This window comes from Streptomyces sp. CNT360, assembly GCF_000424785.1.
In genome coordinates this window covers 173,015-403,700 of record NZ_AUKO01000004.1, presented here as the reverse complement: position 1 = coordinate 403,700, position 230,686 = coordinate 173,015, and the positions used below count along the sequence as shown (strand labels likewise).

Below are 230,686 nucleotides of genomic sequence, written 5' to 3'. Positions count from 1 at the left end.
GAGCTGGTCGATCTTGACGGCGCGCAGGCGCTGCCGGACCAGGTAGAGGGACTGGGCGTTGATGGCGGTGCGGAACACGGCGTGCGAGCCGCCCGCGGCCAGATCGCGGCAGAATTCCTCGTAGTGCGCGGCGTCTTCGCCCGTCAGCTCCCGGATCCGGGCGACATCCGCCTCCTCGCGCAGCGACACGTAGGAGTGGTAGAGCCGCGGCGAGCGCACGATGGTGATGCCGGGGGCGAGGGCGCTGAGGACCCGTTCGAAGGTGTCCGCGAGTTCGGGTCCGGTGCCCCGGCCGACGGCGAGGCCGACGCGGGGTGCCTCCCGCTCGCCGTGGCGTTGTCCGGCGAGCGGGGGCGTGGAGGTCACCGGGAGGTCCGGGAGGTCAGGTGGTCGCCGGGGATGCCGGACTTCTCGGGCTGGTAGTAGTCCCGGATGCCGTCGGCCCAGGCGCGCACCGCCACGCGGTCGTCCCCGTCCGGGCCGAAGGCGTCGAACAGCGCCTCGATGTTGCTGGGTTGGAAGCCGATCGCGGTCATCAGGGCGAGAAAGTCGGGACGAGCGACGCGGCCGTCGCCGTCCGGGTCGCCCAGCGCGGCGAGCGCTTCCGCGAACTCGCCGATGGTGGCGTCGAACCGCTGCGGGTTGAGGACGACCGCGGTGAACTCCTCGGGGCTGATCCGCCCGTCGCCGTTGGCGTCCAGCTCGGTCACCAGCGTCGTCCAGTAATGCTGGAAGGCGGCGAGCAGCCTGTCCTTCGCCTCGGTGTCCGCCGCCGGTACGGCGGTGGCGACCCGGCTGCCCATCAACTCGAAGTCGGCGGGCTCGATATAGCCGTTCCCGTCCGCGTCGAACAGGGAGAAGACGAGCTGGACGCGGTCGTTGGCCTCTGTGGTGGGCATGGCGGTACACCTCTGCGTTCCCGTCGGAATCCGCCGGGACCTCTCGCCCCGGCAGTGCTTCACTATCCGTGGGCACCGGGCCAACAAGCAGGCCGCAAGCGGCTGTTGCACACGATCGAAGGAAATTCCCTGATCGGCGCATGAAGCGCCCCACGTGTGATCGAGGCGACCGGCCGCGCACGGGGAGGGGGCGGGGTCGCGGCTACGGCTGCTGCTGTACGCGGACGCCGCGGGGGCGCCCGGAGAGCGAGAGGTACCGCAGGCGAGGCGAAGACTGTGGGCGGTCGCCCTGGATCGCGCCGGCGCGGGGCAGCTCGCCGGGTTCCACACCGAACTGCTCGGCGGCCGGGTGTGGGTCAAGCCGCACCGCCCGGGGGATCTGACTCATTCGAATCCTGTCGCACGGGGCACCCGCGGGTCGGAGATCCATCTGATCACCGAGCGGTCAGGTCTGCCCATCTCCGTCGGAACCTCTGGCGCCGACCTCCACGACAGCCAGGGCCTGATTCCGCTGGTGAAAGGCATACCCCCGCACCGCTCCCGTCGCGGCGGACTCACAACGACACCGCCCGACACGCGGAGGCCACATGCTCCTGATAATCGAACGCGTGATCTAATACGGGTATGGTGCAGCACCCCCTCTACCCGGACGACCTGATCACCGCGCAGCGCGAGTGGGACCGCACATACCGAGCGCTCGCCGACCACCCCCGCGACCCGAGCCCTCTGCGCCGCCGCCTGATGCGGCTCACGAACACGGTGCTCTGGCATCCGCACTGGGGCGGCGGCGGAGGCCGCGGCCCCGGCTGGGTGGACCTGTCCCGCCAGGCCCGGGCGCCGGACGGGCACCGATGACCGAGCGGCCGTACGCGGTGGTGGCCAAGCCGTGGCCCCGACCGGAATTCACCCGCTACCTGCCCGGCGCCGCCTCTGCTGAGCATGCGCACCCCGGCCGACCGGGAAGGTGTCGTGGAACGTGTAGGCGTGCTTGCATAGGGGGGCGTGACCGCCCGGGAGTGCTTGAGCCGGGCTCCCGCGTGCCATCGCACCGTCGTCCACGAGCCGGTCCGGTCCCCGGCAGCCCGTTATGGCTGGCACAGTCCAGAACTCGGTACGATGAGGACATGGCCCGGCCTCGCAAATTCGACGAGAAGCGCGTGCTCCTCGCTGTCCGGGATGAGTTCTGGGACAAGGGATACGCGGCGACATCCCTGGAGGATCTGCTGCGCGTCAGCGGGCTCGGCAAGGGCAGTCTGTACGGCGCGTTCGGCGACAAGCACAACCTGTTCCTGCGAGTCCTGCGCGACTACGACAACGCGAACCTGCTCACACTGCGCGAGCGCCTGACGTCCGCGAGGCGGGGGATCGACCTGGTGCGCGAGTTCGTGTCCAGCCCGGCTGCCGACCCCACCGGGGCCGTCGCTCGCCGGGGGTGCCTGCTGGCCAACACCAACGCCGAGCTCGCCACCAGCACTCCGCAGGTCGCCGCCGAGGCCCGCCGCAGCTATGACGCCATGACCGCCATCCTCACCGAGGCGCTGGAGCGCGCTCAGCACGAAGGTGACCTCGCGCCCGACGCGGATCCTGCTGACACCGCCCGCACCGTTCTCGTCGCCCAGCTTGGCCTCATCGCCCTAGGGCGCACCGGCGTAGACGTCGACATCCTCGCCGCGGCGACCCGGTCCGCTCTGGCACAACTCCTGCCCGCTCCCGAGCAGTAGTGACCCACCGCCGGACCTGAACCCGCCACGGGACTCGTACACCTGGCGCTCTGACCGCGCGGGTGCACCGGTGACCGCCTCACGTGACGTGCTCGACCACATCGGCAGCAAGTGGGCGGTCCTCGTACTGGGCGAACTGGGCAGGCACGGGGCGTGCCGGTTCACCCGGCTGCGGCAACGGCTGGCGGGAGTGAGCGAGAAGATGCTCACCCAGACGCTGCGCGGTCTCGAACGCGACGGACTGGTCCTGCGGACGGTGCACCCGGAGGTGCCGGCCCGCGTGGAGTACGAGTTGACCCCGCTCGGCCAGACGCTCCGCGGACCCTTGAGGGCGCTCACGGAGTGGTCGGTGGAGCACATCGAGGAGGTCCTCACCGCCCGCGAGGAGTACGACGGCCGCACCGGAGAGCGCTAGGGCGTTTCCTCGGATCACCTGATCGTTGATTCGAATGGCTTCAACTGACGTGCAATGGAAGTGAGTTGATCCGTTGCTGCCTGGGCGGGGAGCCGAGGCAGGGTGGACGGTGCCGGGACCACCGGCAGGTGATCGAGGCGACCGCGTTCGAGTACCGCACCGCTCGTCTGTGGGTGGACCTGCACAAGGAGTGCGGCCTCCTGGAAGGGCGCCCACGACCGACTGTGCTAGTGGGTTGCCGACGGCACGTGGAAGAAGGTCTTCACTACCCTGCTGGCCCAGGCTGACACTGAGGGCGACCTGGACTGGGCCGTCGCCGTCGACACCACCCTCGCCCGCGCCCACCAGCACGCCCTCTGTCGGTCCCACGGTGGACTGACGGCGAAGATCCTCCTGGCCGCCGACGGCTGTTGTCGGCCCCTGGCTCTCCGCCTCACGGCTGGCCAGGCCGACGATGAGTCCGCGTCCGCACAGACCATGGCTCGCCTGGCTCGCCTGCGGGTGCCTCGGCCGTCGGTCGCATCACGTCCTCAGACGGTTTCGCAGACAAGGCGTGCCCCTCCCGCGCCATCCGCGAGCACCTGCGGCGGCGAGGCAATCGACCGGTCACGGCCCAGCCCGTGGACCAGGCCGCTCACCGCAGGCGTCGCGGTCGAGCCGACGGACGATCGCCCGCCTTCGACCGCAACGCCTACACGCAACGCAACACCGTCGAGCGCTGCATCAACCGCTTCGAACGGCGGCGTGGCCTGGCCCCCACGACAAGACAGCAACCGTCCGCCTCGCCGCGCTCCGCATCGCAGGCATCCTCATCTGATCAGCGAGGCGCACCAGGAGAAGCGCCCTGAGCCCCGCCGGGCGCGCCTTCGAGCTGCCCTCGCGCGCAGGCGCTCCACTGGCCGCTCCGATCCACGCTGCACAGACGCGACTCAGACGGGGGAGCCGATCCCGCGAACCTCGATCTTGACCAAACGGTCCATATCGAGGAGAGTTGTTGACGCAACGGTCCATAATTTGTGAGGAGGGCGGCATGGCCGTCTTGGCAGGCAAGGTCGCAGTCGTCACCGGAGGCGGCACCGGCATCGGGTTCGCCACGGCACGAGCGTTTCGTGAGGAGGGCGCCCAGGTGTTCGTCACCGGTCGCCGCGAGGATGTGCTGGACGCCGCCGTCACCGAACTCGGCAGCGGCGTGACCGGCATAATGTGCGACGTCTCGGTTCCTTCGGAGCTCGACGCCTTTTACCGAACCGTGCGTGAACAAGCCGGCCGCATCGACGTGTTGGTCGCCAACGCCGGCATCGGCACCGTGGCTCCGCTCGGCGAAGTCACGGAAGAGGTGATCGACTCCCTGCTCGCCACCAACATCAAGGGGACGATCTTCACCTTCCAACAGGCGCTGTCGCACCTGAATGCCGGTGCTTCGGTGATCCTGACAGGCTCGACCGCTGCGACGCGGCCCGACGAGGGACTTGAGGTCTATGCGGCGTCGAAAGCTGCGGTCCGCAGCCTCGCCCGCGGTTGGGCCCTCAGCTCACGCGCACGCGGCTTTCGCGTCAATGTCGTGTCGCCTGGAGGTACACGCACCCCGGGCCTGCTGGAGCTCCTCCCGTCCGAGGTGCTCAAGCAGTCCGAAGAGGGGGTCCCCCTGGGCCGCCTTGCCGAGCCCGAGGAGATCGCCGCGGTGACGACGTTCCTCGCTTCGGACGCGGCGAGCTACGTCAACGGTGCCGAGTTCTTCGCCGACGGCGGATACGCGCAGGTGTAATCACCCCCGCACGCACTCCGCGGACCAGCCGGGTGAAGCCCATGGCGACCTGAGTCAGAAGTTCATCTGTGGTAGACGGCAGATTTGTCGAGAGTCCCGTCGGCTGTCTTCGTCCGGACGAAGGGCCTGGGGCGCTGGTTCCAGCCGGTGAGCCGACTTCTTTGGGCTCATCGCGGCGCACCACCGCTCGACGAGGTTGAGGTTCAGCCAGGAGGCGCTGGTCGGTGCGAAGTGCGGGTGGGACCGTGGGTGGGCCAGCGGCCAGCTGTGGAAGTCGGGCGTCTTGTCAGTCGTGTAGCTGTCCAGGATCGAATGAATGCGCAGACCGGCCGGGACTTCTTTGTCCAGCTACGCGAGGAACTTCTTGAACACCGCAGCCCGGTGGTGGAGGAAGCCGATGACCTTGCCGGTTGCGACTTCGACGGCGGGGAAGAGGCCCGTGGCGCCGGACCTGACGGATGGTCCAGGGCTGGATCAGCGACTTCTCGTCCACGCAAAGCGCCAGAGCCTTCTCCGGCGGACCGAAAGACAGACCGACGACGTCGCGGACCTTGTCGATGAACAAGGGGCCGGTGAACAGCCTGAAGATCTGCGACCGGTGCGGCGCCAGGGCGAACACCCCTGGATCCACGAGACCGCCGACTGCGACATACCCGTCGCCGCCGCCACCGCCAGCCGGTGGGCTGATCCGTTAAAGCCTCGGTCGACGTCGGCCGTTGCGGCACCCGAGCGGCAGCGTCCCGCAGCCATGGTCGAGACCCGCCCCCCAGCCCGTCGTGCTGCCCTCGCCGGACGACATCAAGGCGGCCCGGTCTCTCGCAGGGGGGTGGCGCGGGAAACGACTGGTTGACCGGGGCGTGCCCTGGCCGCCACCCACGGGCTGGGAGCAACGCCTGATCGCGTGCCGGAAGGCTCAGTGAACCCGGTTCCAACGTTGCGAGACGCAGCATGGGGGCGCCCGCCGTGACTGGCGGGCGCCCCGCGCTCCGTTGGCGAAGTGGTTCAGCCGCGGACGATGTTCTCAGCCTGCGGGCCCTTCTGGCCCTGAGCGACATCGAAGCTGACCTTCCCGCCCTCGACGAGTTCGCAGAACCCGTTGGCGAAGATGTCGGAGTAGTGGGCGAAGACGTCGGGGCCGCCGCCGTCCTGCTCGATGAGGCCGAAGCTCTTTCCGCTGCGGTACCACTTCACGGTGGTCTTGAGCGCTCTGCCCATCGGGCACATCGCAGGTGGTTCCGCGCAGGCCACGCACGTCATCACGTAGCCCAGGTACTTGTGGTACATGCTCAGCGCATCGCCCCGCTGAGCGTGGTGGTTGTCAGCCATGCTGGCACCCCGGTCAACTTCAGCATCTACCGCTCGTTGACGAGCATTCAGCACGAGCTGCGTAAACGGTGGCCGAATTGGTATTGCTGGCTCGAACGTAGCTCTACGACGGCCGATGGCGGCGTGTGCGCGGGCGTGCCCCGTAGCTCGGCACACGGGCGTCGGCAACGCATGCGCTCGTGCGGGCAAGCTGACCAAGACTCGTTGCCCACGTGCACCGCGAAGCGCCTACTGGTCAGACAAGATCCGTGAACGAGATCGGCTTGCCGGTCGTGTGGGCATATGCGATCTCCCTGCTCGTGGACTCCCCGACATACCCACCCGGATTGACGACCAGAACCCGGTCAGCAAGGTCGATCTTGCGCAGGTGGAGGGTGTCCAGCGCGGTCTTCTGTTCGCTGGTGACCAACTCGTCTGCCTCGCCCGGCGCGACGACGATCGCACCTGCGAAAGTCAGTTCACGGTTTGCCGTACGCATCTCGTCCACGAACCGGGCAGAGCCGCAGATGCAGACAATCTCAGGCCGGTCGGGCACGACTCAGTCCTTCGGTCGAACGGGAAGCGTCAGTGGGCGCGTTGGCATCGCAGACAGGCACACGAGCCATCATTTCACGCAGCGAGATGGACGCCACCCGGCTGCTCTGGACCCAGGACTTCCGGGCCATTTGCCGCGGCGTCGAGGTCGCCGCTCCCCGGAGACATCGCCTCTCAGCGCGCTCGGCTCCTGGGGGAGCAGGCGCGGGATTCGGCAGATTCAGGCGAGGCTTATGCAAGAGGGCGACGCGGGACACGGCGGCAGTGTCAGCGTGTCCTGGCGGGGGCAGGAGCATGCGGTGGTGGGTGGGGGAGAGTGCTGAACGGGCGGCCCTGCCTCACGGTGGAGCCGGGGAGTTCGGCGTATCGGTCAGCCATTTCGAAGGCCACGTCCTGGAGCAGGGTAGCGGCTGCGTGCGTCGAGAAGTGCAGCGTCCAGCCCGAGATGTCGGAGTTGCCGTCGCCCCGGATGGTCCAGGCGGGCAGGTCGGATTGATGGACGGTTGCTGCGAAGGCGTCGAACTGGATGCCTCCCCCCCCCCGGCGTGCTGCAACGCCTCCTGGCGGCGGAGCCTGACTATTCGACGCCGAACGATGCAGAGACTGCGGCATTTCTGCCGGAGATCTGGACGCCATGCGGCAACCGGGAGTGCCGCGAGTTCCATCAGTGTCTGCGAGATGCCCCCTTGTGGAGTGTTCACGCGGCGACCGCCGAACGGCGGAGCGAAGCGTTGGGCATGACGTGAGAGCTCATCGACTGGCATGAAGGTGCGATCGAGTCGGGCTACGTGGTCGTCTCCGAAGGGGGCGGATATCGACTGAGGAAGCTGACGAAGGACGGTGAGTCCAGCGCGGTGATCTACGTTGGCCGGTCGCTCCTGGGCGTCCTTGAGTACCAGTGGGAGCGGCAGCAGGCCGAGAAGCGGCGGCTGGAGTCCTGGTGGGGTGAACACGGCGTCGGCTGTGGATCTTCCGGAGACCTTCCACCTCCACGACTGGAGGGCCAGCAAGATCAACAATGATCTTGATGCGAAGGAGAATCCCGTTGAGGTGTCGGCCAATACCCGGAACCGCGCGCCTGGCTGCACGATGATGCGGTACGGGCGGCGTCGCAAGGACGCTGCGGTGAAGCTTGCCGCCGACGGCGCCGAGCGGATCGGAATCCCCTGTCTGCGCTGCGGAAGATCATCCCTGTTGGTCACGTGGTTGCTCACGTCGCAGGGGTAGACACAACAAAACCCCTGTTCAACAGGGGTCTGAGCTGGTGTCGGGAGGGGGACTTGAACCCCCACGCCCTGTAAAGGGCACTAGCACCTCAAGCTAGCGCGTCTGCCATTCCGCCACCCCGACCGGGTGTGCCGCGCGGGCCGTGGCGGCCCTGGCGACGGGTTAAACCTTAGCACCCGTCGCGGGCTGCGATCACCCGGCTCTTGGGGAGGTGGGGCGGGGGCGGGAGGATGGGGACGTATCTGCGAGAAGAGGAGGCAGCGTGAGTGCCGAAAGCGCCGCGACCGCGAGGACAGCGACCGCCGAGAGCGAGGTCGTGGACCTGTGCCGTGACCTGATCCGGATCGACACGAGCAACTACGGCAACAACGAGGGGCCCGGCGAGCGGGCGGCGGCGGAGTACGTCGCCGAGAAGCTGGCCGAGGTGGGTCTGGAGCCGCAGATCATCGAGTCCCGGCCGGGCCGGGCCTCGACCGTGGCGCGGATCACGGGCGAGGATCCGTCCCGGCCCGCTCTGCTCATCCACGGGCACACGGACGTGGTCCCCGCGAACGCCGAGGACTGGACGCGTCACCCGTTCTCCGGCGAGATCGCGGACGGTTGCGTGTGGGGCCGCGGCGCGGTCGACATGAAGGACATGGACGCCATGACGCTGGCGGTGGTCCGGGACCGGCTGCGTACGGGCCGCAAGCCGCCCCGCGACGTCGTGCTGGCCTTTCTCGCCGACGAGGAGGCCGGCGGCGTGTACGGGGCCCGGCACCTGGTCGACAACCACGCGGACCTCTTCGACGGGGTCACCGAGGCCATCGGCGAGGTCGGCGGCTTCTCGTTCACCGTCAACGAGGACCTGCGGCTCTACCTGGTCGAGACCGCCCAGAAGGGCATGCACTGGATGAAGCTCACCGTGGACGGCACCGCCGGCCACGGGTCGATGACCAACAACGACAACGCCATCACCGAGCTGTGCGAAGCCGTCGGACGGCTGGGCCGCCACAAGTTCCCCGTGCGGGTCACCAAGACCGTCCGCTCCTTCCTGGACGAGCTGTCCGACGCCCTCGGCATCGAGCTGGATCCGGAGAACATGGAGGAGACCCTCGCCCGGCTCGGCGGCATCGCGAAGATCATCGGCGCGACGCTGCAGAACACCGCCGCGCCCACGCAGCTCGGCGCCGGGTACAAGGTCAACGTGATCCCCGGCCAGGCCACCGCCCACGTCGACGGGCGGTTCCTGCCCGGTCACGAGGAGGAGTTCCTGGCCGACCTCGACCGGCTTCTCGGGCCGTCCGTCAAGCGGGAGGACGTGCACGCGGACAAGGCGTTGGAGACCACCTTCGACGGCGCGCTCGTGGAGGCCATGCAGTCCTCGTTGCGCGCGGAGGACCCCATCGCCCGCGCGGTGCCGTACATGCTCTCCGGCGGTACCGACGCCAAGTCGTTCGACGACCTGGGCATCCGCTGCTTCGGCTTCGCGCCGTTGAAGCTGCCGCCGGAGCTGGACTTCGCGGGGATGTTCCACGGCGTGGACGAGCGGGTCCCGGTGGACGGTCTCCAGTTCGGCGCCCGGGTTCTGGACCGCTTCCTCGACCAGGTGTGAGCTGCCGGGAGCGGACTCGACCCGATGTCTGCCCTCTTGTCCTGATATGGACCACCGCTGGCCGGCTGTGAAGCCCTGCTCCGCAATTCGGCCACGTGTGCTCATATGACCGGGACGAGTGAATGATCTAGTCGGTTCGTAGCCATATTCCTCCTTCCTCGTTACAGGTGGTGCGGTCCCCGGCCGGGACCGTCTTGCCAACTAGGAGGAACAATGATCAAGAAGGTCATCGCCGCTGCGGCTGCCACCAGCGGTCTGGTACTGGCTGGTGCGGGTATGGCCGTCGCCGACTCCGGTGCGCAGGGTGCCGCCGTGCACTCCCCGGGTGTCGTTTCCGGCAACGTCGTCCAGGTCCCGGTCCACGTTCCGGTGAATGCCTGCGGCAACACGATCTCCGTGATCGGGCTGCTGAACCCCGCGTTCGGCAACACCTGCGTCAACCAGTGACGCCCAGCCTCACCCGACCCGTTCGGTGAGCGCACGTGACTGAGCGGCCCCGGAGCGCGCGCCACGCGCTCCGGGGCCCTCGGTTCCTGAGGGGGCGGGACGGCGCACGCGGGTGCGCCTCCCCCTGGCCGGTTCACAACAGCCACCACTAGGCAGGGGAAACCACACCATGCGACAGGGCACCAGAAAGGGCCTGCTCACCATGGCCGCCGCGGGCGGTCTGCTCGCGATGTCAGGGGGGACGGCGTCCGCGGACACGGGCGCCCAGGGCGACAGCGCGCACTCGCCGGGGGTCCTCTCCGGCAACACCTTCCACGCACCCGTGAACGTCACGGTGAACATCTGTGGCAACACCGTCAGCGTGCTCGGGCTGCTCAACCCGGCTGCGGGCAACGGCTGCCCCGGCGGCGCCGGACCCTCGGGCGGCGGCTCCGGCTCCCCTGCGGGGGAGCACGGCGGCAACGGCAGCGCCCACCAGCAGCCCGGCGGGTCCGGACACGGCGGCGGCGACCGCCCGCAGGGCGGCCGCGGTGACCAGGTCACCGGCGGCGGTTCCGGCGGACACGGCGCCCATGCCGGCGGTTCCGCCCACGACTCGCCCGGTGTCGGCTCGGGCAACGACGTCCAGGTGCCGGTGGACGTGCCGGTCAACGTGTGCGGCAACACCGTCGACGTCGTCGGCATCCTCGACCCGGCACACGGCAACGGCTGCGCGAGCCCGGAGGCGCCGGGCCCGGTCGAGCCGGGACACCCGGACGAGCCGGAGAAGCCGGGTGAGCCGGAGCACCCGAGCGAGCCCCAGCAGCCCGAGCACCCCGGCAAACCGGAGGAACCAAACCGGCCGCAGACACCGGAGGAGCCCACCTCACCGGACACCCCGCAGACGCCGGACCAGCCCGGCAGCACCGGCGAGGTGCACGCGGCGTCCCGGCCCGAGCCGGTGCCCAGCGCACCGGCGTCCGCCGCGCCCGAGGCCGCCGGTACCGGCGGAGAGCTGGCCCACACCGGCGCCGGCTCGCAGCTCGGCGTGGCCGCGCCGCTCAGCGCGGGGCTGCTCGTCGGGGGATGTGTGCTCTACCGCCGCTCCCGCGCCGCCGCTCGCCGCTGAGCCCATGCCGCCCCCTCGTCGCCACGCAGGTGGGACGAGGGGGCGGCGCAACGGGGTGTGCGGGGGTGCCGGTCGGGTCGCCCGGTACCGGTGCGCAGTGCCGGCCGCACGGCGACGAGGGAAGGACCCCGGCGCGGGGGTGAGACCGCAGCGCTCGGGGAGCAACCGCAGCACAGGAGAGCGGGGAGCGGGCCGTACGGGACGGGCCGCTCCCCGGCTTCACCAGGTGGCGTGGAGCTGACGGATGATCCGGCGGCGCAACCGCACCCGCCGGCTTCCGTCGGGGTACAGGCGCGTACGGGCCAGCTCCCAGTGCCCGTACTCGGCATGGTCGGTCAGTAGTTGGGTCGCGGCCTTGCGGGACACGCCGCGTGGTACGTACACATCGCGAAATTCGTATTCCGGCATCCCCACCATTGTGCGTGTGGAGCCCGTCTGCCGATAGCGTCTGCACTATGTCTGATGCTGCGCAGCCCACCGCTGCCGACGTACGCGCCGCCGTCGAGGCGGTCAAAGCCGCGCTGGACCGGCATCTGGAGGCCGTCGAGCGCCGCGCGAGCGATGCGGGGACGCCCGCCGGGGAGGGGTCCGGGGCCGGGGCACGCGGCGCGGGTGCGGCGGGTCAGGAGACCTCCGCGCTCGACTCCGCCGTCTACGCCGCGTTCGACGAGCTCGCCGCAGCAGGGGAGACCTACGACGAGCTGCTGTACGAGGTCTACGACGAGGTCACCCCCTTCGAGATTCCCGGCGGCGACACCCTTCCCGCGTACACGGGCCCCGAGACGCCCAGTGCGCTGAGTGTGCTCATCCGCCGGGACTACACCATCGCCGAGCCGCAGCGGATGCTCGCTCAGGCCGAGCGGGTCACCGAGCTGGACCCGGAGTCGGCGGAGGACGAACGGGTCGAGGGCACCTCGGCGGGCGGCAGCGTGCACGCTGCGCTGGGTGTGCTCTTCGGCGAGTACGAGCCGGACGAGATCGCGACCCGGCACAAGGAGTTCGGCCTGGAGGAGGGCGACTCGACCCTCTGGGTCACCGCGGTCGACGAGCCGAGCGAGCCCGGTGAGTGGCTCTCGGCGCCCTTCGAGCAGGCGGACGCGCAGCGCGTGGTGTGCCGCTTCGACGTCAGCTCCGTCTTCGACGAGGACGAGGAGGACCTGCTCGTCGAGACGGAGGACGAGGGCGACGCGTCCGACGAGGAGCCCGGACGCCGGTGATCCACCGGCCCCGCCCTTCCTGACGCAGCCCCCCTGAGCGCGTCACCCGCCGTGGGCGCCCCCCTGTTCCCGGCCCGGGCGCCTGCGCGGGGACGCGCCCTGGCCGAGTCGGGCCCCCGGGGCGACGGCCCGAGGCGGGCCCGGTTCGGGGCTGACGCAGGGTCCGGGCCGCCCGGCGGATCAGCTTCCTCGCAGGGGGAGCTGCGGGGCAACGGCGCGACGGCGTGGGGCCCGCCTATTCGGCGCCGTCCGCAGCCGCGTGCGCGGCTTCCGCCGCACGGGCCGACTCGGTGAGCAGGGTGCGCAGCCGGGTCGTCCGTTCGGGGCCCGGGACGGAGGCGACAGCGCGGGCGAGGGCGTCGCCGGCGCCGTGCACGACCGAGAGGTGACGCTCGCCGCGGGAGAAGGCGGTGTAGACCCACTGCCGCGTCAGCGCCTCCGTGGCGTCGCCCGGCAGCACGACGACGGCGGCGGGGCTGCGGAGGCCCGCCGCCTGGTGGGCCGTCATGGCCCACCCGTGGCGGAGTGTCTCCGGCACCCGCTCGGGCGCGACCGTGACGGTCCGGCCTCCGCAGGTGAGGTGGAGCCCGAGCTCGTCGGCGGAGGTGACCGTGGAAAGCTCGGTCCGGCCCAGGGCGGGGGAGTGGGCGACGCGGTCGCCGGGGTCGAAGCCGGCGAAGCGGCCGGGGCCCGGGTTGAGCCGTTCCTTGAGGGCGGCGTTCAGTGCCCTGGTGCCCGCCGAGCCGCCGTGGCCGACCGTGATGACCTGGGTTTCCTCCGCGGGGATGCCGATGGCGCGGGGCACCGAGTCCGCGACGAGCTGCACGGTGCGGTGCACGGCCTCACCCGCGTCCGCCACCGGAACGATCACCACTTCCTTGCCGGGCGCCTCCACCTGGAGCAGCTCTCCGACGCCGATCCCCGACACCAGCTCGCCGACCGGGCCCGGATCCGGCGTCCGCGAGGCCACCTGCGGGCAGTACCGGGCGGCCATCAGGTCCTTGAACACCTGGCCGGGACCCGCGGAGCCGAGCACGGACGGATCGCCGCTGAGCACCAGCCGGGTGCCGTCCGGCAGCGCTTCCAGGAGCGCCGCGGCCGATTCCGCGTCGAGCTGCGGGGCGTCGCAGACGGCGAGGAGGTCCACCCCCACGGTGCCCTCGGCGTCCCGCTCCGGTCCCTCGGTGCCGGCGAGGAACCCGGCGACCGTGGCGCACCCGGCACCCGGCCTCTCCGCGTCAGGGGCGGGCCCCTCCGCGGGGTGCGTGCCGTCTCCCTCCGGTTGCGCCGCGGTGGTGCCCGCTGGGCCGGAGGCCGCCTCGACCAGCCGTGCCGTGCGGTCCCGGCCCCCTTCCGTATGGGTCAGGAGCCAGGCGCGCAGCCCGAGCCGCCGTGCGGCGACGACCAGTGCGGCGATCTCCGCCCGCGCGGCCTCACCACCCGTATGGGTGACAAGTCCGCTTCCGGCGACCGTCCGCACGAGTTCCTGAGCGGAGGGGGAGGGGGCCGCCTCCGCCGCGGCGGCCCAGTCCCGGGCCGTGGGTTCGTGGGGTGTCTCCGCGGGGGAGAGGGTGCTCGCCATGCGGGCCAGCCCGTCGGCGAGGCTCTCCTCCGCCAAGGCGTACCGGTCCAGTCCGACCAGCATCCGGACGGGGCGTTCCGCTTCCTCCTCGGGCTCCTCCTGGAGGGTCGGCCCCGCGTCCAGTGCGTCCTCGAAGACGAGCACGGCTCCGGCGTCCACGGCCTCGCGGACTGCCTCGTCGGGCTCGGGCACCGCGTGCTGGGCCAGGCCCCGGGCGAGGGCGGCGGGGTCCTGCACCGTGTCACCCCGCAGGGCAGCACGCTCCAGGAGGTGGACGACGAGGGCGACCGCGCGCCGCGGGTCCGAGGGGGCCGCTTCGTCACCGAGCAGGGCACGGGCGAAGCCGTCGGCCTGCTCGGGCCGTACCTGGGGCACCGCCAGAAGCTGCCACGGGTCGGCTCGGAGCACCTCGGCCGCGCCCTCACCGAGGAGCGCGGCCACGGGCCGTCCCAGTGCCTCGGGCGCGCCGCCCTCCGCCAGCAGGGCGGCCACCTCCGGGGAGACGTCCACCGGTCCGCCGCCGGTGCCGCGCTCCGTGCCCGGTTCGCGGCCCTGTCCCGCCCCGGTGGCCCCCGCGGCCGGCGGGGCGGCGCCGGAATCCGTGGCGCCTGCCGCCGGGCCACCTGCCGGCCGGGGGGCGGGCGCGGGCTTGCGGGGTGCGGCGAAGAAGGAGTCGGCGGAGCGCTCGCCGCTCTCCACCGCGCGGACGGCAGCGAGGAGTTCGGCTGTCCGATCGTTGCTCACAGCTCGCTCCAGTCGTGGTCGGGGTAGCGGTGCACGGGTGCCGACACGTCGTCCAGCGCCGCGCGAATTTCTCCGGGAAGACTAAGACCCTCCACTGACAACGCCTCCGCGAGCTGCTGCGACGTCCGCGCGCCGACGACGGGGGCCACCACGCCCGGGCGGTCGCGCACCCACGCCAGCGCCACCTGGAGCGGCGGCAGTGCGAGCCCGTCCGCCGCTATGGCCACCGCGTCCACGACCCGTCCCGCCGTCTCGTCCAGGTACGGCTCGACGAACGGCGCGAGCCGCTCGGAGGCGCCGCGCGAGCCGGCGGGCGGCGGTCCCGGCTGCCGGTACTTGCCGGTGAGCACGCCGCGGCCCAGCGGCGAGGAGGGCAGCAGGCCGATGCCCAGGTCGAGGGCGGCGGGCAGCACCTCCCGCTCGATGCCGCGCTGGAGCAGCGAGTACTCCATCTGGGTACTGGCCAGCCTGTGCCGCGCCCCGGGTGCCGCCGACTGCCAGGTCCCGGCCTTGGCGAGCTGCCAGCCGGAGAAGTTCGACACCCCGGCGTAGCGGGCCCGGCCGCTGTCGACAGCGGTGTCCAGCGCCGCGAGCGTCTCCTCCAGCGGCGTGTACGGGTCCCACGCGTGCACCTGCCACAGGTCGACGTGGTCGGTGCCCAGGCGCTCCAAGGAGGCGTCGAGCGCGGTGAGCAGGTGGCCGCGGGAGCAGTCGAAGCGGCGGTCGGGATCGGGCACGCTCCCGGCCTTGGTGGCGATCACCAGGTCCCGGCGCGGCACCAGGTCGCGCACCATGCGTCCCAGCAGGTACTCGGCCTCCCCGTCGCCGTACACGTCGGCGGTGTCGACGAGGGTGCCGCCCGCCTCCCAGAACGTCTTGAGCTGGTCCATGGCGTTCTGTTCGTGCTCCTCGTAGGAGGTGCCGCGGCCCGTGCGCGCTCCGCCGCTGCCGGGTCCTGGTTCGCCGCCGCCCCGCGCCCAACTGAGGGTGCCCAGTCCGATTCGGGATACGCGCAGGCCAGTGCGGCCGAGGTGCCTTAGCTCCATGGGCGTTGAGCGTAGTTGTGGCGGGCGCTAGAGTCCGAGGGGTCAGGGACATTACTGATCAGTAGGGAGTGGGCGCGGATGGGGATGCGACTGGGCATCAACCTCGGCTACTGGGGTGCCGGGATGGATGCCGACAATCTGGCCGTCGCCAAGGAGGCCGATCGCCTCGGCTACGACGTGTGCTGGGCGGCGGAGGCCTACGGCTCGGACGCGGCCACCGTGCTCGCCTGGGTGGCGGCCCAGACCGAGCGGATCGACGTGGCCTCCGGCATCTTCCAGATCCCGGCCCGGACCCCGACCATGACCGCCATGACGGCCGCCACCCTCGACTCGCTCTCCGGCGGCCGCTTCCGCCTCGGCCTCGGCGTCTCCGGGCCGCAGGTGTCGGAGGGCTGGTACGGGGTGAAGTTCGACAAGCCGCTCGCCCGCACCCGCGAGTACGTCGAGATCATCCGCAAGGCCATGTCGCGCGAGCGGCTGACCCACGACGGTGAGCACTGGACGCTGCCGCTGCCCGGCGGCCCCGGCAAGCCGATCAAGCTGACCGTCCACCCGGAGCGGGAGAGGATCCCCCTCTACATCGCCGCCATCGGGCCGAAGAACCTGGAGCAGACCGGCGAGATCGCCAACGGTGCGCTGCTGGTCTTCTTCTCCCCCGAGCACGCGGAGGAGACCACCCTCCAGCACGTGCGGGCCGGGCGGGCGAAGGCGGGCAGGACGCTGGCGGGCTTCGACGTGTGCCCCACCGTGCCGATGGCGGTCGGGGACGACATCGACGCGCTGGCCGACCTGTTCCGTCCCTACACCGCGCTGTACGTGGGCGGGATGGGCAGCCGCAAGCAGAACTTCTACAACAAGCTCGCGCAGCGCATGGGCTACGAGAAGGAGGCCGCCGAGATCCAGGAGAAGTACCTGGCCGGCGACAAGGAGGGTGCGGCGGCCGCGATTCCGCGCGAGCTGATCGACTCCACCACCCTGATCGGTCCGGTCGAGCGCATCGCCGACCGGATGCAGGCCTACGCGGAGGCCGGGGTGACGACGCTGTCGTTGTCCCCGGCGGGGTTCTCGCTCGAGGAGCGGCTGACGAGTCTGCGGGCGGGCGTGACGGCCCTGGAACGCGCGGGCCTGGCCGCCTGACGCCGACCTGATCTTCCTGGGCGTCACGGGTCCGGCGGTGCGGTGCGCCGGACATGCTTGCGGCCGTGGTGGGGGCTCGGGGTCATCCCCGCCACGGCCGTCACGGGAGACAACGTCCCGGCCGCCGCCCGGTTACGTCGGGGGCCGGTGAATACGCGAGCGGCCAGCCGCGCCTCCTGCATTCGGCGCAGGCAGGGTGCGCATCTGTTGCCCGGACGCCGCCGCGGCATTTGACTCGTTCAGGACGGATGGCGCGCTTTGCGGGGGATATCGGGTACGGAGGTGGCAGCGATGCTCTCGGCCAGGAGTCTGTTCACGGAGATCCTCGACAACGACGAGTCCTTCCGGCTCTTCTGCTCCATCGCCGCCAGCGGCGAAGCGCAGGGCGGGTGGGAGAACGGCCGTATCGCCGCGCTCGTTCCACCGGCCCAGCGCCACCTCGCGCCCAAGGTCGCACGGCACGGCGCCGACGAGGACAAGCACGGCCGGATCTTCATGGCCCTGCTCCACAAGCGGGGCCTGGAAGCGGCCGAGATCCCCGAGGACACCGACTACACGATGATCCTGGAGGGTCTGGGAATCGGCCTGGGCCACGAGAAGCTCCGCCGCGACGAGCCGCTGAGCGAGCGGGACGTCCTCACCTACCTCGCGCACAGCAGGGTCACCGAGCAGCGGGCCGCCGAGGAGATGGCTCTGCTGAAGAAGGTGGCAGGCGACCGGCCGGACATCTCTCGCGCGGTGCGGCTGATCTGCCGGGACGAGGACAACCATCTCGCCTACTGCCACGAGGAGCTGCTGGCCCTCTCCCGGGCCGGGCACGGCCGCGCCATCAGGGCGCTGCTGCGCGAGAGCGCCCTGGCGGAGATCAAGGTCTACCGCGACGTCAGCCTCGCCGTCATGAGCCGCATGGCGCGCATCCTGGGCTGGTCGGGTCTCACGTACGGGCTGATCGCCCTCGGTATCCACGGCCGGTACGGGTACGAGCGGCTGGGCGGCTGGCGCCGGATGGTCCGGCTGCGGATGCCCGAGCGGCGTGACGCGCTGGGCACCGGCACGGCGGGCGCGGCCCCCGAGTTCGCCTGAGCCGCACCAGAACCGGGTCTGCGGCTCACGTGGTTCAGAACCAGTTCCTCCGCTTGAAGATCCGGAAGAGCACCACGCAGATCGCCACCATCAGCAGAATGGTCGCCGGGTAACCCCAGATCCAGTGCAGTTCGGGCATGTGGTCGAAGTTCATGCCGTAGACGCCGGCGATCGCGGTCGGCACGGCGAACATCGCCGCCCAGGCGGAGATCTTGCGCATGTCGTCGTTCTGCCGCACCCCCATCTGGGCCAGATAGGCGGACAGGATGTCCGTCAGCAGCCGGTCGATGGACTCCACCTGCTCGTTGACCCGCGAGAGGTGGTCGGCCACGTCCCGGAAGAACAGGCGCGCGTCCTTGTGCACGAAGGGCACCCCCGCTCCGGTCAGCCGGGCGACGGGGTCGCTCAGCGGCATCGTCGCCCGGCGGAACTCCAGCGCCCTGCGCTTGAAGTCGTAGATCCGCCCGGCCGTGCCCGCACCCACCTTCGCCTCCCGGGCGAAGACCCCGGCCTCCAGCTCGTCCAGGTCCTCGTGCAGCGCGGCGGCGACATCCAGATAGTGGTCGACGACGGTGTCGCTGACCGCGTACATCACCGCTGTCGGGCCGTGCCGCAGCACATCAGGGTCCTCCTCCAGGCGGCGGCGTACCGAGCCCAGCGGGTTGGCCTCGCCGTGCCGGACCGTCAGCACGAAGGAGTCGCCCACGAAGACCATCAGCTCGCCCGTGCGCAGCGTGCCCCGCGACGCGTCGTACGCGACCGGCTTGAGCACCAGGAACAGCGAGTCCGCGTAGACCTCCAGCTTCGGCCGCTGGTGGGCGTGGAGGGAGTCCTCCACCGCCAGCGGATGCAGCCCGAAGGCCCGGTTGACCCGGTCGAACTCGTCCTCCGTCGGCTCGTGCAGGCCGATCCACAAGAACGCGTCGTCCGAGGAGCGGGCGCTTCGCAGCGCGGCGGAGAAGTCCTGGGGCTGCTCCGCGCGCCGCCCGTGGCGGTAGAGCGCGCAATCGACGATCACCTCTTGCATTTTCCCGCGCTGCCGCCGCCGCACAACTCCGCAGCGGTATCCGTGCACCCTCGCTTAGGGTTGCGGCATGCCCACGCTCATCCTCGTACGTCATGGCAGGTCGACCGCCAACACCGACGGGGTGCTGGCAGGCCGCACACCCGGGGTCGCGCTGGACGAAAGCGGTCAGCGGCAGGCCGCGGCGCTGCCCGGGCGGCTCGACGCGCTGCCGCTGGCCGCCGCCGTCAGCAGCCCGCTGCGCCGTTGCCGGGACACCCTCGCCCCGCTGACCGACGCCCGCCCCGGGCTGGCCCTGCACACCGAGGAGCGCATCACCGAGTGCGACTACGGACAGTGGTCGGGCCGCAAGCTGGCCGAACTGAACGACGAGCCCCTCATGACCACCGTGCAGCGCCACCCCTCGGCCGCCACCTTCCCCGGCGGTGAGTCCATGCGCGCCATGCAGCACCGCGCAGTGGAGGCGGTCCGCGACTGGAACGCGCGCATCGAGACCGAGCACGGCCCGGAAGCCGTCTACCTGATGTGTGCGCACGGCGACATCATCAAGGCGATCGTCGCGGACGCGCTCGGCATGCACCTCGACCTCTTCCAGCGCATATCGGTCGGGCCCTGCTCGGCCACTGCCATCACCTACACCCCGCTGCGTCCCTTCCTGCTGCGGCTCGGTGACACCGGGGAGCTCGCCTCCCTCGCGCCGCCGCCGCGCACGGACGAGGAGGGCGGCGCCGAAAAGGGGGCGCAGGGCAACGCGACGGTGGGGGGCAGCGCCTGAGCGCGATGATCGGTACGCACAGTAGGGTGCGGTTGTCCGAAGCCACTCAAGCCGTCGATCCAACGGAGCAGAACGTGTCCCGTCAGGTATTTCTGTACGACCCGCCGGACCGGTTCGTCGCCGGCACCGTCGGGCTGCCTGGCCGCCGCACCTTCTTCCTCCAGGCCACCGGGCAAGGCCGCACCACCAGCGTGGCCCTGGAGAAGGCGCAGGTCGAAGCACTCGCCGAGCGGATCGACGAACTGCTGGACGAGGTGGTGCGCCGCTCGGGCGGCAGCGCCCCGGTCCCCGCCGTGGCCCCCTCGGAGATCGACGACACGGAGCCCTTGGAGTCGCCCGTGGAGGAGGAGTTCCGGGTCGGCACCATGGCGCTGGCCTGGGACGGAGACGGCGAGCGGATGGTGGTCGAGGCGCAGGCCATCGTCGAGCTGGAGCCCGGCGAGGACGAGGACCTCGCCGATGCCGAGGAGCGGCTGCTCCAGGACGACGAGAACGGCCCCCCGATGCTGCGGGTCCGCATCAGCGGCACCATGGCGCGGGCCTTCGCCAAGCGCGCGATGGAGGTCGTCAACGCGGGGCGTCCGCCGTGCCCGCTGTGCAGCCTGCCGCTCGATCCGGAGGGGCACGTGTGCCCGCGCCAGAACGGATACCGCCGCAGCGAATGAGCGGCACGGTATCGCGGGAGAACACGGCGCCGGCCAGCGAGGCCACCCGGCGGCTCCTCGCCCGGGGCACGCTCACGGTCCACGGGCAGATCACGCAGGCCTCGAACGCCGTGCTGTTCGGCACGGTCGAACACGAGGGCGCCGCCCTCGCCTGCGTCTACAAACCGGTGGCGGGCGAGCGCCCGCTGTGGGACTTCCCCGACGGGAACCTCGCTCAGCGTGAGGTCGCGGCCTACGAGGTCTCCCGCGCCACCGGCTGGAACCTGATACCCGCCACCGTGCTGCGCGACGGACCGTACGGGACGGGCATGTGCCAGGCATGGGTGGGAGAACCGCCGGACGCCGAAGAGGCCGAGAACGCCGAGGACGCCGATAATCGGGGCGGCCCCGAGGGTGTCGGGGAGACGGGCCACGGCGCGGGGCAGGCAACGGGAGACACTCCCCGCGGGGAGCGCGGGGACAGCCCCGGGGACCACGGGGACGGGGACGAGAACAAGGACGCAGAGGGCGCAGGGGACGCAGAGGAGCATGCGCCGCTGCTCGCGCTGGTGGACCGGGAGGAGCCGGGCGAGGGCTGGAAAGCGGTCGGTTTCGCCGACGTCGGCGGGGGCCGCACCGCGCTGCTGGTGCACGCGGACGACGCGCGGCTGCGACGGCTCGCGGTCCTCGACGCGGTGATCAACAACGGTGACCGCAAGGGCGGTCACCTGCTGGCCCGGCCGGACGGCGCGCTGTACGCCATCGACCACGGGGTGACCTTCCACGTCGACGACAAGCTGCGCACCCTGCTGTGGGGCTGGGCGGGGGAGGAGCTGACCGGCGAGGCCCTGGCGACGCTGCGCGCCCTCGCCGCCGACCTGGCCGAGGGCGCCCCCCTCGCTGTGCGGCTCGCCGACCTGCTGACCACGGCCGAGGTGGAGGCTGTGCGCAAGCGCGTGGAGGCCCTGCTCAGCGCGGGGATCCATCCGCTGCCCGGCGGCGATTGGCCCGCCATCCCCTGGCCGCCGGTCTGAGCGGAACGTCCCCGAACGGCGTGCATCCGGCCGGATACGGAACACCAGTCCGGGTTAGGCTCAAGGCATGCATGCCTGGCCCGCTTCCGAGGTCCCCGTCCTGCCTGGCCAGGGCCGCGACCTCGACATCCACGACACCGCGACCGGGGGCCGGGTGACCCTCACCCCCGGTCCTGTCGCCCGCCTCTACGTGTGCGGCATCACGCCCTACGACGCCACTCATCTGGGGCACGCGGCGACCTACAACGCGTTCGACCTCGTGCAGCGCGTGTGGCTCGACACCAAGCGGCAGGTTCATTACATACAGAACGTCACCGACGTCGACGACCCCCTCCTGGAGCGGGCCGTCGCCACCGGCACCGACTGGACCGCCCTCGCCGAGCGGGAAACGGCCCTCTTCCGCGAGGACATGACGGCCCTTCGGATGCTGCCCCCGAAGCACTATGTCGGCGCCGTCGAAGCCATCCCGAAGATCGTCCCGCTGGTCGAGCGGCTCCGGGACATGGGCGCTGCCTACGAACTGGAGGGCGACGTCTACTTCTCCGTCGAGGCGGACGCGCACTTCGGCGAGGTCTCGCGGTACGACGCGGAGACGATGCGGCTGCTGTCCGCGGAGCGCGGCGGCGACCCGGAGCGCCCCGGCAAGAAGAACCCGCTCGACCCGATGCTGTGGGTGGCGGCCCGCGAGGGCGAGCCGCACTGGGACGGCGCCTCCCTCGGTCCCGGCCGCCCCGGCTGGCACATCGAGTGCGTGGCCATCGCCCTGGACCACCTGGGCATGTCCTTCGACGTCCAGGGCGGCGGCTCCGACCTGGCCTTCCCGCACCACGAGATGGGCGCCTCGCACGCCCAGGCCCTCACGGGGGAGTACCCCTTCGCCCGCACCTATGTGCACGCGGGGATGGTCGGCCTGGACGGCGAGAAGATGTCCAAGTCCAAGGGCAACCTCGTCTTCGTCTCCGCGCTGCGGCGGGAGGGGGTCGACCCGGCGGCCATCCGGCTCGCCCTGCTGGCCCACCACTACCGCGCCGACTGGGAGTACACCCAGGGCGTCCTGGACGAGGCCACCGCGCGTCTCGCCCGGTGGCGGGACGCCGTCTCGCGGCCGGACGGGCCGCCTGCCGAGGACCTGCTGGAGAGCGTGCGGGTCGCGCTCGCCGACGACCTGGACAGCCCCGCCGCGCTCGCCGCGGTGGACGCCTGGGCCGAGGAGCAGGCCACCCGCGGCGGCACGGACGAGGCAGCGCCGGGGCTGGTGTCCCGCCTGGTCGATGCCCTGTTGGGCGTCGCGCTGTAGAGCCGCACCGGTCGGCGTCACGCTGCGGGACCGCCCGGCGCGCGTGACGCCGACCAGGCCGCCCCCGCCGTCGTGGCGCCGCCGACCGTCGCGGCCCGGGTGGTGCCGGCAAGAGCCGACGCGCCACCCGGGCCGCGCTGTGCCGTGGGGAGTGGCTACTCCTCGCCGTCGTCGTCCGTCTCGCCGGGCTTCGGCGGCTCGCTGCCCGGCTTCGGGTGCGGCGGCTGGCTTCCGGAGTCCCGCCGGAAGGGGGGCGCGCCGGGGGAGGAGCCGCCGTCGGGGGCGTCGTCGCGGTGGCGCAGGTAGCGCTCGAACTCCTTCGCGATGGCCTCCCCCGACGCCTCGGGCAGTTCCGCCGTGTCGCGGGCCTCCTCCAGGGACTGCACGTACTCGGCGACCTCGCTGTCCTCCGCGGCGAGCTGGTCGACCCCGATCTGCCAGGCCCGCGCGTCGTCGGGCAGCTCTCCCATCGGGATGCGCACCCCCAGCAGGTCCTCCAGGCGGTTGAGCAGGGCGAGCGTCGCCTTCGGGTTCGGCGGCTGCGAGACGTAGTGCGGGACGGCGGCCCACAGGCTGGCGGTCGGGACGCCCGCGTGGGTGCAGGCCTCCTGGAGGATGCCGACGATGCCGGTCGGCCCCTCGTACCGCGACTCCTCCAGGTTCATGGTGCGGGCCAGGTCCGGGTCGGAGGTGACCGCGGTGACCGGGACGGGACGGGTGTGCGGGGTGTCGCCGAGCAGGGCGCCCATCACGACGACGAGTTCGACGCCGAGTTCGTGGGCGAAGCCCAGGATCTCGTTGCAGAAGGAGCGCCACCGCATGCTGGGTTCGATGCCGCGTACCAGCACGAGGTCGCGCCGCTTGCCCTTGCCGTCGGCGTCCTCCACGCGGACCACGGACAGCCGCGTGGTGGGCCAGGTGACCTTGCGTACCCCGTCGTCCATGAAGACCTGCGGGCGGTTGACCTGGAAGTCGTAGTAGTCCTCGGCGTCGAGTGCGGCGAAGACCTCGCCCTTCCACTCCTTCTCCAGGTGGGCGACCCCCGCGGAGGCGGCGTCCCCGGCGTCGTTCCAGCCCTCGAACGCGGCCACCATGACTGGGTCGACCAGCTCGGGAACCCCCTCCAGCTCGATCACCCAGCGCCTCCTTAGCTTGCTTCGCCTGCTGCCTTGCTGTGCCCGCGGTGCCGCAGGCCGTGCTGTTCGTGCGGGCCCCAGCCTACGGCGTGACGGTGTCCGGGCCGCAGCCCCCGCACGGTGCCGAACGGCCGCCGCACACCTCTGGACGCACCGCTCGACGGGACGCTATACATCGGATCCGTGAACAGACGTCCGACGTATCGAGTCCCATGAGCCGGAGCGACGCACCCGTGCAACCCGCCGCGCAGTCCGTACCCCGCATCGACGCGCACCACCACCTGTGGAACCCCCGCACTCGCTCGCTCCCGTGGATGGACGGCCCCTGGGCCGACCCGATCCGGCGCACCTGGGCGGAGGAGGACCTGCGTCCGCACCTGCGGGACCACGGCATCACCGCCACCGTCGTGGTCCAGGCCTGCCACTCGACGGGGGAGACGGGCGAACTGCTCGCCCTCAAGGAGCGCTCGGAGAAAGTCGCGGCCGTCGTCGGATGGGCCGACCTGACGGCACCCGGCGGGCCGGAACTCCCCACCGGGCTCGCGGGTGTCCGGCACCAGACGGAGGGGCTCGCCGACCCCGAGTGGCTGTGCCGGCCCGACGTACGGCGGGGCCTGACCGCCCTCGCCCGTGCGGGTCTCGTCTACGAGCTGCTGGTCACCCCGCGGGAGCTGCCGGCGGCGCTGGAGACCGTGCGGGCGCTGCCCGAGCTGCGGTTCGTCCTCGACCACGCGGCCAAACCGCGCGTGGCGTCGGGCGCATGGGAGCCCTGGAGCACGCTGCTGCGCCGGCTCGCCGCTTCGCCCAACGTCGTGTGCAAGCTGTCCGGACTGGTCACCGAGGCCGACTGGCAGGACGGGCGGCGCACACGGATCCTGCCCTACGCGCGGTACGTGCTTGAGGTGTTCGGGCCCGACCGCGTGCTGTTCGGATCCGACTGGCCGGTGTGCACGCTGGCCGCCTCGTACGACCAGGTGGTCGCCCTGGCCGAGGAGGCCACCGCCCACCTCGCACCACAGGAGCGAGCGGCGGTCTTCGGCGGCAACGCGGCACGGGTCTACGGGATCTGAGCGGGCGCGCGCTCACAGTGTCGAGCGCAGCCACTGCTCCACGCTGGCGATGTGCACCGTCGACCAGGAGCGGGCGGCCTCGGTGTCCCGGGCGCGCAGGGCGGCCAGGATCTGCCGGTGCTCGTGCAGCGTGCGGCTGACCGCGTCCTGCTGGGTCAGGCCCCGCCACACCCGGGCGCGGGTCGTCGGCCCGGAGAGGCCTTCCAGCAGCGAGCACAGCACGGAGTTGCCGGAGGCGGTCACGATACGGCGGTGGAACTCCAGGTCGGCGGCGACCAGTTCCTCCACGGACGGCTCGGCTCCCAGCGCGTCGAGCTGAGCCTCCAGCGCGTCGAGCTCCTCCACGGCGATCCGGGAGCCGGCCATCGCGGTGGCGGCAGGCTCCAGGATGCGGCGGACGGCGAGGAACTCCAGCACGGTGTCGTCGCGGTGGAAGTCGACGACGAAGCTCATCGCCTCCAGCAGAAGTTTGGGGTCGAGGCTGGTGACGTAGGTGCCGTCGCCCTGGCGTACGTCCAGAACGCGGATCAGCGCGAGCGCGCGGACCGCCTCGCGCAGCGAGTTGCGGGACAGCCCCAGGTCGGTGGCCAGCTCGCTCTCCTTGGGCAGGCGGTCGCCGGGACCGAGCGCCCCGGAGACGATCATCCCCTTGATCTTCTCGATCGCCTCGTCGGTGACCGCCACACTGCCTCCCCTAGACATCGGATGTCTGTCTCGTTCATTATGACCTCTGCGGCGCACACCAGCCGCGCCGGTGGTCCGCCCTGTCCGCTCCGTCGCCGCGAAATCGACATACAGCGCGGCCCCGAACCGCCTGCGCCGCCGGACACCTGTCCGAAGACGCGTCGGCACCCGTGCCCCCCAACCGCCGCCTCCGCACCCGCAGACCGGCCTCGTCCAGGCACCCGTCCACCCAGCGTGGCCCAGCCGGGCAAGGCGTCGCGCGCGGGGTGCCCCGTCGCGGGCCTGTTCCGCGTCACCTGCCCCGTTCCCCGCGTCGGCCCCCCGGTTGCCCTGTCCATGGCAGGGACAGTGCCACGAACGCCCCCTCGACGAGGCGTCGAGGGGGCGTTCGTGACGGAACTGCCGCACTGGCGTCGGCGGCCGAACGGATCAGCGCTGCTTCAGCAGCTCCTCGATGCGGCCGCGCACCTGCTCGGTGTCCAGGCCCCGGATCATCAGCGTGGTACGGCGGCGGGCCACGTCGTCCGCCGTCTCGGCCCACTCGTGGTCGCGGGCGTAGACGACCTGCGCCCAGATCTCCGGCCCGTCCGGGTGGATGCGCTCGCCCAGCGACGGGTCCTCGTTGACCAGACGGGCGATGTCGAAGGAGAGCGAGCCGTAGTGGGTCGCCAGGTGGCGCGCCGTCAGCGGGTCCATCCGCACGCCGGGTTCGCGGTCCACCAGCAGCCGGTGGGCCACCGCGTTCGGGTTGGCGATCCCGGGCAGCGGCGTGCGCCGCACCAACTCCTTGACGGGGACGCTGTCCTCGGCCAGCGTCCCGCCCGGCAGCTTCTCCAGCTTGTCCATCACCGTGCGCCCGATGTGCCGGTAGGTCGTCCACTTGCCGCCCGCGACCGACAGCATGCCGCCGCGGCCCTCGGTGACGACCGTCTCGCGCTTGGCGGACTCCACGCCGCCGGGGCCGCCCGGCAGCACCCGCAGCCCTGCGAACGCGTACGTCATCAGGTCGCGGTCCAGGTCGGCGTCCTGCACCGAGAAGGCGGCCTCGTCCAGGATCTGCTGGATGTCGGACTCGGTGACCCGCACGTCGGCCGGGTCGCCGGTGTACTCCTCGTCCGTGGTGCCCAGCAGCAGCTGGTCCTCCCACGGCAGTGCGAAGGTGATGCGGTACTTGTCGATCGGGGTGGCCATCGCCGCGCGCCACGGCGACCTGCGCCTGAGCACCAGGTGGGCGCCCTTGGACAGCCGGATGGAGGGCGCCGCACCGCTGTCCTCCATCGTGCGCAGGTGGTCCACCCACGGGCCGGTCGCGTTCAGCACCAGGCGGGCGTCGACGCCGAACTCCGTACCGTCCGTCCGGTCCTTGAGCTCCGCACCGGTGACCCGGCCCCCGGTGAAGCGCAGCCCTGTGACCTCCGCGTGGTTGAGCACCACGGCGCCCGACTCGACCGCGGCGCGGACCGTCATCACGGCCATCCGCGAGTCGTTCATCTGGTGGTCGCCGTAGACCGCGACGGCCTTGAGGTTGTCGGTGCGCAGCGCGGGGTTGTCGGCCGCGGCCTTGGCCGGGGTGATGACCCGGCCGACGCCGTCGCCGAACGCGGACAGCGCCGAGTAGGCGAAGACGCCCGCCCCCAGCTTGGCCGCGCCGTGCGGACCGCCCTTGTAGACGGGCAGGTAGAAGGTGAGCGGGTTGACCAGGTGCGGGGCCACGTCCTTGGCCAGCACCCGCCGCTCGTGGTGGTTCTCCGCGACGAGCTTGACCGCGCCGGTCTGCAGGTACCGCAGTCCGCCGTGCACCAGCTTCGAGGACGCGGAGGAGGTGGCGCCGGCGAAGTCACCGGCGTCCACCATCGCGACCCGCAGCCCCGACTGCGCGGCATGCCAGGCGACCGAGGTCCCCAGGATGCCGCCGCCTATGACCAGCAGGTCGTACGTCGCGTTCGCGAGCAGCCCTCTGGTCTCTGCGCGGCCAGGGTTGCTGCCGGCAGTCGGGTGCGTCCCGAGGGTGGGGACGCTCTGCAGGGTGTTCATTGCTCTCAGTTCTCCTCTTCGATCCAGCCCATGGTCCGCTCGACGGCCTTGAGCCAGTTCCGGTACTCCCGCTCACGCGTGTCCGCGTCCATGCGGGGGGTCCATTCCGCGGCGCGCTTCCAGTTGGCCCGCAACTCGTCGGTGTCCGACCAGAAGCCGACGGCCAGACCGGCCGCGTACGCCGCGCCGAGACAGGTCGTCTCGGCCACCATCGGACGGACGACCGGGGCGTCCAGCGCGTCCGAAATGCTCTGCATCAGCAGGTTGTTGGCGGTCATGCCGCCGTCCACCTTCAGCGACGCCAGCTCGACGTCGGAGTCCTTCTGCATGGCGTCGACGATCTCCCGCGTCTGCCACGCCGTGGCCTCCAGCACCGCGCGTGCCAGGTGCGCCTTGGTGACGTAGCGGGTCAGGCCGGCGATGACACCGCGCGCGTCGGAGCGCCAGTACGGGGCGAACAGCCCGGAGAAGGCCGGCACGAAGTAGGCGCCGCCGTTGTCCTCCACCGAGCTGGCCAGCGTCTCGATCTCCGCGGCGCTGTTGATCAGCCCCATCTGGTCGCGCATCCACTGCACCAGCGAACCGGTGACCGCGATGGAGCCCTCCAGCGCGAAGACCGGCTCCTGGTCGCCGATGCGGTAGCCGACGGTGGTGAGCAGCCCGTTGTAGGAGTTGACCGGCTGGTGGCCGGTGTTCATCAGCAGGAAGGTGCCGGTGCCGTAGGTGGACTTGGCCTCGCCCTCGGCGAAGCAGGTCTGGCCGAACAGCGCCGCCTGCTGGTCACCCAGCGCCGAGGCGACGGGCAGCCCCGCCAGGTCCCCGGTGGCCTCGCCGTACACCTCGGCGGAGGAGCGGATCTCCGGCAGCATCGCCATGGGGATGCCTATGGACGCGCAGATCTTCTCGTCCCAGCTCATGGTGTGCAGGTTCATCAGCAGGGTGCGGGAGGCGTTGGTGACGTCGGTGACGTGCTTGCCGCCGTCGGGGCCGCCGGTCAGGTTCCAGATGACCCACGAGTCCATGGTGCCGAACAGGATCTCGCCGTTCTCGGCCCGCTCGCGCAGCCCCTCGACGTGGTCCAGCAGCCACCGGATCTTCGGCCCCGCGAAGTAGGAGGCCAGCGGCAGTCCCGTCTCGCGCCGGAAGCGGTCCTGGCCGACGTTGCGGCCCAGCTCCTTGCAGAGCGCGTCGGTACGGGTGTCCTGCCAGACGATGGCGTTGTGCACCGGCTTGCCGGTGGCCTTCTCCCACAGCAGGGTCGTCTCGCGCTGGTTGGTGATGCCGAGCGCCAGTACGTCCTGCTTGGTGATCCCGGCCCTGTCCATCGCGCCGCTCACGACCTGCTGCACGTTCGCCCAGATCTCGGCCGCGTCGTGCTCGACCCAGCCCGGCTTCGGCAGGATCTGCTCGTGCTCCTTCTGGTCGACCGCGACGATGCGGCCGTCCTTGTCGAAGACGATGCAGCGGCTGGAGGTGGTGCCCTGGTCGATCGCCGCGATGAAGGGGCCGCCGCCGTGCGCGGAGGCGTGGGTCTCGTGGGTGTCGCTCATGGTGTGTGTGCTCCGATGCGTCGTTGTGTCGGTCGGCCTCTCGGTGTCCGGGCGCACCCGCTATCCCCAGGCGACGTTGTAGAGGCCGGCGGCGATGGCGGCGCCTGCCAGCGGGCCCACGATGGGGACCCAGGCGTAGCTCCAATCGCTGCCGCCCTTGTTCGGCAGCGGCAGCACGGCGTGGACGATGCGCGGACCCAGGTCACGGACCGGGTTGATCGCGTAGCCGGTCGGGCCACCGAGGGAGAGACCGATACCGACGACGACGAGCGCGGTGATCATCGCGCCCAGGGTGCTCAGGCCCTTGCCGTTGGCGCTGAGGCCCTGGGTGAGGATCGCGAAGATCAGCACGAAGGTGGCGATCAGCTCGGTGAGGAAGTTCAGGAACGGGTGGCGCACCTCGGGGGAGGTGAAGAAGACGCCGTGCACCGGACCGGGGTTGGCGTCCTTCAGCTCGACGGCGTCCGGCTCACGGAGAGTGACCTGGAACTGGCTGTAGTACGCGAGCCAGACCAGCACCGCGCCGAGCATGGCGCCGAGCAGCTCGCTGCCCATGTAGACCGGGACGTCACCCCAGCCGATGTCACCCTTGATCGCGAGTGCCAGGGTGACCGCCGGGTTCAGGTGTGCACCGGAGGGCTGGGCGATGTAGGCGCCCGTGAGAACCGCGAAGCCCCAGCCGAAGGCGACGGCCACCCAGCCGGCCTCGAACGCCTTGGAGCGCTTCAGATTGACGGCGGCACAGACGCCGCCACCGAGGAGGACCAGCACCATCGTGCCCGTGACCTCGCTCGCGAAGATATCGGAGCTGGACACCCGCGACTCCTTTGTCCTGTTGTCCTTGGGGGCACCTCCCTGCCGGTGACCGGGGGAGGGTAGGCGGGCCGGGTCTGGTAAGCGTCCGGTGTTCGACAATGTCGACCGCCGAACGGCAACTTTTCTCCTTCGCGAAGGTCCCGTCAAGGGTCTGTGACGGATGACTCCTGCCTGTCATCCTGCGCGTACTCGGCGCAGACGGCACGTCGAGCGGTGCCGCCGTTCGTGCCTGCCGGCCGCCCGCTTCAGAAACGCCGGGCACCCAGATCGCGCGAGACCGCCCGCGCCGTGTCCCGTACGGCCGCCACCAGCAGCGGACGCAGCTCCTCCCCCTCGCACACCCGCTCCACGGCGCCGGTGACGCCCACCGCGCCCACCGGCATCCGGCGGCGGTCGTGGATGGGGGCCGCCACCGAGGCCAGCCCGTCCCAGGTCTCCTCCACATCGGACGCCCAGCCGCGTGACCTGGTCAGCTCCAGCACCGCCTCCAGGCCCTTCTCGCCGGTCACCGTCCGCTCCGTGAACGCCTGCCGCTCGCCCTCCAGCGCCTCGCTGAGCGCCACCGGGTCGTAGGCCGTGAGCACCTTGCCCAGCGCGGTGCTGTGCAGCGGCTGCATGGCGCCGACCTCCAGCACCTGGCGGCTGTCGTCCGGGCGGAAGACGTGGTGCACGATCAGCACGCCCTGCTGGTGCAGGACACCCAGATAGACGCTCTCGCCGCTGGAGCGCGCCAGATCGTCGGTCCACACCAGAGCGCGGGCCCGCAGCTCGTGGACGTCCAGGTAGCTGTTGCCCAGCCGGAGCAGCTCGGCGCCGAGCTGGTACCGCCCGGTGACGGGTTCCTGCTCGACGAAGCCCTCCTGCTGGAGCGTGCGGATCAGGCCGTGGGCGGTGCCCTTGGCGAGGTCGAGCGCGGAGGCGATCTCGGAGAGTCCGAGACGCCGCTCGCCGCCCGCCAGCAGGCGCAGCACGGCTGCCGCCCGCTCCAGCGACTGGATGGTCCGGGCCATCGGGTCCTCCCTGACCTGTCCGTTCCGTCATTCGACAATGCCGAACGGTATCGCTTCATGCCGACTCCCCGGTAGTCGGCCTCATCCCCACACCCTGCCCCCGGCCCCCGCACCGGACCACGAGGAACCCACCTGAGCTGCATGCCGTCCCGCCACCTGTGCCCCACCGAGCGTGCCCGGGGCGCAACCGCGAGGCCGCGCGAGGGCCGCCTCCGGCTGCGCCGCGAAACCGGTCGGCCCCGCGCTCCGGAAGCCGCGCGGGGCCGCACCGGAGTGCGCCGCACCCCCGGGCCGGAGCCGTCCCCCGTGGGCCGCCGGCGGGGAGGGCGGGGGTGCCGGCGAGGGGGCTCGGAGGTGTCCGAGGGCCGGAATGGCGACCTGCACTCTTGCGTCGGCCCGCTACGCTGACCGGGTGCGCTGCCTCACCGGCGCGCAAAGCCGACAGCCGTCGCAACCCAGGGAGCCTCTTCCATGGCCTCGAGTTCGAAGTCGCCGAGCAGCACGTCCGCATCCTCGACCCCCACCCGGGCCGATGCCCTTCGCCAGGCACTGGCCTCGCGCGTGGTCGTCGCCGACGGGGCGATGGGGACGATGATCCAGGCGCAGGACCCGACGCTGGAGGATTTCCAGCAGCTCGAAGGCTGCAACGAGATCCTGAACGTGACCCGCCCCGACATCATCCGATCGGTCCATCAGGAGTACTTCGCCGCCGGCGTGGACTGCGTGGAGACCAACACCTTCGGCGCCAACCACGCAGCGCTGGGGGAGTACGAGATCACCGACCGCATCTTCGAGCTCTCGGAGAAGGGCGTCGCAATCGCCCGCGAGGTCGCCGACGAGTTCGAGGCCGGGGACGGCCGTATGCGCTGGGTGCTGGGCTCCATGGGCCCGGGCACCAAGCTGCCCACCCTCGGGCACGCTCCCTACGCCACACTGCGGGACGCCTACCAGCGCAACGCCGAGGGCATGATCGCCGGCGGTGCCGACGCGCTGCTGGTGGAGACCACCCAGGACCTGCTGCAGACCAAGGCGTCCGTCATCGGCGCCCGCCGCGCCATGGAGACGGCGGGTGTGAGCCTGCCGCTGCTGTGCTCGGTCACCGTGGAGACGACCGGCACCATGCTGCTGGGCTCGGAGATCGGCGCGGCCCTCACCGCGCTGGAGCCGCTGGGCATCGACATGATCGGCCTGAACTGCGCGACGGGTCCGGCCGAGATGAGCGAGCACCTGCGCTACCTGGCCCAGCACGCCAGGGTCCCGCTCTCGTGCATGCCGAACGCCGGTCTGCCGGTGCTGGGCAAGGACGGGGCGAGCTACCCGCTCACGCCGGGTGAGCTGGCGGACGCCCACGACACCTTCGTCCGCGACTACGGCCTCTCCCTGGTGGGCGGCTGCTGCGGTACGACACCGGAGCACCTGCGCCAGCTCGTGGAGCGGGTCCGCGGCGTGGAGCAGAGCGCCCGCAGCCCGCAGCCGGAGCCGGCGGCGGCCTCCCTCTACCAGGCGGTGCCCTTCCGCCAGGACACCTCCTACCTGGCCATCGGTGAGCGCACCAACGCCAACGGGTCGAAGAAGTTCCGCGAGGCCATGCTGGAGGGCCGCTGGGACGACTGCGTGGAGCTGGCCCGCGAGCAGATCCGCGAGGGCGCCCACATGCTCGACCTGTGCGTCGACTACGTGGGCCGGGACGGCGTGGCCGACATGACGGAGCTGGCCGGCCGGCTGGCGACCGCCTCGACACTGCCGATCGTGCTGGACTCGACCGAGATCGGCGTCCTCCAGGCCGGTCTGGAGAAGCTGGGCGGCCGCGCCGTCATCAACTCCGTCAACTACGAGGACGGCGACGGCCCCGAGTCGCGCTTCGCGAAGGTCACCAAGCTGGCGGCCGAGCACGGCGCGGCCCTCATCGCACTCACCATCGACGAGGAGGGCCAGGCCCGCACCGCCGAGCACAAGGTCGCCATCGCCGAACGCCTCATCGACGACCTGACCGGCAACTACGGCATCCATGAGTCGGACATCCTCATCGACGTGCTGACCTTCACCATCTGTACCGGTCAGGAGGAGTCCCGCAAGGACGGCGTCCACACCATCGAGGCCATCCGCCGGCTCAAGCAGCGGCACCCCGAGGTGCAGACGACCCTCGGTCTGTCGAACATCTCCTTCGGCCTCAATCCGGCCGCCCGCATCGTGCTCAACTCGGTCTTCCTCGACGAGTGCGTCAAGGCGGGCCTGGACTCCGCGATCGTGCACGCCAGCAAGATCCTGCCGATCGCCCGGTTCGACGACGAGCAGGTCGAGACCGCCCGTGACCTGGTCTACGACCGGCGCCGGGAGGGCTACGACCCGCTCCAGAAGCTGATGGCGCTGTTCGAGGGCGCCACCGCCAAGTCGATGAAGGCGGGCAAGGCCGAGGAACTGGCTGCGCTGCCGCTGGAGGAGCGTCTCCAGCACCGGATCATCGACGGCGAGCGCAACGGCCTGGAGCCGGACCTGGACGCCGCCCTGGAGGAGCGTCCGGCGCTCGACATCGTCAACGACACGCTGCTGGCCGGCATGAAGGTCGTCGGTGAGCTGTTCGGCTCCGGGCAGATGCAGCTTCCGTTCGTGCTCCAGTCGGCCGAGGTGATGAAGGCCGCGGTCGCCCACCTGGAGCCGCACATGGAGAAGTCCGAGGACGCCGAGGGCAAGGGCACCATCGTGCTGGCCACGGTGCGCGGCGACGTGCACGACATCGGCAAGAACCTGGTGGACATCATCCTGTCCAACAACGGCTACCAGGTCGTCAACCTGGGCATCAAGCAGCCGGTGGGCGCCATCCTGGACGCCGCCGCCGAACACAAGGCGGACGTGATCGGCATGTCCGGGCTGCTGGTGAAGTCCACGGTGATCATGAAGGAGAACCTGGAGGAGCTGAACCAGCGGAAGATGGCCGACGACTTCCCGGTCATCCTGGGCGGCGCGGCGCTCACCCGCGCCTACGTCGAGCAGGATCTGCACGAGATCTACGAGGGCGAGGTCCGCTACGCCAAGGACGCCTTCGAGGGGCTGAGCCTCATGGACGCCCTGATGGACGTCAAGCGGGGCGTGCCCGGCGCCAAGCTGCCCGAGCTCAAGCAGCGTCGGGTGGCCAAGCGGGATCTGGACATCCCCGAGCCGGAGGCCAACGACGGCTCGGTCCGCTCGGACGTCGCCGTGGACAATCCCGTCCCCGAGCCGCCCTTCTGGGGCACTCGCGTGGTCAAGGGCATCGGCCAGCACGACTACGCCTCCTGGGTCGACGAGGGCGCGCTCTTCAAGGGCCAGTGGGGTCTGAAGGAGTCGCGCAAGGGGGACGGGCCCTCCTACGAGGAGCTGGTGGAGACCGAGGGCCGGCCGCGGCTGCGCGGCTGGCTGGAGCGGCTGCAGACGGAGAACCTGCTGGAGGCGGCCGTGGTCTACGGCTACTTCCCCTGCTACTCCAAGGGCGACGACCTGATCCTGCTGGACGAGCAGGGCAACGAGCGCACCCGCTTCACCTTCCCCCGCCAGCGGCGCGGCCGGCGGCTGTGCCTGGCCGACTTCTTCCGCCCGGAGGACTCGGGCACCACGGACGTCGTCGGCCTCCAGGTCGTCACGGTCGGCTCGAAGATCGGTGAGAAGACCGCCGAGCTGTTCGCGGCGGACGCCTACCGCGACTACCTGGAGCTGCACGGGCTCTCCGTCCAGCTGGCGGAGGCGCTCGCCGAGTACTGGCACGCGCGGGTCCGCGGCGAGCTGGGCTACGCGGGCGACGACCCGAGCGAGATGCAGGGCATGTTCGACCTGAAGTACCGCGGAGCGCGCTTCTCGCTCGGCTACGGGGCCTGCCCCAACCTGGAGGACCGGGCCAAGATCGCCGAGCTGCTGCGGCCCGAGCGGATCGGCGTCGAGCTGTCGGAGGAGTTCCAGCTCCACCCCGAGCAGTCGACCGACGCGATCGTGCTGCACCACCCCGAGGCGAAGTACTTCAACGCCCGCTGAGCGGTCACGTCGTAGACTGATCGGTCCGGTACAGGCCGGTCGTCCCCTTCCGCCGGGTGCGGGCGAGGACGGCCGGCCTTGTCGTCCCCTTGGAGGTGTTCGCGGATGGCCGGTACATCCCCCGCCGTCACCACCCTTACGGGTGAAGAGCCCGCGCTGCAGGCCGTGCTGCTGGACATGGACGGCACGCTGGTCGACACCGAGGACTTCTGGTGGGACGCGGAGGTGGAGGCCTTCGCGGAGCTGGGGCACGAGCTGCGGGACGAGTGGCGGCAGGTCGTGGTGGGCGGCCCCATGGCGCGCAGCGCGGGGTTCCTCATCGAGGCCACGGCGGCCGAGATCGAGCTGGACGAGCTCAGCGTGCTGCTGAACGCCAAGTTCACCGAGCGCCTGGAGCGCGGCGTCCCGCTGATGCCGGGCGCCCGCAGGCTGCTGGCGGAGCTGGCCGCGCACCGGATCCCCGCGGCCCTGGTCTCCGCCTCGCACCGCAGCGTGGTGGACCGCATGCTCACCTGGATCGGGCCGGAGAACTTCGCCTTCACCGTCGCCGGCGACGAACTGCCCCGCACCAAGCCCCACCCGGACCCGTATCTGACGGCGGCACGCCGGCTGGGGGCCGATCCGGCACGGTGCGCCGTGGTGGAGGACACGGCGACCGGCGTCGCCTCCGCCGAGGCCGCGGGGTGCCATGTGCTGGCCGTGCCCTCCATCGCGCCCATCAAGCCCAAGTCGGGCCGCACGATTGTGAGTTCACTCGAAGAAGTCGATCTCGAATTGCTGCGTTCCCTGATCATGGTGGCGCGCTGAACATCGGGGATTCCCCGGGTTCTTTACCGCGCGTGGCCCGGGAAAACGCTCCGTGACGCGGGATCGGCGAATTCCGAAGGGCGGGTCGGCGGTGCCGGAGAATGCCGAATTCCGGTGTCCGGTGCCTCTATTGGTCCAGTGATGTTCGTCACACCGTACCCCCTCGACAGTCGGCCCCTCCTGTGGTGCACGTGGGGCTGATGGGGAAATTGTCCTTCCCTTGTGTCCGTATTGATGGAGCGACGCGGAGTACGTTCCCGCGTCCGGATAGCGGACAGGAAGCTCGTGGTTCCGGTCCGTGAAAGCCCCGTCGTGACCTGGGCTTCAAGGGAAGGCCCTGCGGGCGATTAATGTCGGAGCACCGGCCATTCCACCTCTGCAACAAACCCCGGCCGGGCGAGGAGATCGTCGACCATGAACCGTAAAGCTGTGGTGCTGCCCGTGCTCGTCGGGCTTCTCGCGCCCGCCCTCGCCGCGTGCGGATCGAAGGAGGACGGGGGTGCCGACGGTGACCCGATCGTCGTCGGGACGACGGACCACTTCGCGGTCGACAAGAGCGCGCCGGCGCCGTTCGACCCGGCGGCCGCGTACGACGTCGCCGCCTGGAGCGTCATGCGCAACACCTTCCAGACGCTGCTGCGCCCTCCCCGCACCGGCACCACGCCCGAGACGGACGCCGCGAGCAAGTGCGGTTTCACGGACGCGCAGAACGAGCAGTACCGCTGCACGATCCGCAAGGGGCAGAAGTTCTCCAACGGGCACGAACTGGACGCGAAGGACGTCGCGTTCTCCCTCCAGCGACTCAAGCGCATCAACCAGAAGGGCGGGCCCGCGGTCCTCTTCAGCAACCTCGACCGCGTCGAGGCGCACGGCAAGCGCCAGGTCGTCTTCCACCTGAAGAACCCGGACGCCACCTTCCCGTACAAGCTGACGACCCCCGCGGCCGCCGTCGTCGACAGCCAGACCTACCCGGCCGACTCCCTGGTGCACGGCTCCGAGCTGGCCGGCTCGGGCCCCTACGCGCTCGACTCCCTCTCCGGCAAGTCCGCCGTGCTGACCAGGAACCCGCACTACAGCGGCGGCCTGAAGATGCACAACAGCAAGGTCGAGCTGCGCTTCTTCGACAGCTCGAAGGGCATGGAGAAGGCCCTCAAGGCCGACAAGATCGACGTCATGGGCCGCACGATCTCGCCCGGTCAGGTCAACCGGCTCGACAACGCCCGGAACAAGGGCATCGACATGGTCGAGCAGTCCGGCCAGGAGATCCGCTATCTCGCCTTCGACACCGACGACGGCACCGCAGGCAAGAAGGCTGTCCGCCAGGCCATGGCCCAGCTCGTGGACCGCAATCAGATCGTGCGCCAGGCCTACGACCGCAGCACCTCGCCGCTCTACAGCCTGGTGCCCACCGGGGTGACCGGGCACCGCAACTCGTTCTTCAACAAGTACGGCGAGCCCAGCAAGGAGAAGGCCGCCCGCATCCTGAAGGCGGCGGGCATCGACAAGCCCGTCAAGCTCACCCTCGCCTACACCACCGACCACTACGGTGACGCCACCGCCAAGGAGTTCGCCGCCCTGAAGGAGCAGCTCGACAGCAGCGGCCTCTTCGATGTGAAGACCAAGGGCGTCGAGTGGGGCACGTTCCGCCCCGCGGCCGCCGGCGGCAAGTACCCGGTGTGGGGCTACGGCTGGTACCCGGACTTCCCCGACGCGGACAACTTCGTCGCCCCCTTCTTCGAGAAGGACAACTTCCTCGGGTCCCCGTACACCAACCACGAGATCCGCGACAAGATCGTCCCGCAGACCCGCCGGCAGACCGACCGCACCTCCACCACCGAACCGTTCGGCCACGCGCAGGACATCGTCGCCCAGGACGTACCCGTCCTGCCGCTGTGGCAGGGCAAGCAGTACCTCGCGGCACGCGACGACATCACCGGGGTCGAGTGGACCCTCAGCTCCTCCTCCGTGCTCCAGCTCTGGGAGCTGGGCCGCGGCGAGGCGGGCTGACAGGTGCGCCGCAAGGGCCCGGGGGCTCGCCCCCGGGCCCTTGCGCGGGCCTCACGTCGTGCCGGGCCGCACCAGGCCGCTCTCGTACGCGTACACCGCCGCCTGCACCCGGTCCCGCAGGCCCAGCTTCGTCAGCACGTGGCCGACGTGCGTCTTGACCGTCGTCTCGCTCACGAACAGATCCGCGGCGATCTCCGCGTTCGACAGCCCGCGCGCCACCAGCTTCAGGACCTCCACCTCGCGCTCCGTCAACTGGTGCAGCGTGTCCGGCATCGGCTCCTCGCCCGAGGGCAGCTTCCCCGCGTACTTGTCCAGCAGCCGCCGGGTGATGCTGGGGGCCAGCATCGCCTCGCCCGCCGCCACCACCCTGATGGCCTGCACCAGCTCACCGGCGGGCGCGTCCTTGAGCAGGAACCCGCTCGCCCCGGCCCGCAGCGCCTCCACCACGTACTCGTCCAGATCGAACGTGGTCAGCACCAGCACCTTGGCCGGGCCGTCCTTGGCCGGGCCGGTGATCCGGCGGGTCGCCTCCACCCCGTCCATCCGGGGCATCCGGATGTCCATCAGCACCACGTCCGGCTGCAGCGCACGCACCTGATCCAGCGCCTGCAGACCGTCCCCCGCCTCACCGACCACCGCCAGGTCCTGCTCCGCCTCCAGGATCATCCGGAAGCCGGTGCGCAGCAGCGGCTGATCGTCCACGAGCAGAACGCGGATTGCCACGGGAACTCCTTCGGCGAGGGCAGCGGTCGCCCCATTCTCACTCAGTCACCCGGGGCAGGGGCGGCGGCCCCTTCTGCCGCTCCGTCCGCTGCTTCACCCGCCGCCGCGTCCGCCGCGCGGGGCTCCGGCGCCTCGGACGGCCGGGGCTCCGGCAGCCTCGGCTGGATCATCAGCGGGTACGGCGGGGGAGTGCCGCCGAACTCCGGGCAGTGCTCCTGATGGTCGCACCAGCCGCACAGCTTGCTCGGCCTGGGCCGCCAGTCACCCGTGTCCGTCGCCCGGCTGATCGCGTCCCACAGCGCCAGCAGCTTGCGCTCGGTGGCCCGCAGATCGCTCTCCACCGGATCGTAGGTGAGCACGTCACCGCTGCCGAGGAAGACGAGTTGCAACCGCCGCGGCACCACGCCCCGCAACTGCCACAGCACCAGGGCGTAGAACTTCATCTGGAACAGCGGCCCGTCCGCATACTCCGGGCGGGGTGCCTTGCCCGTCTTGTAGTCGACGATGCGCACCTCACCCGTCGGGGCGACATCCACTCGGTCGATGATCCCGCGCAGCCGCAGCCCCGACGCGAGCCGCGCCTCCACGAACAGCTCCCGGTCCGCCGGCTCCAGCCGGGTGGGATCCTCCAGCGTGAACCACCGCTCGACCAGCTCCTCCGCCTGGGCCAGCCACTGCGCCAACTGGGCGCCGTCCTGGGTGTCCTCCGCGAACAGCTCGGCGAGCTGCGGGCGCTTGGCCAGCAGCCGCTCCCACTCGCCGGCCACCATGCCGCGGGCCCGCCCCGCACTGCGCTGGTCGGCCGGCGCGTCGAAGAGTCTTTCCAGCACGGCGTGCACCACCGTGCCCCGGGTCGCGGCGGCGGAGGGTTTCTCCGGCAGTTTGTCGATCACCCGGAAGCGGTAGAGCAGCGGACACTGCATGAAATCCGCTGCTCGGGAGGGCGACAGCGAGGTCGGCGGTGTGGCCGCGCTGGTTTTCATGGGACACGACCCTACGACCCACCACTGACAGCGCACACTTACCATCGACGACGGACCCCACGTACCGTCCCGCCCGGCAGGCAGCACGCGGCCGGCGCAGCGGAGCGACGGGGCGCGAGGGAAGCAGCAGAGGGGAACCCGTGGCGGACGAGGACAACGACGGGAAGCCGCCCGCCGGCGGCTCCGGCGAGGGAGGCGGCCACGGCGCGCCGTCCTCCCGCAAGCCGACCCCCGGCAAGCCCGCCCGCCCCGCCCCGCCGGGCGGCGGCATCCTGATGGGCCGCCCCTTCGGGGTCCCCGTCTACGTCGCACCCTCCTGGTTCCTGGTGGCCGCCCTCATCACCTGGGTCTTCGGCGGCCAGCTCGACCGGGTGCTGCCCGAGCTGGGGGGCCTGCGGTATCTGATCGCCCTGTTCTTCGCCGTCGCCTTCTACGCCTCCGTGCTGGTGCACGAGCTGGCGCACACGGTCGTCGCCCTCCGCTTCAAGCTGCCGGTGCGCCGCATCCAGCTCCAGTTCTTCGGCGGCGTCTCCGAGATCGAGAAGGAGTCGGAGACCCCCGGCCGCGAGTTCGTCCTCGCCTTCGTGGGCCCGCTGTTCTCGTTGATCCTGTCCGGCGTCTTCTATGCGGCGATGCACGGCGTGGAGCCGGGCACCGTGCCGCGGGTGCTGCTCGCCGGGCTGATGGTCTCCAACCTGCTGGTCGCCATCTTCAATTTGCTGCCCGGCCTGCCGCTGGACGGCGGCCGGATGCTGCGCGCCGTCGTGTGGAAGCTCAGCGGCAAGCCGATGGCCGGCACGGTGGCCGCCGCCTGGGTGGGACGGGCGCTGGCCGTCGCCGTGCTGATCGGGCTGCCGCTGGCCACGCATGCGGGCGGGCTGGCCCGCGGCAAGGTCGACGGGGTGGCCTCTCTCACCGACGCGCTGCTCGCCGCCATCCTGGCCGCCATCATCTGGACCGGCGCGGGCAACAGCCTGCGGATGGCCCGGCTGCGTGAGCGGTTGCCCGAGCTGCGGGCCCGCACGCTGACCCGCCGCGCCGTGCCCGTCGAGACCGACACCCCGCTGTCCGAGGCGCTGCGCCGGGCCAACACCGCCGGGGCCCGCGCTCTCGTCGTCGTCGACGGGCTGGGCGACCCGCTCTCGCTGGTACGGGAGGCCGCCATCGCCTCCGTGCCCGAGCACCGGCGGCCCTGGGTGGCGGTCAGCACCCTCGCCCAGGACCTCAAGGAGGGCATGCGCGTCCCCGCGGAGCTGAGCGGCGAGGACCTGCTGGAGTGGCTGCGGGCCACCCCGGCGACGGAGTACCTGGTGGTCGAGGACACCGGCGAGATCTACGGGGTGCTGTCCACCGCCGATGTCGAGCGGGCCTTCGTCGCCGCGATGTCGAACCGGCCGGACACCGGCAGCTCGCGGACCCCCGGGTAGCCAGGTCACCGGGGCGGCCCAGCGCACTGCGCCTCGGGCGGACCGGATAGGCTGTCGGCATGTCCGAACCGACCGGTGCCGCCCGCCGTCGCGGGCCCTTCGAGGTCGGGGACCAGGTCCAGCTCACCGACCCCAAGGGCCGCCACTACACGATCACCCTCGAAGAGGGGAAGAGCTTCCACACCCACAAGGGAGCCTTCCCGCACGACGAGCTGATCGGTGCGCCCGAGGGGAGTGTCGTCCGTACCACCGGAAACGTCGCCTACCTCGCGCTGCGTCCACTGCTCCCCGACTATGTCCTGTCCATGCCACGGGGGGCCGCCGTCGTCTACCCCAAGGACGCCGGCCAGGTACTCGCCATGGCCGACATCTTCCCCGGCGCCCGTGTCGTCGAGGCGGGCGTCGGCTCGGGCTCGCTGAGCACCTTCCTGCTCCGCGCCATCGGCGACCAGGGCATGCTGCACTCCTACGAGCGCCGCGCCGACTTCGCCGAGATCGCCCAGCAGAACGTGGAGCGCTACTTCGGCAGCCCCCACCCCGCCTGGACACTGACCGTCGGCGACCTCCAGGACAACCTGTCCGACACCGACGTCGACCGCGTCATCCTCGACATGCTCGCCCCCTGGGAGTGCCTGGAGCCCGTCTCCAAGGCGCTGGTGCCCGGCGGCATCCTGTGCGCCTACGTCGCCACCACCACGCAGATGGCCCGCATGGTCGAGTCGATCCGCGAGTTCGGCACCTTCAACGAGCCGCAGGCCTGGGAGACGATGGTGCGCAACTGGCACATCGAGGGTCTCGCCGTCCGTCCCGACCACCGCATGATCGGCCACACCGGCTTCCTGCTGACCGCCCGCCGCCTCGCCGAGGGCGTCGAGCCCCCGCTGCGCCGTCGCCGCCCCGCCAAGGGAGCCTACGGCGAGGACTACACGGGCCCCGGCGGCCAGTCCGGCGGCCGCGCCTCCTGACTCCCGGCCGACCCCGGCGGTACCCCGCCGAGCTCTCCCGCACGACACGCCGCTGCCCCGCACCCGGGCCGAACCCGGGTGCGGGGCAGCGGCGTTGGTGTACCGGAACGATCCGAAGGGGACCCGGGCGTTCCGTCTCGGTGTGACCTGTGGCACGATGCGAAGCACCTCCTCCTCCGTACTCCCGTACCGACCCCTCATCGCGCCTCCTCCTCCCGCACCGTCGTCACCGCACACAGGAGTCACCCCGCGTGACGGAACTGCCCCACACCCGCTCTCGCACGGTCCACTGGCTCGCCACCGCCGCCGCCCTCGCCGCCGTGCTCGGCGGCACCGCGCTCCTCCAGCCCGCCACGGCCACCCCGGCCCCCTCCTCCCCGCACAAGGCCGCACCGGCCCCCGACGCGGACCGGGCCCACTACCCCCTCGACTGCGGCCGCGGCGGCGCCGGGACGGACGTACTCGATGCGGCGAGCGCCGACTTCGACGACGACGGCGCCGCCGAGACGGTCGCCGTCGTCCGCTGCCGGGCACACGGCGGCACCCCGCCCAGCGCCGTCTACGTCCTCGCCCGCGCCGCCGGTACGGAGCAGCCGCGGATCGCCGCCACCCTCGTCGAGCAGAAGGAAGGCATGTCGGTCGACGACCTCGCGGTCCGCGGCAGGAGCATCTCGGCCACCCTCCTCGGCTACTCCTCGCCCGATGTGCCCCGTTGCTGCCCGGACAAGCGGCGCAAGGTCAAGTGGGAGTGGCGCGACGGGAAGTTCGCCCTGCGCGCGGCCCCGGTCGCCGGCGGCGGCGTCAGCATCTGAGAGCGGCCCCCGACCACCGCGCCGGGTCCGCCGCGAGTCCCTTCGACTCCGCGCCTGGGCGCCACCGCGGCGCTGCGGCACCTCCCCTGGGACGGAGGGGACCGGCGCCCGGTGAGGCCGCTTCCCCCGCCCGGGGTCCGCGCTTGCGGCCTTGCGCCGGCGTCGCCCCTCGCCCCTGTTCCGCACGGGCGTTTCCCCTCCGTCCTCGCCGCTGTCCCGGCGGCATCGCGCGGAACGGGTAACCGGGACGGCGAGGTGGTGGAAGGTGAAGTGGCGCAATGGCGAAACGGCGCAATGGCGAAATGGCGAAATACAGCCGCCCCTGAAGGGTGTTGAACATCTCGCCACCACAACCGCTCGCTTTCAGATGGTTGTGGATGGGTATTCCCAGTGCTGAGGGGAGTGCGCAAGGGTGAAGATCGGACACACCCCGACCGTCTTTGTGATCTAGGGGTTTCAACCCGCACCGGCCCAGGTAGGGTCGAAGCGTCCAGCTCCCCCTGGAGGAGGTGAGGACCGTGGCAGCCCACGACGACGACACCAACCGCGGCATCCGGCCCGGTCGGGGCGATGACCCGACCGGCCAGATCGCCTACCTTGAGCAGGAGATCGCCGTCCTGCGCCGCAAGCTCGCCGACTCTCCGCGTCACACTCGTATTCTCGAGGAGCGGATCGTCGAGCTGCAGACCAATCTGGCCGGCGTGTCCGCCCAGAACGAGCGCCTGTCCAACACGCTCCGCGAGGCACGCGACCAGATCGTGGCCCTCAAGGAGGAGGTCGACCGGCTCGCCCAGCCGCCGTCCGGCTTCGGCGTCTTCCTGCAGTCCAACGAGGACGACACCGCAGACATCTTCACCGGCGGCCGCAAGCTGCGGGTGAACGTCAGCCCGAACGTCGAGCTCAAAGAGCTGGAGCGCGGCCAGGAGGTCATGCTCAACGAGGCGCTCAACGTGGTCGAGGCCATGGAGTTCGAGCGCGCGGGTGACATCGTCACCCTCAAGGAAGTTCTGGACGACGGAGAGCGGGCGCTCGTCGTCGGCCACACGGACGAGGAGCGCGTGGTGCGGCTCGCCGAGCCGCTGCTGAACACGACACTCCGCGCCGGGGACGCCCTCCTGATGGAGAGCCGCTCGGGTTACGTCTACGAGGTCGTGCCCAAGAGCGAGGTCGAGGAGCTGGTCCTCGAAGAGGTCCCCGACATCGACTACACCAAGATCGGCGGCCTCGGCGGTCAGATCGAGCAGATCCGGGACGCCGTCGAGCTCCCCTACCTCTACCCCGACCTCTTCCGCGAACACGAACTGCGCCCGCCGAAAGGCGTGCTGCTCTACGGCCCGCCCGGCTGCGGCAAGACGCTGATCGCCAAAGCGGTGGCCAACTCGCTGGCCAAGAAGGTCGCCGAGGTGACCGGCAAGCCCCAGGGGAAGAGCTACTTCCTCAACATCAAGGGCCCCGAGCTGCTCAACAAGTACGTGGGTGAGACGGAGCGGCACATCCGCCTCGTCTTCCAGCGGGCCAGGGAGAAGGCCAGCGAGGGCACGCCCGTCATCGTCTTCTTCGACGAGATGGACTCCCTCTTCCGCACCCGTGGCTCGGGCGTCAGCTCGGACGTGGAGAACACCATCGTCCCGCAGCTGCTGTCCGAGATCGACGGTGTGGAGGGCCTGGAGAACGTCATCGTCATCGGTGCCTCGAACCGCGAGGACATGATCGACCCGGCGATCCTGCGCCCCGGACGCCTCGATGTGAAGATCAAGATCGAGCGCCCGGACGCCGAGGCCGCCAAGGACATCTTCTCCAAGTACCTCACCGCGAACCTGCCGCTGCACGCGGACGACGTGGCCGAGCACGGCGGCAACGCCGAGGCGGCCTGCGACGCCATGATCCAGTCGGTCGTGGAGCAGATGTACGCGGAGTCCGAGGAGAACCGCTTCCTCGAGGTCACCTACGCCAACGGTGACAAGGAAGTGCTCTACTTCAAGGACTTCAACTCCGGCGCCATGATCGAGAACATCGTCGGCCGCGCCAAGAAGATGGCCATCAAGGCGTTCCTCGACCAGAACCAGAAGGGGTTGCGCGTCTCCCACCTGCTCTCCGCCTGCGTGGACGAGTTCAAGGAGAACGAGGACCTGCCCAACACCACCAACCCGGACGACTGGGCCCGCATCTCGGGCAAGAAGGGCGAGCGGATCGTCTACATCCGCACCCTGGTCACCGGAAAGCAGGGGGCGGACACCGGCCGGTCCATCGACACCGTCGCCAACACCGGCCAGTACCTGTAACGAGGACCAGTCCGGCTGCGGGTCCCCGGCGGGGGTACCCGCAGCCGGATCGTTTCCCAGCGCCAAGGAAGTCCGCCAAGTGATCTGCCGCCCCGGGCCCGCACGTCATAGGCTCGTCCTTACCGCCGGGACGCGCAGTGGGCGGGAGGGGGCCGCACGCGGGACGGACGCGCAGCGGGACTTGAACGGTGGCCCACCGGCGGGCCGCCGTCAGGCAAGGAGGGCAGCATGACCGTACGGCGCGTAATGGGCATCGAGACCGAGTACGGGATCTCCGTGCCGGGCCACCCCAACGCCAATGCCATGCTCACCTCGTCCCAGGTGGTCAACGCCTACGCGGCGGCGATGCAACGGGCGCGGCGTGCCCGCTGGGACTTCGAGGAGGAGAACCCGCTGCGGGACGCTCGCGGCTTCGACCTGGCCCGCGAGACGGCAGACGCCAGCCAGTTGACGGACGAGGACATCGGGCTGGCCAACGTCATCCTCACCAACGGCGCCCGCCTCTACGTCGACCACGCCCACCCCGAGTACAGCGCCCCCGAGGTCACCAACCCGCGGGACGCGGTGCTGTGGGACAAGGCGGGGGAGCGGATCATGGCCGAGGCCGCCGAACGTGCGGCCGAGGTGCCCGGCACCAGCCCGATCCACCTCTACAAGAACAACACCGACAACAAGGGCGCCTCCTACGGCACGCACGAGAACTACCTGATGAAGCGGGAGACCCCCTTCTCGGACATCGTGCGGCACCTGACGCCGTTCTTCGTCTCCCGCCAGGTCGTATGCGGTGCCGGCCGCGTAGGACTGGGTCAGGACGGCGGGGAGCACGGCTTCCAGCTCAGCCAGCGGGCCGACTACTTCGAGGTCGAGGTCGGGCTGGAGACGACCCTCAAACGCCCGCTCATCAACACCCGCGACGAGCCGCACGCCGACGCCGAGAAGTACCGGCGCCTGCACGTGATCCTCGGGGACGCGAACCTCTCGGAGGTCTCCACCTACCTCAAGCTGGGCACGACCTCGCTGGTGCTGTCCATGATCGAGGACGGTTTCATCGCCGTCGACCTGGTCGTCGATCAGCCGGTGCGCACCCTCCACCAGGTTTCGCACGACCCGACACTCGAACAGTTGATCACGCTCCGCAACGGCCGGACACTCACCGCGGTCCAGCTCCAGATGGAGTACTACGAGCTGGCCCGCAAGTACGTCGAGGAGAAGTGGGGCGGCGACGCGGACGAGCAGACCCGGGACGTGCTGGCCCGCTGGGAGGACGTGCTCGGCAAGCTGGAGCGCGACCCGATGAGCCTGTCCGGGGAGCTGGACTGGGTCGCCAAGCGCGAGCTGATGGAGGGCTACCGCCGCCGCGACCGGCTCGACTGGGACGCCCCCAGGCTCCACCTGGTCGACCTCCAGTACGCGGACGTGCGCCCCGACAAGGGCCTGTACAACCGGCTCGTCTCCCGGGGCACGATGCAGCGCCTGCTGTCGGAGGAGGAGGTCAAGGAGGCGGCCTTCAAGCCCCCGGAGGACACCCGCGCCTACTTCCGCGGCCGCTGCCTGGAGCAGTACGCCGACGACGTGGCCGCCGCCTCCTGGGACTCGGTCATCTTCGATCTGCCTGGCCGTGACTCTCTGCAACGGGTGCCCACGCTGGAGCCGCTGCGGGGTACCCGGGAGCACGTCAAGGACCTGCTGGACCGCTGCCGGACGGCGGAAGAGCTGGTCAAAGTGCTGTCGGGCAACTGACGGGAAAGCTGGATCGCGGCTATTCGGCCCGCGGAACGGGAATCATCGAGGTGGTTCCCGGACGTTGAAGCAACCAAGGGGCCGATGTCAGTCCCGGCTTGTAGGGTCTGATCTTGTACGTTCCGCGTACACCACCGAACCGAGCGGGGTGAGGGAAATGGCGACCAAGGACACGGGCGGCGGACAGCAGAAGTCCACCCGCCACACCGAGGAGACCGAGGAGCAGGCGCAGGACGCGCAGGCTTCGGAGGACCTCAAGGAGCGCCAGGAGGCACTCTCGGAGGACGTCGACTCGGTACTGGACGAAATCGACGACGTGCTCGAAGAGAACGCCGAGGACTTCGTGCGCTCCTTCGTGCAAAAGGGCGGGCAGTGATTCTCCCTTCGAGATGAAGGAGCACCGCCGGTTCATGGAGCACAGCGCGGTACGTGGCGGCCCGGGCCTTCGGTCCGGTCCGTCCCCGGCGCCCCTCCGGGTGCCGCCGGGGACGGACCGCCGGTTCGCGGACCATGCGGATCACGCTGTCATGTGGACCACGATCATGTGACGGGTAAGGTCCCGGGCATACCGTTCCCCCCGCTGCACCGTAGCGGGGGCCGTTCGAGGGCCGGCCGCACGTCGTGCGACGGGCGGCCACCTACAAGGAAGGAAACGTGTGGAAGCCGAAAGCCGGAGCACCGGGCGTCTACCTGCTGCCTTCCTGACGCCGGGGTCGTCGTCGTTCACGGATTTCCTGAACACCCACGCACCCGAGCAGCTCCCGGGCAACCGGTCGCTGCCGCCCGTGGAAGGCGCTGTCCAGGTGCCGCACGGCACCACCATCGTGGCCGTGACCTTCGCCGGCGGCGTGATCCTGGCCGGGGACCGCCGGGCGACGATGGGCAACGTCATCGCCCAGCGCGACGTCGAGAAGGTCTTCCCGGCCGACGAGTACTCGGCCGTGGGCATCGCGGGCACCGCCGGCCTGGCCGTGGAGATGGTCAAGCTCTTCCAGCTGGAGCTGGAGCACTTCGAGAAGGTGGAGGGCTCCACCCTCTCCCTGGAGGGCAAGGCCAACCGCCTCTCCACGATGATCCGCAGCAACCTCGGAATGGCCCTCCAAGGGCTCGCCGTGGTGCCGATGTTCGCCGGCTACGACGTGGACCGGGGCCAGGGGCGCATCTTCTCCTACGACGTGACGGGCGGCCGCTCGGAGGAGTACGGCTTCGCGGGCGTCGGCTCGGGTTCGGTCTTCGCCCGCGGAGCGCTCAAGAAGCTCTACCGGGACGAGATGACCGAGGAGCAGGCCGCCACCGTCGTCCTCCAGGCGCTGTACGACGCCGCGGACGACGACTCGGCCACCGGCGGTCCGGACATGACCCGCCGGATCTACCCGATCGTGGCGACGATCACCCAGGACGGTTACCGCAGGCTCGGCGAGGAAGAGGTCTCCGGACTGGCGCAGGCGGTCTACGACGGCCGCCTCCAGCAGCCCAACGGCCCGCAGGCCCCGGTCTCCTAGGCCCTGGACATCGCATCCATACGGACAGGAAGGGACGGATAGCCGGTGTCGACGCCGTTCTATGTGTCGCCTCAGCAGGCAATGGCCGACCGCGCGGAGTACGCCCGCAAGGGCATCGCGCGCGGCCGCAGCGTGGTCGTGTTGCAGTACGCGGACGGCATCGTCTTCGTCGCCGAGAACCCCTCTCGGGCACTGCACAAGGTCAGCGAGATCTACGACCGCATCGCCTTCGCGGCGGTCGGTAAGTACAACGAGTTCGAGAATCTGCGCATCGGCGGTGTCCGCTACGCCGACCTGCGGGGCTACACCTACGACCGCCAGGACGTGACCGCGCGCGGCCTCGCCAACGTCTACGCCCAGACGCTGGGCACCATCTTCTCCTCCAACGCGGAGAAGCCTTACGAGGTGGAGCTGATCGTCGCCGAGGTGGGTGCGGCCCCCGAGGACGACCAGATCTACCGCCTGCCGCACGACGGCTCCATCGTGGACGAGCACGGCTCGGTTGCCGTCGGCGGCAACTCGGACCAGATCGGCAGTTACATGGACCAGCGGCACCGGGAGGGAATGTCGCTGGGCGAGGCGCTGAAGCTGGGGGCCGAGGCGCTGGGCCGGGACAGCAGCGGGAGCGAGCGGACGCTGTCCACCGACCAGTTGGAGGTCGCCGTGCTGGACCGCCAGCGCGCACAGAAGCGGAAGTTCAGGCGGGTCCCGGCTGCCCAGGTGACCCGCCTGCTGGAGGAGACCTCCACCCCGGAACCCAGGGAGGACTCCTCGGACACCTCCTCCGACGAGGAGTAGTCACGCTGTCGGGTCGTCGGGCGGGCTCGGAGGAGTCCGTCCGGCGGCCGAGCGGGCCGCACCCTTCCGGCCCCGGGACGCAGCCGGAGGGCAGGGGCACGGGCCGCTCGAAGCGCGCTCGATCAGACGCACCGGCAACCGAACTGCCGCGGCCCCGTGCCCGTCGAGCACGGCCAGAAGGGCCCGCATCCCGGCGGCACCGACCGCCTCGGCCGGCAGCCGCACAGTGGTGAGTTCCGGTTCCACGGCCTTGGCCAGCGTCAGATCGTCGAAGCCGACCACCGACACCTCCTCGGGGACCCGCAGGCCCAGCCGCCGCGCCGCTTTCAACGCCCCTGCGGCCAGCAGATCGTCGTCGCACACCAGTGCCGTCGGCAGGGGACCGGCCTCGGCCGTCAGCGCTCGCGTGGCCGCCTCCAGGCCGCCCGCCACCGAGAGCGGCGCCCGTTGGATCCGCACGATGTCACCGCCGCCCGCCCTGGTGGCTTCGCGCAGGGCGCGGGCCCGTGCGGTGAAGGTCCAGGAGTCCACGTCGGCCGCCAGGTGGGCGAGGCGGCGGTGGCCGAGCGAGAGCAGATGGGCGGCCACCTGCCGCATGCCGTCGGCGATGTCGACGTTGACGGTCGCGTCGCAGGCTCCCTCGTCGCTGTCGAGCATCACCAGGGGCAGCCCGTCGCCGCGGAGGGCGGCGAGCGCCTCGGGCGCCATGGAGGAGGCGATGACGCCGTCCAGGGCGGTGCGGGCGGAGGCGAAGGGGTCGGGGGCCGCGTCCACGCCCTCGGGCGAGGGGTAGAGCACGACCCCGAAGTCGTGCGCGGTGGCGACCTCGACGGCCCCCCGGTGCACGGCCGCGAAGAACTCCCCGGTGAGCGCGGGCACCACGAGCAGCGCCGTGCGGGTACGGCCCAGCCGCAGGGTGCGGGCGGCCTGGTTGGGGCGGTAGCCGAGTGCGCGGGCGGCGGCACGCACCGACTCGGCCGTGCGCGGCGCGACCCGGCCCTCCCATTTGCCGCCCAGGACGAGCGAGACGGTGGCCTGGGAGACCCCGGCCGCGCGGGCCACGTCGTGTCCGGTGGGCCGGGTGCGGCCCGGACCGCCCGAGTGGCCCGCTGCGTTCGGTCCTGCCACGAGAAACTCCTTCACCCCGGCTCGCCCCGCATGGTACGTATGACGGCGCAGTTATACGTAAAACGAGAGCAGCGCCGACAAACTGAGGGGTGGAGCGGATGGCGACCGGGTACGCCGAACTGCTGCGGGCCAGACACGCGATGCGGCTGCTGGCAGGAACGCTGGTGGGCAGGCTGCCGAACGCCACGGGCCCGCTGGCGATCGCGCTGTACGTCCACGCCGAAGGCGGCAGCATGGCGCTCGCCGGGGCGCTCTCGGCGGTCTACGGGCTCGCCACCGCGTTCGGCCAGCCGATGCTGGGCCGCCTGGTGGACCTGTTCGGACAGCCCCGGGTGATGCTGCCCGCCGCGGCGGTCTCGGCGGTGGGGGCCGCGGCACTCGCCCTCACCGGCATCGGCACGCTGCCCCTCGCCTACGCCTGCGTCCTGGTCTTCGGCCTGTTCACGCCGCCGTTGGAGGGCGGGCTGCGGGCGCTGTGGCCCAGCGTGCTGCGGCGCGAGGAGCAGGTCCACACCGCCTACGCGCTGGACGCGGTCGCCCAGGAGGTGATGTTCGCGGCCGGCCCGCTGCTGGTCACCCTGCTGGTCGCCGGGTGGAACGAGGCCGCCGCGCTGCTGGTCGTCAACGTGCTGGGCGTCCTGGGCGCGCTCTCCGTCGTGGTCTCGCCGCCCTCCCGCCGCTGGCGCTCCGCCCCGCGCACCCCGCACTGGCTGGGGGCGCTGCGCTCGCCGGGCCTGAAGGTACTGCTGGCGGCGTTCTTCTTCGTCGGGCTGGCGCTGGGCACCTTCGCGCTGGCTGCCGTCTCCTACGCCGACGACCACGGCGACGCCCTGGTGTCGACCTACCTGCTGGCCGCCCAGGGTGCGGGCGCCCTGGTGGGCGGCCTCGGCTACGGGGGGAGGGGCTGGCCGGGCACCCACGAGGGGCGGCTGGCGGTGCTGGTCGCGCTCTTCGCGGCCGGCAACCTGCCGCTCGCCTTCGTGCCGGGCGTGCCGGCGATGGTGGCGCTGGGCGGTCTCTCGGGGCTCTTCCTGGCGCCTGCGCTGGCCTGCGCGTTCGTGGTGGTGGACCGGCACGCGCCCGCCGGCACCGTCACGGAGGCGTTCTCCTGGCTGGTGACGACGTTCGGGGTGGGCGCCGCGGCGGGTACGGCGACGGTGGGCACGGTCGTCGAGCGGGCCGGCACAGGGGCCGGGTTCGCACTGGCGGGTGCGGGCGGACTCGCCGCGCTGGCCGTCATGCTGTTGGCGCGGCCCGTCCTGCGGACACCGGTACGGGCCGACCGCGGCGTGGTGGCGGCCTCCCCGGCGGCGCCCTCAGCGGCGGGCACCACGGCACCGACGACACCACTGCCTCTGCCGGAAACCGACCTGCCAGGTGCGGAAACCGATCGGAACGGTGGGCCGGAACCCGGTTTCAGATCGTCTCCGCAGGCGTAATGTTCAGTCATGGACCGCCGAATCTTCGGGCTGGAGAACGAGTACGGCGTCACGTGTACGTTCCGGGGCCAGCGGCGGCTGTCCCCCGACGAGGTGGCGCGGTACCTCTTCCGCCGAGTTGTGTCATGGGGCCGCAGCAGCAACGTGTTTCTGCGGAACGGCGCGCGCCTCTATCTGGACGTGGGCTCCCACCCGGAATACGCGACACCCGAGTGCGACAGCGTCACCGAGCTGGTCACCCACGACAAGTCGGGTGAGCGCATCCTCGAAGGCCTGCTGGTCGACGCCGAACGCCGCCTGCACGAGGAAGGGATCGCGGGCGACGTCTACCTCTTCAAGAACAACACCGACTCGGCGGGAAACTCCTACGGCTGCCACGAGAACTATCTGGTGGCCCGGCACGGGGAGTTCTCGCGGCTGGCGGACGTCCTCATCCCGTTCCTGGTCACCCGGCAGCTCGTCTGCGGCGCCGGCAAGGTGCTGCAGACCCCGCGGGGTGCCGTCTACTGCGTCAGCCAGCGCGCCGAGCACATCTGGGAGGGCGTCAGCTCCGCGACGACCCGCTCGCGCCCCATCATCAACACCCGTGACGAGCCGCACGCCGACGCCGAGCGCTACCGCAGGCTCCACGTCATCGTCGGCGACTCGAACATGTCGGAGACGACGATGCTGCTCAAGGTCGGCGCCACCGACCTGGTGCTGCGCATGATCGAGGCAGGCACCGTGATGCGGGACCTGACGCTGGAGAACCCGATCCGGGCCATCCGGGAGGTCAGCCACGACATCACGGGGCAGCGCAAGGTGCGACTGGCCAGCGGGCGTGAGGCCTCCGCGCTGGAGGTGCAGCAGGAGTACTTCGACAAGGCGCTGGACTTCTGCGACCGCCGCGGCATCCGCACCGGGCGGGTCGAGCAGGTGCTGGAGCTGTGGGGGCGGGCCCTGGAGGCGGTGCGCACCCAGGAGCTGGACAAGATCAACACCGAGATCGACTGGGTGATGAAGTACCAGCTCATCGAGCGGTACCGGAACAAGCACAACATCACGATGTCGCACCCGAGGATCGCGCAGATAGACCTCGCCTACCACGACATCCACCGCCGCCGCGGCCTCTACTACCTGCTGGAGCGCAGCGGCAAGGCGGCCCGCATCTGCAACGACGTCAAGATCTTCGAGGGCAAGTCGGTGCCTCCGCAGACAACGCGCGCGCGGCTGCGTGGCGACTTCATCCGCCGGGCCCAGGAGCAGCGCCGGGACTTCACGGTCGACTGGGTGCACCTGAAGCTGAACGACCAGGCGCAGCGCACGGTGCTGTGCAAGGACCCGTTCCGGTCGGTCGACGAGCGGGTGGAGAAGCTCATCGCCGGCATGTGAGGCAGCGCCTGGCGCGCGGCAGTCAGCGGGACACGGCCGGCGGCACCCCTCCGCGGAGAGGTGCCGCCGGCCGTCGTCGGTGCGGGGTCGACCGACCGGGGGTGCTGCCGTGTCGTGAGCGGTGGCCCTCTCGTTACCCGAACGTAGGCTTCGGCACCGTAAACCCCTTAAAACCCGCGAGTGGGACACATGTTGCATTTTGCCGGGGATTCGAACCCCCGTACCCCCCGGACTTCCCGGACCCTTTCCGGCCACGGCGCACGTGGCGCCGCGGCGGTTCTCCTCGTCCCGCTGCTGGCCGCCTCGGCGGCGGCCTGCGGGGACGACGACGCCTCCGACGCCAAGCCCCCGGCGGTGAGCGGCTCGTGGGGGAAGAAGCCCTCCATCGAGAAGGGCAAGGGTGACCCGCCCTCCGAGCTGGAGACGAAGGTGCTCAAGACGGGCGACGGGCAGCAGGTCCACAAGGGTGACGCCGTCAGCGCGCACTACGTCGGCCAGCTGTGGAACGGCAAGGAGTTCGACAGCAGTTGGAAGCGGAAGGCGCCCGCCACCTTCCAGATCGGCGCCGGCAAGGTCATCAAGGGCTGGGACGAGGCGCTGGTCGGCAAGAAGATCGGCAGCCGCGTCGAGATCGTCGCGCCGCCGGACAAGGGCTACGGCAAGAAGGGGCAGCCGCCGACGATCCCCGGCAACTCCACCCTGGTCTTCGTCGTCGACCTGGAGAAGATCGCCCCCAACAAGATCGACGGCAAGCCTGTGGAGACCCCGCAGAACCCGCGGCTCCCCAAGGTCAGCACCAAGGTCGCCGAGGACAAGGCGCCGTCGATCCGCATGCCCAAGGGCAAGGACGAGGCTCCCGGCCGGCTCATCAGCGAGACGGTCGTGCGGGGCCACGGGAAGAAGACCGTGGACGAGAAGAGCACCGTACTGGCGCACTTCACGGCCAAGTCCTGGAAGAACGGCAAGCAGCTGGACGACACCTGGGCGCAGGGCGGCGCGCCGCAGGAGATCCCGGTGGCGCAGATCCCCGGCTGGGCGGAGGGCCTCAAGGGCGCCAAGGCGGGCAGCCGGGTGGTCGTCTCGGTGCCGCAGAGCACCTTCCCCAAGGAGCAGCGCAAGCAGTTCAAGGACGGGGTGGTCTTCTCCGTGGACGTCCTCGAGGTGAAGTGACCGCACGCCTCGGACCGGCCACGCCCCCGGCCGGTGCGTGCCGGTCCGGGGCGTGCGCCGGTACGGACCGGCCGCTGGGCGCACCGGGGGCACGTCCGTGGGAGACTGGCGCGGTTGTCCCGCAGATTCGTTCGTAGGAGCAATTTCGTGAGCATCGACAAGCCCGAGGTCGACTTCCCCGAGGGCGCGCCGCCCGCCGACCTGGAGATCCAGGACCTGTGGGAGGGCGACGGTCCCGAGGCCAAGGCCGGCGACAACGTCTCCGTGCACTACGTGGGCGTCTCCTTCTCCACGGGCGAGGAGTTCGACGCGAGCTGGAACCGCGGCAAGCCGCTCCAGTTCCAGCTCGGCGCCGGCCAGGTCATCGAGGGCTGGGACAAGGGCGTCCAGGGCATGAAGGTCGGCGGCCGCCGCCGGCTGACCATCCCCGCGCACCTCGCCTACGGCGAGCGCGGCGCGGGCGGCGGGCGCATCAAGCCGGGCGAGACACTGATCTTCGTCTGCGACCTCGTCTCCGTCTGAGCCCTGCCTTTGGGCCCGTCCGGCGCACCGCCGGGCGTCCGCGTCGCTCGTGCGCCTGTCCGGTGCCTGCGCCCGGCGCTCCGCGGGCGGGGCCTGCCGGAGGCCCGCCCGGACGGCTCCGTTTCCTGCTGCGGAGCTCCGGGTCGACGGGCCCTGCGGCAGCCGGACGGCGGTGGCCGTGGGCGGTGCCGCTACCACACCCACCGGGAGTCCCGCACAGCGCGGGGCTCCCGGCTTTTGCCTCCCGCCGTGCCGGCGGTACGGTCGAGGGCCCAGAACAGCATGAGAGAGGGCACGAGGGAACCCATGGCGATTGCCAAGGCCGAGCGGCTGATGAATCTGGCGCTGTGCCTGCTGGGGGCCCGCCGCCCGCTGACCAAACGGGAGCTGCGCGGCTCGATCGAGGCCTACGTCGAGACCTTCGGGCCGGGTGAGGCCGGATCGTACGGCGCCGCAGACGCCGCTGCCGCGTCCGGCACGAACGGCAGCACCGGCTCCGAGGAGTCCTTCAACCGCATGTTCGAGCGGGACAAGGACGACCTGCGGGAGCTGGGGCTGGTCATCGAGACGGTCGAGAACCTGGACGGGGAGGCCGCCTACGTCGCCCGTCGCGACAGCAACCGCCTGCCGCCCATCACTCTCGACGCCGCCGAGGCCACCGCGCTCGGCCTGGCCGCCCGGGTCTGGCAGCAGGCCCGGCTCGCCGCCGCGGCCAGCGGCGCCCTGCAGAAGCTGCACGCGGCCGGCGGGATGCCGCCCGGCGGCATCCCGGAGCAGGGCGGCGAACGGCAGCTCGGCACGCTGGAGCCGCACATTCCCGCGCGTGAGGCCGCGTTCGAACCGCTGATGCTGGCCTGCCGCGACCGTCGCCCCGTGGTGTTCGACTACCGCAAGTCCAACGCGGCCCGCTCCGAGCGGCGCCAGGTCGAGCCCTGGACGCTGGAGTGCTGGCGCGGGCACTGGTACCTGGCCGGCTGGGACCGTGAGCGGCAGGACGAGCGGGTCTTCCGGCTCTCCCGGATCACCGGGCCGGTCCGCTCCCGGGCCGGCGCCTTCACCGCGTCCGTACCCGATCAGGTGACGGTGCGCGAGACCGTGGAGCGGTGGGCGGGCGAGGGCGCGACCGGTACCGCCCGGATCAGGCTGCGGGCAGGCGCGGGCTACCCGCTGCGCGCCCGGGCCCGCACCCTGACGGAACTCGGCGACGGGTGGGACGAGTTGGAGATCCCGTACGGGCACGGACTGGACGCCTGGCTGGTGGAGTTCGGGCCGGATGTCGTCGTGCTGGAACCCGCCGAGCTGCGGGCCGACGTCATCGAACGGCTGCGTGCCGTCGCCCAGGGCTGAGGGGAGGAGGGCCACGTGGCTGCCAACGCCATCGACCAGACCCGCAGAATGCTCTCGCTGGTCACCTATCTCAAGGACCGGCCGGGAGCCCGGGTCGAAGAGGTTGCCCGCGCCTTCGGGATCAGCGAGGACGAGCTGATCTCCGACCTGAACGTGCTGCCGATGTGCGGCACCAGCTTCCGCGGCGGCGACCTGCTGGAGATCGACACCGACGGGGAGCGCATCTGGTGGCGCAACACCGAGGCGCTGGGTGCCGACACCGCCCGGCCGCTGCGGCTGGCCGCCGACGAGGCGACCGCGCTGCTGGTCGCCGCGCGCGCCGTAGCCACCCTGCCGGGACTGCGGGAGAGCGACCGCGACGCCCTCCAGCGGGCCACCGCCAAGCTGGAGACGGCCGCCGGTGAGAGCGCCGGTGCCAGTGCCCGGCTCTCGGTCACCTTCGAGTCCGAGGGGGGCGTCTTCGCCGACGTCGACCGGGCCATCGCCGAGCGCCGCCGGCTGTGGATCCGGTACTACTCGCCGGCCAGGGACGAGCTGACCGAGCGCGAGGTGGACCCGATCCGGCTCTTCGCCGTCGGCCACACCTACGTCGAGGCCTGGTGCCGGCTGTCCGAGGCGCGGCGCACCTTCCGGCTGGACCGGGTCGCCGAGATCAAGCTGCTGGACGAGCGGTCCGACCCTCCGCCGATAGAGCCCCGCGATCTGAGTGCCGGTCTGGTGCAGCCCGCCGCCACCGATCCGAAGGTCGTCATCGAGGTCGGCCCGGGCGGCCGCTGGGTCGCCGAGTACTACCCGTACGACAGCGCGGAGGAACTGCCCGACGGCGGGCTCCGGATCACGCTGCGCACCCCTGACCCGGCGTCCCTGCGCCGGCTGGCGCTCCGGCTGGGTCCGGACGGCCGCATCACGGCCCCGGAGGAACTGGCCCGCAGCGCTCGGGAAGCGGCACGCAAGGCGCTGGCGGAGTACGGCGCCTGACGGGAACCGCACCGGGAAGCGGCGCGGCGTGGGAGCCGGGTGCCCCTCGTCGAGCGGGTACGAAGCGGAACCGGTCCGTTCGGTCGGGGCGGCGGGACGCCCTAAGCTGGCGGGCATGCTGTGGCCGATGTTCTTCCTGGCGCTCGCGTTCTGCGGGATCGCCGTCCTCGGGGTGCTCGCCGTCCGTGTGGGGCTGGAGGTCCAGCGCTTCTCGCGGGCTGTCGGTGACGGCGCCGAGCAGATCACGCGGGCGGCGGAGAACCTGGAGCGGGCGGCGTCGCCGCTGGCCGCGCGCGGTGGCCGGTACGGTGCGGGCCGGGCCCGGGAGCCGGAGTGGACGTCCGAGACGTGACCGGCCTGCAGGCGGTCTCCAGACGAGCGGGAGACAGCGGTATTCTGCCGGTTGTCGTCCCGACGAGGCGTGGAGGGTGCTACCGGGTGGCTGCACGGGGATTGCCCGGTGTTCACTCCACAGGGTTACGATCGATCCGGTACGTCAGCACGATGCGGCCAGGACCGATTGTTCCCGCAGGCACAGCATCCGGCAGGCACAGCAACCCGCCGCCCCGGCGAGAAGGTAGTGGCACATGATCGCAGGTTTGAAGCCCATGGAGATCGTTCTGATCCTCCTTGTCATCCTGCTGCTGTTCGGCGCCAAGAAGCTGCCGGACATGGCCCGTTCGCTCGGCAAGTCGGCCCGCATCCTCAAGAGCGAAGCCAAGCAGATGAAGAAGGAAGGCTCCTCCGACAGCGACGCGGACAAGAGTGGCGACGCGAGCCAGGGGACGGCCAAGACCATCCAGGCCGCACCGGGCGACGTCACGACCTCGCGCCCCGTCTCCGAGCCGGCGGACTCCTCCAAGCAGAGCTGAGCCGGGGCGCGGAGCCGCGCGGCCGGGCCGTGCCGACCGTCTCCACCGCCCGTGGCCCGGTGCCGCCGGTCTCCCGGCGGTGGGCACAGCCGTATCCGACACTTCGAGACTGAGGACGAGGGTTGCTCAAGTCTGCCCGTAAGCAGGGTAAGCAGCAGAAGGACCCCGAGGGGCGGATGCCGCTCGCGGACCACTTGCGGGAGCTGCGCAACCGCCTCATGAAGTCGGTGCTGGCCATTCTCGTCGTCACCATCGTGGCGATGATCTACTACAAGCAGATCGCCGATTTCCTGATGGACCCGGTGCGGGAGTCGGTCGGCTGCTCGAAGGGTTTCGGCGAGGCCGCCAAGGACGGCGAGACCTGCGCCGAGATCACCATCAACGGCCTGATCGCCCCCTTCACGATCATGCTGAAGGTGGCGCTGACGGCGGGCGTGGTCATCGCCTCGCCGATCTGGCTCTACCAGCTCTGGGGCTTCCTCGCGCCCGGCCTGCACAAGCACGAGAAGCGGTACGCCCGCTCCTTCGTGGGTGCCGGCGTACCGCTGTTCCTGGCCGGTGCCTTCCTGGCGTACCTGATCCTGCCGAAGGCCGCCAAGACGCTGCTGGACTTCAGCCCCGAGGGTGCAGGCAACCTCATCCCGCTGGACGACTTCCTCGACATCGTCACCCGTCTGGTGATCGTCTTCGGGCTCGCCTTCGAACTGCCGCTGCTGCTCGTGCTGCTCAACTTCGGCGGGGTGCTGACCGCGAAGCGGCTGCTGGGCTGGTGGCGGGGGATGGTCATCGGCATCACCGTCTTCGCCGCCGTCGCCACACCGACCGGTGACCCGATGACGATGTGCGCGCTGGCGGCCCCCATCGTGGCGCTGTACTTCAGCGCCGTCGGCATCTGCTTCTTCAACGACCGCAGGCGCGGGCGGCACAACCCGTACGCCGGGCTGGACGACGACGAGGCCGCCCCGCTCGACGACGCCCCGGGCAGCGTCGGGGCCGCCGAGGCGCTGCCGGGCCCGCGCGCGGTCGCCGAGCCGGACGACGGCGAGGGCCCCGACGGCTCCGGTCCGACCAGGCGAAACGGTTACGACGACATCACCTGAGCGGTTATCGTCCGCCTGTGACCAGCGAGATCACCCTCTTCGTCAACCCGGCGGCCGGGCGGGGCCGCGGCGCCGCTGCTGCCCAGCCCGCGGCGCGTGCCCTGCGGGACGCCGGTTTCGCCGTGCGGACCCTGGTCGGCACCGACGCCGACGACGCACTCATACGTGCGCGGGAAGCCGTCCGGAGCGGCACCGGAGCGCTGACAGCCGTGGGCGGGGACGGCATGGTCTCCCTCGCGCTCCAGGCCGTGGCCGGAACGGACACCCCGCTGGGTGTGGTGGCCGTCGGCACCGGCAACGACTTCGCCCGCGCCACCCGGCTTCCCGTACGGGATCCGGCCGCCGCCGGGCGCGTGATCGCCGAGGCACTCAAGGCCGGCCACCACCGGGTGCTCGACCTGGCCCGGGTGGGGGAGCGGTGGTACGGGTCCGTCCTGGCGTCCGGCTTCGACTCGCGGGTCAGCGACCGGGGCAACAGGATGCGGTGGCCGTCCGGACGCCTCAAGTACGACCTCGCGGTGCTGGCCGAACTGGCCGCGCTGCACACGGTGCCCTACACGCTCACACTCGACGGCCAGGAGCCGGTCCGGCTGGATGCGACCCTGGTGGCTGTCGGTAACGGGCCCTCCTACGGCGGCGGGATGCGGATGTGCGCCCGCGCCGCGATGGACGACGGGCTGCTGGAGGTGACCGTGGTGGGGGAGTGCACCCGGCGGGAGCTGCTGCGGGTCTTCCCGCGCGTCTACAAGGGCACCCACCTGAGCCACCCGGCCGTCACCACCTTCCGTGCGCGGAGTGTGACGCTTGACGCGCCCGGGGTGACCGGTTATGCGGACGGCGAGCCGTTCGGGCCGCTTCCGCTGACCGCGCGGGCGGTGCCCCGCGCGGTGCGACTGCTGACCGCGGCCGGTCCCGCGCCGGGCGTCGAACCGCCGACGGACTGACCTTACGGCTCTGACCACGGGCTTTGCCCCATCAGCCGGTAAAGATCGTGAGCGCTGTCGGGGGTGGCCGGTAGGCTCGTACTCACGATGACCGAGGATCTGTCCCCTGCGGAGCGGTACGCGGCGGCGCGCAAGCGTGCCGTGGAGCAGTCCACCGCTCTCGCCCCCTTCCGTGACATGTACGACTTCGATCTGGACCCCTTCCAGATCGAGGCGTGCCAAGCCCTCGAAGCAGGAAAGGGAGTGCTGGTCGCCGCGCCGACCGGCTCAGGCAAGACCATCGTGGGCGAGTTCGCCGTCCACCTGGCCCTCACCCAGGGCCGCAAGTGCTTCTACACGACGCCCATCAAGGCGCTGTCGAACCAGAAGTACAACGACCTGGCGAAACGGTACGGTTCCGCCAAGGTCGGGCTGCTGACCGGCGACAACAGTGTCAACTCCGAGGCCCCGGTCGTCGTGATGACGACGGAGGTGCTGCGGAACATGCTGTACGCGGGCTCCAGGTCGCTGCTGGGGCTCGGCCACGTCGTCATGGACGAGGTCCACTACCTCTCCGACCGCTTCCGCGGGGCCGTGTGGGAAGAGGTGATCATCCATCTGCCCGCCTCGGTCACGCTGGTCTCCCTGTCGGCCACCGTCTCCAACGCGGAGGAGTTCGGCGACTGGCTGGACACCGTGCGCGGTGACACCCAGGTGATCGTCTCCGAGGAACGCCCGGTGCCGCTGTGGCAGCACGTGCTGGCCGGGCGCCGGATGTACGACCTGTTCGAGGAGTCGCGGGACAAGCGCGAGGTCAACCCCGACCTGGTGCGGATGGCCCGGATGGAGAACAGCAGGCTGCCCAGGGACCGGCGCCGGGGCAGGCCGCAGCGGGAGGCCGACAGGGAGCGGGAGCGCCGCCAGCGGGCCCGGATCTGGACCCCGAGCCGTCCGGAAGTGATCGACCGGCTGGACTCGGAGGGGCTGCTGCCGGCCATCACCTTCATCTTCAGCCGGGCGGGCTGCGAGGCCGCCGTCCAGCAGTGCCTGTACTCCGGGCTGCGGCTCAACGACAACGCGGCCCGGGCACGCGTGCGCGAGATCGTCGAGGAGCGCACCCGCGACATCCCCGACAAGGACCTGCACGTCCTGGGCTACTTCGAGTGGCTGGAGGGCCTGGAGCGGGGCATCGCCGCGCACCACGCGGGCATGCTGCCCACCTTCAAGGAGGTCGTCGAGGAGCTGTTCGTACGCGGGCTGGTCAAGGCGGTCTTCGCCACCGAGACGCTGGCGCTCGGCATCAACATGCCCGCCCGCTCGGTCGTGCTGGAGAAGCTGGTCAAGTGGAACGGCGAGCAGCACGCCGACATCACCCCGGGCGAGTACACCCAGTTGACCGGTCGCGCGGGGCGGCGCGGCATCGACATCGAGGGCCACGCCGTCGTGCTGTGGCAGCGCGGCATGGACCCGGGCGCGCTGGCGGGGCTGGCGGGGGCCCGTACGTATCCGCTGCGCTCCTCGTTCAAGCCGTCGTACAACATGGCGGTCAACCTCGTCTCGCAGTTCGGCCGGCACCGCTCGCGTGAGCTGCTGGAGACGTCGTTCGCGCAGTTCCAGGCGGACCGGTCCGTGGTCGGCATCTCCCGGCAGGTGCAGAAGAACGAGGAGGGACTGGCGGGCTACCGCGCCTCCATGACCTGCCACCTGGGGGACTTCGAGGAGTACGCGGGGCTGCGCCGGCAGCTCAAGGAGCGCGAGACCGAGCTGGCCAAGCAGGGCGCCAACCAGCGCCGGGCCCAGGCCGCCGCTGCCCTGGAGCGGTTGAAGCCCGGCGACGTCATCCACGTGCCCACCGGAAAGTTCGCCGGTCTCGCGCTGGTGCTCGACCCGGGCATGGGGGGCCGCGGCTCCGGTCACCGCCGTGGGTACGACGGCAGCGCCGGGCACGAGGGGCCGCGCCCGCTGGTGCTCACCGCGCAGCGCCAGGTCAAGCGGCTGGGTCCGATCGACTTCCCGGTGCCCGTCGAGCCGGTGGAGCGGATGCGCATCCCCAAGTCGTTCAACGCGCGCAGCCCCCAGTCCCGGCGGGACCTGGCGTCCGCGCTGCGTACCAAGGCGGGCCACCACGCGCCCGAGCGCCACCGCAAACAGCGCTCGGACGCGGCCGACGACCCGGAGATCATCCGGCTGCGCAAGGCCATCCGCCAGCACCCCTGCCACGGGTGCGACGAGCGTGAGGACCACGCCCGCTGGGCCGAGCGCTACCAGCGGCTCACGCGCGACACCCGCCAGCTCGAACGGCGCATCGAGGGCCGGACGAACACCATCGCCCGCACCTTCGACCGGGTCTACTCCCTGCTGTCGGAGCTCGGCTATCTCTCGGGTGACCATGTCACCGAGGACGGCCGGGTGCTGGCCCGGCTCTACGGCGAGCTGGACCTGCTGGCCTCCGAGTGCCTGCGCGAGGGCGTATGGGAGGGGCTGCCGCCCGCGGAGCTGGCGGCCTGTGTCTCCGCGCTGGTGTACGAGTCGCGCAGCGCGGACGACGCGCTGCCGCCGAAGATGCCGGGCGGCCGGACGCGGGCCGCGCTGGGCGAGATGGTCCGGATCTGGGGCCGCCTGGACGCGCTGGAGGAGGACCACCGCCTCAGCGCGGCCGAGGGCGTCGGCCAGCGCGAACCGGACCTCGGGTTCGCCTGGGCCGCCTACCGCTGGGCGGACGGCCACGGTCTGGACGAGGTGCTGCGCGAGGCCGACATGCCGGCCGGGGACTTCGTCCGCTGGTGCAAGCAGGTCATCGACGTCCTGGGGCAGTTGGCCGCCGCCGCTCCCGGCTCGGGGACGGTGGCCACGAACGCGCGGAAGGCGATCGAGGGCATGTTGCGGGGCGTGGTGGCCTACTCCAGCGTCGGCTGAGGGCCCCACCGGCGCCGCTGCGGCCTCGGTGGTGGCCGCCGGGAAGCGGGCGACCGGGTGCGCGTCGACTGCCGGGCTCGGATGCGTGCCCACCGCCGGGCACTTGGTGCGCGGCGAGCCTCGGAGGCGAGCCGGATGCCGGGCCCCGTGCGGACGGGCGGACCCGGCGGCATCGCGGTGGCTGCCCGCCACCGTCCGTCGGCCACCCGGCGGCCGACACCCCCTACGGTGCGGCGGCCGGAACCCGCATGGTGCGGGACGCGCTGTTGTGCGGGGTGCTGCCAGTGTGTCCCTGTGCGGGGTGCCGACAGTGAGCACCGACGTCCCGTTTCCGGGGCGCCGGTGCGATGAGGCCGGTATCGCGGCGGTGACGACGGACCCCCGTGGGTCTCACGCCGCTGCCGGCTGGCTCTCCTGCTCGGCCTCCACCTGGGCGTTCCACTCCCGCTTGGAGGCCTGCCAACCGTCCTCGTCGGCGCCGAGCCGCCAGTAGCCGGAGATGGAGAGCTGGTCACGCGCGACACCGCGCTCCAGGCGCAGGTGCCCGCGCAGCTCCTTCACGAAGCCGGCCTCGCCGTGCACGAAGGCCTGGACGCGTCCCGCGGGAAACTCCAGCTCCCGGACGGCCTCGACGAGACGCCGGCCCACCGGGGCGTCGCCGCGGTGCAGCCATACGATCTGCGCGCCCTGCGGCGTCGCCAGCGGCTGTTCCTCCTCCGGGCCCGCCACCTCGATGAAGGCCCGCACGGGAGCGCCCGCGGGCACCCGGGCCAGCGAGGCCGCGATGGCGGGCAGGGCGCTCTCGTCCCCGGCGAGCAGGTGCCAGTCCGCGTCGGCGCCGGGAGAGTAGGCCCCGCCGGGGCCGAGGAAGCGCAGCAGATCGCCGGGGGCGGCGCTCAGCGCCCAGGGGCCTGCCAGCCCCTCGTCCCCGTGGACGACGAAGTCGATCGTCAGCTCCCGTGCCTCCGGGTCCCAGGCGCGCACGGTGTAGGTGCGCATGGCGGGCCACTGGTCGCGTGGCAGCTCGGCGCGGATCTGCTCGATGTCGAACGGCTCGGGGTAGGCCACGCCGGGAACGGGGAAGAGCAGTTTGACGTAGTGGTCGGTGTGTTCACCGGCCGGGAAGCCCGCCAGGGTCTCGCCGCCCAGGACGACGCGCACCATGTGCGGCGTGAGCCGCTCGGTGCGGACCACGCGGGCGTGACGGAGCTGCGGCTTCTTGCGGGCCGGTCGGGCCGGGCGGTCGGGCACGGGGCCTCCCATGGATGTGGATCACCTTCTGCGTGCACCGTAACTTAGGCAAACCTAAGTTACCAGTCGGATGCGACACGGATCCGGTGTCCGGGGCGGGACCGGGTACGCGTGGGACGGCCGGCACCCGCAACGGTGCCGGCCCGGTGCGCCGTTTCAGCCCGCCAGGGCCGCGACCGCCCGCCGCAGCGAGCCGCCCAGCCCCCAGCGTTCCGACAGCTCCTCCAGCTGCGCCGCCGCACGCGGGACCCGCGGCAGCGTGAGGTCGGCATCCGGGAGCTCGATGTCCCGGGCGACCCGCACGACGGCGGGTGCGACATCCAGGTAGTCGGCGGCCTCGTGGAGCTTGGTGCGCTGGGCGGGAGTGAGCCGGGAGACGGGGTCGGCGGCGGCCGCCCGGACACCGGCCAGGTCGCCGTACTGGTCGAGGAGCTTGGCCGCAGTCTTCTCGCCGACGCCCCGCACCCCGGGCAGCCCGTCGCTGGGGTCGCCGCGCAGCACCGCCAGGTCCGCGTAGCCGTCGCCGCCCGTGACGCCGTACCTGGCACGCAGCGCCGCGCCGTCGTAGGTCTCCAGGCTGCCGACGCCCTTGACGGGGTAGAGCACGCGCACCCCGCGGGCGTCGTCGACGAGCTGGAAGAGGTCGCGGTCGCCGGTGACGATGTCGACGGGGCCGCCGGCGCGGGTGGCCAGAGTGCCGATCACGTCGTCGGCCTCGTACCCCTCGGCGCCCAGGCGGGCGATGCCGAGGGCGTCCAGCACCTGGTCGATCACGGGGACCTGGGGGCCGAGCGTGTCGGGGGTCTCTTCCTCGTCGGGGGCGCCCTCGACCGCCGTCGCGACGCGGTGTGCCTTGTAGGAGGGGATCAGCTCGACCCGCCACGGGGGCCGCCAGTCGGCGTCCATGCAGGCCACCAGCGCGTCGGGGCGGTGGTCGTGGACGAGTCGGGCGATGAAGTCGAGCAGTCCGCGCACGGCGTTGACGGGGGTGCCGTCGGGGGCGCGGACGGTCTCCGGGACGCCGAAGTAGGCACGGAAGTAGAGCGAGGCGGTGTCCAGGAGCATCAGCCGGGGGCCCTCGGGGGGCTGCTCCGCGCCGGTCCCGTTTGCGGTGTTCGCTGCGGTGATGTTCACGGGCCGATGATGCCGCACGGTACCGACAGCCCGTGTGTGGCGCGGTGGCGGCTGCCTGGGCACAAATGGAGGCGCTGCATCCGCTCTTGCTGCCGTATCTCCGCTATGAAGCACGTCACGGCCGGTTTGGAACTGGAAACTTTGAGCAGGAGCACCCTGGCAAGGCCTTCGTGTATGGTGCATCTTTCCGGTGTGCACCGTTTGGAGCGATTTACGCCCGCTCAAGCCGAGCGTGGGGGAATGCCGGTACCTGTTGTCAAGACAAGAAGGTGAATGTGTCCAGGCTGAGAGCCGAGCACCTGTACAAAGTGTTCGGGAGGAGAGCGGACCAGGCAGTAGCCCGGCTGGAAGCCGGCACGGACCGTGAGGAACTGCGTGCCCAGGGCACGACCGCGGCCGTGATCGATGCCTCCTTCGAGGTCGAAGAGGGGCAGATATTCGTGGTCATGGGCCTGTCCGGGTCCGGCAAGTCCACGCTGCTGCGGATGCTCAACGGCCTCCTCGAGCCCACCGCGGGTCGGGTCCTGTTCGACGGTGAGGACGTGACCGCGCTCCCTGCGCGCGAGCTGCGCGAGGTACGCGCCCACAAGATCAGCATGGTGTTCCAGCACTTCGCGCTCTTCCCCCACCGCAGCGTGCTGGAGAACGCCGCCTACGGCCTGGAGGTCCAGGGCGTCCCGCGCGAGGAGCGCGACAAGCGTGCCACCGAGGCGCTGGAGCTGGCCGGCCTCAAGGGCTGGGAGAACTCCTGGCCCGACGAGCTGTCCGGCGGCATGCAGCAGCGCGTGGGTCTCGCCCGCGCGCTGGCCACCGACGCCGACCTGCTCCTGATGGACGAGTCGTTCAGCGCGCTGGACCCGCTGATCCGCCGGGACATGCAGGACCAGCTCCTGGATCTTCAGAAGAAGCTGAAGAAGACCATCGTCTTCATCACCCACGACCTCAACGAGGCCATGCGCCTGGGTGACCGCATCGCCGTGATGCGCGACGGGCAGATCGTCCAGATCGGCACCGCCGAGGACATCCTGGTGCGCCCGGCCACCGACTACGTCGCCTCCTTCATCCAGGACGTCGACCGCTCGCGGGTGCTGACCGCCGGGTCGATCATGGAGGACGCCCGGACCGACGCGGCCGCCGCCGGCAGCGGGTCCGCCAAGGCGGCGACCGTCACGGCCGAGACCCCGCTCGCCGAGCTGTTCACCCCGTTCTCCACCAGCGAGGACGCGATGATCGTCACGGACGCCTCGGGCACCCCCGTGGGTGTCGTCGACCGGGAGCGGCTGCTGGCCGCGCTGGCCGAGGAGCCCCAGGTGGAAGAAGCCGTCGCCGCGCCGTCCGCCAAGGGCGACGGGGATGCGAAGGCCGGTAAGGACGCCGGGGTGAGCGCACGTGCCTGAGTTCCACCCCGGCAACTGGGTCGAGGACGCCGTTGCCTGGCTCCAGACGCACCTCGGCTGGCTCTTCGACTTCATCAACACGGTCCTGACCGGGCTCTACGACGGGATCCACGCGGTCCTGGGCGGCGGCGAGCCGCTGCTGATGGCCGGCATCTTCGCCGTCATCGCCTTCTGGCTGCGCGGGCTGGCCGCGGGGGTCATCGCCTTCGTCGGCCTGGCGTTGATCGACTCGTTCGGCCTGTGGGGCGACGCGATGGACACGCTGTCGCTCGTCCTGGCCGCCGCGGTCATCACCCTGGTGATCGCGGTGCCCTCCGGTATCTGGGCGGCGCGCAGCAACAGCGTCAGCGCCGCCGTGCGCCCGGTGCTCGACGTGATGCAGACGATGCCCGCCTTCGTCTACCTCATCCCCGGCGTGATGTTCTTCTCCGTCGGTACGACCCCGGGTCTGCTGGCGACGATCATCTTCTCGATGCCGCCCGGCGTCCGCATGACCGAACTGGGCATCCGGCAGGTCGACGGCGAGCTGGTGGAGGCCGCCGAGGCGTTCGGCACCACCCCCAAGCACACCCTCACCCGGGTGCAGTTCCCGTTGGCGCTGCCGACGATCATGGCCGGTGTCAACCAGGTCATCATGCTCGCCCTCTCCATGGTCGTCATCGCGGGTATGGCGGGCGCGCCCGGCCTCGGTGAGCGGGTCTACGCCGCGGTCACCCAGGTCCAGATCGGCCTCGGTGTCGAGTCCGGTGTGGCCGTCGTCATCCTGGCCATGTACCTGGACCGGATGACCGGCGCCCTCAACGTGCGGGTCTCGCCGCTGGGCCGCCGTGCCGCGGCCAAGGCCGCCGCCATGATGGGCCGGATGCGCTTCGCCCGGTACCGTCCGGGCACCGTCGTCGCGCTCAGCGGCGTCGTCGTCCTCGCGCTGGTCGCGGGCGGCATGAACATCGCGGGCTCCGGTTCCGACGCGGAGGCCTCCGGCGGTACGGACGTCGGCAAGGGGCAGAAGCTCAACATGGGCTACATCCCCTGGGACGAGGGCATCGCCACCTCCTACCTGTGGAAGGAGGTGCTGGAGCAGCGCGGCTACAAGCCCAACCTGAAGCAGTTGGACGCCGGCCCGCTCTACACCTCCCTCGCGCAGGGCCAGACCGACTTCCAGACGGACGCCTGGCTGCCCACCACGCACAAGCAGTACTGGGACAAGTACGGCTCCAAGATGGAGAAGCTCGGCGCCTGGTACGGCCCCACCTCGCTGGAGCTGACCGTCCCCAGCTACGTCAAGGGCGTCAAGTCCCTGGCGGATCTGAAGGGGAAGGGCAAGAAGTTCGACGGCAAGATCATCGGCATCGAGTCGAGCGCCGGCGAGATGAAGATCCTCAAGGACAAGGTCCTCAAGGACTACGGGCTGGAGGGCGAGTACAAGGTCGTCTCCTCCAGCACGTCCTCGATGCTCTCCGAGCTCAAGAGCTCCATCCGCAAGAAGGAGCCGGTCGCCGTCACCCTGTGGTCCCCGCACTGGGCCTACAACGCGTACGACCTGACCAAGCTCAAGGACCCCAAGGGCTCCTTCGGCAAGGGTGAGAAGCTCTACAACGTCGCCCGCAAGGGCTTCGCCAAGGACAACCCGACCGTGGCGAGCTGGCTGAAGAACTTCCACCTCTCGGAGAAGCAGCTCACCTCCCTGGAGGACAAGATCCAGGGCGGTGCCAAGGGCCAGGAGCAGCAGGCCGTCAAGGACTGGCTGAAGAAGAACCCCGGACTCGTCGACAAGATGGCTCCGGTGCCCGGCGGCAAGAAGAAGCAGGGCAAGGACGCGGGCAAGCCCGTGCAGATGGGCTACTTCCCCTGGGACGAGGCCATCGCCACGACGTACCTGTGGCAGAACATCCTGGAGGACCGCGGCTACAAGCCGAACGTCAAGCAGCTGGACCCGGGCCCGCTCTACACGGCCCTGGCTCAGGGGCAGATGGACTTCCAGACGGACGGCTGGCTGCCGACCACCCATGAGCAGTACTGGCGCAAGTACAAGGACCGCCTCACCGATGTCGGCGCCTGGTACGGCCCCACGTCGCTGGAGCTGTCCGTGCCCAAGTACGTCAAGGGCATCGACTCCCTGGAAGACCTCAAGGGCAAGAGCGACGAGTTCGGCGGGAAGATCACCGGTATCGAGTCGAGCGCCGGCGAGATGAAGATCCTCAAGAAGGTGCTCAAGGACTACGGCCTGGACAAGGAGTACAAGGTCGTCTCCTCCAGCACCTCCTCGATGATCTCGGAGATCGACCGTTCGGTGAAGCAGAAGAAGCCGGTCGTGGCGACCACCTGGTCCCCGCACTGGGTCTACAGCAAGTACCCGATGAAGAAGCTCAAGGACCCCAAGGGTTCCTGGGGCAAGGGCGACCGCATCCACGTCACCGGCAAGAAGGACCTCAAGAAGGAACTTCCGGAGCTGTACGGCTGGCTGAAGGACTTCAAGATGTCCGAGGACGACCTCGGCTCCCTGGAGGCCGCCATCCAGAGCGGTGGCAAGGGCAAGGAGAAGGAGTCCGCCCGCAAGTGGCTGGACAAGCACCCCGGCCTGGAGGACAAGCTGGCCCCGGTCAAGTGACCGGCGCCCGCTGCTGAGGCAACGCCTTCATCGAGCGGCCCCGCCCCCACGTGTCGTACCGCGTGGGGGCGGGGCCGCTTCGTCGCTGCGGCACGGGCGCGGTCCGTGCGGGGCGGGGATATTCGCATGACGCGCCGGGCGGCACGCCCTACCGTCGTAGACGTGAACGAACGCACCTCCCGGTGCGCAGACGACGGTTACTCCTTCGGCGGATGCAACAGGTTCGACTCCTGACACCGTCGTCGCATCCGATCTCGGGAGGCGCGCTCGGCACACCGGGGGAGCGCCCGGTGCGCAGGCGACGGTTGCTTCACTCTCCTTGAACAGGACCGCCGCCGACTCCTGTCCTCGGGCGCCTTCCCCCCTGTGCGCCGTACGCGTGCCGGATCCCGTCGGATGCCGTTCACCGGCTCACGCCGATGCGGCGCATTCGATTCGGGGGAATCATGAGCAAGTTCAACCGCCCGCCCACGCCCGCGCGCACCGCGCCGACCGTCACCCACGAGGGCGGCAGGGCGTACGTGCGGGACGCCAGGACCGAACTGGTGCTGCTGGCCGTCGTCAACATGGTCGGGGAGCACACCTTCTACGAGTCGGCCGGGGACCGCGACGACCGGTACGCCGATCTGGTGCGCACCGTCGCCGTCGAGGACGGCGCCTGGACCACCCGCTTCGTGGGCTGGCTGCGCGACGGGGCGCAGATGCGCTCCGCCTCGCTGGTCGCCGCCGCGCACGCCGTACGGGCCCGGCTGTCCGGTCGCGAGCACGGTCACAACCGCGCCATCGTCGCCGCCGCCTGCCGGCGCGCCGACGAGCCGGGCGAGTTCCTCGCCTACTGGACCGCGGCCTTCGGCCGTACCGTGCCCAAGCCCGTCAAGCGGGGTCTGGCCGACGCGGTCCGGCGGCTCTACACCGAGAAGGCGCTGCTGAAGTACGACACCGACAGCCACGCCTTCCGTTTCGGCGACGTCCTCGAACTGACCCACGCGGCGCCGGACCCCGACAAGCCGTGGCAGGGCGAGCTGTTCCGCCACGCGCTCGACCGGCGGCACGGCCGCGGCGAGCAGGTGCCCGAGGCGCTGCCGACCGTCCGGGCCCGCGCCGAGCTGACGGCCCTGCCCGCCGCCGACCGGCGGTCCGTGCTCACCCGGCCCGAGGGCTCGCAGGTCCTCGCCCGGGCCGGCATGACCTGGGAGGCGCTGGCCGGCTGGCTCCAGAGCCCGATGGACGCCGCGGCCTGGGAGGCCGTGCTGCCGTCGATGGGCCTGATGGCACAGCTGCGCAACCTGCGCAACCTCGACCGTGCGGGGGTCTCGGACGAGGCCGTCCAGCAGGTGCTCGACCGGCTCGCCGACCCCGAGCAGATCGCCCGCGCGCGGCAGTTCCCGTACCGCTTCCTGTCCGCCTACCGGGCCGCGCCGTCGCTGCGCTGGGCACACGCGCTGGAGAAGGCGCTCGCCGCCGCCACCGCCAACGTCCCCGCGCTGCCCGGCCGCACCCTGCTGCTCGTCGATGCCTCCGGCTCCATGCAGGGCGCCGTCTCGGCGCGCTCCACGGTCACGCATGCCGACATCGGCGCGCTCGTCGGAGCGACACTCGCCCGCCGCGGCGAGCAGGTGGAGATGCACGGGTTCGCCAGCGGTCACTTCCGGCACGAGCTGCCGGCCGGCGGTTCGGTGCTCCGGGCCGTGGAGGCGTTCTCCGCGCGGCTGGGAGAGGTCGGCTACGGCACCGAGACGGTGGCCGCCCTGCGCGCCACCTACGACGGGCACGACCGGGTGGTGATCGTCTCCGACATGCAGGCGTTCCGCCACCCGGGCAACGAGGCCCGCGGCGTCTCGGTCTCCGAGGCGGTGCCGGCCACCGTCCCGGTGTTCGCGGTCAACACCAGCGGCTACGCGCCCGCCGCGCTGGACACGACGCGGCGCAACCGCTTCGAGATCGGCGGCTTCTCGGACAAGCTGTTCACCATGATGGCGCTGCTGGCTCGGGGCGAGTCGGCGGTGTGGCCGTGGGAGCACGGCTGAGCGGGCGCCCGCACCGGGCGGGCGCCCGGCTCACCTGCCGTGGAAGGCCGGCAGCACCTCGTCGGCGTAGGCGCGGAAGAACTCCTCGTGCCGGGAGCCGATCTGCTGCACGTACACCTCGTCGAACCCCGCGTCGGCGTAGCGCTGCACCCGGTTCCGGTGCTGCTCCATGTCGGGCCCGCACACCATCTGCGCGGCGACGTCCTCGCGGGGCACCAGAGCCGCGGCGGCGGCGAAGTCCTTCTGCCGGGTCAGCGTGGAGGGGAGCTGACCCGGCAGCAGTTCGTTGGCCCACAGGCGGTGCGCCTGGTCGAGCCCGTCCTGAGCGCTGGGCGCCCAGCACACCTTCATGCCGCCCTGTACGGGACGCGTCCCGCCGCCCGCGGTGCGGTACCGCTCGACCAGGTCGCCGTCGGGGGAGGCCGTGCAGAACGCGTCGCCGATGCGGGCGGCGATGTCCACCGCCCTGGGCCCGAACGCGGAGACGGAGATCGGCACCGGCTGGTCGGGCACCGTGTAGAGACGGGCGTCGTCCACCCGGTAGTAGGTCCCGTGATGGGTGGTGCGCTTGCCGGTGTGCAGCCGGCGGATGATGCCGACGGCCTCCTCCAGCCGGGCCAGCCGCTCACCCGGGGGCGGCCAGTGCTGGCCGAGGATGTGCTCGTTGAGGCCCTCGCCGGAGCCGACGCCCAGGGTGAAGCGGCCCTCCAGCTGCACGGCGGCGGTCGCTGCCGCATGCGCGACGACGGCCGGGTGCATCCGGAAGGTGGGGCAGGTGACCGCCGTGCCCACCGGCAACGAGGTGGCCTCGGAGAGGGCGCCGATCACCGACCACACGAAGGGGCTGTGGCCCTGCGCGTCCATCCAGGGGTGGAAGTGGTCGGAGATCCACAGCCGCTGGAAGCCGGCCTCCTCGGCCATCCGGGCCTGGCGGACCAGCTCGCGCGGCCCGAACTCCTCGCACGCAAGAAAGTATCCGATGCTGACCATGCAGGAAGGAGTACCGTTTCCTCCCGCTGTGAAACGAATCTGCCGTTTCGTCACCTCCCTGCGCAGTGTGCCCGTGACGGCGCCACCGTAGGGTGGCCCGCATGACGTGCCGGTCCGTGGTCTCCCTCGTGCCCTCCCTCACCGAGGCGGTCGCGGCGAGCGCCCCCGAACTCCTCGTCGGCGCCACCGACTGGTGTTCCCACCCCGCGGAGCTTGCGGTCACCCGGGTGCGGGGCACCAAGAACCCGGACGTGGCGGCCGTGATCGCGCTGGCTCCCGACCTCGTGCTGGCGAACGAGGAGGAGAACCGCCCCGAGGACCTGCGGGCCCTGCGCGCGGCGGGGCTGCGGGTCATGGTGACGACGGTGCGCTCCTTGGAGGAGGGGTTCGGCGAACTCCACCGGGTGCTGACCAGCGGCTGCGGGCTGCCGCGGCCCGCCTGGCTGGACGAGGCGCGCAGTGCCTGGGCCGGGGCCCGCGCCGAGTTCGACGTACGGGCCCTCGTCCCGGTCTGGCGCCGGCCCTGGATGGTGCTGGGCCGGGACACCTTCGCGGGCGACCTGCTGGCACATTTGGGGGTGCGCAACGTCTACGCCGGGCACGCCGAGCGCTACCCGCGCATCCCCTTGGCACAGCTGGCGGCGCCCGGCCGCGCCGAGGTGGTGGTGCTGCCCGACGAGCCGTACCGGTTCACGGCCGAGGACGGCCCCGAGGCCTTCCCGGCCACGCCCGCCGCGCTGGTCGACGGCCGTCATCTGACCTGGTACGGGCCCTCGTTGGTGGAGGCCCCGCAGGTCCTCGGCGCGGCGTTGCGCACGGCACTGCGCTGACGAGCCCGCCGGTGTCACACCCGCTCGCGCCCCGCCCGGTCGTGGCCGCACCGGGAGGGCGTGGCGGGTAGCGCCCCCCGTCAGCTTCCGAGGCCGGCCCGCCGGGTCCGGGCGGCCGCCACGAGGGCCCCCATCAGCCGCAGGTCCTCGCCCGCCTCCGGGTGCCACTGGACGCCGAGCACGAAGCCGTCGGCGTCCGGTAGTTCGAGGGCTTCGACGGTGCCGTCGCCGGTGGCGAACGCGCTGGGGAGCAGCCCGGTGCCCAGCGCGTCCACCGCCTGGTGGTGGTAGGTCGGCACCGAGACGGCCGCCTCGTGCCCGAGTACCTCGGCGAGCAGCGTGCCGGGGACGGGGGCGACGTCGTGGGTCCCGAACACGCCCCGGGCCCCCCGGTGGGCGTCCGTGGTGGGCAGGTGCTGGACGAGAGTGCCGCCCAGGGCCGCGTTCAGCACCTGCATGCCCCGGCAGACGGCGAGCAGCGGTACTCCCCGCTCCAGCGCGGCGCGGGTCAGCGCGCACTCCCACGCGTCCCGTTCGGGGTAGGCCGGGCCCGTCCGCGGGTCCCTGGACGCCCGGTACACGGCCGGATCCAGGTCGGGGCCGCCGGCGGTGACGAGGCCGTCCAGGCGGCGGAGCATGTCGGCGACGGCCGCGGGGTCCTCGTCCGGCGGGAGCAGGACCGTACGGGCGCCCGCACGCTGGGCCATGCGGTGGTAGCCCGCGGGCAGCAGGGCCGTCGGCAGGTGCCAGTCGCCCCAGCGGGCCGAGGGTTCCAGATAGGTGGTGATGCCGATGAGGGGCGGTGTCACGGTTGCTCCTGCGGGGTGCGCCTGCGGTGCGTTGCGGGTGCGGCGGGGCGCCGGGTGCACCGGTGGCCGGGCCGCCCTGCCAACCTAGGAGTTGCGCAGCTCCTCCTCCGCCTTCGCCAGCGCCGCGAACTCCTCCTCCGGGGCCGCCGCGACCAGGCGGTGACGGCTGTAGAGGGCGAAGTAGGCGAGCGCCACCGCGTACACCGCCAGGGCGATCAGCGCGGCCTGTTCGTCGACGAGGAAGGTGGCGACCAGGGCGGCCAGTGCCAGGACGAAGGCGACGGACGAGGTGAGAACACCGCCCGGGGTGCGGTACGGGCGCTCCAGGTGCGGCTCGCGCCGGCGCAGCACGATGTGGGAGAGGGACATCAGGGCGTAGGAGATGGTGGCGCCGAAGACGGCGATGTTGAGCATCGTGGCGCCGTCCCCGCTGCCGGCGGCCAGCGCGAACCCCAGGGCGCCCGGCAGCAGCAGCCCGAGATGGGGCGACTTGCGGCGGTTGGTGAGGGAGAGGAACCGGGGCAGGTAACCGGCGCGGGAGAGGGCGAACAACTGGCGGGAGCCGGCGAAGATGAGGGAGAAGAACGAGGCCACCAGCCCGGCGAGTCCCGCGTAGTTGACGATGCGGGAGAGCACGGTCGCCCTTCCGTCCGGCTGCAGGGCCTCGACCAGCGGATTGCCGACGTCCTGGATGGCGGCCGAGCCGCGTGCCCCGGTGGCGGCGACGAAGGTGAACAGGGCGAGCAGCAGCAGGATGCCCATGGAGGAGGCCATCGCCTTCGGCAGTGTACGCGCAGGGTCGCGGGTCTCCTCGGCCGCCAGCGGCACGCCCTCCACGCCGAGGAAGAACCACATGCCGAACGGGAACGCCGCCCAGATCCCCAGCAGTCCGAACGGCAGCCACGAGCCGGCGCCCACGGCGTCCCGGTCGACGGGGATGTCGTTCAGCCCGCTGGTGTGGAAGTCGGTCAGGGCGCCGACGACGAAGACCAGCAGCGCGGCGACGGCGATCGCGGTGACGACGAGGGAGAAGCGCAGCGCCTCACCGACGCCCCACAGGTGGATCCCGATGAACAGGGCGAAGCAGACCAGGTAGACGGGCCAGCCGGACTCCAGCCCGAACAGGCCCAGCGAGGCGACGTAGTCGCCGATGAAGCAGACGATGGCCGCCGGGGCGAGTACGTACTCCACGAGGATGGCGGTGCCCGTCAGGAAGCCGCCCCAGGGGCCCAGGGCGCGGCGTGCGAAGCCGTAGCCGCCGCCCGCGGTGGGCAGGACGGCGGACAGTTCGGCCAGCGCGAAGACCATGCAGGTGTACATCAGGCCCATCAGGGCGGCGGCGACGGCGAGTCCGCCGAAGCCGCCCTCGGCCAGGCCCGCGTTCCACCCGGAGTAGTCGCCGGAGACCACGTAGGCGACGCCGAGTCCGGTCAGCAGCAGCGGGCCCGCGCTGCCGCGGCGCAGCGTGCGGCGTTCCAGGTAGGCGGCGTCCGGATCCGGCCGGGACGCCCCGGCGGGGTCCGCCGGGGGTCCGCCGCGCGCGGGGTCCGCCGGGGACGCAGACTGCTCGGTCATGTGCCACACTCCCGCCGTCGGCTATTGGTGTGCTGGCATACCTTTGTGGCCCGGCGTGGTCCCGCGCAACCCTTGTGCGTGAACGAGCTGTAACGGCGCGCCGCGTTCCGGGGCGTACGGGACACCTCGCGCCCCGCGCACCGGCAAAGCCCTCACGCCAGGAAGCCCCGCAGCAGCGACGCCGTCCCCGCGCAGTGCTCACGGGCGACCGCTCGCGCCCCCTCTCCGTCCCCCTCCAGCACGGCGGCCACCAGCGCGGCGTGCTGCTGCTGGGCGTGCTCCAGGTTCCGTACCAGCAGCGGGATGCGGCCCAGCAGCTCGTTGAGGGTGGCCCGTACGGCGGCGTACTGCGCGGTCAGCGAGGGGGACCCGGCCAGCTCGACCAGGGTGAGGTGGAAGAGGGTGTCGTGCCGCCGGTAGTCGCCGAGTGCCGCCTGGCGGGTGGCGTCCAGGGCCTCGCGCAGGGTGGCCGCCTGCGTGTCGGACAGCCCGCGCGTGGCACACAGTTCGGACGCGCCGGTCTCCAGCACCTCGCGGAAGAGAAGGGTGTCCGCCAGGTCGGCGTCCCGGCCCCGTACCCGTGAGGAGCCCGTGCCGCCCTCGCCGGCCGGGGGCCGGGGCAGGACGAAGGTGCCGCCGTACCGTCCGCGCCTGCTGGCCACCACGCCCTGCTCGGCCAGCACCCTGAGCACCTCGCGGAGCGTGACGCGGCTGATGCCCAGCCGTTCGGCCAACTCCCGCTCGGCGGGCAGCCGGTCCCCCTCCGCGACCAGGCCGAGCCGCACGATCTGGAGTATCTGCTCCAGTGCCTCCTCGAACCCGTTGCCCGCGCGTACCGTGCGCAGCACTGTGGCCAGCCTGTCGTCCCGCGGTGTGGAAGGCATGGAACCCTCTTCCGTTTCAATGGTTTCCGTGACTACCTTATGGCGTCCGCGGATCCGACAGGAGGCCCCTCGTGGCAGACCGCACACCACCCCTGGCCCTCGACGCGTTGCGTCAACACGTCGAGCGGGGCGAGATCGACACCGTCGTCCTGGCCTTCACCGACATGCAGGGCCGCCTGACGGGGAAGCGGTTCGCCGCCCCCTACTTCCTGGAGCACGTCCTGGACGGCGGCAGCGAGGGCTGCAACTACCTGCTCGCCGTCGACGTCGACCTCAACACCGTCGACGGCTACGCCATGGCCTCCTGGGAGCGCGGCTACGGCGACTTCGCCATGCACGGTGACACCGCCACCCTGCGGCGCATCCCCTGGAACCCCGGCACCGCACTGCTGACCGCCGACCTGGCCTGGCTCGACGGCACGCCCGTGGCCGCCTCGCCCCGGCAGATCCTCCAGCGCCAGCTCGACCGCCTCGCCGAGCGCGGCTGGTCCGCGTACGCGGGCACCGAGCTGGAGTTCATGGTCTTCAACGACACCTACGAGCAGGCCTGGGACGGCGCCTACCGCGGGCTGACCCCCGCCAACCAGTACAACGTCGACTACTCCGTCCTCGGCACCGGACGGGTGGAGCCCCTGCTGCGGCGGATACGGAACGAGATGGCCCAGGCCGGGATGGTCGTCGAGTCGGCCAAGGGCGAGTGCAACCTGGGGCAGCACGAGATCGCCTTCCGCTACGCCGACGCGCTCACCACCTGCGACCAGCACGTCGTCTACAAGACCGGCGCCAAGGAGATCGCCGCCCAGGAGGGCCGCGCCCTCACCTTCATGGCCAAGTACGACGAACGCGAGGGCAACTCCTGCCACATCCATCTCTCGCTGCGCGACGAGAACGGTGGTGCCGTCCTCGCCGACGAGCAGGGCGCCCACGGGATGTCCCGCCTCATGCGGCACTTCCTGGCCGGACAGCTGGCCGCGCTGCGCGAGTTCACCCTGCTGTACGCGCCGAACATCAACTCCTACAAGCGGTTCCAGCCCGGGTCCTTCGCGCCGACCGCCGTCGCCTGGGGGCCCGACAACCGCACCTGCGCCCTCCGCGTCGTCGGCCACGGCAGCGGTCACCGGCTGGAGAACCGCGTCCCCGGCGGCGACGTCAACCCCTACCTGGCCGTCGCCGGGATGATCGCCGCCGGACTGCACGGCATCGACAACGCGCTGGAACTGCCCGACGCCTGCACCGGCAACGCCTACACCCAGAATGTCGCGCACGTGCCCGCCACCCTGCGCGAGGCCGCCGAGCTGTGGCAGGACAGCAGCCTGGCCCGGGAGGCCTTCGGCGCCGACGTCGTGGACCACTACCTGAACATGGCCCGCGTCGAGCAGCGGGCCTTCGACACGGCCGTGACGGACTGGGAGCGCTACCGCTCCTTCGAACGCATGTGAGGACCTCACCGCAGTGCATCACCAGACACAGGACCGCACCGGGCCGCCGGCGGAGGAGCTGGAGATCGTCAACCCGGCGACGGAGGAGCTGATCACCACCGTTCCCGCCACCCTCCCCGAGGAGGTCGATCTCGCGGTCGCCCGGGCCGGGGCCGCTCAGACGTCCTGGGCCGCACTGGCGCCCGCCGACCGCGCCAGGCTGCTGCGCCGCTTCGCCGCCGTCGTGGACAGCCACATCGAGGAGCTGGCCGTCCTGGAGACCCGCGAGGCCGGGCATCCGCTGTGCAACGCCTGCTCGGAGGCCGGCAACGTCCGCGACCTGCTCGACTACGCGGCGGGCGGCGTCGAACGGCTGACCGGGCAGCAGATCCCCGTCGCCGGGGGCGTCGACCTCACCTTCGCCGAGCCGCTCGGCGTCGTCGCCGTCATCGCCCCGTGGAACTTCCCCATGCCGATCGCCGCCTGGGGCACCGCGCCCGCACTGGCCGCGGGGAACGCCGTCCTCCTCAAACCCGCGGAGACCACCCCGCTGACCGCCCTGCGGCTGGCCGAGCTCGCGCTGGAGGCCGGCCTGCCCGACGGGCTCTTCCAGGTACTGCCGGGCGAAGGCCCCGTGACCGGCACGGCGCTGGTCGAGCACCCGCGCGTCGCCAAGGTCGTCTTCACCGGCTCGACCGCCGTCGGCAAACAGATCATGGCCCGGTGCGCCGCCTCCGTGAAGCGGGTGACCCTCGAACTCGGCGGCAAGAGCCCCAACATCGTCTTCGCCGACGCCGACCTGGAGCGCGCCGCGGCCGCCGCCCCCGGCTCCTTCCTCGACAACACCGGTCAGGACTGCTGCGCCCGCAGCCGCATCCTGGTCCAGCGCAGCGTGCACGACCGCTTCCTGGAACTGCTGGAACCCGCCGTCCTCTCCTTCCGGGCCGGCAACCCGGCCGACAGCAGCACCGACATGGGCCCCCTGATCTCCGCACGGCAGCGCGAGCGCGTCCGCGGCTACGTACCCGAGGACGCGCCCGCCCTCATCCGGGGCAGCGTCCCCGAGGGGCCCGGCTACTGGTATCCGGCGACCGTGCTGGCGGGCGAGCCCGGAGCGCCCGCGTGTGTGCAGGAGGTGTTCGGTCCCGTCGCCGTCGTCCTCCCCTTCGACGACGAGGCCGAGGCGGTCCGGCTGGCCAACGACACCGACTACGGCCTCTCGGGCTCCCTGTGGACCCGCGACAGCGCCCGCGCCCTGCGCGTCAGCCGGGCGGTCGCCGCCGGGAACCTGTCGGTCAACTCGCACAGCAGCGTCCGCTACTCCACCCCCTTCGGCGGATACAAGCAGTCCGGCCTCGGCCGTGAACTCGGCCCCGGCGCGCTCGCCGCCTTCACCGAGACCAAGAACGTCTTCATCAGCACCGAGGAGAGCCCGTGAGCGTGACCGACTCCAGCGACCGGACCGCCGTGTGCCGCCGCCTCGTAGGGCGTACCGCCGTCGTCACCGGAGCGGGCAGCGGCATCGGTCTGGCCACCGCCCGCCGCCTCGCCTCCGAGGGCGCACACGTGGTGTGCGCCGACGTGGACGCCGCACGCGGGCGCAGTGCCGCGACGGAGACCGGCGGACTGTTCGTCCAGACGGACGTCACCGACCCCGCGCAGGTGGAGGCGCTCTTCCGGCGGGCCGACGAGACCTACGGCAGCGTGGACGTCGCCTTCAATAACGCGGGCATCTCCCCGCCGGACGACGACTCCATCCTGGAGACCGGCCTGGAGGCCTGGCAGCGCGTCCAGCAGGTCAACCTGACGTCCGTCTACCTGTGCTGCAAGGCCGCGCTCCCCTACATGCGGGCGCAGGGCCGCGGCTCCATCGTCAACACGGCCTCCTTCGTCGCCGTCATGGGAGCCGCCACCTCCCAGATCAGCTACACCGCCTCCAAGGGCGGGGTGCTGGCCATGTCCCGGGAACTGGGCGTGCAGTTCGCCCGGGAGGGCATCCGGGTGAACGCCCTGTGCCCCGGCCCGGTGAACACGCCGCTGCTGAAGGAGCTGTTCGCCAAGGACCCCGAGCGGGCGCAGCGCCGCCTGGTGCACGTCCCCGTGGGGCGGTTCGCCGAACCGGAGGAGATCGCCTCCGCGGTGGCGTTCCTGGCCAGCGACGACGCCTCCTTCGTCAACGCCGCCGAGTTCCTGGTGGACGGCGGTATCGCCGGCGCCTACGTGACACCCCTGTAGAGCGCGGCGAACGGCCCCGGTGGCTGTACCGTGCACGTGGTCAACGTCGACAACCCAGGAGGGGCGCCCCATGCGCAGCAGATCCGTCCTGACCGGTCTCACCCTGGCCGCGGCCCTCGCCGCGAGCCTCGCACCCGTCACCGCCCAGGCCCACGGCCACCACGGCGGGGGCCGCCACTGCCCCCGGCTCTCCTCGAAACTGCCCTGGCACGGCGACAACCGCGCCAAGCTCCAGCGCACCATCGACGAGCGGGGCACCTGCTCGGCGCACTGGCGGGGCGGCAGCCACCGGCCGGTCGCCGCGTTCGACTGGGACAACACCATCGTCAAGAACGACTCGACGGACGCCACCATCGCCTGGGCGCTCCAGCACGACAAGATCCTCCGCCCGAAGGACTGGGCGGACACCAGCAAGTGGCTCACCCCCGCCGCCGACCGCGCCCTCACCGAGGCGTGCGGCACCGGCACACCGGTCGGGCACCCCCTGCCCACCTCGACCGACGACGACTGCGCCGACGAGATCCTCCAGGTGCGCGGCGAGGCCGAGACGATGGCAGGCCAGGAGGCGTTCGAGGGGAAGTGGAACCACCGGCGCACCGTTCCGGAGTACGCCTGGGTTCCGCAGCTGTTCGCCGGGCACACCGTCGCCGAGCTGCGCTCCTACGCCCGCGCGGCCCGCGACGAGGCGCTGGCGGCGCCGATCGGCAGCGAGCAGAAGGTCGGCACCCACACCCTGCCGGGCTACAGCCGCTACTACGCCCAGCAGAAGGACCTTGTCCGCACCCTCCAGCGGGCCGGATTCGACGTCTACATCGTCTCCGCCGGATCCGAGCCGGTGACCGAGGAGTGGTCCAGCGGCGTCGGTATCGACCGCGCCCACACCCTCGCCATCCGCAGCGTCGTCGAGCACGGCCGTATCACCCCCAGGACCGAGGGCTGCGGCGGCACCGGCGTCAGCAGGGGGGAGGAGATCCCCTACATCGACGGCAAGCGCTGCGTCATCAACCAGGAGATCTTCGGCATCAAGGGGCCGCGGGCCTGGCACAAGCAGGACTGGCGGCACCGCATCGCGATCGGCGGCGGCGACGCCGACACGGACGTGACGTTCGTCGGCGACGCCACCGGCACCCACCTGGTGCTCAACCGGAACAAGCCGGAGATCATGTGCCGGGGCTACGACGACGCCGACGGGCGCTGGGCGGTGAACCCGATGTTCATCGAGCCGCTGCCGCGCAAGAAGGACCCGTACGCGTGCTCCACCGAGGGCTTCACCCGCCCGGACGGCTCGCTGGGCCCGGTACGCCGCGGTGACGGCTCCGTCATCCCGGACCAGAAGGACACCATCTACGGGCAGGACGCCTGACCTCACGGCCGGCAAGCTCGACGCCGAGCCCGACGGACGTGCCGGGGGCGCCCCGCAAAAGGGGCGCCCCCGGCACGTTTCCCACACCTGGCAGGGCCTCGGCGCGCGCCGTCACAGGAACGTCATGCCCTCGCCCCGGTACGTCGGTACGGACCGGGTGACCCGGTCGCCCTCCACCAGGTGCAGGGTGTCGAACCGCTCGCACAGTTCGCCCGACTTGGCGTGCCGGAACCACACCTTGTCCCCGATGAGCAGGTCGTCGGCGGGCTGCCCCAGCAGCGGCGTCTGCACCTCACCGGGCCCCTCCTGGGGGTCGTAGCGGAGCCCGCCGGGAAGGTACGGCTGCGGCAACCGGTCGCGGCCCGCCACTCCGGAGGCGGGGTACCCCCCGCCCAGCACGGTCACCACGCCCACGCCCGGCCTGCGGACCACGGGCACGGCGAACAGGGCGGCCGGGCGGCCCGTGAACGAGGTGAAGTGGTCGAACAGACGCGGCACGAACAGGCCCGAACCGGCGGCGATCTCCGTGACGGCCTCCTCGGCCGCCGTGTGCTGCACGCTGCCGGTCCCGCCGCCGTTCACGAACTCCAGGTCGTCAGCCACCGCGCGGACGGCGCGGACCGCCGCGGACCTGCGGACGGCCAGTTCCCGCCGGGCGGCCGTCTGCATCAGCCGGACGGCACGCGAGCGCAGCGCTGCACCGGGCACGGCGTCGCCCACCCCCGCCACGTGCCCCTCGTAGGCCATCACCCCCACCAGCCGGAAGCCGGGCCGTCGCTGGACGAGCCGGGCGAGGTCGGCCAGGTCGGCGGGGGAGTGCAGCGGAGAGCGGCGGGCCCCGACGCGGACCCGGCCGCCCAGCAGGCGCAGCGAGGTGTCGAGTTCGAGGCAGACGCGGATCTCCTCGCGGCCCCCGTCCCGTGCCGCGTCGATCAGCGCGAGCTGGGCCGGGTCGTCGACCATCACCGTCACCGCGGCGGCCAGCTTGGGGTCGGCCGCCAGTTCGGCGTAGCCGGCGCGGTCGGCCGACGGGTAGGCCAGCAGGATGTCCGTGAGACCCGACCGGGCCAGCCACAGGGCCTCGGGGAGGGTGTAGCTCATCACCCCGCGGAAGCCGTCCTTGGCCAGTGCCCGCTCCAACAGGGCACGGCAGCGTACCGACTTGCTGGCGATCCGCACCGGCTTGCCGCCCGCACGGCGCAGCAGGTCGTCGGCGTTGGCGTCGAACGCCTCCAGGTCGACCAGGGCGAGGGGTGCGTCCAGGTGGGCGGTCGCACGGTCGTACCGTGCGCGGTCGGCGGGGAGATCGGCAGTCGAATCGAACACCCCCGCAGCTTGCCAGAGCCGCGCGTCCGGGCACAGCCCCGTGCCCTCACGTCGCGCCCCCGCCCGCACCGTCGCCACCAGGCCGGGTACCGGCGCGTTCCCCCACCCCTGGGGCCCGGCAGCGCCTCGGGCGGGTTGCCCACCTGACAGGTCCGCACCGTAGAGTGACGCCGCACGCCGTGACGGGACGGCACGCGGCAACAGGCCACTTGGGGGCCCGGCGAACCGGCCTGCTCGGCAAGCGTTCGTGTGGGTCGGCAACGCACGGAGGGGGGCGCACATGAGTACCGATGCCGAGCGCGCCCCGATCCCCGAGCGCCCGGCCGCCCCGCCCCGGCCCCCTGCACCGCCGCGCCCGTCGCGTGCTCCGGCCGACGCGTCCGGGCCGACTGGGCCGACCGGGCTGTCCGGAACACTGCCCTCCCCGTCCGTCCCCGCGCCCCCGGCCAGCCCTCCCCGCCCTGCCGTCCCCCCGCGTCCGGGCGTCCCCCCGCGCCCCGCCTCACCACCGTCCACCGCCACCCGCACCTCCGCCGCCCCGGGCGGCTCCCCCGCCGAACAGGCCGACACCACCGGGCAGATCGATGCCGCCGGGCCGCCCGCAGCCGTCGGGCAGCCCGATGCGGCCGGGCAGCCCCGTGGCGCCGAACGGACCGACGGCGTCGCGGAGACCGGTGAACGGTCCCGCGACAGCGCCGCCGGGCCCGGCCGGGCCGTCGCCCGCACCGCGGGTGCCGCCGGTGCGGAGGCGGGGGAGGAGGCGGGCGGCGAACCGGACGCGGAGCCGATCCCGGAAGACGAGTCCAGCGCACACATGCCACAGCCCCGGGAGAACACCAGGGAAACGGAGACGGAGCGCACCGGGCGGGTGCCCGTGCCCGCCCCGCGAGACCACGCGCGCTCCCTCCGTCCTCCGGCCCCCACCCCGTCGCCCCGGCCCGCTCCCCCCACCGGCGCCCCCCTCACCTCGCACGCCGAACCGCCCCGGCCGCCCGCCCCGCCCGCCACCGGCGTGCCCGCTGCTCCGTCCGCCGACCCTGCTCCGTCCACCGGACCCTTCCGTGCCGTACCCCCGGCACCGACGGTTCCGCCCCCGCCCGCCGGGGCGCCCGACGCTGCCCGTGAGACCCACTGGCCCGGCCGCCACACGCCGTTGACCGCCCGCACGCTCGTCGCCGCGGTGTGTCTGGTGCTCGGCGTGGGCCTGCTGGGCGGGGCGGGTGCCGGCATGCTGCTGAGCGGGGACACCGAACAACGGCCCACCCTCGCCCAGGGGTTCGACGGGGCCCGGGCGGCCTGGCACGAGATCCCGGTGAACGAGCTGTTCCCGCGCACCCTGAAGGGGAAGGGCGCCGGCCCCGGCGGTGCCGACCGGCGTTGGACGCGGGTCGCCGTGGCTCCCGACAGCACCTGCACCGGCGCCTTCGACCCGCTGCTCGCCAAGGCGCTGGCCCCGGTGGGCTGCGCCCGGCTGGTGCGGGCCACCTACACCGACGAGACGACCAGCCGGGTCACCACCGTGGGCCTGACGTTCACCAAGTCGGGCCCGGCGGCCATGCGCGACCTGCGCGAGCGGTTCGCTGCTCAGAACCTCACCGAACGCACCGACCTGATGCCGCGCCCGTACCCGGCACGCGGCACCGTCGCCGCGGACTTCGGCGACGCCCAGCGCGCCACCTGGTCGCTGCACGTGCTGCAGGACGTGCCGGTGGTCGTCTGGTCCGTCTCCGGCTTCGCCGACGGCCGGGTCGTCACCGACCCGCAGCCGGCCGGGGTCGCCACCCGCAAGGGCGAGACCTCGGCCGCCGCCCAGGGCGGTCTCGGCCACGACGCGCAGGGCATCGCCGACCGCGTCGAACAACGGCTCCGCAAGGCGACCCTGCACCGCGACCGGACGAAGGACGAGTCCCGATGAAGCGCCCGTCCCGTTCCCCGGCCCGCGCCCTGCTGCGCACCCTCGTCGCCCCGCTGTGCGGCCTGTTGGCCCTCGCCCCGCTCACCGTCGGCACCGCGCACGCGCGGGGGGAGGGGCTGCAGCACCAGGAGTGGGCCCTGCGGGCGCTCGACGCGAAGGCCGCGTGGAAGACCACCAAGGGACAGGGCGTCACCGTCGCCGTCCTGGACACCGGCGTGGACGCCCACCACCCCGACCTGGCGAAGAACGTCGTCCGCGGCAAGGACCTGGTCGGCATGGGCGCCAGCGAGGGCGACCGGGCCTGGGCCCGGCACGGCACCGCGATGGCCGGCATCATCGCCGGACACGGCCACGGCAAGGACCACCGGGACGGCGTGCTGGGCATCGCGCCGGAGGCCCGCGTGCTGCCCGTCCGCGTCCTGCTGGAGGACCAGGACCCGCAGCGTGCCAAGGCCCGGGACGAGCGCGGCACCGCACTGGCCGAGGGCATCCGCTGGGCCACCGACCACGGCGCGGACGTCATCAACCTTTCCCTGGGGGACGACAGCGACTCCGCACACCCCGACGCGCGCGAGGACGCCGCGGTCCGCTACGCCCTGAGCAAGGGCGTGTCCCTCGTCGCCTCGGCGGGGAACGGGGGTGAGGACGGCGACCACGTCTCCTATCCGGCGGCCTACCCGGGCGTCATCGCGGTGGCCGCCGTCGACCGCAACGGGGCGCGCGCCTCCTTCTCCACGCGCCGCTGGTACGCGACCGTGGCGGCACCCGGCAAGGACATCCTCATCGCCGACCCCGACCGCAGCTACTACCAGGGCTGGGGCACCAGCGCCGCCGCGGCCTTCACCTCGGGAGCCGTCGCGCTGGTCCGCGCCGCGCACCCGGACCTGAGCCCCGCACAGATCAGGGAGCTGATCTCCGACACCGCGCGCAACACCCCCGAGGGCGGGCGCAGCGACGCGGTCGGCACCGGCCTCGTGGACCCCGCGGCCGCCATCGAGATGGGCTCGCATGTGGAGCCGCAGAAGCAGCGGCCGCGGGTCGGCGAGTACGGCAAGGAGTACTTCGGCGCGGCACAACCCGGGGACGGAGCGGGGCCCAACTGGTTCGCCCTGGCGGCGGCCGTCGTGGGCGCGCTGCTGGTCGGCGCGGCCGTCGCCGCACACCGGGGTGTCACCCCGCGGCTGCCGGCGCGGCTGCGGGGCCTGACGGCGGGTGTTCCGCACGCCCGCCGGCCCGAGGAGGGGTCGCGTCCGCCGGGCGGCCCGTGAGCACGGAGGCGGCGTCACGGGCGGCCCGCTCCCCCGCGGCGACGCCCGCCTCCTCGGCGGCGTGCGCGTCGCAGACGGCTCTGTTCCCGCCCCCATCAGCCGCCCGCCCGCGCCGGGCCGCCCTACGGGCACCGGATAGGCTCGCTGCGTGGCGCTCAAGAACATCCCCCGGTCGGGCTTCGCCGACGACGACGGCACCGCGGATCCGGCGCTCGCCGAGGCCCTCGCGGCCTGGCAGGCCGACCCCCACGCGCCGTCGGCCGAGTCCCGCGTCCTGGCGGCGCTCGGCGCCGCCCGGCTGCTCGTGCCCGTCGTCGCCGTGCTGACCGAGGCCGAGACCGGCGAGGACGGGCTGCGCCGCGACAAGACCAGCGAGATGGCCGTCCCCACCCTCAACGCGCCCGGGGGTCGCCGCGCTCTGCCGGCCTTCACCTGTACGGAGACGCTCGCGCGCTGGCGGCCCGACGCGCGCCCTGTCGCCGTCCCGCTGCCCCAGGCGCTCCAGGCCGCCGCCCACGAGAAGGCCGACACCGTGGTGCTGGACCTGGCCGGTCCGGTGACCTACGAACTGACCGGCCCGTCGCTCCGTGCGCTCGCCGAGGGGCGCGTCCACGCCCGCGCGCTGGACGCCCCCGCGGTGACCGAGGCGGTACGCGCCGTCCTCGCGGCCGAGCCCCGGATCGCCGGCGCGCACCTGGCACCCGGCGACGGCACGGGGGACGGGCTCCTTGCCCTCGCCCTGGCGCCGGGCGCCGGAAGCGGAGCCGAGGCCACCGAGGTGGCGCGGCGGGTGGCCGGTGTGCTCGCCGCCGATGAGACGCTGCGGGCGCAGCTGGTGAAAGGGCTCGATCTGGCGCTGCTGCCGCCCGGCACCACGCTGCCCGAGGACGCGTTCTACCGGGCCTGAGCACCGCCACCGGACGCGTCCGGGGAGCCGCTGCTGCCCTCCGCGCAGTCCCCGAGGTGCGAGGGGGACCGGCCCGTCGGACACTCGACAGGAAGTGCCGGGACGCACCCTTCCGGCTGCCTCCTACGACCCCCACGGGAGGTCGACATGCAGGTCAAGTCGCTCCAGGCCAACCCCGAACAGCTCAGGGACCTGGAAGACAAGCCGCAGCCCGTCGTCGCGGAGTTCCTGGGCACCCTGTTCCTGGTCTTCTTCGGTGTCGGCGCGGCTGTGCTGTCCGCGGAGTACGTCGGCTCGCTGGGCATCGCGTTGACGTTCGGCTTCGTGATGCTGGCGCTCGCCTACGCCATCGGCCCGATCTCCGGCTCCCACGTGAACCCGGCGGTGACGCTGGGAATGTTCCTGGCCGGACGCCTCGACCTGGAGCTGGCGATCAAGTACTGGGTCGCCCAGTTGGTCGGCGGGATCGCGGGGGCCGCACTGCTGCTGCTCGTCGCCAAGCAGGTCCCCGGTCTGGTGACCAGCGAGACGTTCGGCAGCAACGGCTTCGGTGACCGCTCGGCGGTGCACATCAACACCGGTGGCGCCTTCGTCGCGGAGCTGGTGCTGACGTTCCTGTTCGTCTACACGGTGCTGGCGGTCACCCACAAGGTGGCGGTCGTCGGCTTCGACGGGCTGCCCATCGGCATCGCGCTGGCCACCGTCCACCTGGTCGGCATCCCGCTGACCGGCACCTCCGTGAACCCCGCCCGGAGCCTGGGCCCGGCGATCTTCGCGGGCGGGGCGGCGCTGACCCAGCTGTGGCTGTTCATCGTCGCGCCCCTGGTGGGCGGCGCTGTGGCGGCGTACGTACACATGATCACGCACCCGCAGCCCAACCGGCGGCCTCGCCGTGAGATGCGGGTGAGCTGACCCGGTGGTTCAGCCGTGCACCGGCCCCGTGTACTTCTCGCCGGGGCCCTGGCCGGGCTCGTCGGGCACGGTCGAGGCCTCCCGGAAGGCCAGCTGGAGCGACTTGAGTCCGTCGCGCAGCGGCGCCGCGTGGTACGAGCCGATCTCGGTGGCGCTCGCCGTGACCAGCCCGGCCAGGGCCTGGATCAGCTTCCGTGCCTCGTCCAGGTCCTTGTGCTGCTCGCCTTCCTCGGCCAGCCCCAGGTTGACGGCGGCTGAGCTCATCAGGTGCACCGCCACGGTGGTGATGACCTCGACGGCGGGGACGTCCGCGATGTCGCGGGTCAAGCTGTCGAAGTCGGGGTTCGTCTGGCCAAGGGGCACCGAGGGCTCCGAAGGCTGCCCGGCGGCTGCGGCGTCGCTCATACGGCTCAGCCTAAGCCCCGCCCGTCCCGTACGGTCGAACGGGCCGTCCCGCCGTCGAGTGGCCCGTTCGACGGCGGGACGGCCCGTGCCCGCCCGAGTGGGCGTGCCCCGGACCGGCTCCGAACCGGCGGTGCGCCCGAGCGGGCGGCCGGGTACCGCGCTGCGGGTCCCGCAGGACTGCGGGCGGCACTCCGCGCGGCCTGCTGGTATGCTGGGACAACGACCGGCTGAAGACTGCGCGCACGTACGCGGCCTCCAGCCCGCAAGTGGAGGCTCCGATCTCCCACCTGGTGGCCCTGCGGGCCGCGGGTCAAAGGTCAGGCTGCGCCCCGCGGAGATCCGCGGCGGTGCTCCCGGTCTGTGAGGAGCCCCGCCTGTGACCCGTCCGGGGCGCTTTGTGCATTCTGCGGCGGTGGTCACCACTCACTACAGACTCGTGCGCGGTCGTCCGCCAGACGGTCGCGCGGTGTACCCGAGGAGGCCCCATCAGCGCCGAGCCCCGCATCAACGACCGGATTCGCGTCCCCGAGGTGCGACTCGTCGGTCCCAGCGGCGAGCAGGTCGGCATCGTGCCGCTTGCCAAGGCCCTTGAGCTCGCACAGGAATACGACCTCGATCTGGTCGAGGTGGCGGCGAATGCCCGCCCGCCGGTGTGCAAGCTCATGGACTACGGCAAGTTCAAGTACGAGTCGGCCATGAAGGCCCGTGAAGCGCGCAAGAACCAGGCGCACACGGTCATCAAGGAGATGAAGCTCCGGCCGAAGATCGATCCGCACGACTACGACACCAAGAAGGGTCACGTCGTCCGGTTCCTCAAGCAGGGTGACAAGGTCAAGATCACGATCATGTTCCGCGGCCGTGAGCAGTCCCGCCCCGAGCTGGGCTTCCGGCTGCTCCAGCGGCTCGCGGACGATGTGTCCGACCTGGGCTTCGTGGAGTCCAACCCGAAGCAGGACGGCCGCAACATGATCATGGTTCTCGGCCCGCACAAGAAGAAGACCGAGGCCATGGCGGAAGCCCGGGAGGCCCAGGCCGCCCGCAAGGCGGAGCGCCAGCAAGGTGCTCTTCCCGCTGAGGTGCCCGCCGAGGAGACCGCCGAGGCGTGAGCCCTCCCGGGGCGCCGTCCCGGAACCGATACGAACAACTGACGCTTCCGCCTGCCCGCGTGGCAAACGGAAGCGTCACTGACGAGGAGAAACGGCGACATGCCGAAGAACAAGACCCACAGCGGCACCCGAAAGCGCGTCAAGCTCACCGGTTCCGGCAAGGTGATGCGCCAGCGCGCCGGTCGCCGCCACTACCTCGAGCACAAGCCGTCCACGCTGACGCGCCGCCTCGCCGGCACGACCGAAGCGGCCCCGGCCGACGCCAAGAAGCTCAAGAAGCTCCTCGGCAAGTAACACCCGCGCGACCGGGACCCATCGATCCGGGCCCAGGCAGTGAGGCGACCTGCCGGCCCCGCCAACAAGGAGTAATCACGTGGCACGCGTCAAGCGGGCAGTCAACGCTCAGAAGAAGCGCCGGGCGATCCTGGAGCAGGCCAGCGGCTACCGCGGCCAGCGTTCCCGCCTGTACCGCAAGGCGAAGGAGCAGGTCACCCACTCCTACGTCTACAACTACAACGACCGCAAGAAGCGCAAGGGCGACTTCCGTCAGCTGTGGATCCAGCGGATCAACGCCGCTGCCCGCGCCAACGGCATCACCTACAACCGCTTCATCCAGGGTCTGAAGGCCGCCTCCGTCGAGGTCGACCGCAAGATGCTGGCCGAGCTCGCGGTCAACGACGCCGCCGCCTTCACCGCGCTGGTCGAGGTCGCCCAGAAGGCGCTGCCCAGCGACGTGAACGCGCCCAAGGCCGCCTGAACGTCCGACTGAGGCTTTCAGCCGTGTCTCCTCCGGCCACGGGCCGGAGGTCCTGCACTCTCGCCGTCGTGGTTTCCTCCCCCGTGCGCTGCACGGGGGTGCCCCCATGGCGGCGAGATGTTTTTCTGCGAGAGTGAGCGAACCCCCTTCCATGCCGCCCGAGTTGACGTCCCTGCGCTCGCCCCGTGTCACCGCCGCGCGCAAGCTCGGCAAGCGGAGTTTCCGTACCAAGGAGCGGCGGTTCCTCGCGGAGGGGCCGCAGGCGGTGCGCGAGGCGCGGGACCACCTGGTCGAGGTGTACGTCACACCGGACGCGGCCGGACGGCACGCGGACATCCTGGACGCCGCCCGCGCGGCGGGCGTCCCCGTCCTGACCGCCTCCGACGAGGTGGTGGCCGAGATGGCCGACACGGTCACCCCGCAGGGCATCGTCGCCCAGTGCCGGTTCCTCGACCGCCCCTTCGAGGAGATCGTGGCGGCCCGCCCCCGCCTGGTGGCCGTCCTCGCGCACGTCCGAGACCCGGGCAACGCCGGCACGGTGCTGCGCTGCGCCGACGCGGCGGGTGCCGACGCCGTGGTGCTGACCGACGCGTCCGTGGACGTCTACAACCCCAAGGCCGTCCGCGCCTCGGCCGGCTCGCTCTTCCACCTGCCCGTCGCCGTCGGCGTGGGCGTCGCGGAGGCGGCGCAGGGGCTGGCCGGCGCCGGGGTGAGGCTGCTGGCCGCCGACGGCGCGGGGGAGCGCGACCTGGACGAGGAACTGGACGCGGGAACCATGGCGGCGCCCACCGCATGGGTGTTCGGCAACGAGGCCTGGGGGCTGCCGGAGGAGACCCGCGCCCTCGCGGACGCCGTGGTGCGGGTGCCCCTGCACGGCCGGGCGGAGAGCCTCAACCTCGCCACGGCCGCCGCCGTCTGTCTCTACGCCTCGGCGCGCGCCCAGCGCAGCCGATGACGGGGCGCACGCGGAGCACGGTGACCGTGTGCACAAAGAGGGTGCCCCGCGGTAACCCCGAGCTAGTAGGGTGTCGGCCCCGGGTGCGGGGACCGAGGCGCTTTTGGAGGGGCGGTACGGGATGGATGTGAACCCCGACGACCTGCCCGACGGGCTCGTGATCGCCGACAGCGGCGGCCACGTCGTCTGCTTCAACGCGGCGGCGGCCCGCCTGACCGGACGCAGGCCCGGCGAGGCGCTCGGCAGCCCGCTGCCCGCCGCGCTGCCGCTGGAGGACCTGGACGGGCGCCGCTGGTGGCAGCTCGCCGATCCCTACCGCGGCCCGGCCATCACCAACGGTCACCCCGAGCGGAACCTGCTGCTGCCCGGCGGCCACGAGGTGCTGGTCTCCGCGCGGTACGTCCGCGCACGGCCGCGGGGCCCGGTCGAGCGGGTCGTGGTCACCCTGCGCGGCACCGAGGCACGGCGGCGCACCGAGCGCAGCCACGCGGAACTGATCGCCACCGTCGCCCACGAGCTGCGCTCCCCCCTCACCTCCGTCAAGGGGTTCACCGCGACCCTGCTGACCAAGTGGGAGAGGTTCACCGACGACCAGAAGCGGCTGATGCTGCAGACCGTCGACGCGGACGCGGGCCGCGTCACCCGGCTGATCGCCGAACTGCTGGACATCTCCCGGATCGACTCCGGGCGCCTGGAGGTGCGCCGTCAGCGGCTCGACATGGCGAGGGTGGTGCGCCGGCACGTGGACGCCCACGTCGCGGCCGGCCGCCCCGCCTCCCGCTTCGTGACGGACATCGCCACCGACCTGCCCGACCTGTGGGCCGACCCCGACAAGATCGACCAGGTGCTCGGCAACCTGCTGGAAAACGCGGTGCGGCACGGCGAGGGCACTGTCACCATCGACGTGCACCCCGCACCGTCACCCCGCGAGCCGGGGTCGGACAGCGGCAAGGCCACCGCCGTCACGGTCAGCGACGAAGGTCCCGGCATCCCGGAGGAGTCCATGAGCCGCGTGTTCACCCGCTTCTGGCGCGGCAGCAGGCGCGGCGGGACGGGCCTGGGCCTCTACATCGTCAAGGGGATCGTCGAGGCGCACGGTGGAGTGATCACCGTCGACCGGGCACCCGCCGGCGGTGCCCGCTTCCGATTTATCCTGCCCGTGGGCACCCCGGCCTTCCTGGCCTGACCGGACCGGTACCGGTCCTGGTCCCACCGGCCCGGAGCCGTCCGGCGCCCACGGGCGGACCCCCGCACCTCGGCGGAGGCCCCGCGCTGCGGCCTCCGCGTCACCGCCACCAGGCACACCCCCGTAGACTCGGGCCCCGGCAACGCAGGCGCCGGGCAGCCGCAGTGCGGGAGCGCAGCCACCGAAATCGGAAAACACGGGAAGAGATGTCGGCACCCAACAAGTCGTACGACCCTGTCGAGGTCGAGGCACTGAAACCGGAAGAGATCGACCGCGTGAGGGACGAGGCGCTCGCCGCCGTCGCCGCCGCCGGTGATCTGGAGGCGCTGCGCGAGGTGAAGGTGGCCCACGCGGGCGACCGCTCCCCGCTGGCACTGGCCAACCGCGAGATCGGCGCCCTGCCGCCGCACGCCAAGGCGGAGGCGGGCAAGCGCGTCGGGCAGGCGCGCGGCGCGGTCAGCAAGGCCCTCAAGGCGCGTGGGGAGGAGCTGGAGCGCGAGCGGGACGAGCGGGTGCTGGTCGAGGAGGCCGTGGACGTCACACTGCCCTACGACCGCCGCCCGGCCGGTGCCCGGCACCCGCTGACCACCCTCTCCGAGCGCATCGAGGACGTCTTCGTGGCCATGGGCTACGAGGTCGCCGAGGGGCCCGAGGTGGAGGCCGAGTGGTTCAACTTCGACGCCCTCAACATCGGCCCCGACCACCCGGCCCGCACCATGCAGGACACCTTCTTCGTCCGCGGCCCGGGAAGCACCGCGGCCGACGGGGACTCGGGTGTCGTGCTGCGCACCCACACCTCGCCGGTGCAGATCCGCTCCCTGATGGACCGTGAACTGCCCGTCTACGTGATCTGCCCGGGCCGCGTCTACCGCACCGACGAGCTGGACGCCACGCACACCCCCGTCTTCGGCCAGGTCGAGCTGCTGGCCGTCGACGAGGGGCTGACCATGGCCGACCTCAAGGGCACCCTCGACCACCTGGTCACGGCCCTGTTCGGCGAGGGCCTGGGCACCCGGCTGCGCCCCTCCTACTTCCCCTTCACCGAGCCGTCCGCCGAGATGGACATGGTGTGCTTCGTGTGCCGGGGTGCGTCCGTGGGCGACCCCGGCAACCCGTGCCGCACCTGCTCCAGCGAGGGCTGGATCGAGCTGGGCGGCTGCGGCATGGTCAACCCGCGGGTGCTGACCGCCTGCGGCGTCGACCCGGAGCGCTACAGCGGGTTCGCCTTCGGGTTCGGCATCGAGCGGATGCTGATGTTCCGCCACAACGTCGAGGACATGCGAGACATGGTCGAGGGTGACGTGCGCTTCACCCGGCCGTTCGGGATGGAGATCTGATGCGGGCGCCGCTGTCGTGGCTCCGGGAGTACGTCGAGCTGCCGGCCTCCGAGACCGGGCGGGACGTCGCGGCCAGGCTGATCGCTGCCGGGCTCGAGGTCGAGACCGTCGAGCAGACCGCCGCCGGGCTCACCGGCCCGCTGGTCGTCGGCCAGGTACTGGCCGTCGAGGAGCTCAAGGACTTCAAGAAGCCGATCCGCTACTGCCAACTGGACGTCGGCCGGGGCCCCGGGGATCCGCAGAACATCATCTGCGGCGCCACCAACTTCGCCGTCGGCGACAAGGTCGTCGTCGTGCTGCCCGGTGCCGTGCTGCCCGGCGGGTTCGAGATCAGCGCCCGCAAGACCTACGGCCACGTCTCGGAGGGCATGATCTGCTCCGAGCGCGAGCTGGGCATAGGCGAGGACCACGCCGGGATCATGGTGCTGCCGCCCGAGACCGAGGTGGGCACCGACGCGATCGAGCTGCTGGAGCTCCAGGACGACGTACTGGACATCGCGGTCACCCCGGACCGCGGCTACTGTCTGTCGATGCGCGGCCTCGCCCGCGAGACGGCCACCGCCTACGGCGTGCCGCTGCGGGACCCGGCGCTGCTGGACGTGCCGGCCCCCACCGCGGACGGCTACCCGGTCCAGGTCGCCGACCCGCTGGGCTGCGACCGCTTCACCGCCCGCACCGTCACCGGGCTGCGTCCGGACGCCGCCTCGCCGCTCTGGCTCAGGCGCCGACTGCAGAAGGCCGGGATGCGTCCGGTCTCGCTGCCGGTGGACATCACCAACTACGTGATGCTGGAGCTGGGCCAGCCGCTGCACGCCTACGACCGCAACCGCATCGAAGGCGCCATCGGGGTGCGCCGGGCCGAGAGCGGGGAGAAGCTCACCACGCTCGACGGCGTGGCGCGTGTCCTGGACGCCGAGGACCTGGTCATCACCGACGACCGCGGGCCCATCGGGCTCGCCGGTGTCATGGGCGGCGCCCACACCGAGATCGCCGACGGCCAGGGCGAGGCGCAGCGCACCACGGACGTCGTGGTGGAGGCCGCCCACTTCGACCAGGTCTCCGTGGCCCGCACCGCGCGCCGCCACAAGCTCTCCTCGGAGGCCTCGCGCCGCTTCGAGCGGGGCGTCGACCCGGAGGCTGCGGCCGCCGCCGCGCAGCGCACCGTCGACCTGCTGGTGCTGCTGGCCGGCGGCACCGCGGAAGCGGGCGTCACCGAGGTGCGCACCCCGTCGGGGCCGCACACCATCCGGGTGGCCGTCGACCACCCGGACAAGGTCGCGGGCGTCACCTACGGACGGGAGACCGTGGTGCGCCGCCTCCAGCAGGTCGGCTGCGACGTCTACGGCGACATCGGCCCCAGCGCCCTGGAGGGCGGCGAGCGCCCCACCGAGGGGCCGGAGGAGCTCACGGTCACCGTGCCGTCGTGGCGGCCCGACCTGACCGACCCGAACGACCTTGCCGAAGAGGTCATCCGGCTGGAGGGCTACGAGAACCTGCCCGCCACCCTGCCCCGGCCGCTGCCGGGGCACGGGCTGACCGAACGGCAGCGGCTGCACCGCCGTGTCGGCCGCGCCCTGGCGGGCGCCGGATACGTCGAGGCGCTGTCGTACCCGTTCGTGGGCGAGGCCGTCTTCGACCAACTCGGCCTGGAGCCGGGGGACGCGCGCCGGCGTACCGTCCAGCTCGTCAACCCGCTCTCCGACGAGGAGCCGGGGCTGCGCACCACGCTGCTGCCCGGGCTGCTGGCCGCGCTGCGCCGCAACGACGGCCGCGGCAGCCACGATCTGGCGCTGTTCGAGACCGGCCTGGTCTTCCTGCCCACCGGCACCGAGAAGGCGCCCGGACGCCCGGCGGTCACCCGGAAGCCCTCCGCAGAGGAGCTCGCCGCGCTGGACGGCGCCCTCCCCGAGCAGCCGCGGCACGTGGCGGTCGTGCTGGCGGGTGCCCGGGAGCAGGCCGGCTGGTGGGGCAAGGGCCGCCCGGCCGACTGGGCGGACGCCGTCGAGGCGGCCCGCACCGTGGCCGCCGAGGCGGGCGCCGAGCTGATCCTGGAGAACAGTCGGTACACGCCCTGGCACCCGGGCCGCTGCGCCGCGCTGTACGTGACGGTGGACGGCGACCTGGCCCTGGCCGGGCACGCCGGTGAGCTGCACCCGCGCGCGCTGAAGGCACTGGGCCTGCCGTCGCGCACCTGTGCGATGGAGCTCGACCTGGACCTGGTGGAGCGGGCCGGTGCGGGTGCGCTGCGTGCCCCGCACGTCTCCGCGTTCCCGATGGCCACCCAGGACGTGGCGCTGGTGGTGGACTCCGAGGTTCCGGCCGCCGAGGTCGAGCGCGCGCTGCGTGCGGGCGCCGGTGAGCTGCTGGAGTCGCTGCGGCTGTTCGACGTCTTCACCGGCGAGCAGCTCGGCGAGGGCCGTAAGTCGCTGGCCTACGCGCTGCGCTTCCGCGCCGGTGACCGCACGCTGAAGGCCGAGGAGGCCTCGGCGGCGCGGGACGCGGCGGTTGCGGTGGCCGTCGAGCGCACCGGAGCCGTCCTGCGCGGCGCCTGAGCACAACTCCTCCCGCCGGGAGAGCAGCAGGGGCACCCGCCACCGGCGGGTGCCCCTCATTTTTTCTGCTCATCTTTTCGGGTGAGAAGACCCTCCGAGCTCCGCCCGGAGGGGCGGGGCTGGATACGGGTGACGACGTGGCAGCAGCGAACTCATCATCCCGTCCGGCGGATGCTCCGATCCGCAGCCTGATCCCTGCTCGTATCGACCGGATGCCCTGGTCCGGCTTCCACACGAAGATGATCGCGGCGCTGGGCTGTGCGTGGATCCTCGACGGCCTGGAGATCACGGTCGCCAGCTCGGTCACCTCGATCCTCACGCGGGAGGACACCCTCGGGCTCTCCTCCAGCGAGGCGGGCCTCATCGCGACCGTCTATTTGGTCGGACAGGTGACCGGTGCACTGTTCTTCGGTCGGATGGCCGACAAGTTCGGGCGCCGGAAGCTCTTCCTGCTCACCTTCGGCGTGTATCTGTTCGGCAGCGGCATGACCGCCCTCACCTACGGACAGGGCCCCGCCTGGGACGGATTCCTGTATCTGACCCGCTTCGTGGCGGGCACCGGGATCGGCGGCGAGTACGCCGCCATCAACTCCGCCATCCAGGAGATGATGCCCGCCCGCTTCCGGGGCCGGGTCGACCTGCTGGTCAACGGCACCTACTGGGCGGGCGCCATCGTCGGAACCCTCGCCGAGCTGGTGATCCTGGCCTACTTCGACGACACCGTGGCCTGGCGGATCGGCTTCCTCCTCGGCCCCGTGCTGGGCTTCTCCGTGCTGTTCGTCCGCCGCCATCTGCCGGAGAGTCCACGCTGGCTGATCATGAACGGCCGCGAGGCGGAGGCGGAGGCCGCCATCTCCCGGATCGAGGCTGCGGTGCGCCGGCACGGCAAGAAGCTGCCGCCGGTCGACGAGAAGGACGCCATCGAGATCAGCGAGTCGGCCCACAGCACCTACGTCACGCTGCTGCGGGTCCTCTTCCGGCAGTACCCCAAGCGGGCCGTGCTGGCCTCGACGCTGATGATCACCCAGTCGTTCCTGTACAACGCGATCTTCTTCACCTACACGCTGGTGCTCACCACGTTCTACGGCGTCTCCGCGGAGGCCGCGCCGATGTACCTGCTCGCGTTCGCCGCGGGGAACCTGGTGGGGCCCATCGTGCTGGGCCCGCTCTTCGACATCGTCGGCCGCCGTTGGCTGATCGCCGGCACCTACCTCTTCTCCGGGTGCGCGCTGGGCGTCACGGCTTCGCTGTTCGCCGCGGACGTGCTGACGGCCACCACCCAGACCGCGGCCTGGTGCGTGATCTTCTTCTTCGCCTCGGCGGGCGCGTCCTCGGGGTACCTGACGGCCGGTGAGATCTTTCCGCTGGAGGTGCGCGGCAAGGCCATCGCGCTCTTCTTCGCCATCGGGCAGGCCGCGGGCGCCTCCGGCCCCTACTTCTACGGCTGGCTGATCGGGGACGGCAGCGACCGGGGCCGGCTCTTCATCGGCTTCCTCGTCGGCGCCGTCATCATGGTCGTCGGCGGGCTGGCCGAGACGTTCCTCGGTGTGGACGCCGAACGCAAGCCCCTGGAGTCGGTCGCCAAGCCGCTCTCCGTCGTCCGCACGTCCGTGGGCGCGGCCCGCAGGCGGACGGTGAAGAAGTTCCGCAAACCGGAGGAGCGGCCCGGGGTGGAGCCGGTGCCCGAGCGGGGTCCGGCGGTCGGTCCCGGTGCGGTGATCGGGCCGGATGCGGTGGCCGGACCGGAGCCGCTGGCAGGCTCGGAGCCGCTGCCCGGTGCGGAGCCGGTCGTCGGGCCGGAGCCGTGGGTGGAGCCGGTGGCCGGCGCCGAGCACGGGGCCGGTCCCGCGCCGGGTGCCGGGGGGCCGGGCGCGGACGGGGCGCCGGACGGCAACTGGGCGGACCCGGCGCAGCCGCGCGCGGGCTCCACGAAGCGGGACGGCAACGACCGGGACCCGGGGGACGATCCGGATCCGGGCGACGAACCGACGGCGGACACCCCCGCGGTATGACGCGGGCCGCGTGTACGCGCCGGACCGGCGGGTGCGGGGTGCGGGGGCGGCGCCGTCACCCTGCCCGGCGCCGTCGGGCGATGAGCCCCGCCGCCCCGGCCGGTCCGTACCTCCGAGCGACTATCTGCACCGTGAGGGAGTGGGCAGCATGCCGGCATTCGTGACGATCGGGTACGGCGATCGCGAGGGGTACGACCGTACGGAACCGGACGTCCGGGCGGCGGCGCACGAGCAGGACGCCCGGCTGCGTGAGAAAGGGACCGTCACCGGGATCGCGGGGACGCCGACGCAGGTGCGCAACCACGGCGCGGCCGGGGTGGAGACGCGCAGCGGTCCCTTCCTGAGCTCGGCGCTTCCGGTGGCCGGCTTCTCGGTGTTCGAGGCTGCCGACCTCGCGGAAGCCGTGGCACTCGTCTCGCGCACGCCCTGTGCCGTGGCCTACGGCGTCGTCGAGGTCTGGCCGCTCGAACAGGTTCCGCGGAGCGAGGGCTGAGCCCGGCCGGCAAGCGCCCTCGCCCGCGCGGGTCTCAGGAGTAGGCGTAGAAGCCCGCGCCGGCCTTGCGGCCCAGACGACCCGCGTCGACCATCCGCTGGAGCAGCGGGGGAGCGGCGTAAAGGGCCTCCTTGAACTCGGCATACATCGAATCGGCCACCGAGGCGACGGTGTCGAGGCCGATGAGGTCGGCGAGCTTGAGCGGCCCCATGGGGTGGGCGCAGCCCAGCTCCATGCCGCTGTCGATGTCCTCCCGGCTGGCGATGCCGGATTCGAACATCCGGACCGCGGAGAGCAGATACGGGATCAGCAGCGCGTTGACGACGAAGCCGGAGCGGTCCTGCGCGCGGATCGTGTGCTTGCCCAGCGTCCTGCCGACCACCGCCTCGGCCCGCTTGATGGTCTCCTCACCGGTCGTCAGCGCCGGAATGAGCTCCACCAGGCGCTGTATCGGGGCCGGGTTGAAGAAGTGGATCCCGATGACCTGGTCGGGGCGCGAGGTGGCGACGGCGAGCTTCACCAGCGGGATCGAGGAGGTGTTGGACGCCAGGATCGCCTCGGGGCTGGTCACCACCTGGTCGAGGACCTGGAAGATCTCGGTCTTGACCTGCTCGTTCTCGATGACGGCCTCGACGACCAGGTCACGGTCGGCGAAGTCGCCCAGATCGGTGGTGAAGGTCAGCCGCTCCAGGGCCTCGTCGCACTCCTGGCGGCTGAGCTTGCCGCGGTCCGCGGCCTTGCCGAGCGAGTTGACCAGCCGGGTACGGCCGATCTCCAGGGCCTCGCCGGTCGTCTCCGCGACCAGCACGTCGAGCCCGGACCGCGCGCACACCTCTGCGATACCCGCGCCCATCTGGCCACAGCCCACCACTCCGACGCGTTCGACGCCGGCTACAGACTCCGTCACCTCGTGCCTTTCGCTGATCTTCACGGTCCGCAGCGGACCGCCCCGGCGTATGAGGGCGTCGGGCGGCGCCGCTTCGCCGCCCGACGTTACCTGTGGGGGCACACCGGAGGGAGACCGGGTGCGAAAGGTCACCTGTGTGTGGACTGTGGGTGACCGACGGTGCGGACGGGCCGTGCGGCCCGGTTCCTCAGCGCCGGCCGCGCGGCTCCGGTTCGCGGACCACCGAGTCGGGACCGGGGGAGACCACCGCCTCGTGGCCGTCGTCGTAGCGCACGCGGTACGGGGGTTCGCCCCGGAGCCCCAGCACTTCGAGGATCTGCGCCGTGCGATCGTGCTGTCCCACGACGCGTCCGTGCATCAGCAGTTGGTCGCCTGTGTGTGCTCGCATGTCACTTGCCCTCCTGTCTCGTGCTGTTCACGGGGGTCATGCGCGGGTGCGCTGCACGACCACGATGCACACCAGAACGGCGAGCGCCGCCGCGGGCGCGGCGGGCGACAGGTGCTCGCCGAGCAGGAGCACCGCCCATACCAGCGTAAGCAGCGGCTGCGCCAACTGCACCTGGCTGGTCCGGGTGACCCCGGCCAGCCCCATCGCCCGGTACCAGAACAGCAGCCCGAGGAACTGGGAGCCCAGCGCGCTCCAGGCCAGCCCCGTCACCGCGTGGACGGTCGGATGCACCGGCTCGTACGCCAGCGCGAGAGCGCTGCCCGCGACGGCGAGCGGCAGGCAGCCCACCAGCGCCCAGCCGATCACCGCCGGCGCCGGCAGCTCCCGTGCGAGCCTGCCGCCCTCCGCGTATCCGGCAGCGCACAGCAGCAGCGCCCCGCAGAGGAAGAGGTCGCCGACACCGGGTGCGCCCCCGCTCTGGTAGAGCGCGAAGGCGACCACCACCGCCGCACCCGCCAGCGCGGCGCCCCAGAAGGCGGGGGAGGGGCGGGCACCGGTGCGCAGCGAGGAGTAGACGGCGGTGGTCAGCGGAAGCAGTCCGACCACGACGGCGGCGTGCGAGGTGGTGGAGGTCTGCAGGGCCAGCGTCGTCAGCAGGGGGAAGCCGATCACCACCCCGGAGGCGGCCAGGGCGAGCCCCGTCCAGTGGCGGCGGGCCGGCGGCGGCACCCGCCGCACGGCGAGCACGGTCGCGGCGATCACCCCGGCGAGCAGCATCCGCAGTGTGGTCGCCGTCCAGGGGCCGAAGCCCCGCAGCGCCCAGTCGGTGGCGGGGAAGGTCAGCGAGAAGAAGCCGACGCCGAGGGCGGCCAGCCCCACCCCGGTCCGGGCCGCCGCCCGCCCGCCGGAGGGGCCCGGACCGCCGGCCGGGTGCGGGTCCGGCCGCTGGGCCGGGGCCGTGTCCGCGACCGGCTCCGCTATCCGCGGTTCGTCGATAGCGCTATCCTGTACTGTCATGTCAGAGCGTAGCAGTGTGGCCGGGATGGCCGACGAACTGCGAAGCGAGCTGGACCGCTACTCACCTGGGGAGAAGCTGCCGTCCAGTCGGGCGCTCGTGGAACGGTTCCGGGCCAGCCCGGTGACCGTCTCGCGGGCGCTGTCGGTCCTGGCTGCCGAGGGCCTGGTCGTCACCCGCCCCGGGGCCGGGGCCTTCCGCGCGGAGACCCGGCGGGCCGAGGCCGCCCTGCGTCGACAGGGCGACACCTCCTGGCAGGAGGTCGCCCTCAGCGCCGACCCCTCGGCCGACCACGTGCCCCGCAGCGTGGAGGCGAGCGGAGTGACCGCGACGCTCGACAGGCCGCCGCCCGGCGTGCTGGAGCTCAACGGGGGATACCTGCCCTCCGGGCTCCAGCCGGAGAAGGCGCTGGCCGCGGCGCTCGCCCGCGCGGGACGGCGACCGGGCGCCTGGGGCCGGCCGCCGGTGGAGGGCCTGGAGGAGTTGCGCGGCTGGTTCGCCCGGGAGATCGGCGGGCCGACCGGCCGGGTGGCGGCCGGCGACATCCTGATCACCGCCGGCGGCCAGTCCGCGATCACCACGGCCCTGCGCGCCCTGGCACCGCCGGGCGCCGCCGTGCTGGTGGAGTCCCCCACCTACCCCGGCATGCTCTCCGCGGCCCGCGCCTCGGGGCTGCGCCCGGTTCCCGTCCCGGTGGACCCCGAGGGTGTCCGCCCCGACCTGCTCGCGGCGGCCTTCCGGGCCAGCGGAGCCCGCGTGCTGGTCTGCCAGCCGCTGTTCCAGAACCCGACCGGTGCCCTCCTCACCGCGCGGCGGCGCGGCGAGGTGCTGCGAGCGGCGCGCGCGGCGGGCGCCTTCGTCGTCGAGGACGACTTCGCCCGGCACCTCGCGCACGACGACGCCGACCCGCTCCCGCCCACGCTGTGCGCCGAGGACGCGGACGGTGTCGTCGTCCACATCCGCTCCCTGACCAAGGCGACCTCGCCCAGCCTGCGGGTGGGCGCGCTCGCCGCGCGCGGCCCCGTACTGGAACGGCTGCGCGCCCTCCAGGTCGTCGACAGCTTCTTCGTGCCGCGGCCCCTCCAGGAGGCGGCGCTGGAGCTCGTCGGTGCCCCGGCCTGGCCTCGCCATCTGCGCACCGTGGCCACCGAGTTGCGGGCGCGCCGGGAGATCATGCTGGCGGCCCTGGCCCGGGAGGCCCCCGCGCTCCGCCTCGACCACGTCCCGCGCGGCGGCTACCACCTGTGGCTGCGGCTCCCGGCCGGTGCGGACGAGAACACGCTGGCCGCCGCTGCGCTGCGGGCCGGTGTCGCGGTCGCGCCGGGCCGCCCCTACTTCGCCGCCGAGTCCTCGTCCCCGCACCTGCGGGTGACGTTCGCGCCGGCGGCGGCCGAGAGTGATCTCATCGAGGGGGTCCGGCGGTTGGGCGCGGCCTGCGCGGAGGCGCTGCCGGGGAGCTGACGGTGTGCGGCGGTGTCCGGCCGGGTGCGGGCTCCGGGCTCCGGAGGGGCGGAGAACGGCGCGCTCCCGGCTGCTGACGGCGTGCAGCGCTCCCGGCCGACAGAGCGGGTGCCGCACTCAGGGGCGGGTGCGCTGTGCCGCGCCGTACAGCGCGTCCAGCAGCTGGAAGCGGACGGCCTCGGGGCTCTCGTGGGGCCCCGCCATGGCTCGGGAGAGGTGGAACATGGCGGGCGGACCGGCGGCGGGCGCACCCGCGTCGCGGGCCAGCAGGTCACCCAGGACCCGCCACACCGCTGCCCGCCCCTCCGCACTCCTGCCGCCCGCTCCCCGGTGTTCTTCCGCGCTCGCTTCCGCCGCCCGGCCCGCCAGGTCGGGCCCGAGCCGCGCGCGGCCCTCCGGCGGGCCGCAGCCGTCCAGTACGGCGAGCGCGAGGGTGCACAGCGCGTCGTCGGCCACGCCGTGGTGCCGGGCCGCCAGTTCCACCGCGTACCGCTCCATCGCGGGCACCGCGTGCGGACCGAGGTCGGCGAGGAAGCCGCGGAAGGGCTCCTCGGCCAGCAGCGGGGAGCCTTCCCACCCCTGGTGCAGTACGGCGGACGGCGGCTCCGTGATCCGCACGTACCTGTGCGGTCCGGCCGCCCACGCCGCGTCCAGCCGGGCTCCCGTCGCCCGTGCCAGCGCCGCCAGCCCGGCGCTCGGCCAGTCCTCCTCCGCGCCGAACGCGAGCCCGTCCAGGTACGCGTCCCACGCCTCGGGCGCGGCTCCCTGACGCACGTCGGGGAAGAGCATCTCGAAGGCCGACAGCACCAGCCCGTCCTCGGCCAGGGAGAGTTGGGAGAGTGCTTCGTCGTTCCAGTACGCGCTCGCGGCGCGGCCACCGAGCAGGGAGAGGGGGCGCAGCACCTCCTCACGGGAGCCCTGGAAGCCGCCGTACTCGACGACCACCACGGCCGGTCCCGCCTGGGCCACAGCGATGTGCGGTCCGGTCCCTCCCTCGTCGGGCCCGCCGCCCCCGTCGGCCAGGTCCACGGCCTCGGCGAGGGCCTCGCCCAGAACCGCGCTGCGGGCCTGCTCCGGATCGCCGCCGAAGAGCCGGATCACTTCCTGCACGTCGGCTCCGCGCACGGCGGTGACGCAGGCGGCCTCCTCCAGCGCCAGTTCGTCCGCCAGCGCGGCGTAGGCGGTCTTCGTGGTGCCCGCGTCCTCGGCCATGTCTCAAGTATGGCCCGCCGAGGGCGCGTCAGGGATCTGCGGAAACCAACCGCGCGGGCTCCGCGGCCCTCCCTGGCCGCGCGGTCCGGCCGCAGCCTCGCGGTGGTGCGGGCGGGCTGCCGGGTCAGCCGTCGACGAGGGACAGCGCACCCTCGTCGTAGCGGGCGCCCGCGACCTGGTCGCGGGGGGCGGCCGCCTCGATGGCGGCCAGCTCGTCCTCGGTGAGGGCGAGGGTGAGCGCCGCGACGTTCTCCTGCAGGTACTTCTGGCGGCGGGTACCGGGGATCGGCACCACGTCGTCGCCACGGTGCTGCACCCATGCGAGCGCAAGCTGTCCTGCGGTCACCCCGCGCCGCTCGGCGAGCTCCGTCAACTGCTGGACGATGGCCAGGTTCCGGTCGAAGTTGCCGCCGGAGAACCGGGGCATGTTCCGTCGGCTGTCGGACTCCTCCATGGCATCGACGGACGCGTAGCGGCCCGTGAGGAAGCCGCGCCCCAGCGGGGAGAACGGCACCAGGCCGATGCCCAGCTCGCGGCAGACGGGTGCGATCTCCTCCTCGATGTCCCGGCTCCACAGCGACCACTCGCTCTGCAACGCGCTGATGGGATGCACGGCCTGGGCGCGGCGGAGGGTGTCCGCGCCGGCCTCGGAGAGCCCGAGGTACCGCACCTTGCCCTCGGCCACCAGCTCGGCCATCGCGCCGACGGTCTCCTCGATCGGGACCTGCGGGTCGACCCGGTGCTGGTAGTACAGGTCGATGTGGTCGGTGCCCAGCCGGCGCAGCGAGGCCTCGCACGCCTGGCGCACGTAGGCGGCGTCCCCCCGGATGCGGGCGGGCTCGCCGAGCTCGTTGGCGAAGCCGAACTTGGTGGCCAGCACCGCCTCGTCACGGCGCCCTGCCAGGGCACGGCCGAGCAGCTCCTCGTTGTGGCCCGCGCCGTAGAAGTCGGAGGTGTCCAGGAGGGTCACGCCGAGGTCGAGGGCGCGGTGGACGGTGGCGACAGAGGTGTCGTCGTCGGAGGAGCCGTAGCCGTGGCTCATGCCCATGCAGCCGAGCCCCTGCCCGGAGACGGTCAGCTCACCGAGCCGGCGGGTGGGAAGGGCGGTCATGCGGATACCTCCATGGGTACGCGGCCCGCCGGTGCTTCGGGGAAGAAGCCGGGAGGCCGTACGTGCGAAGTGGATCTGCGGTGAACCTAGACGTTGGAGTGTGCTCCAACGCAAGCCTCGGCAGCGGCGGCCGTGTCAGAAAGCGGCGGGGTCCGCGCCGGTGATGGCCGGTTCCTTCTCCCAGACCAGCGCGGCCGAGACCGGATGGTTGCGGTACTTCTCCCACTTGGGCTTGCGCTCCAGCCACCGCTCGTCGACGACCCCCTCGCGCATCTCCACCAGCCGCCACCCGGCCGCCAGGCCCGCGGTGACGTGGTCGCTCAGCAGGTGGATGTGGGTGTCGATGGCGATGTGTTCGCCGGAGGAGTCGGTGAAGTGGGTGGGCATTCCCGAGGCCATGATGAAGTGCGGGTGGAAGGCGACGACGACGCAGTGCGCGCCGGGAGCCGCGAGTCGCCAGGTTTCCGTGTAGTAGGGGCCGAGGTCCGGCAGGTGTTCGTCGATGAGTGAGGAGATCACCAGGTCGTAGCCGCCGGTTTCCAGTCCCGTGGCGCGCACGTCGCCCTCGCTGAGCCGGTCGTGCACGCCCTTGTCGCGGGCCACCCGCAGCATCTGCGGCGTCAGGTCCACGCCGTGGAGCGCGCCGCGCACACCGTGCCGGCGCAGCCAGGCGCCGGTCCGCCCCGTCCCGCACCCCAGGTCGGCGGCGCGGCGTACCCGCCGCCAGTCGGGCACGGTGAGCTCCGCCAGCAGCGCGAGGTCCATGACGTCCTCGACGGTGTCCTCGTAGGTGCCCACCCATCGGCCGTATCCCGTGGCGACGTCCACGGTGCGGTAGCCGCGGGTGTCGAAGTCGGAGAAGTCGAGCATGGGGCCGAGTATCGCGGGAGGTCCGGTGGGCCGCACCAGGATTTCCCCGCCGCGGTTCCTGGCGGACGGCTCCTTCAGCGGTACCCGGCGCCGGAGGGGCGCCGTCCTGGGACCACCGCACCGCCGTGGTCGGAGGCGGACCGGTCGGCCTCACCTCCGCCCGGGGCCTGCACCGCCACGCCCCCCGCGACCGTCCTCGAACGCGATCCCGCCCCGGATGCCTGCCCCCGGGCGACACGCTCGATCCGCACGAAGGGCCGGGCCGGCGCACGCTGGACAAGACGGGACTGTCGGCGGAGTTCTCGGCACTGTTCCGCCCGGAGGGGCAGGCGATGCGCATCCGGGACGCGGACGGAACCGTCCTGCGCGACTGGCGACCCCGCCCGGACGCCCAGCTGATGCCTCCCCTGGGGTGGGGGCGCACCTCCCGATGCTGGAAGGCGCCGAAGCTGCCGAGTCCGTCGCCGCCCCGGGGCCCGGCGAACTGGACGAGGCGGTCCGCGCCTTCGAGGACCGGATGTGGACCCGGGCCCGCAGGTGGGCGGAGTCCACGTGCGCGGGTCTGGAGCCTCGGGTGAGCCCGGATCCCGCCGAAGCCCTCGCCCTCGTCGACGAAGTCCGGTCCTGCTGACCGCCGGGCGCGGCGAACCCGTCACCCGTCCGCGCCCACTCCGCCGCCCACGGCGCCGGGACGCCGGTGGCGGGGGGGATCGGCGCCGTTTCAGTAGGCGACGGTGAAGCGCCGACGGTGGTGTGCGGGCCTCTCGATCTCGTCGACGACGGAGAGGGCCAGGTCGGCGCCGGAGATCGCGGAGACGCCGTGGTCGTCGTACAGGAGCACGTCGCCGCCGACGCGGTAGTGTCCGGTGGCCTCGCCGGGGGCGTGTGCGCCGAATTCCGCGGCGGGGCTGACAAGGAACCAGTCGAGCCGCTCCTCGGCTGCGTCGAGGTCGTCCAGGGCGCCGGCCAGTTCGAGCGATTCCGGCCTGGCGATTTCCAGGAACTCCGGGGTGTCCACGTAGCGGGGTCCGCCTGGCTCGGTGAACAGCGAGCCCGCGCCGCCGACGACTCCGAACCGGACCCCTCGCTCGGCCGCGAGACCGGCGGCCTCGCGCAGGAGGGCGCGCAGGTTGCCGTCGCCTCCCAGCTCGCCGCGGGGGGACAGGGCCGAGACCACCACGTCGGCCCCGTCGAAGGCCGAGGCAAGGAACGCCTCATCGAGGACATCGCCTGTCCGGTAGGCGACGCCGGCAGTCGCCTCTTCCGGCATGTTCCGGCTGAAGGACACCACGTCATGGCCGCGCTCCGCAGCCGTGCGGGCGATATGGGCTCCGGCGTATCCGGTGCCGCCCAGGATGTGGATGCGTGTCATGGTCAGGATCTCCTCACTGGTGGCTGTCGAGGTCGAGGTCGGGGCCGGATCGGGGGAAGGGCGCCCGCCCGGGAGGGCGTCGGCCGGACGGGCCTCGTCCCGCCGTCGGTCAGGTGGCCGCGCTCTTCGCCTGTGCCCCGATGTGTTCCTCGGTCCGTTCGGTGCCCCGGCCACTGGCGCCGCCGGCCAGAACGAGGCCGAGTACGGCAACGAGGACGGCGCCGAGCATGGTGAGGGCGAGGGGCAGGCTGGTGTCCTCTCCGGCGACGCCCACCAGACCGGCGACGATGCCCGCGAGCGTGAACTGGAGCAGTCCGAGGAAGGCGGAGGCCGCTCCGGTCACCCCGCGCGGCACGGCGGACAGAGCGAGGGCGGTCGCGTTGCCGAACACCAGGCCCATCGGGGCGATCGCGAAGAACAGCGGCGCCATCAGCCACCCCGAGGGGGCGTCGAGAAGGGACAGCAGCAAGAGCACCACGACCGCCGCGAGACTGATCAGGAGTCCGACTGCGGTCAGCACGCGGACAGGCACCCGGCGAGTGAGCCTGGCCGAGGTCGCGGTGGCCGCCATCATGCCCAGTGCGTTGACGGCGAACGCGAGCCCGTACGCCCCGGAACTCAGGCCGATGATCTCCTGGTAGACGAACGGGGAGGCGGATATGTAGGCCATCATGACCGCCATGGCGAACCCGAACGCGGTGACGTGACCGAGATACCCGCGCGAGAGCAGAGCTTTCCACGCCCCGTGCGCCTCCGCCGGTGGGCGGGCCGCCCGCACCGCGCTCGGCAGGGATTCCCGGACGAACAGCAGGGTCGCCGCCAGCGCCACCAGCCCGAGGGCGACGACGATGCCCAGCAGGCCGCGCCAGCCGATCGCGTCGGCCAGCACGCCGCCCGCGAGCGGTGCGACGACGGGGGCGACACCGCCGATGAGCATCATCATGCTCAGCGCCCTCGCCGCCGCCCTGCCGCTCTCGCGGTCCAGGATGATCGCCCGGCCGAGCACCATGCCCGCCGCTCCGCCCAGCCCCTGCAGCAGCCGTGCGGCCACGAGCACCTCGATGCTGCCGGCCAGGACAGTGGCGACCCCGGCGGCGAGGAACAGCGCGAGGCCCGCCAGGAGCGGCCTCATCCGGCCTGCCCGGTCCGACCACGGCCCGAAGACCACTTGGCCGAGGCCCGCGCCGACCAGGAATGCCGTCAGCGACAGTTGCACCCCTGTCGCGGTGGTCGACAGCTCGTCCGTCATGGCCGGGAAGGCCGGCAGGTACAGGTCGATTCCGAACGGGGCCACCGCCGCCAGCACGGCCAGCGTCAACAGCGTCGCGCCCTCGACCGGTCGCCCTGCCTGCGGCTTCGCTGCAACGGGCTCGTGCGCGGGTTGCTTCTCGCTCATGCGCTGCACCTCGATACTTTTGAAAACATAATTATGTAACCATAGTCGTCAAGGAAGGGAAGGAGGCGAGATGGCGGAGAGCAAGGGCGGTGGCCCGGACGAACTGGTCGAGCTGGCCGACGCCGTACTGCGCGTCGCCCGGAAGCTGCGCGCCGACCCGCTCCACCACTCCGACGTGGTCCCACTGACGCCGCTGGAGTGCCTCGTCCTGCTGCACGTGCACCGGCACCCGGGCGCCTCGCCCTCCGACCTGGCCGCGGAGTTGGCGCTGCGCCCGAGCAATACGAGTACCGCCCTCCGCGGACTCGTGGCCAAAGGGCAGGTCACGCGCATGGCCGACCCCTCGGACGCGAGGGCGGCCCGGCTGCACGTCACGCCCGAAGCCGAGCACTCGATCGCCTCGGTACGCCGCAGGTGGCATGAACTGCTCGGACCGGCCGGCCTGCCGGAGGCGGACCTGCGCGCCGCGCTCCGCGTCCTCACCTCGATCGACGCCACGCTGGCAGAGCCTGGAACCGTGCGCGCCCGGGCGTGACGCCGGCCCCGGAGCGGTGCGAGCCCCGGGCGCGGGCTGCTGCGAGAACGCCGAGGGGCGCCCAGGTGCCCGGGTTCCGTGGGGGCGGTTGATCACACAATTCGTTGCATAAAACTGCTGCACTGCGTATAGTCATGCCTTCGAGGAGGAGGTCCCATGACAGTGCGTACGGCGGTGGCGGGAGCGAGCGGATACGCGGGGGGTGAGCTGCTGCGCCTGCTGGCCGGGCACCCGGAGGTGGAAGTCGGGGCGCTGACCGGCAACAGCAACGCCGGCCAGCGGTTCGGGGCGCTCCAGCCGCACCTGGTCCCGTTCGCGGACCGCGTGCTGGAGGAGACCGGCGCCGAGGTGCTGCGCGGTCACGACGTGGTCTTCCTCGCCCTGCCGCACGGGCAGTCCGCGGCCGTCGCCGAGCAGCTCGGAGACGGCGTGCTGGTCATCGACTGCGGCGCCGACTTCCGGCTGTCCGACGCGGCCGACTGGGAGCACTTCTACGGCACCCCCCACGCCGGCACCTGGCCGTACGGGCTCCCCGAGCTGCCCGGCGCCCGCGAGGCGCTGCGCGGCGCCGGCCGGATCGCCGTGCCCGGGTGCTTCCCCACGGCCGTCTCCCTCGCGCTCGTCCCCGCCTACGCGGCCGGGCTCGCCGAGCCGGAGGCCGTGGTCGTCGCGGCGACGGGCACCTCCGGGGCGGGCAAGGCCCTCAAGCCGCACCTGCTGGGCAGCGAGGTGCTGGGCTCGATGAGCCCGTACGGCGTCGGCGGTGTCCACCGGCACACGCCCGAGATGATCCAGAACCTCTCGGCCGCCGCCGGACAGCGCGTCAGCGTCTCCTTCACCCCGACCCTCGCCCCCATGGCGCGCGGCATCCTCGCCACGTGCAGCGCCAAGGCCGCGCCCGGCACGAGCGCCGAACAGCTGCGTGCCGTCTACGAGAAGGCCTACCAGGACGAGCCGTTCGTCACCCTGCTGCCCGAGGGGCAGTGGCCCGCCACCGCCTCGGTGACCGGCTCCAACGCGGTGCACCTCCAGGTGGCGTACGACCAGGACGCGGGCCGCCTCCTGGTTCTCGCCGCCGTCGACAACCTCACCAAGGGCACCGCCGGTGGTGCCGTGCAGAGCATGAACCTCGCCCTCGGCCTGGACGAGGCGCTGGGACTTACCACGATCGGAGTCGCACCATGAGCGTGACAGCGCCCAAGGGCTTCACGGCGGCGGGGGTCGCCGCCGGGATCAAGGAGAGCGGGGGCCTCGATCTCGCGCTCGTCGTCAACACCGGGCCCAGCCGTGCGGCGGCCGGGGTCTTCACCGCCAACCGCGTCAAGGCGGCACCGGTCCTGTGGTCCGAGCAGGTGCTCAAGGACGGCAGGCTGTCCGCCGTCGTGCTCAACTCCGGCGGTGCCAACGCCTGTACGGGCGCACCCGGCTTCCAGGACGCCCACGCCACCGCGGAGAAGGTGGCCGAGGAACTGACGGCGGCCACCGGGACCGAGCACGGCGCGGGCGAGATCGCCGTCGCCTCCACCGGGCTGATCGGGCTGCGGCTGCCCATGGACAAGCTGCTGCCGGGTGTCGGTACGGCGACCTCGGCGCTGTCCGAACACGGCGGCGAGAAGGCGGCCCTCGCCATCAAGACCACCGACACCGTGCACAAGACGGCCCGGACCTCCAGCCCCGCCGGCTGGACCGTCGGCGGCATGGCCAAGGGCGCGGGCATGCTCGCACCGGGGCTGGCCACGATGCTCGTGGTGCTGACCACCGACGCCGACCTGGCCGCCGGGGAACTGGACACCGCGCTGCGCGACGCGACCCGCACCACCTTCGACCGCATCGACTCCGACGGCGCCATGTCCACCAACGACACGGTGCTGCTGCTCTCGTCCGGGGCGAGCGGGGTCCGTCCCGAGCAGTCCGAGTTCGCCGAGGCGGTGCGCGCGGTCTGCGACGACCTGGGCCAGCAGCTCGTGCACGACGCGGAGGGCGCCACCAAGGACATCCGCATCGAGGTCGTGGGCGCCGCGAGCGAGGACGAGGCCGTCACCGTCGGCCGCACCATCGCCCGCAACAATCTCTTCAAGTGCGCCGTGCACGGCGAGGACCCCAACTGGGGCCGGGTACTGGCCGCCATCGGCACCACGGATGCCGCCTTCGACCCCGACGCGCTGGACGTGGCCATCAACGGCGTCCAGGTCTGCCGTGCCGGGGCCGTCGGCGAGGACCGCGACAAGGTCGACATGCGTTTCCGGGAGGTCCAGGTCACCGCCGACCTGCACGCCGGAAGCGCGTCCGCCGTCATCTGGACCAACGACCTGACCGCCGACTACGTCCACGAGAACAGCGCCTACTCCTCATGAGCGTCCGCGAATCCAGCACCCGCAAACACACCGCGCTGCCCAAGGCACAGACCCTGATCGAGGCGCTGCCCTGGCTGACCCGGCACCACGGCAAGACCGTCGTCATCAAGTTCGGCGGCAACGCCATGGTGGACGCCGAGTTGAAGGCGGCCTTCGCCCAGGACGTCGTCTTCCTGCGCCACGCGGGCCTGCGCCCGGTGGTGGTGCACGGCGGCGGCCCGCAGATCAGCAAGCAGCTCGACCGGCTCGGCCTGGCCTCCGAGTTCCGCGCCGGGCTGCGTGTCACCACGCCCGAGACGATGCAGGTCGTACGGATGGTGCTGGCCGGACAGGTGCAGCGCGAGCTGGTCAACCTGCTCAACCAGCACGGCCCGCTGGCCGTCGGCATGACCGGTGAGGACGCCCACACGCTGGCCGCCACCAAACACCTCGCCCGGGTCGACGGCGAGGCGGTCGACCTGGGCCGGGTCGGCAGCATCAGCGCCGTGGACACCGGCGCCGTCGAGGCCCTGCTGGACGACGGCCGGATCCCCGTCATCTCCTCCATCGCCCGCAGCGTGGACGCCGCCGACGGCGAGGGGGACGAGATCTACAACGTGAACGCCGACACGGCCGCCGCCGCGCTCGCCGCCGCGCTCGGCGCGGAGACGCTGATGGTCCTCACCGACGTGGAGGGGCTGTACGCGGACTGGCCGCACAGCGACGACGTGATCAGCGAACTGACGGCCGGCGAGCTGGAGAAGATGCTGCCCGAGCTCTCCAGCGGCATGGCACCCAAGATGGAGGGCTGCCTGCACGCGGTGCGCGGCGGCGTGCACACCGCCCGCGTGCTGGACGGACGGGTGCCGCACTCCATCCTGCTGGAGATCTTCACGGACGAGGGCATCGGCACCATGGTCGTGCCCGACGCCGTCCCCGACCCACGTACCCGGCACCACGACGCGGAGGGCCCCGCATGACCATCGCCCACGACAACTCCGCCCTCACCGGCCGGTGGCAGGGCGCACTGATGAACAACTACGGCACCCCGCGCATCCCGCTGACCCATGGTGAAGGCACCCGGCTGTGGGACGCGGCGGGCACGCAGTACACCGACTTCGTCGGCGGCATCGCCGTCAACGCGCTGGGCACCGGCCACCCCGCCGTCGTCCGGGCGGTCTCCGACCAGATCGCCACCCTCGGCCACGTCTCCAACCTCTTCATCGCCGAGCCGCCGGTCGCGCTCGCCGAGAAGCTGCTGGAGGTGGCGGGCAGGCCGGGCAGGGTCTACTTCGCCAACTCCGGAGCGGAGGCCGTCGAGGCGGCCTTCAAGGTCGGACGGCGCACCGGCCGCACCCACATGGTCGCGACCGAGGGCGGCTTCCACGGCCGCACCATGGGCGCCCTCGCGCTGACCGGGCAGCCGGGCAAGCAGGCCCCTTTCCGTCCGCTGCCCGGCGACGTCACCCACGTTCCCTACGGCGACGCGGAGGCCCTGCGGGCGGCGGTCACCGAGGAGACCGCCTTCGTCATCCTGGAACCGATCCAGGGCGAACGGGGCGTACTGGAGCCCCCGGCCGGCTACCTGACCGCGGCCCGGGAGATCACTGCCGCGACCGGCACGCTGCTGGTGGTCGACGAGATCCAGACCGGCATCGGCCGCACCGGGCACTGGTTCGCCTGCCAGGCCGAGGGCGTGGAGCCCGATCTGATCACCCTCGCCAAGGGGCTGGGCGGCGGGCTGCCGCTGGGTGCCCTGCTCGCCTTCGGCGACGCGGCCGACCTGTTGGAGCCCGGTCAGCACGGCTCCACCTTCGGCGGCAACCCGGTCGCCTGCGCGGCCGGACTCGCCGTCCTGGAGACGATCGAGTCCGACGGGCTGCTCGACCACGTCAAGCGCCTCGGTGCCCGGCTCCGGGAGGGCATCTCGGGGCTCGGGCACCCGATGGTCGCTCAGGTCCGCGGTGCGGGGCTGCTGCTGGGTATCGTGCTCACCGAGCCGGTCGCGCCGCATGCGCAGCAGGCCGCGCAGGAAGCGGGCTTCCTGGTGAACGCGGTCGCCCCGGACGTCGTCCGGCTCGCGCCGCCGCTGATCCTCGGTGAGGCGGAGGCGGACGCGCTGGTGCGGGCACTGCCCGCCGTCCTCGACGTGGCCGCGGCCCACGCCCGGCCCGGCCAGGAGCGCTGAGTCGGGACCGATGAGAAACAGATGAAGAGGGGTACGCGCACGATGACCGAGGAGTACCAGGGGGGACAGTCCGTTCCGCAGACGCGGATGGCCCGGCACCGCCGTATCGTCGACATCCTCAACCGGGAGCCGGTGCGGTCCCAGAGCCAGCTCGCCAAGCTGCTGGCCGACGACGGGCTCACGGTCACCCAGGCGACGCTCTCCCGTGACCTCGACGAGCTCGGCGCCGTCAAGATCCGCAACACCGGCGGCGAGCTGATCTACGCGGTCCCGGCCGAGGGGGGCGACCCGACGCCGCGGGCGCCGCTGGGCGAGTCCGCCAGCGAGGCGCGGATGGCGCGGCTGGCCGGCGAACTGCTGATCACCGCAGAGGCGTCGGCGAACCTCGTGGTGCTGCGTACTCCGCCCGGCGCGGCACAGTTCCTGGCCTCGGCCATCGACCAGGCCGGTGTTCACGAGATCATCGGCACCATCGCGGGGGACGACACGCTGCTGCTGATCAGCCGCGCCGCCGACGGCGGCCGGGCTCTGGCCGACCACCTGCTCGCCCTGGCGCAGAAGGAGCGCTGAGCGCCGCCGGACGCACCCGGCGGCGCGGGTGTGTGCGCCCGGTACGGCGCCGAGGTCCGTGCGACGCGTCGGCGAGGCGGCAGGCACGGCGTCGGCCTGCGGCCAGGTGACGGCCTGTGCCTCGGGGCGTACGGCGTCGGTCTGTGGCCAGGTGAGGGCCTGTGCCTGGGGGCGCGCTTCGAGGGGCGTCCCGTCCGGCGCGGCGGTCTGCTCCTCCGGGCTGCGCGGGCCGGGCCGGTCAGCCCCGGTCGCCGGTGCTTGCCGCGGTGGTCTCGGCGGCCTCGGCGGCGCCCTGGCGGGCGGCCAGCAGCGCCCAGGCGGCGAGCGGCACCTGGAGCGGGAGGCGGCCGTAGGCGAGGGCCTTCAAGGGGGCCGGACGCTTCCGCCAGTCGTACGCCATCTGCACGTTCGCCGGGAAGACGGCCGCGATCAGCCCGGCTGCGGCGAGTCCGCCGGCCCGGCGGGTACGGGGGAGGGCGAGCGCCGCGGCCACGGCGAGTTCGGCGGCCCCGCTGGCGTAGGTGTAGACGCGCGGGTTGCCCGGCAGGGCGCGCGGCACGATCGCGTCGAACGGCTTCGGCGCGAGGAAGTGCAGCGCCCCCATGCCGCCCATCACGCGGGCGAGGGAGCGGGCGGGGTCGAACGTCACGGGCGTGCCTCCGTCGGTCTGCGGCCACTGGGCTGGTCGGCGCCGGGGGAAGCGCGCCGGAAGCCACCGTAGTTACCTATGGGTAGCGATGGAAGAGGTACCCGCCGGCCTGAGTGACCCGCGGTAACGGCCGCGGAGCCCCCGGGACGGAACCTCCCGCCTCAGCGCTGCCTCCGCGACAGCCAGGCCGCCGCGAGGGAGCCCGAGACGTTGTGCCAGACGGAGAAGACCGCGGCCGGCAGCGCGGCCAGCGGGCTGAAGTGCGCCGTGGCCAGTGAGGCGGCCAGCCCGGAGTTCTGCATGCCGACCTCGAACGCCATGGCGCGGCTGGAGGGCTCCCCGAGCCGGGCCAGCCGCCCGGCGCCGTACCCGAGGGCCAGGCCGAGGCCGTTGTGCAGGACGACCGCGAGCATCACCAGCGCGGCGGCCGACTTGATGGCGTCCGCGCTGCCCGCGACGACGACCGCCACGATCACCGCGATCGTCACGGCCGACAGCCACGGCAGCGCCGGCAGCGCGCGGGCCACCAGCCGGGAGGCCACCAGACGCACCACCAGGCCCGCCAGTACCGGCAGCAGCACCGTCTTGAGGATGTCGGTCACCATCGACCCCGCGTCCACGGGCAGGTACTCGCCCGCCAGCAGCAGCGTCAGCGGCGGCGTCACCAGCGGCGCCAGCACCGTCGAGACCGTCGCGACGGAGACGGACAGCGCCACGTCGCCCCGCGCCAGATACGTGACGACGTTGGAGGCGGTGCCGCTCGGCGCGCAGCCGACGAGGATCACTCCGGCCGCCAGCTGCGGCGACAGGTCGAGCGCGTGCGCGATCAGCCAGCCCAGGCCCGGCATCACGACGTAGTGCGCCGCCAGCCCCAGCGCGACGGCCCACGGGCGCTTGGCCACACCGGTGAAGTCCTGCGGGGTCATCGTCACGCCCATGCAGAACATCACCACGCCCAGCAGGTACGGCACCGCCTCGGCGCCGCCCTCGAAGGTGCCCGGCATGAGGAGGCCGACCGCCCCGGCGAGCAGGACGAGTACGGGGAAGACGGTCACCGCACGGCGCGCGCCGCGCTGCTCGGCGGCGTCCGGGGTGCCGGAGGGCCCGCCCGGCCCGGAGGGGTCGTCCGGGCTCGGGGAGGCGTTCTGCTGTTCGGTTCGCACCGGGAGAGATAACGCCTGGACGGGCGTGGAGTGCAAGGTCGTCTCGCGATGTGACCGCCCCCGCGACCGACTGCGACCGTCTCACCCGGCGAGGGCGCGCCGCAGGGCGGCGCCGAGGTCGGCGAGCTGCCGCTGGGAGACCTCGGCGGACAGGATCGCCTGCGAGCCGTGGAAGGTGCCCGGCCACTGGTGCAGCTCGACCGGGACGCCCGCCTCCAGCAGACGCAGCGCATAGCCGATCTCCTCGTCGCGGTTCGGGTCGAACTCCGCGCTGGCGATGTACGCGGGCGGCAGGCCGGACAGGTCGGTGGCCCGCGACGGGGCGGCGTACGGCGTGGCAGGTCTGCCGCCCAGGTAGTGCCGCCAGATCGCGGTGACCTTGTCGCGGTTCATCCAGGGCGTCTCGGTGAAGTTCCGCGCCGACCACGTCTCCTGCCGGTCGTCGAGCCCCGGCTGGTTCAGCAACTGGAACCGGATCGCAGGCCCGCCCTCGTCCCGGGCCCGCAGGGCCGTCGCAGCCGCGAGCCCGCCGCCTGCGCTGTGCCCGCCGACCGCGATCCGCTCCGGATCGAGACCGAGGTCGGCCGCGTGCTCTGCCGCCCAGGTCAGCACGGTGTAGGCGTCGTCCAGCGCGGCCGGGAACGGGTTCTCGGGGGCGAGCCGGTAGCCCACCGAGATCACCGTCGCCCCTGAGCTCTGCGCGACCCGGGCGGCCCACGGGTGCTCGGTGTCCAGGTCGCCCATGGCGAATCCACCGCCGTGCAGCCAGACGACGGCGCCCTGCGCCCGGTGCGGACGGTAGACACGTACCGGCACCTCGGGGTCCGCGGGTACTGTGCGGTCCTCGATGTCCATGCCAGCGGTGTCCGGGGGCGGCGCCGCGGCGGCCAGCTCGGCGAACTTCTTGCGCTCGGCCACCGGGTCGCTCAGGTCGGCGCGGGGGAACAACGGGACGAAGGCTTCGAGTTCGGGATCCATGCCGGCCATCCTGTCGGTCACCGCCCACGGGGTCGCCCGCCAGCTGTCGGGCATCGCACGCCGACCACGCACCGATCGGCGACCGGCTCCGCACCGGGGAGTCTCTATCCTCCTGCCATGGAGGCACTGGCCGCACGGCTGTCGCACCTGGACAGCCAAGCCGAGGGCGCGATCCGCGTCGTGATGTTCTACGACACGCTGATCCGCCGGCGGGTGGATCTCCCGGCGCTCGCCCGCGCCTCTGCGGGCCTGGCCGAGTGCGTGACCGGAGTACGGCTGCACGGCACCGGCCGGGCCATCCGCGTCGCGCCCGACGGGCAGCCGGCCGCCACCCCGCCGTCGGCCGCGTCCGCCTCCACCCCGGTCGTCCTCGACGACGAGGAGATCGGCACCGTGTGGCTGGAGCGCCCCGGCCCGGCCAACCAGCTGGACGAGCTGTTGCTGGACAGGCTGGCCATCGCCGCAGCGGCGGTCGTCGAACGGTACGGTCCGGCGCGCACCACCATGGCGGACCCCGCCCTCGTCGAGCTGGTGATCAGCGCCGACAGCGACGAGGCGGCCCGGGCCCGTGCGCTGCGGCTGCTGGGCTTCGCCGTCGACCTGCCCGTCCACGTCGTCGCCGTACGGGCGCGGCTTCCCCTCGACCGGATCGGCACCCTGGTGTGCCCGGACCGCCCGGTGAAGGCGGCGCCGTTGTCCGATGTGGGCGTCATCCTGGCCACCACCGTCGGCGCGGGCCGCTTCCCGGAGGGCGTCCGCGCGGGCATCGGGACGGCCCGGACACCCGACCGGTCCTGGCAGCAGGCCCGCACCGCGCTGCGCTTCACCACCGCGCGCGCTCCCGTCGTCCGCCACGCCGACCTCGGCGCCCTGGCGCTGCTGGCCGAGATCCCGCAGGACGCCGCACGCGACAACGCCGACCTGGCGGCGATGGCCCAGGTGGCCGAGAACCCCGGCGACCTGGAGACGCTGGACGCCTACTGCGCCGCCGGTTCCCTGCGCCGTGCGGCCGAACTGCTCCACCTGCACCACAGCAGCGTCGCCCGCCGGCTCGAACAGATCGGCAGGACCCTGCGCATCGACCTTGCCGAACCCGCCGGACTGATGCGCGCCACACTCGCCCTCACCGCATGGCGCCTGCTGGCCGACTGAGCACGGTGAGCCACCTGCGGGACGGGACCGGCCTGCACGAGAGTGGCGCCCCGCCACGGGCGCCCCCTTCCGCGCACCGGGGGACTGCCACGACGTGTACGACCGTGTGACGGACGAGAAGCGACTGCACCTCGAAGACGGCGGAACCCTCCGTGGGCCCTTGGGCCACGCCGGGACGCCGGGGCGGGCAGCGAGCGGGCGGCCGGACTGCGGTGTATATGTGGAGCGTGCGGCCCCGGCAGATTCCCTCAGCTCTCCGTCGGTCGGAGCAGCGGCGCCGTGCGCTGCTGGCACTCCCGCTCGGTCTGATCGCCGCCGTCACCGTCGTCGACGTCCTCGCGCCGGAGGACGTGCATCTGGGCCCGCTGCTCGTCGCCGCCCCCGCCGTCGCCGCGGCGCTCGGCGGGAGAGGACTCGTCGCCGGTGTCGGTGGCCTCGCGGTGCTGGCGCAGCTCTTCATCGGGGTCACGCGGCGTGGCTGGCTCAGCCTCAACCACGAGGTGCAGGTGCTCTCCCTGGCGATCGTGACAGCCGTGGTCATGGTCTTCTGCTCCGTACGGGAGCGCCACGGCCGGGAGCTGACGCAGGTCAGGTCCGTTGCGGAGGCGGCCCAGCAGGTGATCCTCCGCCCGCTGCCCCGGCGGGCCGGTCCGCTCGGGCTCGCCGCGGTCTACCTGGCGGCCGAGGCGGGGGCCCAGATCGGGGGCGATCTGTACGCCGTCGCCCGCGTGCGGGGAGGTACCCGCCTGCTCATCGGTGACGTCCGCGGCAAGGGGCTGGACGCCGTCAGCGACGCCGCGATCGTGCTCGGGGCCTTCCGGGAGGCCGCCCACCGGCGGCCCGACCTCGCCGACCTGACCCGGGACCTGGAGCGCAGCCTCAGCCGGACCTTCACCGAAGGCATGGGGGAGCCGTCCGCGTCCGCGGCTCCCACGCCCGGCACCCCCGGCCACGGCGGACCCGCGGCCACCCGGGGCCCCGGCCGACCGGGGGACGCCCCCGCCGTCGAACCCGTCGAACCCGTCGAACCCGCCGGGACCGTCGGAGCCACCGAGTTCGTCGAGGACTTCGTCACCGCCGCCGTCCTGGAGATCCCCGACGGGGAGCCCGTCGTCCGGGTCGTCAACTGCGGGCACCCCCCACCGCTGCTGCTCCGGGGAAGCGAGGTCACCCGCCTGTCGGCCAGGCAGCCCGGGGCCCCGCTGGGACTGGGCGGCCTCGGCCCAGACGGATACCAGGTCGACTCCTTCCCGCTGGACACCGGCGATCTGCTTCTGCTGTACACCGACGGGGTCATCGAGGCCCGAGACGGGGCGGGCACCTTCTTCCCCCTCGCACAGCGCCTGCCTGCCTGCGCCGACGACGACCCGCACTCCGCGGTCGAACGGGTCAGGGACGCCCTGCTCACCCACGCGGGCGGCAGCCTCGACGACGACGCCGCCCTGATCGCGGTCCGGAGGGCGCCGCGAGGCGACCTCGACGCGGACGGCGTGGGGCACCCGGCAGCCCCTGGCGAGGGGCGAGGAACCGCTTGAGCGCAGACGGCGTCCACGGGCCGGGCAGACCGCAGGCCCGCTCGGAGGCGTGGGGCTGCGCGGCGTAGGGGGCGGCACCATGCGGTGGCCCTCGCGCAACAGTGCCCGTGTCAGCGGGGTGCGGGGGAGGGCACGGTGAGGATGCCCAGTGTCGAGCGGGCGGGCAGGAGTCCCGTTTCGATGACGGCTGCGAAGGCGGGGCGGCTCAGCTCCGCCAGCCGTGCGCACCCCTTCTCGCCGAGGGCCCGGTACGGCCCCGCGGCCAGCTCGTCCGTCCGCCGCTCCACCTCCTCGCGCAGGTCCCGCCCGGCGTCGGTGGCGATCCCTTCCTCGTCCATCAGCCCGCGCGCGGCGAGCCGTTGCCCGGCGGCGGCCCACTCCTGTTCGCTCCAGCCGCGTGAGGCGAAGTTCTCCACCGGCGCGGCACCGATCGCGGCGAAGGAGACCAGCGCCTCGCAGCCGTCCAGCCCGGCGGTCAGGAGGGCGGCGAGGTGGCCGTCGCCCCGGTGCTCGCGCAGGATGTTGGCCGCCTGCCACAGGACCAGGTGCGGCTCCTGCGGCCAGGGCAGCGCAGCGTTGGCGGCGGCGAGCGGGCGCCCGGCCAGGTCGGCGGCCTCGGCGGCGGTCCGGGCCAGCTCCGCTGCCTCGATGAGGCCGTGCTCGGTGATCCGGTCCCCGAGTACGGCGCGCAGCGCCGCGTCCACGCCGCGGGCGCGCGCCGCCAGCACCGCCTCGGGCGTGGCCGTCTGCCATGCCGCGGGCACGTGGGTGGCGACCGTGTGCGGGCTGAAGCTGTAGAAGGTGGCGGCCACCGTCTCGGGGGAGGCGGAGCCGAGCGGGGCTGCGCGCAGGGCGAAGTAGGCCGGCCAGCGTTCGGTGGTGTCGTAGCCGAGAGCGGCGGTCTCCGCGGCGACCTCGGGAGCGAAGTGGACGGAGGCGTAGACGGGTTCGAGCTGGTGCCACAGGTGCCGTGCGAGACGCGGGAAGTCAGCCATGGCGGTAAGCTAGCCCGCTATGTGAACAGCGTCAACATGCGGGCCTTCCGTCGCCGCGCGCATGCTGACGCCATGGCAGCGAGGAAGAAGCCGAAGATCCAGGTGCGGCGCGTCTACGAGGACCCGCAGCCCGCCACCGACGGTGTCCGGGTGCTGGTCGACCGGGTGTGGCCGCGTGGCGAGTCCAAGGAGAAGGCGGCGCTGGACGACTGGAACAAGGACGTCGCCCCCAGTACGGAGCTGCGCAAGTGGTACCGGCACGATCCCGACCGCTTCGAGGACTTCGCGGAGCGCTACCGCGCGGAGCTGGCCACCGAGGAGGGCGGGCGGGCGCTCGACGCGCTGCTGGCGGCCGCCCCCGGCGCCGGGACCCTCACGTTGGTCACGGCCGTGAAGGACCCCTCGATCGGTCATACGCGGGTGCTGGAGGAGGAGCTGAAGGCCCGCCTGTGAGCCGTCCCGGCCGACATCCGCGCAGGTCGCAGACGCGTTGACGAAACATACGAGGGAGTGCATACTTATACCAGTCAGCGCATGCACGTAAGGAGAAGCCAGTGACCGAGCGCGTCGTACTCGCCTACTCCGGCGGCCTGGACACCTCAGTCTGCATCGGCTGGATCGCCGAGGAGACGGGTGCGGAGGTCGTCGCCGTCGCCGTCGATGTCGGCCAGGGCGGCGAGGACCTGGACGTCATCCGCAAGCGTGCGCTGGCCTGCGGCGCCGTCGAGGCCGAGGTCGCCGACGCCAAGAGCGAGTTCGCCGAGGAGTACTGCCTGCCGGCGATCAAGGCCAACGGCCTCTACATGGACCGCTACCCGCTGGTCTCCGCGCTGTCCCGGCCCACCATCGTCAAGCACCTGGTGGCCGCGGCGAAGAAGCACGGCGCCGGCACCGTCGCCCACGGCTGCACCGGCAAGGGCAACGACCAGGTGCGGTTCGAGGCCGGCATCTCCTCCCTCGCGCCCGATCTGAAGTGCATCGCGCCCGTCCGCGACTACGCCATGACCCGCGACAAGGCCATCGCCTTCTGCGAGGAGAAGGGCCTGCCCATCGCGACGAGCAAGAAGTCGCCCTACTCCATCGACCAGAACGTCTTCGGCCGCGCCGTCGAGACCGGCTTCCTCGAAGACATCTGGAACGCCCCGATCGAGGACGTGTACGAGTACACCTCCAACCCCGCCACCCCGCGCGAGGCCGACGAGGTCGTCATCACCTTCTCCGCGGGTGTCCCGGTCGCCCTCGACGGCAAGCCCGTCACCGTCCTGCAGGCGATCCAGCAGCTCAACGAGCGGGCCGGGGCCCAGGGCATCGGCCGGATCGACATGGTCGAGGACCGGCTGGTGGGCATCAAGTCCCGCGAGGTGTACGAGGCGCCCGGCGCCATGGTGCTGATCACCGCCCACCAGGAGCTGGAGAACGTCACCGTCGAGCGGGAACTGGCCCGCTACAAGCGGCAGGTCGAGCAGCGCTGGACCGAGCTCGTCTACGACGGCATGTGGTTCTCCCCGCTCAAGCGGGCCCTGGACGGCTTCGTCGACGAGGCCAACCAGCACGTCACCGGCGATGTGCGGATGACCCTGCACGGCGGGCGCGCGGTGGTCACCGGACGCCGCTCCGAGCAGTCGCTGTACGACTTCAACCTGGCGACCTACGACACGGGTGACACCTTCGACCAGTCGATGTCCAAGGGCTTCATCGAGATCTTCGGCCTCAGCAGCAAGATGGCCGCCAAACGCGACCAGGCGCAGGCGTAAGCTCGTCCTTTCGCCCTGCCTGACGTGGGCACCCCGCGCCGCGAGCGCCGGGGTGCCCACGTGTACCACCCGGCCCGTGGCCGGTCACGCAACCGAACCCCCGCCAGGAGTAGCGCAGCAGTGAGCAGCGACAACAGCGGCAGCGACATCCGCCTTTGGGGCGGCCGCTTCGCGGACGGGCCGGCCGAAGCCCTGGAGAAGCTCTCCGCCTCGGTCCACTTCGACTGGCGCCTCGCGCCGTACGACATCGCCGGATCCCGGGCCCACGCCCGGGTGCTCCAGGCGGCGGGCCTGCTCACGACGGACGAGCTGGGCCGGATGATCGACGGGCTCGACGCCCTGGAGCGGGACGTCGCCTCGGGCGCCTTCCAGGGCACCCTCGCCGACGAGGACGTCCACACGGCGCTGGAGCGCGGCCTGTTGGAGCGGGTCGGCAACGACCTGGGCGGCAAGCTGCGCGCGGGCCGCTCCCGCAACGACCAGGTCGCCACGCTCTTCCGGATGTATCTGCGGGACCACGCCCGCGTGCTGGGCGGGCTGCTGGCCGACCTCCAGGGCGCGCTCGTCGGCCTGGCCGAGGCGCACCCCGAGGTCGCGATGCCCGGCCGCACCCACCTCCAGCACGCCCAGCCCGTGCTGTTCGCGCACCACGTCCTCGCCCACGCCCAGGCGCTCGCCCGGGACGCGGAGCGGCTGCGCCAGTGGGACGCACGGACCGCCGTGTCGCCGTACGGCTCGGGCGCGCTGGCCGGCTCCTCGCTGGGTCTGGACCCGGAGGCGGTCGCTGCCGACCTCGGCTTCGAGGGCGGCAGCGCGGCGAACTCCATCGACGGCACGGCCTCCCGCGACTTCGTGGCGGAGTTCGCGTTCGTCACCGCGATGATCGGGGTGGACGTCTCGAAGATCGCCGAAGAGATCATCCTCTGGAACACGAAGGAGTTCTCCTTCGTCACCCTCCACGACGCCTTCTCGACCGGCTCCTCGATCATGCCGCAGAAGAAGAACCCGGACATCGCGGAGCTGGCGCGCGGCAAGTCGGGGCGGCTGATCGGCAATCTGACCGGGCTGATGACGACGCTCAAGGCGCTGCCGCTGGCCTACAACCGGGACCTCCAGGAGGACAAGGAGCCGGTCTTCGACTCCATCGACCAACTGGAGCTGCTGCTGCCCGCGTTCACCGGCATGACGGCCACGCTCACGGTGCACGGGGACCGGATGGCCGAGCTGGCCCCGGCCGGCTTCTCGCTGGCCACCGACGTGGCGGAGTGGCTGGTCAAGCGCGGCGTCCCGTTCCGGGTCGCGCACGAGGTGGCGGGCGCCTGCGTCAAGGAGTGCGAGAGCGCGGGTATCGAGCTGGACGAGCTGACGGACGAGCAGTTCGCCGCGCTCTCCCCGCACCTGACGCCCGACGTACGGGAGGTCCTGAACGTGCCCGGGGCCCTGGCAGCCCGGGACGGGCGGGGCGGCACAGCGCCCTCGGCCGTCGCCGCCCAGCTCGCCGACTTCCGCACCGATCTGGAGAGCCAGCGCGCGTGGGCCGACGCCAAGCGCTGAGCGCTCGCCCACCGGCCCCGACCGGCTGAGCGGTGCACCCGCCGGGACGGCATCCGGGTGCGAACGGGGCCTGTCCCACGCCGGGGTGCGCGCTCCGCGGAGCGGGGCGGCTACGGTGGTGCGGCTTGTCGGAGCCGACGCCGAGAGGGCCGGAGCCACGCCCGGCCGGGGAGATGCCGATGTCCTTCAGCCGCCTTGCCGCCGCGACCACGCCGACCGCCCGCCTCGGCCTCGGGCTGGCGGCCGTGGGCCGTCCCGCGTACCTCACGCTCGGGCGGGAGGCCGAACTGCCCGCCGACCGTTCTGTGGAGGCGTTGCGCGCCCGTACCCACGAACTGCTCGACGCGGCCTACGCGCAGGGCGTGCGGTACGTCGACGTGGCGCGCTCCTACGGCCGGGCGGAGGAGTTCCTCGCCGCCTGGCTGCGCGCGCACCCGGAGGCCGACGACCTGGTCGTCGGCAGCAAGTGGGGCTACACGTACGTGGGGGAGTGGCGCACGGACGCCGAGGTGCACGAGGTCAAGGACCACTCGCTCGACGCCTTCGAGCGGCAGCGCGCCGAGACCCGAGACCTGCTGGGCGACCGGCTCGACCTCTACCAGATCCACTCCGTCACCCCCGACAGCCCCGCGCTGACGGACCCCGCGCTGCACGAGCGGCTCGCCGGGCTGGCGGCGGACGGTGTCACGATCGGCTTCAGCACCAGCGGGCCCGCGCAGGCCGAGGCGATCCGTGCGGCGCTGACCGTCGCCGTGGACGGCAAGCCGCTCTTCCGTACCGTCCAGAGCACCTACAACCTGCTGGAGACCTCGGCGGCGGCGGCGCTGGCCGAGGCGCACGCGGCGGGGCTCACGGTCATCGTGAAGGAGGCGCTGGCCAACGGGCGCCTGGCGGGCGGGCAGGAGCCGCGGGATCTGCACATGGTGGCCGAGGCCGCGGGGACCACGCCGGACGCCGTCGCGCTCGCCGCCGTGCTGCGCCAGCCGTGGGCCGGCGTCGTGCTGTCCGGGGCGGCGTCCGCCGGGGCCCTGCACTCCAACCTGGCGGCCACGGCGGTGGAGCCCGCCGAGGACCAAGTGGCCCTGCTGGCCGACCTGGTGGAGGAGCCGGAGGTGTACTGGCGGCGGCGCGGCGAGCTCCCGTGGGAGTGAAGCCGCAGGTCATCGCCGGTCACCGCGGTTAATGCGTGCATGACACACAGATTTGTGGGCAGGTGGTCCTCCGCACCTTGACAACTGGGAGACCGAGAAATGAAAAAGGCATCGACAGCCGCAGTGGCCCTCACCCTTTCCGCGGCGGTGGTCGCGGGGGGAGTCGGGTTCACCGCCGGAGCCTCGCAGGCCGAGGCGGACCGCAAGCCCGCCCCCGCGGTCCAGGACGACTTCGATCCGCTGGGCCCGCCGATGCACGAGACCCGGCACGACGGCCGCACCGTGCACTACAGCGACACGGGCGAGAAGGGCGGTACCCCGGTGCTGTTCTTCGGCGGCACCGGAACCACCGCCCGCGCCTCGGGGATGACGGAGTTCCTGCGCACCACCCGGCAGAAGCTGGACCTGCGTCTGATATCCGTGGAGCGCAACGGCTTCGGCGACACGGAGTACGACCCGAAGCTCGGCTTCGCCGACTACACCGCGGACGTGCGGGCCGTGCTCGACAAGCTCCACCTGCGCAAGGCGGCCGTCGTCGCCATCTCGGGGGGCGGCCCCTACGCGGCCCACTTCGCCGCCGACGCGCCCGCACGGATCGCCTCCCTGCACCTGGCGGCCGCCCTCCCGCCGTACGGCGCCAAGGCGGACTACTGCGGCAAGAGCGACGCGGAGCTGAAGAAGGACTTCGGGGAACAGATCCGCGACCCCCGCAAGTGGTGGGGCTTCCCCGAGGACAGCCCCATGCACGACATCCCCGGCTTCACCGACCGCGCCGAGGAGGACGGTGCCCGCTCGTACTACCTGCGCGGGCAGAAGGGTGATCCGTCGGCACAGGTCCACGAGCAGAAGCTCTACTGCGAGCGGCCCGGCCCCGACCTGGCGAAGCTGACGGCACCGGCCTACGTCTACACCGGCAAGAAGGACACCACCGTGCCGCCCGCGACGCAGGCCCGCTGGAACACGGCGCTGCCGGGCAAGCCGACCGTACGCACCTACGGCGACAGCGGCCACGACGTGCAGTACCGCCACTGGGACCAGATCCTGCTGGACGCGGCCGGCTACGCCGACCGGAGCGCTGTGTGCACGGGCAGGAAGACCCGGGTGCTGCCGCACAAGGAGGCCGAGCGCGCCGTGGAGAAGGGCGCCACGCAGGGGAGCTGCGCCTGGCGCTGAGCCGGCCGCCCGCACGAAGGTGCCCCGCCGCGCTACTGCGGCGGGGCACTTGTGCTGTCGCGCCCGATTGCCGCCTCGACGACTGCTCTTTTCGCAGGGCTGCTGTCTCGTATGCGACATGTTCGTCTCATGCGCGGTAGCCTCGTCTCATGTCTCTGGACCGGGAAGCGCTGCTGAGCACAGCGGCGGACGTGCTGACGCGGCGGCCGACCTCCTCGATGGACGACATCGCCAAGGCCGCGCGCATCAGCCGCGCCACCCTGCACCGGCACTTCGCCGGGCGCGACGCGCTCATACGCGCGCTCGAACACCTCGGCCTCCAGCGCCTGGACGCCGCGCTGGACGCCGCGCACATCGAGGAGGGCGACGCCGCCGAGGCCGTGCGGCGCGTCATCGCCGAAGCCGAACCGCACGCAGGGTTCCTCGGCTTCCTCGTCACCGAGAACCAGCTCTTCGAACCCGGCGAACAGAACGCGGGCTGGACCCGCATCGACGAGCGCATCGGCGCCCTCTTCCGGCGCGGACAGCAGGAGGGGGCCTTCCGGATCGATCTGACCCCGGCCTGGCTGACCGAAGCGCTCTACGCGCTGGTCACCGCGTCGGCCTGGGCGGTCCAGGACGGCAGGGTCGCGGCCCGCGACTCGGCACGGATGACCGTCGAGCTGCTGCTCGACGGCGCACGACGGAGCAGTGAGAGATGAGCAGCAAGTTCGCAGGACCCGGGACGCACACCGAGGCCCGGCCCGGCGGCGACCCCTCCCGGCTGCGCTGGATCGCCCTCGCGGTGCTGGTGCTGGCCGTGCTGCTGGTCGGCATCGACGTCACCGTCCTCGGGCTGGCCGCCCCCTTCCTGAGCGAGGACCTGCGCCCCTCCAGCACCCAACTGCTGTGGATCGGCGACGTCTACTCCTTCGTCATCGCCGGACTGCTGGTCTCCATGGGCAGCCTGGGAGACCGCATCGGCCGCAAGAAGCTGCTGCTGACCGGCTCCCTCGCCTTCGGCGCCCTCTCCGTGCTGACCGCCTACGCCCACAGTGCCGAGGCCATGATCGTGTGGCGGGCGCTGATGGGTGCCGCCGGTGCCACCCTGATGCCGTCCACGCTCGCGCTGATCCGCAACATCTTCCCCGACCCGCGGGAGCGCAGCCTGGCCGTCGGCATCTGGGGTGCCATGACGGCCGCCGGCACCGCCGTGGGGCCCGTCGTCGGCGGGTTCCTGCTGGAGCACTTCTGGTGGGGCTCGGTCTTCCTGATCAACCTGCCGGTGATGGCCGTGCTGGTGCTGGTGGGCAGCAAGCTGCTGCCCGAGTCGAGGAATCCGGCTCCCGGGCCGTGGGACCTGCCGAGTGTCGGCCTGTCCATGGTGGGCATCATCGCCGTCGTCTACGCCGTCAAGGAGGGCGCCGCCTACGGCTTCCGCTGGGACGTGGCGGTGACGGGCCTGGTCGGCCTGGCCGGGCTGTACGCGTTCGTCAGGCGGCAGTTGCGCCTGCCGGCACCGCTGCTGGACATGCGGCTGTTCACCCACCGCGGCTTCACCGGTGCGGTCCTCGCCGACCTGCTGACCATCCTCGGCCTGTCCGGGCTGGTCTTCTTCCTCTCCCAGTTCCTCCAGATGGTGCAGGGCCGCACCCCGGTCCAGGCGGGGCTCGCCGAGCTGCCCGCCGCGATCGGGTCCGTCGTCGCCGGGCTGTTCGCGGGCTGGTTCGCCCGCCGCACCTCGGTGCGCGGCGCCGTCTCCGGGGGCCTGGTGGCGGTGGGTCTGGCACTGGGCGCCTGCCTGTGGCTCCAGGCCGGATCCGGCTATCCGCTGCTGGGCGGTGTCCTGCTGGTGGTCGGCCTCGGCGCGGGGCTGGCGTTCACGGTGACCGCGGACGTCATCCTCTCCGCGGTTCCCAAGGAGCAGGCGGGCGCGGCGTCGGCCGTCTCGGAGACCGCGTACGAGCTGGGTGCCGCACTGGGCATCGCCCTGCTCGGATCGGTGGTGACCGGGGTCTACCGCGCGTTCCCGACGCCAGCGGGGGTGCCCGGGGGCGCCGCCGAGCACGCCAGGCAGTCGCTGGGTGAGGCGGTCCGCACGGCGCACGGACTGCCCGGTGGCGCCCGGGACGCGCTGCTGGACGTGGCGCGGGACACCTTCACCCAGGGCCTGCGGTACGGCGCCGCGGTGGGGGCCGTCGTGCTGCTGGCCGCCGCCGTGCTGGCCTGGCGGCTGCTGCGCGGGCAGACGCTGGGCGAGGTGCCGACGCAGGAGTGAGGGCGCTTGGGCCCCGGGCCGGGGAGGGAGAGGCGGTCAGGCGGCCTTGGCCTTGGTGGCGTACATGTCGACGTACTCCTGGCCCGACAGCTCCATGACCTCGCTCATCACCTCGTCGGTCACCGCGCGGAGCACGTAGCGGTCGCGGTCCATGCCGTCGTAGCGGGAGAAGTCGAGCGGCTCACCGAAGCGGACGGTGATGCGGCGGCCGCCGCCGATCCGCGGGAGGCCCTTGCCGTCCGGCTGGACCGCGTCCGTACCGATCATCGCGAACGGCACGACGGGGGCGCCCGTCATGAGGGTCAGCCGCGCGATGCCCGTACGGCCCCGGTAGAGGCGGCCGTCGGGGGAGCGGGTGCCCTCCGGGTAGATCGCGAAGAGCCTGCCCTCCTCCAGGATGCGGCGGCCGGTCATCAGCGCGGCGACACCGCCGCGGCCGCCGTCCCGGTCGACGGGGATCATGCCGACGCCGGTGAAGAACCACGCCATCAGACGGCCCTTGAGGCTCTTGCCGGTGACGTACTCGTCCTTGCCGATGAAGAACACCTGACGGGTGGTGACCAGCGGGAGGATCATCGAGTCGATGAAGGTGAGGTGGTTGCCCGCCAGGATCACCGGCCCCGAGCCGGGAATGCGGTCGGCCCCTTCGACCTGCGGCCTGAACAGCACGCGAAGGAGCGGGCCGAGCACTGCCTTGATCAGCCGGAAACGGGACAACGGACCCTCCGCCCAGTCGGTGTGGCCGTGCGCGTGGGTCTGCGCACGGAAGCGCAGATGAGGACGATACTCGCCGTACCGGGTGTCGAGCACACCGGGTTGCTTGTCCCGTTACGGGGAGTTGACGCCGCTTGCTCCGTATTGCCCACTCCTCGTCCTCCGACTCGGCCCTGTTTTCCCCTCGTTCGCACTGATGTCTCCCGCACGCCGCCCACCCGGTCCTACGATCACCCCGGCATGTGGCAGTGACCGGACCTCGGTGCCACGAGACCTCTCGGGAGAGCGCATGGGACAGGAGCAGCAGCCGGGCCGCAGAACCGTGCTGTCGGCAGCGGCGGCGCTGAGTGCGGCGGGTGCCGTCACCCTGGGCGCGGGCGGTACCGCCCAGGCCGCGGACCGGCAGCGCAGCGGCTCCGGCGAGCGGGGGCACGGGCACCAGTCCCTGCCCACCCCCTGCGTCATCGCACACCGCGGCACCAGTGGCTACCGTCCCGAGCACACGCTGGGCTCCTACCAGCTCGCCCTCGACATGGGGGCCGACGTCATCGAGCAGGACCTGTGCCCCACCAAGGACGGGCACCTGGTGTGCCGGCACGAGAACGACATCACCGCCACCACCGACGTGGCCGACCACCCCGAGTTCGCCTCCCGCAAGACCACCAAGACGGTGGACGGCACCGAGCTGACCGGCTGGTTCACCGAGGACTTCACCCTCACGGAGCTCAAGACGCTCCGCGCCAAGGAGCGCATCCCCCAGACGCGCCAGCACAACACCCTCTACGACGGCCGCTGGGAGGTCCCCACCTTCAAGGAGGTCCTGGACTGGGCCGAGGAGCAGGGGCGGCGTCGCGGCCGCCGGGTGTGGCTGCACATCGAGACCAAGCACCCCACCTACTTCCGCAAGCTGGGCCTGGCGCTGGAGAAGCCGCTCGCCGAGCTGCTGCGCCGCTACGGGCGGCACACGGCGCACGCGCCGAACTTCGTGCAGTCCTTCGAGCCGAGCAGCATCCGGACGCTGAGCAAGCTCGTGGACTGCCCCGGCGTCGTGCTGCTGTCCGGGCTCACCTCCCGCCCCTGGGACTTCGTGGAGGCGAACGACCCGCGCACGGTCGCCGATCTCGTCGAGCCCGAGGGGTTGAAGTGGATGGCCCGGTTCGCGCAGGGCGTCGGCCCCACCCTGGAGCTGGTCATCCCCCGGGAGAAGGACGGCACGCTCGGCGAGCCGACCAGCCTGGTGCGGGACGCGCATGCGCAGGACCTCCTGGTGCACCCCTACACCGTGCGCAACGAGAACACCTTCCTCCCCGTCGACTTCCGCAAGGGCGACGACCCGAACGCCTACGGCGACTCCTTCGGCGTCTTCAAGCGGTACTTCGCCACGGGCATCGACGGCCTCTTCTCCGACAACTGCGACACCGCCCTGCTGGTCGCTGAAGAGTTCCGCAACGACGCGTGACCGCCGCGGGCGCCGCGGCTGCGCCCGGCCCGGCACGGGTTCCCGCGCCGGGCCGCGAGGGGCGGCCCGGCGGACGACGACCTGACACCGTCGAGTGATGCGCCGCCCGTCCGGCAACCGCGGGCGGGCGGCGCGCGTGCACCGGCGTATGGACCAGCCCTTCCCGCAGCCCTCCCTCCTGGAACCCGGCCTGCACGCACTGCTGCGTGCCGAGTGCGCGGCCGAGGCGGCGGCCCTTCCCGGCGTCGACCCGGCGGACCTGTGCCAAGGGGTGTGGCTGCGCTGGCTGGAGCGGTTACCGCAACAGGGGCCGCCCCCCGAGCCCGCCACCTGGCTGCGGGAGGCCGTGGCCGCCGAGGCCCGCCTCGCCGCCCGTCCGCGACGGCGCGAGGTGCCGGTGGGTACGCCCGACGGGCCGCGCGTACCGGCGCAGCGCCGCGTCACCTCCGCCGACGGCGCGGGCGACACGGCCAGCGAGACCGAGGCGCCGCTGCTCGCCGCCGAGCGCCTCCGCGAGGTGTCCGCAGCGGTGGCGCTGCTGCCCGGACGGTGCCCCCTCCTGCTGCGGGCCCTGCTGTCCGGCGGAGAGCCCACATACCCGCAAATCGCCCATGCGTTGGGAATCTCACAGGGCGCCGTCGGCCCGCTGCGTTCCCGCTGTCTGGAATGCCTGCGCAGAATGCTCGCGGCGAAGGTTCCGCCGCCCTCCCCGAAGGGAAGGGTGCGAGAGGTAACCGGCGTCACCAGGGCAGACAGCGCGGGCGCGACACCCTCACTTGCACGTGCCCGGGCGCACACAACTTGGGGAGGCATGCGCACATGGGCATGAGCGTGACCATCTCTGCGGCGGACGAGCGCGACGTCGAACAGATACTGAAGCTGCAGTACCTCTGCTTCCAGCGCGAGGCGGAGCTGTACGGCGACTACCGCATCGAACCGCTCGTCCAGACGCTGGAGGAGCTGCGCGTCGAACTCGACCGGGGCTGCGTGGCCGTGGCCCGCCTCGGTGAGGAGGTCGTCGGGTCCGTGCGCGGTCACGTCGACTCCGAGGGCACCGCCAGGATCGGCCGGCTGTGTGTGCACCCGCGTCTGCAGGGGCACGGCCTGGGCGGACGGCTGCTGGCGGCCGTCGAGGCCCGGCTCGCCGCGGAGTTCGCAGCCAAGCGCTATCACCTGGTGACCGGCAGCCGCAGCGAGGGCAATCTGCGCCTGTACCGGCGCAGCGGCTACTCCCCGGTCGGCACCGAGCGGGACCGCCAGGTGACGCTGGTCGCTCTCCAGAAGGACGCCGCGGAGTACGCGACCAGCGCCTGAACGCCCGGCGCGACGGCCGCGGAACCGGTGGCCGACGGCCTCAGCCGGCGGCGGAGGCGGCGTGGTCCCGGTGGCCACGCCGCAGCCACCACAGCCCGGTCACGGGGAGGGCCACCGGAATGAACAGGTAGCCCATCCCGTAGTCCGACCAGACCGTGGCGTCGGGGAAGGCGGAGGGTTCCACCAGCGTCCAGGTGCCGACCGTCAGCACCCCGATCAACTCCAGCACGCAGCAGCCGAGGGCGGCCTTGCGCGCCGTCTCGCCCCCGCGCACCAGGGATACCGTGATGAAGGTGTAGACCAGCCCGGCCACCGCCGAGAGCAGGTAGGCCAGGGGCGCCTTGTCGAAGTCCATGGACAGCTGCACGATCGAGCGGGACGCCGCGCCCACCGCGACGATCCCGTACAGCGTCACCAGGAGCTTGCCGGGCCCCGAGTTGAGGCCGCCGGTGCGCCGGGGTGCGGGGGAGCTCTCCGTGGTCGTCGGTTCAGGCACCGGTGCCGCCTCCCCAGATGTCGTAGAGCCGCACCTGGAGCACCGCGAGCACCACGGCCCCGGCGACCACGATCAGCGAGCCCCACTTGGTGCGCTCGGTCAGCGAGACCAGCCCCACCACGGGTACGCACGCCAGGACGCCGACCAGGTACGAGAAGAAGATCACCGACCCGTCCGCCGGGTGCTGCCCCCGCGCGACCTGCACGATCCCCACCACCAACTGGACCAGGGCGAGCAGGGTCACCACGGCCATGCCGATGAAGTGCCAGTCCTTGGTCGGCTGGTCCCGGTAGGCCGCCCAGCCGCACCACGCGGCCAGCACAAGTGCGGCCACGGCCAGCGTGACGGTGAGCGGGGTGAGCATGTGAAGGAGTCTAGAAGGGCTCCCGTGCCCGCCGGCGCCCGCCCCCGTGCCTGCCGCCGCCCGCGCCCGTGCCCGCTCGCGCCCGGGAGCGACCCGTGGCCACCCCGCGGGGCCCGGGGCCCGCATCCGTTCCGCGCGCTCTCCCACGTACGCTGCCCGGCATGAAGTTCGACGCCCCCGCGACCCTGCTGTTCGACAACGACGGCACCCTGCTCTCGTCCATGGAGTCCGTGATCCGCTGCTGGACCCGCTGGGCGCACGAGTACGGGATCAGCGCGGAGGACTTCGCGGCGGTCGAGCTGCACGGCCGGCCCGCCGCCGACATCGTGGCGGACCTGCTGCCCGCCGAGCGGGTGCCCGAGGCGCTGGAGCGGATCAAGCGTCTGGAGGTGGAGGACGTGCCGCACGGCAGGGTGTTCGCGCTGCCGGGCACCGTCGCGCTGTTGGCCTCGCTGCCGCGGGGAAGCTGGGCCGTGGTCACCTCCGCCACCCGCGAGCTGGCCGAGGCGCGGTTGCGGGCCGTGGGCATCGAGGCGCCGCTGGTGATCGCCGCCGACGACATCACCCGCGGCAAGCCCGACCCGGAGCCCTACCTGGTGGCGGCGGAGAAGCTGGGTGCCGACCCCGCACGCTGCGTGGTCTTCGAGGACGCGCCGGCAGGACTGGAAGCGGGCCGCCGGGCCGGTATGCGGACCGTGGGCCTGGCCACCACGCACGCCCGCGACGAGCTGCGCGCCGACGTGGTCGTCGCCGACCTGAGCGCGGTGCGCGCGCAGACCACGGCCTCGGGTGTGACGGTCGTCGCGGAGGACTGAGCGAGCCGGGCCGTGCGGCGGCCCGTGTCCATTGTGGTGTCCGTCATGTGGACAGGGGCCTCGGTGTCGTCCGTCTCATCTGGTTTACTGAGGACCATGAACACGACGAGCTGCCGCACGCTTGCGACCGAGGCGACATGGGCGCCCGGCGCTCGCTGTCTGCGCAGCCGTGCCTGGCCGCCGCACACCGCGCGGCGAATGTGTGCCCGCTGAGGGCCCCCGCCTGAGCTGACCGAGGCGACTCGCGCCCCGAAGCGAGTCACGCGCCCGCGCCCCGCTCCACCGGCACCGCCACCCACCGCACCGCGGTCACCCGCGCCGCACGCCGCACCGCTGCGTGCCCGGAAACGGTGCTGCCGCGCCCGCGGGCCGCGCCGCGCGCCTCTGGGACGGCACCCACCCAGCGCACATCCCACCGACACCCACGGACGTTTCTGTGATCACGACAAAGGACCTCACGAAGGTCTATCGCACCCGTGACCGCGAGGTCACCGCACTGGACGGCGTCGATCTCCACGTAGGCGAGGGCGAGGTCTTCGGCGTCGTCGGCCAGAGCGGCGCCGGCAAGTCCTCCCTCATCCGCTGCGTCAACCTCCTGGAGCGGCCCACCTCGGGCACCGTCACCGTCGACGGGCAGGAGCTGACCGCGCTGGCCGGCAAGGGCAAGCGCGCCGGCAAGGAACTGCGCCGGGCGCGCGGCCGTATCGGCATGGTCTTCCAGCACTTCAACCTGCTCTCCTCACGCACCGTGCTGGGCAACGTCGAGCTGCCGCTGGAGATCCTCGGCCACTCCGGCCAGGAGCGCGTCCGCAAGGCCCACGAGCTGCTCGAACTGGTCGGACTCGACGACCGGGCCAAGGCCTACCCGGCGCAGCTGTCCGGTGGCCAGAAGCAGCGCGTCGGCATCGCCCGCGCCCTGGCCGGCGACCCCAAGGTGCTGCTGTCCGACGAGGCGACCTCCGCGCTCGACCCCGAGACCACCCGCTCCGTGCTGCAACTGCTGCGCGACCTCAAGGAGCAGCTCGGCCTCACCGTGCTGCTCATCACCCACGAGATGGACGTCGTCAAGGCCGTCTGCGACTCGGCCGCGCTGATGCAGGACGGCCGCGTCACCGAGTCCGGCACCGTCCCCGAGCTGCTGGCCACCCCCGGCTCCGAGCTGGCGCGAGAGCTCTTCCCGGTCGGTGGCGTCCCCTCGACGCCCGACCGCACGGTCGTGGACGTCACCTTCCACGGGGAGACCACCACCGAGCCGGTGATCTCCAAGCTGTCGCGCACCTACAACGTGGACATCTCCATCCTGGGCGCGGCCATGGACACGGTCGGCGGCAAGCAGGTCGGGCGGATGCGCATCGAGCTGCCCGGCAGCTTCGAGGACAACGTCGTGCCGATCGGTTTCCTGCGCGAGCAGGGGCTGACGGTGGAGGTCGCGGCGACGGCGCCGGGCGAGGCGAAGAGCGAGGCCGCCGGCCGGCCCGTCAAGGAGGGTGTCAAGTGAGCTGGTCCGAGATACAGCCGCTGCTGTCCCAGGGGTTCTGGGACACCCTCTACATGGTCGGCTGCTCCACCCTGATCGCGGTCGTCGGCGGGCTGCCTTTGGGCCTGCTCCTCGTGCTGACCGACAAGGGCGGGATGCTGCAGAACGCCTCCGTCAACAAGACTGTCGGCGCGCTCGTGAACGTCGGCCGCTCGCTGCCGTTCATCATCCTGCTGATCGCGCTGATCCCCTTCACCCGCTTCGTGGTCGGCCAGTCCGTCGGCTCCACCGCCGCGATCGTGCCGCTCGCCATCGGCGCCATCCCGTTCTTCGCCCGGCTGGTCGAGACCGCCGTGCGCGAGGTGGACCACGGCCTGGTCGAGGCCGTGCAGGCGATGGGCGGCGGCACCCCCACCGTCGTCTTCAAGGCCCTGCTGCCGCAGGCCCTGCCGTCCCTGGTGGCCGGACTGACGACGACCGTCATCGTGCTGATCGGCTACTCGGCGATGGCCGGCACCGTCGGCGGCGGCGGGCTGGGGTCGGTGGCGGTGCAGTACGGCTACCAGCGATTCGAGACCAGCGTCATGATCGCCACCGTGGTCGCGCTGATCGTCATCGTCACCGCCGTGCAGATCATCGGTGACGCGGTCGTCCGGCTGCTCGCCTCGGACCGGGGCGGCCCCGCCGCAGGCAACGGCGGAGCGGGGCGCCGACTGGCGCGCCTGGGCCGGGGCCGCACCGTGGCGGTGGCCGCCGCGGTCGTCGTCCCGCTGGCGCTGATCGGCTACGGCCTGGGGCAGAGCGGTGACGACGAGGACACCCTCACCATCGCCGCGTCGCCCACCCCGCACGCGGAGATCCTGGAGTACGTCGAGAAGAACCTCGCCGAGAAGGAGGGGCTCAAGCTCGACGTCCGCAAGTTCAACGACTACGTGGTGCCCAACACGGCCACCGAGTCCGGCGAGGTCGACGCCAACTTCTTCCAGCACAAGCCGTACCTCGACGACTTCAACAAGAAGAACAGCACGCACATCGTGCCGGTCGTCGACGTCGAACTGGAGCCGCTGGGCCTCTACTCCAAGAAGGCCGGCAGCCTGGGGAAGCTGGGCTCCGGCGACACCGTGGCCGTCCCCAACGACTCCACCAACGAGGGCCGCGCCCTCCATCTGCTGGACAAGCACGGCCTGATCGAGCTGAAGCCGGGCGCCGGCCAGGAGGCCACCCTGGGCGACATCGCCGACACGAAGGGGCTGAAGTTCAAGGAGTTGGAGGCCGCCGCCGTTCCGCGCTCCCTCGACGACGTGGACGCGGCCGTCGTCAACGGCAACTACGCCGTGGACGCCCACCTCAACCCGGCCCGGGACGCCCTGGCCGCGGAGAAGGTCAAGGGCAATCCGTACGCCAACTTCCTCGCGGTCAAGGACGGCAACCAGGACGACCCGCGGATCGAGAAGCTCGCCAAGCTGCTCAACTCGCCCCAGGTCAAGGAGTTCATCGAGGACAAGTACAAGGGGGCCATCGAGCCCGCCTTCGGGCCTGTGGGATCGTGAACCCCACGGCCTGAGCCGGGGCAAGTCCCCGTGTCGACAAGTCTTCTCATCAGCGCCGGGTCCCCTCACCGAAGGGGCCCGGCGCTGCACATCACGGTGCGGATGCTGCATGCTGTGCACCCCGACGTGTAGGAGCGGCGCATGACCTCGACCTTCCCGGACATCTCGATCAGCACGGACCGGCTCGTGCTGCGCCCGTTCGAGGAAGCGGACGTGCCCGCGCTCACCGCCATGATGGCCGACGACCAGATCACGGCCTGGATGACGGCGCCCGTCCCCTACACCGAGTCCGAGGCCCACGACCTCGTCACCCGCGGCGCCCCCGCCCGCCGCACCAGCGGTGAGGGCATCGCCTTCGCCGTCACCGAACTCCTCACCCAGCGGCTCGTGGGCAGCGTCGAACTGCGCGCCACCGACTGGCGGGTGCTCTCCGCGGAGGCCGTCTACGCCACCGCCTCCTGGGCCCGCGGCGAGGGGTACGCCTGCGAGTCGCTGCTGGCGGTCGCCCAGTGGCTCTTCCACGACCAGAAGTTCGAGCGCCTGGAACTGCGCACCGCCGCCGACAACACCGCCGCCCAGCAGGTCGCCCAGAAGCTCGGCTGCATCAGCGAGGGAGTGCTGCGCAACGCCTGGATAGCGCGCACCCGCACCGAGAACTGGGGGAGCGCTCCTGCGGCGCCCGCTACCGCAGCCGACCAGCGCAGCGGCACACCGGAGCGCGCGGCCGGCGCCCAGGTCCAGGGCGGCTGGGCGGAGATCCGCACCGACCTCATCGTCTGGAGCCTGCTGCCCGAGGATCTCGACGGCTCCTTCGAGCGGCTCGGACCGCACTCCTGGTGACCGTCCCGCACGTCCGGTGACCGCCCTCGTCGGGTGACCGTCATGCCTGGTGACCGTCGCGCGGGCACCAAGGAGCCGCCGCCGGGAGCGGCCCGTCGCGGGGAGGGAGCGGACGGCTGCGCCGCAGCGGAACGGGGTACCCTCAGTGGGCCCCGACCTGCGATGAGCCCGAACCAGCCAGGAGACCCCCAGCATGGCCGACCGCGTCACGGTGATCGGGTGGGACGGTTCGCCGCTGACCGATGCCGCCCGCTCGGCCCTCGCCGCGGCCACCCTCGTCGCCGGGGCCGCACACCACCTCGCGCTGCCCGAGGTGCCGCCGCACGCCGAACGCATCCGGCTCGGCAGCGCCACCCTCGCGGCCCGCCGCATCGCCCGCCACCGCGGCTCCGCCGTCGTCCTCGCCGACGGCGACCCCGGCTTCTTCGGGGTCGTACGGACCCTGCGCGCGCCCGAGCACGGCCTGGAGGTCGAGGTCGTGCCCGCCGTCTCCGCCATCGCCGCCGCGTTCGCCCGGGCCGGTATGCCCTGGGACGACGCCCAGCTCGTCGTCGCCAACAGCCGCACCCTGCGCCGCGCCGTCAACGTCTGCCGCGCCCACAAGAAGGTCGCGGTCCTCACCTCGCCCGGCGCCGGGCCGGCCGAACTCGCCCTGCTGCTCGACGGCGTCCACCGCACCTTCGTCATCTGCGAGGCCCTGGGCACCGACCGCGAGCAGGTCACTGTGCTGACCTCCGACAAGGTCCCCGACCACACCTGGCGCGATCCGAACGTCGCCATCGTCGTCGGCGGCACGGGCGCCGAGGCCGATACCGGAGCACCCCAGGGCAGCGCCTGGCTGGCCGGACACGACGTCGGCTACCCGCCCGCCGTCCGCGGCTGGGCGCTGCCCGTCGCCGAGTACGCGGGAGTCGAGGCGCCGCCGCGGGCCGGTGAGACCGGGCAGCTCCGCGCCGCCCAACTGGCCAAGCTGGGGCCCCGCGTCGGCGACCTCGTCTGGGACATCGGCGCCGGCAGCGGAGCCTTCGCCGTGGAGGCGGCCCGGTTCGGCGCGGCCGTCATCGCCGTCGACAGCGACGCCGACGCCTGCGCCCGTGTCTACGCCGCGGCCCGGCGCTTCGGCGTGCAGTTGGAGACCGTGCACGGCATGGCGCCGCACATCCTCCAGGACCTGCCCGAGCCCGATGTGGTGCGGGTCGGCGGCGGGGGAGCGGCCACGGTCACCTCCGTCGCCGACCGTCGCCCCGCGCGCATCGTCACCCACGCCTCCACCAGAGACGAGGCAGAGGCGTTGGGAAGGGCGCTCGCCGAGCGCGGTTACGCCGTCGAATGCGCCCTGCTCCAGTCCGTCGAGTTGGAGACGGGGCACTGGTCGGAAACCGAACGCGCCGTCGTCTTCCTGCTGTCGGGTGTCCGGATCTGAACCCCTGTGACGCGCTGCGAACGAACCCCGGCGAAGTGCGGTTTCTCTCCCACCCGTGGCGGGCGCGGCACGCGACGACGGGTAGGCTGATGGACTGTTGTGCCACCGTTCGGGGTTGACGCTTCGTCCGTCATTGTCCGAATGGTGTAGGCGGAGGCACGTGCCGCACGGAGTGCGTGCTCGTTCTTCATCTACGGGGCGCGGCGGTCCGTCCGCCGGGTTGGAAGGAGCACCAGCGATGCGCGAGGGGAACGCATGACAGACACCGGTCAGATCCCGGGAGAGGGGCTGCCGGAGAACGCAGGCGGGCAGCAGCGGGAGGGTCGGCCGGACGTCCCGGCGCCGGACACCTACGCCTACGCCGACCCGTCGGGCGCCGTCGGTCAACCGCAGGACGGCGCCCACGCTCCCCACGGCTCCCACGGCTCCCATGACGAAGAGGACCTTCTGCTGATGCCCTCCGCCCAGGGCGCCTGGAGCGACCAGTCGACGGCGACCGGGGCCCTTCCGGCGCACGCCCATGGCCACGGTCAGGCGCAGCCGATGCCGCAACCACCGTCCGGACCGATGCCGCAGCCAGAAACGCTTCAGCAGCCGGAGACCGGCACCTACGCCTACGCGTACGACCTGCACCACCAGCACGCGGCCCAGCCGCCTCACGGTGACGGGCAGTTGACACAGCCGAGTGCGGCGTACCCGCAGGGAAGCGGGTTCGCGCAGGGGGAGAGCTACGCCGCAGGCGGCTCCGCAGCCAACGGCTACGGGGCGGGCGGTTACCCGGTCCCCGGTCAGGAGGGCGAGCCCCAGGCGACCAACGGCTACGTGGCCAACGGCTACGTGGCCAACGGTTACGCGCTCGACGGTCACGGGGTCGCCGGTCACGAGGACGGGGCCTTTGCGGCCAACGGCTACGACACCGCCGCGCAGACCTCCGGGTACGTTCCGCAGGAGGGCACGTACGGCGAGCCCGCCCAGCCCGGACAGCCCTTCGGTGAACAGCCCGCCGAAGCCCACGCCCCCGAGCCGGACGGCGCCGACCCGCAGGCGGTGCAACCGGCACCGGCGCCGCAGCCCGAGCCCGGGCTGACCACCGGGCCCGGTCCCCACGAGACGGACGGTCGCGACTCCGGCGCCATCGACGTGAGTTCCGTACGTCAGCCGCACCAGCCGCAGACCGCTCAGGCCACCACGCACAGCACCCCGCCGCACGGGACGCGGCGCCCGCTGCACCTCGGGCCGCCGGTTCCCGAGCAGTCCGGCACCGTCCGCCCCCTCTCCGAACGCCCCGCGGCGCAGGCCGCCCCGCAGGCGGCCCCTGTCCAGGGCGTTCCGGCGGGCGCCACGGACGAGACGGCCACGCAGGCCACGCCCCCCGGCGACGGCAGCCTGCCCGCGGAACAGCCGCAGCAGACGGTGCCCGTCCCCGTACCCGACACCGCCGCTGCCCAGGAAACCGCGGGGCAACCGCAGGCGGACGAACCGCGGTCGACGCAGCCCGCTGACGGGGCTCCGCAGCCCGGCACCGATCAGGCACCCGAAGCCGCGGCCTCCTCGGCTGCGGCCCCCGCACCGACCGGCGCGCCGTCGCAGGCCACGGAACCCGTGACCGAGGAACCGCTGCCCGGCCCGCAGCTCGGCCAACTCCCGCCGGAAGAGGGAGCCCAGGCGACGGATCCCGCGACCGGGCCTCACGGCGCGGCCGAGCACGCCGGGACAGCGGGTCCCGTGGTGACGCCCGCGGCGGACGCGGGGGCGGACGCCGCCGCTCCGGCGGCCGAGTCCGCCCCGTCCCGGGAAGAGGCGGCGCAGGACGGCCCGCCGCAGGACGCTGCCTCCGACGCCTCCGACGCCTCCGACGCCTCCGACGCCTCCGACGGCTCCGCTGCCCCCGACGGTCCCGACGCCTTCGACGGTCCCGTGCACCCGTCGGGGCTCCCGAGCGAAGTCCCGGCCTCCCCGGAGAGTCCGGCTGAAACCTCGGCCGGGGCGGGGGCCGTGGCTGCGAGCGACGCCTCGGCCGCGGAGGAGACGAGCGCGACCGAGGAGGAGCCGGTCCCCGGCGGCACCTCGGAAACCGACGAGGGCCAGCCCACCGACGGGGGCCGAGCCGTTGATGCGGGACCGGCGGCCGGTCAGGTCGAGGCCGCGGGTGGGGGAGAGGCGACCGGTGCCGCACCCCTGCCCGCAGAGGGAGCCGCGCAGGAGGCCGGACCGGCCACCGTCGCCGACCCCGGCGTCCCCGCGCCCCGGCAGGAGGCACAGCCGGGCGGGCTGCCCACCGTTCCCGGGCAGGGCGGCGAGCCCGAGCCCCGGCAGAGCGCCTCCCCGCAGTCCTCCGCGCCTGCGGCCCCGCCGATGAACCAGGACGCGGGCCAGGACACCGGCGTGTCTGCGCAGCCGCAGCCCGCCGTCGTTCCTGAGCAGGCCGCCGCACCCGCGTCCCCCATCCCCGTACCGTCGCCGGAGAGTCGACCCGGCAGTGCGCCCACACCGGCCGCCCTCCCGGAAGCCGAAGCCGCTCCCGCGCAGGCCGCTCCCGCACGGGCCGTTGCCGCGAAGGCTGCTGCTTCGCAGGCCGCGCCGAGCAGCCCGAAAGACAGCTCGACGGCGAGCGTCTCCGCGACGGGCAGCACGGATACGTCACACGCCCCGGACGCGGAGGTTGCGGACGCGGCGGAGACGGCCGACACGACCGATCCGGCGCCGTCCGAGGCGGCACGGGCAGCGGAGTCGGCCGAGGCATCCGTGACCGAGCCCGCCGAAGAGTCACCCGAACCGGCTGCGGTACCCGAGTCCGCCGAGTCCGAGACGCCGGTACCGGAGGCGGAAGCCGCCGCCGACGAGCCCGAAGCGGTGGCGGTCCCGGAGGAGATCTCGACCCCCGAGGCCGGGCCGGTGCCGGATGCCGACGCCCTCCCGGCGGAGTCCGACGCCTCCACGGCAGGGACCGCGTCCTCCGCGAACGCGGTCGACCCCCCGGTGGCCGAGGCCACCGACCCGGCACCGTCCCCGGACCCCGCCACGGAAGCGCCCGCCCCCCAGGACCCGGCAGCGCCCGACACGTCCGCCCCGACCGAGCCGGACACCGCCTCAGACGCGGACGCCGCCACGGAGCCGGACACCGCCACCGAGCCCGAGGCGGCCACCGCGTCGGGCCCCGCCGCCGAACCGGAGACGCCCACCGAGGCGGACCCCGCCACCGAGGCGGACCCTGCCGGCGAGGCGGGGGGCCCCGTGCCGGCCGGTGCTGCCCGGAGTGCTGCTCTCCCCGAAGGGGACCCCGCTCCGGGGTTCGCGGAGGCGGAGCGGGAGGCCGTGCACCGGCTGATGCGGGAGCGGCGGGACATCCGTAACGGGTTCCGGCCCGACCCCATCCCGCACGAGGTGCTGCTCCGTGTGCTGGAGGCAGCGCACACCGCACCGAGCGTGGGGCACTCGCAGCCGTGGGACTTCGTGGTCATCCGCTCGGAGGAGACCCGGCAGGCCATGCACGAGCTGGCCGAGGCGCAGCGTGACGCGTACGCCAAGTCGCTGCCCAAGGGGCGGGCGAAGCAGTTCAAGGAAATGAAGATCGAGGCGATCCGCGACACCCCCGTCAACATCGTGGTGACGGCGGACCCGACGCGCGGCGGCCGGCACACCCTCGGCCGCCGTACCCAGCCGCAGATGGCGCCCTACTCCTCCGCGCTGGCCGTCGAGAACCTGTGGCTGGCGGCGCGGGCCGAGGGGCTGGGCGTGGGCTGGGTCAGCTTCTTCGACGAGCGGGAGCTGGTGCGCGCTCTGGAACTCCCGGAGCACCTGGAGGTCGTCGCGTACCTGTGCGTCGGGTACGTCGACGAGTTCCCGGACGAGCCGGAGCTGATGCAGGCGGGCTGGTCGAAGCGGCGCCCGCTCTCCTGGGTCGTGCACGAGGAGTCGTACGGGCGCCGCGCGCTGCCCGGCGCCGAACCGACGGGCATGCTCGCCGAGACGCTGGGCACCATCCGCCCGCTGGACGCCAAGGCGCTCGGTGAGGCGTGGGAGCGGCAGAAGCGGATGACGAAACCGTCCGGCGCGCTCGGCATGCTGGAGATCATCTCCGCACAGCTGTGCGGGCTCTCCCGCAAGTGCCCGCCACCGATCCCCGAACCGGCCGCTGTCGCCGTGTTCGCCGGGGACCACGGGGTGCACGCGCAGGGAGTCACCCCGTGGCCGCAGGAGGTCACCGGGCAGATGGTGAGCAACTTCCTGTCCGGCGGTGCCGTCTGCAACGCGTTCGCCAACCAGGTGGGCGCCGAGGTGTGCGTGGTGGACGTCGGAGTGGCCGGGGAACTGCCCGCGCAGCCGGGCCTGCTGCCCCGCAAGATCCGTGCGGGCACCGCCGACATGACGGCGGGTCCGGCGCTGACCCGCGAGGAGGTGGAGCGGGCCCTGGAGGTCGGCATCGAGACGGCCCGCGACCTGGTCGCGGCGGGCAACCGGGCGCTGCTCACCGGCGAGATGGGCATCGCCAACACGACGGCGTCCGCCGCGCTCGTCGCCGCCTGCACCGGCGCCGACCCGGCGGAGGTCACCGGGCGCGGCACCGGCATCAACGACGAGACGCACGCCCGCAAGGTCGACGTCGTGCGGCGCGCGCTGGAGCGGCACCAGCCGGACCCGGCCGACCCGATCGGCATGCTGACGGCCTTCGGCGGGCTGGAGCACGCGGCGCTGGTCGGGCTGATCCTGGGGGGCGCCTCGCTGCGGACACCCGTCATCCTCGACGGGGTCAGTGCCGGGGCCGCTGCCCTGGTGGCCCGCGCGGTGGCACCGGAGGCCCTGGCCGCCTGCATCGCCGGGCACCGCAGCGCGGAGCCGGGGCACGTCGCGGCCCTCACCAAGCTGGGTCTGCGCCCGCTGGTCGACCTGGACCTGCGGCTGGGCGAGGGGACGGGGGCGCTGCTGGCGCTGCCCGTCGTGCAGAGCGCTGCCCGCGCCATGCACGAGGTCGCCACGTTCGATGCCGCGGGAGTCACCGAGAAGGGCTGACCCGCACCCGTGCGAGAGCGGCCCGGGGCCCCGCGGCCCGGGCCGACTCCTGCCGCCGCCGGGCGCTCGCACGGCCGTGGGATCCCGTCGAGCCCGTAGGTCGTGACCTGCGGTACAGCCCGGGCCGCCGGTCGCGCCTAGGCTGTACCCACCGTCCCCTCCCGGCCGCTCCACCGCCGCAGCGGCATCGCCGCCGGTTCGGTCCGCGAGCCGGCTCCACCCGAGAAGGATGCCGTCCCAGATGTCGGAAACCGCCGCTCCCGCCTACCCCGTAGGACTTCGCCTGGCCGGGCGTCGGGTCGTACTCGTGGGGGGTGGCACCGTCGCGCAGCGCCGGCTGCCCGCACTGGTGGCGGCCGGTGCGCAGGTCACGGTGGTCGCCCCCCGGGTGACGCCCTCGGTGGAGGCCATGGTCACCGGCGGTGAGATCACCTGGGAGCGGCGCGACTACGCCGACGGCGACCTGGACGGGGCCTGGTACGCGCTGGCCGCCACCGACGAGCCCGCCGTCAACGCCGCCGTCACCGCTGAGGCGGAGGCCCGCCGGGTGTGGTGCGTACGGGCCGACGACGCGGACGAGGGCACGGCCTGGACACCCGCGACGGGCCGCAGCGACGGCATCACCGTCGCCGTCCTCACCAGCGGTGGGCACGGCGCCGCGGGCCGCGATCCGCGGCGCTCGGCGGCGGTACGGGACGCCATCGTCGCCCGCCTGGGCGACGGCTCCCTCGTCGCCGGGCAGCACCGGCCCCGCAGCGGGGGAGTGGCTCTGGTGGGTGGCGGGCCCGGCGACCCGGACCTGATCACCGTGCGGGGCCGCCGGCTGCTGGCCGAGGCCGACGTCGTCGTGGCCGACCGGCTCGGGCCCCGCGACCTGCTCGACGAACTGCCGCCGCACGTGGAGATCGTCGACGCCGCCAAGATCCCTTACGGCCGCGCCATGGCACAGGAGGCCATCAACGCCGTCCTGGTCGACAACGCCAAGGCGGGCAAGGCGGTGGTACGGCTCAAGGGCGGTGACCCGTTCGTCTTCGGCCGCGGGATGGAGGAGGCCCAGCAGCTCGCTGCCGAGGGCATCCAGGTCACCGTGGTCCCCGGCATCTCCAGCTCGGTCAGTGTGCCCGGCGCCGTGGGCATCCCCGTCACGCACCGCGGGGTGGCCCACGAGTTCACCGTCGTCAGCGGGCACGTCGCTCCCAAGGATCCCAGGTCGCTGGTGGACTGGCCGGCGCTCGCCCGGCTGCGGGGCACGCTGGTGCTGCTGATGGCGGTGGAGAACCTCGGCCCCATCGCCGCGGCGCTCCGCGCCCACGGCCGCGCCGACGACACCCCCGTCGCCATGATCCAGGAAGGCACCATGGCCACCGAACGCCGTGTCGACGCGACCTTGGCCACGGCCGCCGACCGGGCCGTCGCGGAGAATGTCCGGCCCCCGGCCGTCATCGTCGTCGGCGACGTGGTGGCCGTGAACCCGCGCCCCCGCGACGGGGACTGAGCCGCACCGAGCCCCGTCGTACGCGGCGGTAACGACGCATTGGCACTTCGAGCGCGACAAGGCAGTATCGGCCCGTGGCTACCGCATCCTCACCCTCTTCCTCCCCGAGCCCGGCCGACGGCATCGTCACCGTCGACGACCCCGACGATCCCCGGCTGAGCGACTACACGGGACTGACCGACGTCGAGTTGCGCCGCACCCGCGAGCCGGCGGAGGGGCTGTTCATCGCGGAGGGGGAGAAGGTCATCCGCCGAGCCCGGCACGCCGGGTACGCGATGCGTTCCATGCTGCTCTCCGCCAAGTGGCTCGACGTCATGCGCGACGTCGTGGACGAGGTACCCGCCCCCGTCTACGCCGTCAGCCCGGAGCTCGCCGAACGCGTCACCGGCTACCACGTGCACCGCGGCGCCCTCGCCTCCATGCAGCGCAGGCCCCTGCCGACCCCGGACGAACTGCTGGCCACCGCACGACGCGTCGTGATCATGGAGTCGGTCAACGACCACACCAACATCGGCGCCATCTTCCGCAGCGCCGCCGCCCTCGGCATGGACGCCGTCCTGCTCTCGCCCGACTGCGCCGACCCGCTCTACCGCCGCTCGGTCAAGGTGTCGATGGGCGCCGTCTTCGCCGTCCCGTACGCCCGTCTGGAGAGCTGGCCGCGCGGCCTGGAGACGGTACGCGACGCAGGGTTCGAGCTGCTGGCCCTCACCCCGGACGAGAAGGCCGTCCCGCTCGACACCGTCGGCGGGGGCGCGGACCGGCGCACGGCCCTGATGCTCGGCGCCGAGGGCAGCGGCCTGTCCACCCGCGCTCTGCGCGCCGCCGACGAATGGGTCCGCATCCCCATGGCCCACGGCGTCGACTCCCTCAACGTGGGCGCGGCCGCCGCGGTCGCGTTCTACGCCATGGCGCAGTCACGCTCCGGGAGATGACCGCGCTGTGTCCGGTCCGCGAGCCGGCTCCGGCCCGCCCGGTCAGCCGCCCTGCGACGCCGGGGCCGGCACCTGCTCGCTGACGCCGCCCAGGCCACGGGCGGGACCCTCGCAGCCCTGCGCCGCGGCGATGCCCAGGGCCACCAGGAGGGTGACCACCACGAAGACGATCAGCCGCTGCCGCAGCAGCCGCCGCTTGCGGGCCGCGGCGCCGGGACGCGGGCGGCTGCCGTCCGGGCGGGGGCCGCGCCCCGTGCCCTGACGGGGCCCTGTGGGGCGGCCGTTCCCGGAGCGGTCACCTCCGCGGGACGGCGGCGGGCCCGCGGGGCGGCGGGTCCCGCGCTCGCCCGCCGGGCGGCCCCCGTTCCCTGTCGGGTGACCGGCGTCCCGCGACGGCCTGGAGGGCCGTGCAGACCGTGCCGCGTCGCCCGGCGCCGGGCGGGCGGTGCGCGACGCGGGGCGCCGCGCGGGAGCCGCGCTCTCGTGGCTCCGGCCGACGGCGTCCCGCTGGGTGCGCTGCTGTGCGTGGTGTTCGCGGGCCCGCCGCTCGGCGGACAGCGGTTCACGCCGGCCTCCGGGCAGCGCACGGGCACCGGCCGCGGGCCGCTCGCCGGGGTGCACCGGGACCGGCGGCCGGCTGCCGCCCGGCGTGGACGTCTCGCCGCCGTCGGTGAGGCCCCGGGCCTCCCGGGCGGCGATCTCCTTGAGCCGCAGCGAGAGCTGCAACGTGCTCGGCCGGTCCTCCGGCGCCTTCACCAGACAGGCGTGGATGAGGGGAGCCAGCGCGGCATGCACCTCGTCGAGTTGCGGCTCCTCGTGCACCACGCGGTAGAGCATCACGTCCGAACTTCCCTGCCCGAAGGGTGAGTCGGCTGTCGCCGCGTACGCCAGCGTGGCGCCCAGCGCGAAGACGTCCGTCGCGGGGGTGACCGCGGCGCCGCGTACCTGCTCGGGCGCCAGGAAACCGGGCGACCCGACAGCGGTACCGACGTGGGTGAGCGTGCTGGCTCCGGTCGCCCAGGCGATCCCGAAGTCGATGATGCGCGGTCCCTTGGGGGAGAGCAGGATGTTCGAGGGCTTCAGATCCCGGTGGACGACGCCGGCCTCGTGCACGGCGACCAGGCCCTCGGCGAGGGCCGCACCCACGGAGGCGACCTGCGAAGCGGGCAGCGGCCCACCCTCGTTCACCTTGTCGTGGAGGGAGGGCCCTGGCACGTACTGGGTGGCGAACCAAGGCCGGTCGGCCTCCAGGTCGGCGGCCACCAACCGGGCCGTGCACCCGCCGCGGATCCGGCGCGCGGCCGACACCTCTCGAGCGAAGCGGGAGCGGAACTCCTGGTCCTCGGCGAGGTCCGGGCGGATCACCTTCAGCGCCACCCGCTGGCCACGCCGGTCCGAACCGAGGTAGACGACACCCATGCCGCCGGCCCCCAGACGGCGGTGGAGCCTGAACGAGCCGACGACTCGCGGGTCCTCGCGCCGGAGCCGCATCATCGCCATGTCCGTTCCCTACCTCCGGTGTCCGGCGGGGAGGCCCCCACCTCCGGCCCGGTGGGAGGCCCCACCCGCTGACCGGTCCGTCTGACGACCACAGCTTACGGACTGCCGCGGCATGGCGACGATAGGCCGCGCACGCGGCGCCGGACGGAATGTCAGGGCACAGCGCGGGAAGGCAAGTCGCCGGAACGCGCCGGATGCGCGCGCCCACGCGCCCCCCGACGGCCGCGCCAAGGCGAGTGCTGACGAGGAGGATTGACGGAGCGACAGACAGTCGGTCAGGCGTGGGGGAGCCGGGCAACGGCCGTCTCCGGACGCCGGGGCGTCGGCCCTGCAGACGCCGCTGCGGGCCCGTCGACGGAGGCGCTGCATCCGTGGTGGAGTGAGCGAACTCACCCGTGGGAACGCCTCCGCCCGATACCCCCTGGGGGAAGACCCGGGCAAAGCGTGCCCCGCCTCCACCCTGGGGAGTAGTCCGCGCAGCGTGACGTCATCCTGCGGGAGGCCCCCGAGTCGGTACGCGCGCATGACGCTCCTGTGGACGCCCGTGCCTAATGTGGTGGTCAAGCGGCGGGCGCAGCACTCGTCCCCCGAGGTCAGACGTCCGCCGCCCCTAACGACGACAGGAGCGGATCATGGCGCACACCGCCGGGCGCACGGCGCCCCGAGGGAAGGGAAAGCTGGCGGCACTGGCCGCCCTCGGCACCCGTCCCGGCGGCCGGCGCCACCCGCTGGTGGCGGCCGCCATGGTGCTGCCACTCGCCCTCCTCCTCGGCCTGGTCTCGGGCTGGGGCCGGATGGTGCTGACACAGGCGTCGTCCGTTGCCGGAATGCTGGGGTCCTGAGCGGACCCCGGGCCCGGTGGAGCGGACCGGGTCGGGGACTTCCGGTGGTCAACAGCCCCGTGGGGACGGGGGTGCGGCGGACGGCAATGAGGCCCGGGCGGCTGGGGAGCTGCCCGGGCCTCCGTATTGCGCAGGCCCGTTCACTTCGGGTTTCCGCATCCTGCTGCACGCATGCGCATCCAGGGCCGCCGCACGGTGCGGCCCTGTCCCCGACTGCCGCACGGTGCGGTGCGCCTTGCGCCCTGCGTGGGCCGCGGTCCGCTGCCCGGACCGCGGGGGGCGTGACCCGGCCCCGGCCACCTTGCCGTCCGAGGCCGTGCCTGCCACTCCGCTCGGGGCCCGATGTCCCAGCGGTTCCGACGTCCCGGACCATCCGCACGCGCCGGGGCCGCCCTCCCGCCTCGGCCGCCGTACGCTGTCACTTCGCCGCCCAGGGGAGGGACCGTGCCGCTGTCTCACCGTTCCACCGCCGATCCCGCGCTCCATGGGGAGTTGGCGCGGCTCGCGGGGGCGGCCGAGGGGGCGGGGGAGGTGCTGGCCGAGCGGGCCGACGGGACCGTCGTACGTGTCGGTGACCGGGTCGCCAAGGCGCACGCCCCCGGGACCGACCCGCGTCACCTCGCCGTACGGGTGGGGCTCGCAGCCGCCGAGCCGTACGCAGGGGTTCTGCTGGCCCCGCTCCCCGGTACGGGCCCGGCCGCGTTGCCCGGCGGTCGCCTGGCGAGCCTTTGGCCCTACGGAGCACCCGTGGCCCCGGACGATCCCGGCGCCGCCCCCTGGAAGGCGGCGGGCAGGCTGCTGGCCCGCCTGCACACCGCACCCCTCCCCGCGCCGGGTGAGCCGACGGATCACCTCGCCCCGCGGGGCTGCCCCGCGCGGAACCACCCGCCGGGCGTCCGCGCACAGGTTGCTCCCCGGCACCGTCCCGCGCGGCTTCCCCCGATGCGGGGCCCGGCGAAGGCGGCCAGGGCCCTCGCGAGGATGCGCCGGGTGCCCGGGGACGCCCACGCGGCGGCGGCCCGTGCCGTGGAGCAGGCGTGGCTGGCGCTGCCCGCCTGGTGCCGTGCCGAGGAGCCGCCGCCCCACACCGGGACGCTGTGCCACGGCGACTTCCATCTGGGGCAGCTCGTCCGCTACCCGCAGCCCGCGGGGGAGTGGCATCTGATCGACGTCGACGACCTCGGCCTCGGCGACCCGGCGTGGGACCTGGCCCGGCCCGCCTGCTGGTTCGCGACGGGTCTCCTGCCGGCTGCCGACTGGGAGTGCTTCCTGGGCGGCTATGTGGGCACTCTCCGTGCCACCGGGGCCGGGGAGGGGCTGGCCGCGGACGATCCCTGGCCGCGTCTCGACGCCCCGGCCCGTGCCCTGACGGTGCAGAGCGCGGCGCTCTCCCTCGCCAAGGCGCGGGAGGCGGGGCGCGCTCTGGACGAGGCGGAGGAGGCGTGCGTTGCTGCCTGCACCCGCATCGCGGCCCTCGCTGTCAGGACCGAACTCCCCGTCCGCCAGGGGCCGTAGGGTGGGTGGGCCCGGCGGGTACGGGAGCTGGAATCCATCGCCGGTACCGGCCACCGGGCACGGGCAGAGAGGAAGAGAAAGATGATGTGTCCGAAGTGCGGTGCGCCCATGCACACGTACAACCGCAACGGGGTGCAAATAGAACAGTGCGCCAACTGCCGCGGGATCTTCCTCGATTACGGGGAACTGGAGGCGCTCACCAGGATGGAGTCGCAGTGGGCGCAGGCCGCCCCGCCACCGCCGCCCGCTCCGCAGGCGTACCCGGCGGGTCCGGCGTGGGGCGCTCCGCACCACGGCCATCACGGACACCATGGTCATCACCGGCACGGTGGCTTCGGGCGGATGCTCTTCTCCTCCTGACGCCCGGCGCCGGTCGACCGCTCACGCGCGCGGTCAGCCGGCGTGCGAGCACGCGAGAGGGCCCCGGCCGATCGGCCGGGGCCCTCCTTGTCGCGTGGACGATACTGGGATTGAACCAGTGACCTCTTCCGTGTCAGGGAAGCGCTCTCCCGCTGAGCTAATCGTCCGTGCGCGGTACTGGGATCGAACCAGTGACCTCTTCCGTGTCAGGGAAGCGCTCTCCCGCTGAGCTAACCGCGCAAGGGACCCGTACAGGCCCCGAAGGCCCTGGCGGGCCCGGTGGACGATACTGGGATTGAACCAGTGACCTCTTCCGTGTCAGGGAAGCGCTCTCCCGCTGAGCTAATCGTCCTTGGAGGTGGAGACGGGATTTGAACCCGTGTAGACGGCTTTGCAGGCCGTTGCCTCGCCTCTCGGCCACTCCACCGAGTGCGGGGGCCCCGGGAGGATCCCCCACATCGAGCGGACGACGAGATTCGAACTCGCGACCCTCACCTTGGCAAGGTGATGCTCTACCAACTGAGCCACGTCCGCAGGCGTCCGCTCGGGTTGCGGCCCGGCCGGATGCCTCGCCCCCGGGCGCTTTCACGCGCGGCGACGTGTTGAACTTTAGCTGATTCCCGGGCCAGCTCAAATTCGGTTTGTGCAGTGTGGCTGCTCAGCGGCGCCCATAGACTCGGTGCCGTGTCCGATCTGACCCCGCTCGCCCGCTTGGGCGCTCGTCTGGCCACCGATCTCCGCGACGTCACCAGCGATCCCGAGGCCCTCGACTCCACGGGCTGGTGGGCCGTGGTCGCCGACTACGAGGGCGGCCTGCGCTGCGCCCGCTTCGGCGACGTGCGCCCCGCACCGATGCCCGCACCCGTGCCCGGCCGCTGGCGGGGCCCGGCACCCGGTGACTGGTCCGGCTCCCTGGACCGCGAGGCGTACACGGAGGGGGTACGGCGCATCCGCGCGGCGATCGCCGCCGGCGACGTCTACCAGGTCAACCTCTGCCGGGTGTTGTCCGCGCCGCTGCCCGACCCGTCCCCCTCCGCCTGCGACATCGACCAGCTCACCGCGCGGCTCGCCCAGGGCACACCGGCCGCCCACGCGGGCACCGTCCGGCTGTCGGCCCACGGCATCGAGATCGCCACGGCCTCGCCGGAGCTGTACCTGCGCCGCGACGGCCACACCGTCGAATCGGGCCCCATCAAGGGCACCGGACGCTCGGCGGCGGACCTGGGGGAGAAGGAGCGGGCGGAGAACGTGATGATCACCGACCTGGTCCGCAACGACCTCGGCCGGGTGTGCGAGCCCGGCTCCATCACCGTCCCCGCGCTGTGCGCCCCCGAGCCCTACCGCGGGCTGGTGCACCTCGTCTCCACCGTGCGCGGGCAGCTCCCGCAGGACGCCAAGCGGCCCTGGGCGCAGCTTCTGGAGAACACCTTCCCGCCCGGCTCGATCACCGGCGCACCCAAGTCGAGCGCCCTGCGGCTGATCGACGAGCTGGAGACGGTGCCCCGCGGCCCGTACACCGGCGGGATCGGCTGGGTCGACGCCGACCGGGGCGTGGGCGAGCTGGCCGTCGGCATACGGACGTTCTGGATCGAGCGCGATCACCCGCGCGCCCGGCTGCGGTTCGGAGCCGGGGCCGGGATCATCTGGGACTCCGACCCGGAGCAGGAGTGGCGGGAGACCGAGCTGAAGGCCTCCCGGCTGCTCGCGGTAGCGTCGGAGGAGTACGACGAAGGCGAGACGGCGGCAGGACAGCCGGCGGCGCGAACCGGAACCGGCCCGTGCCCGCCCGGTGACGCACCGGCCCCTCAAGGCTCCCGAGGTGAACAGCAGTGAAGATCTGGCTCGACGGCGGCCTGCGGGACGCCCACAGCGCGAACGTCTCCGTGCTCGACCACGGGCTGACGGTCGGCGACGGCGTGTTCGAGACCGTCAAGACCACGGACGGCGCGCCCTTCGCCCTCACCCGCCACCTGCGTCGCCTCGCGGCCTCCGCACGCGGCCTGGGCCTGCCCGAGCCCGACCTCGGAGAGGTGCGTCGCGCCTGCGAGGCCGTCGTCACCGCGAACCCGATGGCCTACGGACGCCTGCGGATCACCTACACCGGCGGCCTCTCGCCGCTCGGCTCGGACCGCGGCGAGGCCGGCCCGACGCTCGTCGTGGCGCTCGGTGAGGCGACCCGCAGGCCCGACGCGACCTCCGTCGTCACCGTCCCGTGGACCCGCAACGAACGCGGGGCGGTCACCGGGCTGAAGACCACCTCGTACGCCGAGAACGTCGTCGCTCTCGCCAGGGCGCGGCAACAGGCCGCCAGCGAAGCGCTGTTCCCCAACACCCACGGCCAGTTGTGCGAGGGCACCGGCTCCAACGTCTTCCTCGTCCTCGACGGTGAACTGCACACCCCGCCGCTCACCTCCGGCTGCCTGGCCGGCATCACCCGGGCCCTGGTCCTGGAGTGGACGGGCGCGCACGAGACGGAGCTGTCCATGGACGCGCTGGAGCAGGCGGAGGAGATCTTCCTGACCTCCAGCCTGCGGGACGTCCAGGCGGTCTCGCGTCTGGACGGGCGCCCCCTCGCCGGCGCACCCGGCGCCGTGACCAGCAAGGCGATGCGGGTCTTCGCAGAGCGCTCCGCGGCCGACATCGACCCGTGACCCCCGCCGTGCGGCCGCCCGTCCCTGTCCGCGAGCGGTTCTCGGGTGGTGCCGGTCGGCGGTGTACGGGTAGAACCGGAGCGTGACGACCACCCTGCGCCCCGCCGCGCCCGAGAGCCGCACCGCCGAGGGCAGACGCCGCCGCGGGTACGAGATCTGCGTCAACTCCCGTCCCGTGGGCGCCGTCGACCTGCTCGGCCCGGCCGGGGGCGGCGGCCCCGCCTTCGGCCGCATCGACCGGCTGTACATCCACGAGGGCGAGCGCCGGCGGGGGAGGGGCACCGTGGCCGCGCTGGCTGCCGAAGAGGTGCTTCGCCGCTGGGGATGCACCCACGTGGAGGCCTCGGTCCCGGTGGCCGCGGACGAGGACGCACCGGGTGTGCATCTGCTGACCGCGCTCGGTTACACCGAGCGCAGCAGGCACCGGGTCAAGGAGGTGCACAGCTCGCCGGTGCTGCCTGCGGGTACCGCTGCCCGGCCGCTGTCGGCCGCGGAGTTCCCCGCCTGGTGGGAGGGTTCCGCCGCGACCTACGTCGACGGTCTCCTCGGCCGCGGCATGGACCGCGACCAGGCGGTGGCCAGATCCGAGGCCACCCGGCTCGCCCAACTGCCCGACGGCCCCGCCACCGAGGGCGTCGCGCTCCGCGTCCTCACCCATGACGGCGCCGACATCGGTTCGCTGTGGCTCGCTTTCGCCACCCTGCCCCGCCCCGGCGTGAACGCCTGGGTCTTCGATGTCGTCGTCCATCCCGAGCGGCGCGGGGAGGGCCACGGGCGTTCCCTGATGCTGGCGGCCGAACGCGAGTGCCTGGCTGTCGGCGCCCGGCTCCTCGGCCTCAACGTCTTCACCGACAACACCCGCGCGTCGCGCCTCTACACCTCGCTCGGCTACCGCACGGTGGAGCGGTTCCACGTCAAGGAGCTGCGGTAGTGGCAGCCCGTGAGCGTCCTCAGTCCGCCAGCAGTCGGTCGGCGATCCCCTCGATGCGCTCCCGCAGCCCCTCCTGGCTCCTGCTGCCGTCCAGCTTCTCACCGCCGATGACGTACGTCGGCGTGCCCGTCACCCCGATCGCCTTGCCCTCGGCCTGGTCGGCATCCACCGCCAGCAGGTGCCGGCCGTCGATCAGTGCGGTCTCGAACTCGCCCGCATCCAGGCCCAGTTCCTCCGCGACCTCGACCAGCAGCTTCTCACCCTGGCGGTCCAGCTCGGCAGTGCGTGCCAGTACCGCCTCCGCGTACGCGTCGCCCCTGCCCTGCTCGTACGCCTCCTCGAACGCCTGCGCGGCGGCGTAGGCGTGCCGGTGCTTCTCCAGCGGGAAGTGCCGCAGCCGGACCTCCAGCGCGGAGCCGTACCGCTCGCGGAGCGTCCGCAGGTCGGCCTGGGCCCGGTGGCAGTCCGGACACTGCAACTCGCACCACACATCGAGCGTGACCGGTGACGAGGCGGTGCCGGAGGGCGAGGTGTTGTCCATGACGTCAGTCTCTCAGCCCCAGGGAGGGCGCCCGACCCCGAGATCTCCCTGATCCGGGCCCCGGACATGGCCGCGACGGCCCGTGCGGTGCCACGATGGAGACATGCTCACCACCACCGTCTGCGCCGCGCTCTCCGCGGCGGGCCTGGCCATCGCCTTCCTCACGGCATGGCGTCGCCGCTTCGCCGCCGCGACGCGCATCGCCGCCGTCGCGCTGGTGCCGGTCGGGCTCGCCATGTCCGGGCTGGTCGGCCTCGCGGGCAAGATCGGCAGGGCCTTCGGCGGCTGGGCGGCCGACCTGGTGCTGAAACCTACCGTCTGGGCGGGCTTCGCCGTGCTGGCCTGCGCCGTCGTGCTGTGGGTCGTGGCCCGTGCGGCCTCCGGACGTGCCGCGGCCCGGCCCGCCGCGGCGGGCCGGGACAGGAAGCAGGCCCGGGGAAAGAAGGCGCCCGCCGCCACCGAGCCCGCCGCGGACACCCCGGCGCTGACCTCCGCTCCGGCGGCGCAGCGGAAGGAGAAGGAGGCCCAGCCCGCTGCCGACGCCGGTGAGGACTTCTCCGACATCGAGGCGATTCTCAAGAAGCACGGCATCTAGCGCCCTAGCACGTCAGCTCGGCCCATAACGGACTTTCCACGGAGTTCGCCCGGAATGGAGGAGTACGGTCGGTAACGTCCCGGTGGGCTGCGACATGATCGCGGCGAGATGGACACACCGCCGAACTCCGCGCTCGAGCTCGACGAGCTGCCGCCCTCCGAATCCAAGGGATGCCTGTACGCACTCTCGCAACCCCCGCTGATGCTGTTCCTCGCCGTGATCGCGGTGCTGCTCGGCGTCGCCGGAGCACACGACCTGCTGCTGTGATCGGCCGCGGTCCATCGGCTCGGGGCCCGGCCGGTGCGGCCCTGACCCGCCCGGAGCCCGTCGGCGGCCTGGCCGACCCGGAAGCCGGTCCGGAGCCGGTCCGGGGCTCAGCTCCGCGACGCGGCGTCCGTCGACTCGCGCTGCCGGGCGCGGTAGGCGGCGACGTGCAGCCGGTTGCCGCAGGTGCGGCTGTCGCAGTAGCGGCGGGAACGGTTGCGGGACAGGTCCACGAAGGCACGGCGGCAGTCCGGCGCCTCGCAGCGCCGCAGCCGGTCGCGCTCTCCGGAGACCAGGACGAAGGCCAGCGCCATCCCGCCGTCCGCTGCCAGGTGCTGGGCGACCGAGGCGCCGGGCGCGAAGTAGTGCACGTGCCAGTCGTAGCCGTCGTGGTCGGTGAGCTGCGGGGTCGTGCCGGCCTCGGCGACCAGCGCGTTGACCAGGTGCGCGGCAGTCCGTGCGTCCTGCGCGGCGAACACCTGCGCGAAGCGGTCCCGCACCGCGCGCACGGCCCGCAGGTCCTCCTCGGCGAGGGCGCCGACGCCGCTGACGCTGTGCCGCTCGACGTAGTCGCCCAGGTCGGCCACGGACACCAGCGTGTCGGGGGTCTCACCGTCCGCCACGGTGTTCAGCAGCCCGACCACCTGGTCGAGCGCGCACCGGGTGTCGTGGTTGATCTGCACGGGACCGCTCCTGCCGTGTCCGGGAACATCCGGTCGCTGCCGGGAGAGCCTAGCCGCTCCCTCCGTGTCGAACGCCGCCGTTCCCGTCCGGGTTCCCCGCACCACGCCCCCCGCGCCTCTGTGCTCCACGCCCTCCTGCGCAGCGCCTTCCCGCGCAGCGACGCCGCCGCCGCGTACACGTACGCGGCGGCGGCGTCGCAGTGTGCCGTTACACGAAAGGGTGCCGTGGCACACGGCTGCCGGGGCCCGCGGACCGTCGCCCCGAGTCGGACGGCCGCGGTAACCGGCGGTTTCTCAGCTCTCGGCGAGGATGTGCGAGAGCTCTGTGTCGAGGTCGAAGTGACGGTGCTCGGTACCGGGCGGCACGGCCGCATCGGTCCGCTTGAGGAAGGATTCCAGTGCCCTCGCCGGGGCCTCGAGCAGGGCTTCACCCTCCGGGGAGCTGAGGGCGATGCATGCCACGGCTTGCCCGTGGCTGCGGGACGGCCAGACCCGCACGTCCCCGGTGCCGGTGGGCCGATGGAGGCCCTCGGCCAGGAGATCGCGGGCGAAAACCCACTCCACGGTCTCCTCGGCACCGGTATGGAAAGTGGCGTGTACGGCGTAGGGGTCCGCCGTGTCGTACCGCAGGCCCGCTGGTACAGGCAGTGAGGACTCGCTCGAAACAACGAGGCGCAGGTGCAGCTCGCAGCTCACCGTTGTGTTCATAAGCGCCAGGGCCTTTCGCTCAGTGTGCGCTCGGGGGTTCGCACGTCGGCGCAATCGACATGCCACTTACGCGCCGGTTGTAAACCCCTCTGACGGATTTGCCCGGAATCCGGTCCTTCGTATGGCTCTTGTACGTTTGAGAAATGAGCCCGATCGAGTGAACCGACGTGACCGGAAGGGGTCGGGTACCTTGGCCACCATGAGTGCGGAGAGTGACGAGATGCCACTTGGCACCCGCGATGATGCTCCTGCGGACAAACCGCTCGGCTCGCGCGCCCCCGATTTCATCAAGGCCTCGCGCCCCCTCCACGTGAGCTGGCGGGTGGGAATCTTCGTCGTGGGCCTGGCCATCGTGGTCGGCGGGATCATCATGCTGCCCCTCCCCGGGCCCGGGTGGCTGGTGATCTTCGGCGGTATGGCGGTGTGGGCGACCGAGTTCGTCTGGGCGCAGCACGTCCTGCGGTGGACCAAGCGCAAGTACCGGGAGGGGACCCGGCGGTGGAAGGAGCACCGCGCCGCCCGCAAGGAGCGCAAGCAGTCGAGGTGACGGTCGGGAGCACCCTCTGACATGCGGTAATGTGGTGCGCGCCAGCGGGCGATTAGCTCAGTGGGAGAGCGCTTCGTTCACACCGAAGAGGTCACTGGTTCGAACCCAGTATCGCCCACCGCCGTGCACGGGGCCCGGAAGCAGTCCGCTTCCGGGCCCCGGCTGTCTGCCGGGCCGGGAGGTACGCGCCTGTGGGTACCGGACCCGGCTCCCGCCACCACTACCGCTTCCGCACCACCTGGCACCTGGCTGCCTCCCCGGCGCGCGTCTACGCGGTCCTCGAACGTGCCGAGCACTACCCCCGGTGGTGGCCCCAGGTGCGCGCCCTCACCGGGACCGGCGCCGACATCGGCACCGCACGCTTCCGGTCCGTCCTGCCCTACACACTCACCGTCACCCTCCGTGCCCTTCGCCAGGACCCCGCTGCCGGGGTGCTGGAGATCGGCATGGGCGGCGACATGACGGGCTGGGCCCGCTGGACCGTACGGGCCGCCGGAGATGGCGCTGCCGCGCTCTGGGAGCAGGACGTGGAGCTGCGCAGGCGGTCGCTGCGTCTCCTCGCGCTGCCCGCGCGGCCCCTTCTCGTCGCCAATCACACGGCGATGATGCGGGCCGGCGAACGCCGTCTCCGAGCCCTGCTGGAAAGGGGTTTGGATGAAGTGTGAGGCGCACTGTATGGTTCTGCACGTGCCGTCGGGCGACCGACGGGACACCCGGGGCGATTAGCTCAGTGGGAGAGCGCTTCGTTCACACCGAAGAGGTCACTGGTTCGAACCCAGTATCGCCCACCCCCAGTTCACATCGAAGCACCGAGGCCGGACCGTCGCAGGACGGGACGGCCTCTTCTCGTGTGCCCGTTTGCGCCGCCGTCGCCTGGTCAGGAGAGGGACGACGGGGAGGGGTCGGGACACGGAGAGCACCATGCGAGCCGCCGCCGGAGACGACGAGATCCACTTCGGGCGCGAACTGCCCGCGAGCAATGCCGCGGCGACCTGGCGCGCCCGGCAGAAGCTGGGCACGGCCGCCCGCGCCGTGCTGCGCGCCGCCGCTCTCGCGGCCCATCGGCGTACCGGCTACCACGGGGCGCGGGGCGAGCGCCGGGCCGATGCCGTGCTCGAAGAAGTCCGCTTCGACGAGCCGTCCGGGCCCGGGGCCCCCGGACGGCTGCTGACCGCCCGCCTCCGGCCACCCGACGGCGACGGGCCCCGGACGGCCGCCGCGCTGGTGCAGGCGCTGCGTGCCACTGCGGACGCCGCCCGCCGCTACCGCGACACCGGAGCCACGGAGCACTTCGACACCGCGGTGACGGACGGCTGCTGTGCCGAACTGACCGAGTCCCTCTGTCACCTGCTGCGCGGCACGGAAGGCGTGCGGATCTCGTGCTGCTGGTCGGCGACGGCGGGAGCTCCACCGGGTGGCCCCCCGAGTCCCGCGCCGCTGCGCTTCGCCCCCGGCGACCTGCCGGCCCTCGAAGCGGCCGGCCGGCACTATGTCGGCAGCGAGCCCTCCGTGCCCGTACGGGTGACCGGTACCGTCGTGCGGCTGCGGCGTGCGGGGTCAAAGGGGGCCGGGGCGGTGCGACTGGACGTGCTCGCCGGGGCCGAGGTCACCCAGGTGCGGGCCCGGCTCGACGAGGCGGGCTACCGCCTGGCGGTCCACGCCCACCTTGCGGGGCTCCCCCTGCGGGTCAGCGGACTGCTTGAGAGCAGGGGCGGCTTCCGGCGGCTCAGCGGGGTCCACGGTGTGGCGCCCGTCTCCGCGCCCGAGGCCGCACGGGAACGGCTGCTCAAGCGGTTGCGCAGCGACCTCGACGCCTTCGAGCGCGGCCTTGGCAACTGACCGGGGGAACCGGGCCCCGTCTCCCGCGGAGCCCGGTGGGAGGGAACCCGGAGGAGCCGGTGACCGTTTCGCGGTCGGGGCCTGCGGCTCGGTACGATTCGACGGCGCGGACGGTGTCCGCCCCCCACGCGGCCCGGCCGCGTATCCCAGGTGAGAGTCAGGAGAGACCGGTGTCAGATGCCCGTGTGACCATCCAACGCGATTCCGAGCGGGAAGAGCGCGTGGTGACGACGGGCACGACGGCCGCCGCGCTCTTCGAGGGCGAGCGCTCCGTCGTGGCCGTACGCGTCGGCGGGGAACTGCGGGACCTCGCCTACGAGCCGGCCGACGGCGAGGTGGTCGAGCCCGTCGAGCTCACCAGCGAGGACGGGCTGAACATCCTGCGCCACTCCACCGCCCACGTCATGGCCCAGGCCGTGCAGGAGCTCTTCCCCGAGGCCAAGCTGGGCATCGGCCCGCCCATCAAGGACGGCTTCTACTACGACTTCGACGTCGCCGAGCCGTTCACCCCCGAGGATCTCAAGCGCATCGAGAAGAAGATGCAGCAGATCCAGAAGCAGGGGCAGCGCTTCTCCCGCCGGGTGACCACCGACGAGGACGCCCGCGAGGAACTGGCCGACGAGCCCTACAAGCTGGAGCTGATCGGCCTCAAGGGCAGTGCGGCGGACGCCGCCGAGGGTGCCTCAGCGGAGGTCGGTACCGGCGCGCTGACCATCTACGACAACCTGGACGCCAAGAGCGGCGAGCTGTGCTGGAAGGACCTGTGCCGGGGCCCGCATCTGCCCTCCACCCGCCTGATCCCCGCCTTCAAGCTGATGCGCTCGGCTGCCGCCTACTGGCGGGGCAGCGAGAAGAACCCGCAGCTCCAGCGGATCTACGGCACCGCGTGGCCCAGCAAGGACGAGCTCAAGCAATACCTGGAGTTCCTCGCCGAGGCCGAGAAGCGTGACCACCGCAAGCTCGGCACCGAGCTGGACCTCTTCTCCATCCCCGAGGAGCTCGGCTCCGGGCTGGCCGTCTTCCACCCCAAGGGCGGCGTCATCCGCAAGGTGATGGAGGACTACTCGCGCAAGCGGCACGAGGAGTCCGGCTACGAGTTCGTCAACACCCCGCACATCACCAAGGAGCGGCTGTTCGAGATCTCCGGGCACCTGCCGCACTACGCGGAGGGCATGTTCCCGCCGCTGGAGTTCGACGAGCAGAACTACCGCCTCAAGGCGATGAACTGCCCGATGCACAACCTCATCTTCCGGGCCCGCGGCCGCTCCTACCGGGAACTCCCGCTGCGCCTGTTCGAGTTCGGCACGGTGTACCGGTACGAGAAGTCCGGCGTCGTGCACGGCCTCACCCGCGCCCGAGGCTTCACCCAGGACGACTCGCACATCTACTGCACCAAGGAGCAGATGCCGGACGAGCTGGACAACCTGCTCACCTTCGTCCTGAACCTGCTCCGCGACTACGGCCTGTCCGACTTCTACCTGGAGCTGTCCACCCGCGACCCGGAGTCCGACAAGTTCCTGGGCACCGACGAGGAGTGGGAGGAGGCCACCGAGGCGCTGCGCCAGGCGGCCGGGAAGCAGGGCCTGGAGCTGGTCATGGACCCGGGCGGGGCCGCCTTCTACGGGCCGAAGATCTCCGTCCAGGCCCGGGATGCCATCGGCCGTACCTGGCAGATGTCCACGATCCAGGTCGACTTCCAGCAGCCCCAGCGCTTCGGGCTGGAGTACACGGCGGCCGACGGTTCGCGCCAGCAGCCGGTGATGATCCACCGTGCTCTCTTCGGCTCCATCGAGCGGTTCTTCGCCGTCCTGCTGGAGCACTACGCGGGCGCGTTCCCGGCCTGGCTCGCGCCCGTGCAGGCGGTCGGCATCCCCATCGGGGACGACCACGTGCCGTATCTGACCGAGTTCGCGGCGGCGGCGAAGGCCGAGGGGCTGCGGATGGAGGTCGACTCCTCCTCCGACCGGATGCAGAAGAAGATCCGCAACGCGCAGAAGAGCAAGGTGCCGTTCATGGTGATCGCCGGCGACGAGGACGTGGCGAACGGCGCGGTCTCCTTCCGGTACCGGGACGGCTCGCAGAAGAACGGCATCCCGCGTGACGAGGCCCTGCGCGAGATCGCCGAGGCCGTGGAGCGTCGCACCCAGGTGTGAGGCCCGGCCGGCGCGGCGCTCCGCTCGGCGGGGAGATCCGCCGACGGGAGGCCGATCCAACGGGAAGGCGCAGCGGAAGCTCAACTCAGGTGGGCCCGGAGGGGCAGGTGTGGACACGAGGAGGGGGCAGCCCGGCGGGTCGCCCCCTCCTCGTGTCAGGCGCTGCCAGGAGCATAAGGTGGCGAGTATGACGAGTGAGCCGGAGCAGCAGATCGGAGTGGGGGCGCCGGACGCGTTCCAGCGTCTGTGGACCCCCCACCGGATGGCCTACATCCAGGGCGAGAACAAGCCCAGCGGCCCCGGGGCCGAGGACGGCTGTCCCTTCTGCTCCATCCCGGACAAGTCCGACGAGGACGGGCTGATCGTCGCCCGGGGGAAGCACGTCTACGCGGTGCTCAACCTCTACCCCTACAACGGCGGCCACTTGCTGACCGTCCCCTTCCGGCACATCGCCGACTACACGGAGCTGGACGAGGCCGAGACGGCCGAGCTGGCCGAGTTCACCAAGCGTGCCATGACCGTGCTGCGCCGTGTGTCCGGGGCGCACGGCTTCAACCTGGGGATCAACCAGGGCAGTGTCGCGGGCGCGGGCATCGCCGCTCATCTGCACCAGCATGTGGTGCCCCGCTGGGGCGGGGACAGCAACTTCATGCCGGTGGTCGGTCACACCCGGGTGCTGCCGCAGTTGCTGGCGGACACCCGGGTGATGCTGGCCGAGGCGTGGTGACGACCCACCGGCGCGGGGCTTCCCGCTGACACGGTGACGCTCCGCACGCAGGGCGCTCAGGCGTCGTAGACGTCGGCCTGCATCGGCTTGGCGTCCTGCACCGCCGCGCTGAGGTTCAGCGAGCGGCTGCCGAACTGCTCCACGTCGCAGCCGTTCTCCTTCAGCACGCGGATGGCCGCCGCGTGGACGACCCGCAGCACGGGGGTGGCCGCCCGCATGGCGTCGTCGGCCATGAAGCGGTGCCGCCACGGCTTCTTCGCCCAGGCGTGCCGCAGCCCGAAGGGCTCGGGCAGGCTGAGCTTGCCGCCCAGGAAGTCCAGGACGGGCGGGAACCAGGTGAAGGGGGCGCGCGCGGACAGGCGCACGACCTCCCTCGCCTCCACCAGCGGCAGGTTGACGGTGCGGGTCTCCCAGAACTTGACGCTCTTGGCGACCTCCTTCGTCTTGGCCTTCGGGCCGCTGGTGAACAGCCCGTCCACCGGCCCGAGGGCGTGCCCGGTGACCTCGATGCGCAGCGTGTGGTGCAGCACGGTGACGCTGATCAGCAGAGTGATGACGAGCTGACCGTCCCAGAGCACGAACTGGACACCCAGGTAGTGGCGGTTGCCGGCGCCGAACTGCTGCTCGTTGCAGATGCGCTGGATCTCGAAGTCCTTGACGCGGTAACCCTCGATCTCCTGGCCCTCGGGGCGCTTGATCTCCTTGGCGCCCTCGGCGATGGGAGACACCACCCAGTGCCGTATCGACGGCGCGGGGAAACCGCCGGTGTGCAACGGGCCGCGTTCCAGCATGCGGAGCTGGTCGTGGATGGCGCGGATGACGTCCCAGCTGCGGAACGGATTGATCTCCTCGTCGGCCCGGGCGGGGGTCAGCTCCTCGGCGAGCTGCCAGCTTCCCCAGCGGGTGCCCATCCCCAGTATCCCCTTGGGGCCCGCGTAGTAGACGACGTTGCTGGCCTGCTCGGCGGCGACCTTGGCCAGGCCCAGACGGATGCGTTCGGCGCCGGCGTCGCCCGGGTCCTGCGGTACGGCCTCGGGGATCTTGGCGCCGACCCCGGTGCCGCCCAGCAGGCTCTCCCAGCGGGCGCGCAGGTCTTTGGCGTAGCGTTCGCAGATCTGCTTGGCCCACAGGCCGCCCACGACCGGGGCCACCAGCATCGCCCGCAGATAGATGCCCCAGAAGCCGCTGAAGGGCAGCAGCACCGCGAAGAGCACCGCCAGCGCACCGACGGCGACCAGCGCCACCATGCCCAGCGCGCCCGCCCGCCGGTCCTTGGAGCCGGCGATCATACGGCGCAACTGGAAGGCGAGCAGCCACAGGAGTACCCCGGGCAGGAACAGCACCCCGAACAGGACCATCACCAGGGTCAGCTTGGAGTCGCGCTGCTTGCGCACGCGGGTGGCGGCCAGACAGTGTTCGACCACCGACTGCGGTTCCGTCCCGAAGGACTGGATCAGCGGCTTGCGGGCCCCGCCCAGCAGCCTGGTCTGGACGGCGCGGGCGTAGGCCTCGCCCAGGTTGGGCTCGAACAGCGAGATCTTGGCCTTCTTGAAGCCGGCCTCGGGGTTGGCGGCGACCAGCTTGCCGACCTCGTCGTCCCGGTAGGCGGCGGAGGCCAGTGCCTGGGTCGCCGCGGTCTGGCCGCCCTGGCCGGGACCGGAGAGCGGGACCTGAGCACCTGGGGAGAAGTCGGACACCACGTCGGTCTGACTGCTGAGATCGTCGAATCCGGCCACTGGGCCCCCACTCCGCTCGGATCTGGCTCACGGCGCCCGCAGGCCCGGCTTCGGCCCGACAAGTGCCGTCGACCACGACGGCTTCCCAACAGCCGTGGTCGACACACATCTTGCCTCAGCCGAACCCTTCCGGGCGACCGCCGTCCGTGCCGCCTCAGTGGCTGCCGCTCCGCGGCCCCTCCTCCTGGAGAATGCGGGCGGCCTGCTGCTGGGGCATCGGCTCGTGCCGCGCGTAGCTGCGGCAGAAGCGGCCGGTGCCGTGCGACATCGACCGCAACTCGACCGCGTACCGGTCGATCTCGATCTCGGGGATCGACGCCCGCACCGCCGTGCTGCCGGGGCCCGCCTGCTCGGTTCCCTGCACCCGGCCGCGCCGCGAGGACAGGTCGCTCATCACCGCGCCCACATAGTCGTCGGGCACGGTGACCTCCACGTCGGCCACCGGCTCCAGCAAGTGGACCGGCGCCCGGGCCGCGCACTCGCGCAGTGCGAGGGCGCCCGCCGTCTGGAAGGCCGCGTCGGAGGAGTCCACGGAGTGTGCCTTGCCGTCGAAGAGGGTGACCCGCACGTCCACCAGCGGGTAGCCCGCGGCGACGCCCTTGGCGGCCTGGGCGCGGATGCCCTTCTCCACCGAAGGGATGAACTGGCGCGGTACCGCCCCACCCACCACCTTGTCGACGAACTCGATGCCGGCGCCGTTGCCCAGCGGCTCGACGGTGATCTCGCAGATCGCGTACTGCCCGTGCCCGCCCGACTGTTTGACGTGCCGGCCGCGCCCGGTCACCGGTGAGCCGAACGTCTCGCGCAGCGCCACCTTGTGCGGCACCGTGTCCACCCGTACCCCGTAGCGGGAGTGCAGCCGCTCCAGGGCGACGTCCCGGTGGGCCTCGCCCATGCACCACAGGACGAGTTGGTGGGTGTCGGGGTTCTGCTCCAGCCGCATCGTCGGGTCCTCGGCCACCAGCCGGGCCAGCCCCTGCGAGAGCTTGTCCTCGTCCGCCTTGCTGTGCGCCTCCATGGCGACGGGCAGCAGCGGGTCGGGCATCGCCCATGCGGCCATGAGCAGGGGCGAGTCCTTCGCGGAGAGGGTGTCGCCGGTCTCCGCGCGGGCGAGCTTGGCCACGCACGCCAGATCGCCCGCGATGGCCGCCTCCAGGCTGCGCTGCTGCTTGCCGAAGGGCGCGGACAGGGCACCGATCCGCTCGTCGACGTCATGGTTCTCGTGGCCCCGGTCGGCCATGCCGTGCCCGGAGACGTGCACGGTCTCGTCGGGGCGCAGGGTGCCGGAGAAGACCCGGACGAGGGAGATGCGTCCGACGTACGGGTCGGAGGAGGTCTTGACGACCTCGGCGGCCAACGGTCCGGCCGGGTCGCAGGAGAGCGCGGGCCGCGGGGCGCCCTGCGGGGTGGTGACGGCGGGGATGCCGTGCTCCTCCGGGGTCGGGAAGCCGCCGGTGATCAGCTCCAGCAGTTCGACGGTGCCCAGTGCCTGCCGGGCGCCGTCGGCCGCGGGCGCCACGGCCAGCACGGGGTGGAAGGCACCGCGGGCCACGCCCTTCTCCAAGTCCTCGATCAGTGTCTTGGCGTCGCACTCCGCGCCACCGAGGTAGCGGTCCATGAGGGTCTCGTCCTCGCTCTGCGCGATGATGCCCTCGATCAGCCTGTTCCTGGCCTCCGCCAGGCGCGGCAGCTCCGCCTCGCCCGGGTCACGCTCGACGCGCTTGCCGCCGGCGTAGTCGAACAGCCGCCGGGTGAGCAGCCCGACCAGGCCGGTGACCGGTGCGGTGCCGTCGGCCCTGCGGTCGCCGAACGCGGGCAGGTAGAGGGGGATGACGGCGTCCGGGTCGTCGCCGCCCAACGCGTCCTGGCAGTCGGCGACCACCTCGTCGAAGTCGGCCCGTGCGGCGTCCAGGTGGGTGACGACGATCGCCCGCGGCATGCCCACGGCCGCGCACTCCTGCCACACCAGGCGGGTCGCCCCGTCCACCCCGTCGCTGGCCGAGACGACGAAGAGGGCGGCATCCGCCGCCCTCAGCCCCGCCCGCAGCTCCCCGACGAAGTCCGCGTACCCGGGAGTGTCCACGACGTTGATCCTGATGCCGTCCCAGACCAGCGGCACCAAAGAGAGCTGCACCGAACGCTGCTGGCGGTGCTCCATCTCGTCGTGGTCGGAGAGCGAGGTGCCGTCCGCCACCCTGCCCGCCCGGGTGACCGCGCCGGAGGCGAGCGCGAGGGACTCGACCAGAGTCGTCTTGCCGGCACCGCTGTGGCCGACCAGCACCACGTTCCGTAGCGCCGCGGGACGGTCGGCCGCCGCTGCCCTGCCGGCGGCTCCGGGGTGTGCGTTCGCTTTGTCGGCCATGTGTCCCGCCTTCCGTCGTCACCTGATGGAGCACGCTGGAGGGGCCGAGGGGTCGCGAAGACCACCGGTTCCGTTCGAGCTTTCCACCGCTGTCGACAGGCGTCCATACGTGGGACGGCGCCCGACACCGCACTACCCGACCGTGTGCGCCGGGCGTCACCGAGGCGTGGCTACGATGGGCCACCCGGTGGCCACACCGTCATCCGGCTCGACCTCGACGTACCAGGGACGGTCATGCTGAACAAGTACGCGCGTGCCTTCTTCACGCGTGTCCTCACCCCGTTCGCCACGCTGCTGCTGCGCCTGGGCGTGAGCCCCGATGTCGTCACCCTGATCGGTACGTGCGGAGTGACGGCGGGAGCCCTGGTCTTCTACCCGATGGGGGAGTTCTTCTGGGGCACCGTCGTCATCACGCTGTTCGTCTTCTCGGACATGCTCGACGGCAACATGGCGCGCCAGCTCGGCCGCTCCAGCCGCTGGGGCGCCTTCCTCGACTCGACGCTGGACCGGGTCGCGGACGCGGCCGTCTTCGGCGGGATCGCGCTGTGGTACGCGGGGCGCGGCGACGACCTGACGCTGTGCGCGGTGACGCTCTTCTGCCTGGCCAGCGGGCAGGTCGTCTCCTACACCAAGGCGCGCGGCGAGAGCATCGGGCTGCCGGTGAACGTCAACGGCCTGGTGGAGCGCTCGGAGCGGCTGGTGATCACGCTGGTCCTGGCGGGCTTCTCAGGCTTCGAGAAGTCCTTCGGCGTCCCCCGCATCGGGATCCTGCTGCCGATCGCCCTGTGGGTGGTGGCGGTCGGCAGCGCCGTCACCCTCGGCCAGCGGGTGGTGACGGTACGCCGGGAGGCGGCGGAGGTGGAGACGCAGGCCGAGGCCGAAGCCGGCCGGGCCTCCGGCACCCCCGGTGGCCCGGACGCCGTCGGGGCCTCCGGCAGCAGCTCCGGTGCGGAGGCCGAGGAGAAGGGGAGGACCGTGTGAGCGGTCAGGACCGGCCGGAGGCGCTGCGCGACCGGCTCACCGACTCGCTCTACGGGCTGGGCTGGGCCGGGGTCAAGAAGCTGCCCGAACCGGCCGCACAGGCGCTGGGCCGGAAGATCGCCGACGAGGCGTGGCGGCGCCGGGGCAAGGGCGTCGCCCAGTTGGAGGCCAACCTCGCCCGCGTCGTGCCCGGCGCCTCCGAGACCCACCTGCGACGGCTCTCGCACGCGGGCATGCGCTCCTACATGCGCTACTGGATGGAGTCCTTCCGGCTGCCCTCCTACAGCGAGCAGCAGCTTCTGCGCAGCGTCTCGGTGCAGGGGCTGCACCACCTGACCGACGGCCTGGCCGCCGGACGCGGCGTGATACTGGCGCTGCCCCACCTGGCCAACTGGGACCTGGCCGGAGCCTGGGCGGTCACCGCCGTGCGTACCCCCTTCACGACCGTCGCCGAGCGCCTCAAGCCCGAGAGCCTCTACGACCGGTTCGTCGCCTACCGGGAGAGCCTGGGCATGGAGGTGCTGCCGCACGGCGGCTCCACCGCGTTCGGCACCCTGGCCCGCCGGCTGCGCGCGGGGGGTCTCGTCTGCCTGGTGGCCGACCGCGACCTGTCCGCCACCGGCATCGAGGTCACCTTCTTCGGCGAGGCCGCGCGGATGCCGGCCGGACCGGCGCTGCTGGCCCAGCAGACCGGCGCCCTGCTGCTGCCCGTCACGCTCTGGTACGACGAGACCTCACCCGTGATGAACGCGCGGGTCCACGCCCCCGTCCCCCTGCCCGACATCGAGGGGCGCCGGGAGCGGGCGGCGGCCATGACGCAGACGTTGGCCGACACCTTCGCCGCGGGAATCGCCGCGCACCCGCAGGACTGGCACATGCTCCAGCGCTTCTGGCCCGCCGACCTGGAGTCCGCCGGGGCGGTGCGGACATGAAGGTCGGCGTCGTCTGCCCCTACTCGTGGGACGTGCCCGGGGGCGTCCAGTTCCACGTCCGGGACCTGGCCGAACACCTGACCGGGCTCGGGCACGAGGTGTCGGTCCTGGCGCCGTCGGACGACGAGACACCGCTGCCGCCGTACGTCGTCTCCGCGGGGCGCGCCGTGCCCGTCCCCTACAACGGTTCGGTGGCGCGGCTGAACTTCGGCTTCCTCTCCGCGGCCCGGGTACGACGCTGGGTGCACGACGGCGACTTCGACGTGCTGCACATCCACGAGCCGGCCACCCCCTCGCTGGCGCTGCTGGCCTGCTGGGCGGCGCAGGGGCCGATCGTCGCCACGTTCCACACCTCCAACCCGCGCTCGCGGGCCATGATCGCCGCGTACCCGATCCTGCAGCCGGCGCTGGAGAAGATCAGCGCGCGGATCGCCGTCAGCGAGTACGCCCGCCGCACCCTCGTCGAACATCTGGGCGGGGACGCGGTGACCATCCCCAACGGTGTGGACGTGGGCTTCTTCGCCGACACCGAGCCCGAACCCGCATGGCAGGGCGCGCCCGGCGCGCACACGATCGGGTTCATCGGCCGCATCGACGAGCCCCGCAAGGGGCTGCCCGTGCTGATGAAGGCGCTCCCGGCGATCCTCGAACAACTCCCCGGAACCCGGCTTCTGGTGGCGGGCCGGGGCGACGAGCAGGAGGCCGTCGCGGGCCTGCCGCAACACCTGCGAAAGCACGTCCGGTTCCTCGGCATGGTCAGCGACGAGGACAAGGCCCGCCTGCTGCGGAGCGTCGACCTGTACGTCGCGCCCAACACCGGCGGCGAGTCGTTCGGCATCATCCTGGTGGAGGCCATGTCCGCGGGGGCGCCGGTGCTCGCCAGCGACCTCGACGCCTTCGAGCAGGTGCTCGACGGGGGAGCGGCGGGCGAGCTGTTCCCCGTCGGAGACGCCGACACGCTCGCCGCCCGGGCCGTGCGCCTGCTCGGTGACCCCGAGCGCCGCGCCGACCTGCGCGGGGCGGGTACGCGGCACGTACGGCGGTTCGACTGGGCCACCGTCGGCGCCGACATCCTCTCCGTGTACGAGACGGTCACCGACGGTGCCGCCTCCGTCGCCCCCGACGAGCGCACCGGCCTGCGCGCCCGCTTCGGGCTCGCGCGGGACTGACCGGGCACCCCCAGGCCGCGGACCGAGAACAGAGGACCCGATACCCGAGATGCCGACCCTCTCCACCGTCATCTGGATCGTCGTCGCGCTGCTGCTCGTCGGCGTCTACCTGAGCTGGACCGCGGGGCGCCTGGACCGGCTGCACGCCCGGATCGACGCGGCCAAGGCAGCCCTCGACGCCGGCCTGCTGCGGCGCGCCTCCATCGCCCAGGAACTGGCCACGGCGGGCGTCCTGGACCCCGTCGCCTCCATGGTGCTCTACCAGGCGGCGCACGACGCCCGGCTGGCCGAGCAGGACCACCGCGAGGTCGCCGAGAGCGAGTTGAGCCAGGCACTGCGGGCCGTCTTCGCCGAGCGCGCCCAACTGGAGGCCGTCCGTGCTGCCCCTGGCGGGCAGGAGATCGCCCACGAACTGGGTGCGGCGGTCCGCAGGGTGCCCATGGCCCGCCGCTTCCACAACGACGCCGTACGGGCCGCGCGGGCGCTGCGCCGGCACCGGACGGTCCGCTGGCTGCGGCTGGCCGGCCACGCGCCGTTCCCCCTCGCTTTCGAGATGGACGACGAGCCGCCGCCGGTACTCGCCGACCGGGGCCACGGCGACGGGCCGGGCCGCGGCGACGGTGCCGGCCCCGGCAACGGGGACGACGGCGGCTCCGGCACCGACGACGACGGCGCCCCCGCCGACCCCGGTACCCCAGCGGGCACGCATGCCCCCGCAGAGCCCGAAGCCTCAGCAGGCAGGGGCGCTCCTGAAGCCCTCACGGACACCGGTGGCTCCGCAGCCTTCGAAGCTCTCGCGGAGGCCGGTGGCTCCGCAGATTCCGGCAGCCCCGCGACCTCTGAAGCTCTCACGGACACCGGTGGTTCCGCAGATTCCGGCGCCGCCGCAACCTCTGAAGCCCTCACAGGCACCGCCGACCCCGGCGCCCCTGGTGGCTCCACGCACACCGGTGTCGCCGCAGACACCGGTGTGCCGGAGGAGAGTGCGCCCGCGGAGGGCAATGACGGGCCCCCAGCCGGCACAGGCTCCGGACCCGGGAGCGACGGGCGGCGCGCCGACTCCGGGAGCGGCGGCCAGGCCGGGCCGGAGGACTGAGCGGATCGGCCCCCGAAGGGCGGGTCGGTCCGCAGCACCGAGCCAGGCCGTGCCGCAGGAGTGGGGCAGGTGCCCGGTGCCAAGGCCGGGTCGGGCCGCGGGACGGAGTGAGGCCGGGCCGGGCGGCACCAGCGCGCGGAACGGGCTGCGAAACGTACTGAGCCCGTAGGGGAGCCCCAGGTACCGGCGAGCCGAGGCGGTCCGGCCAGGCGCGCACCAGCAACGGACCGGTGAGCCGAGCCGGTCGAGCCAGGAGTGGTCGGGCCGGAACGGATCCGCGAGCCGAGCCGGTCGGCTCGAAGCGGACGGCCCGGGTCGCCGGGGGAAGCCGAGCCGGTCAGCCCGGGGTGGACGGCTCGAAGCGGACCGGAGGAAACCGAGCCGGTCAGCGCGCGGGGGCTCTTAGGGGGACCGGATCGGCGGGGGGTTCAGGCCACACAGGTGCGATTGGCTCTTTTCGCAGGTGACACGTGTCGGGGACAGTTGCTGACGGACCCGTTGAGGTCCGCGCACACCCTCTCAACTCCCTCATCGCCCCCTTCAGCGAGGTCGAACGTGACAACTCCGTCCACCACCGCAGCACCCTCGGCGTCCGCGGCGCCGCAGCCCGAGACCGGCACCGCTCGCGTCAAGCGGGGCATGGCCGAGCAGCTCAAGGGCGGCGTGATCATGGACGTCGTCACGCCGGAGCAGGCCAAGATCGCCGAGGACTCCGGCGCCGTCGCCGTCATGGCACTGGAGCGTGTCCCGGCCGACATCCGCAAGGACGGCGGCGTCGCCCGGATGTCCGACCCCGACATGATCGAGGGCATCATCGGCGCCGTCTCCGTCCCGGTGATGGCCAAGTCCCGCATCGGCCACCTCGTCGAGGCGCAGGTCCTCCAGGCGCTGGGAGTCGACTACATCGACGAGTCCGAGGTCCTCACCCCCGCGGACGAGGTCAACCACAGCGACAAGTTCGCCTTCACCACGCCCTTCGTCTGCGGGGCCACCAACCTCGGCGAGGCCCTGCGCCGGATCGCGGAGGGCGCGGCCATGATCCGCTCCAAGGGCGAGGCCGGGACCGGGAACGTCGTCGAGGCGGTCCGCCACATGCGCCAGATCAAGAACGAGATCGGCAGGCTGACCGTGCTGGACGACAACGAGCTCTACGCCGCCGCCAAGGAGCTGCGCGCCCCCTACGAGCTGGTCAAGGAGGTCGCGGCCGCGGGCAAGCTGCCCGTCGTCCTCTTCTCCGCGGGCGGCGTGGCCACCCCGGCGGACGCGGCGCTGATGCGGCAGCTCGGCGCGGAGGGCGTCTTCGTCGGCTCCGGCATCTTCAAGTCGGGCGACCCGGCCAAGCGCGCTGCCGCCATCGTGAAGGCCACCACCTTCTATGACGATCCCAAGATCGTCGCGGACGCCTCCCGCGGGCTGGGGGAGGCCATGGTCGGCATCAACTGCGACACCCTGCCGGAGAGCGAGCGCTACGCCGACCGCGGCTGGTGAGACCGGCCGTCCCGCTCTCCGTGCCCACACCGCCGCCCGAGAAGCGGCGCAGCCGGGCCCGGAGAGCGGCACCTGCCGTAACCCCTCCGCCGAAGCCGCCCGCCTGAGAAGGACCGCCCGAGAAGGACCGTGAGCGTCATGTCTGAGCCCACCATCGGAGTTCTCGCCCTCCAAGGCGACGTCCGCGAACACCTGGCCGCTCTCCGGGCGTCCGGCGCGGATCCCGTACAGGTGCGCCGCCCGCAGGAGCTGGACCAGGTGGCGGGGCTCGTGATCCCGGGTGGCGAGTCGACGACCATCAGCAAGCTCGCGGTGGCCTTCGGCCTCATGGACCGCCTCCGTGCGCGGGTGGCCGGAGGGATGCCCGCGTACGGCTCGTGCGCCGGCATGATCATGCTGGCGGACAAGATCCTGGACCCCCGCTCCGGACAGGAGACGGTCGGGGGCATCGACATGATCGTCCGCCGCAACGCCTTCGGGCGCCAGAACGAGTCCTTCGAGGCGTCCGTCGAGATGACGTCTGTCGAGGGCGGGCCCGTCGAGGGGGTGTTCATCCGCGCCCCCTGGGTGGAGTCCACCGGCGGGGCGGTCGAGACGCTGGCCTCTCACGAGGGGCACCCGGTGGCCGTCCGCCAGGGCAACCTCCTGGCCACCGCCTTCCACCCGGAGCTGACCGGCGACCAGCGGGTGCACGCGCTGTTCACCGGGATGGTGCGGTCCGCGACGGCCACGTCAGCAGTTTGAGCCGCTGACGGTAGGATCTCCGGGTCGAGAGAAGTTGGGACTGTGAAGGAGCGAGGCTGTGTCCGGCCACTCTAAGTGGGCAACCACCAAGCACAAGAAGGCCGTGATCGATGCCAAGCGCGGCAAGCTCTTCGCGAAGCTGATCAAGAACATCGAGGTCGCGGCCCGGATGGGCGGAGCCGACCCGGAGGGCAACCCCACCCTCTATGACGCCATCCAGAAGGCCAAGAAGCAGTCGGTTCCCAACAAGAACATCGACAGCGCGGTCAAGCGCGGCGCCGGCCTGGAGGCCGGTGGCGCGGACTACGAGACGATCATGTACGAGGGCTACGGTCCCAACGGTGTCGCCGTCCTGGTCGAGTGCCTGACGGACAACCGGAACCGGGCCGCCTCCGACGTGCGTGTCGCCATGACCCGCAACGGCGGGTCGATGGCAGACCCCGGATCGGTCTCCTACCTCTTCAACCGCAAGGGCGTCGTCATCGTCCCCAAGAACGGGCGCAGCGAGGACGACGTCCTCGGCGCCGTCCTGGAGGCGGGTGTCGAGGAGGTCAACGATCTCGGTGAGAACTTCGAGGTGATCAGCGAGGCGACCGACCTGGTCGCGGTGCGCACCGCGCTCGTCGACGCGGGGATCGACTACGACTCGGCCGAGGCCAGCTTCGTCCCCGACATGCAGGTCGAGCTGGACGAGGACGGCGCGCGGAAGATCTTCAAGCTGATCGACGCGCTCGACGACAGCGACGACGTGCAGAACGTTTTCGCCAACTTCGACGTCCCGGACGACGTGATGGCCAAGGTCGACGCGTAGGGCGCTGCCCGGCCTGCCGCGTGCGGGAGCCGACGATCGACGCACAGGGAGCGACGGCCCGGCGGAGGGTGTTCCGCCGGGCCGTCGGTCCCTGTGCGCGGTGCTGCGCCCGGTCGGATCGGGCGCAGCCCATGTCGGCGCCCCGGATGTCTGCACTCCCCGATAACCTGCGGGAACACGGATACGGACGGACACGGACCCGGGCGCGCGGACACACGCAGGACACAAGCGCAGGCAACGCGGGTCGGCCGGAACTCGGGGAAGGCTCGGGGAAGGGGACGGCGGTGCGCGTGCTGGGGGTCGACCCGGGGCTGACGCGTTGCGGTGTCGGCGTGGTCGAGGGTGTCGCGGGCCGGCCGCTCACGATGGCGGGGGTCGGAGTGATCCGCACGCCCACCGAGGCGGACGTCCCCGAACGCCTGGTGCTGATCGAGCGCGGGATGGACGAGTGGCTGGACGCCCACCGCCCCGAAGCGGTCGCGGTGGAGCGGGTGTTCAGCCAGCACAACGTACGCACCGTCATGGGAACCGCGCAGGCCAGCGCCGTCGCCATGCTGTGCGCGGCCCGACGTGGACTGCCCGTCGCGCTGCACACCCCCAGCGAGGTCAAGGCCGCCGTCACCGGTTCGGGACGCGCGGAGAAGGCGCAGGTCGGTGCGATGGTGACGCGAGTGCTGCGACTTGCGGCACCGCCGAGGCCGGCCGATGCAGCGGACGCCCTGGCGCTGGCCATCTGCCATATCTGGCGCGGCCCCGCGCACGGCCGGCTCCAGCAGGCTCTCGCCGCGCAGCAGGCGCGTGGCGCCCGCCAGTCCGCCGCGCAGCAGTCCGCCGCCCGGCAGGCGGCGGCCACCTACCGTACGCAGCACAGGAAAGGCACCACGCGATGATCGCGTTCGTCTCGGGACCCGTCGCCGCGCTCGGCCCCGGTTCCGCCGTGGTCGAGGTCGGGGGAGTCGGTATGGCGCTCCAGTGCACGCCCGGCACGCTGGCGGGCCTGCGGGTGGGCGAGCCCGCCCGGCTGGCGACCTCGCTGGTCGTACGCGAGGACTCGCTGACCCTCTACGGCTTCGCCGAGGACGACGAACGACAGGTCTTCGAACTGCTGCAGACCGCCAGCGGGGTGGGGCCGCGGCTGGCGCAGGCCATGCTGGCGGTGCACAGCCCCGACGCGCTGCGCCTCGCCGTGGCCGGCGGGGACGAGAAGGCGCTGACGGCCGTGCCCGGCATCGGCAAGAAGGGTGCGCAGAAGCTGCTGCTGGAGCTGAAGGACCGGCTCGGCGAACCGCTGGGCACGGTGCCGGCCTCGCGGACGGCCGCAGGCTCGGCCGCACCCGGCTGGAAGGAACAACTCCACGCGGCCCTGGTCGGGTTGGGGTACGCCACGCGCGAGGCGGACGACGCGGTGACGGCCGTGGCACCGCAGGCCGAGGCGGATGGGGGATCACCCGATGTGGGGGTTCTGCTCAAGTCCGCGCTGCAGTCGCTGAACCGGGCCAGGTGAGGCCGTGACCTCCGAGGACAGGCTGGTCGACGCGCAGGTCGACAGCGAGGAGCAGGCCGTCGAAGCCGCCCTGCGCCCCAAGCAGTTGGGCGAGTTCATCGGGCAGCCCAAGGTGCGCGAGCAGCTCGACCTGGTGCTGCGGGCCGCACGCGCGCGCGGCGGCACCGCCGACCACGTGCTCCTCTCCGGTGCACCGGGGCTCGGCAAGACCACGCTCTCCATGATCATCGCCGCCGAGATGGGCGCCCCGATCCGCATCACCTCCGGCCCGGCCATCCAGCACGCGGGGGACCTGGCGGCGATCCTCTCCTCCCTCCAGGAGGGCGAGGTGCTCTTCCTGGACGAGATCCACCGGATGTCCCGCCCGGCCGAGGAGATGCTCTACATGGCCATGGAGGACTTCCGCGTCGACGTGGTCGTCGGCAAGGGCCCTGGCGCCACGGCCATCCCCCTGGAGCTGCCGCCCTTCACGCTCGTCGGGGCCACCACCCGCGCCGGCCTGCTGCCGCCCCCGTTGCGTGACCGCTTCGGCTTCACCGCGCACATGGAGTTCTACGAGCCGGCGGAACTGGAGCAGGTGGTGCACCGCTCGGCGGAGCTGCTGGAGGTCAGCACGGACGCCGAGGGCGCGGTCGAGATCGCCGGACGCTCCCGGGGCACGCCACGCATCGCCAACCGCCTGTTGCGCAGGGTCAGGGACTACGCACAGGTCAAGGCGGACGGTGTCATCACCCGGGAGATCGCCGCCGCCGCCCTGAAGGTCTACGAGGTGGACGAGCGCGGCCTCGACCGGCTCGACCGCGCGGTGCTCGGCTCCCTGCTGAAGCTGTTCGGCGGCGGCCCTGTCGGGCTGTCCACGTTGGCCGTCGCGGTCGGCGAGGAGCGTGAGACAGTGGAAGAAGTGGCCGAGCCGTTCCTCGTACGCGAGGGACTGCTGGCCCGGACGCCTCGTGGTCGCGTCGCCACCCCCGCCGCATGGGCTCACCTGGGGCTCACCCCGCCCCAGCAGGCCTCGCGGGGGACTTCCGGAGCACCTGGACAGCAGGACCTGTTCGGAGGGTGACGGCGCGCGCACTCGCCGGGCCGGGAACCTCGGTGCCATGCTTGACGTTGTTCCCTCGGCGAAGGCTCGCTTAGACTCCGCCGATGCCCTCCCTTTGCGGAGGCTGCCCACCCCGAATACCCCCAGGCCGCTGAGACGCGGCCATGCGAAGGAATATCTTCCGCCGTGGATCCTATTGCTCTGCTCCCGTTCATCGTGATCATCGGGGCCATGTTCCTGATGACCCGCTCCGCCAAGAAGAAGCAGCGTCAGGCCGCGCAGATGCGTGACCAGATGCAGCCCGGCACGGGCATCCGGACCATCGGGGGCATGTACGCCGTCGTCAAGGAGATCCGGGAGGACACCGTCCTCGTCGAGATCGAGCCGGGTACGCACGCGTTGTTCGCCAAGAACGCGATCGGTGCCGTCCTCTCCGACGAGGAGTTCGACCGCATCACCGGCGGCTCGGAGGGCGAGGAGTTCGATGTCGACGCGGTGGTCCCCGATGACGCCTCCTCGCTGACCGGAAGCACCGAGCACACCGAGCAGGAGGACACCCCCTCCGACGCGAAGCTGGACCTCGCCAAGAAGGACGCCGAGGACGTCAAGGACGCCGAGGACGTCAAGGACGCCGAGGACGCCAAGGACGCCAAGGGCGAGGCGCGCGCCGTCGAGCCGTCCGAGAAGGCGAAGGCGGACGCGGCCAAGGCCGACACCGCCGAGGCCAAGGACGGCAAGCGGGACGAAGACGCCGACTCCAAGTAAGGTCAGCGCCGCCGGGCCCATGGCACCTCTCCGGCCGGGGGCCGGAGCAACCTCTCCGCCGATCGGCGGGAGGCCGGGTCCGGCGGCGTAGCACGTCCACAGACCACTTCGCGCGCCGCTGTGCCGCGCCCGACCGAACTCGCGGGGCGGCACGGGCGGTTGGACAGGGAGAGACGAGAAGGTGGCAGCACCGAAGAGGGGCCGTAAGGCCTCCGGCGCGACGGGGAGGCCATGGCGCTCCCTAGTGCTCATTCTGCTGGTCATGGCTGGGCTGGTCGGGGGGATGTTCCTCTCCGGCCACAAGTCTCCGCGGCTGGGTATCGACCTCGCCGGCGGTACCAGCATCACGCTTGAGGCCAAGAACCAGCCCGGCAAGGCCGACGCGATCAACAAGACCAACATGGACACCGCTGTCGGCATCATCGAGCAGCGTGTCAACGGTCTGGGTGTGTCGGAGGCCGAGGTTCAGACCCAGGGCGACCGGCACATCATCGTCAACATCCCCAAGGGCACCAACTCCAAGCAGGCGCGCGAGCAGGTGGGCACCACCGCGCAGCTCTCCTTCCGCCCGGTGCTGACGCTGGCCCAGGTCGGCAAGGGCAAGCAGCCGCAGCCGAACCCGTCCGGGCCCGGCAGCAACTCGGACAAGGGCTCGGACAAGGGGTCCGGCCAGAACGCCGAGAAGGGCTCAGACGACAAGAGCGGCAAGGGCGGTCAGGGCGCCGACAAGGGCTCCGACAGCGGCAACGGGCAGGGCCAGCAGGGCCGCGCCGTCACCGAGGGCCTGACGGCCAAGGCGGCCCCGTCGGAGCCGACTCCCACCCCCGACGAGTCGGGCGGCAAGAAGACCCCGCAGCCCTCGACGCCGCCTCAGCAGCCCCAGCAGCCCGGCGTCCCGGCCGCGCTGGCCAAGAAGCTGAACGCGCTGGACTGCGGCAACAAGAAGGCCCGCGCCAAGGCCAGCGAGAAGGCCGCGAACGCCAAGAGCTCCGAGCCGATCGTCGCCTGTGACGCCAAGGAGCCGGTCAAGTACGCGCTCGGCCCGACCGCCGTCCCCGGCAAGAACGTCAGCAAGGCCAAGGCGGTCTTCGACCAGCAGAACAGCCAGTGGAAAGTCACCATGTCGTTCAACGACAAGGGGTCCGACCAGTTCGGTGACATCACAGGCAAGCTGTCGAAGCAGCAGCAGCCCCAGAACCAGTTCGCCATCGCCCTGGACGGCCAGGTCCAGTCCGCCCCCACCGTGCGGGAGAGGCTGACCGGCAGCGCGGAGATCTCGGGCAGCTTCACCCAGGAGTCCGCCGAGGAACTGGGCAACATCCTCTCCTACGGTGCCCTGCCGCTCTCCTTCGAGGAGTCGGACGTCACCACCGTCACGGCCGCGCTGGGCAGCGACCAGCTCACGGCCGGTCTGATCGCGGGCGCCATCGGCCTCGCCCTGGTGATCGTCTACCTGGTCGCCTACTACCGGGGTCTGTCCTTCATCGCGATCCTGAGCCTGTTCGTCTCCGCGGTCCTGACCTACTCGATCATGACGCTGCTGGGGCCGGCGATGGGCTTCGCACTCAACCTGCCGGCGGTGTGCGGTGCCATCGTCGCCATCGGCATCACGGCCGACTCGTTCATCGTCTACTTCGAACGCATCAGAGACGAGGTGCGGGAGGGCCGTACGCTGCGGCCCGCGGTGCAGCGTGCCTGGCCGCGCGCCCGGCGCACCATCCTCGTCTCCGACTTCGTGTCCTTCCTCGCCGCCGCGGTGCTGTTCATCGTGACGGTCGGCAAGGTGCAGGGCTTCGCGTTCACGCTGGGCCTGACCACGGCGCTCGACGTCGTCGTGGTCTTCTTCTTCACCAAGCCGATCATGACGTTGCTCGCCCGCCGGAAGTTCTTCTCCTCCGGGCACCCCTGGTCCGGCCTCGACCCCAAGCGGCTCGGAGCCCGACCACCTCTGCGGCGCGGCCGGCGCACCGCCAGCACCGACACGAAGGAGGCCTGAGATGTCCCGTCTCGGTAGTCTCGGCGCCCGGCTCTACCGCGGTGAGGTCGGCTACGACTTCGTCGGTCATCGTAAGATCTGGTACAGCGTCTCGATCCTGATCACGATCACGGCCATCGTCGGGCTCGTCGTCCGCGGCCTCCACATGGGCATCGAGTTCCAGGGCGGTGCCGTCTTCACCACGCCCAGAACCACCGCCTCGGTCCAGCAGACCACCGACGCCGCGGAGCGGGTCTCCGGCCACCAGGCCATCGTCCAGGCGCTCGGCGGTGGCGCGAAGCGCATCCAGATCGCCGAGGTCGACACCAAGACCTCCACCAAGGTCAAGGAGAAGCTCGCCGACGAGCTCAAGGTCGACTCCGACAAGGTCGACGCCCAGCTCGTCGGGCCGAGCTGGGGTGAGCAGATCGCCAACAAGGCGTGGCAGGGCCTGGGGATCTTCATGGTCCTGGTGGTGATCTATCTCGCCATCGCCTTCGAGTGGCGGATGGCGCTGGCAGCACTGATCGCGCTCATCCACGACCTCACCATCACGGTCGGTGTCTACTCACTGGTCGGGTTCGAGGTCACGCCAGGCACCGTGATCGGTCTGCTGACGATTCTCGGTTACTCGCTCTACGACACGGTCGTCGTCTTCGACGGTCTACGGGAGAGCAGCAAGAACGTCACCAAGCAGACCAAGTTCACCTACCGGGAGATCGCCAACCGCAGCATCAACGGCACGCTGGTGCGCTCCATCAACACCACGGTGGTCGCGCTGCTGCCGGTGGCGGGCCTGCTGTTCATCGGCGGCGGCATGCTCGGCGGCGGCATGCTCAACGACATCGCGCTCTCCCTGTTCGTCGGCCTGGCCGCCGGTGCCTACTCCTCGATCTTCATCGCCACGCCGCTGGTCGCCGACCTCAAGGCGCGGACGCCCGAGATGAAGGCTCTGTCCCGGCGGGTGCACACCAAGCGCCGCAAGGCGGCGGAGCGCGAGGGGCACGAAGAGGACGACGAGCCGCAGGACGCGCAGCCCGACGAGGACGACGGTGCGGAGTCCTCGCAGGCCGGGCGGGGCCGCCCGGCCGCCGCGGTCGGAGGGCAGCGGCGGCAGCCCCCCAACCGGGGCCGCGGGCGGGGCAGGCCGTCCGGGAAGCGCAGGTGAGCCCGGTGAGCGCCATGGACTCCGCCACCCCGCCAATCTCCGCCGACGTGCAGAAGCTGCTCGCCGACCGGATCCACGACGTGCCGGACTACCCCAAGCCCGGGGTGATGTTCAAGGACATCACCCCGCTGCTCGCGGACGCGGAGGCCTTCTCCGTGCTCACCGACGTGCTGGCCGGGATCGCCGGCCGGCACCGGGCCACGAAGATCGTCGGCCTGGAGGCGCGCGGCTTCATCCTCGGCGCTCCCGTGGCGGTGCGGGCAGGTGTCGGGTTCGTGCCCGTCCGCAAGGCCGGCAAGCTCCCCGGAGCCACGCTCACCCAGGGGTACGACCTGGAGTACGGCAGCGCCCGGATCGAGGTGCACGCCGAAGGGCTTGCCGAGGGCGACCGGGTGCTGGTGATCGACGACGTGCTGGCCACCGGCGGCACGGCGGAGGCCTCCGTCGAGCTCCTGCGCCGCACCGGCGCCGAGGTCGTGGGCCTGGCCGTGCTGCTGGAGCTGGGTTTCCTCGGTGGCCGGGACAGGGTCGAGCGGGCCCTGGCCGGCGCCCCGCTGGACGCCCTGCTCGCCGTCTGAGCGGCGCCGCCCCGGCCCCAGCGGCACAAGGCGGCCCCCCGATACGTTCCCCCTGGAGCGTCCCGGCACAGCCGGGCAGGGTGGCCGCCGTCCGCCCGACGGTCCCTCCTCCGGGGGAGCCCGGGCGGCCGGGGTGGCTACCATGGCAGTCCGACCCGGGGTCCACCGAGGAGTGCTCTTGCCAGACGAGGCCCAGCAGCTCACCGCCGCACAGCGCAGGGAGGCGGAGGCCGCCGGCGAGGCAGCGCAGCGCCGGCGGAACGGCACCGCTGCCGACGGCGCGCTGCCCGCGAAGAGCGAGGGCACCGGCCGTTCCCGCGCCGCCGGCGCCGCCGAGCAGGGCGGCACGTCGCAGGGCGCTCCCGGGCGTGACGGCAAGGGCCCCGAGGACGGCGCCACGGACCGTGTGGCGCCCGCGCGCGCCGTCTCCGGGGTTTCGGGCCGCTCCGGATCCTCCAACCGCGTACGGGCGCGTCTGGCGCGCCTGGGGGTGCAGCGCTCCAGCCCGTTCAACCCGGTCCTGGAACCGCTGCTGCGGATAGTCCGGAGCAACGATCCCAAGATCGAGTCCACGACCCTGCGCCAGATCGAGCGCGCCTACCAGGTCGCGGAGCGCTGGCACCGCGGCCAGAAGCGCAAGAGCGGCGACCCGTACATCACCCACCCACTGGCCGTCACCACGATCCTGGCCGAGCTCGGCATGGACCCGGCCACCCTGATGGCCGGTCTGCTGCACGACACCGTCGAGGACACCGAGTACGGCCTCGACACCCTCCGCCGCGACTTCGGCGATCAGGTGGCCCTCCTCGTCGACGGCGTCACCAAGCTGGACAAGGTCAAGTTCGGCGAGGCCGCGCAGGCCGAGACGGTGCGCAAGATGGTCGTGGCCATGGCCAAGGACCCGCGCGTCCTGGTCATCAAGCTCGCCGACCGGCTGCACAACATGCGCACGATGCGCTACCTCAAGCGGTCCAAGCAGGAGCAGAAGGCGCGCGAGACGCTGGAGATCTTCGCACCGCTCGCCCACCGGCTGGGCATGAACACCATCAAGTGGGAGCTGGAGGACCTCGCCTTCGCGATCCTCTACCCGAAGATGTACGACGAGATCGTGCGGCTGGTCGCCGAGCGGGCGCCCAAGCGGGACGAGTACCTCGCCCTGGTCACCGACGAGGTCCAGGCCGACCTGCGCGCGGCCCGCATCAAGGCCACCGTCACCGGGCGGCCCAAGCACTACTACAGCGTCTACCAGAAGATGATCGTCCGCGGCCGGGACTTCGCGGAGATCTACGACCTGGTGGGTATCCGCGTCCTGGTGGACACCGTGCGTGACTGCTACGCCGCGCTGGGCACCGTGCACGCCCGCTGGAACCCGGTTCCGGGGCGGTTCAAGGACTACATCGCGATGCCCAAGTTCAACATGTACCAGTCGCTGCACACCACGGTCATCGGGCCCGGCGGCAAGCCCGTGGAGCTGCAGATCCGCACCTTCGACATGCACCGCCGCGCCGAGTACGGCATCGCCGCGCACTGGAAGTACAAGCAGCAGGCCGTCGCCGGCGCCTCCAAGGTGCGCACCGACGCGGCCAAGGGCGGCGGCAAGGGCGGCGCGGGCGACGACACCATCAACGACATGTCGTGGCTGCGCCAGCTGCTCGACTGGCAGAAGGAGACCGAGGACCCCGGCGAGTTCCTGGAGTCGCTGCGCTTCGACCTCTCCCGCAACGAGACCTTCGTCTTCACCCCCAAGGGCGACGTCATAGCGCTGCCGGCCGGGGCCACGCCCGTGGACTTCGCGTACGCCGTGCACACCGAGGTCGGCCACCGCACCATCGGTGCGCGGGTCAACGGGCGCCTGGTGTCGCTGGAGTCGACCCTGGACAACGGCGACACGGTGGAGGTCTTCACCTCCAAGGCCTCCGGGGCCGGCCCCTCCCGGGACTGGCTCAACTTCGTCAAGTCGCCCCGCGCCCGCAACAAGATCCGTGCCTGGTTCACCAAGGAGCGCCGCGACGAGGCCATCGAGCAGGGCAAGGACGCCATAGCGCGGGCGATGCGCAAGCAGAACCTGCCCATCCAGCGGATCCTCACCGGTGACTCGCTGGTCACCCTCGCGCACGAGATGCGCTACCCCGACATCTCCGCGCTCTACGCGGCGATCGGCGAGGGCCACGTCTCGGCGCAGAACATCTGCCACAAGCTCGTGCAGGCGCTCGGCGGGGAGGACGAGGCCAAGGAGGACATCGCCGAGACGGCGCCGCCGATGCCGGCGCGCTCCTCCCGCCGCCGGTCCAGCGCCGATCCGGGCGTCGTCGTCAAGGGCGCCGGATCGGAGGTGTGGGTCAAGCTGGCCCGCTGCTGCACGCCCGTGCCGGGCGATCCCATCATCGGGTTCGTCACCCGCGGCAACGGCGTCTCGGTGCACCGCACGGACTGCGTCAACGTCGACTCCCTCACCCAGGAGCCGGAGCGCATCCTGGACGTCGAGTGGGCGCCCACCCAGTCGTCCGTCTTCCTGGTCGCCATCCAGGTCGAGGCACTGGACCGTTCCCGCCTGCTGTCCGACGTCACCCGCGTGCTGTCCGACCAGCACGTCAACATCCTGTCGGCGGCTGTGCAGACCTCCCGGGACCGGGTCGCGGTCTCCCGGTTCACCTTCGAGATGGGCGACCCCAAGCACCTGGGACATGTGCTGAAGGCTGTGCGCGGCGTGGAGGGCGTGTACGACGTGTACCGGGTCACCAGCGCGCGGCGCCCCCAGTAACGGCGCTCCGCGGGCAGGCCTCCTGTCCCGGGCGCCGGATGCGCACCGTCATGTCCTGTCCGCCGTGACGGTGCGAGCACTTCACGCACCGGCCTCGCCGCGGCGGCAGGCGGCCACCGCGGCGAGGGTCCGCAGCACATGCGGGTGCGGCCAAAGGCTGCACCCGTGAGGGTCAGCCGCCGAATTCCTGGAGGCCCTTGAGGGCCTGGTCCAGGAGGGCCTGGCGGCCTTCCAGTTCGCGCTCCAGCTTGGCCGCCTTGGCGGTGTTCCCCGCCGCACGGGCCTGCTCGATCTGCGCCCGCAACTTGTCGACGGCGTCCTGGAGCTGCCCCGTCAGCCCGGCGGCGCGTGCCCGCGCCTCCGGGTTGCTGCGGCGCCACTCGGCTTCCTCCGCCTCCTGGACGGCCCGCTCCACCGCGTGCATCCGGCCCTCGATGCGGGGCCGGGCGTCACGCGGGACGTGACCGACGGCGTCCCAGCGCTCGTTGATCCCGCGGAAGGCGCTCCGCGCGGCCTTCAGGTCCGTGACGGGCAGCAGCTTCTCCGCCTCGGCGGCCAGCTCCTCCTTCTTCGCGAGGTTCTCGCGCTGTTCGCTGTCGCGCTCGGCGAAGACCTCGGCGCGGGCCTGGAAGAAGATGTCCTGGGCACCGCGGAACCGCGCCCACAGGTCGTCCTCGTGCTCCCGCTGCGCCCGCCCCGCGGCCTTCCAGTCCTGCATGAGGTCGCGGTACCTGGCGGCGGTGGGGCCCCAGTCCCGCGAGGCGGAGAGCGACTCGGCCTCGGACACCAGCTTCTCCTTGCGCCGCCGCGCCTCTTCCCGCTGCGCGTCGAGCTGCGCGAAGTGGGCCTTGCGGCGCTTGGAGAACGCCGAGCGGGCGTGCGAGAAGCGGTGCCACAGCTCGTCGTCGCTCCTGCGATCCAGCCTCGGCAGGCCCTTCCAGGTGCCCACCAGCGCCCGCAGCCGTTCCCCGGCGGCCCGCCACTGGTCGCTCTCGGCGAGCTGTTCGGCCTCGGCGACGAGCTCCTCCTTGGCGCGGCGCGCCTCTTCGGACTGCTCGGCCTTGCGGACCTTGCGCTCCTCGCGGCGCGCCTCGACCGTCTCGACCAGCTTGTCGAGGCGGGTCCGCAGGGCGTCGAGGTCGCCCACGGCGTGGTGGGCGTCGACCTGCTCACGCAGGTGCTCGATGGCCGTCGCAGCGTCCTTCGCCGACAGGTCGGTGGTCTTCACCCGGCGCTCAAGCAGATCGATCTCCACGACCAGACCGTCGTACTTGCGCTTGAAGTAGGCGAGGGCTTCGTCGGGCGAGCCCGCCTGCCACGACCCGGCGACCTTCTCGCCGTCCGCCGTACGCACGTACACAGTCCCCGCGTCGTCGACGCGGCCCCACGGGTCGCTGCTCACAGCGCCTCCTCCACAAGATGCCCGGGAGGGGCGTTGTGGCCCCCCGGCATCGTCCACGGTTCTCGTCACAGCCAACATAGGCGACCGGCGCCCGCGCTGTCCGCATCCGGCGAGCGGCTAATTGCCGGTCCCGGACGGGGGGAACGCGGGCGGCGACGAGCAGTTGGTCAGGACTTACGGACCGTAGCCTTGTCGATCACCACGGTGGCGTTCGGCGGCCCGTCGCCCGGGCGGCCGCTCATGCCCTGGCCCACCCCGGCCTTGGTGATCTTCTTCAGGACCTTCGTGCCGGAGCCGGAGATCTTGCCGAACGGGGTGTAGTTCGGCGGCAGCTTGCTGTCCTTGTAGACGAGGAAGAACTGGCTGCCGCCGGTGTCCGGGCCGCTGTTGGCCATCGCGACCGTGCCCGCCGGGTAGGTGGCGCCCTTGAGGTTCTCGTCCTTGAGCTGGTAGCCGGGGCCGCCGTCGCCGCGTCCCGTCGGGTCGCCGCACTGGAGGACGTAGAGCCCCTGCTGCTGGGTCATCCGGTGGCAGGGGGAGTGGTCGAGGAACTTCTCGTCCGCCAGGAACTGGAAGGAGTTGACCGTGTGCGGCGCCTTCGCGGCGTCCATCTCGACGGGGATGTCGCCGCAGGTCGTCTTCAGATCCATGGTGTAGGTGGCGGACTTGTCCACCTTCATGGCCGGTTCCTTCTTCCACTTCTTGGTGCTGGGCTTGCCCTTGGCCGGCTTGTCGCAGGGGTCGGGCGCCTTGCTGGGCGATGCCGAGGGCTTGTCGGCCGCCGAGTTGTCGGAATCCTTCTTCTTGTCTCCGTTCAGCCCGCCGGTGGCGGCGTACGCCCCGCCCGCGGCGAGGACTATCACCACTGCGATCGCTATCGTGGCGTTGCGGATACGGGCCCTGCGGCGGGCCGTCTCCTTGCGCTCGAGATACCGCTCGTACTTCTCCCGGGCGAGCTGCTTCCTGCGCTGCTCACTGCTGACCACGGTCTCGTCTCCTTCGAGGCGTCGCACCTGCGGGGTTTCACGTACCGTATACGTCCCCCCTGTGGGTGGCTCCGCCCTCTTGCCGGTTCGTCCGGTGTGCGCCCGGGGGTTCGTCCCAGGTGTGGCTTATGAGCCCCCGCCGACGCCTCGCGGCGGGCCCGGCGGGTGCCTTGCGGGTTCGCCCGGCAGGCACGGGCGCCGGTAGGCTGGCAGCCGCCTGACCGGCGAAGAGCCAGCCGCGCGCTCGGCTGCTTCGCCGTTGTCGCCCGCTGTCGGACTAATGAAGGACGATCGTGCTCGTTGCCGGGTTCCCTGCCGGGGCCTGGGGGACCAACTGTTATCTGGTCGCCCCCGCCGCCGGTGCGGAGTGCGTGATCATCGATCCGGGCCACCAGGCCGCGGACGGTGTCGCGGAAGCCGTCGCCAAGCACCGGCTCAAGCCGGTCGCGGTACTGCTCACCCACGGGCACATCGACCATGTCGCCTCTGTCGTCCCCGTCTGCGGTGCGCACGGCGTGCCCGCCTGGATCCACCCCGCCGACCGCTACATGATGAGCGACCCGGAGAAGGGGATCGGCCGGATCATCGGCCAGCCCCTCATGGGCGAGCTGACCGTGGGCGAGCCGGACGACGTCCAGGAGCTGACGGAGGGTGCCACGCTCGACCTGGCGGGACTCTCCTTCGGCGTCGCCCACGCGCCCGGCCATACCAAGGGGTCGGTGACCTTCCGGATGCCCGAACAGGCGGACGTACCGCCGGTCTTCTTCTCGGGCGACCTGTTGTTCCCCGGCTCCATCGGACGCACCGACATGCCCGGTGGCGACCCGGTCGAGATCCTCCACTCCCTGGCGCGCGTGTGCCTGCCCCTGGAGGACGAGACCGTGGTCCTGCCCGGACACATGCACCAGACGACCATCGGCCGTGAACGCGCCACCAACCCCTTCCTGCGACAGGTGGCCGAGCAGGGCCCGGGAGACGGCCGACCGAGCACCGCCTCCCCGCGACGAGGATTGTGACGAGAAGCGACGTGAGCACCTTCAAGGCCCCCAGGGGCACCTACGATCTGCTGCCGCCCGGCTCCGCGACGTACCTCGCCGTGCGCGAGGCGATCTCCGCGCCGCTGCGCAGGGCCGGATACGGCTATGTGGAGACGCCCGGGTTCGAGCAGGTCGAGCTGTTCGCGCGCGGTGTCGGCGAGTCCACCGACATCGTGACGAAGGAGATGTACACCCTCACCACCAAGGGCGGCGACGAGCTGGCCCTGCGCCCGGAGGGCACCGCCTCGGTGCTGCGGGCCGCGCTCCAGTCCAGCCTGCACAAGGCCGGCAACCTCCCGGTGAAGCTGTGGTACTCGGGCTCCTACTACCGCTACGAGCGTCCGCAGAAGGGGCGGTACCGCCACTTCTCGCAGGTGGGCGCCGAGGCGGTCGGCACCGAGGACCCGACGCTGGACGCCGAGCTGGTCGTCCTGGCCCACGACGCCTACCGCTCGCTGGGTCTGAGCGGCTTCCGGCTGCTGCTCAACTCCTTGGGCGACCGCACCTGCCGCCCCGTCTACCGGGCCGCGCTCCAGGACTTCCTGCGCGGCCTCGACCTGGACGAGGAGACCCGTGCCCGTGTCGAGATCAACCCGCTGCGGGTGCTCGACGACAAGCGGGACGGCGTCCAGCGCCAGTTGGCGGGGGCTCCGATGATGCGCGACCACCTGTGCGAGGAGTGCAAGGCCTTCCACGAGGAGGTGCGCTCGCTGCTGACGGAGTCCGGCGTTCCCTTCGAGGACGATCCGCGGCTGGTGCGTGGACTCGACTACTACACGCGTACCACTTTCGAGTTCGTTCACGACGGGCTCGGCTCCCAGTCCGCCATCGGCGGAGGCGGTCGCTACGACGGACTGTCCGAGATGATCGGCGGGCCCGCGCTGCCGTCCGTCGGCTGGGCCCTGGGCGTGGACCGCACCGTCCTGGCGCTGGAGGCCGAAGGGGCGGAGCTGGAACTGCCCGCGCCCACCCAACTGTTCGCCGTGCCGATCGGCGACGACGCGAGGCGGCACCTGTTCCGCCTGGTCACCGAGTTGCGCAGGGAGGGCGTGGCGGCGGATCTCGCTTACGGCGGCAAGGGCATGAAGAACGCCATGAAGTCCGCCGACCGGTCCGGGGCCCGGTTCGCGCTGCTGCTCGGCGAGCGGGATCTGGCCGAGGGCGTGGCCCAGCTCAAGGACCTCGCCAGCGGTGAGCAGACCGCCCTGCCGCTCGATCGCGTGGTGGCCCAGGTACGCGACAAGCTGCGGTGACCGCACAGCGAGTTGGGGCAGAATGAGCCCGGCACCGGCTATGACCAGATGACGGGACGAGAAGGCTATGACGATGACGGCACCCCCCGGTGAGACGCATGTGACCGCGGACGCACCGAAGGGGGGTGCCGTCGGCGCGAGTCGGGCGTTCGGCTGGATGCTGATCGTCACGGGTGCCGCCGGTCTGCTGGCGGCATGGGTCATCACGCTGGACAAGTTCAAGCTCCTGGAGGACAAGAGCTTCAAGCCGGCGTGCAGCATCAACCCGGTCATCGCCTGCGGCAACATCATGCAGAGCGACCAGGCCGCCGCCTTCGGCGCCCCCAACCCCATGATCGGGCTGGTGGCCTACGGCATCGTCGTCTGTGTCGGGGTCTCCCTTCTTGCCCGCGTCACCTTCCCGCGCTGGTACTGGCTCACGTTCAACGCCGGCTGCCTCTTCGGCGTCGGCTTCGTGACGTGGCTGCAGTACCAGTCGCTGTACGTGATCGGCAACCTCTGCCTGTGGTGCTGCCTGGCGTGGGTGATCACCATCGTCATGTTCTGGTACGTGACCGCGCACAACCTCCGGAGCGGCTTCCTGCCCGCGCCCGCGGGGGTGCGCGACTTCGCAGGGGAGTTCCCCTGGGTGGTGCCGGTGCTGCACATCGGCGTGATCGGCGTCCTGGTCCTCACACGCTGGTGGGACTTCTGGACGCGCTGAGGCGTCGGGCCCGGAGCCGGGGCGCGGCGGCGCGGTTGTCGGTGGGCTGACTTAGGGTTTCCCGTTGTGGAGCCCGATCTTTTCACCGCAGCAGCAGAGGACCGTCAGGCCAAGGACCCCTCCGCCAGCCCCCTCGCCGTGCGGATGCGTCCGCGCACCCTGGACGAGGTCGTGGGCCAGCAGCACCTGCTGCGCCCCGGCTCGCCCCTGCGCCGTCTGGTGGGGGAGGGCGGCGGCGGCCCGGCCGGGTCCTCGTCGGTGATGCTGTGGGGCCCGCCGGGCACCGGCAAGACGACGCTGGCGTACGTCGTCAGCCAGGCCACCGACAAGCGGTTCGTGGAGCTGTCGGCGATCACCGCCGGGGTCAAGGAGGTGCGGAGCGTCATCGACGGAGCCCGCCGCTCCGCCGGGGCCTACGGCAAGGAGACGGTTCTCTTCCTCGACGAGATCCACCGCTTCAGCAAGGCCCAGCAGGACTCCCTGCTGCCTGCCGTGGAGAACCGCTGGGTCACCCTGATCGCCGCCACCACGGAGAACCCCTACTTCTCGGTGATCTCGCCGCTGCTCTCGCGTTCCCTGCTGCTGACGCTGGAGCCGCTGACCGACGACGACATCCGGGGCCTGCTGCGCCGCGCTGTCGCCGACGAGCGGGGCCTGGACGACCGGGTGACCCTGCCGCAGGACTCCGAGGACCATCTGCTGCGCATCGCGGGGGGCGACGCCCGGCGCGCGCTGACGGCGCTGGAGGCCGGCGCGGGCGCGGCGCTGGCCAAGGGCGAGTCCGCCATCGCGCTGTCCACCGTCGAGGAGGCCGTCGACCGCGCCGCCGTCAAGTACGACCGCGCGGGCGACCAGCACTACGATGTGGCCAGCGCGCTGATCAAGTCGATCCGTGGCTCGGACGTGGACGCGGCGCTGCACTACCTCGCGCGCATGATCGAGGCGGGGGAGGATCCGCGCTTCATCGCGCGGCGCCTGATGATCTCCGCGAGCGAGGACATCGGCCTCGCCGATCCGACGGCGCTGTCCACGGCGGTGGCCGCCGCCCAGGCAGTGGCCATGATCGGTTTCCCCGAGGCGCGGATCACCCTCAGCCAGGCCACGGTGGCGCTGGCACTGGCGCCCAAGTCCAACGCCGTCTACCTCGCCGTCGACGCCGCCCTCGCCGACGTGCGGGCAGGGCATGCGGGTCCGGTCCCGTCCCATCTGCGCGACAGCCACTACAAAGGGGCCCAGAAGCTGGGACACGGCAAGGACTACCAGTATCCGCACGACCTCCCCGGCGGCATCGCCGCCCAGCAGTACGCGCCCGACGAGGTGCACGGCAAGCGCTACTACGAGCCGACCCGCTACGGCGCGGAGGCCCGGTACGCGGACGTGGCCGAGCGTGTCCGGGCCCGGCTGCGCGGGGAGGGCGAGTAGCGGCAGATCCCGGGCCGCCCGCACTCGGGGGCCGGTCAGGCGGGGTTCCGCGGCGGCCGCAGCACCGTGCCCGCCGGGCTGCCTGTCACAACCGGATGACGACCAGGGCGATGTCGTCGCGCGCTCCGCCGCTGACGCCCAGGCCGGCCAGCAGCGCGTCCGCCAGGTCCTCGGGAGCGAGGCCGCCGCGCCGCGCAACGGCCTCGGTCAGCCGGTGGAGTCCGGCGTCGATGTCCTCGCCCCGGCGTTCGATGAGCCCGTCGGTGTAGAGCACCAGGACATCACCGGGGGAGAAGGGCCGGGTGGCCTCGGGGCGGGGCAGTGTCTCGTCGGCGCGGGTGGCCAGCGGCGGGTCGGTGGCGTCGTCGAGCAGCTCGCAGCTGCCGTCGGTCCGGCGCAGGATCGGCGGCGGGTGTCCCGCGCTGCTGTAGGTGAGCAGGCGGGCGGGGGCGTCGATGAGCACTTTGACGGCCGTCGCGTTCAGGGCGCCCTCGACGGAGCCGGCGTACAGCCCGAGCACCTGGAGGGCCTCGGCGGGGCCGTCCGTGGCGCGCATCGCCGCACTGAGCGCACTGCGCAGCATGCCCATGACGGCGGCCGCCTCCAGGCCGTGCCCGACGACGTCGCCGACGGCCGCGACGACCCGGCCTCCGCTGGTGTCGGCCACGTCGTACCAGTCGCCGCACACGTTGAGGGTGCCGGTTGCGGGCAGGTAGCGCACCGCGACGTTCGGCCGGGGCAGCCCCGGCGAGTAGAGCATCGCCTCCTGGAGCGTGAGCGCCACCTGCCGCTCCTGCGCGTTCGTGCGCCGCAGCTCCTCGTTGATCCGGACCAGTTCCTGGGCGCGGGCGTAGAGCTGGGTCGTCAGGTGCGGGACGTCGCCGTCATGGGGCACCACGGGCTCGGTGCCCTCCCCTTTGGACAGGCCCGCACCGTCGGTTCCGGCCCCGGGGAGGGTGGCGGTCCTGCCGTGCTGCTGCTGGTAGGAGCGGATGAAGCCGGTCATGTCCTCCTCGCGGCACAGGACGGCGCTGACGGAGCCGTCCTGTGCGAGCAGCGGGGTGTTGACCGTGTGCCACCAGCGTTCCTCGAAGGCGTCCGGTTTGCCGGCCACCGGGATGTCGTACTTCTGGAGCGGGATGACGTCGACCTTGCGGAAGGTGACGACCCGGTGCAGGGAGGCCTTGAGGCTGCGGATGCCGTCGGCCTCGGGATCGGCGCGGTTCTCCGGGAAGACGTCGAAGATGTGGTGTCCCACCAGCTCGTCCCGGATGCGGAGGGTCAGCTGCAGGTAGGCCGGGTTGACGTCGCGGATGACCAGGTCCGGCCCCAGGAGCGCGTAGGCGCTCGGAGAGGCGGCGAAGATGGCCGCGTAGTCGATCTCCGGTGACGTCACAGCTCCCTGCCGGCCTCCTGGGCAAAAGGGACACATCCACTCTAGTGAGGCCGGCCCGCGGCCGCGCGGCGGACGAGCCGGCCGGTGGCTCCCTGCCGCCTGCGGCCGCGCGGCCGCACCGGTTGCCCGGTCCCGTCAGCCGCCGGCGGAGAACAGGCTGTGCATCGCGTGCCGCAGCTCGGCCACGGAGCCCACGGGCTCCGCGAAGTCGAAGCGGGCGTCCATGCACGGCCCCTTGCCGGAGGCGGACCAGCCGCGTACCCGCAGTCCGAACCGGTCCAGCGCCAACGGCGCGGCGCGCTCCCATCCCTGGCAGGCGCACAGTCCGCGGACCTGCTCCAGGTGGGCGGCGGCCAGGTGCTGGAGGAGCTCGGCCTCGTGGGCGGCCAGCGGGTCGCAGGCGGCGGCCGCGAAGGCGTCCGGTTCGACGCTTTCGGCGCCCCACAGGTCGTCGATGTAGGCTTCCCCGACCTCCAGGCGCAGCATCTGCCGGGACGTGCCTGCGGGCGGCGCGGTGGGCGCGGTGTCGGCCAGCAGTCTGGCGCAGGCGGACCGGTCGTCGCCGCGTACGGGGGTGAGCCAGCCCGCGATCCAGGCGCGTCCGCGCACCCGGTGGGGGACCGAGACCGGGGCCACATCCGTGATCTCCATCACGGCGGTGAGGTCGTCGTCCTGGGCGTAGGCGCACACGCGGGCCTCGATCGAGTCCGCCGCGACCAGCAGGACGACGTCTCCGTCCGGGGTGACGGCGCGGGCCTCGGGGGTCGCGGCTCCCGGTTCGTCGGTCCACTGCTCGGCTCCGGGAATCGTGAGCAGGGCAGATACGCTGGATTGTGCGAGGGTTCGTACACGTTCGGCGGCACTCGGCTGTCGGACGTCTTCCACGGGACGCGGCTGATCCTCCTCGGTGTCTGTACCGGGCAGGGAAATCCCAGGTCGAAACATACGTGCTCCTCGGCTAAGGTAAGGCTCACCTAACTTACACGGAGGTCCGTTCAACGTGAACCAGTCGCGTCCCAAGGTCAAGAAGTCGCGTGCCCTGGGCGTCGCGCTGACCCCGAAGGCCGTCAAGTACTTCGAGCAGCGTCCGTACCCGCCCGGAGAGCACGGCAGGGGCCGCAAGCAGAACAGTGACTACAAGGTCCGCCTGCTGGAGAAGCAGCGTCTGCGTGCGCAGTACGACATCAGCGAGAGCCAGATGCGCCGCGCCTACGACCGCGCCCGCAAGACCGATGCCAAGACCGGCGAGGCCCTGGTCGTGGAGCTGGAGCGCCGGCTCGACGCGCTCGTGCTCCGCTCCGGTCTGGCCCGCACCATCTACCAGGCCCGCCAGATGGTCGTGCACGGCCACATCGCGGTCAACGACCGCAAGGTCGACAAGCCGTCCTTCCGTGTGCGTCCCGACGACGTGGTGATGGTCCGCGAGCGCAGCCGCGCCAAGCACCCCTTCCAGGTCGCCCGCGAGGGTGGCTACGCGGGTGAGGGGGAGACCCCGCGCTACCTCCAGGTCAACCTCCAGGCGCTCGCCTTTCGCCTGGACCGGGACCCCAACCGCAAGGAGATCCCGGTGATCTGCGACGAGCAGCTCGTCGTCGAGTACTACGCGCGCTGACCGCACGCTCCCCGACAGCCCGCCCGTCAGGCGCCGGTTCCCGCCGGCCCGTACGGGCGGGCTGCCGCTTTCCTGCGCCGAGCCCTCGCCTTCTCCCTCCTGGAGCCGTGCCTCGGCTGCCGGTTCGTCCCGCCCGCCGGCGCACCCCGGCGGGCCACCCGCACGTGTGCCCGGCCGCTAATGCGGTACGGGAGCGGTGGCCGGGCGCGATAAGGTCGGTACCTCGTACGCCGCCGCGGTCGGCCACCCGGCGAGCGGCGGCCGACCCCATGACCCTCAAGGGAAGCGGTGCAGCGTGTCCGGTGGAGAAGTGGCCGGTCTGCTGGTGGCCGTCTTCTGGGCGATCCTGGTGTCGTTCCTCGCCGTGGTGCTGGTGAGGCTCGCGCAGACGCTCAAGGCGGCGACCAAGCTGGTGACGGGCGTGACGGAGCAGGCGGTCCCCCTCCTGGGAGAGGCATCGGCAACCGTCCGCACCGCACAGTCGCAGCTCGAGCGTGTCGACGCCATCGCGTCCGACGTCCAGGAGGTCACCTCCAACGCCTCCGCACTCTCCTCCACCGTCTCCACCACCTTCGGCGGCCCGCTCGTCAAGGTCGCTGCCTTCGGCTACGGCGTACGCCGCGCACTCGGCCGCAAGGAGGAGACCGGCAAGGAAGCCGGAGGCGGCCGGAGGGTCGTCGTCGGCCGTACCGTTCCCGCCGCCCGGCGCGGCGGCCGCAAGCGTGGAAAGGGCTGATCCCCCGTGATCCGCCGTGCCTTCTGGTTCACCACCGGCGCCGCCGCCGGGGTCTGGGCCACCACCAAGGTCCAGCGCAAGATTCGCAGCCTCGCCCCCGACGCGCTGGCGCTCCGTGCGGCCGACAGGGCCGTCGAAGGTGGCCAGCGGCTGCGCGAGTTCGCGCTCGACGTCCGCGCGGGCATGGCCCAGCGCGAGGGCGAGCTCAAGGATGCGCTGGGCATCGCCCCGGCCGACGAGGCCGACCGCTACCGGGAGTTGCCCGCCCAGGGTGCGGCCCAGCGGCGGCCGGCCGCCCTTCCGCGGCAGCAGGGCACCGATGCGCAGCGCAGCGGTGCGCGGAGCTCCCGGAAGCAGGCCCCGCGGCAGCTCGGCGCCGTCCGCCCCGCCGGCGCGGCACGCCCTGCCGAGCGGCTGCGGCACCAGGAAGGGGCGGTCCGGCCCGACCGGGCGGACAGCGACGGGCAGCAGTCCCACCCCACCCACCCGAACGACCGGAATGAGGACCACTGATGGAGTCGGCTGAAATCCGCCGCCGCTGGCTGCGCTTCTTCGAGGAGCGGGGGCACCACGTCGTGCCGTCGGCGTCGCTGATCGCGGACGACCCGACGCTGCTGCTGGTCCCCGCGGGCATGGTGCCCTTCAAGCCGTACTTCCTGGGTGAGGTCACCCCGCCCTGGCCCCGCGCCACCAGCGTGCAGAAGTGCGTCCGCACGCCGGACATCGAGGAGGTCGGCAAGACCACCCGGCACGGCACCTTCTTCCAGATGTGCGGCAACTTCTCCTTCGGCGACTACTTCAAGGAAGGCGCCGCCAAGCTCGCCTGGGAGCTGCTGACCAGCTCGCAGGAGAAGGGCGGTTACGGGCTGGACCCGGAGCGCCTGTGGATCACCGTCTACGAGCAGGACGACGAGGCGGAGCGCATCTGGCGCGACGTCGTCGGCGTGCCGCCCGAGCGCATCCAGCGCCTGGGCATGGAGGAGAACTACTGGTCCATGGGCGTGCCGGGGCCGTGCGGGCCCTGCTCGGAGATCAACTACGACCGCGGGCCCGCGTTCGGGCGCGAGGGCGGCCCGGCCGTCAACGACGAGCGGTACGTGGAGATCTGGAACCTCGTCTTCATGCAGTACGAGCGGGGCGAGGGCACCACCAAGACCGACTTCGAGATCCTCGGCGACCTGCCCAGCAAGAACATCGACACCGGTCTCGGCCTGGAACGCCTGGCGATGATCCTCCAGGGCGTGCACAACATGTACGAGATCGACACCTCGCGCGCCGTCATCGACAAGGCCACCGAGCTGACCGGCGTGGCCTACGGCGACGCCGAGCACTCGGACGTGTCGCTGCGCGTGGTGAGCGACCACATCCGCACCTCCGTGATGCTCATCGGCGACGGTGTCACCCCCGGCAACGAGGGCCGCGGCTACGTGCTGCGCCGCATCATGCGCCGCGCCATCCGCAACATGCGCATCCTGGGCGCCACCGGGCCGGTGGCGCAGGACCTGATCGACGTCGTCATCGAGACGATGGGGCAGCAGTACCCGGAACTGATCACCGACCGCCAGCGCATCGAGACCGTGGCGCTCGCCGAGGAGGCCGCCTTCCTCAAGACGCTGAAGGCCGGTACCAACATCCTCGACTCCGCCGTCACCGAGACCAAGCAGTCCGGGGGCACCGTCCTGTCCGGCGACAAGGCGTTCCTGCTCCACGACACCTGGGGCTTCCCCATCGACCTCACCCTGGAGATGGCCGCCGAGCAGGGCCTCTCGGTGGACGAGCAGGGTTTCCGCCGGCTGATGAAGGAGCAGCGGGAGCGCGCCAAGGCCGACGCCAAGGCCAAGAAGACCGGCCATGCCGACATGTCGGCCTACCGCGAGATCGCCGACAGCTCGGGCGCCACCGACTTCACCGGCTACTTCGAGACCTCGGGCGAGGCCACCGTCGTGGGCCTGCTCGTCGACGGTGTCCCCTCGCCGGCTGCGAGCGAGGGCGACGACGTCGAGGTCGTCCTCGACCGCACCCCCTTCTACGCCGAGGGCGGCGGGCAGCTCGCCGACACCGGCCGGATCAGGCTGGAGGGCGGCGCCGTCGTGGAGGTGCGCGACGTGCAACAGCCCGTGCCCGGCGTCAGCGTGCACAAGGGCACCGTCCAGGTCGGTGAGGTCACCGTCGGCTCGCCCGGCTACGCGCAGATCGACTCCGACCGGCGCCGCTCCATCGCCCGTGCCCACAGCGCCACCCACCTCACCCACCAGGCGCTGCGCGATGCGCTCGGCCCGACGGCCGCCCAAGCCGGGTCGGAGAACTCCCCGGGCCGCTTCCGCTTCGACTTCGGGTCCCCGGCCGCCGTCCCCGGCACCGTGCTCACCGACGTCGAGCAGAAGATCAACGAGGTGCTGGCCCGCGAACTCGACGTGCACGCCGAGTACATGGGCATCGACGAGGCCAAGAAGCAGGGCGCGCTGGCCGAGTTCGGTGAGAAGTACGGCCAGACCGTGCGCGTGGTGACCATCGGCGACTTCTCCAAGGAGTTGTGCGGCGGCACGCACGTGCACAACACCTCGCAGCTCGGCCTGGTCAAGCTGCTGGGCGAGGCATCCATCGGCTCCGGCGTGCGCCGCGTGGAGGCGCTGGTCGGCGTGGACGCCTACAAGTTCCTGGCCCGCGAGCACACCGTCGTCTCGCAGCTCACCGAACTGGTCAAGGGCCGCTCCGAGGAACTGCCCGAGCGGATCTCGGGGATGCTCACCCGGCTCAAGGACGCCGAGAAGGAGATCGAGCGGTTCCGGGCGGAGAAGGTCCTCCAGGCGGCCGCCGGGATCGCGGACGGCGCCAAGGAGGTGCGGGGCATCGTGCTGGCCGCCGCCCGGGTGCCGGACGGCACCAGCGCCGACGACCTGCGCACCCTGGTCCTGGACGTGCGCCAGCGGCTCGGCAGCCGGCCGGGCGTCGTCGCGCTGTTCGCGGTCACCAACGGCCGCCCGCTCACCGTGATCGCCACCAACGAGGGCGCCCGCGAGGCCGGGCTGCGCGCCGGTGACCTGGTGCGGACGGCCGCCAAGACGCTGGGCGGCGGCGGTGGCGGCAAGCCGGACGTCGCCCAGGGCGGCGGCCAGAACCCGGAGGCCGTGGACGAGGCCGTCACCGCCGTCGAGCGCCTGGTGGCGGAGGCCGGGGGCAACGCCTGATGGACGCCGCCGAGGCGGACGGCCCGGCGCCCTTCCGGCGCGGCAGGCGGCTGGCCGTCGATGTCGGAGATGCCCGTATCGGGGTCGCCAGCAGCGACCCCGACGGTGTCCTCGCGACACCGGTCGAGACGGTGCCGGGGCGCGACGTCCCGGCGGCGCAGCGACGGCTGACCGCACTGGTCGAGGAGTACGACCCGCTCGAAGTCGTCGTCGGGCTGCCCCGTTCGCTCAGCGGAGGGGAGGGCCCGGCGGCGGCGAAGGTGCGTGACTTCGCTGCACAGTTGGCGAAGAACATCACACCGGTCCCGGTGCGGCTGGTCGACGAGCGCCTCACGACGGTCACTGCTGCCCAGTCGATGCGGGCCTCCGGAGTCAGCTCCAGGAAGGGACGTTCTCGTATCGACCAGGCTGCGGCGGTGGTGATCCTGCAGAACGCGTTGGAGACGGAGCGCACATCCGGCCACCCGCCGGGGCAGTGCGTCGAAGTGGTTGTCTGATTGCCGTGCGGTAACGTTCCGCGCGACACGGCAGCCGCTCGACGGGCGTGCCGCGCCCACCCCGGCCGGCGGACCGGGGACGGCGCCCGGCACTCCGGCCCGGCTGCCGCTCTCGCGTCTCAAGGGGATCGATGACTGAGTACGGCCGGGGCCCTGGCTCCCAACCGTGGGACCCCGATGACCCCCTCTACGGGGATCATCGCGAAAGCGGTGGTCAGCAGCCCGGATACCAGGAGGGCTGGAACCAGCAGCCGGACCCGGAGCAGCCCTACCAGTACGCGGACGCACAGCAGCAGTACCAGCAGTACCAGCAGTACGGCACCGGCGGCTGGACCGCCGCCCAGCACCAGACGGGGCAGGTGGCCGATCCCTACGGCACCGGGGAGTGGGCCACCGGAACCGGGGAGTACCCGACGGGCGGGTATCCGTCCGGGCAGTACCCGGTAGGGCCGCAGCACACGGGGGAGTACCTGTACCCGGGTGGCCAGTACGCCACGGGCGAGTATCCGACGGGGGAGTACAGCACCGGCGAGTACCCGTACGGGCCGCACCACACGGGCGAGTACCCGGCGGGGGGATACGGGGAGTACAGCACCGGGGAGTACCTGGCAGGCCCGCACCACACCGGCGAATACCTCATGCACACCGGCGCCTACCCCGTGGACCCGCAGCACACGGGGGAGTACCAGGCGAGCGCGTACCCGCAGTCGGAGTATCCGTCGGGGGAGTACCCCTCCGGTGAGTACGCCTCCGGGGAGTACCCGGTGGGTCCGCAGCAGACAGGGGGGTACCCCTCGGGCGAGTACGCCGTGGGCGGGTATCCGTCCGGTGAGTACGCCACCGGGGAGCACCCGGCGGGTCGGTACGCCACGGGGCAGCACCCCGTGAGCCCGTACCCCGTGGAGGAGCACACGGGCGAGCACGCCGGCCTGTACGGCGGCCCGCAGGGCGGTGACCCCTCAGGCGTGCCGCCGCGGCAGCCGTACCCGGACCCGCAGCCCGTGCCCCGGCAGGCGTCCGGTGCCACGGTCGATCCCGAGACGGGCTGGGACCCGGGGCCCGACCGGGGGGAGCGGGCCTTCTTCCTCGACCGCGACGACGACGGTCCCGAGGACGGCTACGACGACGAGGACGACGAAGACAGCCGCTTGGGCCGCCGCCGCGCCCGCCGGGGAGGTACCGGAGCAAAGCGTGGCCGCGGTTGCAGCCTGGTCATCTCGGCCGCCCTGGTCGCGGGTGTCGGCGTCGTGGGCTACGTCGGCTACGACTTCTACCAGTCCCACTTCGCGCCCGCGCCCGACTACGAGGGCAAGGGCTCCGGCGAGGTCATGGTCGACATCCCGGACGGCGTCTCCGTCTCCGAGATGGGCCAGGTCCTCCAGAAGGAGGGTGTGGTCAAGAGCGCCGGGGCCTTCGTGGAGGCGGCAGGCGACAAGAGCATCCAGGCGGGCACCTACACCCTGCGCAAGAAGATGTCCGGTGCCAGTGCGGTGGAGATGATGCTCGACCCGGGCAGCCAGAACGGGATCATCGTCGCGGAGGGATGGCGGGCCTCCAAGGTCTACGAGCAGGTCGACCGGAAACTCGACGTCCCCGAGGGCAGTACGAAGAAGGCGGCCGACTCGGGGGACATCGGCTTGCCGAAGTGGGCGCACGGGAAGCCGGAAGGTTTCCTCTACCCCTCCAGGTACAGCGTGGGCAAGGACAGCACACCCAAGGACGTGCTGCGCCAGATGGTGAAGAGGGCGGAGGCCGAGTACGCGAAGGCGGGGCTGGACGACCAGGCGGAGAAGACCGGCAAGACACCGGAGCAGATCCTGACCATAGCCTCGCTCGTCCAGGCGGAGGCGCAGGAGGACCACGAGTTCGGCAAGGTCTCCCGGGTGATCTACAACCGGCTCGACAAGGACATGGCGCTCGGCTTCGACTCGACCATCAACTACGCGAAGGGCCGCTCCACGCTGGACGTGTCGGTGGCGGACACCAAGTACCCCTCGTCGTACAACACCTACCTGCACAAGGGCCTGCCGCCGGGCCCCATCAGCAACCCGGGGCAGCAGGCGATCGAGGCGGCACTGAAGCCGACGACGGGCGACTGGCTGTACTTCGTGACGGTCAAGCCGGGCGACACCCGCTTCACCGACGACCCGGAAGAGCACAGGAAGAACGTCGAAGCCTTCAACAGGGAACAGCGCGAGCAGAAGAAGTAGCCGGCGCAGGCACGAGCCAAGAGCAGCGGACAGAAGTCAAGAGCAGTGAAGAGCAGTGAAGAGTAAGGAGAACGGCGGCTGATGCCACACTCCGTTCCGACAACCGCCACCCGTGCTGCCGTCCTCGGCTCGCCGATCGACCACTCCCTCTCTCCGGTGCTGCACCGGGCGGCCTATGCCGAGCTCGGACTCGACACGTGGACGTACGACCGGTTCGAGGTGGACGAGCAGGGCATCGCGGGCTTCCTCGCCGACCTGGACGGCCGGTGGGCCGGGCTGTCGCTGACCATGCCGCTGAAGCGGGCCGTGCTCCCGCTGCTGGACGCGATCAGCGAGACGGCGTCCTCCGTGGAGGCCGTCAACACGGTCGTCCTCACCCGCGACGGACACCGGCACGGCGACAACACCGACATCCCCGGCATGGTCGCCGCGCTGGCGGAGCAGGGCATCCACAGCGTGGAGTCCGCCACGGTGCTGGGCGCCGGCGCCACCGCCTCCTCCGCGCTGGCGGCGCTCGCCCACCTGTGCAAGGGCCAGGTCACCGCGTATGTCCGCAGCCAGGAGCGCGCCCGCGAGATGCGGGGGTGGGGCGAGCGGCTGGGCGTCACCGTGCGGACCGCGGACTGGACGCGGGCCGCGGAAGGGCTGCGCGCACCCCTGGTGGTCTCCACGACCCCCGCGGGCGCCACCGACGGGCTCGCCCAGGCCGTGCCCGCATCCGGCGGCACCCTCTTCGACGTCCTCTACGACCCTTGGCCCACCCCGCTGGCCGCCGCCTGGCACGGCACCGTCCTGGGCGGTCTCGATCTGCTGGTGCACCAGGCGGCGCTCCAGGTCGAGCTGATGACAGGGCGCGGCCCGGCCCCGCTGGCCGCCATGCGCGCCGCGGGCGAGGCGGAGCTGCGTTCCCGCACCGTATGAGGGGCTGCGGGCCGCCTGTCCGGAGGGTGGGCGCGGGACGAGGCCCACGCCGTCGGCATGAAAGGATCGCTCCCAGGAAAGAGGACGGGCCGCACCGCGGCCGAGAGGAGCACCGTTGAGCAGGTTGCGCTGGCTGACCGCAGGGGAGTCGCACGGCCCCGCACTCGTCGCGACCCTGGAGGGCCTCCCCTCCGGCGTCCCGGTGACCACCGACATGGTCGCCGACGAGCTGGCGCGCCGCCGCCTCGGATACGGCCGCGGCGCCCGCATGAAGTTCGAGCGCGACGAGGTCACCTTCCTCGGTGGCGTACGTCACGGACTGACCCTCGGCTCGCCGGTGGCGATCATGGTCGGCAACACCGAGTGGCCCAAGTGGGAGCAGGTGATGGCCGCCGACCCGGTCGACCCGGCCGAGTTGGAGACGCTGGCCCGCAACGCCCCGCTGACCCGTCCCCGCCCCGGCCACGCCGACCTGGCAGGGATGCAGAAGTACGGCTTCGACGAGGCACGGCCCGTCCTGGAGCGCGCCTCCGCCCGCGAGACGGCGGCGCGGGTGGCGCTCGGCACCGTCGCACGCTCCTTCCTGCGTGAGACCGCCGGCATCGAACTGGTCTCGCACGTGGTGGAGCTCGGAGCTGCCGCAGCTCCGTACGGCACCGTCCCGCAGCCGGAGGACGTGGCCAGGCTGGACGCCGACCCGGTGCGCTGCCTGGACGCGGAGGCGAGCGAGGCGATGGTCGCCCAGATCGACCAGGCCCACAAGGACGGCGACACCCTCGGCGGCGTCGTCGAGGTCGTCGCCCACGGGGTGCCCGTCGGCCTGGGCTCCCACGTGCACTGGGACCGCCGGCTGGACGCGCGGCTGGCCGGCGCCCTCATGGGCATCCAAGCGATCAAGGGCGTCGAGTTGGGCGACGGGTTCGGCCTGGCGCGGGTGCCGGGCTCGCAGGCGCACGACGAGATCCTGACCACCCCGGACGGCATCCGCCGCTCCTCCGGCCGCAGCGGCGGCACCGAGGGAGGTCTGTCCACCGGCGAACTGCTGCGCGTACGGGCCGCGATGAAGCCCATCGCCACGGTGCCGCGCGCGCTGGCCACCGTGGACGTGCGCACCGGCGAGGCGGACAAGGCGCACCACCAGCGCTCCGACGTGTGCGCCGTACCGGCTGCCGGGATCGTCGCCGAGGCGATGGTGGCGCTGGTGCTGGCCGACGCGGTGGCCGAGAAGTTCGGCGGCGACAGCGTTCCCGAGACCCGCCGCAACGTGCGCTCCTTCCTCGACAACCTGGAGATCAAGTGACCGGCCCCCTCGTGGTGCTCGTCGGCCCGATGGGAGCCGGCAAGTCGACCGTCGGCGCGCTGCTCGCCCAGCGGCTGGGTGTGACCTGCCGCGACACCGACCAGGACATCGAACAGACAGCGGGCAAGCCGATCTCGGAGATCTTCCTGGACGAGGGCGAACCGCACTTCCGCGCACTGGAGCGGGCCGCCGTGCGCACCGCCCTCGCCGAGCACACCGGCATCCTCGCGCTGGGCGGCGGCGCCGTGCTGGCCGAGGAGACCAGGGCGCTGCTGGCCGGGCACCCGGTGGTCTTCCTGGAGATGGGCGTGGGCGAGGCCGTCAAGCGCGTCGGTCTGGACGCCCCGCGTCCCCTGCTCGTCATCAACCCGCGCCAGCAGTGGCGCAAGCTGATGGACGAGCGACGGCCGCTCTACACCGAGGTGGCCCGCGTCGTCGTCAGCACCGAGGACCGCACGCCCGAGCAGGTCGCCGACGAGATCCTGGCGGCCCTGCAGCTACCGTCCACCCAGCCGGAGAACCAGCAATGACCACCCAGCACCCCTCCGTGACCCGCATCACCGTGGGCAGCTCGGCAGGCACGGACCCCTACGACGTGCTCGTCGGACGGCAGCTCCTCGGTGAACTCGCGGGCCTCATCGGCGCGGACGCCCAGCGCGTCGCCGTCCTGCACCCCGAGGCGCTGGCCTCCACCGGTGAGGCGCTCCGTGAGGACCTCGCAGGCCAGGGCTTCGAGGCCGTCGCGATCCAGTTGCCCAACGCGGAGGAGTCCAAGACCGCGGAGGTCGCCGCCTACTGCTGGAAGGCGCTGGGACAGACCGGCTTCACCCGCACCGATGTGATCGTCGGCGTCGGGGGCGGCGCCACCACCGACGTGGCCGGGTTCGTGGCGGCCACCTGGCTGCGCGGAGTGCGCTGGATCGCGGTGCCCACCACGGTGCTGGGCATGGTGGACGCTGCGGTCGGCGGCAAGACCGGTATCAACACCGCCGAGGGCAAGAACCTGGTGGGCGCCTTCCACCCGCCCGCGGGGGTGCTGTGCGACCTGGCGGCGCTGGAGTCGCTCGGTGTCCACGACTACGTCAGCGGTCTCGCGGAGATCATCAAGGCGGGCTTCATCGCCGACCCCGCCATCCTGGAGCTGATCGAGGCCGACCCGGCGGCAGCCCGTACGCCCGGGGGCCCGCACACCGCGGAGCTGATCGAGCGCTCGATCCGGGTGAAGGCCGAGGTGGTCTCCGAGGACCTGAAGGAATCCGGCCGCCGCGAGATCCTCAACTACGGGCACACCCTCGGCCACGCCATCGAGAAGAACGAGCGCTACAACTGGCGCCACGGCGCGGCCGTGTCGGTGGGCATGGTGTTCGTCGCGGAGCTGGGCCGGATCGCGGGCAAGCTCGACGACGCGACCGCGGACCGGCACCGCGCCGTGCTGGAGTCGGTCGGACTGCCCGTCACCTACCGGGGCGACCAGTGGCCCAAGCTGCTGGAGACCATGAAGGTCGACAAGAAGTCGCGCGGCAACCGGCTGCGCTTCATCGTCCTGGAGGGCCTCGCCAGGCCGGCCGTCCTGGACAGCCCCGACCCCGCGATGCTGCTGGCGGCGCACGCCGAGATCGCCGCCTGAGCCGGGCGTCCGTCCCGGGGCAGCCGTACGGGAACCGCCGGGCAGCCCCGGTGCGTCGGGCACTCGGGAGCGGACCCGGTCGTTCACGCAGGAGACGGCCGGGGAAGGTACCGTCAGTAGCCGAACGCACAGCACAGCACCGGGCGTTGCCCCGCAGCGCCCGCACACCTTGAGACGGAGTTGGGTCCGGATGCAGCACAGCGGTGCCCATGGCGCCCACCCAGGCTTCGGGACACAGTGGTCCGTCCCCACGCCGCCGGGCGGGTCCGCGCCGGGCGGCCCCACTCCGCCGCCCCCGCCCGTGCAGGTTCCGCCACCGGTGCCTCCCGGATCCCGGCCCCGGCCGCAGCCCCGGGCGCAGCCGCAGCCCTCGCAGCCCCACCCACGCCCCCACCCCGCCCAGCCTCCGCAGCCGCAGGTCCCCCAGCCTCCGCAGCCGGCGCGGCGAGGGCCGGGCCCACAGCCGTCCCAGCCGCCGCACCAGCCCCCGGCGCCTCCCCAGCAGCACCCCGCCCAGCAGCCTCCGCCCCGGCCGCCCGCCGCCCCCGCGGGGGCGCCCGCCCGGCCCGGCGGCAGCATGCCCCCTGCCGAGGCGACGGGTCACGTCAGACTGCCACCGGGCGCTCCCGTGGAGATACCGGCGCCCGATGCGACCCCGGCCCAGTTGGACGCCACCCGTGCCGCCGTGGCCGTGCTGCTCATCGGCCCGGCGGGTGCGGGCAAGACCACGGTCGCGCGCTACTGGGCCGAGCACCGCGCCGTGCGCACCGCTCACATCAGCCTCGACGACGTGCGCGAGTGGGTGCGGTCCGGCTTCGCCGACCCGCAGACGGGCTGGAACGAGGACTCCGAGGCCCAGTACCGCCTCGCCCGCCGCACCTGCGGTTTCGCCGCCCGCAACTTCCTCGCCAACGGCATCTCCTGCATCCTGGACGACGCCGTCTTCCCCGACTGGCCCGTCATCGGCCTCGGCGGCTGGAAGCGGCACGTGGGGCCGGGCCTCATCCCGGTGGTGCTGCTGCCCGGCCTGGACATCGTGCTGGAGCGGAACGCGCAGCGCAGCGGCAACCGCCGCCTCGCCGACGAGGAGGTGGCCCACATCCACGGCCGGATGGCGGGCTGGTACAGCTCCGGGCTGCCGATCATCGACAATTCGCGGCAGGACGTCGCCAGCACGGCGCAGATGCTCGACAACGTCGTCGCCCGCAGCCTCGCGAGCCCGGTGAGCTGGTGAGCCAGCGCGGCCCCTCCAGCGGGGCACGCGGCCCAGGTGTGTGCGGAAAGACGACCCTCCGCTGAGCCGACAATCGCAATCGGCTCGCCCGCACGGCCGTGTCCGGACGGCCGGGGCGCGCGGCGCTGCGTACTCTCGGCATATGTCCGAGGTGCATGTGTCCCGCCGCGCCCGGCTCCGCGACCGCTGTGCGGCGAGCACCGCCCACGACGGCCCTGCCGACGCGGTGCTGATCTCCCGCCCCGCCAACGTCCGCTACCTGACCGGCCGAGCGGCGCAGGGCAGCGCACTGCTGCTCGGTCCCGACGGCCGGGACACCCTGGTCTCCGCACCGGGCCGGGGCCCGGCCAACGGCGCCCACCCCGCCGACGACCTCCAGGAGCTCACCCTGGACGTGCCCGCAGAAATGCCCGCGGACCCCGGCGCGGACGATCCGGCAACCGCGGGGACGCCGGGCGGCACACGGGGCGACGCCGCGGTGGCCGCCGCCTCCCTCGCCGAGCGCAGCGGCGCCCGCGCACTCGCTGTCGAGGAGCACCATCTGACGGTCGCCCGGCACCGCGAACTCTCTGCGGTGGCACCCTCGCTGCACCTCTCGGACCTGGGCCTGGTGGTGGAGCAGCAGCGGGTCGTCAAGGACGAGGAGGAGATCTCCGCGCTGCGGGTCGCGGCGGAGATCACCGACCAGGCGCTCGGCGAGCTGCTGGAGTCGATCCTGGTGGGCCGCACCGAGCGGCATCTGGCGCTGGAGCTGGAGCGTCGGCTGATCGACCACGGGGCGGAGGGCGCCGCCTTCCCCACCTCGGTGGCCACCGGACCGCACTCGGGGCTACCCGGCCACCGGCCGACCGACCGGAGGGTGGAGGAGGGCGACTTCCTCTCGGTCCGCCTGGGCGCCCGCTACCGCGGCTACCGCTGCCAGATCGGCCGTACGTTCGTCATCGGGACCGCGCCCGACGCCTGGCAGATCGAGCTGTACGACATCGTCTTCGCTGCTCAGCGGGCGGCCCGGGAGTCGCTGGGCCCCGGTACGGAGTACCGCGAGGTGGACCGTGCGGCCCGCCAGGTGCTGGGGGCTGCCGGGCACGGTGCGGCGCTCGGCGAGGCGACCGGGCACGGGGTGGGGCTGGAAATCGGTGAGGACCCTCGGCTGTCGCCCGCGGCCGTGGGTAAACTGGACGCTTGTGTGCCGGTCACCGTCGAACCGGGGGTCCATCTCCCGGGCCGGGGCGGCGTCCGGATCGACGACACGCTCGTCGTCCGCCCGCAAGCGGACGGCGGACCCGAGCTACTCACCATCACGACCAAGGAGCTGCTCGCCCTCTGACCCCCGCGGGGGTCGGGCCCACGGGCCGTAGGGGCGCGCAGCGCTCTGGTCTCCGCAGCAGTCTCAGGAGATTCCGCGACCGTGGCATCCACGAACGACCTCAAGAACGGCATGGTGCTCAAGCTCGACGGCGGCCAGCTCTGGTCCGTTGTCGAATTCCAGCACGTCAAGCCGGGCAAGGGCCCCGCCTTCGTCCGCACCAAGCTGAAGAATGTCCTGTCCGGCAAGATCGTCGACAAGACGTTCAACGCGGGCACCAAGGTCGAGACGGCCACCGTGGACCGACGGGACATGCAGTTCTCTTACATGGACGGCGACTACTTCGTCTTCATGGACATGCAGACCTTCGACCAGCTGCACATCGAGCGCAAGGTCGTCGGCGAGGCGGCCAACTATCTGATCGAGGGCTTCGACGCCACCGTCGCGCAGCACGAGGGCGAGGTCCTGTACGTCGAGCTGCCGGCCGCCGTCGAGCTGACGATCAAGCACACCGAGCCGGGCGTCCAGGGCGACCGCTCCACCGGCGGCTCCAAGCCCGCCGAGCTGGAGACCGGCTACAACATCCAGGTGCCGCTCTTCATCACCACCGGTGAGAAGATCAAGGTCGACACCCGCTCCGGCGAGTACCTCGGCCGGGTGAACAGCTAACCGTGGCTGCACGCAACAAGGCCCGCAAACGCGCCTTCCAGATCCTCTTCGAGGCCGACCAGCGCGACGCCGACGTGCGTACCGTGCTCGCGGACTGGTTGCGGCTCGCACGGACGGACACCCGGCAGCCGCCGGTCTCCGAATATGCGATGACCCTCGTCGAGGGGTACGCCGACAACGCCGCACGCATCGACGAGCTGCTGTCCACCTACGCAGTGGGCTGGACGCTCGACCGCATGCCCGATGTGGACCGGAGCATCCTCCGCCTCGCCGTCTACGAGCTGCTGGGGGTCGACGAGGTCCCGGACGCGGTCGTCATCGACGAGGCCGTCCAGTTGGCCAAGGAGTTCTCCACCGACGAGTCCCCGGGGTTCATCAACGGCCTGCTGGGCCGGCTCAAGGAGCTCAAGCCGACGCTGTCGCGCTGAGACGGTGCCGCGCACCGACGCGCCGTGACACGGAGGGGGCGCTCCCGACGGGAGCGCCCCCCTCTTTCTGTGCCTGCCTCCGGCCTGTGCCGGTTTCCTGCGCCGTCGCCCCGGGCGCTCGCCCCTCGGCCGCCCGTTTTGGCCCTCAGACCTCTTCGTGGGAGACGGCCCGGCGCGCGTCGGCGTCCAGCACACCCCAGTTGATGAGCTGCTCCGTGAGCACGGACGGCGACTGGTCGTAGATCACGGCCAGCGTGCGCAGGTCGTCCTGGCGGATCGAGAGAACCTTGCCGTTGTAGTCCCCGCGCTGCGACTGGATCGTCGCCGCGTACCGCTGGAGCGGGCCCGCCTTGTCGGCCGGCACGTGGGCGAGGCGCTCCAGGTCGAGCACCAGCTTCGGCGGCGGCTCGGCGGCCCCGCCCGGAGTGGTGCCCGGCAGGAGCTCCTGCACCGGCACCCCGTAGAAGTCGGCCAGCTCGGCGAGGCGCTGGACGGTCACGGCCCGGTCGCCGCGCTCGTACGAGCCCACCACGACCGCCTTCCAGCGGCCCTGGGACTTCTCCTCGACACCGTGGAGGGAGAGGCCCTGCTGGGTGCGGATGGCGCGGAGCTTGGCTCCGAGCTGTTTGGCGTATTCGCTGGACATATGGCTCCCCGGACGCTGGATCTCGCTGAGCGGCTGCGTCAGCCCGGTGCGCTGCGCCGCGCTCTTCGTAACTCACTGTGAGGTTACGCAGCGTAATGTGCCGCGTCAAGCCGAGGGGGTCCAGACGGCTGGTACGGACCCCGCGCGGGTCTCCCGGCGGCCCCTGGTAGCGTTGAGCGACGACAGACAGACGTCCTTTAAGGGCCGTCCCGTGAGGCGGTCAAGGAGGTCCGGTTTCATGGACAACGCCAGCGCGAACCTGCATCCGGCGCGCCCCGTACTGGAGGCGCCGGACATCAAGCGGGTCCTCACCCGCATCGCCCACGAGATCGTCGAACGCGCCAAAGGCGCCGATGACGTGGTGCTTCTCGGCATTCCCACCCGCGGCGTCTTCCTCGCCCGACGGCTGGCCGCCAAGCTCGAAGAGATCACCGGCAGTACCGTTCCGGTCGGCTCGCTCGACATCACGATGTACCGCGACGACCTCCGGCTCGGACCCGCGCGCGCTCTGGCGCGCACCGAGATCCCGGCCGAGGGGGTCGACGGTCGGCTCGTCGTGCTCGTCGACGACGTGCTCTACTCCGGCCGCACCATCCGTGCCGCACTCGATGCCCTGGGTGACATCGGCCGCCCCCGCACCGTCCAGCTCGCCGTGCTCGTGGACCGCGGTCACCGTGAGCTGCCCATCCGGGCCGACTACGTCGGCAAGAACCTGCCCACCTCGCAGCGCGAGACCGTCAAGGTGCAACTGACCGAGGAGGACGGCCACGACGGCGTGCTCCTCGGTGTCCGCGAGGACGGCTCCGAGAGCGCGGCCGAGCACTCCCGGCACGCCACCGCGCCGACGGCAACCGCCCCACCGGCGCACAGCACCGCACCGGCGGACGGCGCCGACCCCGCCGGATAGCCCGCACACCCGCCGCCCGAGCCCGCGACACCTGAGCCCGCCGCCCGGCGCATCCGGCGCGACACGGCCCGCGGAGGGGCCCGCGCACCCATGAGCTCACGCCAGGCACGCGCTCCGGCACGCGGAGCACCCCTGCACGCCCGGACGCCCGCCCCGTCAGGACCCGGCCCAACCGGCACGGGCCGCCTGTCGGCAGCACCCCGCGCACCCGGCCAGGCCTCGAAGGGCAACCGGTCCGACGCTCTCCCACCCACCCACGGAAGGCACCAGGCAACAGATGAAGCGCCACCTCATCTCGGCCGCCGACCTCACCCGCGACGACGCCGTCCTCATCCTCGACACCGCCGAGGAGATGGCCAGGTTCGCCGACCGGCCGATCAAGAAACTGCCCACCCTGCGCGGCCGCACCATCGTCAACCTCTTCTTCGAGGACTCCACCCGCACCCGGATCTCCTTCGAGGCGGCTGCCAAGCGGCTCTCGGCGGACGTCATCAACTTCTCCGCCAAGGGCTCCTCGGTCTCCAAGGGCGAGTCCCTCAAGGACACCGCGCTCACCCTGGAGGCGATGGGCGCCGACGCCGTCGTCATCCGGCACGGCGACTCCGGCGCCCCGCACCGGCTGGCCACCTCCGGCTGGATCGGCGGCAGCGTCGTCAACGCGGGCGACGGCACCCACGAGCACCCCACCCAGGCGCTGCTGGACGCCTTCACCCTGCGGCGCCGGCTCGTCGGCCAGGAGGGCGCGGGTCTCGACGGCCTGCACGTCACGATCGTCGGCGACATCCTGCACAGCCGCGTGGCCCGCTCCAACGTCCACCTGCTGTCCGCCCTGGGCGCCCACGTCACCCTCGTCGCGCCGCCCACCCTGCTGCCGATCGGCGTCGGGCACTGGCCCTGCGAGGTCTCCTACGACCTGGACGCCGTGCTGTCCAAGTCCGACGCGGTGATGATGCTGCGCGTCCAGCGCGAGCGGATGAACGCCGCCTTCTTCCCCACCGAGCGCGAGTACGCCCGCCGCTACGGCCTGGACGGCGAGCGGATGGCGAGGATGCCCGACCACGCCGTCGTGCTGCACCCCGGGCCGATGAACCGCGGTATGGAGATCACCGCCCAGGTCGCCGACTCGCCCCGCTGCACCGCCGTCGAACAGGTCGCCAACGGCGTCAGCATCCGGATGGCCGTGATGTACCTGCTGCTCGGCGGCGCCGAGCCGGCGCTCTCCCGGACCGACGAGACCCGCACCGAAGCCGCGATGCCCCAGGAGAACCACTGAGATGAGCAAGACCGACGACACGACACTGATCCGCGGGGCGCGGGTGCTGGGTGGCGAGCCGCAGGACGTACTGGTCGACGACGGCGTCGTCGCCGGTGTCGGCCGCGGGATCGAGGCCCCCGGTGCCCAGGTGGTCGAGGCACAGGGAAGCGTCCTGCTGCCCGGACTGGTGGACCTGCACACGCACCTGCGCGAGCCCGGCCGCGAGGACTCCGAGACGGTCCTGACCGGCACCCGCGCCGCCGCCAAGGGCGGCTACACCGCCGTGCACGCCATGGCCAACACCTTCCCCGTCGCCGACACCGCCGGTGTGGTGGAACAGGTGTGGCGGCTGGGCAAGGAGTACGGCTACTGCGACGTGCGCCCCGTCGGCGCCGTCACCGTCGGCCTGGAGGGCAGAAAGCTCGCCGAGCTGGGCGCCATGCACGACTCCGCCGCGGAGGTGCGGGTCTTCTCCGACGACGGCAAGTGTGTCGACGATGCCGTGATCATGCGGCGCGCCCTGGAGTACGTGAAGGCCTTCGACGGAGTGGTGGCCCAGCACGCCCAGGAACCGCGGCTGACCGAGGGCGCCCAGATGAACGAGGGCACCGTCTCCGCCGAGCTGGGGCTGGCCGGCTGGCCCGCCGTCGCCGAGGAGTCCGTCATCGCCCGCGACGTGCTGCTGGCCGCCCACGTCGACTCCCGGGTCCACATCTGCCACCTCTCCACGGCCGGCTCCGTGGAGATCGTGCGCTGGGCCAAGTCGAAGGGCTGGAACGTCACCGCCGAGGTCACCCCGCACCACCTGCTGCTCACCGACGAGCTGGTGCGCTCCTACGACCCGGTCTACAAGGTCAACCCGCCGCTGCGCACCGAGGCCGACGTCATGGCGCTCCGCGAGGCGCTTGCCGACGGCACCATCGACTGCGTCGCCACCGATCACGCACCGCATCCCCACGAGGACAAGGACTGCGAGTGGGGCGCGGCGGCCATGGGCATGGTCGGCCTGGAGACGGCCCTCTCGGTGGTGCAGCACACCATGGTGGACACCGGGCTGCTGGACTGGGCGCAGGTCGCCGACCGGATGTCCCACCGGCCCGCCGCCATCGGCAAGCTGGCCGGACACGGCCGGCCCGTCTCACCCGGCGAGCCCGCCAACCTGGTTCTTCTCGACGCGGCTTACCGTGGAGGAGTGGACCCCGTGGGCTTCGCCTCGCGCAGCGCCAACACCCCCTACAAGGGCCGTGAGCTGCCCGGACGCGTCACCCACTGCTGGCTGCGGGGCCGCGCGACGGTTGTGGACGGGGCATTGAAGTGAGCAGTGTGAGCACGTTGAACCACCCTGCGGTCGCCCTCGCGGCCGCCCAGAAATCACAGGACGTCACCGACTGGGCCTCCCGGATCGGCTGGGTCGTCGGACTCGTCCTGTTCATCGCCCTGCTGTACTGGCTGATGCGCCAGGGCTGGAAGTGGCGCGGCACCCTCCAGGGCGACCTGCCGGAACTCCCGCAGAGCCCCGCGGAACGGGGCGAGCCCCTGCTGGAGGCGGACGGGCGCTACCACGGCTCCACCAGCGCAGGTCAGTGGCTGGACCGGATCGTCGCCCGGGGGCTGGGCACCCGCAGCCGCGCGGAGCTGACGCTGACCGACCGCGGCCTGGACGTGGTGCGGCCCGGCGCCGAGGACTTCTTCGTCCCCGCCGACCGGCTGCGCGGCGCCCGGCTGGATACCGGCATCGCGGGCAAAGTGCTCACCGAGGGGGGCCTGCTGGTCGTCACCTGGGAGCACGGCGGGCGGCGGCTGGACTCCGGATTCCGCCTCGAACGCTCCGCCGAGCAGGCCCGCTGGGCCGAGAAGATCAACGCCATGAGCGGCGACAACGGCGTCGCGGCCACGCAGCAGCACAAGGAAGGCGCATGATGACGACCTCCGCCAGGGGAGCGACCGGTACGACGGCGAAGGACGCCCTGCTCGTCCTGGAGGACGGCCGCACCTTCCGCGGGCGCGCCTACGGGGCCGTGGGGGAGACCTTCGGCGAGGCCGTGTTCTCCACCGGCATGACCGGTTACCAGGAAACCCTGACCGACCCCTCCTACCACCGCCAGGTGGTCGTGATGACGGCCCCGCACATCGGCAACACCGGGGTCAACGACGAGGACCCCGAGTCCGCCCGCATCTGGGTGGCCGGCTACGTCGTCCGCGACCCCGCCCGCACCCCCTCGAACTGGCGCTCCACCCGCTCACTCGACGACGAGCTGCGCGCCCAGGGCGTCGTCGGCATCAGCGGCGTCGACACCCGGGCGCTCACCCGGCACCTGCGCGAGCGCGGCGCCATGCGCGTGGGCATCTTCTCCGGCGCGGCCGCGGCACAGAGCGAGGCCGCGCTGCTCGCCCGGGTGCAGGACGCCCCGGCCATGAAGGGCGCCGACCTGTGCGGGGAGGTCGCCACCGAGGAGAGCTACGTGGTGCCGGCGATAGGTGACAAGCGCTTCACCGTCGCCGCGATCGACCTCGGGATCAAGGGCATGACCCCGCACCGGATGGCGGAGCGCGGCATAGAGGTGCACGTGCTGCCCGCCACCGCCACCGCCGCGGACATCGACGCCGTGCAGCCGGACGGGGTGTTCTTCTCCAACGGCCCCGGCGACCCGGCCACCGCCGAGCACCCCGTCGCGCTCATGCAGCACGTCCTGGAGCGCGGTACCCCGCTGTTCGGGATCTGCTTCGGCAACCAGATCCTCGGCCGCGCCCTGGGTTTCGGCACCTTCAAGCTCAAGTACGGGCACCGCGGTATCAACCAGCCCGTCCAGGACCGCACCACCGGCAAGGTCGAGGTGACCGCGCACAACCACGGCTTCGCCGTGGACGCGCCCGCCGACCGGGTCAGCGACACCCCCTACGGACGGGCCGAGGTCTCGCACGTCTGCCTGAACGACGGAGTCGTCGAGGGGCTGCGGTTGCTCGACAAGCCCGCCTTCAGCGTCCAGTACCACCCCGAAGCGGCAGCGGGCCCGCACGACGCCGCCTACCTCTTCGACCGGTTCGTCGAGCTCATGCGAGACGGACGTAACCCCCGCAGCGTCACCACCCTGGAGGACCAGCGTGCCTAAGCGCACCGATATCCAGTCCGTCCTGGTCATCGGATCGGGCCCGATCGTCATCGGGCAGGCCGCCGAGTTCGACTACTCCGGCACCCAGGCGTGCCGTGTGCTCAAGGCCGAGGGCCTGCGCGTGATCCTGGTGAACTCCAACCCGGCCACGATCATGACCGATCCGGAGATCGCCGACGCCACCTACGTCGAGCCGATCACCCCCGAGTTCGTCGAGAAGATCATCGCGAAGGAGCGCCCCGACGCCCTCCTGCCCACCCTCGGCGGCCAGACCGCGCTCAACACCGCGATCTCCCTGCACGAGTCGAAGGTGCTGGAGAAGTACGGTGTCGAACTGATCGGTGCGCGCCCCGAGGCCATCCACAAGGGCGAGGACCGCGACCAGTTCAAGGACGTCGTCGAGGCCGTCCGCCGCAGGATCGGGCACGGCGAGTCCGCACGCTCCTCCATCTGCCACTCCATGGACGACGTGCTGCGCGGCGTCGAGGAACTCGGCGGCTACCCCGTCGTCGTGCGCCCCTCCTTCACCATGGGCGGCGCCGGCTCCGGCTTCGCCCACGACGAGGAGGAGCTGCGGCGCATCGCCGGGCAGGGCCTCACCCTCTCGCCGACCACCGAGGTGCTCCTGGAGGAGTCCATCCTCGGCTGGAAGGAGTACGAGCTGGAGCTGATGCGCGACAAGATGGACAACGTGGTCGTCGTCTGCTCCATCGAGAACTTCGACCCGATGGGCGTGCACACCGGCGACTCCATCACGGTCGCGCCCGCCATGACGCTCACCGACCGCGAGTACCAGGTGCTGCGCGACATCGGCATCGCCGTCATCCGTGAGGTCGGCGTCGACACCGGCGGCTGCAACATCCAGTTCGCCGTCAACCCCGAGGACGGCCGGGTGGTCGTCATCGAGATGAACCCGCGGGTCTCCCGCTCCTCCGCACTGGCCTCCAAGGCCACCGGCTTCCCCATCGCGAAGATCGCCGCGAAGCTGGCCGTCGGCTACACGCTGGACGAGATCCCCAACGACATCACCCAGGAGACCCCGGCCTCCTTCGAGCCCACGCTCGACTACGTGGTGGTCAAGGCGCCGCGGTTCGCCTTCGAGAAGTTCCCGGCCGCCGACGCCACCCTCACCACCACCATGAAGTCGGTCGGCGAGGCCATGGCCATCGGCCGCAACTTCACCGAGGCGTTCAACAAGGCGCTGCGCTCCCTGGAGAAGAAGGGCAGCCAGTTCGACTTCGCCACCCCGGTGGCCGAACTCGGCGACAAGGCCGATCTGCTCGCCCGGGCCGCCCAGCCCACCGACGGCCGCATCAACACCGTGATGGCCGCCATCCGCGCCGGAGCCACCCAGCAGGAGGTCTTCGACTCGACGAAGATCGACCCCTGGTTCGTCGACCAGCTCTTCCTCATCAAGGAGATCGCCGACGAGATCGCCGCGGCCCCCGAGCTGAGCTCCCAGCTGTTGGCTCGGGCGAAGCGGCACGGCTTCTCCGACGCGCAGATCGCAGCCGTCCGCTCGCTGCGCGAGGACGTGGTCCGCGAGGTGCGGCACGCGCTCGGCATCCGTCCCGTCTACAAGACCGTGGACACCTGCGCCGCCGAATTCGCTGCCAGGACGCCGTACTTCTACTCCTCCTACGACGAGGAGACCGAGGTCGCGCCCCGCGAGAAGCCCGCAGTGATCATCCTCGGTTCCGGCCCCAACCGCATCGGGCAGGGCATCGAGTTCGACTACTCGTGCGTCCACGCCTCCTTCGCGCTGGGCGCTGCGCCTACCCCGGTGGGCGGCTACGAGACCGTCATGGTCAACTGCAACCCGGAGACGGTCTCCACCGACTACGACACCTCCGACCGGCTCTACTTCGAGCCGCTCACCCTGGAGGACGTCCTGGAGATCGTCCACGCCGAGCAGCAGGCGGGTCCCGTCGCCGGCGTCCTCGTCCAGCTCGGCGGCCAGACCCCGCTGGGCCTCGCCCAGGCGCTCAAGGACAACGGTGTGCCCGTCGTCGGCACCTCGCCCGAAGCCATCGAGCTCGCCGAGGAGCGCGGCGCCTTCGGCCGGGTGCTGACCGAGGCCGGGCTGCCCGCACCCAAGTACGGCACCGCCTTCTCCTTCGAGCAGGCCAAGGGCATCGCCGCCGAAATCGGCTACCCCGTGATGGTCCGGCCCTCCTACGTGCTGGGTGGCCGAGGCATGGAGATCGTCTACGACGAGCCCTCGCTGGAGTCCTATTTGCAGCGCCACGCGGGCCTCATCGAGCGGCACCCGGTCCTCATCGACCGCTTCCTCGACGACGCCATCGAGATCGACGTGGACGCCCTCTACGACGGTACCGAGCTCTACCTCGGCGGCGTCATGGAGCACATCGAGGAAGCCGGCATCCACTCCGGGGACTCCGCCTGCGCGCTGCCCCCGATCACACTGGGCGGCTACGACATCAAGCGGTTGCGCACCTCCACCGAGGCCATCGCCCGCGGAGTCGGCGTCCAGGGTCTGATCAACATCCAGTTCGCCATGTCGGGTGACATCCTCTATGTGCTGGAGGCCAACCCGCGCGCCTCCCGTACCGTGCCCTTCACCTCCAAGGCCACCGCCGTCCCGCTCGCAAAGGCAGCGGCCCGCATCTCGCTGGGCGCCACCATCGCCGAGCTGCGCGCCGAGGGGCTGCTCCCGGCCGAGGGCGACGGCGGCGACCTGCCGCTGGATGCGCCCATCTCCGTCAAGGAAGCGGTTCTGCCCTGGACGCGCTTCCGTGACGTGCAGGGCCGGGGCGTGGACACCGTCCTCGGCCCGGAGATGCGCTCCACCGGCGAAGTCATGGGCATCGACGCGCTCTTCGGCACCGCCTACGCCAAGTCCCAGGCCGCCGCGTACGGGGCCCTGCCGGGCAAGGGGCGCGCCTTCGTCTCGGTCGCCAACCGCGACAAGCGCGCGCTGATCTTTCCGGCCCGTGAGCTGGTCGCCATGGGCTTCGAGCTGCTGGCCACCTCGGGCACCGCGGAGGTTCTCAAGCGCAACGGGATCAACGCCACCGTCGTCCGCAAGCAGAGCCAGGGCACCGGCCCGCAGGGCGAGCCGACCATCGTGCAGCTCATCCACGACGGCCAGGTCGACCTCATCGTCAACACCCCGTACGGCACGGGCGGCCGGCTGGACGGGTACGACATCCGCACCGCGGCCGTCGCCCGGGCGGTGCCGTGCCTCACGACGGTGCAGGCGCTGGCCGCCGCGGTGCAGGGCATCGAGGCGCTGGCCCGCGACGAGGTCAGCGTCCGCTCCCTCCAGGACCACGCCGAGCACCTGGGCGCCGCCCGACGAAGCTGAGTCCGCCCCTTCCCCTGCCCCGCCCCCTTCGCGGGAACGGGGCTCCCCTCCCGGGCTCCCGGACGCCGGACGGGCCGAGCGCTGCCCGTCCGGCGCGGCGCCCGGCCCCCGGCGTCCGAAGACCGGCGCCCGGGGGCCGGAGCCCCGACCGCATCGGGAAGGGGCGGGACAGGGGACACCACCACCCACAGGAACCCACCACCCACATGTACGGACTCCTCTTCCGCACCGTCTTCTGCCGCATGGATCCGGAGAAGGCCCACCACCTGGCCTTCTCCTGGATCCGTACGGCAGCCCGCATCCCCGTGCTGCGCACCTTCGCGGCAGCGGTCCTCGCCCCCCGTCACAAGGCGCTGCGCGTCGAGGCGCTGGGCCGCCGCATGCACGGCCCCCTCGGCCTGGCCGCCGGGTTCGACAAGAACGCGGAGGGCATCGACGGCCTGGCGATGCTCGGCTTCGACCATGTCGAGGTCGGCACCGTCACCGGCAGCGCCCAGCCGGGCAACCCGAAGAAGCGGTTGTTCCGCCTGGTCGGGGACCGGGCGCTGATCAACCGGATGGGCTTCAACAACGAGGGCTCGGCCGCGGTCGCGGCCCGGCTGGCGGCCCGCAACCCCGTCTTCCGTACCACCGTGGGTGTCAACATCGGCAAGACCAAGGCCGTGCCGGAGGCGGAGGCGGCGGCCGACTACGTCACCTCGGCCGAGGCGCTGGCCCCGCACGCCGACTACCTGGTCGTCAACGTCTCCTCCCCGAACACCCCCGGGCTGCGCAATCTCCAGGCGACAACACACCTGCGCCCCCTGCTGGCAGCCGTCCGCGAAACCGCTGACCGCACGGTCACCACGCGCCGTCTCCCGCTCCTGGTCAAGATCGCCCCCGACCTGGCGGACGAGGACGTCGACGCCGTCGCCGACCTCGCCGTGGAGCTCGGTCTGGACGGGATCATCGCCACGAACACCACCGTCGCGCGCGACGGGCTCGGCCTCACCTGCGGGCCGGAGCCGGCCGGCGAGGCAGGCGGGCTGTCCGGAGCGCCGGTCCACGACCGGTCGCTGGAGGTGCTGCGCCGCCTGTACGCGCGCGTCGGGGACCGGCTCACGCTCGTCGGCGTCGGCGGCGTCACCACCGCGGAGGACGCCTGGCGGCGCATCCTGGCCGGTGCCACGCTCGTCCAGGGCTACACCGCATTCCTGTACGAGGGCCCGTTCTGGATGCGCCGGACCCACCAGGGTCTCGCCGCGCTGCTGGCCGCCAGCCCGTACGCCACCCTCGCCGAGGCCGTCGGCGCCGAACACCGGGAAGAGAGGGCCGCCGCATGACCGCGCCGGCATCCGAGCGGGAACCCTTCGGCGCCCGGCTGCGCCGCGCCATGGACGCCCGCGGGCCGCTGTGTGTCGGCATCGACCCGCACGCCTCCCTGCTGCACGCCTGGGGGCTCGGCGACGACGTGGCGGGGCTGGAGCGGTTCAGCCGTACGACCGTGGAGGCGCTGGCCGACCGGGTGGCGGTGCTCAAACCGCAGGCGGCGTTCTTCGAGCGCTTCGGCTCGCGCGGCATCGCCGTACTGGAGCGGACGGTGGCCGAGGCGCGCGCGGCCGGAGCGCTGGTGCTCATGGACGCCAAGCGCGGGGACATCGGCTCCACCATGGGTGCCTACGCCGCCGCCTTCCTCGACGCGGACGGTCCGCTGTTCTCGGACGCCCTCACCGTCAGCCCCTACCTGGGCTTCGGCGCGCTGGACCCGGCGGTCGAGGCGGCCACCGCGAGCGGCGCGGGCCTCTTCGTGCTGGCGCTCACCTCGAACCCGGAGGGCCAGGAGGTGCAGCGGGCGGTACGCGAGGACGGCAGCACCGTGGCGGCCACCGTGCTGCGGCACCTGGCGGAGCGGAACGCGGGGGCCGAGCCGCTGGGCTCGTTCGGCGCGGTGGTGGGCGCCACGCTGGGCGACTTGGCCGCGTTCGAGCTGGACGTCAACGCTCCACTGCTCGCCCCGGGTATCGGCGCGCAGGGCGCGACCCCTGCGGACCTGCCGGCGGTGTTCGGTTCTGCGGTCCGCAACGTCGTGCCGAGCGTGAGCCGGGCAGTGCTCCGTCACGGACCCGGCACAAGCGGACTGCGACAGTCCGCCGCGCGGTTCGCCGACGAAGTGCGTGCCGCCGTCGGCTGATTCCGCAGCGAGCCGGGGCGCGACGGCGTCCGCACCCCGCAAAAAATGTCGGTTATGCCCGAAAAAGTCCCGGTCGAGCAAGGCTGACCAGGACTTTTCGTCTGTTCTCGCTGACTCCTGCGCCCGCGCCCGCTAGTCTCCGTCGAGAGCACCGCGAACAGGCGCGTTGCTCGTTGCTCCGCAGGTGAGGGAGTAATAGGTTTCCTCACCGGTCCGTATCCGACAGTTCGACATCCGAGGTGACGTAGGCGTGGCTCTTCCGCCCCTTACCCCTGAACAGCGCGCAGCCGCGCTCGAAAAGGCCGCCGCGGCTCGCCGGGAGCGCGCCGAGGTCAAGAACCGGCTCAAGCATTCCGGCGCGTCCCTGCACGAGGTCATCCAGCAGGGCCAGAAGAACGATGTGATCGGCAAGATGAAGGTCTCCGCGCTCCTGGAGTCCCTGCCCGGCGTCGGCAAGGTCCGCGCCAAGCAGATCATGGAGCGCCTGGGGATCTCCGAGAGCCGCCGCGTGCGCGGCCTCGGCTCCAACCAGATCGCCGCTCTGGAGAAGGAGTTCGGCGGCGCCAACGCCTGAGACGCCGGGCGTCCCGCCGCATCGGGACGCACCGCGGTCCCGGGCACTCCCGTTAACCGGGATAATCGCTGCATGAGTTCTGCAGTTCCCCGGGGGGAGACCCCGGCACCCCCGGTCGGCACGTCGCGGCTGACCGTGCTCTCCGGTCCCTCCGGGGTCGGCAAGAGCACGGTCGTCGCCCATATGCGCCAGGCCCATCCCGAGGTCTGGCTCTCCGTCTCCGCCACCACCCGCAGGCCGCGGCCGGGTGAGCGGCACGGCGTGCAGTACTTCTTCGTCGACGACGAGGAGTTCGACAAGCTGGTCGCCAACAACGAGCTGCTGGAGTGGGCGGAGTTCGCGGGCAACCGGTACGGCACCCCGCGTCAGGCGGTGCTGGAGCACCTGGAGCGCGGAGAGCCCGTCCTGCTGGAGATCGACCTCCAGGGCGCGCGGCTGGTCAAGCAGTCGATGCCCAGCGCGCAGCTCGTCTTCCTGGCCCCGCCCAGCTGGGAGGAGCTGGTCAGACGGCTGACCGGCCGTGGCACCGAGGCGCCGGAAGTCATCGAAAGGCGGCTCGCGGCGGCCCGTACCGAACTGGCGGCCGAGGCGGAGTTCGACCGCACGCTGGTCAACACCTCCGTCGAGGACGTCAGCGCCGAGCTGCTAGCCTTGATGCGTATCGACTGACTTCCGGTCCCCACCTCGCGTCACTCCGTGTGACATCGCGGTGCCGGCCGTATCCATTCGATCCCCTCGTAATTCACCCTTCGGAAGGCAGAGAGTGTCCTCTTCCATCACCACGCCCGAGGGCATCATCAACCCGCCGATTGATGAGCTGCTCGAGGCCACCGACTCCAAGTACAGCCTCGTGATCTACGCCGCCAAGCGCGCGCGCCAGATCAACGCGTACTACTCCCAGCTCGGTGAGGGCCTCCTGGAGTACGTCGGCCCGCTGGTGGACACCCACGTGCACGAGAAGCCGCTTTCCATCGCGCTCCGTGAGATCAACGCCGGACTGCTGACCTCGGAGGCCGTGGAGGCTCCGCCGGTCGGCCAGTAGCCGGCAGCAGCACCTTCAGGCAGGGGCCCGGCAGCGTGGCTGCCGGGCCCCTGGTGTGTCATAAGGGCAGCAGGCCCAGGATCCCGGACGCACATGGGGAGTATCGAGTGACGCAGCAGCGCAACGAGCCGGAAGCGGCGGGCACGGAGTCCGCACGGCCCCGGGTGGTCCTCGGGATCGGCGGCGGCATCGCCGCGTACAAGGCGTGCGAGCTGGCGCGGCGGCTGACCGAGAGCGGCCATGCGGTACGCGCGGTCCCCACCGACTCGGCGTTGCACTTCGTCGGCGCGGCCACCTGGTCCGCGCTGACCGGGCAGCCGGCCACGACCCAGGTGTGGGACTCCGTCCACGAGGTGCCGCACGTACGCATCGGCCAGCACGCCGACCTGGTGGTCGTCGCACCGGCCACCGCCGACCTGCTCGCCAAGGCCGCGCACGGGATCGCCGACGACCTGCTCACCAACACGCTGCTCACCGCACGATGTCCCCTCGTCTTCGCCCCCGCGATGCACACGGAGATGTGGGAGCACCCCGCCACCCAGGAGAACGTCGCCACCCTGCGCCGCCGCGGCGCCCTCGTCATCGAACCCGCCGTCGGCCGGCTGACCGGCAAGGACACCGGCAAAGGACGGCTGCCCGACCCGGACGCTGTCTTCGACGTCTGCCGCCGGGTGCTCGCCCGGGGTGCGGCAGGCGCCGCTCCCGACCTCGTCGGCCGGCACGTCGTGATCAGCGCGGGCGGCACCCGTGAGCCCCTCGACCCGGTCCGCTTCCTCGGCAACCGCTCCAGCGGCAAACAGGGCTACGCGCTCGCCCGCACCGCCGCCGCCCGTGGTGCGCGGGTGACGCTCGTCTCCGCCAACAGCGCCCTCCCCGACCCTGCGGGAGTGGACCTGGTCCGGGTCGGCAGCGCCATGGAGCTGCGGGAGGCCGTCACCAAGGCGGCGACCGACGCGGACGCCGTGGTGATGGCCGCCGCCGTGGCCGACTTCCGCCCGGCGGTCTACGCCACCGGGAAGATCAAGAAGAGGAAGGGCCAGGAGCCGGAGCCGCTGGCGCTGGTGCGCAACCCCGACATCCTCGCCGGCCTCTCCGCCGACCGGCCCCGGCCCGGCCAGATCGTCGTCGGCTTCGCCGCCGAGACCGACGACGTCCTCGGCCACGGGCGCGCCAAGCTCGCCGCCAAGGGCTGCGACCTGCTCGTCGTCAACGAGGTGGGGGAGAGCAAGACCTTCGGTTCGGAGGAGAACGAAGCCGTCGTCCTGGGCGCAGACGGGAGCGAGACCCCGGTGCCCTACGGGCCGAAGACAGCCCTCGCCGAGACGCTGTGGGACCTGATCTCCCGGCGCTGGGGCGGGGAGGACGCGTGACGGCTTGCGCCAGGGCCGGCGACGGCTGCGGAATCGGGGATTCCGGCCGCAGGGCCGCCGCCTCGACGCCATGGACCGAGTGGGCCGGAAGTAGTCGGACGGGGCCGAAAGGGCGCTCTTGACACGGCTCATGTGTGACCGACACTCCCTGATATATCGGTATGTAGCGCCGGCTTTCGCGGCCACCGCTGTTCGGATCGGGTCGGTCAGGGTCGTCTCGTAGTTCGAGAGTCCGTGATTGGATACCGGCGGAGATGGATAAACTGGCCGCGGACCGTGCTTGGGCGCAGCCCCCGACCGGTCCGCCCTATGTTCAGCCAGCAGCCGCTGCAACCCCAGGGAGCGATGTGTCGCGCCGCTTGTTCACCTCGGAATCTGTGACCGAGGGTCACCCTGACAAGATCGCTGACCAGATCAGCGACACCATCCTCGACGCCCTCCTCAAGGAGGACCCGCACTCCCGGGTCGCCGTCGAGACGCTCATCACCACCGGCCTCGTCCACGTGGCCGGAGAGGTGACGACCAAGGCCTACGCGCCGATCTCGACGCTCGTGCGCAACAAGATCCTCGACATCGGCTACGACTCCTCCAAGAAGGGCTTCGACGGCGCCTCCTGCGGCGTCTCGGAATCGATCGGCGCCCAGTCGCCCGACATCGCCCAGGGCGTCGACAGCGCCTACGAGCGTCGTGTCGAGGGCGACGAGGACGAACTCGACGAGCAGGGCGCGGGCGACCAGGGCCTGATGTTCGGCTACGCCTGCGACGAGACCGCCGAGTACATGCCGCTGCCCGTCACCCTGGCGCACCGGCTCTCCGAGCGGCTGTCCGCCGTCCGGAAGAACGGGACGATCCCCTACCTGCGCCCCGACGGCAAGACGCAGGTCACCATCGAGTACAACGGCGACAAGGCCGTGCGCCTGGACACCGTCGTGGTCTCCTCCCAGCACGCCGCCGACATCGACCTGGACTCCCTGCTGGCACCCGACATCCGCGAGTTCGTCGTGGAGCCGGAGCTGAAGGCCCTGGTGGACGAGGGCATCAAGATCGACACGGAGGGTTACCGACTGCTGGTCAACCCGACCGGCCGCTTCGAGATCGGCGGCCCCATGGGCGACGCCGGCCTGACCGGCCGCAAGATCATCATCGACACCTACGGCGGCATGGCCCGCCACGGCGGCGGTGCCTTCTCCGGCAAGGACCCGTCCAAGGTCGACCGCTCCGCCGCGTACGCCATGCGCTGGGTCGCCAAGAACGTCGTGGCCGCAGGGCTCGCCTCCCGCTGCGAGGTGCAGGTCGCCTACGCCATCGGCAAGGCCGAGCCGGTCGGTCTCTTCGTGGAGACCTTCGGCACCGCCACGGTCGACGTGGAGAAGATCGAGCAGGCCATCTCGGAGGTCTTCGACCTCCGCCCGGCCGCGATCATCCGCGACCTCGACCTGCTGCGCCCCATCTACGCGCAGACGGCCGCCTACGGTCACTTCGGTCGCGCGCTGCCCGACTTCACCTGGGAGCGCACCGACCGCGTGGAAGCCCTGCGCAAGGCGGCCGGCCTGTAGGCGCGCCCCTGCCTCGACCGTCTCCGCACGTCGAGCTCACACCGAAGGCCCGGTACCCCACGCTGGCGGGGTGCCGGGCCTCCGGCGTGCGGGGCCGCGCCCGATGCGCGGCCAGGCTCCTGCGGCCCTTAGCCTTCGGGGACGTCAGGGCCGCCCTGGAACGTGCCAGGGGCAGCCTTCGAGGGCGTCAGGGGGGCGGCGGGCCGGTGCGGCAGGGAGAGGCCAAGGGCCCGGGTTCCGGCGGGCTCGTGCCTGTGCCCGCGCCGTCTCACCTGTCGGGTACGTCAGCTTCTGCCTCGCCGCCGTCTTCCGAAGGGCCGGCCTGGGCCGCCTCCCGAGCGGCCGGGTCGAAGCGGTCCCTGATGGATTCACTGCCACCCTCCCGCGCGACTGCGGTCGCCCCCTCGTGCAGAGCCCTGGCCAGGACGCCCGCATCCGGATGGTCGGCCGGGACCCCCATCGCGGCCAGCAACCGCTCGAAGGCGTTCACGGAGGTGGCCCCCGTGCCGTTCGCCGCATACGTATCGGCAAACGGACTCGCGAACGGATCTGCCGAGCAGTCCTCGGAGCGGCCGTCGGTGGAACCGTCGGCGGATGCGTACGGGAAGCTGTGCGCCTGCGCCTCGGCGTCCGGGTTCCTCGGCGGATGCGGCACCAGATGGGCATAGCGCTCCGGTACGTCCCGGTTGTTCGCCGCCGACGACAACTGGGCGAGCAGACCGAGGTCGTCGACGGTCTCACGGATCTGGTCGTCGTTCTTCGCCAGCCACCACACCACGGCGCTGCCGGTGTCCTGGAGCACGTCCTTGCCCAGGTACTCCCGCCGGTCCCGCTCGTACCGGCGTTCATGCGCCCACAACGTCTCGTCCTTGCGGACAGTGGAGAGCTTCCGCAGTCGCACGGCGTCCGCCTCGGCCAACGCCAAGGTCACGTTCTCCGCCATAGCCAGCACCCGGCCGCCCGGATCGGGGAGCATGACGGCCAGCTCGCCGCAGAGCCGATGCCGGGCCAGCGACCCACGGTGCGGCTCCCACTTCTCGGTGACTGCGCGGGCACGCTCGAGCACAGCGCTGACTGCCACTCCCGCAGGGCTGAACGGAGTGGTGTTCCTGGGCAGCTCCTCGGGCCACCAGCGGATCGTGGCAGAGAAGCGGAAATCGTAGTCCTCCGCGGCGGAGGGGAGTATCACGTCCGTGACGGTCTCCTCGCGTCGTTCGGGAGGGTCGGTGGGTCGGTCGGGTTCGGCCGTGAACTCCTGGGAAAGTGGGTCGACGGTCGGAGTGGCCCAGCGTCGCAGAGCTGCCGCGACTGCCACGAAGAGCATCGCCGCAGCGGTCCACACCCAGGTGGACCAGTGCAGAGCGAGGCCAACGATGACCAGTACGAGGCCCAGGATGACGGTGCAGAAGCCGATCACCGTCTTGTGGCCAGAACTCATGGGGTCTCCTGACACGTCTCGGAGCGTCCGGTTGTCCGGGGGACGGCGCTCAGTGGAGGTCCGCAGTCGGACGGGGCGGGCGTGGATGTCCTGCGCAGGCCGTGGCCCGCCAGAGCACGTCCACGGTCGGCTTGCGTGCCGGATCGACGGCCGCCCAGGCGCAGGCAGCGGTGTAGACGGAGCCGAACGCCGCCCGCTGTCTGGCACATGCCGTTGCCAGGGTGCTGAGTACCGCCCTGCGGTGCTCGGGCCGCGCCTGGGCGTGAGCCAGCCAGGCGTGCGACAGCTCCCCCCAACGGTCGGGGCCGAGATGGGTGAGCGCGGCTGTCCAGTGGTCAGCCAGCAGGGCGCGAACCGTCTTGTCGTCCGGCATTCGGGACGGGTCGGCGAGGTCGAGGAAGACGGCGAGGTCGCGAAGGCCGGGGGTGTCCCCGCCGGGCCTGAGCCGACACAGCAGGCTGTGGTAAAGGCGGTCGTCGGAGTCCGTGATCCGCACCAGGGCTTCGCGCGCGGTCCCCCGGACAGCCGGATCCCGGTGCCTGCTCAGATGCCGCAGCCGGATCATCGCCTGGTCCGGGAAGCGCCTGGAGAGGACTTCGGAGCAGACACCGATCAGGACGTGGGCACGCGCGGACGGCAGCGCGGCGTCCTGCGCCCACCGGTAGAGATGTCGTCGGAAGTGGCTGCCGTACCCGGCGTGCACCACTCCCTCTCCCAACGCGCGAGCTGCCATCGCGAGTTCCGCCTGCGTGGCGGATGTACGCGACCAGCGCTCCGTCAGCTCCAGCAGTGTGCGCGGTGGCCCGGTGCGCAGACACTCCTGTGTGAAGCGGGTGACCAGGTCCAGTTGGTCGCGCGGGCGCAGGGTGGGGAAGCGGGGTGACTGGCTGAGCCAGTCGGCCAGCGGGCCGCGCACCTGCGGGTAGTTGTCCCAGAAGTAGTGACGCACACCGGCGTCGTATCCCGCCATGTCGAAGCGGACGAGACCGTCGCGGGCGGTGGCCTTGATGCCGGCGAGCCGGTCGGTCAGCGTGCGGTGGTGGAGCAGTGGTGTGGCCACCTCGGGGTGCTCCAGCGTCCGGGCGAGAAGGGCAGCGGCCTCGTGGACCGTGTCGGTGCGCGCCCCGTGCAGCATGGCCGCCGTCAGCAGCAGAGCGCGCTGTGCGCCTCCCTCCAGCTCGGACAGGTGCCGCGCGACGTCTTGGGCGCCCGGCGCGCGTGCGGCCAGGGCGGAGGCCAGCCAGCTGGCGAAACCGGACTCCGGCGGGGCGCTCTCCTGTGCGTTCCTGATGTCCTCGGCCAGGTCCGCCGTCTCGGTCATCGTGGCGGTCGCCAGGACCTGCCGGAGCTCTTGCCCGGTCAGCTCTTCGAGCGAGACGCGGATGCCGTAGCCCCGCAGGTGCCTTTGCAGCACGGCGGCCGGGTCCGGCCGCCCCAGGGGCACAACAAGTTGCTGGAGCACGCGGTCGAATCCCGCGCGCCGTTCCTGCGGCAGGACGACCGCGAGCCACGCCCGTCGTTCGCGGACGACCTTGAGCAGCCCGGGTAGCTCCGCCATACAGGCCCCGTACCGGCCGGAGGGGATCGAGGAGAGGTCGAGCAGCAGCGCGGCCCCTTCCTCGACGTGCGCCTCGTCCAGCGCGCGTCCGGTCCAACCCTCTTCCTCCGCCTGGTCGACGAGTTCGCGGAACCGGCGGTATCCCTCCGGGAGCTCGCACAAGAACACCGTCGCGGCCGTCGGGGCTCCGTTCCCGCGGTCGGCGGTGAGCATGACGGCGCGCTTGTCCGCCAACAGCATCCGGGCCAGCTCGCTGCCCGCGGGAGCGACGAAACGCTGGCAGAGTCCGCGGAGTTCCTCGCGTGCCACCTGCCGGGGGTCGCGGCCGCCGCTGTCAGGAGCGGCGGAGACTCCAAGATGCCCGTAGTAGTTCGACACATGGAGCGCACCTGAGCCGGAGTGGACCGGCCCCTGCGCGCTGCCCACATGGGTGGTGGCGGTCACCGTTGCTCTCCGAACCGGTTCTTCCCAATGCCTCCCTTGTTGCTTCCGTTCACGTAGGTGGCCCCGTCGCCTTCCAGATGCGGCTGGTGCACGTGCTGCGGCCCCGTACCGGTGTTGAGCGGACCGTATGCGTCACGGATCACCGTGGAGCTGGCACCTCCGGTCGTGACGCCTCCGGTGATGTCGCGGGCTTGGAGATGGCCGTCCCCGTCACCGGTGACGGTGTTGGTGGTTCCACCGTCGCCGCCCGGGTCTCCGGGGGGTTGTGGAGTCGCGTCTCCCTCCAGGCCGGGCACCAGGTCGGTGAGAATCGTGGCGAGGCGGTCGAGGTCGGAGGATGCCTGCTGATGGTCGAAGCGAACGGACTGTACGTAGGCGAGCCGGGCCAGCGGCTGGGGCAGCGCCGCGGCCTTGAGACGTTCCGTGCGGCGGCCGAGCAGCACGGGCAGCACCAGCACCCCGCCGGAGATCGCTTCCAGCAGCTCCTTGCGTACCCAGTCGTCCGTATTGTCGAGTGCCCTGCGCTCGGGATCGGCGGGGTCCGCGGCGTCGAGCCACTGCGGCCCTATGAGGGCGAGCAGAGCGTCGCTGCGGCGTACTCCGGAGAGCAGCTCCGTCGGGTAGACCCGGCCTGGCCGGATGGACTCGCTTGCCCTGAACACCACTTCGTTGCCGAACCGGTGCGAGAGGTCGCGTGCGATGGTGGTGGCGGCCTGCTCACCGTCACCTGTGCGGTAGTTGACGAAGATATGCGGCATGGCGGCTCCTCGGTGCTGGCGGTTCGCGGCCGGGGGACGGTCGATTCCGGGTGGGTACGGCCGTGCGCTCGGCGGGTTGGTCGCCCGTCGTCGGAAGGGCGGTGCGTCGACTGGGGTGCGGCTCGGTGCCGGAGGGCGGTTCCCTGCCCGGGTGATGATGTGGGGTCGGTCAGATATGAGTGGCCAGCCAGGGTGCGAGCTCGCGAGTGGCCGGGCCGGGGTGGCGCCGTAGCACGTGGGCGAGGCGCCGCAGGTCGGTGGTGATCGTGGCCGAGGCGACGGCGTCGGTGGCGGCAGCCAGTGCCTCGGCAAGTGCGCAGGCACGGTCGATCTCACCCGCCGCTGCATACGCGAGCGCCTGCCGGATGCCGTATCGTGCCCGGGACCTGAGCGCGTGCGGTGGTAGGGCGGCCATCTGGCGGTCCAGCACCTGTGCGGCTTCTGCCGGTCGGCCCAGGTCGTACAGGCACCAGCCGGTGATCATGGAAACCGGGTCGGCCAGAGTACTGGTGCCGATGACGGGGGAGGTGTCCGACCGCGTGTCGGGGTCGGCCTGTTCGACGGCTTTCGTGAGCAGGTCCCGCGCGATGTCGAGCCCGCGCATGCAGGAGTGGTGATCACCTGCGAGAGCGTGGCCCTGTGCCTCCCGCTGAGCGGCCAGGCCACGTACCCGGTCGCTGTCGGCGAGTTGCTGTGCCCGTCGAGCCAGCTCGACCGTCCGGTCGGCGTCGCCCCGGTAGAGGGTGACCAGGGCGTGCCGCACCAGTGCGTACGCGGCCAGCTCGCGTTCGCCGGCCTCCTCCGCGAACTCCACGGCGCGGTCGGTCCACCACAGGGCTCCGCGCTCGTCGCCGGTCTCCTGTACGAGCCAGCCGATGTACTCGGCGTACCGGGACGCCAATGACAGCAGCCCTTCGCGGAACCGGTGGTCCGCCTGCTGCGCCAGTGAGCGGAGAGTGTGGGTCTGGGCGATGAGCGGTGGAAGCACCCAATGCGGTTCAGCGCTCTGCCCGAGAACACGGTAGTGGTCGAACAGGGAGCGAGCCGTACGCAGCACGAGTCCGCTGTCCGCGTGCGGCGTCGCGCGGCCCAGAGGGAAGACTGAGGCCGCGCCCGCTGCCACCACGGTCCTGCGGGGTACGAGCTCGAAACGGTTGCTGCCTGCGGGGTCCAGATGCATCAGCCAGGTCTCGTCTTCTTCGGAGGTGGTTTCGGGTGTGGAGCTCGACGGGGCGGCGGTGGGGACCAGCTCCGTCAGACCTCCGTCGGCTTTCAGAACGGTGTCGCAGAGGCGGGCCAGTTCGGGGGTGGCGGACTTGAGGCCCCGTTCGACTTTGCTCAGTTGGCTCTTGCTGTAGTGGATGAGGACGCTGAGGTGGCCGAGCGTCAGTCCTCTGGCCAGGCGCCGCCGACGCAGTTCAGGACCGAACGCGAGCGGGCGCTGGGGCTGCTGGAGCACTGCTGACCTCCTGTTTCTAGCTCCGGGCAAGCGCCCCTCGCCCAACTCAGCTTGGGCCGCACGCACCCGGACCAACAAGGCATCGGGGGCGTTTCCCGTTTCCCCCGCTCAGCAGGCAACCGCAATCGGGCCGATGCGTCGAGACCGCATCCCGGGTGGAGTGAGTACTTACTCCTTGACGGAGTGAGTGGTCACTCCGTAGGCTGGGCCGCATGAACGAGACGCAGGCGAGGCGCAGGGCGCCCGCGATGGACCCGGATCAGCGGCGCGCGATGATCGTGACGGCGGCGCTGCCGCTCGTCGTCGAGTACGGGCCCCTGGTGACGACGGCGAAGATCGCACGCGCCGCCGGTATCGGTGAGGGCACGATCTTCCGTGTCTTCACCGACAAGGAAGCGCTGCTGGCCGCCTGCATGGAGGAGGCACTGCGCCCTGACGACACCGTTGCGCACCTGGAGGGCATCTCCCTCGATCAACCGCTGGCCGACAGGCTCACGGAGGCGGCCGAGGTCATGAGGGGCTACATGAACCGGATAGGGGATGTCGCGGGGGCACTTGTCTCCGTCGGCAGAGCGGCACGGCCCCCCGCCGCCGATGACGAGGACATGGCTGAGAGGAACCGTCGACGCGAAGCCGGGCTCACCGCGCCCCGCACCGCGCTGACCGCGCTGTTCGAGCCCGAGCGTGACGACCTGCGCCTAGCCCCGGAACGACTGGCCGACACCTTCCAGTTGATGCTCATGGGCGCCGGGCGCCCCGGAGCGCCTCAGCCCCTGGACGACAGGGAACTCGTCGGTCTCTTCCTCAATGGTGCGCTGGTGGCCGGTACCCGGGGGCAAGCTGCGGGAGAGGAGGGCGGATAGTGCGGGCGCACACAAGGGGCGGTGGCGACCGTCGTCCGCAGGGTGGCGCGAGGGACACGGCCACCGTCCCGCCCTGGTGCGGCCACACCCAGCCGCGCCTCGGCCGCACGTCTGTCGGCCAGGCTCGGGCGAACCAGCAGCGACCGCAGCCTGTCACCCCTGTCTGCGACACTGAGCCCGTGAGCAGGGACGACGGAGGAGCGGAGGAGCACAGGAGCGCGCCGCAAGCGTGGCCCGCACCGACATGGCAGTTGCGCCATGGAAGCCCCTCACGCCCGCCCCGGCCCGTCAGGCCGAACAGACTGGACGCGCCGAAAAGCCCGGATGGACCCAATCGCCCGAGCGTCCCGAACGAGCTGGACGGACCGGGTGCCTCGAAAGCGCTCGACGGGCCGGGTGGGCTGAACGGCCCGGACAACCGGGAGACGTCAGGCGGGGCGCAGGCCGACCCGCCGCCGAAGCCGGATGGCTCACAAGCTCCGGACGGGCCACAAGGGCCGCACGGGCCGCAAGAAGCGTCTCCGCCCGAACAGCTCGCGCTCATCCGGGAGACGGTCCGCGAGCGCAAGGAGCGCCCGCCCAGGGCGAAACCCCGCACCTGGCGGGGGGCAGAGCTCGCCGCGCGGCTGCCGGTCGCGCGGGTGCTCGTGGACAAGGGGCTGGTGCACCTCGACCGCTTCTTCGACTACGCGGTGCCGGCGGCGATGGACGACGAGGCGCAACCCGGCGTCCGCGTCCGGGTACGGTTCGGCGCGGGAGAGCGGGAAGGGCGCCGGGAGGGCGGCGGGCTCGTCAACGGCTTCATCGTGGAACGCCGCGTCGACTCCGATTTCACCGGGCGGCTCGCCCCCCTCGCCCAGGTTCTCTCGCCGGAGCCGGTGCTCAGCCCCGAGCTGCTGCGGCTGTGCCGCTCGGTCGCCGACCGCTACGCGGGATCGCTCGCCGACGTGGTGCAGCTGGCGGTCCCGCCGCGGCGTGCCAAACCGGAGAAGCAGCCCGCCCCGCGCCGCCCGCCGAGACCCGAGGCGCCCGACCCCGGGGGCTGGTCGCGCTATCCGGAAGGCCCCGCCTTCCTCCAGGCACTCGCGGACAAGGCCGCACCCCGAGCGGTGTGGACCGCGCTGCCCGGCCCGCACAGCTGGGCCGACGAACTGGCACGTGCGATGGCCACCACCCTTGCGACGGGCCGGGGCGCGCTCGCCGTCCTGCCGGACGGGAAGTCGGCAGCGCGGGTGGACGCCGCGCTCACCGCTCTCGTCGGCGAGGGGCAGCACGTGCTGCTGACCGCGGACGCCGGTCCCGAGCCGCGGTACCGCCGCT

200 protein-coding genes, 8 tRNA genes and 6 pseudogenes (2 of these 214 cut by a window edge) are annotated in these 230,686 nt (G+C 72.1%); 153 read left to right on the top strand and 61 right to left on the bottom strand.

Annotated features, from left to right (window positions below; all coding sequences use genetic code 11):
• Both H297_RS44195 and H297_RS44190 read right to left on the bottom strand, forming a co-directional pair.
• On the bottom strand, positions 1-366 hold the beginning of the coding sequence (locus H297_RS44195) for an isocitrate/isopropylmalate family dehydrogenase (RefSeq protein ID WP_051351758.1). 753 nt of this gene lie to the left of the window's left edge; only the first 366 of its 1,119 coding nucleotides appear in the window; it begins with the start codon at positions 364-366; the stop codon falls past the left edge of the window.
• The gene (locus tag H297_RS44190) at positions 363-899 is read right to left on the bottom strand and encodes an EF-hand domain-containing protein (protein ID WP_037793769.1); all 537 of its coding nucleotides are present in this window, start codon (positions 897-899) and stop codon (positions 363-365) included. The genes H297_RS44195 and H297_RS44190 overlap by 4 nt, the downstream gene beginning before the upstream one ends.
• A gap of 373 nt (positions 900-1,272) precedes the next feature.
• Between H297_RS44190 and H297_RS44185 the strand changes: the two are divergent.
• From H297_RS44185 to H297_RS0111970, 5 genes and pseudogenes are all read left to right on the top strand, one after another.
• Positions 1,273-1,485, top strand: a pseudogene (locus tag H297_RS44185) (IS5/IS1182 family transposase); the annotation flags it as partial.
• A 38-nt stretch (positions 1,486-1,523) separates the two neighbouring features.
• On the top strand, positions 1,524-1,754 hold the full coding sequence (locus H297_RS0111985) for a hypothetical protein (RefSeq protein ID WP_027737247.1): 231 nt from the start codon (positions 1,524-1,526) through the stop codon (positions 1,752-1,754).
• Positions 1,755-2,023: 269 nt separating this feature from the next.
• Positions 2,024-2,620, top strand: coding sequence for a TetR/AcrR family transcriptional regulator (locus H297_RS0111980; RefSeq protein WP_027737246.1), 597 nt, complete (start codon positions 2,024-2,026; stop codon positions 2,618-2,620).
• A gap of 70 nt (positions 2,621-2,690) precedes the next feature.
• On the top strand, positions 2,691-3,035 hold the full coding sequence (locus H297_RS35915; RefSeq protein WP_037793766.1) for a winged helix-turn-helix transcriptional regulator: 345 nt from the start codon (positions 2,691-2,693) through the stop codon (positions 3,033-3,035).
• Positions 3,036-4,065: 1,030 nt separating this feature from the next.
• Positions 4,066-4,800, top strand: a complete 735-nt coding sequence (locus H297_RS0111970) for an SDR family oxidoreductase (protein WP_027737245.1) — start codon at positions 4,066-4,068, stop codon at positions 4,798-4,800.
• A gap of 1,002 nt (positions 4,801-5,802) precedes the next feature.
• Here H297_RS0111970 and H297_RS0111965 read toward each other — a convergent pair.
• Together H297_RS0111965 and H297_RS0111960 are read right to left on the bottom strand one after the other, a co-directional pair.
• Positions 5,803-6,015, bottom strand: a complete 213-nt coding sequence (locus H297_RS0111965; RefSeq protein WP_037793926.1) for a cold-shock protein — start codon at positions 6,013-6,015, stop codon at positions 5,803-5,805.
• 346 nt (positions 6,016-6,361) lie between these two features.
• Positions 6,362-6,661, bottom strand: a complete 300-nt coding sequence (locus tag H297_RS0111960; RefSeq protein ID WP_027737243.1) for a hypothetical protein — start codon at positions 6,659-6,661, stop codon at positions 6,362-6,364.
• A 962-nt stretch (positions 6,662-7,623) separates the two neighbouring features.
• On the opposite strand from H297_RS0111960, the gene H297_RS0111950 reads away from it, so the two are divergent.
• Positions 7,624-7,887 (top strand): hypothetical protein, encoded by a 264-nt coding sequence (locus H297_RS0111950; RefSeq protein WP_486589481.1) that lies wholly within the window; start codon positions 7,624-7,626, stop codon positions 7,885-7,887.
• A gap of 35 nt (positions 7,888-7,922) precedes the next feature.
• Here H297_RS0111950 and H297_RS0111945 read toward each other — a convergent pair.
• Positions 7,923-8,010: transfer RNA gene (locus H297_RS0111945), tRNA-Leu, on the bottom strand.
• 139 nt (positions 8,011-8,149) lie between these two features.
• On the opposite strand from H297_RS0111945, the gene H297_RS0111940 reads away from it, so the two are divergent.
• The 3 genes from H297_RS0111940 to H297_RS0111930 all read left to right on the top strand — a co-directional run bounded on the left by H297_RS0111940 (position 8,150) and on the right by H297_RS0111930 (position 11,036).
• Positions 8,150-9,481 carry a M20/M25/M40 family metallo-hydrolase gene (locus tag H297_RS0111940; RefSeq protein WP_027737240.1) on the top strand — a complete coding sequence of 444 codons (1,332 nt, stop codon included), beginning with the start codon at positions 8,150-8,152 and terminating at the stop codon, positions 9,479-9,481.
• Positions 9,482-9,694: 213 nt separating this feature from the next.
• The gene (gene chpH / locus H297_RS0111935; protein WP_027737239.1) at positions 9,695-9,928 is read left to right on the top strand and encodes a chaplin ChpH; all 234 of its coding nucleotides are present in this window, start codon (positions 9,695-9,697) and stop codon (positions 9,926-9,928) included.
• 169 nt (positions 9,929-10,097) lie between these two features.
• Positions 10,098-11,036, top strand: coding sequence for a chaplin family protein (locus H297_RS0111930; RefSeq protein ID WP_027737238.1), 939 nt, complete (start codon positions 10,098-10,100; stop codon positions 11,034-11,036).
• 219 nt (positions 11,037-11,255) lie between these two features.
• On the opposite strand, the gene H297_RS35910 is transcribed toward H297_RS0111930, so the two are convergent.
• Positions 11,256-11,444: a DUF5703 family protein gene (locus H297_RS35910; protein WP_037793764.1), complete on the bottom strand. Its 189-nt coding sequence runs from the start codon at positions 11,442-11,444 to the stop codon at positions 11,256-11,258.
• A gap of 47 nt (positions 11,445-11,491) precedes the next feature.
• Between H297_RS35910 and H297_RS0111920 the strand changes: the two genes are divergently transcribed.
• Positions 11,492-12,253, top strand: coding sequence for a hypothetical protein (locus tag H297_RS0111920; protein WP_027737237.1), 762 nt, complete (start codon positions 11,492-11,494; stop codon positions 12,251-12,253).
• A gap of 235 nt (positions 12,254-12,488) precedes the next feature.
• Here the strand turns inward: H297_RS0111920 and H297_RS0111915 are convergent, their stop codons facing one another.
• Positions 12,489-14,579, bottom strand: a complete 2,091-nt coding sequence (locus H297_RS0111915) for a helix-hairpin-helix domain-containing protein (protein WP_027737236.1) — start codon at positions 14,577-14,579, stop codon at positions 12,489-12,491.
• Positions 14,576-15,625 (bottom strand): aldo/keto reductase, encoded by a 1,050-nt coding sequence (locus H297_RS0111910; RefSeq protein WP_027737235.1) that lies wholly within the window; start codon positions 15,623-15,625, stop codon positions 14,576-14,578. Before H297_RS0111910 ends, H297_RS0111915 begins: the two co-directional genes overlap by 4 nt.
• Before the next feature lie 84 nt (positions 15,626-15,709).
• On the opposite strand from H297_RS0111910, the gene H297_RS0111905 reads away from it, so the two are divergent.
• Positions 15,710-16,762, top strand: coding sequence for an LLM class F420-dependent oxidoreductase (locus tag H297_RS0111905; RefSeq protein WP_027737234.1), 1,053 nt, complete (start codon positions 15,710-15,712; stop codon positions 16,760-16,762).
• 291 nt (positions 16,763-17,053) lie between these two features.
• Entirely contained in the window at positions 17,054-17,845 is a 792-nt protein-coding gene (locus H297_RS0111900) for a hypothetical protein (protein ID WP_027737233.1), read from the top strand.
• A gap of 34 nt (positions 17,846-17,879) precedes the next feature.
• Here H297_RS0111900 and corA read toward each other — a convergent pair whose 3' ends face one another.
• A complete protein-coding gene (corA, locus tag H297_RS0111895; RefSeq protein ID WP_027737232.1) occupies positions 17,880-18,872 on the bottom strand; it encodes a magnesium/cobalt transporter CorA in 993 nt (330 codons plus the stop codon).
• 67 nt (positions 18,873-18,939) lie between these two features.
• Here corA and H297_RS0111890 point away from each other — a divergent pair, with 67 nt between their 5' ends.
• The 4 genes from H297_RS0111890 to mshC all read left to right on the top strand — a co-directional run bounded on the left by H297_RS0111890 (position 18,940) and on the right by mshC (position 22,619).
• A complete protein-coding gene (locus H297_RS0111890) occupies positions 18,940-19,644 on the top strand; it encodes a histidine phosphatase family protein (protein WP_027737231.1) in 705 nt (234 codons plus the stop codon).
• A gap of 74 nt (positions 19,645-19,718) precedes the next feature.
• Positions 19,719-20,309 carry a DUF3090 domain-containing protein gene (locus tag H297_RS0111885; RefSeq protein ID WP_027737230.1) on the top strand — a complete coding sequence of 197 codons (591 nt, stop codon included), beginning with the start codon at positions 19,719-19,721 and terminating at the stop codon, positions 20,307-20,309.
• Complete coding sequence (locus H297_RS0111880) at positions 20,306-21,322, top strand: SCO1664 family protein (protein ID WP_027737229.1); 1,017 nt, start codon at positions 20,306-20,308, stop codon at positions 21,320-21,322. Before H297_RS0111885 ends, H297_RS0111880 begins: the two co-directional genes overlap by 4 nt.
• A 67-nt stretch (positions 21,323-21,389) precedes the next feature.
• The gene (mshC, locus tag H297_RS0111875) at positions 21,390-22,619 is read left to right on the top strand and encodes a cysteine--1-D-myo-inosityl 2-amino-2-deoxy-alpha-D-glucopyranoside ligase (RefSeq protein ID WP_027737228.1); all 1,230 of its coding nucleotides are present in this window, start codon (positions 21,390-21,392) and stop codon (positions 22,617-22,619) included.
• Positions 22,620-22,774: 155 nt separating this feature from the next.
• Here mshC and H297_RS0111870 read toward each other — a convergent pair whose 3' ends face one another.
• Complete coding sequence (locus H297_RS0111870; RefSeq protein WP_027737227.1) at positions 22,775-23,755, bottom strand: PAC2 family protein; 981 nt, start codon at positions 23,753-23,755, stop codon at positions 22,775-22,777.
• 212 nt (positions 23,756-23,967) lie between these two features.
• Between H297_RS0111870 and H297_RS0111865 the strand changes: the two genes are divergently transcribed.
• Complete coding sequence (locus H297_RS0111865; RefSeq protein ID WP_051351757.1) at positions 23,968-24,825, top strand: amidohydrolase family protein; 858 nt, start codon at positions 23,968-23,970, stop codon at positions 24,823-24,825.
• 12 nt (positions 24,826-24,837) lie between these two features.
• Here the strand turns inward: H297_RS0111865 and H297_RS0111860 are convergent, their stop codons facing one another.
• The 5 genes from H297_RS0111860 to H297_RS0111840 all read right to left on the bottom strand — a co-directional run bounded on the left by H297_RS0111860 (position 24,838) and on the right by H297_RS0111840 (position 30,919).
• Positions 24,838-25,509 (bottom strand): FadR/GntR family transcriptional regulator, encoded by a 672-nt coding sequence (locus H297_RS0111860; protein ID WP_027737225.1) that lies wholly within the window; start codon positions 25,507-25,509, stop codon positions 24,838-24,840.
• 429 nt (positions 25,510-25,938) lie between these two features.
• Positions 25,939-27,543 carry a glycerol-3-phosphate dehydrogenase/oxidase gene (locus H297_RS0111855; protein WP_027737224.1) on the bottom strand — a complete coding sequence of 535 codons (1,605 nt, stop codon included), beginning with the start codon at positions 27,541-27,543 and terminating at the stop codon, positions 25,939-25,941.
• 5 nt (positions 27,544-27,548) lie between these two features.
• Positions 27,549-29,093 carry a glycerol kinase GlpK gene (gene glpK, locus H297_RS0111850; protein ID WP_027737223.1) on the bottom strand — a complete coding sequence of 515 codons (1,545 nt, stop codon included), beginning with the start codon at positions 29,091-29,093 and terminating at the stop codon, positions 27,549-27,551.
• 60 nt (positions 29,094-29,153) lie between these two features.
• The gene (locus H297_RS0111845; protein ID WP_027737222.1) at positions 29,154-29,909 is read right to left on the bottom strand and encodes an MIP/aquaporin family protein; all 756 of its coding nucleotides are present in this window, start codon (positions 29,907-29,909) and stop codon (positions 29,154-29,156) included.
• Between the two features lie 245 nt (positions 29,910-30,154).
• Entirely contained in the window at positions 30,155-30,919 is a 765-nt protein-coding gene (locus H297_RS0111840) for an IclR family transcriptional regulator (protein WP_027737221.1), read from the bottom strand.
• 471 nt (positions 30,920-31,390) lie between these two features.
• Between H297_RS0111840 and metH the strand changes: the two genes are divergently transcribed.
• The 3 genes from metH (at position 31,391) to H297_RS0111825 (ending at position 37,735) form a co-directional block, all read left to right on the top strand.
• On the top strand, positions 31,391-34,921 hold the full coding sequence (gene metH / locus H297_RS0111835) for a methionine synthase (protein ID WP_027737220.1): 3,531 nt from the start codon (positions 31,391-31,393) through the stop codon (positions 34,919-34,921).
• Positions 34,922-35,026: 105 nt separating this feature from the next.
• Positions 35,027-35,728 (top strand): HAD family hydrolase, encoded by a 702-nt coding sequence (locus H297_RS0111830; RefSeq protein WP_027737219.1) that lies wholly within the window; start codon positions 35,027-35,029, stop codon positions 35,726-35,728.
• Between the two features lie 414 nt (positions 35,729-36,142).
• On the top strand, positions 36,143-37,735 hold the full coding sequence (locus H297_RS0111825) for an ABC transporter substrate-binding protein (RefSeq protein WP_027737218.1): 1,593 nt from the start codon (positions 36,143-36,145) through the stop codon (positions 37,733-37,735).
• Between the two features lie 51 nt (positions 37,736-37,786).
• Here H297_RS0111825 and H297_RS0111820 read toward each other — a convergent pair whose 3' ends face one another.
• Both H297_RS0111820 and H297_RS35905 read right to left on the bottom strand, forming a co-directional pair.
• Positions 37,787-38,458 carry a response regulator transcription factor gene (locus H297_RS0111820; RefSeq protein WP_027737217.1) on the bottom strand — a complete coding sequence of 224 codons (672 nt, stop codon included), beginning with the start codon at positions 38,456-38,458 and terminating at the stop codon, positions 37,787-37,789.
• 41 nt (positions 38,459-38,499) lie between these two features.
• Complete coding sequence (locus H297_RS35905) at positions 38,500-39,441, bottom strand: RecB family exonuclease (protein WP_051351756.1); 942 nt, start codon at positions 39,439-39,441, stop codon at positions 38,500-38,502.
• 140 nt (positions 39,442-39,581) lie between these two features.
• Here H297_RS35905 and H297_RS35900 point away from each other — a divergent pair, with 140 nt between their 5' ends.
• The 8 genes from H297_RS35900 to prcA all read left to right on the top strand — a co-directional run bounded on the left by H297_RS35900 (position 39,582) and on the right by prcA (position 48,967).
• Positions 39,582-40,868: a site-2 protease family protein gene (locus H297_RS35900; protein WP_037793761.1), complete on the top strand. Its 1,287-nt coding sequence runs from the start codon at positions 39,582-39,584 to the stop codon at positions 40,866-40,868.
• A gap of 59 nt (positions 40,869-40,927) precedes the next feature.
• Positions 40,928-41,833, top strand: a complete 906-nt coding sequence (locus H297_RS0111805; RefSeq protein ID WP_027737216.1) for a tRNA (adenine-N1)-methyltransferase — start codon at positions 40,928-40,930, stop codon at positions 41,831-41,833.
• Positions 41,834-42,084: 251 nt separating this feature from the next.
• Positions 42,085-42,645, top strand: coding sequence for a hypothetical protein (locus tag H297_RS0111800; RefSeq protein ID WP_027737215.1), 561 nt, complete (start codon positions 42,085-42,087; stop codon positions 42,643-42,645).
• Positions 42,646-43,163: 518 nt separating this feature from the next.
• Positions 43,164-44,927, top strand: coding sequence for a proteasome ATPase (gene arc, locus H297_RS0111795; protein WP_027737214.1), 1,764 nt, complete (start codon positions 43,164-43,166; stop codon positions 44,925-44,927).
• Positions 44,928-45,155: 228 nt separating this feature from the next.
• Positions 45,156-46,667, top strand: a complete 1,512-nt coding sequence (dop, locus tag H297_RS0111790; protein WP_078513925.1) for a depupylase/deamidase Dop — start codon at positions 45,156-45,158, stop codon at positions 46,665-46,667.
• Positions 46,668-46,824: 157 nt separating this feature from the next.
• Entirely contained in the window at positions 46,825-47,043 is a 219-nt protein-coding gene (locus H297_RS0111785; RefSeq protein WP_027737212.1) for a ubiquitin-like protein Pup, read from the top strand.
• 280 nt (positions 47,044-47,323) lie between these two features.
• Complete coding sequence (prcB, locus tag H297_RS0111775) at positions 47,324-48,169, top strand: proteasome subunit beta (protein WP_027737211.1); 846 nt, start codon at positions 47,324-47,326, stop codon at positions 48,167-48,169.
• Positions 48,170-48,214: 45 nt separating this feature from the next.
• Entirely contained in the window at positions 48,215-48,967 is a 753-nt protein-coding gene (gene prcA / locus H297_RS0111770; RefSeq protein ID WP_027737210.1) for a proteasome subunit alpha, read from the top strand.
• On the opposite strand, the gene H297_RS35895 is transcribed toward prcA, so the two are convergent.
• Positions 48,968-50,095, bottom strand: a complete 1,128-nt coding sequence (locus tag H297_RS35895) for a LacI family DNA-binding transcriptional regulator (protein WP_106959603.1) — start codon at positions 50,093-50,095, stop codon at positions 48,968-48,970.
• Between the two features lie 98 nt (positions 50,096-50,193).
• Here H297_RS35895 and H297_RS0111760 point away from each other — a divergent pair, with 98 nt between their 5' ends.
• The 11 genes from H297_RS0111760 to H297_RS0111710 all read left to right on the top strand — a co-directional run bounded on the left by H297_RS0111760 (position 50,194) and on the right by H297_RS0111710 (position 62,733).
• Complete coding sequence (locus H297_RS0111760) at positions 50,194-51,534, top strand: MFS transporter (protein ID WP_027737209.1); 1,341 nt, start codon at positions 50,194-50,196, stop codon at positions 51,532-51,534.
• A 9-nt stretch (positions 51,535-51,543) separates the two neighbouring features.
• Positions 51,544-52,905: a Pup--protein ligase gene (gene pafA, locus H297_RS0111755; protein ID WP_027737208.1), complete on the top strand. Its 1,362-nt coding sequence runs from the start codon at positions 51,544-51,546 to the stop codon at positions 52,903-52,905.
• 189 nt (positions 52,906-53,094) lie between these two features.
• Complete coding sequence (locus H297_RS0111750; protein WP_027737207.1) at positions 53,095-54,075, top strand: FKBP-type peptidyl-prolyl cis-trans isomerase; 981 nt, start codon at positions 53,095-53,097, stop codon at positions 54,073-54,075.
• A 147-nt stretch (positions 54,076-54,222) separates the two neighbouring features.
• Complete coding sequence (locus H297_RS0111745) at positions 54,223-54,597, top strand: FKBP-type peptidyl-prolyl cis-trans isomerase (RefSeq protein WP_027737206.1); 375 nt, start codon at positions 54,223-54,225, stop codon at positions 54,595-54,597.
• Positions 54,598-54,903: 306 nt separating this feature from the next.
• Positions 54,904-55,944 (top strand): WYL domain-containing protein, encoded by a 1,041-nt coding sequence (locus tag H297_RS0111740; RefSeq protein WP_027737205.1) that lies wholly within the window; start codon positions 54,904-54,906, stop codon positions 55,942-55,944.
• Between the two features lie 15 nt (positions 55,945-55,959).
• Positions 55,960-56,922 (top strand): WYL domain-containing protein, encoded by a 963-nt coding sequence (locus H297_RS0111735; protein ID WP_027737204.1) that lies wholly within the window; start codon positions 55,960-55,962, stop codon positions 56,920-56,922.
• 115 nt (positions 56,923-57,037) lie between these two features.
• The gene (locus tag H297_RS0111730) at positions 57,038-57,274 is read left to right on the top strand and encodes a hypothetical protein (RefSeq protein WP_027737203.1); all 237 of its coding nucleotides are present in this window, start codon (positions 57,038-57,040) and stop codon (positions 57,272-57,274) included.
• A 235-nt stretch (positions 57,275-57,509) separates the two neighbouring features.
• The gene (gene tatA, locus H297_RS0111725) at positions 57,510-57,794 is read left to right on the top strand and encodes a Sec-independent protein translocase subunit TatA (RefSeq protein ID WP_027737202.1); all 285 of its coding nucleotides are present in this window, start codon (positions 57,510-57,512) and stop codon (positions 57,792-57,794) included.
• Positions 57,795-57,916: 122 nt separating this feature from the next.
• Complete coding sequence (gene tatC, locus H297_RS0111720; protein WP_027737201.1) at positions 57,917-58,894, top strand: twin-arginine translocase subunit TatC; 978 nt, start codon at positions 57,917-57,919, stop codon at positions 58,892-58,894.
• A 17-nt stretch (positions 58,895-58,911) separates the two neighbouring features.
• Positions 58,912-59,838 carry a diacylglycerol kinase gene (locus H297_RS0111715; RefSeq protein ID WP_027737200.1) on the top strand — a complete coding sequence of 309 codons (927 nt, stop codon included), beginning with the start codon at positions 58,912-58,914 and terminating at the stop codon, positions 59,836-59,838.
• An 87-nt stretch (positions 59,839-59,925) separates the two neighbouring features.
• Entirely contained in the window at positions 59,926-62,733 is a 2,808-nt protein-coding gene (locus H297_RS0111710; protein ID WP_027737199.1) for a DEAD/DEAH box helicase, read from the top strand.
• A gap of 390 nt (positions 62,734-63,123) precedes the next feature.
• Here the strand turns inward: H297_RS0111710 and H297_RS0111705 are convergent, their stop codons facing one another.
• A complete protein-coding gene (locus H297_RS0111705) occupies positions 63,124-63,996 on the bottom strand; it encodes a siderophore-interacting protein (protein WP_037793759.1) in 873 nt (290 codons plus the stop codon).
• 144 nt (positions 63,997-64,140) lie between these two features.
• Entirely contained in the window at positions 64,141-65,049 is a 909-nt protein-coding gene (locus H297_RS0111700; RefSeq protein WP_027737197.1) for a 5'-3' exonuclease, read from the bottom strand.
• 344 nt (positions 65,050-65,393) lie between these two features.
• On the opposite strand from H297_RS0111700, the gene H297_RS0111695 reads away from it, so the two are divergent.
• The 3 genes from H297_RS0111695 (at position 65,394) to H297_RS0111685 (ending at position 71,150) form a co-directional block, all read left to right on the top strand.
• Positions 65,394-66,515 (top strand): glycine betaine/L-proline ABC transporter ATP-binding protein, encoded by a 1,122-nt coding sequence (locus tag H297_RS0111695; RefSeq protein ID WP_051351755.1) that lies wholly within the window; start codon positions 65,394-65,396, stop codon positions 66,513-66,515.
• Positions 66,508-69,123 (top strand): ABC transporter permease/substrate binding protein, encoded by a 2,616-nt coding sequence (locus tag H297_RS0111690; RefSeq protein WP_027737195.1) that lies wholly within the window; start codon positions 66,508-66,510, stop codon positions 69,121-69,123. The genes H297_RS0111695 and H297_RS0111690 overlap by 8 nt, the downstream gene beginning before the upstream one ends.
• Before the next feature lie 446 nt (positions 69,124-69,569).
• Entirely contained in the window at positions 69,570-71,150 is a 1,581-nt protein-coding gene (locus tag H297_RS0111685) for a TROVE domain-containing protein (RefSeq protein WP_027737194.1), read from the top strand.
• A 30-nt stretch (positions 71,151-71,180) separates the two neighbouring features.
• Here the strand turns inward: H297_RS0111685 and H297_RS0111680 are convergent, their stop codons facing one another.
• A complete protein-coding gene (locus tag H297_RS0111680; RefSeq protein WP_027737193.1) occupies positions 71,181-72,140 on the bottom strand; it encodes a TIGR03557 family F420-dependent LLM class oxidoreductase in 960 nt (319 codons plus the stop codon).
• 101 nt (positions 72,141-72,241) lie between these two features.
• Here H297_RS0111680 and H297_RS0111675 point away from each other — a divergent pair, with 101 nt between their 5' ends.
• Positions 72,242-72,970, top strand: coding sequence for a helical backbone metal receptor (locus tag H297_RS0111675; protein WP_027737192.1), 729 nt, complete (start codon positions 72,242-72,244; stop codon positions 72,968-72,970).
• Between the two features lie 80 nt (positions 72,971-73,050).
• Here H297_RS0111675 and H297_RS0111670 read toward each other — a convergent pair whose 3' ends face one another.
• From H297_RS0111670 to H297_RS0111660, 3 genes are all read right to left on the bottom strand, one after another.
• Positions 73,051-73,779 carry a gamma-glutamyl-gamma-aminobutyrate hydrolase family protein gene (locus tag H297_RS0111670; RefSeq protein WP_027737191.1) on the bottom strand — a complete coding sequence of 243 codons (729 nt, stop codon included), beginning with the start codon at positions 73,777-73,779 and terminating at the stop codon, positions 73,051-73,053.
• 84 nt (positions 73,780-73,863) lie between these two features.
• On the bottom strand, positions 73,864-75,354 hold the full coding sequence (eat, locus tag H297_RS0111665) for an ethanolamine permease (RefSeq protein ID WP_027737190.1): 1,491 nt from the start codon (positions 75,352-75,354) through the stop codon (positions 73,864-73,866).
• Positions 75,355-75,506: 152 nt separating this feature from the next.
• On the bottom strand, positions 75,507-76,238 hold the full coding sequence (locus H297_RS0111660) for an FCD domain-containing protein (protein ID WP_027737189.1): 732 nt from the start codon (positions 76,236-76,238) through the stop codon (positions 75,507-75,509).
• A 71-nt stretch (positions 76,239-76,309) separates the two neighbouring features.
• Between H297_RS0111660 and H297_RS0111655 the strand changes: the two genes are divergently transcribed.
• From H297_RS0111655 to H297_RS0111640, 4 genes are all read left to right on the top strand, one after another.
• On the top strand, positions 76,310-77,677 hold the full coding sequence (locus tag H297_RS0111655) for a glutamine synthetase family protein (RefSeq protein WP_027737188.1): 1,368 nt from the start codon (positions 76,310-76,312) through the stop codon (positions 77,675-77,677).
• 13 nt (positions 77,678-77,690) lie between these two features.
• Entirely contained in the window at positions 77,691-79,094 is a 1,404-nt protein-coding gene (locus H297_RS0111650; RefSeq protein WP_027737187.1) for an aldehyde dehydrogenase family protein, read from the top strand.
• Positions 79,091-79,891 (top strand): 3-oxoacyl-ACP reductase, encoded by an 801-nt coding sequence (locus tag H297_RS0111645; protein WP_486589480.1) that lies wholly within the window; start codon positions 79,091-79,093, stop codon positions 79,889-79,891. Before H297_RS0111650 ends, H297_RS0111645 begins: the two co-directional genes overlap by 4 nt.
• Positions 79,892-79,961: 70 nt before the next feature.
• Positions 79,962-81,254: a haloacid dehalogenase-like hydrolase gene (locus tag H297_RS0111640; protein WP_027737185.1), complete on the top strand. Its 1,293-nt coding sequence runs from the start codon at positions 79,962-79,964 to the stop codon at positions 81,252-81,254.
• A 111-nt stretch (positions 81,255-81,365) separates the two neighbouring features.
• On the opposite strand, the gene H297_RS0111635 is transcribed toward H297_RS0111640, so the two are convergent.
• Positions 81,366-82,580, bottom strand: a complete 1,215-nt coding sequence (locus tag H297_RS0111635) for an amino acid deaminase/aldolase (RefSeq protein WP_027737184.1) — start codon at positions 82,578-82,580, stop codon at positions 81,366-81,368.
• A 280-nt stretch (positions 82,581-82,860) separates the two neighbouring features.
• On the opposite strand from H297_RS0111635, the gene H297_RS44180 reads away from it, so the two are divergent.
• The 4 genes from H297_RS44180 (at position 82,861) to H297_RS0111615 (ending at position 87,582) form a co-directional block, all read left to right on the top strand.
• Positions 82,861-84,495 (top strand): hypothetical protein, encoded by a 1,635-nt coding sequence (locus tag H297_RS44180; RefSeq protein WP_486589479.1) that lies wholly within the window; start codon positions 82,861-82,863, stop codon positions 84,493-84,495.
• The gene (gene mycP / locus H297_RS35885; protein ID WP_051351754.1) at positions 84,492-85,763 is read left to right on the top strand and encodes a type VII secretion-associated serine protease mycosin; all 1,272 of its coding nucleotides are present in this window, start codon (positions 84,492-84,494) and stop codon (positions 85,761-85,763) included. Before H297_RS44180 ends, mycP begins: the two co-directional genes overlap by 4 nt.
• A gap of 148 nt (positions 85,764-85,911) precedes the next feature.
• Positions 85,912-86,670 (top strand): SseB family protein, encoded by a 759-nt coding sequence (locus H297_RS0111620; protein ID WP_027737183.1) that lies wholly within the window; start codon positions 85,912-85,914, stop codon positions 86,668-86,670.
• Between the two features lie 147 nt (positions 86,671-86,817).
• Positions 86,818-87,582, top strand: a complete 765-nt coding sequence (locus tag H297_RS0111615; RefSeq protein ID WP_027737182.1) for an MIP family channel protein — start codon at positions 86,818-86,820, stop codon at positions 87,580-87,582.
• Positions 87,583-87,591: 9 nt separating this feature from the next.
• Here the strand turns inward: H297_RS0111615 and H297_RS0111610 are convergent, their stop codons facing one another.
• Positions 87,592-87,987, bottom strand: coding sequence for a DUF1844 domain-containing protein (locus H297_RS0111610; protein ID WP_027737181.1), 396 nt, complete (start codon positions 87,985-87,987; stop codon positions 87,592-87,594).
• Between the two features lie 485 nt (positions 87,988-88,472).
• Here H297_RS0111610 and infC point away from each other — a divergent pair, with 485 nt between their 5' ends.
• From infC to H297_RS0111565, 9 genes are all read left to right on the top strand, one after another.
• Positions 88,473-89,093 (top strand): translation initiation factor IF-3, encoded by a 621-nt coding sequence (gene infC, locus H297_RS0111605; protein ID WP_486589498.1) that lies wholly within the window; start codon positions 88,473-88,475, stop codon positions 89,091-89,093.
• 99 nt (positions 89,094-89,192) lie between these two features.
• Entirely contained in the window at positions 89,193-89,387 is a 195-nt protein-coding gene (gene rpmI / locus H297_RS0111600) for a 50S ribosomal protein L35 (RefSeq protein ID WP_027737179.1), read from the top strand.
• A 79-nt stretch (positions 89,388-89,466) separates the two neighbouring features.
• A complete protein-coding gene (gene rplT / locus H297_RS0111595) occupies positions 89,467-89,850 on the top strand; it encodes a 50S ribosomal protein L20 (RefSeq protein ID WP_027737178.1) in 384 nt (127 codons plus the stop codon).
• Between the two features lie 151 nt (positions 89,851-90,001).
• Complete coding sequence (locus H297_RS0111590) at positions 90,002-90,805, top strand: TrmH family RNA methyltransferase (protein ID WP_027737177.1); 804 nt, start codon at positions 90,002-90,004, stop codon at positions 90,803-90,805.
• 121 nt (positions 90,806-90,926) lie between these two features.
• Entirely contained in the window at positions 90,927-91,991 is a 1,065-nt protein-coding gene (locus tag H297_RS0111585) for an ATP-binding protein (protein ID WP_027737176.1), read from the top strand.
• Between the two features lie 206 nt (positions 91,992-92,197).
• Complete coding sequence (gene pheS / locus H297_RS0111580) at positions 92,198-93,328, top strand: phenylalanine--tRNA ligase subunit alpha (protein ID WP_027737175.1); 1,131 nt, start codon at positions 92,198-92,200, stop codon at positions 93,326-93,328.
• Complete coding sequence (gene pheT / locus H297_RS0111575) at positions 93,328-95,880, top strand: phenylalanine--tRNA ligase subunit beta (RefSeq protein WP_027737174.1); 2,553 nt, start codon at positions 93,328-93,330, stop codon at positions 95,878-95,880. Before pheS ends, pheT begins: the two co-directional genes overlap by 1 nt.
• Before the next feature lie 212 nt (positions 95,881-96,092).
• Positions 96,093-97,892 carry an MFS transporter gene (locus H297_RS35880; RefSeq protein WP_027737173.1) on the top strand — a complete coding sequence of 600 codons (1,800 nt, stop codon included), beginning with the start codon at positions 96,093-96,095 and terminating at the stop codon, positions 97,890-97,892.
• A 148-nt stretch (positions 97,893-98,040) separates the two neighbouring features.
• Positions 98,041-98,385, top strand: coding sequence for a YciI family protein (locus tag H297_RS0111565; RefSeq protein ID WP_027737172.1), 345 nt, complete (start codon positions 98,041-98,043; stop codon positions 98,383-98,385).
• 34 nt (positions 98,386-98,419) lie between these two features.
• Here H297_RS0111565 and H297_RS0111560 read toward each other — a convergent pair whose 3' ends face one another.
• From H297_RS0111560 to H297_RS0111550, 3 genes are all read right to left on the bottom strand, one after another.
• Complete coding sequence (locus H297_RS0111560) at positions 98,420-99,292, bottom strand: 3-hydroxybutyryl-CoA dehydrogenase (protein WP_037793909.1); 873 nt, start codon at positions 99,290-99,292, stop codon at positions 98,420-98,422.
• A 187-nt stretch (positions 99,293-99,479) separates the two neighbouring features.
• The gene (locus H297_RS0111555; RefSeq protein WP_027737170.1) at positions 99,480-99,680 is read right to left on the bottom strand and encodes a DUF1918 domain-containing protein; all 201 of its coding nucleotides are present in this window, start codon (positions 99,678-99,680) and stop codon (positions 99,480-99,482) included.
• Positions 99,681-99,716: 36 nt separating this feature from the next.
• On the bottom strand, positions 99,717-100,697 hold the full coding sequence (locus H297_RS0111550) for a DMT family transporter (protein WP_037793753.1): 981 nt from the start codon (positions 100,695-100,697) through the stop codon (positions 99,717-99,719).
• Here H297_RS0111550 and H297_RS0111545 point away from each other — a divergent pair.
• Positions 100,696-102,156: an aminotransferase-like domain-containing protein gene (locus H297_RS0111545; protein ID WP_027737168.1), complete on the top strand. Its 1,461-nt coding sequence runs from the start codon at positions 100,696-100,698 to the stop codon at positions 102,154-102,156. The genes H297_RS0111550 and H297_RS0111545 overlap by 2 nt on opposite strands.
• A 117-nt stretch (positions 102,157-102,273) precedes the next feature.
• Here H297_RS0111545 and H297_RS0111540 read toward each other — a convergent pair whose 3' ends face one another.
• The 3 genes from H297_RS0111540 to H297_RS0111530 form a co-directional block, all read right to left on the bottom strand.
• Entirely contained in the window at positions 102,274-103,368 is a 1,095-nt protein-coding gene (locus tag H297_RS0111540) for a DUF6461 domain-containing protein (protein WP_027737167.1), read from the bottom strand.
• A 124-nt stretch (positions 103,369-103,492) separates the two neighbouring features.
• Entirely contained in the window at positions 103,493-104,479 is a 987-nt protein-coding gene (locus tag H297_RS0111535; protein ID WP_027737166.1) for an aldo/keto reductase, read from the bottom strand.
• 135 nt (positions 104,480-104,614) lie between these two features.
• Positions 104,615-105,349, bottom strand: coding sequence for a class I SAM-dependent methyltransferase (locus tag H297_RS0111530; RefSeq protein ID WP_027737165.1), 735 nt, complete (start codon positions 105,347-105,349; stop codon positions 104,615-104,617).
• Positions 105,350-105,474: 125 nt separating this feature from the next.
• Here H297_RS0111530 and H297_RS44175 point away from each other — a divergent pair.
• Both H297_RS44175 and H297_RS44170 read left to right on the top strand, forming a co-directional pair.
• A pseudogene (locus tag H297_RS44175) lies at positions 105,475-105,771 on the top strand (FAD-dependent oxidoreductase); the annotation flags it as partial.
• A complete protein-coding gene (locus H297_RS44170) occupies positions 105,762-105,980 on the top strand; it encodes a hypothetical protein (RefSeq protein WP_486589500.1) in 219 nt (72 codons plus the stop codon). The pseudogene H297_RS44175 and the gene H297_RS44170, both read left to right, overlap by 10 nt.
• Before the next feature lie 90 nt (positions 105,981-106,070).
• Here the strand turns inward: H297_RS44170 and H297_RS0111520 are convergent, their stop codons facing one another.
• Entirely contained in the window at positions 106,071-106,721 is a 651-nt protein-coding gene (locus H297_RS0111520; protein ID WP_027737163.1) for an NAD(P)H-binding protein, read from the bottom strand.
• Between the two features lie 109 nt (positions 106,722-106,830).
• The gene (locus H297_RS35875) at positions 106,831-108,117 is read right to left on the bottom strand and encodes a multidrug effflux MFS transporter (RefSeq protein WP_078513921.1); all 1,287 of its coding nucleotides are present in this window, start codon (positions 108,115-108,117) and stop codon (positions 106,831-106,833) included.
• A gap of 70 nt (positions 108,118-108,187) precedes the next feature.
• Between H297_RS35875 and H297_RS35870 the strand changes: the two genes are divergently transcribed.
• The 6 genes from H297_RS35870 to H297_RS0111485 all read left to right on the top strand — a co-directional run bounded on the left by H297_RS35870 (position 108,188) and on the right by H297_RS0111485 (position 113,743).
• Positions 108,188-108,652 carry a MarR family transcriptional regulator gene (locus H297_RS35870; protein ID WP_051351751.1) on the top strand — a complete coding sequence of 155 codons (465 nt, stop codon included), beginning with the start codon at positions 108,188-108,190 and terminating at the stop codon, positions 108,650-108,652.
• A gap of 156 nt (positions 108,653-108,808) precedes the next feature.
• Positions 108,809-109,837, top strand: coding sequence for an N-acetyl-gamma-glutamyl-phosphate reductase (argC, locus tag H297_RS0111505; RefSeq protein ID WP_027737162.1), 1,029 nt, complete (start codon positions 108,809-108,811; stop codon positions 109,835-109,837).
• Positions 109,834-111,006 (top strand): bifunctional glutamate N-acetyltransferase/amino-acid acetyltransferase ArgJ, encoded by a 1,173-nt coding sequence (argJ, locus tag H297_RS0111500; protein ID WP_027737161.1) that lies wholly within the window; start codon positions 109,834-109,836, stop codon positions 111,004-111,006. Before argC ends, argJ begins: the two co-directional genes overlap by 4 nt.
• Complete coding sequence (gene argB / locus H297_RS0111495; RefSeq protein WP_027737160.1) at positions 111,003-111,965, top strand: acetylglutamate kinase; 963 nt, start codon at positions 111,003-111,005, stop codon at positions 111,963-111,965. Before argJ ends, argB begins: the two co-directional genes overlap by 4 nt.
• Positions 111,962-113,173, top strand: a complete 1,212-nt coding sequence (locus H297_RS0111490; RefSeq protein WP_027737159.1) for an acetylornithine transaminase — start codon at positions 111,962-111,964, stop codon at positions 113,171-113,173. The genes argB and H297_RS0111490 overlap by 4 nt, the downstream gene beginning before the upstream one ends.
• A 42-nt stretch (positions 113,174-113,215) precedes the next feature.
• Positions 113,216-113,743, top strand: a complete 528-nt coding sequence (locus H297_RS0111485; RefSeq protein WP_027737158.1) for an arginine repressor — start codon at positions 113,216-113,218, stop codon at positions 113,741-113,743.
• 238 nt (positions 113,744-113,981) lie between these two features.
• Here the strand turns inward: H297_RS0111485 and H297_RS35865 are convergent, their stop codons facing one another.
• The 3 genes from H297_RS35865 to H297_RS0111470 form a co-directional block, all read right to left on the bottom strand.
• On the bottom strand, positions 113,982-114,356 hold the full coding sequence (locus tag H297_RS35865; protein WP_051351786.1) for a hypothetical protein: 375 nt from the start codon (positions 114,354-114,356) through the stop codon (positions 113,982-113,984).
• 197 nt (positions 114,357-114,553) lie between these two features.
• Positions 114,554-115,555 (bottom strand): bile acid:sodium symporter family protein, encoded by a 1,002-nt coding sequence (locus tag H297_RS0111475; RefSeq protein WP_027737157.1) that lies wholly within the window; start codon positions 115,553-115,555, stop codon positions 114,554-114,556.
• Between the two features lie 81 nt (positions 115,556-115,636).
• On the bottom strand, positions 115,637-116,533 hold the full coding sequence (locus tag H297_RS0111470; RefSeq protein WP_027737156.1) for an alpha/beta hydrolase: 897 nt from the start codon (positions 116,531-116,533) through the stop codon (positions 115,637-115,639).
• A 117-nt stretch (positions 116,534-116,650) separates the two neighbouring features.
• Here H297_RS0111470 and H297_RS0111465 point away from each other — a divergent pair, with 117 nt between their 5' ends.
• Both H297_RS0111465 and H297_RS35860 read left to right on the top strand, forming a co-directional pair.
• Positions 116,651-117,685, top strand: coding sequence for a helix-turn-helix domain-containing protein (locus H297_RS0111465; protein ID WP_027737155.1), 1,035 nt, complete (start codon positions 116,651-116,653; stop codon positions 117,683-117,685).
• 227 nt (positions 117,686-117,912) lie between these two features.
• Entirely contained in the window at positions 117,913-119,220 is a 1,308-nt protein-coding gene (locus H297_RS35860) for a PP2C family protein-serine/threonine phosphatase (protein ID WP_486589478.1), read from the top strand.
• A 110-nt stretch (positions 119,221-119,330) separates the two neighbouring features.
• Here H297_RS35860 and H297_RS0111455 read toward each other — a convergent pair whose 3' ends face one another.
• Positions 119,331-120,215, bottom strand: a complete 885-nt coding sequence (locus H297_RS0111455) for an SCO6745 family protein (RefSeq protein ID WP_027737154.1) — start codon at positions 120,213-120,215, stop codon at positions 119,331-119,333.
• A gap of 72 nt (positions 120,216-120,287) precedes the next feature.
• Between H297_RS0111455 and H297_RS0111450 the strand changes: the two genes are divergently transcribed.
• The 7 genes from H297_RS0111450 to H297_RS0111420 all read left to right on the top strand — a co-directional run bounded on the left by H297_RS0111450 (position 120,288) and on the right by H297_RS0111420 (position 128,104).
• Entirely contained in the window at positions 120,288-120,668 is a 381-nt protein-coding gene (locus H297_RS0111450) for a DUF488 family protein, N3 subclade (RefSeq protein ID WP_027737153.1), read from the top strand.
• A gap of 101 nt (positions 120,669-120,769) precedes the next feature.
• On the top strand, positions 120,770-121,969 hold the full coding sequence (locus H297_RS0111445; protein WP_027737152.1) for an argininosuccinate synthase: 1,200 nt from the start codon (positions 120,770-120,772) through the stop codon (positions 121,967-121,969).
• Between the two features lie 120 nt (positions 121,970-122,089).
• Entirely contained in the window at positions 122,090-123,523 is a 1,434-nt protein-coding gene (gene argH / locus H297_RS0111440; RefSeq protein WP_027737151.1) for an argininosuccinate lyase, read from the top strand.
• Positions 123,524-123,702: 179 nt separating this feature from the next.
• The gene (locus H297_RS0111435; RefSeq protein WP_027737150.1) at positions 123,703-124,674 is read left to right on the top strand and encodes an aldo/keto reductase; all 972 of its coding nucleotides are present in this window, start codon (positions 123,703-123,705) and stop codon (positions 124,672-124,674) included.
• Positions 124,675-124,773: 99 nt separating this feature from the next.
• Positions 124,774-125,847, top strand: a complete 1,074-nt coding sequence (locus H297_RS0111430; protein ID WP_027737149.1) for an alpha/beta fold hydrolase — start codon at positions 124,774-124,776, stop codon at positions 125,845-125,847.
• A 149-nt stretch (positions 125,848-125,996) separates the two neighbouring features.
• Positions 125,997-126,548: a TetR/AcrR family transcriptional regulator gene (locus H297_RS0111425; protein WP_027737148.1), complete on the top strand. Its 552-nt coding sequence runs from the start codon at positions 125,997-125,999 to the stop codon at positions 126,546-126,548.
• Positions 126,545-128,104 (top strand): MFS transporter, encoded by a 1,560-nt coding sequence (locus tag H297_RS0111420; protein WP_027737147.1) that lies wholly within the window; start codon positions 126,545-126,547, stop codon positions 128,102-128,104. Before H297_RS0111425 ends, H297_RS0111420 begins: the two co-directional genes overlap by 4 nt.
• A 36-nt stretch (positions 128,105-128,140) precedes the next feature.
• On the opposite strand, the gene H297_RS0111415 is transcribed toward H297_RS0111420, so the two are convergent.
• Positions 128,141-128,821 carry a lysophospholipid acyltransferase family protein gene (locus H297_RS0111415; protein WP_027737146.1) on the bottom strand — a complete coding sequence of 227 codons (681 nt, stop codon included), beginning with the start codon at positions 128,819-128,821 and terminating at the stop codon, positions 128,141-128,143.
• 286 nt (positions 128,822-129,107) lie between these two features.
• Here H297_RS0111415 and H297_RS0111410 point away from each other — a divergent pair, with 286 nt between their 5' ends.
• The 3 genes from H297_RS0111410 (at position 129,108) to H297_RS0111400 (ending at position 131,591) form a co-directional block, all read left to right on the top strand.
• Positions 129,108-130,277 (top strand): glycerophosphodiester phosphodiesterase, encoded by a 1,170-nt coding sequence (locus tag H297_RS0111410; protein WP_027737145.1) that lies wholly within the window; start codon positions 129,108-129,110, stop codon positions 130,275-130,277.
• Positions 130,278-130,374: 97 nt separating this feature from the next.
• Complete coding sequence (locus tag H297_RS35855) at positions 130,375-131,106, top strand: sigma-70 family RNA polymerase sigma factor (protein ID WP_064744810.1); 732 nt, start codon at positions 130,375-130,377, stop codon at positions 131,104-131,106.
• Entirely contained in the window at positions 131,097-131,591 is a 495-nt protein-coding gene (locus tag H297_RS0111400; protein ID WP_027737144.1) for a GNAT family N-acetyltransferase, read from the top strand. The genes H297_RS35855 and H297_RS0111400 overlap by 10 nt, the downstream gene beginning before the upstream one ends.
• A 40-nt stretch (positions 131,592-131,631) precedes the next feature.
• Here the strand turns inward: H297_RS0111400 and H297_RS0111395 are convergent, their stop codons facing one another.
• Entirely contained in the window at positions 131,632-132,087 is a 456-nt protein-coding gene (locus H297_RS0111395) for a hypothetical protein (RefSeq protein WP_027737143.1), read from the bottom strand.
• Positions 132,080-132,451: a hypothetical protein gene (locus H297_RS0111390; RefSeq protein ID WP_027737142.1), complete on the bottom strand. Its 372-nt coding sequence runs from the start codon at positions 132,449-132,451 to the stop codon at positions 132,080-132,082. The genes H297_RS0111395 and H297_RS0111390 overlap by 8 nt, the downstream gene beginning before the upstream one ends.
• Before the next feature lie 161 nt (positions 132,452-132,612).
• Between H297_RS0111390 and H297_RS0111385 the strand changes: the two genes are divergently transcribed.
• The 9 genes and pseudogenes from H297_RS0111385 (at position 132,613) to H297_RS0111350 (ending at position 145,993) form a co-directional block, all read left to right on the top strand.
• Positions 132,613-133,266 (top strand): HAD-IA family hydrolase, encoded by a 654-nt coding sequence (locus tag H297_RS0111385; RefSeq protein WP_027737141.1) that lies wholly within the window; start codon positions 132,613-132,615, stop codon positions 133,264-133,266.
• A 436-nt stretch (positions 133,267-133,702) separates the two neighbouring features.
• The gene (locus H297_RS0111380; RefSeq protein WP_027737140.1) at positions 133,703-134,764 is read left to right on the top strand and encodes an ATP-binding cassette domain-containing protein; all 1,062 of its coding nucleotides are present in this window, start codon (positions 133,703-133,705) and stop codon (positions 134,762-134,764) included.
• A pseudogene (locus H297_RS44165) lies at positions 134,761-135,408 on the top strand (methionine ABC transporter permease); the annotation flags it as partial. The gene H297_RS0111380 and the pseudogene H297_RS44165, both read left to right, overlap by 4 nt.
• Before the next feature lie 105 nt (positions 135,409-135,513).
• Positions 135,514-136,293, top strand: coding sequence for a MetQ/NlpA family ABC transporter substrate-binding protein (locus H297_RS44160; RefSeq protein WP_486589497.1), 780 nt, complete (start codon positions 135,514-135,516; stop codon positions 136,291-136,293).
• A gap of 141 nt (positions 136,294-136,434) precedes the next feature.
• Entirely contained in the window at positions 136,435-137,133 is a 699-nt protein-coding gene (locus tag H297_RS0111370) for a GNAT family N-acetyltransferase (protein ID WP_027737138.1), read from the top strand.
• A gap of 193 nt (positions 137,134-137,326) precedes the next feature.
• Positions 137,327-138,556: a precorrin-6y C5,15-methyltransferase (decarboxylating) subunit CbiE gene (cbiE, locus tag H297_RS0111365; RefSeq protein WP_027737137.1), complete on the top strand. Its 1,230-nt coding sequence runs from the start codon at positions 137,327-137,329 to the stop codon at positions 138,554-138,556.
• A 255-nt stretch (positions 138,557-138,811) separates the two neighbouring features.
• The gene (cobT, locus tag H297_RS0111360; RefSeq protein ID WP_027737136.1) at positions 138,812-143,566 is read left to right on the top strand and encodes a nicotinate-nucleotide--dimethylbenzimidazole phosphoribosyltransferase; all 4,755 of its coding nucleotides are present in this window, start codon (positions 138,812-138,814) and stop codon (positions 143,564-143,566) included.
• 241 nt (positions 143,567-143,807) lie between these two features.
• Positions 143,808-145,061 carry a uroporphyrinogen-III C-methyltransferase gene (gene cobA, locus H297_RS0111355; RefSeq protein WP_027737135.1) on the top strand — a complete coding sequence of 418 codons (1,254 nt, stop codon included), beginning with the start codon at positions 143,808-143,810 and terminating at the stop codon, positions 145,059-145,061.
• A gap of 74 nt (positions 145,062-145,135) precedes the next feature.
• A complete protein-coding gene (locus H297_RS0111350) occupies positions 145,136-145,993 on the top strand; it encodes a TrmH family RNA methyltransferase (protein WP_051351750.1) in 858 nt (285 codons plus the stop codon).
• A 42-nt stretch (positions 145,994-146,035) separates the two neighbouring features.
• Here H297_RS0111350 and H297_RS0111345 read toward each other — a convergent pair whose 3' ends face one another.
• Complete coding sequence (locus H297_RS0111345) at positions 146,036-147,493, bottom strand: serine/threonine protein kinase (protein WP_027737133.1); 1,458 nt, start codon at positions 147,491-147,493, stop codon at positions 146,036-146,038.
• A 632-nt stretch (positions 147,494-148,125) separates the two neighbouring features.
• Here H297_RS0111345 and H297_RS0111340 point away from each other — a divergent pair.
• The 3 genes from H297_RS0111340 (at position 148,126) to H297_RS0111330 (ending at position 150,210) form a co-directional block, all read left to right on the top strand.
• Positions 148,126-148,335, top strand: coding sequence for a hypothetical protein (locus H297_RS0111340; RefSeq protein ID WP_027737132.1), 210 nt, complete (start codon positions 148,126-148,128; stop codon positions 148,333-148,335).
• 450 nt (positions 148,336-148,785) lie between these two features.
• The gene (locus tag H297_RS35850; protein WP_051351785.1) at positions 148,786-149,850 is read left to right on the top strand and encodes a phosphotransferase; all 1,065 of its coding nucleotides are present in this window, start codon (positions 148,786-148,788) and stop codon (positions 149,848-149,850) included.
• An 81-nt stretch (positions 149,851-149,931) separates the two neighbouring features.
• A complete protein-coding gene (locus H297_RS0111330) occupies positions 149,932-150,210 on the top strand; it encodes a TFIIB-type zinc ribbon-containing protein (RefSeq protein ID WP_027737131.1) in 279 nt (92 codons plus the stop codon).
• A 95-nt stretch (positions 150,211-150,305) separates the two neighbouring features.
• On the opposite strand, the gene H297_RS0111325 is transcribed toward H297_RS0111330, so the two are convergent.
• The 5 genes from H297_RS0111325 to H297_RS0111305 all read right to left on the bottom strand — a co-directional run bounded on the left by H297_RS0111325 (position 150,306) and on the right by H297_RS0111305 (position 150,744).
• Positions 150,306-150,377 (bottom strand) — tRNA-Val (locus H297_RS0111325).
• Position 150,378: 1 nt separating this feature from the next.
• A tRNA-Val gene (locus H297_RS0111320) sits at positions 150,379-150,450 on the bottom strand.
• Positions 150,451-150,490: 40 nt separating this feature from the next.
• Positions 150,491-150,562 (bottom strand) — tRNA-Val (locus H297_RS0111315).
• Position 150,563: 1 nt separating this feature from the next.
• Positions 150,564-150,637: transfer RNA gene (locus H297_RS0111310), tRNA-Cys, on the bottom strand.
• A 34-nt stretch (positions 150,638-150,671) separates the two neighbouring features.
• Positions 150,672-150,744: transfer RNA gene (locus H297_RS0111305), tRNA-Gly, on the bottom strand.
• A 150-nt stretch (positions 150,745-150,894) separates the two neighbouring features.
• Between H297_RS0111305 and H297_RS35845 the strand changes: the two genes are divergently transcribed.
• The 3 genes from H297_RS35845 (at position 150,895) to H297_RS0111290 (ending at position 153,792) form a co-directional block, all read left to right on the top strand.
• Complete coding sequence (locus H297_RS35845; RefSeq protein ID WP_078513919.1) at positions 150,895-152,043, top strand: chorismate-binding protein; 1,149 nt, start codon at positions 150,895-150,897, stop codon at positions 152,041-152,043.
• Positions 152,040-152,861, top strand: a complete 822-nt coding sequence (locus tag H297_RS0111295; RefSeq protein ID WP_027737130.1) for an aminodeoxychorismate lyase — start codon at positions 152,040-152,042, stop codon at positions 152,859-152,861. The genes H297_RS35845 and H297_RS0111295 overlap by 4 nt, the downstream gene beginning before the upstream one ends.
• A gap of 82 nt (positions 152,862-152,943) precedes the next feature.
• Positions 152,944-153,792, top strand: coding sequence for a GNAT family N-acetyltransferase (locus tag H297_RS0111290; protein ID WP_027737129.1), 849 nt, complete (start codon positions 152,944-152,946; stop codon positions 153,790-153,792).
• Positions 153,793-153,811: 19 nt separating this feature from the next.
• On the opposite strand, the gene H297_RS0111285 is transcribed toward H297_RS0111290, so the two are convergent.
• A complete protein-coding gene (locus H297_RS0111285; RefSeq protein ID WP_027737128.1) occupies positions 153,812-154,333 on the bottom strand; it encodes a DsbA family protein in 522 nt (173 codons plus the stop codon).
• A 103-nt stretch (positions 154,334-154,436) separates the two neighbouring features.
• Between H297_RS0111285 and H297_RS0111280 the strand changes: the two genes are divergently transcribed.
• Positions 154,437-154,928 (top strand): hypothetical protein, encoded by a 492-nt coding sequence (locus tag H297_RS0111280; protein WP_027737127.1) that lies wholly within the window; start codon positions 154,437-154,439, stop codon positions 154,926-154,928.
• Between the two features lie 108 nt (positions 154,929-155,036).
• Positions 155,037-155,195 carry a hypothetical protein gene (locus H297_RS43695; RefSeq protein WP_199787180.1) on the top strand — a complete coding sequence of 53 codons (159 nt, stop codon included), beginning with the start codon at positions 155,037-155,039 and terminating at the stop codon, positions 155,193-155,195.
• Positions 155,196-155,302: 107 nt separating this feature from the next.
• Here H297_RS43695 and H297_RS0111270 read toward each other — a convergent pair whose 3' ends face one another.
• Positions 155,303-155,875, bottom strand: coding sequence for a CGNR zinc finger domain-containing protein (locus tag H297_RS0111270; RefSeq protein ID WP_027737126.1), 573 nt, complete (start codon positions 155,873-155,875; stop codon positions 155,303-155,305).
• A gap of 294 nt (positions 155,876-156,169) precedes the next feature.
• Entirely contained in the window at positions 156,170-156,583 is a 414-nt protein-coding gene (locus H297_RS0111265; RefSeq protein ID WP_016467747.1) for an SsgA family sporulation/cell division regulator, read from the bottom strand.
• A 199-nt stretch (positions 156,584-156,782) separates the two neighbouring features.
• Here H297_RS0111265 and H297_RS0111260 point away from each other — a divergent pair.
• The 7 genes and pseudogenes from H297_RS0111260 to H297_RS0111230 all read left to right on the top strand — a co-directional run.
• Positions 156,783-157,109 (top strand): annotated as a pseudogene (locus tag H297_RS0111260) (TIGR02611 family protein); the annotation flags it as partial.
• Positions 157,110-157,176: 67 nt separating this feature from the next.
• A tRNA-Val gene (locus H297_RS0111255) sits at positions 157,177-157,248 on the top strand.
• 73 nt (positions 157,249-157,321) lie between these two features.
• Positions 157,322-157,795, top strand: coding sequence for an SRPBCC family protein (locus H297_RS0111250; protein ID WP_027737124.1), 474 nt, complete (start codon positions 157,322-157,324; stop codon positions 157,793-157,795).
• A gap of 51 nt (positions 157,796-157,846) precedes the next feature.
• Positions 157,847-157,918: transfer RNA gene (locus tag H297_RS0111245), tRNA-Val, on the top strand.
• 133 nt (positions 157,919-158,051) lie between these two features.
• On the top strand, positions 158,052-158,969 hold the full coding sequence (locus H297_RS35840; RefSeq protein ID WP_051351749.1) for a hypothetical protein: 918 nt from the start codon (positions 158,052-158,054) through the stop codon (positions 158,967-158,969).
• A 170-nt stretch (positions 158,970-159,139) separates the two neighbouring features.
• Positions 159,140-161,122: a threonine--tRNA ligase gene (gene thrS / locus H297_RS0111235; RefSeq protein WP_027737123.1), complete on the top strand. Its 1,983-nt coding sequence runs from the start codon at positions 159,140-159,142 to the stop codon at positions 161,120-161,122.
• Between the two features lie 187 nt (positions 161,123-161,309).
• On the top strand, positions 161,310-161,849 hold the full coding sequence (locus H297_RS0111230; RefSeq protein WP_027737122.1) for an HIT family protein: 540 nt from the start codon (positions 161,310-161,312) through the stop codon (positions 161,847-161,849).
• 56 nt (positions 161,850-161,905) lie between these two features.
• On the opposite strand, the gene H297_RS0111225 is transcribed toward H297_RS0111230, so the two are convergent.
• A complete protein-coding gene (locus tag H297_RS0111225) occupies positions 161,906-163,585 on the bottom strand; it encodes a hypothetical protein (protein WP_027737121.1) in 1,680 nt (559 codons plus the stop codon).
• Positions 163,586-163,739: 154 nt separating this feature from the next.
• Positions 163,740-165,947 (bottom strand): elongation factor G-like protein EF-G2, encoded by a 2,208-nt coding sequence (locus H297_RS0111220; protein ID WP_027737120.1) that lies wholly within the window; start codon positions 165,945-165,947, stop codon positions 163,740-163,742.
• 234 nt (positions 165,948-166,181) lie between these two features.
• On the opposite strand from H297_RS0111220, the gene pgsA reads away from it, so the two are divergent.
• From pgsA to H297_RS0111145, 15 genes and pseudogenes are all read left to right on the top strand, one after another.
• A complete protein-coding gene (gene pgsA / locus H297_RS0111215) occupies positions 166,182-166,928 on the top strand; it encodes a phosphatidylinositol phosphate synthase (protein WP_027737119.1) in 747 nt (248 codons plus the stop codon).
• On the top strand, positions 166,925-167,860 hold the full coding sequence (locus H297_RS0111210) for a phosphatidylinositol mannoside acyltransferase (RefSeq protein WP_051351748.1): 936 nt from the start codon (positions 166,925-166,927) through the stop codon (positions 167,858-167,860). The genes pgsA and H297_RS0111210 overlap by 4 nt, the downstream gene beginning before the upstream one ends.
• On the top strand, positions 167,857-169,029 hold the full coding sequence (locus H297_RS0111205) for a glycosyltransferase family 4 protein (RefSeq protein WP_027737117.1): 1,173 nt from the start codon (positions 167,857-167,859) through the stop codon (positions 169,027-169,029). Before H297_RS0111210 ends, H297_RS0111205 begins: the two co-directional genes overlap by 4 nt.
• 49 nt (positions 169,030-169,078) lie before the next feature.
• A pseudogene (locus H297_RS35835) lies at positions 169,079-169,618 on the top strand (LemA family protein); the annotation flags it as partial.
• Between the two features lie 1,062 nt (positions 169,619-170,680).
• On the top strand, positions 170,681-171,613 hold the full coding sequence (gene pdxS, locus H297_RS0111195; RefSeq protein ID WP_027737116.1) for a pyridoxal 5'-phosphate synthase lyase subunit PdxS: 933 nt from the start codon (positions 170,681-170,683) through the stop codon (positions 171,611-171,613).
• A gap of 138 nt (positions 171,614-171,751) precedes the next feature.
• Positions 171,752-172,357 (top strand): pyridoxal 5'-phosphate synthase glutaminase subunit PdxT, encoded by a 606-nt coding sequence (pdxT, locus tag H297_RS0111190; RefSeq protein ID WP_027737115.1) that lies wholly within the window; start codon positions 171,752-171,754, stop codon positions 172,355-172,357.
• Positions 172,358-172,415: 58 nt separating this feature from the next.
• The gene (locus H297_RS0111185; RefSeq protein WP_027737114.1) at positions 172,416-173,168 is read left to right on the top strand and encodes a YebC/PmpR family DNA-binding transcriptional regulator; all 753 of its coding nucleotides are present in this window, start codon (positions 172,416-172,418) and stop codon (positions 173,166-173,168) included.
• Positions 173,169-173,452: 284 nt separating this feature from the next.
• Positions 173,453-174,058, top strand: a complete 606-nt coding sequence (ruvC, locus tag H297_RS35830) for a crossover junction endodeoxyribonuclease RuvC (protein ID WP_078513918.1) — start codon at positions 173,453-173,455, stop codon at positions 174,056-174,058.
• Positions 174,055-174,672 (top strand): Holliday junction branch migration protein RuvA, encoded by a 618-nt coding sequence (gene ruvA, locus H297_RS0111175; protein ID WP_027737113.1) that lies wholly within the window; start codon positions 174,055-174,057, stop codon positions 174,670-174,672. Before ruvC ends, ruvA begins: the two co-directional genes overlap by 4 nt.
• Positions 174,673-174,676: 4 nt before the next feature.
• Positions 174,677-175,735: a Holliday junction branch migration DNA helicase RuvB gene (gene ruvB / locus H297_RS0111170; protein ID WP_027737112.1), complete on the top strand. Its 1,059-nt coding sequence runs from the start codon at positions 174,677-174,679 to the stop codon at positions 175,733-175,735.
• A gap of 165 nt (positions 175,736-175,900) precedes the next feature.
• On the top strand, positions 175,901-176,479 hold the full coding sequence (gene yajC / locus H297_RS0111165; protein ID WP_027737111.1) for a preprotein translocase subunit YajC: 579 nt from the start codon (positions 175,901-175,903) through the stop codon (positions 176,477-176,479).
• Between the two features lie 181 nt (positions 176,480-176,660).
• A complete protein-coding gene (gene secD / locus H297_RS0111160; RefSeq protein ID WP_027737110.1) occupies positions 176,661-178,475 on the top strand; it encodes a protein translocase subunit SecD in 1,815 nt (604 codons plus the stop codon).
• A 1-nt stretch (position 178,476) separates the two neighbouring features.
• Positions 178,477-179,622: a protein translocase subunit SecF gene (secF, locus tag H297_RS0111155; protein ID WP_027737109.1), complete on the top strand. Its 1,146-nt coding sequence runs from the start codon at positions 178,477-178,479 to the stop codon at positions 179,620-179,622.
• A gap of 14 nt (positions 179,623-179,636) precedes the next feature.
• The gene (locus H297_RS0111150; RefSeq protein ID WP_027737108.1) at positions 179,637-180,200 is read left to right on the top strand and encodes an adenine phosphoribosyltransferase; all 564 of its coding nucleotides are present in this window, start codon (positions 179,637-179,639) and stop codon (positions 180,198-180,200) included.
• A 178-nt stretch (positions 180,201-180,378) separates the two neighbouring features.
• Positions 180,379-182,961: a RelA/SpoT family protein gene (locus H297_RS0111145; protein WP_027737107.1), complete on the top strand. Its 2,583-nt coding sequence runs from the start codon at positions 180,379-180,381 to the stop codon at positions 182,959-182,961.
• Between the two features lie 172 nt (positions 182,962-183,133).
• Here the strand turns inward: H297_RS0111145 and H297_RS0111140 are convergent, their stop codons facing one another.
• The gene (locus tag H297_RS0111140) at positions 183,134-184,363 is read right to left on the bottom strand and encodes a DUF349 domain-containing protein (protein WP_027737106.1); all 1,230 of its coding nucleotides are present in this window, start codon (positions 184,361-184,363) and stop codon (positions 183,134-183,136) included.
• A gap of 167 nt (positions 184,364-184,530) precedes the next feature.
• Positions 184,531-185,349 (bottom strand): peptidylprolyl isomerase, encoded by an 819-nt coding sequence (locus tag H297_RS0111135; RefSeq protein WP_027737105.1) that lies wholly within the window; start codon positions 185,347-185,349, stop codon positions 184,531-184,533.
• Positions 185,350-185,642: 293 nt separating this feature from the next.
• On the opposite strand from H297_RS0111135, the gene H297_RS0111130 reads away from it, so the two are divergent.
• From H297_RS0111130 to H297_RS0111115, 4 genes are all read left to right on the top strand, one after another.
• Positions 185,643-186,365: an MBL fold metallo-hydrolase gene (locus tag H297_RS0111130; RefSeq protein WP_027737104.1), complete on the top strand. Its 723-nt coding sequence runs from the start codon at positions 185,643-185,645 to the stop codon at positions 186,363-186,365.
• Between the two features lie 11 nt (positions 186,366-186,376).
• Positions 186,377-187,639 (top strand): histidine--tRNA ligase, encoded by a 1,263-nt coding sequence (gene hisS, locus H297_RS0111125; RefSeq protein WP_027737103.1) that lies wholly within the window; start codon positions 186,377-186,379, stop codon positions 187,637-187,639.
• 73 nt (positions 187,640-187,712) lie between these two features.
• Complete coding sequence (locus tag H297_RS0111120; RefSeq protein ID WP_486589477.1) at positions 187,713-188,342, top strand: vitamin K epoxide reductase family protein; 630 nt, start codon at positions 187,713-187,715, stop codon at positions 188,340-188,342.
• Positions 188,343-188,408: 66 nt separating this feature from the next.
• Complete coding sequence (locus H297_RS0111115; RefSeq protein WP_027737101.1) at positions 188,409-189,764, top strand: replication-associated recombination protein A; 1,356 nt, start codon at positions 188,409-188,411, stop codon at positions 189,762-189,764.
• Between the two features lie 85 nt (positions 189,765-189,849).
• Here H297_RS0111115 and H297_RS0111110 read toward each other — a convergent pair whose 3' ends face one another.
• Together H297_RS0111110 and H297_RS0111105 are read right to left on the bottom strand one after the other, a co-directional pair.
• Positions 189,850-191,160 carry a SpoIIE family protein phosphatase gene (locus H297_RS0111110; RefSeq protein ID WP_027737100.1) on the bottom strand — a complete coding sequence of 437 codons (1,311 nt, stop codon included), beginning with the start codon at positions 191,158-191,160 and terminating at the stop codon, positions 189,850-189,852.
• A 135-nt stretch (positions 191,161-191,295) separates the two neighbouring features.
• Entirely contained in the window at positions 191,296-192,105 is an 810-nt protein-coding gene (locus H297_RS0111105) for a hypothetical protein (RefSeq protein ID WP_027737099.1), read from the bottom strand.
• A 55-nt stretch (positions 192,106-192,160) separates the two neighbouring features.
• On the opposite strand from H297_RS0111105, the gene rpsD reads away from it, so the two are divergent.
• The 14 genes from rpsD (at position 192,161) to nusB (ending at position 206,888) form a co-directional block, all read left to right on the top strand.
• Positions 192,161-192,772, top strand: coding sequence for a 30S ribosomal protein S4 (gene rpsD / locus H297_RS0111100; RefSeq protein ID WP_027737098.1), 612 nt, complete (start codon positions 192,161-192,163; stop codon positions 192,770-192,772).
• Between the two features lie 295 nt (positions 192,773-193,067).
• Positions 193,068-193,508: a DUF948 domain-containing protein gene (locus H297_RS0111095; protein WP_064744809.1), complete on the top strand. Its 441-nt coding sequence runs from the start codon at positions 193,068-193,070 to the stop codon at positions 193,506-193,508.
• A 6-nt stretch (positions 193,509-193,514) separates the two neighbouring features.
• Positions 193,515-194,021, top strand: a complete 507-nt coding sequence (locus H297_RS0111090) for a DUF6167 family protein (protein ID WP_027737096.1) — start codon at positions 193,515-193,517, stop codon at positions 194,019-194,021.
• Entirely contained in the window at positions 194,021-196,696 is a 2,676-nt protein-coding gene (alaS, locus tag H297_RS0111085) for an alanine--tRNA ligase (RefSeq protein WP_027737095.1), read from the top strand. The genes H297_RS0111090 and alaS overlap by 1 nt, the downstream gene beginning before the upstream one ends.
• On the top strand, positions 196,696-197,193 hold the full coding sequence (ruvX, locus tag H297_RS0111080) for a Holliday junction resolvase RuvX (RefSeq protein WP_027737094.1): 498 nt from the start codon (positions 196,696-196,698) through the stop codon (positions 197,191-197,193). Before alaS ends, ruvX begins: the two co-directional genes overlap by 1 nt.
• 131 nt (positions 197,194-197,324) lie before the next feature.
• Positions 197,325-199,403, top strand: coding sequence for an endolytic transglycosylase MltG (gene mltG / locus H297_RS0111075; RefSeq protein ID WP_027737093.1), 2,079 nt, complete (start codon positions 197,325-197,327; stop codon positions 199,401-199,403).
• An 81-nt stretch (positions 199,404-199,484) separates the two neighbouring features.
• The gene (locus H297_RS0111070) at positions 199,485-200,324 is read left to right on the top strand and encodes a shikimate dehydrogenase (RefSeq protein ID WP_027737092.1); all 840 of its coding nucleotides are present in this window, start codon (positions 199,485-199,487) and stop codon (positions 200,322-200,324) included.
• A gap of 115 nt (positions 200,325-200,439) precedes the next feature.
• On the top strand, positions 200,440-201,624 hold the full coding sequence (aroC, locus tag H297_RS0111065) for a chorismate synthase (RefSeq protein ID WP_027737091.1): 1,185 nt from the start codon (positions 200,440-200,442) through the stop codon (positions 201,622-201,624).
• Positions 201,621-202,154, top strand: coding sequence for a shikimate kinase (locus H297_RS0111060; RefSeq protein ID WP_027737090.1), 534 nt, complete (start codon positions 201,621-201,623; stop codon positions 202,152-202,154). Before aroC ends, H297_RS0111060 begins: the two co-directional genes overlap by 4 nt.
• Positions 202,151-203,251, top strand: a complete 1,101-nt coding sequence (gene aroB / locus H297_RS0111055) for a 3-dehydroquinate synthase (RefSeq protein WP_027737089.1) — start codon at positions 202,151-202,153, stop codon at positions 203,249-203,251. The genes H297_RS0111060 and aroB overlap by 4 nt, the downstream gene beginning before the upstream one ends.
• A 190-nt stretch (positions 203,252-203,441) precedes the next feature.
• Entirely contained in the window at positions 203,442-204,485 is a 1,044-nt protein-coding gene (locus tag H297_RS44155) for an AAA family ATPase (RefSeq protein ID WP_486589476.1), read from the top strand.
• A gap of 142 nt (positions 204,486-204,627) precedes the next feature.
• Positions 204,628-205,812, top strand: a complete 1,185-nt coding sequence (locus tag H297_RS0111045) for an aminopeptidase P family protein (RefSeq protein WP_027737087.1) — start codon at positions 204,628-204,630, stop codon at positions 205,810-205,812.
• An 81-nt stretch (positions 205,813-205,893) separates the two neighbouring features.
• Positions 205,894-206,460: an elongation factor P gene (gene efp, locus H297_RS0111040; RefSeq protein ID WP_027737086.1), complete on the top strand. Its 567-nt coding sequence runs from the start codon at positions 205,894-205,896 to the stop codon at positions 206,458-206,460.
• A gap of 2 nt (positions 206,461-206,462) precedes the next feature.
• The gene (gene nusB / locus H297_RS0111035; protein ID WP_027737085.1) at positions 206,463-206,888 is read left to right on the top strand and encodes a transcription antitermination factor NusB; all 426 of its coding nucleotides are present in this window, start codon (positions 206,463-206,465) and stop codon (positions 206,886-206,888) included.
• 145 nt (positions 206,889-207,033) lie between these two features.
• Here nusB and bldD read toward each other — a convergent pair whose 3' ends face one another.
• Positions 207,034-207,534, bottom strand: coding sequence for a transcriptional regulator BldD (gene bldD / locus H297_RS0111030; protein WP_027737084.1), 501 nt, complete (start codon positions 207,532-207,534; stop codon positions 207,034-207,036).
• A gap of 238 nt (positions 207,535-207,772) precedes the next feature.
• On the opposite strand from bldD, the gene pyrR reads away from it, so the two are divergent.
• The 13 genes from pyrR to metK all read left to right on the top strand — a co-directional run bounded on the left by pyrR (position 207,773) and on the right by metK (position 222,846).
• Positions 207,773-208,441 (top strand): bifunctional pyr operon transcriptional regulator/uracil phosphoribosyltransferase PyrR, encoded by a 669-nt coding sequence (pyrR, locus tag H297_RS35825; protein ID WP_051351746.1) that lies wholly within the window; start codon positions 207,773-207,775, stop codon positions 208,439-208,441.
• Between the two features lie 277 nt (positions 208,442-208,718).
• Complete coding sequence (locus tag H297_RS35820) at positions 208,719-209,714, top strand: aspartate carbamoyltransferase catalytic subunit (RefSeq protein WP_037793742.1); 996 nt, start codon at positions 208,719-208,721, stop codon at positions 209,712-209,714.
• A gap of 1 nt (position 209,715) precedes the next feature.
• Entirely contained in the window at positions 209,716-211,014 is a 1,299-nt protein-coding gene (locus tag H297_RS0111015) for a dihydroorotase (protein ID WP_027737083.1), read from the top strand.
• Between the two features lie 5 nt (positions 211,015-211,019).
• A complete protein-coding gene (locus H297_RS0111010; RefSeq protein ID WP_027737082.1) occupies positions 211,020-211,616 on the top strand; it encodes a PH-like domain-containing protein in 597 nt (198 codons plus the stop codon).
• Entirely contained in the window at positions 211,616-212,806 is a 1,191-nt protein-coding gene (carA, locus tag H297_RS0111005) for a glutamine-hydrolyzing carbamoyl-phosphate synthase small subunit (protein WP_027737081.1), read from the top strand. Before H297_RS0111010 ends, carA begins: the two co-directional genes overlap by 1 nt.
• The gene (carB, locus tag H297_RS0111000; RefSeq protein WP_027737080.1) at positions 212,799-216,134 is read left to right on the top strand and encodes a carbamoyl-phosphate synthase large subunit; all 3,336 of its coding nucleotides are present in this window, start codon (positions 212,799-212,801) and stop codon (positions 216,132-216,134) included. Before carA ends, carB begins: the two co-directional genes overlap by 8 nt.
• A 206-nt stretch (positions 216,135-216,340) precedes the next feature.
• Complete coding sequence (locus H297_RS0110995) at positions 216,341-217,456, top strand: quinone-dependent dihydroorotate dehydrogenase (RefSeq protein WP_027737079.1); 1,116 nt, start codon at positions 216,341-216,343, stop codon at positions 217,454-217,456.
• Complete coding sequence (gene pyrF, locus H297_RS0110990; protein ID WP_027737078.1) at positions 217,453-218,304, top strand: orotidine-5'-phosphate decarboxylase; 852 nt, start codon at positions 217,453-217,455, stop codon at positions 218,302-218,304. The genes H297_RS0110995 and pyrF overlap by 4 nt, the downstream gene beginning before the upstream one ends.
• 250 nt (positions 218,305-218,554) lie before the next feature.
• The gene (mihF, locus tag H297_RS0110985; RefSeq protein ID WP_027737077.1) at positions 218,555-218,878 is read left to right on the top strand and encodes an integration host factor, actinobacterial type; all 324 of its coding nucleotides are present in this window, start codon (positions 218,555-218,557) and stop codon (positions 218,876-218,878) included.
• Positions 218,879-218,950: 72 nt separating this feature from the next.
• A complete protein-coding gene (gene gmk, locus H297_RS0110980) occupies positions 218,951-219,547 on the top strand; it encodes a guanylate kinase (protein WP_027737076.1) in 597 nt (198 codons plus the stop codon).
• 94 nt (positions 219,548-219,641) lie between these two features.
• Complete coding sequence (gene rpoZ, locus H297_RS0110975) at positions 219,642-219,920, top strand: DNA-directed RNA polymerase subunit omega (RefSeq protein WP_027737075.1); 279 nt, start codon at positions 219,642-219,644, stop codon at positions 219,918-219,920.
• Positions 219,921-220,027: 107 nt separating this feature from the next.
• Positions 220,028-221,290 (top strand): bifunctional phosphopantothenoylcysteine decarboxylase/phosphopantothenate--cysteine ligase CoaBC, encoded by a 1,263-nt coding sequence (gene coaBC / locus H297_RS0110970; protein ID WP_027737074.1) that lies wholly within the window; start codon positions 220,028-220,030, stop codon positions 221,288-221,290.
• A 347-nt stretch (positions 221,291-221,637) separates the two neighbouring features.
• Positions 221,638-222,846, top strand: a complete 1,209-nt coding sequence (gene metK / locus H297_RS0110965) for a methionine adenosyltransferase (RefSeq protein WP_027737073.1) — start codon at positions 221,638-221,640, stop codon at positions 222,844-222,846.
• A gap of 268 nt (positions 222,847-223,114) precedes the next feature.
• Here the strand turns inward: metK and H297_RS35815 are convergent, their stop codons facing one another.
• The 4 genes from H297_RS35815 to H297_RS0110945 all read right to left on the bottom strand — a co-directional run bounded on the left by H297_RS35815 (position 223,115) and on the right by H297_RS0110945 (position 228,503).
• Complete coding sequence (locus H297_RS35815) at positions 223,115-224,284, bottom strand: hypothetical protein (protein ID WP_051351745.1); 1,170 nt, start codon at positions 224,282-224,284, stop codon at positions 223,115-223,117.
• Between the two features lie 49 nt (positions 224,285-224,333).
• Positions 224,334-226,286, bottom strand: a complete 1,953-nt coding sequence (locus tag H297_RS0110955) for a hypothetical protein (protein ID WP_027737072.1) — start codon at positions 226,284-226,286, stop codon at positions 224,334-224,336.
• On the bottom strand, positions 226,283-227,044 hold the full coding sequence (locus tag H297_RS0110950) for a toll/interleukin-1 receptor domain-containing protein (RefSeq protein ID WP_027737071.1): 762 nt from the start codon (positions 227,042-227,044) through the stop codon (positions 226,283-226,285). Before H297_RS0110950 ends, H297_RS0110955 begins: the two co-directional genes overlap by 4 nt.
• Before the next feature lie 169 nt (positions 227,045-227,213).
• A complete protein-coding gene (locus H297_RS0110945) occupies positions 227,214-228,503 on the bottom strand; it encodes an NsdA family TPR-like regulatory protein (protein ID WP_027737070.1) in 1,290 nt (429 codons plus the stop codon).
• Positions 228,504-228,715: 212 nt separating this feature from the next.
• Between H297_RS0110945 and H297_RS0110940 the strand changes: the two genes are divergently transcribed.
• Together H297_RS0110940 and H297_RS0110935 are read left to right on the top strand one after the other, a co-directional pair.
• Entirely contained in the window at positions 228,716-229,366 is a 651-nt protein-coding gene (locus tag H297_RS0110940; protein ID WP_027737069.1) for a TetR/AcrR family transcriptional regulator, read from the top strand.
• Positions 229,367-229,884: 518 nt separating this feature from the next.
• Positions 229,885-230,686, top strand: a pseudogene (locus H297_RS0110935) (primosomal protein N'); its annotated part runs 1,322 nt beyond the window's last position; the annotation flags it as partial.

Bases quoted from the DNA above. Each gene is read 5' to 3' on its own strand.
- mltG (WP_027737093.1), top strand. From the start codon at position 197,325: ATGACTGAGTACGGCCGGGGCCCTGGCTCCCAACCGTGGGACCCCGAT.
- H297_RS0111805 (WP_027737216.1), top strand. From the start codon at position 40,928: ATGTCCGAACCGACCGGTGCCGCCCGCCGTCGCGGGCCCTTCGAGGTC.
- H297_RS0111435 (WP_027737150.1), top strand. From the start codon at position 123,703: ATGTCCTTCAGCCGCCTTGCCGCCGCGACCACGCCGACCGCCCGCCTC.
- H297_RS0111590 (WP_027737177.1), top strand. From the start codon at position 90,002: ATGCCGCCCGAGTTGACGTCCCTGCGCTCGCCCCGTGTCACCGCCGCG.
- dop (WP_078513925.1), top strand. From the start codon at position 45,156: ATGACCGTACGGCGCGTAATGGGCATCGAGACCGAGTACGGGATCTCC.
- H297_RS0111220 (WP_027737120.1), bottom strand. From the start codon at position 165,947: ATGGCCGACAAAGCGAACGCACACCCCGGAGCCGCCGGCAGGGCAGCG.
- ruvA (WP_027737113.1), top strand. From the start codon at position 174,055: ATGATCGCGTTCGTCTCGGGACCCGTCGCCGCGCTCGGCCCCGGTTCC.
- H297_RS0111490 (WP_027737159.1), top strand. From the start codon at position 111,962: ATGACCATCGCCCACGACAACTCCGCCCTCACCGGCCGGTGGCAGGGC.
- alaS (WP_027737095.1), top strand. From the start codon at position 194,021: ATGGAGTCGGCTGAAATCCGCCGCCGCTGGCTGCGCTTCTTCGAGGAG.
- H297_RS0111585 (WP_027737176.1), top strand. From the start codon at position 90,927: ATGGATGTGAACCCCGACGACCTGCCCGACGGGCTCGTGATCGCCGAC.
- rpmI (WP_027737179.1), top strand. From the start codon at position 89,193: ATGCCGAAGAACAAGACCCACAGCGGCACCCGAAAGCGCGTCAAGCTC.
- cobT (WP_027737136.1), top strand. From the start codon at position 138,812: ATGACAGACACCGGTCAGATCCCGGGAGAGGGGCTGCCGGAGAACGCA.
- H297_RS0111420 (WP_027737147.1), top strand. From the start codon at position 126,545: ATGAGCAGCAAGTTCGCAGGACCCGGGACGCACACCGAGGCCCGGCCC.
- H297_RS0111565 (WP_027737172.1), top strand. From the start codon at position 98,041: ATGCCGGCATTCGTGACGATCGGGTACGGCGATCGCGAGGGGTACGAC.
- H297_RS0110940 (WP_027737069.1), top strand. From the start codon at position 228,716: ATGAACGAGACGCAGGCGAGGCGCAGGGCGCCCGCGATGGACCCGGAT.
- H297_RS0111910 (WP_027737235.1), bottom strand. From the start codon at position 15,625: ATGGAGCTAAGGCACCTCGGCCGCACTGGCCTGCGCGTATCCCGAATC.
- H297_RS0111900 (WP_027737233.1), top strand. From the start codon at position 17,054: ATGCTCTCGGCCAGGAGTCTGTTCACGGAGATCCTCGACAACGACGAG.
- argJ (WP_027737161.1), top strand. From the start codon at position 109,834: ATGAGCGTGACAGCGCCCAAGGGCTTCACGGCGGCGGGGGTCGCCGCC.
- H297_RS0111740 (WP_027737205.1), top strand. From the start codon at position 54,904: ATGGCGATTGCCAAGGCCGAGCGGCTGATGAATCTGGCGCTGTGCCTG.
- H297_RS0110995 (WP_027737079.1), top strand. From the start codon at position 216,341: ATGTACGGACTCCTCTTCCGCACCGTCTTCTGCCGCATGGATCCGGAG.
- H297_RS0111700 (WP_027737197.1), bottom strand. From the start codon at position 65,049: ATGCTCCTGGACACCGCCTCGCTCTACTTCCGTGCCTACTTCGGCGTC.
- H297_RS0111105 (WP_027737099.1), bottom strand. From the start codon at position 192,105: ATGTTTCGACCTGGGATTTCCCTGCCCGGTACAGACACCGAGGAGGAT.
- H297_RS0111920 (WP_027737237.1), top strand. From the start codon at position 11,492: ATGTCTGATGCTGCGCAGCCCACCGCTGCCGACGTACGCGCCGCCGTC.
- gmk (WP_027737076.1), top strand. From the start codon at position 218,951: ATGAGTTCTGCAGTTCCCCGGGGGGAGACCCCGGCACCCCCGGTCGGC.
- H297_RS0111970 (WP_027737245.1), top strand. From the start codon at position 4,066: ATGGCCGTCTTGGCAGGCAAGGTCGCAGTCGTCACCGGAGGCGGCACC.
- H297_RS0111345 (WP_027737133.1), bottom strand. From the start codon at position 147,493: ATGGCGATGATGCGGCTCCGGCGCGAGGACCCGCGAGTCGTCGGCTCG.
- H297_RS44190 (WP_037793769.1), bottom strand. From the start codon at position 899: ATGCCCACCACAGAGGCCAACGACCGCGTCCAGCTCGTCTTCTCCCTG.
- H297_RS0111205 (WP_027737117.1), top strand. From the start codon at position 167,857: ATGAAGGTCGGCGTCGTCTGCCCCTACTCGTGGGACGTGCCCGGGGGC.
- H297_RS0111410 (WP_027737145.1), top strand. From the start codon at position 129,108: ATGGGACAGGAGCAGCAGCCGGGCCGCAGAACCGTGCTGTCGGCAGCG.
- H297_RS0111965 (WP_037793926.1), bottom strand. From the start codon at position 6,015: ATGGGCAGAGCGCTCAAGACCACCGTGAAGTGGTACCGCAGCGGAAAG.
- H297_RS0111610 (WP_027737181.1), bottom strand. From the start codon at position 87,987: ATGAGCGACGCCGCAGCCGCCGGGCAGCCTTCGGAGCCCTCGGTGCCC.
- pyrF (WP_027737078.1), top strand. From the start codon at position 217,453: ATGACCGCGCCGGCATCCGAGCGGGAACCCTTCGGCGCCCGGCTGCGC.
- H297_RS0111545 (WP_027737168.1), top strand. From the start codon at position 100,696: ATGTCAGAGCGTAGCAGTGTGGCCGGGATGGCCGACGAACTGCGAAGC.
- H297_RS0111555 (WP_027737170.1), bottom strand. From the start codon at position 99,680: ATGCGAGCACACACAGGCGACCAACTGCTGATGCACGGACGCGTCGTG.
- H297_RS35880 (WP_027737173.1), top strand. From the start codon at position 96,093: ATGCCCTGGTCCGGCTTCCACACGAAGATGATCGCGGCGCTGGGCTGT.
- aroB (WP_027737089.1), top strand. From the start codon at position 202,151: ATGACCACCCAGCACCCCTCCGTGACCCGCATCACCGTGGGCAGCTCG.
- pgsA (WP_027737119.1), top strand. From the start codon at position 166,182: ATGCTGAACAAGTACGCGCGTGCCTTCTTCACGCGTGTCCTCACCCCG.
- H297_RS0111840 (WP_027737221.1), bottom strand. From the start codon at position 30,919: ATGGCCCGGACCATCCAGTCGCTGGAGCGGGCGGCAGCCGTGCTGCGC.
- H297_RS35855 (WP_064744810.1), top strand. From the start codon at position 130,375: ATGCGCCGCCCGTCCGGCAACCGCGGGCGGGCGGCGCGCGTGCACCGG.
- H297_RS44180 (WP_486589479.1), top strand. From the start codon at position 82,861: ATGAGTACCGATGCCGAGCGCGCCCCGATCCCCGAGCGCCCGGCCGCC.
- H297_RS0111680 (WP_027737193.1), bottom strand. From the start codon at position 72,140: ATGGTCAGCATCGGATACTTTCTTGCGTGCGAGGAGTTCGGGCCGCGC.
- cbiE (WP_027737137.1), top strand. From the start codon at position 137,327: ATGGCCGACCGCGTCACGGTGATCGGGTGGGACGGTTCGCCGCTGACC.
- H297_RS43695 (WP_199787180.1), top strand. From the start codon at position 155,037: ATGGACACACCGCCGAACTCCGCGCTCGAGCTCGACGAGCTGCCGCCC.
- H297_RS0111120 (WP_486589477.1), top strand. From the start codon at position 187,713: ATGACGGCACCCCCCGGTGAGACGCATGTGACCGCGGACGCACCGAAG.
- H297_RS35910 (WP_037793764.1), bottom strand. From the start codon at position 11,444: ATGCCGGAATACGAATTTCGCGATGTGTACGTACCACGCGGCGTGTCC.
- H297_RS0111830 (WP_027737219.1), top strand. From the start codon at position 35,027: ATGGCCGGTACATCCCCCGCCGTCACCACCCTTACGGGTGAAGAGCCC.
- H297_RS0111760 (WP_027737209.1), top strand. From the start codon at position 50,194: ATGGCGACCGGGTACGCCGAACTGCTGCGGGCCAGACACGCGATGCGG.
- pafA (WP_027737208.1), top strand. From the start codon at position 51,544: ATGGACCGCCGAATCTTCGGGCTGGAGAACGAGTACGGCGTCACGTGT.
- H297_RS0111455 (WP_027737154.1), bottom strand. From the start codon at position 120,215: ATGGCTGACTTCCCGCGTCTCGCACGGCACCTGTGGCACCAGCTCGAA.
- H297_RS35870 (WP_051351751.1), top strand. From the start codon at position 108,188: ATGGCGGAGAGCAAGGGCGGTGGCCCGGACGAACTGGTCGAGCTGGCC.
- H297_RS35820 (WP_037793742.1), top strand. From the start codon at position 208,719: ATGAAGCGCCACCTCATCTCGGCCGCCGACCTCACCCGCGACGACGCC.
- H297_RS0111470 (WP_027737156.1), bottom strand. From the start codon at position 116,533: ATGGATCCCGAACTCGAAGCCTTCGTCCCGTTGTTCCCCCGCGCCGAC.
- H297_RS44155 (WP_486589476.1), top strand. From the start codon at position 203,442: ATGCAGCACAGCGGTGCCCATGGCGCCCACCCAGGCTTCGGGACACAG.
- cobA (WP_027737135.1), top strand. From the start codon at position 143,808: ATGTCGGAAACCGCCGCTCCCGCCTACCCCGTAGGACTTCGCCTGGCC.
- H297_RS0111045 (WP_027737087.1), top strand. From the start codon at position 204,628: ATGTCCGAGGTGCATGTGTCCCGCCGCGCCCGGCTCCGCGACCGCTGT.
- H297_RS0111985 (WP_027737247.1), top strand. From the start codon at position 1,524: ATGGTGCAGCACCCCCTCTACCCGGACGACCTGATCACCGCGCAGCGC.
- H297_RS0111520 (WP_027737163.1), bottom strand. From the start codon at position 106,721: ATGACACGCATCCACATCCTGGGCGGCACCGGATACGCCGGAGCCCAT.
- mshC (WP_027737228.1), top strand. From the start codon at position 21,390: ATGCATGCCTGGCCCGCTTCCGAGGTCCCCGTCCTGCCTGGCCAGGGC.
- tatA (WP_027737202.1), top strand. From the start codon at position 57,510: ATGATCGCAGGTTTGAAGCCCATGGAGATCGTTCTGATCCTCCTTGTC.
- H297_RS0111285 (WP_027737128.1), bottom strand. From the start codon at position 154,333: ATGGACAACACCTCGCCCTCCGGCACCGCCTCGTCACCGGTCACGCTC.
- H297_RS0111930 (WP_027737238.1), top strand. From the start codon at position 10,098: ATGCGACAGGGCACCAGAAAGGGCCTGCTCACCATGGCCGCCGCGGGC.
- glpK (WP_027737223.1), bottom strand. From the start codon at position 29,093: ATGAGCGACACCCACGAGACCCACGCCTCCGCGCACGGCGGCGGCCCC.
- H297_RS0110950 (WP_027737071.1), bottom strand. From the start codon at position 227,044: ATGCCGCATATCTTCGTCAACTACCGCACAGGTGACGGTGAGCAGGCC.
- H297_RS0111450 (WP_027737153.1), top strand. From the start codon at position 120,288: ATGGCAGCGAGGAAGAAGCCGAAGATCCAGGTGCGGCGCGTCTACGAG.
- H297_RS0111485 (WP_027737158.1), top strand. From the start codon at position 113,216: ATGACCGAGGAGTACCAGGGGGGACAGTCCGTTCCGCAGACGCGGATG.
- H297_RS0111890 (WP_027737231.1), top strand. From the start codon at position 18,940: ATGCCCACGCTCATCCTCGTACGTCATGGCAGGTCGACCGCCAACACC.
- corA (WP_027737232.1), bottom strand. From the start codon at position 18,872: ATGCAAGAGGTGATCGTCGATTGCGCGCTCTACCGCCACGGGCGGCGC.
- H297_RS0111825 (WP_027737218.1), top strand. From the start codon at position 36,143: ATGAACCGTAAAGCTGTGGTGCTGCCCGTGCTCGTCGGGCTTCTCGCG.
- H297_RS0111705 (WP_037793759.1), bottom strand. From the start codon at position 63,996: ATGGGAGGCCCCGTGCCCGACCGCCCGGCCCGACCGGCCCGCAAGAAG.
- H297_RS0111015 (WP_027737083.1), top strand. From the start codon at position 209,716: ATGAGCAAGACCGACGACACGACACTGATCCGCGGGGCGCGGGTGCTG.
- H297_RS0111530 (WP_027737165.1), bottom strand. From the start codon at position 105,349: ATGCTCGACTTCTCCGACTTCGACACCCGCGGCTACCGCACCGTGGAC.
- pyrR (WP_051351746.1), top strand. From the start codon at position 207,773: ATGGACAACGCCAGCGCGAACCTGCATCCGGCGCGCCCCGTACTGGAG.
- H297_RS35840 (WP_051351749.1), top strand. From the start codon at position 158,052: ATGCGAGCCGCCGCCGGAGACGACGAGATCCACTTCGGGCGCGAACTG.
- H297_RS0111980 (WP_027737246.1), top strand. From the start codon at position 2,024: ATGGCCCGGCCTCGCAAATTCGACGAGAAGCGCGTGCTCCTCGCTGTC.
- H297_RS0111070 (WP_027737092.1), top strand. From the start codon at position 199,485: ATGCCACACTCCGTTCCGACAACCGCCACCCGTGCTGCCGTCCTCGGC.
- H297_RS0111675 (WP_027737192.1), top strand. From the start codon at position 72,242: ATGACGTGCCGGTCCGTGGTCTCCCTCGTGCCCTCCCTCACCGAGGCG.
- H297_RS0111535 (WP_027737166.1), bottom strand. From the start codon at position 104,479: ATGACCGCCCTTCCCACCCGCCGGCTCGGTGAGCTGACCGTCTCCGGG.
- H297_RS0111280 (WP_027737127.1), top strand. From the start codon at position 154,437: ATGCTCACCACCACCGTCTGCGCCGCGCTCTCCGCGGCGGGCCTGGCC.
- H297_RS0111615 (WP_027737182.1), top strand. From the start codon at position 86,818: ATGCAGGTCAAGTCGCTCCAGGCCAACCCCGAACAGCTCAGGGACCTG.
- H297_RS0111425 (WP_027737148.1), top strand. From the start codon at position 125,997: ATGTCTCTGGACCGGGAAGCGCTGCTGAGCACAGCGGCGGACGTGCTG.
- pdxT (WP_027737115.1), top strand. From the start codon at position 171,752: ATGTCTGAGCCCACCATCGGAGTTCTCGCCCTCCAAGGCGACGTCCGC.
- H297_RS0111660 (WP_027737189.1), bottom strand. From the start codon at position 76,238: ATGCCTTCCACACCGCGGGACGACAGGCTGGCCACAGTGCTGCGCACG.
- H297_RS0111265 (WP_016467747.1), bottom strand. From the start codon at position 156,583: ATGAACACAACGGTGAGCTGCGAGCTGCACCTGCGCCTCGTTGTTTCG.
- H297_RS0111865 (WP_051351757.1), top strand. From the start codon at position 23,968: ATGAGCCGGAGCGACGCACCCGTGCAACCCGCCGCGCAGTCCGTACCC.
- H297_RS0111550 (WP_037793753.1), bottom strand. From the start codon at position 100,697: ATGACAGTACAGGATAGCGCTATCGACGAACCGCGGATAGCGGAGCCG.
- H297_RS0111750 (WP_027737207.1), top strand. From the start codon at position 53,095: ATGTTGCATTTTGCCGGGGATTCGAACCCCCGTACCCCCCGGACTTCC.
- pheS (WP_027737175.1), top strand. From the start codon at position 92,198: ATGTCGGCACCCAACAAGTCGTACGACCCTGTCGAGGTCGAGGCACTG.
- H297_RS0111340 (WP_027737132.1), top strand. From the start codon at position 148,126: ATGGCGCACACCGCCGGGCGCACGGCGCCCCGAGGGAAGGGAAAGCTG.
- H297_RS0111150 (WP_027737108.1), top strand. From the start codon at position 179,637: ATGGACTCCGCCACCCCGCCAATCTCCGCCGACGTGCAGAAGCTGCTC.
- H297_RS0111730 (WP_027737203.1), top strand. From the start codon at position 57,038: ATGCTGTGGCCGATGTTCTTCCTGGCGCTCGCGTTCTGCGGGATCGCC.
- H297_RS0111370 (WP_027737138.1), top strand. From the start codon at position 136,435: ATGACCTCGACCTTCCCGGACATCTCGATCAGCACGGACCGGCTCGTG.
- H297_RS0111640 (WP_027737185.1), top strand. From the start codon at position 79,962: ATGCGCAGCAGATCCGTCCTGACCGGTCTCACCCTGGCCGCGGCCCTC.
- secF (WP_027737109.1), top strand. From the start codon at position 178,477: ATGTCCCGTCTCGGTAGTCTCGGCGCCCGGCTCTACCGCGGTGAGGTC.
- mycP (WP_051351754.1), top strand. From the start codon at position 84,492: ATGAAGCGCCCGTCCCGTTCCCCGGCCCGCGCCCTGCTGCGCACCCTC.
- H297_RS0111540 (WP_027737167.1), bottom strand. From the start codon at position 103,368: ATGGCCGAGGACGCGGGCACCACGAAGACCGCCTACGCCGCGCTGGCG.
- H297_RS0111905 (WP_027737234.1), top strand. From the start codon at position 15,710: ATGCGACTGGGCATCAACCTCGGCTACTGGGGTGCCGGGATGGATGCC.
- ruvX (WP_027737094.1), top strand. From the start codon at position 196,696: ATGGACGCCGCCGAGGCGGACGGCCCGGCGCCCTTCCGGCGCGGCAGG.
- H297_RS0111400 (WP_027737144.1), top strand. From the start codon at position 131,097: ATGGGCATGAGCGTGACCATCTCTGCGGCGGACGAGCGCGACGTCGAA.
- H297_RS0111390 (WP_027737142.1), bottom strand. From the start codon at position 132,451: ATGCTCACCCCGCTCACCGTCACGCTGGCCGTGGCCGCACTTGTGCTG.
- H297_RS0111855 (WP_027737224.1), bottom strand. From the start codon at position 27,543: ATGAACACCCTGCAGAGCGTCCCCACCCTCGGGACGCACCCGACTGCC.
- H297_RS35875 (WP_078513921.1), bottom strand. From the start codon at position 108,117: ATGAGCGAGAAGCAACCCGCGCACGAGCCCGTTGCAGCGAAGCCGCAG.
- H297_RS0111880 (WP_027737229.1), top strand. From the start codon at position 20,306: ATGAGCGGCACGGTATCGCGGGAGAACACGGCGCCGGCCAGCGAGGCC.
- H297_RS0111710 (WP_027737199.1), top strand. From the start codon at position 59,926: ATGACCGAGGATCTGTCCCCTGCGGAGCGGTACGCGGCGGCGCGCAAG.
- H297_RS0111230 (WP_027737122.1), top strand. From the start codon at position 161,310: ATGACGAGTGAGCCGGAGCAGCAGATCGGAGTGGGGGCGCCGGACGCG.
- metH (WP_027737220.1), top strand. From the start codon at position 31,391: ATGGCCTCGAGTTCGAAGTCGCCGAGCAGCACGTCCGCATCCTCGACC.
- H297_RS0111685 (WP_027737194.1), top strand. From the start codon at position 69,570: ATGAGCAAGTTCAACCGCCCGCCCACGCCCGCGCGCACCGCGCCGACC.
- H297_RS0111385 (WP_027737141.1), top strand. From the start codon at position 132,613: ATGAAGTTCGACGCCCCCGCGACCCTGCTGTTCGACAACGACGGCACC.
- H297_RS0111430 (WP_027737149.1), top strand. From the start codon at position 124,774: ATGAAAAAGGCATCGACAGCCGCAGTGGCCCTCACCCTTTCCGCGGCG.
- carA (WP_027737081.1), top strand. From the start codon at position 211,616: ATGACGACCTCCGCCAGGGGAGCGACCGGTACGACGGCGAAGGACGCC.
- argC (WP_027737162.1), top strand. From the start codon at position 108,809: ATGACAGTGCGTACGGCGGTGGCGGGAGCGAGCGGATACGCGGGGGGT.
- pheT (WP_027737174.1), top strand. From the start codon at position 93,328: ATGCGGGCGCCGCTGTCGTGGCTCCGGGAGTACGTCGAGCTGCCGGCC.
- chpH (WP_027737239.1), top strand. From the start codon at position 9,695: ATGATCAAGAAGGTCATCGCCGCTGCGGCTGCCACCAGCGGTCTGGTA.
- H297_RS35815 (WP_051351745.1), bottom strand. From the start codon at position 224,284: ATGAGTTCTGGCCACAAGACGGTGATCGGCTTCTGCACCGTCATCCTG.
- H297_RS0111465 (WP_027737155.1), top strand. From the start codon at position 116,651: ATGGAGGCACTGGCCGCACGGCTGTCGCACCTGGACAGCCAAGCCGAG.
- H297_RS35905 (WP_051351756.1), bottom strand. From the start codon at position 39,441: ATGAAAACCAGCGCGGCCACACCGCCGACCTCGCTGTCGCCCTCCCGA.
- eat (WP_027737190.1), bottom strand. From the start codon at position 75,354: ATGACCGAGCAGTCTGCGTCCCCGGCGGACCCCGCGCGCGGCGGACCC.
- H297_RS0111785 (WP_027737212.1), top strand. From the start codon at position 46,825: ATGGCGACCAAGGACACGGGCGGCGGACAGCAGAAGTCCACCCGCCAC.
- bldD (WP_027737084.1), bottom strand. From the start codon at position 207,534: ATGTCCAGCGAATACGCCAAACAGCTCGGAGCCAAGCTCCGCGCCATC.
- H297_RS35865 (WP_051351786.1), bottom strand. From the start codon at position 114,356: ATGGGCGGCATGGGGGCGCTGCACTTCCTCGCGCCGAAGCCGTTCGAC.
- H297_RS0111330 (WP_027737131.1), top strand. From the start codon at position 149,932: ATGATGTGTCCGAAGTGCGGTGCGCCCATGCACACGTACAACCGCAAC.
- argB (WP_027737160.1), top strand. From the start codon at position 111,003: ATGAGCGTCCGCGAATCCAGCACCCGCAAACACACCGCGCTGCCCAAG.